Origin of the sequence: Spirosoma endophyticum (genome assembly GCF_900112365.1) — a bacterium.
Lineage (GTDB): Bacteria > Bacteroidota > Bacteroidia > Cytophagales > Spirosomataceae > Spirosoma > Spirosoma endophyticum.
The window spans coordinates 1-230,686 of the sequence record NZ_FOLQ01000007.1; the positions used below are offsets into that span (position 1 = coordinate 1).

A 230,686-nucleotide genomic window follows, 5' to 3' on the forward strand; every position below is an offset into this window, starting at 1 on the left:
CGTGTGTTGAGTAGATAGTTTTACAGGATCGATACCTGGACGAAGATAGTAAGCACAAGGGCCGGTAAGGCTCAGGGTCTCTCTCTGTAGGAAAAAAGACAAAAGGCTTTTTGGTCCGCCCCCGGGTAGCTGGGTTGGCAGGATCAAGCAAGAGTCCATTAGGTTGGTGCTGGTAAGGCGGGTGGTCACCTCTTCCATTTCGCACAGAGCCGTTAAGCCCCGTACTGCCGATGGTACTGCTGTCACAAGCGGGAGAGTAGGAAGGTGCCACCTAGGGAAATAAGTCAAAACGCCGTGTTCTAGCTAGAACACGGCGTTTTGCGTTTTAGATACCCTTATAGATTAGTGGCAAGGTATTGCAAGAAACTCAATAGTTTCTTGTTTTGAAGCAGTTAATTCGAACTATACGAGTTCAAAACTCTGTAGATTGGGTAACGTTATTTTATCAATCAACTGCTCTTCTAATAATTCGGCCCATGCAGTCATATAAGAAACTACGTCTTCACGTACGTTATGTTTTAAATGCCTTTTCTCAAGTGGAAGCCGTACTAATATCTGTCGATCATCAAGTCTTTCAAGGTGCTTTAAGTCCTCGAGTAGCATGCCTGCATTAAGCATTTCATTAATTAAGAGATCTATGGGCATTTGACTCGTTTGACAATAGTCTTCAGCTTGTTCGTTCCAATCACCGTGTCGTTGCATGGCGTACCGATGTATCTGGTCTTTACTAAGTTTGGTTAACTCTTGTGCCAAATTACCGCAATTGCATCCACCCATGTGACCCCACTGATAGGGTGCACCATTTTTTAATTTATGGGCTGTCTGGCGAAGAGCATTAATTAATTCAGGAGTTGGGCGGGCCATGGTGATCAGAATTTATATGTGTGATCCTCTTATTGCCGGAACACTACGTTTCGCCGTTTTGTTCGCCACAAAAAAGCCTGTCATGTGACAGGCTTTTTATTATCGTACCAATTCCATTAAATCTTTATCATTAACTTGTTTCCGAATGTCAGCCATATCAAGGAAACGTGTGTAAATACCGTCAAGCGTTGGCTTGTCATAGCGGAAGCCTAATAATTCAAGTCGATGTTTTAAGGCATGTCGGCCGCTACGAGCTGTTAGTACGATGGATGATTCAGGTACTCCGACATCATGCGGGTTCATGATCTCATAATTTTCGGAATGCTTCAGAAAGCCATCCTGGTGAATGCCTGATGAGTGCGCGAACGCATTTCGGCCTACAATTGCTTTATTCGCCTGGACGGGCATTCGCATCATCTGCGAGACTAAGTTACTAACCGGGAATAGACGGGTGGAATCGATATTCGTATGTAAGCCCAATTCCTTTTTCACCTTTATTGCCATGACAACCTCTTCAAGCGACGTATTACCAGCCCGCTCTCCAATGCCATTCATGGTTACTTCAACTTGCCGTGCCCCATTCATAACACCAGCTAGCGTATTGGCTGTTGCTAAGCCAAGATCGTTATGACAGTGAATAGAAATCGTCGCTTTATGAACGTTTGATACGTGTTCGTAGATGTAGGCTATCTTTCGGCCATATTCATCAGGTAAGCAATAACCCGTTGTATCTGGAACATTTACAACTGTAGCGCCAGCGCTGATAACAGCCTCCGTAAGTTGTGACAAAAATACTAGGTCAGCGCGGCCAGCATCTTCCGCGTAAAATTCGACGTCTTCAACGTATGTTTTAGCATGTTTAACGGCCGCAACAGCTTGTTCAAGAATCTTCTCCCGAGTGCTATTGAATTTATTCCGAATATGAATATCTGATGAGCCAATGCCGGTGTGAATTCGACCTCTTTTAGCCCATTTAAGCGCTTCACCCGCTGCATCAATATCACCTTTGACAGCTCTACTAAGGGCACATATCGTTGGTTCTGTTACGGCTTTGGATATTTCTACTACTGATCGAAAATCACCTGGACTAGAGATAGGAAAACCTGCTTCGATAATATCTACGCCCATCCGCTCTAGTTCTTTTGCTACTACAATTTTTTCTTCTGTAGTTAGCTGGCAACCTGGTACTTGTTCGCCGTCGCGCAGGGTGGTGTCGAAAATATAAACTCGTTGGCTCATGATCCGGTAATGATTGAAATAGTAATAGTATATTTAATATATAAAAAAGCCCTTTCCAAGTGGAGAAAGGGCTTTTTTATATTGCATGTCCTTCTCCGTTCTTAAAAAACGCTTAGCTTTTGCAGTCGATACGTAAGGAGATTAAGCATAAATAGTGTTTGCGAAATTTCGCTGAACGCGTAAATACGCTGCAAAAGTAGACGTTTTTACGAATTCTGCAAATCAATTATCAATATTTAATTAATAAAGTCAGCTTGCAAATCAAGGGATTAACTGCTGCAAAATTTGATGTCCCATTGCCCCCGTGCCTAAAATTTTATCTGGCGAGGTGCTACTATTTGCAATGTCGCCAGTACGAAACCCTGCTTTCAAGACGGCATCAACAGCATCAATTATGGCTTGGGCTTCTGCTTTAAGTCCAAATGAAATATCTAGTAATAGGGCTACTGATAGAACTGATGCCAATGGATTGGCTACGCCTTTGCCCGTAATGTCATGTGCTGAGCCATGAATAGGTTCATAGACGCCTGTGCTGTCGCCAACCGAAGCTGAGGCCAACATGCCCATCGATCCAGCAATCTGACTAGCTTCATCCGTTAAAATATCGCCAAAAAGATTACCCGTAACCACGACGTCGAAACGCTTTGGGTCTTTGATTAGTAACATCGCGGTCGCATCAACAAACTGGTGTTCAACCGTCACATCCGGGTATTCAGGAGCGAGTGCCTGTACTACCTCTCTCCACAAACGGCTGCTTTCCAATACATTGGCTTTATCAACCGAACACAGCTTTTTGCTACGTGTGCGAGCCGCTTCAAATGCCTTTCTAACAATACGTTCAACTTCGTATTTGCTATAAATCATGGTGTCGTAAGCAGTATTACCTTCGTCGAGCCGTTCGCGCTTGCCGAAGTAAACATCACCGGTCAACTCACGAAAGAATAGAATATCGGCTCCACGCAGAATTTCCGGCTTAATGCTCGATGCGTCCAACAGCTCGTCAAAGAGTTTGATAGGGCGTAGGTTAGCATACAGGCCTAATTCTTTGCGCATTTTTAACAATCCTTGCTCGGGCCGTACTTTTGCCGATGGATCATTGTCGTACTTGGGGTGACCGACCGCGCCAAAAAGAACAGCATCGGCATTTTTCATTTTGGCTAAGGTTTCATCAGGTAGTGGGGAGCCAGTAGCCTCGATTGCAACGTGACCAATGAGCGCTTCGTCGTAGGTGAACTCGTGTCCGAACTTATGGGCAATTGCCTCCAGAACCTGCTTACCAACTGTCGTTACTTCAGCTCCGATGCCATCACCAGGAACCACAAGAATGTGTTTTTTCATTTTGAAGGGAAAAAGACCGAAACCATGTTGCTTTTCTACGAGAATTGCACTTGTTCGTTCTTTAGGGTATTTGAACTAATTGGAAAAAATAAAACCAGGTTTAGGGTAATAAGACTCTTATTTTGGTCGAACGGCTTCAGCAATCACGTTCTTGCCAATAACTTGGCCAATAGTTAATTTATCGAATAACCGGCTTACCGGGAAAATTACCCGATCATAAAGGATTACCGACTCTTTCGTGATGCGACCGTCTTTGCCAAGCCATTTGTAAATCAGTGAGATAAAATAGCCAGCAAAGTCATAGTATTTTACGCTCGTAACGTGCAGGCCGGCATCTTCTAAAATCTGGCGAACCAATTTCTTATCGTAGCGCCGGTAATGACCGACGTGTTCGTCCATATTACTGAAAATCTCCTGCCGGGCGGGGACGAACACCTTAATGCGTCCGCCAGGTTTGAGCTTAGTATATAATTCTTTTACAATCTCACCGTGGTGCTCTATGTGCTCCAATACGTTAATTGTATAGATCAAATCATATTTTTTCGTGAGCTGGCTGATGTCCGTATAAATGGGTTGTTTGATCAACGGCAAAAGCTCTGGATCGATCTCAGCTGCATCGACGCTGCCCAGCGGAAACCGATTGGCATACTCTCCATTACCAGCACCAAAATCTAATACAGCCTCACCAGGACGAATATCGCGGGCGACCCAATTATACAGACCGCTGTTATAATTGATAGCGTGGCTCATCATAGCCAGATTGTCTGACCCGTTATATTCTACTTTTTCTGCTGTTTGTTTTGCCTGACTCATATAGGACGATTTAAACGTTGATACGTTATATAGTCTATTTTATAAAGCACGAAGTTATTAAATGAATCGCTATAAATGCCAAAATTGGCTTTTTCCGTGAGTCAGAGCCACAAGGATGTGCTTACCTATCGTGTTTAATCCAGCGCGTTCAGCATTTTTTGGGTCGCCTTGATCGCCGACACCGTTTGATCGGAGTCAAGACCACGGGTCTTAAATTCACGATTGTTATACGTCCAGGTAATAATTGTTTCGCAAAGAGCATCGGTTCGGCCTCCCGTCGGAATCCGTACCGCGTAATCGGTAAGCACCGGTAGGCTGAGTTTCTTTTTGCTATAAACCTTTTTCAGCGCGTTCATGAACGCGTCATATTGCCCGTCGCCCTGTGCGTTTTCTTCGAAGAACTCCGCGTCAATCCGCACCCGTAATGTAGCCGATGGCTTGAGGTCTTTTGAGTGTGTCAATACGTAGTTGAGAACTTCTACCCGCGAAGCTACGGCATTAGTATTCAGTATATCGGAAATAATGTAGGGTAAATCTTCGCGTGTGACAGCCTCTTTCTGATCGCCCAACTCGATAACCCGTTGGGTAACCTTTTTCAGGTCGCCTTCCGACAATAAGATGCCTAATTCACGAAGATTATTTTCGATATTCGCTTTCCCCGACATTTTGCCGAGCGCGTAGCTACGTTTGCGGCCAAAGCGTTCGGGTAACAGCGTATTGAAATACAGGTTGTTCTTCTTGTCGCCGTCGGCATGAATACCCGCTGTTTGGGTGAATACATTATCGCCAACGACGGGCTTGTTGTCGGGAATCCGAAGCCCCGAAAATGTCTCAACAATTTTGCTAACCTGATACAGCGATTTTTCGACTACGCCCATTTTTACGTCCGGCATAAAATCACGTAGCACCGCGATAGCACTGGCCATTGGTGCATTACCCGCTCGTTCGCCCAAGCCATTGACCGTAAGATGGATACCATGCGCGCCCGCTCGTATGGCTTCCATTACGTTAGCAATACTGAGGTCGTAGTCGTTGTGGGCGTGGAAATCGAAGTGCAGGTTGGGATAACGACTTACCAGCGGACTGATAAATGTGTAGGTCTCGCTAGGTGTAAGCACGCCCAACGTATCAGGCAATAGTACCCGACGTATTGGTTGTGTCTGGAGGAAATCCAGGTACTGAAGCACGTAATCTGGCGAGTTACGCATGCCATTGCTCCAATCTTCCAGGTAAACATTCACTTGTAAATCAAGCTTTTGCGCATCATAAATTAGCTGCTGGATATCGGTAAAATGTTCCTCTGGCGTTTTCTTAAGCTGGTGAGTCAGGTGGTTGAGCGAACCTTTTGTCAGCAGGTTCATCACCTTCGCGCCCGACATTTGCATCCAGTTGAGGGAAGCTTGGCCGTCAACGAATGTCAAGACCTCAATTTTGTCGAGTAATCCGACTTTAGCAGCCCAACTGGTAATCTGCTGTACGGCTTCCAACTCACCTGCCGATACGCGGGCCGAAGCGACTTCAACCCGATCCACTTTGACCTCGGTAAGCAGTAATTGCGCCAGAGCCAGTTTCTCGGACGCTGAAAACGACACCCCGCTGGTTTGTTCACCATCGCGGAGTGTCGTATCCATAATTTCAATGTAGCGACGTTTCATGTTCAAAGAGCGAAAGAGTGAAATCGGACCGCCAAAGCGGGGTGAATGAGCGAAAAAGTATTGACGTCTTGGTCACTCTTTCGCTCATCCACTCGTTCACTCTTTAAAATGGCCGTGTTTCGGCGAAGGCTTCGATTTCAGTTTTCATCGATAGTAGATAGTCGATATCATCGTAGCCATTAATGAGATTATCTTTTTTGTACTCATTGATGGCAAAGGTTTCGCTCTCTCCCGTCGCCAACAACGTAATGGTCTGCGTAGGTAAGTTAACTTCCAGTTCTGTCTTTGGATCGGCTTCGATGGCCGAGAAGATTTTCTCCAGAAATTCAGGACTGACACGTACCGGCAGGATGCCGACGTTGATGGAGTTATTCTGAAAAATATCGGCAAAAAAACTCGACACTACACAGCGGAAGCCATAGTCATAAATGGCCCAGGCTGCGTGCTCGCGGCTCGATCCGCTGCCAAAATTTTTGCCGCCAACGAGGATCTTTCCAGAGTAAGTTGGATCGTTCAGCACGAAATCAGCCTTGGGTGTATTGTCGTTATTGTACCGCCAGTCGCGGAAAAGGTTATCACCAAACCCTTTGCGTTCAGTGGCTTTCAGGAAACGGGCGGGTATAATTTGGTCAGTGTCTACGTTCTCATTCGGCATGGGAACGGCAGTACTACGTAATACGGTGAATTTGTCGTAAGCCATCTTTTTAATGAATGATATAAAATGAATAATGGGTGTGTCATGAACGATATGCCTATGAGCTTAAACCAGGCGGCATTATTCACTATCCATTAAAACGCGCGGGTCGCTAACAACGCCAGTCACAGCGGCTGCGGCTGCTACCAGCGGACTGGCCAGCAGTGTGCGTGCACCCGGCCCCTGGCGACCTTCGAAGTTACGGTTGGAGGTAGAAACGGCGTATTTACCCGCTGGAACTTTATCTTCATTCATGGCGAGGCAAGCTGAACAACCGGGCTGACGCAATTCGAAACCGGCTTGGGTCAGGATGTCCAGAATGCCTTCATCTTTGATCTGCTTTTCAACGATGTGCGATCCTGGTACTAACCAAGCTGTTATGTTATCGGCTTTCTGACGGCCTTTCACAATGGATGCAAACGCACGGAAGTCTTCGATACGTCCATTGGTGCAACTGCCCAGGAACACAAAATCGACCGGCTTGCCAATCATGGTTTCGTTTTCGGCGAAGCCCATATACTGTAGCGATTTCTTATAGCTCGCTGAACCATCTTTCACGGCATCGGCCATTGGAATCTGGTGTGTTACACCCGTTCCTAAGCCCGGATTCGTGCCATACGTAATCTGGGGTTCAATATCAGCTGCGTCGAAGGTTAGATCAAGATCAAACGTAGCACCTTCATCGGTTTTGAGCGTTTGCCAGTACGGAACCAGTTTATCCCATTGTTCGCCTTTGGGGGACAGTTCGCGGCCTTTCAGGTAGTCGAGCGTGGTCTGGTCGGGAGCAATCATGCCGCCCCGTGCCCCCATTTCAATGGTCATGTTGCAAACCGTCATCCGGCCTTCCATGCTCATGTTCTCGAATACCTCACCGGCATACTCCACAAAATAACCCGTGGCTCCGCTGGCCGACGTCTGCGAGATGATATACAGAATCACGTCTTTGGGCAGCACAGCTTTACCAACTATACCGTTAACGGTTATCCGCATTTTCTTCGGTTTTGGCTGCATGATGCATTGCGTTGCCAGCACCATTTCAACTTCCGACGTACCAATACCGAAGGCGATAGCCCCAAACGCACCGTGCGTTGAGGTGTGCGAGTCGCCACAAACGATGGTCATGCCTGGTAGCGTGATGCCGTTTTCGGGACCTACTACGTGTACGATACCATTTTTCACGTGGCCCAGGCCCCAGTGCGAGATGCCGTAATGATTGGCGTTACGTTCCAGTGCCGCCAACTGATTGGCCGACATCGGATCAGCTACTGGTAAGTGTTGGTTGAGTGTTGGCGTATTGTGGTCGGCAGTCGCGAATGTACGTCCGGAAAACAACACCGGTGCGCCCCGGCCTTCAAGGCCCAGAAACGCCACCGGGCTGGTTACTTCGTGGATAAAATGCCGGTCGATAAATAATACATCGGGACCGTCTTTAACCTGCCGGATGACGTGTGCATCCCATACTTTATCGAACAGGGTTTGTGGGGTACTCATAGCGGTTGGTATAACTTTTCTATTGTGTTTTCCCTGCTGTCGCTGTTGCAGAGAAATAAGGTTACAAAATTGACAAATCTTACGAAAATATGGATCTCGCCATTCGTCCAGTAAATAGCGATTTTAGCTCAGCTTACTCGTTTGGGTGTAAAACCGTATTGATGCTTATAGGCTTTAATGAAGTGGGACACACTTTCATAACTAATCTCCATACTTACTTCCGATACGTTCTTATCAGTGTTTCGAAGTAGAAAATGAGCATGTTCGAGCCGTTTACTACGTATCCAATGCCCGGGTGAGGTGTGGAAATGATCTTCAAAATCACGTTTGAATGCCGACAGGCTACGTCCTGATAACCTTGCCAACTCATTCATCGACAGTGGCTTAAGTAAATAAGTGCTCATTAGGTAGTCAAGGTCGGTTTTCTGGCCTTGATAAATGTGCCACAGAATAGCGCGTAGTTGCTCTAACGTATCGAGTTCAAGCAGATGTAGTAATAACTCCTGAAATTTTAATCGCAATATCTCATTCAGAAAGGGAGTTTTAGACCCGAAATAAGGCAATAGCGAGTCGATAAACGTAGTAAATGTAGGTGACGACGAGAAAGACAGAATGAGATCAGTCGGTAACGAGGTCGAGGTTGTCTGAAACACGGATAGATGCTGACTGACGAATTCTTTCAGCAATTTCTCATTCACGAAAAACACCAGACTCCGATAACTAGTATCGATGGATTCGTTCATGGAGTAGCAACCTCGCTGGAAGAAAAGAATATCTCCTTTGCGTACATGCAATTCCTGTGTAGGTGAACTAAATTTTTTTTCGCCCTCCAGTACCACGATAACGGCATGTTCCTCAAAAAATACCTCGTTCCGTTCGGGATATACGTCGCTGCGGTAGGCGACAAACGTCATTTCTGAAGCATCGGGACGTCGAATGCTCAACGACTGAAATTGGCTGGGTTGGATGGAGGAGGGGACGCGGAGCATGGCTGTTTAGATAAATTGCCTTGCTGATCAGCCAGCTGAAATCACTATAGCGCCAGTTGGGAGATCATATTTAAGAACATGATTCATCTTTGGCAGGAGTGGTTTCAGAAAAGGCATAGCGTTACTATACACATTCAGTACTAGCACAGCTATCGGATATTTTGCAAAATTTTGTTGATACTTCAGATTCTTGTCGAACGTAATAAGTACCTCAAAACCTTCGGCTAACATCAATGCCAACAACTCGCCGTTCTTTTTACTCTGCCAGCCCATATCACGGACAGTATAAATTTCATGATCAGGAAAATGCTGTTTCAACGCTTTAGGTAAGTTTTCGTCAATCAGCAATTTCATAGATCAAGGGCAATAACTTTTCCGAATTGAGTGCTTTACTCGCCATTTCAAGTACTTTGATAGCTTGCTCCCGTGCGACGGATGGAAAATCTTTTAAAAAATCATCCAATGAAATTCCTACTTCTAAATGCATAAACAGTGATTCAATAGGAACCCGAGTTCCCGAAAAAACAGGAGTACCAAATTGAATTTCTGGATCAATTGTGATAGGATTTGCCATAACTATTTTCTTTTTACACCAAAAACTGAAAGATATCAGGTTGGTCGTTCAGGTACTCAAACACGATATTCTGTGCGTTCATTCGCTGGATGAGCGGCTCGAAGTCTTCTCGATGTTTTAATTCAATGCCCACTACGGCCGGACCGGTTTCCCGGTTCGTTTTCTTCGCGTATTCGAAACGACTGATGTCATCATCCGGGCCTAATACGTTCAGGAAATCACGGAAAGCACCCGCCCGTTGCGGAAACCGGATGATGAAATAGTGTTTTAGCCCTTCGTATAACAGCGATCGTTCCTTGATTTCTTCAGTCCGGGTAATGTCGTTGTTGCCGCCACTCACTAGGCACACTACGTTCTTGCCTTTAATCTCATCCTTGATCATGTCCAGTGCGGCAATAGTCAGGGCACCCGCTGGTTCAGCCACAATGGCGTCTTCGTCGTACAGTTTCAGGATAGTCGTACAAACTTTACCCTCGGGAACCAGCAGAACGCGGTCGAGGTTTTGGCGACAAATTTCAAACGTAGTATCACCCGGTCGTTTGACGGCAGCTCCGTCAACAAATTTATCAATCTTGTCAAGCGCTATAACATGACCTTCGTCGATGGAAATCTTCATGGATGGAGATCCCAGCGGTTCAACTCCAATCAGTTTGGTTTTAGGACTCAACTGTTTGAATACAATTGAAACACCAGATGCCAGACCGCCCCCACCAATGGCCATTAACAGGTAGTCGATCTTGACGTTTGAGTCTTTGAAAATCTCCAGGCCAACGGTTCCCTGTCCTTCCATGACCTGTAAATCGTCAAACGGATGGACAAATATGCTTTCGTGGGTGTTGACATACTCGATAGCTGCATGAAACGCGTCATCGAACGTATCGCCCGTTAAAATGACGTCTACGAATTCTTTGCCGAACAGCTTTACCTGCTTCACCTTCTGGTTTGGCGTAGTGGTAGGCATAAAAATCGTGCCCCGGACAGCCATTTTCCGGCAGGCATAAGCAACGCCCTGCGCGTGATTTCCGGCACTGGCACACACAACACCTTTAGCGAGTGATTCGGCGGGCAGACTAGCCATTTTATTATAGGCCCCCCGAATTTTATAGGACCGAACAACCTGCAAGTCCTCTCGTTTCAGGTAAATATTGGCCTCATAACGGTCGGACAGGTTAATATTTTCCTGCAATGGCGTATGGGACGCTATCCCCTGAAGTCGCTCAGCGGCCAGGTAAATGTTATCAAGGTCGGGAAAAGTTATTTTCTTATCGTTTTCGACAACTGTGCTCATAGTGTAAAGTTACGAAACAAAAGAATGGGAATACGGCAAGCCTACCGCCCTGTAAACGCAAATTGGGCAGATTATCACAGATTGTGTATCCATGATGACCTGCCCAACGCTACGTTCGTATTCAAGGCTAGCTACGTTCTGGACGTAGTGACCGCACGGCGGCACCTGCCCGCCACATTTCAGAATCGCGCAGTTCGGCTAGTTCTACTTCGAGTTTCTCGCGGTAGTCAGGCTGCGAGTTGCGGGTGATGCTGATTTCGGCTTGTTCCTGCGATTTTACAGAATTATATAACTTCTCAAAAACAGGCTTGGTTGCATCATGGAAAGGCTTCCACCAATCGAGCGCACCCCGTTGAGCAGTAGTCGAACAGTTGGCATACATCCAGTCCATCCCGTTTTCGGCAACCAGCGGCATCAGCGATTGAGTCAATTCTTCAACAGTTTCGTTGAACGCTTCCGAAGGACTGTGGCCATTGGCACGTAGTACTTCGTATTGAGCAGCAAAAATACCCTGAATGGCACCCATCAAGGTACCACGTTCGCCGGTCAGGTCAGACGTTACTTCTTTGTAGAAATCGGTTTCGAATAGATAGCCCGAACCAACACCGATGCCCATGGCAATGGCTTTGTTACGTGCATTGCCACTCGCATCCTGATAAATAGCAAACGACGAGTTCAAGCCTTTGCCTTCTACGAACAAGCGACGTAATGACGTGCCCGAACCTTTAGGCGCTACCAGGAACACGTCAACATCGGAAGGAGGAATAATACCAGTTTTTTCTTTATACGTAACGCCGAAACCGTGCGAGAAATAGAGTGATTTGCCGGGCTTAAGCGCAGCTTTTACGGTTGGCCAGAGTTCAATCTGAGCGGCATCGGAGAGCAGGAAGCAAATGATCGTGCCTTTTTCCAGCGCTTCTTCGATTTCAAATAGTGTTTCGCCTGGAACCCAGCCATCAGCGACGGCTTTATCGTAGGTTTTACCTTTACGTTGTCCAACGATAACATTGAAACCATTGTCGCGCATATTCAGCGACTGACCAGGACCTTGTACACCATAGCCGATAACGGCAATAGTTTCATTGGCCAGCTCTTCGCGGGCTTTTTCCAGCGGAAATTCTTCCCGCGTTACAACTTGTTCCTCAACTCCTCCGAAATTAATCGTTGCCATGTTTAATTGGTTTTGGTACTCGTATTGGGGTTACTAATTGGTTACAGATAATAGGCCCATTCGGACTCGGGCAGGTATTCGACAAGACCTTTTTCAGTTTTGCCCACCGCTACCCGGCCGGATCGAACAAACTCTAAAATCTCATATTGCTTGATATAAGCGAAAAACTCAAAAATGTCGGTGTCGTTGCCGGTTTTTTCGATTACTACGTAGTCTAAGCCCCAGTAAACAACCCAGGCTTTGTATTCCTTATTGATCGTCTCAACATCCAGCGATTTACTGCCTAACGGCGTCGAAATTTTGAACAAGGCAATTTCATTGTACACGATTTCATCGTTGAGATAGCCGAAAACCGCCATCACCTCCACGATTTTACGAATTTGGCGAACGAGCTTTTCAACTTCTTCGCGGGATTCGTGTTTGATAACAATCGTAAATCGGGATACGCCTTTCCGTTCCGTTTCGGATACGGTCAGGCTCTCGATGTTGATCCGTCGGCGTGTGAAAATAATCGTGATGCGGTTCAGCAACCCGATTGTATTTTCGGTAAATATGCAGATAGTGTAGGTAGTCATCTTATTTCAATCTAATCTGCGAAACACTGGTCCCGGCGGGTACCATCGGAAATACGTTTTCTTCTTTCTCAACGATCACTTCGAGCAGATAAGGCCCTTCGTGAGTCAGCATTTTATCCAGCGATTCGGCCAGATTACACCGTTCGTCGCAGGTATGGCCATCCATGCCGAAGCCTCTGGCAATGGTGATAAAATCAGGGTTTTGTAATTCGACAAATGAATACCGACGCTCGTGGAACAACTGCTGCCATTGACGTACCATACCCAGGAAGTTGTTATTCAGGATAATCGCCTTGACGGGCTGTTTATTTTGAACGATGGTGCCCAATTCCTGCAACGTCATCTGAAAACAACCATCGCCGATGATGGCTACAACCTGCCGATCGGGTGCACCAACCTGAGCCCCAAAAGCGGCTGGTAAGGCAAAACCCATCGTACCCATACCGCCCGACGTAACCAAACTGTTGGGTCTGCGGAACTGGTAATAGCGGGAAGCCATCATCTGGTGTTGGCCTACGTCTGTTACCAGAATAGCCTCACCTTTCGTTTTCGTCGATAGCATGTCAATCACTTCCGCCATTCTGATTTTCCCCTCTACGCTGGTCAGCTCAGGAACCGTAATGGTTTCGTTTTCAATGGCGTCGTATTTTCTGAACTCATTCCGCCAGATCGTATGATCATTGGGTTTTACCAGTTGAATTAACGCTTTCAGGGCTTCTTTGGCGTCTCCAACAACTGGCGCATCGGCATGAATGATTTTGTCGATTTCCGACGGGTCGATTTCGATGTGAATGACTTTTGCCTGTTTAATATACTTGCTGGCATCACCCGTTACGCGGTCATCAAAACGCATGCCGATGGCGATAATCACGTCAGCATGATCGGTCATAACATTAGGTCCGTAGTTGCCGTGCATACCCAGCCAGCCAACATAAAGTGGGTGATTGGTTGGAATCGTAGATTGTCCCAATAGTGTAGTTGCGACTGGAATGCCCGTTTTTTCAACGAATTCCCGTAGCTCATCCTCCGCTCTGGCAATCTGAACGCCGTGGCCCACTAATACGTAAGGACGTTTAGCTGAGTTGATTAACTGAGCAGCCGCTTCAACCTGTTCGTGTTTAGGTACCCGACGTGGCCGGTAGCTGATTATGCTCTGACAACGCTCATAAACGAATGGCTTCGTCATCAGTTCCAGTTGCGCACTCTTCGTCATATCAATCAGAACGGGACCTGGGCGGCCCGACTGTGCGATGTAGAACGCCTTTGATAATATCTCTGGAACTTCATTCGCATCGGTGACCTGGTAGTTCCACTTGGTGATAGGCATCGTGACGCCCATTACATCTGCTTCCTGAAAGGCATCGGTACCAAGCAGTTTTTTAGCGACCTGACCAACGATGCAAACCATTGGGGTAGAGTCGATAAGGGCGTCAGCAATTGCCGTAACAAGGTTGGTGGCACCCGGCCCGGACGTAACAAGGCAAACACCCGCCCGGCCCGTCACCCGTGCATAACCTTCAGCTGCGTGGCCTGCGCCTTGCTCATGACGAACCAGAATGTGATTGATATGCTCCTGGTAGTCGTAAAGCGCATCATAAACGGGCATAATAGCTCCACCAGGATAGCCGAAAATGGTGTCCACGCCTTCGGCTATGAGGGCTTTCATCAGGGCGTGTGACCCGTTGATGTAAGTAGGAGCCGGTATTTCCTCTACGGCTTTCGGCATTTCGATGGTGATAGCTTCCATGACGTATGGTCAGTTTAAGGTCGTTTCAGTTTGTTGTTGTCATGATACTACGCGTTTACACTACGTAGTGATATTCATTTAATCTTCATCCGTTACGCATCCTTCACTCGCGGATTTCACATTTCGGATGTATTTGCCTAATACACCTTTGGTGAAAGGCGGAGCCGGTTGCGTCCAGCGACTTTTACGATCGGCCATTTCCTCATCCGATATATGCAAAATTAGTTGACGGGTTTCTGCGTCAATGGTGATGCGGTCGCCATCATGAACGAGAGCAATTGGTCCACCGTCGAAGGCCTCGGGTGTTACGTGGCCTACCACGAAGCCGTGGGTGCCACCCGAAAAACGACCGTCGGTAATTAAGGCAACTTTGTCGCCAAGTCCCGCACCCATAATGGCTGAGGTAGGTTTCAGCATTTCACTCATACCAGGGCCGCCTTTTGGCCCAGCATTACGTATCACGATAACTTGGCCTGGTAGAATTTCGCCTTTCTGAAGCGCGTCGATCACTTCACCTTCGTGCTCGCATACTTTCGCTGTACCGTCGAATTGTAACCCTTCCTTACCCGTAATCTTGGCTACCGAACCGGTAGGGGCGAGGTTACCCCGCATGATTTGAATATGCCCCGTCGCTTTGATTGGCTTGCTCAGGGGGAAGATAATTTTCTGGGTGTCAAAATTTAGATCAGCCGCTTCTTCAAGGTTTTCGGCTACCGTTTTACCCGTAACCGTCATGCACTCCCCATGGATAAATCCGTTCTGATGTAAGTATTTCATCACGGCTGGTACGCCCCCAATAGCGAGCATATCCTCCATGTAATATTTACCGCTTGGCTTCAAATCAGCTAACAATGGAGTCCGGTCGCTGATCGCCTGAATCTCGTCAAGTGTCAACGTAATACCCGCTGCCCGGGCAATAGCCAGATAATGCAGCACCGCATTTGTCGAGCCGCCGAGCGCCATCACAATTGTTAACGCGTTTTCAAGCGATTGCCGGGTGATAATTTCTTTCGGCGTAATGTTGCGTTCCAGCAATAGCCGCATAGCAGCACCAATTTTTTTACATTCCTCCTGCTTCCCTTCGTGCGTAGCTGGGTAAGTACTGCTAAACGGCAGACTCAGGCCCATCGCTTCGATGCTGCTGGCCATCGTATTAGCCGTATACATACCGCCACAGGCTCCAGCACCTGGAATGGAATTTTTAATAACGCCTTCATAATCTTCGTCGGAGATGTTGTTAGCGTATTTTTTGCCCAGCGCTTCAAAGGCTGAGACGATATCTAATTTTTGTCCTTTATAGTGTCCCGAACGTATCGTGCCCCCATAAACCATGATACCTGGGCGCTCTAGTCGAGCCATTGCCATGACGGCACCCGGCATGTTTTTATCGCAGCCAACGACCGTGACAACGCCATCATACCACTGTGCCGCTACGACTGATTCGATTGAATCGGCAATGAGGTCACGGCTGGGCAGCGAATAGCGCATGCCATCGTTGCCGTTCGTCATGCCATCGGATACGCCAATCGTGTTGAAGATCAATCCTACTAATCCACTTGCCTGAATGCCCTGTTTTACGTAGACAGAAAGGCCATTCAGGTGCATGTTACACGTATTGCCTTCGTAGCCCGTACTGGCAATGCCAATTTGTGGCTTCTGCATGTCTTCCTCAGTCAGGCCTACACCATATAGCATAGCTTTGGCAGCTGGGTTACTGATTTCCTGCGTTAAGGTGCGGCTAAATCGATTTAGTTCGGTAGTAGGATGCTCGGCAATCATAATCAACAGTTAGCGAAATTTCGCTGATAGTGTAATAACGCCGTAAATAAAGGGGTTGTTTTTTGGAAAGGCAAGAAAAAATCGATTATTTATTAGTTAAAATTGGGCTGTATTACTTTTGAGGTATGACTACAGAAACTACATCTTATTACGACAATCTTGAGCAAATGTCGGTCCATGACTTGCTGACGAATATTAATAAAGAAGATCAAACCGTGCCCTTTGCGGTTGAGCAGGCAATTCCACAGATCGAAGCGTTGGTAAGTGAAATTGTCAAACGTATGCGCCAGGGCGGGCGACTTATTTACATTGGCGCTGGCACAAGTGGCCGACTTGGCGTAGTGGATGCCTCTGAATGCCCACCGACGTACGGTGTTCCGCACGATTTGGTCATTGGTCTGATGGCTGGTGGTGACGGTGCCATTCGAAAGGCCGTTGAGTATGCGGAGGATGACGCTGAGCAAGCCTGGAAAGACATTGCTCCCTATCAACCCGACGAACACGACACTGTTATTGGTATTGCGGCTTCAGGTCGAACGCCCTACGTAATTGGTGGGCTGAATCAGGCAAGGGCGGCTGGACTGTTGACGGGCTGCATTGTTTGCAATGCTGGCTCAGCCGTTGCGCAGGCAGCTGAGTTGCCCGTAGAAGTGGTCGTTGGCCCGGAGTTCGTAACGGGTAGTACACGTATGAAAGCCGGCACGGCTCAAAAACTCGTCCTGAACATGATTTCGACTTCAGTCATGATTCAATTGGGTCGTGTGAAGGGAAATAAGATGGTCGATATGATGCTCACGAACATCAAATTGCAGGATCGGGCGGCCAAGATGGTCATGAGCGAAATTGGCGTTAGTCGCGAAGAGGCTGAAGCATTATTAGCGAAGTTTGGCAATGTACGTGGGGCAATTGACGGATTTAGTCAGACGGAAGAATGAGCTGTCCGTAAAGTAATCTGCTATCCTTTTGCGTCTTCCTTTTTGAATCATAGTCAGAAAGCGATGAACAAAAAAATACTGCTTATTGGCCGTAATCCCAACGTACTGGCCAGCTTAGCCGACGCCCTAACACATGAAGGACTTGTCGTAAAAACCACGAATCTTGTTGAACGGGCTAGTCAGGATTTCGATGCTGCCGAGTTTGACCTGATTGCCTTTGGACGAGGAGTTGACGAACAAACTAACTCGTTGCTTAAAGCTGATTTCATAGCCCAAAAGTCGTCAATACTGTTTGTTGATGGGTTAGCGCTTATTACTACCTTATTAGTCAAGCAAATTCAGTTAGTACTTGCTGATAGGCCATTTGCTGAAAAAGTGATTGCTGAATTTAGCTGTCAGCAGCATGAGCGTTTGACAATACACATTACGGTATTAACTGACTGCCAGCTACTAATTGATCTGTATGAACTTGATGCTGTGCACCATACACGACAGGAAACCCTTGTCAGTACGTTTGTAGTCGCGGGAAATCACTCTTTTAGTGTCGATCTACAGGTTGATGGTACGTCGACAATCAACTTTCTCGTGGCCGAAGTTGCCAATCTTGCTTTAGCGGTATTGCCGCTTCAGTAAGAGTTATGAACTAATCGGAAGACCAGATCGGCCAATTCGCTCTCTAGGTTGGATTTTATCACCTTGGGTCAATAGCTGGGCTGTTTCGGCCAGGCACCGGATCAGCGAAAAACAGCCAACCGACGGAAGCGATTTGACGGTCAACAAAGGCTGAGCTTGTCGGTCAAGTACTAACTGCCAACCGGCTTGTGCTGGGTCGGGAAAGTGCTGGAAGGTATAATCGTGGATACGTTTGAACCATCTGAGACAATCTGGATGGCGTGTGTATAAATAGCCTTTTATCAGGGCATTAATGGCTTCAACCTGTACCCAGGCCCACTTTTGCTGCCAGTCGGGAAAAATAACCGGCTGACCTTTCATGTCTACGTATTGATTCAGGCCACCGCCGGTTTCATCCCAGGCCTGCTCGCAAGCTTGCAAACACCACGCAACGACCTGAGACGCCAGTTTGCGGTTGACGTTTCCCAATACCCCACCTCTGTTGTCGCTACTTTCGGAATAGACGTCAAGCAAATAACTAGCCGTCTGAAAGATTAGCCCAATCGCAAGTCGCCGACCTTGGGGCGTATTAACAAAGGCGCCTTCGGGTAGTATAGATTCACGTAACGTGTCGGTACGTCGATCTACAAATTCGTGCAGTAACTCCTGTATAATACTGTCTCGCGATTCTTTCCATGTTTCTTCATCTAGTAAAGGCTGCATTTCCAAAATCGCCTTCAATACGGCAATCGGTTCGCTCAAGTGGCGGAGTTGTCGAAGGCCACCCAGTACATCGATTTGCTTTGCACGATCGGCTTCTCTACGCTGGCGTAAGTTCGAGAATACTTGTTTCGCCAGCATCGCCCATTCATCCTCACCAGTCGCCCGGTGAAGTTGTGCGTAGGCGATAATGGTAAAACTGTCGGGTATATAATCCGATGCGGCAGCAACCGGACGGCCTCGGCGGTCAAGTTGAGCATAACAATGCAACGTAGCGTCCTGTGCAAACTCGCTCAGAAAGAGCGCTCCGTGGCGAGCATGTTCGAGCCAGGCTGGCTGTCCATCGACCGTATTATAGAGCCAGGCGAATGCCCAGGCTTGTTGGGCCTGCAAATCGACAGATTTATCGCTATCAATAACCTCGCCCGCTGCGCTTATACTATCAAAATAGCCCCCGTATTGGTCGTCACGGCCATGTTTGAGACAGAATGGCACAACCTGACGTAGCAACGCCTGCTGATAAAGAGCGGAGAGTTTTTGAAAATCGTGCACGGCGTAAAGATAAGAAAACGGTCGGGCCGACGTAGCAGTCAAGCAGATTTATGGAATATCCATCTCAATCTGCTTGACTGCTACGTCGGCCCGACCGTTTTCGTAACAATCAATATACTTTCTCGACTTCGCGTTGCTCTTTCTCTTCAGGAAGTATAAACTTCATGGGTTTACCAACCTGGCCGGGAAGTAAAGCGATGGCCAGCACTTGATCGACCGTATCGGCGTAATAGAACGTCAACTCTTTAATATAGGTCTGATTTATTTCCTCAATATCCTTCCGGTTCTTCGAGCAGAGAATAATCTCTTTAATACCCGCCCGATTGGCCGCCAGGATTTTCTCTTTTATACCGCCCACCGGCAATACCTTACCACGTAGCGTCACCTCACCCGTCATCGCCAGATACGGTTTAACCTTGCGTTGGGTATAAATCGAAGTCATGGAGGTCAGCATCGTAATCCCCGCCGATGGGCCGTCTTTCGGTACAGCACCAGCTGGAATGTGAATATGAAGGTCGTAATGGCTGAAAACCCGGTAGTCGATACCTAAATCATCGGCATGTGCTTTGAGGTAGGAGAGGGCCGTTACGGCAGACTCCTTCATAACGTCACCCAACTGGCCAGACAAGGTCAAAACACCTTTGCCGCGGCTCAGGCTTGATTCAATAAGCAGAATTTCACCACCAACCTGTGTCCAGGCCAGGCCCGTCACAATGCCGGCAATGTCATCGTCGGCATAAAGCTCTTTATCGAAAATCTCGGCACCAAGCATTTTAGGTATATCGCTGGCTTTGATCGTATGATTGTATTCCTCCTCCATCGCAATTGATTTGGCGATCTTACGTATCAATGCCCCAATTTTCTGTTCCAGATTCCGAACGCCCGACTCACGCGTATACGCTTCAATAATTCGCAGAATGGCTTTGTCTTCAATAACCAGATCTTTGGGTTTCAGGCCGTGATCTTTACGTTGTTTCGGAATGAGGTACTTTTTAGCAATTTGTACTTTTTCTTCAACGGTGTAGCCCGCAATGTCGATAATTTCCATCCGGTCGCGAAGGGCTGGATGAATGGTATCGAGAGAGTTCGCCGTAGCAATGAACAGGACCCGCGAAAGATCAAATTCCGTTTCAAGGTAGTTGTCCATGAAGGTTGAGTTCTGCTCAGGGTCCAGCACCTCAAGCAGGGCCGAGGATGGATCGCCCCGGAAATCGGAACTGACCTTGTCAATTTCGTCCAGAATAAAGACTGGATTGGCTGTTCCGCATTTACGGATATTCTGAATTACTTTGCCCGGCATAGCCCCTATGTAGGTCTTGCGGTGCCCGCGAATTTCGGCTTCGTCGTGAACACCGCCCAGCGCCATCCGGCTGTATTTCCTGCCTAGTGCCTTTGCTACTGATTTACCCAACGAGGTTTTACCTACACCCGGAGGCCCGTAAAGACACAGAATTGGTGCCTTCATGTCATTCTTTAGCTTTAGAACGGCGAGGTACTCGATAATACGTTCTTTAACTTTTTCCAGTCCGAAATGGTCCGTATCGAGAATCTTTTGCGCCCGCTTCAGGTCGAAATTATCCTTTGTATATTCATTCCAGGGTAAATCAACCATTAGCTCAACGTAATTCATTGTTACCGGATATTCCGGCGCCATTGGGTTGATGCGCTGTAATTTATTCAGTTCCTTATCAAAATGCGATCGAACTTCGGCTGGCCACTTCTTGCGATCGGCCTTGATACGTATCTCATCGATCTCTCGGTCGGGATTATCCATGCCCAACTCGTCCTGAAGAACTTTCATTTGCTGGCGCAAATAGTAATCGCGCTGCTGTTGATCCAGATCAGATGAGGCTTTGGATTGGATTTCGCGTTTGAGTTCAAGCAACTGCACATCGCGAAGCATATATTCCAGAAGCAAGTTCGCCTGAGGAACGGCTTCCAATGTCTCTAAAAGCCGTTGCTTATCGGCAACATCTGCATTGATATTCGACGACAGAAAATGCAATAAAAACGTTGGACTTTCGATGTTATCGAGCGCAATACGAGCTTCTTGTGGAATTTCAGGATTAAGTCGCAACACCTTATAGGCTGCGTCTTTTACGGATTGAAGCAGGGCCTTTCCTTCCTTTTTATTTACGTTCGGAAACGAGTCGTCGATCTGGCGAACCTGTGCCGTCATGAAAGGCTCTTCCTGCGTAATTTGTTGAATTTCAAAGCGCTTCTTCCCCTGGATAATGATCGTGATGTTGCCATCGGGTAACGTAATCATCTTGATGATGTACGCTACCGTACCAAAACGGTATAGATCGTCGGCGGTGGGTTCATCCTTCTGTTGATTGAGTTGCGCGGTTACACCAATAATTCGATTGCCTTTATATGCTTTCTTAACCAGCCGAATTGACTTTGACCGACCGACCGTAACGGGAATCACCATACCCGGAAACAGGACCGTATTACGTACCGGTAGAATGGGTAGATTTGGTGGTAATTCATAGTCATCATACAACCCCTCCGACGAGCCGAGCGGAACAATTTCTAAATTATCCGAATCAAAATCGGCCAGCATCAAACGGGTAGCTAACTCTTTTTCTGAAATCATAAGTACACTGCCAAACTGGCAGCCTTCAATAAGTGATAGGTGCCTAAACTACGGGGAAAGTTAAGGAAACTGAGCTAGTTGCAAGGGCCGTGCCATTCATTTATGTTATGACGAAGTGGCGGGCCTTCTGTTATTTCCACAAAATAACAAAACCAGATGATAAGCGGCCTAATAAATTTATTAATCAGAGTGAAATGTCCTGAACGGACTGGCTTTTGCGAAAAACAAATGTCTTTTTCTGATGCTGGTACTGGATATTAACCATATTGACCTGATCATCAAAATACTCCATCAATACGTTCTGTTTCAACTGCCCACCCCGAAACGGTTCTGCGTAAGGCATTTCCAGGTAGAGCCAATTGGCGTCAGCCTCAATTTCGTGCCCTACGTATTTAATCGGCTTCGCTTGTTTCTGCGGATTTATATACGCGAAATGCGCGCGGATATATTTCTCAATCAGCGCATCATTTTTATGGCTGTCACTTAAGTTGACTTTGGTGTTCGATTCGGCTGAAAGAACCTTTTCAAAATCATCCGTAAAGATGCGAATGCTGATCTCAAATACCTGCTCTTTCGGATCATACTGCATCTGCGTGACGCTGGCATGAAAATCATGCGCCGAACGACTATTTGTGAATAGCAGAACGATGAGCAAACCGCAAAGACGCACAGGGAAGCGTGAAGTACGCCAGGGTATGCTTCCCTGTGCGTCTTTGCGGTTTACTTTTTTAAAAGAAGGCTTTGAAAACGTCATTGAAAATTGCAAAAGCCATTAAACCCAGCAGCATGACCATACCCACTTTTTGAGCACCTTCCAGAAACTTGTCGGAAGGTTTACGGCCAGAAATTATTTCGTAACCTAAAATTGTGGCATGACCACCGTCGAGAGCGGGAATAGGTAACGCATTCATGAAAGCAAGGGCCATGGAGAGCAACCCCGTAACGGTCCAGAAGCGATCCCAAACCCAGATACCACCGAACAGATTTTGGGCGATACCAATGGGACCACTAAGCGCCTTAGATGCCGAGACTTCGCCCCGGAAAATTTTACCAAAACCTTTTATATTATCAAATACGACCTGAAAGGCTTTGCTTGTGCCTATCGAAAGAGCTTCACCAAACGTATAATCTATGTGAGATACCGGCAATAATTGCTCTACGCCAATTCCGATAAGGCCATCTGGCGTAACAGCTGAAGTCAATGTTAAAGACTGACTACCGCGCTGTACGGCAAGGGTAACTTTTTTGCCGGTATTTGCTTTGATAAGCTGTTGAAATTCGTGGTAAAACGGTGTTGGTTGCCCATTAACGGCTGTGATACGGTCATTCTCCTTAAGACCAGCCTTCTCTGCGGGCATGCCTTTGGCAATCGAACGGACTTTAAATGGCTCGATAGCCTCAATAAATTGTCCGGCAGCTTTCTTATCGGCCAGTTTATCCACAAAGTTATTGGGGATATAAATGTCTTCTAGTTTACCGTTCCGTTCGATCGTATACGAACTATTGTTGCCCAGTAATACGTCGGAACTGCGAATTTCATTGAAGTCTACGATCGGTTTCCCATTTACCTTAACGATTTTATCGCCCGTTTTCAATCCAATGCTTTTGGCCAGATCATAAGCGACGATACCATATTTTGCGTCCTTTGCTGCCAGATACGTATTACCGTTTTTGTAGGTCAGAATTACAAAAATCAGGATGCCAACGATGACATTGACAATAATACCACCAAGCATAACGATCAATCGTTGCCAGGCCGGTTTCGCTCTGAATTCGTAGGGCTGTGGTTCCGTGTTTGTATGAGCGGTGTCGAGCGATTCATCAATCATTCCCGAGATCTTCACAAAGCCCCCCAACGGAATCGCCCCAATCCCGTATTCTGTTTCTCCGCGTTTAATGCTAAACACTTTGGGTGGAAAACCAATAAAATATTGCTCTACCCGCATCCCAAACGCTTTGGCCGCCAGCAGGTGACCTAATTCGTGTAAGCCTACTAAGATGGACAAACCCAGAATGAGCTGTCCCGCCATAATTAAAATTTCCATTTGATCGGTTTTGTCATTAGTTGCGATTGTGAAACCGCGCTGTTATTACTTGCTGATTATCACTCAGAAACGATGTTGCCTGACTAAAACTTATTCATGCAGACGTTCAGTATTACTTGCCTGACCGCTTTCCCACGAACCTTAGTAAAACAATACCAAGGACCAGGCCAATAATAAACCAGAGCCAAAATGTCATGTGAATGAAACGTTGAGAACGACTTACAGCGTACAAACATCTAAACCAAACTTTTGATTCGCTCCGTGGCTAGCTGACGTGTTTCCTCGTCCGTAGATACGTAGTCGTCGTAGGTTGGCGCACGAACGAAAGTTGCTTTGGTCAAACACATCTCAATAATTTCTGATATGTCTAAAAAGCCAATTCGATCGTGTAAAAAGGCGTCTACGGCCACCTCGTTCGCTGCATTGATGATACAGGATGCGTTCCCGCCCAAATCCAGCGCGTCGAAAGCGAGTTGCAAATTACGAAACGTTTCCTTGTCTGGCTGTTCAAATGTGAGAGACGGATAATCCATGAAGTTGAAGCGGGGGAAATCGGACTTCAAGCGGTTTGGATAGCCAAGCGCAAACTGAATCGGCAGGCGCATATCGGGCAAACCCATTTGCGCTTTCAAGCTGCCGTCCTCAAACTGCACCAGCGAATGAACGATGCTCTGCGGGTGTACCACTACGTCGATCTGGTTGGGACGAAGATTGAAGAGCCACTTTGCTTCGATGACTTCCAGACCCTTGTTCATCAGCGTAGCAGAGTCGATTGTAATTTTGGCGCCCATTGTCCAGTTCGGATGTTTGAGCGCTTGTGCCTTCGTAACAGTCGATAAAAACTCTTTTGACTTTCCTCGAAACGGGCCGCCCGATGCCGTAAGGATGATCTTCTCAATTGGATTGTGAAACTCCCCGACCAGGCACTGGAAAATGGCCGAGTGCTCGGAATCAACCGGATAGAGGTTAACACCTTTCTGCGCGGCCAGTCGGGTAACAAGTTCGCCCGCAACGACAAGGGTTTCTTTGTTGGCTAACGCAATCGACTTTCCGGCTTCAATCGCCTTGATGGTGGGCAGCAGACCCGCGTAGCCGACCATGGCGGTCAGGACCATATCAATCGTGTCCATCTGTACCACGGAAGCGATGGACTTTGCCCCGGCATAGACCTTAATGCCGAGCGGATCGAGCGCCGAAAATACCTGATCGTAGCGGTCTTCATTGCAGATAACCACTACGTTCGGTTTTAATTCAATCGCCTGCTGAATAAGCAGCTCGGCATTATTATTAGTCGTCAGCACCTCGACCTGAAACTGATCAGCGTGGGCTTTTATCACATCAACGGCCTGGGTTCCAATGGAGCCGGTCGAGCCGAGAATGGCGATATGGCGTTTTTTTATTTCTGTCATTTAGTTTTCACTAAGTCAAAATTGACTTTTACGTCTAATTCTTCTTCAAGAGCGCGGATGAAATAAATACCTTCGGGATACTCAATTATTAATTCATCAATGTATTGTTGCGCTGGCTGATTCAAGTTATTAATCTGTTGCTTTTTTGAACTAATATATCGTTTACGTTGATCAGCCAGACGGGCATTATCTAGATCTAGCAATCGGATGAGGTTTTGAGCTTCAACATCATTTGGGTCAGCAGCAACGTAATTCCCATCAAAATATAAAATCCGCTTTTCTAGGTCTTCATCGGTAGGATGAAGTATAGGCTGATAGCTTGCCCACTTTTTCGATTTTTTTGTGTTCCAGAGGCTTTTGACTAGAAACCAATTCTTATAGTCATCATTAAGTGTATTCTTAAGCGTTGGATTAAAATGTTCGATGTGTGCGTCATCTGATGAGCCAAAGTAGGTTTCGGTATATGCGCAGATGCTATGCTGTTCTGCCGCCAATAACTGTCTCAATTCGTCATTTTTACCGTCTTTGTAAGTTAGCTGGCGTTCAATAATTTTCGACTGAGTCGACTTGATAATACGTCGCATGCCGATTAAAATTTGTATTGGTCGCCTAACTTAGCCTGCTCGACTACTAATTCTTTTTGACGCACAGGGTCTTTTTCATTTTTTATCTCTACGAACAAATCCCGATATCGCTTGTAGGCGTCTATTCCCGGCTGCAACATTAGCTCATCCAAACCAAAATCTTCGCTCAAAATGTCATTCGGGTCATCGCCTTCCGGTGCAACGCCATTACGGCATTTAACTTCTCCATTTTCGTCAAAATATAAGATGAAACGCTCGCAGGGCTCAAATGCTGATGCGATGATGGGCGAGTGTGTAGCAAAGAAGAATTGGGCTTCAGGAGCGAGATCAGTGTAATACTTTACCAATCTACGTTGAATATTAGGGAATAAGGAGCGTTCTGGTTCATCGAAAAGTATGACACCATCCTTAACCTGACTCTTATAAATGGGGATCGCTGTTGCTAAGAGTTGTTTTGTTCCCGTGCTCAAAGTGTCATAAGTTAATGATATACCACTTTGAGTCTTTATGACTATTGGAGCTTCCGTACCTTCAATGTCAACTTCCAAAAAGAAATCATTCAAAATAGGATTTAAACAGTTGGTCGCTATGTCAATTTTTGGATTAGGATTCTCTTCTTGCCATTTACTTAACTTATCCGCTAAGCGATTTGGTGAGAAGCTACCATTTTTCTGAATTAAATCAATTGCTATTTTTTTTAAATTTTCATCATATTTATCAATATCACTAAGCAAGTAATTCCATAAATAACGACTATCTATAGAATATAGAGCCATAACTTTTGAGTTGACCAGCTTCGTTATAATTTCTTCTCTTTTTTCGTTAGCGAGAAAAATTTCATTACTATTTGCTACGTATGTTTTATTGCCAAAATCGCTTTCATTTCTATTTGCAGTTAAACTGTACGCATGATTAATGGACGAGTCATCAATATACAAACATAACTTATTAGCTATTTCTATTTCCTCTTGTATTTGTGATTCTAATAACCATTCTACGCTACTTGCAATAATTGACATATTCTCGAAGAGACTGTCTTTGTGACTTTTAAACGTATTATTATCCAATCGAATATGCTTTCCGTTAACGTTAGCTATAACGGCTACTTTTTCAAACACACGGTAAGGATCTACAGAATTACTCCTCCCTAGCTGCTTTCTTTTGTACAGTTGATATCCGTCATCATTGATTGTGAAAAAATTCCAGATAATATTCAGCAACGTAGTCTTCCCCGTTCCACTTTGCCCAATAAAACATACTTTATCCAATGGCTGACCTACTCTTGGATGGTCTGCGGGGTACGTAAAATCAAACTTGATATTTTTAAACTGACGATACTCGCCAATGTCAATGCCAGTTATTTTCATTATTCATTATCCATTAGACATTGTGCATTATTTCCAATAACCCCTCTGCAATTTTCCGGTCATTCGCCAGGCGCGGTACTTTATTTTGGCCGCCTAACTTACCCTGCGACTTCATGTACCGTTGAAACGCCCCACGCGGTAGGGCAGTCAGTTTAAGGGGTTGCAGGATGGAACCCGTAATGAGGTCGTCGTAGTATACGTTGAGTTTGGTCAGGCGGTTGTCCAGGTCACGGGCGAAGGCGGCTGGGTCGTGAGGGGACGTAGCAAACTCGACCAGCCACTCATGATACGGCAATCCCTCTTTCGGGCTGACCATCGGCGCTACGGTGAACTCAACCACTTCGGTTTCAGGGTGCTGCTGCATCGCATACTGCAAGGCTTTCTCAACTTCCTCGCCAATTACGTGTTCGCCAAAAGCTGAAATAAAGTGTTTGATACGTCCCGTTACGAGTAACCGGTATGGGTCGCGGGAGACGAACTTGACTGTATCGCCGAGTGAGTAACCCCACAAACCCGCGTTGTTGTTAATAATGACGGCGTAATTCTTACCCAGTTCGACTTCGCTAATTGTCAGTCGGCGTGGGTTCTCGGTGAAATAGTCATCGGCGGCAACAAATTCAAAAAAGATGCCGCTGTCCAGCAGCATCAGCAGACCTTCTTCCGTTTGTGTGTCCTGAAAGGCAATGAATCCCTCCGACGCTGGGTACGTTTCAATCGAGTCTACGCGTTTGCCGATGCTTTCATACAATTTGGCACGATAAGGCTCGAAGTTGACGCCACCATACACAAACACTGAAAAGTCGGGAAAAACGTCTTTGATCAACTTGCCGGTACGTTCCTGAATGCGGTCGAAGTACATCTGCACCCAGGGCGGAATGCCCGAAATGAGGGACATGGGCTGTGTCAGCGTTTCGTCGATGATACGTTCCAGCTTGGTTTCCCAGTCGTCAATAACATTCGTTTCGTAATTGGGAAGCTGATTCGTGCGCAGGTAAGCCGGTACGTGGTGGTTGGCAATGCCCGATAGCCGACCAATGTTGATGCCCGCTTTCTGAGTCAACTCTGGGCTACCCGATAGGAAAATAAGCTTCTTGTCCAGAAACGCGCTGTTGCCTGTTTCGTTGATGTAATTCAGGAGAGCATCACGGGCCGAATCAATATGGTTTGGAATGGAATCCTGTGTAATCGGAATGTATTTTGTGCCAGACGTAGTGCCTGATGTTTTCGCAAAATAGAGCGGCTTTCCTTTCCAGAGTACATCAGAATTACCGGCCAGAATCTGCTCGATGTAGGGTTTCAGGTCTTCATAATCCCGAACGGGTACGGCCTGCCGAAACTCTTCGATGGAGTGTACATCCCGGAAGTGATGATCCTTGCCAAATACTGTATGACGGCCACCGTCGATCAACTTTTGAAGCCACTGTTGTTGAGCTTCCGCAGGCTGATACATCCAGGTTTGTTGCCGTTCTACGACCCATTTGGCTAATGGCTTACTTGCTACCGACCTAATTCCCATAATAACACAAAAGTACTATATAATAGATAATGAATCGTGTAGGTTCGATGGCTTATCCGTGTACCTTTACATCCTGCTCCTTTTGCATCATTCGTTATCCATCCTCCTGATAGTCATCTTAAAAATACACTAGTCTATTCGGGCCATCGACACGGTTTGTCTTGAATAATCTATATTTTTGCGTTCTTTTTAATTCACAGTACTTGTAATAAGACGTTCTGCGTTAAAACCTATAATGGGACTTTTTAATTTTCTAACCAGCGACATTGCTATTGACCTGGGCACGGCGAATACCTTGATTATTCACAAGGATCGGATTGTGGTGGATGAGCCTTCGATTATTGCAATGGACAAGATCAGCGGCAAGGTGCTGGCCATTGGGCATAAGGCCATGCAGATGCACGAAAAAACCAACGAAAATATCAAGACCATTCGACCGTTGAAAGACGGCGTTATTGCTGATTTTACTGCCGCCGAGTTGATGATTCGGGGTATGATTAAAATGATAGATACGGGCAGTAAACTTTTTTCGCCTTCACACCGGATGGTTATTTGCATTCCATCGGGTATTACGGAGGTAGAGAAGCGGGCTGTTAAAGACTCGGCCGAACACGCTGGAGCCAAAGAAGTATACATGGTACACGAACCCATTGCGGCTGCCATTGGGATCGGCATTGATATTACCCAACCCAACGGTACCATGATTGTGGACATTGGGGGTGGAACAACCGAAATCGCCGTTATTGCTTTGTCGGGGATTGTCTGCGAACAATCGATACGTATCGCTGGCGACGTCTTTACCCGTGATATTGTGGATTACATGCGTCGGGAACATAACCTGCTCATTGGCGAACGTTCGGCGGAGCAAATCAAGATGGAAGTTGGTTCGGCTTTGCCTGAACTCGATAATCCACCCGCCGATTATGAAATCCGGGGTCGCGATTTGATGACGGGTATTCCGAAGGAAATTAAAGTGACGTACAGCGAAATTGCGTACGCCCTCGATAAATCCATCTCGAAAATTGAGGAGGCTACGATGAAAGCCCTCGAAATTTCACCACCGGAATTGTCGGCTGATATCTATACCAACGGTATTCACCTGACGGGTGGCGGTGCACTTCTGCACGGGCTCGATAAGCGCCTGGGTGCCAAAACAAAGTTGCCCATTCACGTTGCCGACGATCCGCTCAAGGCCGTTGTGAAAGGCACCGGTGAGGTAATTAAGAATCTGGATATGTACCGGTCGGTACTGATTAGTTAAAGTAACGCGGGAGGAAAACCGCGATTTGTAGTGACTTCATGATCAACTATAAATCGCGGGTTTCCTCCCGCGTTACTTGTTTGTATGGGAGAATTAGTTGATTTTTTCCTCCGAAGCCGCCACTTCATTTTGTTTGTATTGCTGGAAGTACTCTGTTTCTACTTCATCATTAATACCAGCAATTACTGGAGCGCTACGTACTTCAATACATCGAATCGCTACGCGGCTCAGGTGCTGGCGTGGTCGAACGCGGCCAACGAATATGCGAACCTGCGGAAAGTCAATGCTGATTTAGCGCTGGAAAATCAACGGCTTAATGCACAACTGACGAAGGCGCTCCAAAGCAGGCCAGAAGCGCCGGCTGAGTATCGGGCTGATTCAGCCTTTGCGGATCGTTTTAAATTTACGGTGGCAAAAGTAGTTGACAACACGACGCAGTTTGCCAATAACTACATCACCATTGACAAAGGAAGTGATGATGGAATTCGGCCGGGAATGGGCGTTATTTCACCGACGGGCGTTGTGGGAAAGGTGCGCGTTTGTAACCATCATTTTTCGGTCATTACGTCCATTCTTCATTCCGAATACCTGGTTTCATCGCAACTGGTAAAAGCAAATGAGATTGGTACCGCCAAATGGGACGGTTCTGATCCAAGATTTATCAAATTGCTCGATATATCACGCTATAAGCCGGTTAGCAAAGGTGATTCTGTCGTTACATCAGGGCACAATTCAACTTTCCCGCCCGGTATTTTAATTGGTCGAGTCTTATCGGTTGCGCCCATGCCGAATCAGACGTTCCACGATATTACGCTCAATCTGGCCACGAATTTTAGTAACCTGTCATTTGTGTATGTTGTCGAAAATCGCCTGCAGGCCGAGCAGGAACAACTAGAAAAACAAGTTGATAACGAAAAATAAGTCGATAGTTGATAGTCGTTAGTCATATGGCATAAAAACACTCCTGACTACCGACTATCAACTCCTGACTACCGACTATAAATGACTCTGCGCGAGATCCTCTCTACTACGTTGTTGTTTGTGCTGTATCTGGCACTGCAAATTTTGCTCGTGCGCAATGTAGTCCTTTTCGATTATGGCTTCTGCTTCATCTACATCGCCTGCATACTGTTGCTGCCGAATGAGATCAGTCGAACCTGGTTGCTGATCATTGCGTTTGCAACGGGCCTTATTGTCGATACGTTCTACAATACATTGGGAATGCATGCAGCCGCAACGGTGTTAATGGCCTACTGCCGACCGCTGATTGTGCGGGCTCAGATTGATGTACCGGGTGTTGAGTCACGGATTCAGTTTTCGTTGCGCGAATTGGGCGTTGGGCCCTTTTTTCGGTACGTGTTTTTGTTAACCCTAATTCATCATACAGCCCTGTTTTTCATTGAAGCCAGCAGCCTGGCGTTACTTATTCCAACGCTTATTCGAATAGGTGCCAGCACCCTTTTTACCACGGTAAGTATTGTTCTTATTCAGTTCTTTACGAGAAACTAAGATGGCTGAAACACTCATTATTCCTCAAACGACAAGTCGCCAGGCTATCTATGACAGCCTGGTTCCGCAGATAGCCGCCCTGATTGATGGTGAACCGGATTTAGTCGCTAATCTGGCGAATATCGCGGCTGCGCTGAAAGAAGCTTTTGGTTTCTTTTGGATTGGTTTCTACCTCAAAAAAGATGATCAATTAGTGCTTGGACCGTTTCAGGGTCCTGTTGCCTGTACGCGGATTTCGTTTAATAAAGGCGTCTGCGGGGCCGCTTACACACGCCGGGAAACGATTCTGGTGCCGGATGTTGAGCAGTTTCCAGGACACATTGCCTGTAGCTCGGCGTCGAAGTCAGAAGTTGTCATACCTGTGTTTGATCGATCCGGGAACGTAGCGATGGTGCTGGATATAGACAGTGATCAGCTAAATGATTTTAGCGAGATTGATCAGGCAGGGCTGGAACGTATTGCCCGGTTGATCACGGACCTATGATGGTTAATATGTAATTAAATTCACGAGGACGCTTAAACCCTGATGGGTTTGTACCGTCTTACGTTCGGATTTAAATACTAAGAACCATGTTTAAGAAAATTGCCCTCAGCGGATTATTGCTCTCGATGTTCTCGTTGCCTTTGCTGGCTCAACAAATGGCAACACCCGATGCGCCCACTACAACGACCCGGATGGGAAAAGGCCAGTCGATGCAACAACACCCAATGGGTGATCCGGCAACGCGCGCCCGGAAAATGACCGATCGCATGACGCAACAGTTGGGACTGGACCAGGCTACATCACAAAAACTATACGATGCGACGTTGGCCCGCGCCCAGAAAGTAAACGACATTCAGGCCAGTGCCGACGATAACAAAGCCAAAGCACAAGCCATGAAAGCCAACGCCGACGACTACAAAACCAAGCTTAAAAGTATCTTGACGCCCGATCAGTTTGCGAAAGTAGAGTCGATGAAAGGTCATATGCGGAAAGGCAGAGGTGGCCATGCCAGTGATAAAGATGATCAGGAGCAGAAATAATTTGCTTCAACAAGTTAATGAAGGTGGCTGCTATGTGCTAGCAGCCACCTTTTTGTTTATACTCATTTCACTACGTTAGTCTGTTCATTGTCAGTAAAGTTTACGCGCTACGTTCTTTTCCTGTAAAGTCGATAAAAGCTCTCTTAGGCCTTTGGTCGTGCGTGTTTAGCTTATGAATAAATTGATTTTGGTAGCAGCCAATACGTCTGACTGGGCGTTGTTTCTTGGGCATTTTCACCCGCTCATTGTTCATCTGCCGATTGGTTTTCTGCTTATTGCCGGGCTGCTCGAACTTGATCGGTTGACCCGCCGAAACTCGGTGAGTTCGCATACCATTACGTTAATTTTGTTCTGGTCGGCGGTGAGTGCTACAATGGCTTGTGTATTTGGCTATCTGCTGTCGCTGGGCGGAGGGTACGATATCGAAACGCTCGAATCACACAAGTGGCAGGGTATCGGCGTGGCGGTGTTTGCCTGGGTGGCGTGGTCCGTGAAGTCAGAAAACCTTGGTCGGATTATTCCCTTTGCCCAATTGCTTTATTTGCCTGCCCTGGGTGTCGCCCTGATGTTGCTGTTGGCCGCAGGTCATCTCGGCGGAAACCTGACGCATGGGTCTGATTACCTGACGCAATACGCTCCTGGCCCCATCCGGACATTGGCAGGTCTGCCTGCTAAACAGCCGGAACTGAAATTTGAGCCGATCACCGATGTGAATCAGGCGATGGTTTACCAACAGATTGTTAACCCAATCCTGCAAACACGCTGCGTACAATGCCATAACGCCGATAAGTCAAAGGCGGGATTGCGGCTGGATAGTCCCGACATGATTAAGAAAGGCTATGAAGACGGCCCCGTATTTGTCGCTGGAAAAGGCACGAGCAGCGAGTTAGTAAAAGTCTGCCTGTTACCCGAAGAGGATGATCACCATATGCCGCCAAAAGGGAAGACGCAATTACAGGAAAGTCAGATCGCGCTGCTAACGTGGTGGATTGATCAGGGCGCTACGTTCGACAAAAAAGTCTCGGACCTGAAGGTGAATGATGCCATTCGTCCCGTACTGGCCTCGCTCGGCGGTGGTGGCCCGGTTGAAACTGGTGGACAGAACGTAGCATCAACTGGACCTGCTCCCGAATCGCCGGTCTTGACCATGAAGCTTCCGGCTGCGAACCCGAACGTGATTGATGAGTTAAAGAAAACTGGATTGCTGGTGTTGCCCTTATCAAAAGAGAAGAATCAACTGGAAGTTAGCGCTGTCAATGCGCATAACTTCAGCGATGCACAGGCGGTTTTGTTGCCCAAACTAAGTGATCAGCTTGTCTGGTTAAAGCTGGGTGATACCGAAATTTCGGACGCAGCGCTAACACAGGTTGCTAAGCTCAAACACCTTCAGAAACTGCATCTGGAGCAAACTAAAATTTCGGACGCGGGCCTGAAGCAACTCAAAGGATTGACAAATCTGGAATACCTGAACCTTTACGGTACGTCCATCACCGACGCTGGTCTGGCTGAGTTACAAAACCTAAAAAATCTGAAAACCGTCTACCTCTGGCAAACTGCCGTGACGGAGCAGGGATTAGCAAGCCTAAAAAAAGCTATGCCAACGCTGGACATTGTCGGCGGCATCACGGAGAAAGCCGTTGCTGAGTTCGCAAAAACGGCTTCGGAAACAAAAGGCGATGAGGTTAAAAAGCCTTAAAAACACGTAACGCTGAAGGTTGTACTTCGGCGTTACGTTCACGCTTGGCTTCGCCGAGTGTGCATTTGATAATCAATACGTCAGTATTCTATCTCTGGAAACGGTGCGCCATTCGCCCGATACGGAGCCATCTTCGATAGTGAAAGCGCGTTCGTAGAGCGCGCAGGTTGGGCAGACGTGATTGGGTAATCCATACAGTACGTCGCCGACATGATACGAATGACCTTCGCCCGCGTCAACAACCAAATGTTCTTCACTCTGACCAACGGCCACCAATTCTGGTGCATTCAGAAACGTAACACGTTGCGTTAATTCGGATTCGGCAGCAATAGATTTATGGCCAAGATCCAAACAGATTTTCGTAGGGCTGGGTAACGAGATAACCCGCGCGACAACAAGGGTCGCGGGCAGGAAAGGCTGTTCGGGTAAAATATCCCGATACGTGCGGTCCCAGTAAACAAAGGTGCCGGGGCTGCATTCGACGTCAGTTCGTTGGGCATGAATGGGAAACGTCGGGCTCCCTCCTGCAACAATAACCGGTTTCGGAAAACCAAGTGCTACCAGCTTATCGCTTAGTTGCTGTACCGGCAGGAAGGCCGCATCGCAGTCTTCTTTACGCATTGCTACGTCTGGATTCCGAAGATGCCCGTCGTAGCCATGTAACCCAACCGGTTGAATACCTTCCAGTTCATTGAGTTCCGTGTATAGGGTAATAACAGCATCGTTCGGCAAAATGCCAGTGCGGTTCATGCCAACGTTCAGATCAATAAATACCGGAACGACCAGATCCGCTTCGACGGCTTGTTCCGACAGAATTCGGCCCGTGTCGATATTGTCAACCAGACAGGAAAATTTCGTTTCGGGAAACGCCTTCATCAACGCCAGCAACCGGTGGGCTTTGGCGCCATTGGGTTGGTAGGCTAACAGCACATCCGGTGCGCTACATTCGGCCAGCATTTCGGCTTCGGCAATGGTCGCGCACTTAAACTTCCGGATGCCAGCAGCTAACATCAACTGGGTGGCCTCCCGTGATTTATGCGTTTTAACGTGAGGTCTTAACCGGCTTATATCGTCGATGGAACGTATCAGCAGGTCAATGTTGTGTTTCACCCGATCGGGGTAGATGACCAGTGCGGGTGTATCGAGTTGGTCCAGATCGTTAATCAGATACCAGGTCGTTTGTTCCATGGATCAGGCAAGTTCAAATAAGGCTTCAATTTCAACGGGAATGTTGTCGGGCAATGAACCCATACCGACCGCTGAGCGGACGCCGATGCCGTTTTCTTCACCCCAAACAGACGCAAAAAGTTCGCTACAGCCATTAATGACGTAAGGATGGCGTTTGAAATCGGATACGCAGTTAACCATACCGAGCACTTTGATAACGCGTTTTACCCGATCAAGACTGCCCAGATTTGTTTTGATGGTCGATAAGATGGCCAGACCAACTTGCCGGGCCGCCAACTTACCCTCTTCAATATCCATATCCTCACCGATACGGCCAATAATCAGGCTTTTGTCATCTTTTACCGTACCATGCCCTGATACGTACAGGTACTTTCCATCAATAAGGTAGGGCTTATAAACACCCAGTGGCTGAGGGGCAGGAGGTAATGAAAGGCCCAGTTGTGCGAAGGCAGCTTCGGGCGACAGAACATGAGTTGACATAAGAGGATAAGATTAAACAGAGGTAGTAAGAACAGATGTGTCGATAGCCCGACAACATATCAAGGCGGGCTAGTCAACTATGGCGATTATAAGTTAGGCCGTCAAATATAGCTCATCCGTTTGATTGCCATAATTTTGCTGAAAAAGTTATATTTTGACAAGCTTTTATCCTTAATATGAACCGAAAACCAACTATCTTTTGTTTAGCATATACGTTTTTTACTTTGTAAACGATCACACAGCGAAACGAATAATTGAGCAGTAGCTAAATTGTAAGATTGTTCAGGATCACGATTAAATAGCACTATTTTGCTACGTATCTGGTCGTTATTTTTGTCGAATTATTTCACCATCAACCCGGTTGCATGTATGCCCGTTTGGCCTGACATACGGTTTCGATACGTTCTGCTTAGCGCAACGGCTGGCCTTTTTGGTGCGTCGGTCTGGTTGACGGCTTGCCATAAGTCAGTTGAAAAGCCCGTCGATATTGTTGCGGCTGAAGTCAATTTACCTGAAAAAGTTGATTACAATCTCCACGTAAAGCCGATTCTGTCAGATCGCTGCTTTGTATGTCATGGCCCTGATAAAACAAAGCAGAAAGCTGGTTTACGGCTCGATACACCCGAAGGAGCCTATGAAGCGCTGGCGAAAAGTGGTCATACGGCCGTTGTGCCGGGCGATTTAGCCAACAGCGAATTGGTGAATCGTATCCTGAGCAAAGATCCTGAGCAAATTATGCCTACACCGGCATCGAACCTGACGCTGACACCTGAAGAAAAAGCGGTGCTTATGCGATGGATCGAGCAGGGGGCGGAGTATAGACAGCACTGGTCGCTGATTGCCCCAACGATGCCGAAAATCCCTAAAGTCAACGACGGGAAGTGGGTGAAAAATGACATTGATCGGTTTGTGCTGGCAAAGCAGGAAACCAAAAAACTGGGTCATGCACCCCAGGCCGATAAAACAACATTGCTTCGACGTGTGAGTCTTGACTTGACGGGACTGCCGCCAACGCCTGCCGAGGTCGATGCATTTCTGGCCGATAAATCCCCGAATGCGTACGAAAAAGTGGTTAACCGGCTTCTTAATAGTCCACACTACGGTGAACGGCAAGCGGTCGAATGGCTCGACGTAGCGCGTTATGCCGATACGGATGGCTATCAGGACGATGGACTACGCACGATCTGGCCCTACCGCGACTGGGTTATCAAAGCCTTTAACCGCAATCTGTCTTTCGACCGTTTTGTTACGTGGCAACTGGCTGGCGATCTGTTGCCCAACCAGAAAGGTGGTCCATCGCTCCAGAATAGGCTCTTAGCAACGGCGTTCAACCGAAACCACCAGCAAAGTCAGGAAGGGGGAATTGTTGATGAAGAATATCGAACGGAATACGTAGCGGATCGGGTCAGTACGTTTGGCAAAGCGTTTTTAGGGCTCACGACGGAGTGCGCCCGTTGCCACGACCATAAATACGACCCAATCAGCCAAAAAGATTATTTCTCGCTGTATGCGTTCTTTAACAGCAACAACGAACGCGGCCAGATTCCCTACAATGGCGAGGCCTCGCCCACCATTACGTTGACAAGCCCAAAAACAGACGCGCAATTGAAATATATTCGTGAGAAATTGACGCCACTGGATCAAAAAATGAACGTCAACCGGCCCGACTATCAACAACGATTTGGACCGTGGTTGGCGAAAGCAGAGCAAACGCCGACTCAACCAGAACTTGGTTTATTGGCGCATTATACATTTGACGAAGCCGACCGTACCGATATTAAAGCGTATGTGAAAGCGGAGAACGAAAAAAAGAAACTGGAAGACGAAAAGCGCAAAAAAGAGGCTGAGAAGTGGGAGAAACTAGGCAAGAAAAAGCCGGAAGAGAAAAAGGTTGTTAAGCCTAAAACTAAAGAGGAGTTATTGAAAGATCCGCGGAATGCGTTTGTGAATGAAGTCAACGACACCATTCCGGCCCGATTGGGTGGCGATTCGGATAACTTACCCTACGCGGTGACGGGACGATTTGGCAACGCTCGTTTTCTGCCCGGCGACAGCTACATCAGCTTACCTTCTAATTTTGGTGCCTTTGAACAGAATCAGCCGTTTACGATCAGTAGCTGGTTTAAACTGACTAAAATAGGAAGAGCCTCCACCTTGCTTGGCCGTACCGCCGGACCAATGGATGGGCAGCGCGGTTACCAACTCGACTTACTGGCCGATGGTCGCCTGAAGCTGATGCTGAGTCATGTCTGGCCGGCTAACGCACTCGACATCGAATCGATTGATAAAGTGCCTATTAATCAATGGTTTCAGGTTGCCTTTACCTATAACGGACTAGCTCGCGCCAATGGGCTGGCGTTGTATCTGAACGGCAAACCCATGCGGGCACGAGTCATTACCGACAATCTTCAGCACAGCATCGTGTACGGCAAAAACCGCACGCACTGGGTTCAGCATCCGTTCTACATTGGCCGGATGCATGACTATTACTACAAGGATTTTTCGGTCGATGAACTCCGTATCTACAACCGTTGCCTGACACCCCTCGAAATACCCAGACTGGCGGGTAACCCCGACGGCGTGGCAGCGGCTTTACAAACACCTGTCACAAAACGGACGCCCGCGCAACGAGTCGGATTGTATACGTACTACGTGACGACACACGACTCCACGTATCAGAAAGCCTTTGCCGAGTCAATGAAATTGCGGGGTGAGCAACTGATGTTATACACGAATTCCGATCAGGTTATGGTGATGCAGGAACGTAGCAAACCGCGCGAAACGCACCTGCTCAACCGGGGTGTTTATGACGCGCCGGGTGAAGTAGTGACACCCGCTGTTCTGCATAGTATGACGCCAATGCCCGAAGATTTTCCCAAAAATCGGCTTGGGTTGGCGAAGTGGCTCTTGCTGCCCGACAATCCGCTGTTTGGTCGGGTTATGGTCAACCGGTTCTGGCAGCAGTATTTCGGACAGGGAATTGCTAAGAATAGTGACGATTTTGGAAACCAAGGTGCGTTGCCAAGTCATCCCGAATTGCTGGATTATCTGGCCATAAAATTCCGGCAGACAGGCTGGAATACAAAGGAAATGCACAAACTGATCGTGATGTCGGCTACGTATCAGCAATCGTCCAGCGTTCCGGAAAAAGCACGGGAAGCGGATTTCGACAACACGTTCCTGACGCGTGGCGCCAGTTACCGGATGTCAGCCGAGCAAGTGCGCGATAACGCCCTGGCCGCGAGTGGTTTGCTAACACAACGGATTGGCGGACCGAGCGTGCGCCCTTATCAACCCGCTGGTATCTGGGAAGCGCTGGCGACCCGTAACGCTGTCAAATACGTGCAGAGTAAGGGCGATAGCCTCTATCGCCGGTCGATGTACACGATTTGGAAACGCTCGTCGCCTGCACCGATGATGCTTAATTTCGACGCAGCCGAGCGGCATACATGCATCGTTAAACGACAGAAAACCAGTACGCCTTTACAGGCGCTCGTCACGCTTAACGACCCACAATTCGTAGAAGCCGCGCGAGTACTGGCCCAAAAGGTAGTTGGTCAGGCTGGCGCATCAGCGACTACGTCCGGGAGTGAAAAGAAAGGACTGCTTTTTCCGGAAGCAGTCGTCCAGGCTACGTTCAAAGCGGTTATTAGTCGTCCGGCCCGGCCAGAAGAAGTGATGGTCATAAAACAGCTTTATGCGCATGAGTTAGCTGATTTTAAAAAGAATCCCGAGCGGGCCCTGGAGTTAGTGTCAGTCGGTGAATATCCTGTTGACAAAAAACTCGATCTGGCGGAGTTAGCGGCCTGGACAGTAGTGACAAGTACAATTATGAATTTCGACGAAGCAATTATAAAGAGGTAAGTAATAGTCGATAGTCGTCAGTCAATAGGACGGCTAACTATCGACTGACGACTATCGACTACGATGGATATTCAGGATGAAATACACGACCAGCTCAGCCGCCGGACCTTTCTGGGGCAAGCCAGTGCGGGCTTAGGTACGATTGCACTAGCGTCGCTGCTGAACCCCATAAATCTGTTTGCTGGAAACGTTGCGCCGGGCGGAAATCCGGCGGTAGGTAAACCACACTTTCCTCCGAAAGCGAAGCGGGTTATTTATCTGTTTCAAAGTGGGGCTCCTTCGCAGCTGGAGTTATTCGACTATAAACCGAAACTCGAAGCGATGTGGGGGCAGGATTTGCCCGAATCAGTACGTAATGGGCAGCGGTTGACGGGTATGAGTGCTGGGCAGAGCCGGTTTCCACTGGCCGCTTCGAAATACAAATTTGCGCAGTACGGCCCGGGGCAGATGTGGTTGAGTGAACTACTACCCCACACGGCCAGCATTGCTGGAGATCTTACATTTATCCGGTCACTAAATACGGAGGCAATTAACCACGATCCTGCCGTTACGTTCTTCCAGACCGGTAGCCAGCAGGCCGGACGGCCTTCGTTTGGCTCCTGGGTGAGTTATGGTTTAGGCTCTGACAATCAGAATATGCCTGCTTTCGTTGTGCTGCTTTCCAAGGGACGTAATGGCGATCAACCCCTTTACGCTAAGTTGTGGAGTAATGGTTTCCTGCCGTCGGTGCATCAGGGCGTCGTATTTCGGTCCGGGCCAGACCCTGTTTATTACCTCAACAATCCGCCGGGTATTGACAAAACCAGTCGGCGACGGATGCTCGATTGCCTGACGAAACTCCATCATGAGCAATATAAACACATACTGGACCCAGAAATTAATAATCGGATGGCGCAGTACGAAATGGCTTATCGCATGCAGGCATCGGTACCCGAAACACTCGACATCTCGAAAGAACCAGACTATATTTTCGATATGTACGGACCCGATAGTCGCAAACCCGGTACGTTCGCGGCCAACTGCCTGCTGGCCCGTAAGCTGGTCGAAAAAGATGTGAAATTTGTTCAGTTATACCATCAGGGCTGGGATCAGCATGGCAACCTGCCCAATGATATCAAAACGCAGGCGAAAAGCGTCGATCAGCCGTCGGCCGCGCTTATTATGGATTTGAAACAGCGCGGTTTACTGGACGATACGTTGGTTATCTGGGGGGGCGAGTTTGGACGCGGTAGTTATTCGCAGGGCAAACTGACCAAGGATAACTATGGTCGGGATCACCACCCACGGGCATTTTCGGTCTGGATGGCGGGCGCCGGGGTTAAAAAGGGGCTGGTTTATGGCGAAACCGATGAGTTTGGCTACAACATCATCAAAGATCCGGTTCATGTACACGATTTTCAGGCAACGCTGCTGCACCTGCTTGGCGTTGATCATGAAAAACTCACCTTCAAAAGCCAGGGCCGACGCTATCGCCTGACCGATGTACATGGTAAAGTGGTGAAGTCGTTACTGGCCTGATTGCCATAGACCATAGATAGCATAAAAAAGCCGGGCAGACTTTCGAGTCCACCCGGCTTTCGCTTTTATAAGTACCTATTTATCAAAATAATCAATCACATCCGCATCCGAATTGTTATTGATCTTCACCTCACCACCATTACCGCCAACAACAGTTGTGCTTAGGCTTAAGCTCCCCTTTGTCGACCCTGGAGCTAACATCCCCGTTAAACCAAATGATTTCTTTCCCTTCCCGGCAATCACCACATTTGTGGTTAAGATATAGAAATTAGGATCTGTATTATTAAACGTCCAATCACTATTCTGTACTGTCTTTCCATTGATAAGGTCCGACGTTGGGTTAAAACTGAGGCTCACCAGTGGATCTTTGGTCACATAAACCGAAACTGGCCCGCTAGTAGGCACCGGACTGAGTTCGAACACATCCACGACGACATTAAAGCTGCTGGTACCATACTGAACCGATGGACTGGCGAACATAATCGCCGTCAGATCAGGTGATGGAGCCAGATTTAACCCAATTAGTACAGGATCGTGATCTGACGATCGGAACGGATCTGCGCTATATAGATTGGCTTGTTGTGCCACGCTTTTATTTTCCGTATTGTAGTCCAGTATACTAGGCTCATCGGCGTTAATATGCCATTTTTCAGCACCGGTAACCTGTGTCGCCAGGCTACCAGTTCCCAGCGCGTGGTCGAGCGCACCAACCTGCCCATCGAATACGTAGGAGTAGGTTGTAGTAGGCAGCAGGTTTCCATAACCATTGCTTGCCAGAGAAGTAATAGGATCTTCCATGGCGTAGGAATTCAAGTCGCCCAGAATCAGGTAGTCGGGATCGTTCGTTTTGGTTGGTTTTGTAGCTAACCACGCGGCTAACTCCTGTGCCTGACGCGTACGTGTACCATTGAAAGCGCCCTGTCCATCGTTAATATCCGCGTCGCCTGCGCCAGCGTTACCGGAGCCTTTGGATTTGAAGTGGTTAACAACGACTGTAACAATCCCACCGGTTGCAATTTCCTGAAAGGTTTGTGCCAGCGGTTGACGACCAACTGCTGTAAATGTGCTACTTACGAGACTGGTTGCGCTCCCTACCGGACTCACTACCCCAGGTTTGTAAATCATGCCTACTGTAATGACGTCGCTGGCTATGCTAACGCCTGGATTGACAAACGTGTAGGAAGTCGTACCCGCTAACGTATTAAGTCCATTCACTAAATCCTGAATAGCGCTGGCTGAACCATATCCATCGTTCTCTACCTCCATCAGACCAATAACGTCAGCACCTGACGTGAACAGGTTCTGAAGCACTTTGGTCCGTTGACGTGTAAACTCATTCAGGTTAGTAGCTCCGCGTGACGTTGGGAAGCCGCCAGCCGAACCCTCCTGACCTGTGCCATTTCCGTTAAAGTAGTTTAGTACGTTGGCGCTGGCCACTTTAAGCGTGCCACCTACCGCAGGAGGAGATGTAGGACGAACGTTTGTTGGCAGGAAATTAACGCCCGTATTCAATTGTAAGCGGTATCCCTCGAAACGTTCATCTAACACGGTCGTAATGCTGGCTATTTCATCACCACCCCGTAGCGTGTTGGTTGCACTTAAGGGCTGTCCACCCCGGCCAAATGGAACTGGGTCAGGATACGAAACGCTGCTGCCATCGTCCAGAATAATTTTCCGTTTGGCAAGCTCCGCCAGATAAGCTGGATAGCCTGATACACTAGGTGCGTTGTATTGCGTATACTGGTCGAGTCGGGCATCGGTGCCGACTACATTGGTCGCTCCGGTAGCGGATACAACAATCTGGCCATACTGACCCAATTGAAAATATTCCGTTACGGCTAGATTTCCCGTTGCCGCGCCCATCGTCACCAGCATACCTTCATAAGCCTCAAGATCCGATACGTTATTAATAGGAAGGTTGACAACAGTAGGTGTAGGCAACGTACCAGGTCCCTGATTAACGACGCTAAGAAGGCTTGCCAATTCGGTTAAGCTGCTTGTGTTAGCGCCAGATGTACTTACAAATTCAAGAACAGTGCCTGTTACTTTCACTTTGTCCCCTTCATTCCCGGTGAAGAGGCCAGCCGGATCAAAAACGAATATAGCTTCCGATGTAAGCGGGTTGGCATCGGCATCGGCATCTTCCTCCTGCACATAAAATCCATTAAGCTTCGCCGATCCCAAAAACTTCCGCGTCACTATACCTTCGATAGCCAGGGTGGTATTATAGGTTGGATTAAAAGCAAGGCCCGTTCCCTGAATATCATGAATTTTGACCGTAACAACGGGTGGGGCAATCGTGAAGGAAAAGGAAAAATCACTGGCCATGTTATCTGTTGTCCCATCCTGATCCGCTATCTGTGCCGCTAGTGCCGTTACGGTTACGGTTTCGGAATCCGTAAAATCGGTATCAGGATTCAGCGTATAGCTGGTTGGTCCGCCCGTAAGCGCGAAGGTATGTGGTCCACTCGTTGAACCAGTGATAGTAAAAGCAGACGATGGTGCAGTTACTGGTTCCGAAAACGTAAGGCTAATGTTGCTGGTAGCTGCTATGTAGGTTGCTGAATTGGCTGGAGTTGTGCTTGTTACCGTTGGCGCGATGTCAGCTGTAGGGGCAACTGAGCCAAAGAGTGTAACATCATCCACTCGAAACGTGCCTGTCGATGCGGACGCCGAGCCATTGATAGCCGTAGAACCATAGGGGTAAAATCTGAATGTAACAGTTCCGCCATCAATTGTAGTGATAGGCGACGTAAATGTCCAGCTCAACGCTGTACCAGAAGAGGGTGTCGAAGAGGTCGTACTATTGACCCTTGTAACAAAGTTGTCGGTACTATACGACACGAGCAATGAATTAGGTGCCGTGTTACTTCCTTGTCGAAAAAAAGAAAGAGAAGTTAAATTTAGTGCATAGCCACTGTTAGCCTTGATACTAAATTCAATATACTTTGTGTCATCTGGGGATGATGTAAGATTTAGTCCGGTACTACTGAACACATTTGCCGTGTTAGAACACGAAACATTGTTTCTGGTGAACGGTGTAGCTGTAACGTTTGGTGAAGTAGATGTAAATGAATTACCTGGCTGAGAATAAGTGGGGCTACAAACGGCCGTGGTTTGAAACGTATTTGTAATTAACTGGGCATAAGCTGCATCGGTCGTCAAGCTCACGATGGCTAGAGCCAGAAAAGTGTAGATAATTTTTAAATGTTTCTGCGGTTTATGTACTGTTTGCCAAATGGAGTAAGCCTGCTTCATGTTTGTTTTGATTAAATTTTGTACTGTTGATTGAGTCGAAAAAAAGTAAGCGAAGGGTATGCGTAATTCCTTGAAAAAACTGAGCCTAGGCCATTAAAGAAGGAAAATACAGGCTAGTCATGAAAGAGAACCTGGTCAAACAGACTTTTTTACCAGAAGAAGTGATAAAAAATAAAGTAGTCTTTTGTGCATAAAAAATAGAAGTAAAAGAAGTTTATGACGGTTGATACTTATATCATCTATAAAGAAAATCAATAGTCACTCACATTGTTTCTTTTTTCGTGAAACAGCAGTTTATTCATATGAAAATTTAATAATTACTGGTTAAAATCCTAAAAATTAAGATAAAAGGAGTAAGAGGCCAATACTATTTTTAATTTAGCAATTGTATCATCCAAATGTCTAGCAAACGGCTTATGTCGTTGATTACCATTTAGTTTTAAATGAGATTCATTTGTCACAAAATTCACAACAATTGCTTTAGGATCATCTGATCTGTAGATGAAATTTGTGTTAACACTCACAACAATAAATCAAGTATTCGTGCGGATATAACTTGCCTGACAATTGGCAATAGTTTTGTTTATAGCTTATTTAAAGGACAAGTGCTCAATAGGATATAGCAAAGTTTCGGTACCTGACTACATTCGCAGAAGTGCTTACTTTGCACAATCAAAGTTGATTCGAGTATTAGATTATGCAACAGCAATTAGATATATGGATACGAGCCATAGTCCGATGGTTTGGCTACGTACCGAACCGTGATCTGTCGGGATGGATATTGCTTATTATAGCCTTACTGCTGGGCCTGGCGGTCGATTTTGTGGTGACGCAACTAATTCGGTTTGTATCCCGTCGTCGTCCGTATCAGACGTTGGTATTGCTCAAATCACACGTTCGCTGGTCGTTCTGGGTATTCATGCCATCGCTGTTTTTCCTGTTGGCGACCAACATTCAGTCAGAACGTTTCTTGCGTCGGCATCCGGTGGCCGACAAAGCCGCCGAGGTTTTATTTCTGATTGCCGCAACCTGGTTGATTGTTACGTTGCTGAAGGTTTCGGAATTGTTGCTTATCCGGGAATACGACACGACAAAGGATGTTAATTTATCGCAGCGGAAGTTTGTCACACAAGTACGGTTTGTCCGCCGAACCATAGCCATCGGGGTTATGATTATCGGGGCTTCCCTGTTGCTGATTGCCTTTCAGGGAAGTCGCAAAGTGGGATTAAGCGTCCTGACGTCGGCTGGGGTTGTGTCGGTCGTGATCGGTTTTGCCGCTCAGAAAACGCTGGCGAATCTGCTGGCCGGGATTCAGATTGCCTTTAATCAGCAGATTCGGTTAGACGATGCCGTGGTCGTTGAGAAAGAGTGGGGACGTATCGAAGAAATCAACCTGACCAGTGTTATTGTCAGAATCTGGGATCGCCGTCGGTTGATTTTACCCATTACCTATTTTGTTGAAACTCCGTTCGAAAACTGGACCCGTTCCGATGCGTCGATTACGGGCGCTGTTTTACTGTATCTTGATTATAACACGCCCGTCGATAAAATTCGGGAGAAAGCCCGTGAACTGGCTGAAAATGATCCACTCTGGACTGGCGACGTTTTTGCCGTTCAGGTGACTGATACGCAGCCGACTTGTATTGTCGTTCGGATTCTGGTGTCGGCACAGGATGCTCCTTCTGCGTTTGATCTACGTTGTCACATGCGCGAAAATCTCATCGCTTTTCTGCGCGACGAATACCCGCAGAGCCTGCCGCAAACCAGGTTAATGCTGGCTGAAGAGTTGAAACCAAAGGAAAACGAGGTGTAATGTGGGAAACTAAACATCCCGAAAGCTTTGAACTTTTGGGATGTTTAAAAGTAGGTGGGCCAATCAATCTTCCCAGCCAAACGACCGCTCGATGGCTTTCTGCCAGCCGTGCATGAGTTTCTTTCGCTGCGCATCGTCCATATTGGGTTCGTAAGTTCGGGCGACGCCCCAGTTCTGACGTAAATCATCCAGGCTTTGCCAATACCCTACGGCCAAACCAGCGGCATAGGCCGCACCCAGGGCGGTTGTCTCAGTCATTTGCGGGCAAACGACGGGTCCATTCAATACGTCGGACTGAAACTGCATCAGGAGCGAATTACCAACCATACCCCCATCGACACGTAGTGATTTGAGGGATACACCCGCATCCTGCTCCATGGCCCGTACTACGTCAACAGTTTGATAGGCAGTGGCTTCCAGGACGGCCCGTGCCAGATGGCCTTTGTTAACGAAGCGGGTTAGCCCGGCGATGATACCGCGTGCGTCGGCTTTCCAGTGTGGCGCGTATAGCCCTGAAAAAGCAGGCACGAAATAAGCGCCACCATTGTCCTCTACCGAGCGGGCGAGGGTTTCGATATCGGTGCTCTTTTTAATAATGCCCAGATTGTCCCGTAGCCATTGCACCAGCGCACCCGTAATCGCGACGCTGCCTTCCAGCGCGTAGTGAACGGGCTCATTCTGAAACTGATACGCTACGGTTGACAGCAAGCCATAGGTCGATGTTCGGAGTTCGGTGCCGGTGTTCATGAGCAGAAAACAACCCGTACCGTATGTATTTTTAGCCTGTCCCGCTTCATAACACGTCTGGCCAACCAGCGCGGCCTGCTGATCACCCAGAATGCCTGCAATGGGCACGTTGGGCAGCACTTCCGACGTAACGGTTCCGTACACCTCACTGCTTGGCCGGATTTGGGGAAGCATGGCGCGGGGAACCGTAAAGTCAGTAAGCAGATTGTCGTCCCAATTGAGCGTTTGAAGGTTCATCAATTGCGTTCGGCTGGCGTTCGTTACATCCGTGAGGTGCAAGCCGCCGTCAGGTCCGCCCGTCAGGTTCCAGACCACAAAGGTGTCCATGTTACCAAAGATGGCATCACCCCGTTCGGCATCTTCGCGCAAACCAGCTACGTTGTCCAACAACCATTTGAGTTTCAGGCCGCTGAAATAAGTTGCCAGGGGTAGCCCTGTTTGAGGCCGAAAGCGATCCTGACCATGTCCGTTAGCTGAAAACTCAGTGACTAAATCGGCGGTGCGCATGTCCTGCCAGACGATGGCATTGTAATAGGGCTTGCCAGTTCGACGGTTCCAGACAACCGTCGTTTCGCGCTGGTTTGTAATCCCAATAGCGGCAATATCATGAGCCGAAAGTTTGCCTTTGATACGTGCCAGGGCTATGACTTCGAGCGTGTTACGCCAGATTTCCTCCGGATCGTGTTCAACCCAGCCGGGTTGTGGATAAATCTGTTTGTGCTCTTTCTGCGCTACAGAAACAATCTGTCCCTGGCGGTTGAATACAATACAACGGGTGCTGGTTGTCCCCTGGTCGATAGCAGCTATGTAGGAGGGCATAGAATTTTGGAAGAGTAAAGATTATAAAGCAAACAGCCGGATGAGTAGACCGCCTACTATGGCACCAACCAACGGTCCGACAATTGGCACCCACGCATACCCCCAATCCGACGAACCTCTGCCGGGAATCGGCAGCAGTGCATGAGCCAGACGTGGGCTAAAATCACGGGCGGGACTCATGGCATAACCGGTTGTGCCCCCGAGCGAGAGCCCAATACTCCACACCAGAATACCGACCAGATACGGACCAACGCCAATGGCCAGTTCGCCCAGGTTTTTAGATGAAATACCCGATAGCCCAAGAATTAACACGAGGGTTGCCAGAAACTCGCTCAGAAAATTTGCCAGTGGGTTACGAATGGCTGGGCCAGTCGCGAAACAGGCCAGCTTGGCCCCAGGATCGGGTGTAGCAGCCCAGTGGGGGAGGTATTGCAGCCAGACGAGTACGGCACCCAGAAATGCCCCAATGAGCTGGGCCGTAATGTAGGGGACAATGTGGCTGAAATCATTTGTGGCTACAGCAAAGGCGACCGTAACGGCTGGGTTCAAATGGGCATCCATTCCGCCAAAGGCTTTGGACACAAATACGCCCATCGTGACGGCAAATGCCCAACCGGTTGTGATGACGATCCAGCCAGAGGATTCTCCCTTTGTTTGTTTTAAGACAACATTGGCAACAACACCATTACCCAGCAATATGAGTACCATTGTGCCAATTAATTCACCAAGAAAAGGAGAGGTATGCATGAAAGTAGTCGTCAGTGACTAGTCGATAGTCGTCAGTCAGGATTCATCAATAGTACTTGTTATCGGTTCCTGACTAACGACTATCGACTAACACCTGGCTTCAAGGTTTAGGAATAGTTTATGCGAATTAAGTCATATTTTTGGCCTCATTCCAAAAAAAGAGTTGGAATCTCGATTCGATGGGATTTTAGTACTCGGCTATGCATTTTATAACCCGTTCATTAACAAATGAAAAGCATCATTTTTGATAAAATAGGAACCCCTACAGATACCCTTAAACTTACTGACGTACCAACGCCCCAACCTGGGCCAGATGAGGTTCTGATTAAGGTTATTGCCAGCCCGGTTAATCCGTCGGATATTAAGTTCGTAGAGAATTTGTACGGTATTCGGCCTCATTTGCCGTCTGGAGCAGGTTTTGAGGGCGTGGGCATTGTCGAAGCGGTAGGCGAAAGCGTTCACCTACGCGCGGGTATGCGGGTGAGTTTCACCAGCATCGGTACGTGGTCTGAGTACGCAATCGCCCCTCAGCGTAGCTTGATTCCGGTGCCTGATGCCATACCAGACGACGTAGCGGCTCAGTTGTTTGTGAATCCGTTTTCGGCTTATGCGATGGTGCAGGAGGCAAAGGTGCCAGAGAATGGCTGGCTGATGCTAACGGCTGCCGGATCGGCGTTTGGTAAACTGGTGATTCAATTGTGTACCATGCGGGGTATCAAAACGATCGGTACCGTTCGGCGCGACGATCTCAACGACGAGCTGAGAGCACTGGGCCTGACCGAAGTTGTCAATACCGAGACGGAAAGCGTATCGGCTCGTGTTAAGCAGATTACGGGTGGAGAAGGAGTTACCTGTGTGCTGGATGCCGTTGGCGGTCATACGGCTAGTGAAGCGCTCAAGTGCCTGGGAAAAGGGGGTACAATGCTCGTTTACGGCGTTTTGAGCGGACAGGAGCCAGCGTTTAATATTGGTTTGATGATATTCAGGGAGTTGACCGTTAGGGGATTCTGGTTGTCGGACTGGATGCGCCGGGTAGATAGTCAGACGAGGCAGGACGTAGCGCAGAACGTAATTCAGTTGCTAGCGTCGGGAAAAATTCAATTGCCTGTCGAAGCGTCGTATACACTCGACCAAATTGCCGAAGCGGTCGAACACGCTGAGCGTCCGGGACGCTGGGGGAAAATTCTAGTGAAGCCATAACTGGAGAGCCGTGCCACGGTTCTCCAATTATGGCTTCGTCATTTTTGGTAAACCCGCACATAATCCACTTCAAATCGGCTTGGGAACGTAGTGGCCGAGGGATCACCTCCGTTATCGCCCCCGATGGCCAGGTTTAGCAACAAATAATGAGGTTGCTTAAAGGGATTACGTCCTGTTCCATCCTGATTGATCGTTTCGCTTAGAGGTACCTCGTTTAAGAGTTGGTTATCGACGTATAACCTGATGGCTTTCTCGTCCCAATCCATACGCCAGACATGAAATTTTTTTGACCATTCTGGGTCCGAAAAAGAATTCATCGGTTTTTTCGTGCTGCGCCATTCGGCTGTATAGCGTTTTGCGGTTGCCCACGCTACGTTGGCTAACAATTGATTTCGATAATACTCCATGATGTCAATTTCGCCGTTGGACGGCCACTCGCCCGAAACGCCTAACGTCCAGAAAGCAGGCCACATGCCGGGACTGATGTCGATACGTCCCCGCATATCAAAACGACCATATTGCCATTGGTGCAATCCATTGGTGTGGAGGCTGGAGGACGTATAGTCGATGGAAGGTCGGCTTGTTTTCCAGTCGGAGTTATTGGGTTGATACGTTGGGTTCGGGCGATGTTCACGACGACCTTCAATGATCAGCAGACCGTCCTTGCAACGGGCATTTTCGGGCTGATACCATTGATGCTCATGGTTTCGAACGAAACCCTGTTCGAATTTCCAGTTTTTAGGATCTGGCGCTCCATCTTTAGTAAATTCATCTGCCCAAACCAGTTTCCAGGTTGTATCAGCCTGAGTTCGGGCGGCAGATGAATCGGTAGCATTACCACCGCCAAAAGGGAAGTAAAGCAGGAAAAGTAGTGCGTTCATTATGAGAATACGTTAGAAAGTAAGATGGCTGTGTAGGTCGGTTCTTAAACCGGCTTACACAGCCATCTATTGACTATAAGCTTCAACTATTGTTGGGCTGGCTTTCGGAGACGGCTCGACGAAGTTAAAACTACGCTCAACATCTCCAGCGTAATGTGTTAGACTTTCTTTGGATCGGGGTGCTTGTACGGATCACGATACGGCCGCTGAAGCAATCCATTGGCTTCCCGATCGCCAACAATTTCATGTTTTACTGAATCGTATACGATGGGGCGCCCCGTTTTCATGGACATATTGGCCAGAATGCAACTCGCCGTAGAAATGTGCCCCTCTTCAATGTCGGCTACGGGGCGGCTTCCTTTGTCGATAGCATCCAGAAAGTTGAGCATGTGCAACCGGGTTGCTGGGGATGCGTTTAACTCAATTTTTGGGTTCGTCGGTTCGGTCAGATCCTCAGGATATTTCTCTTTCTCGTACACGACGTCTAAGTGGATCTTCTTGCCATTTTTGTCGTCCGGAATAAAATCACACTGCATTGTGCTGGCCCAGAGCGTGCCTTTGTCGCCATAGAGCGTAAACGACCACGGATAGTCTGGGTTGTTGGGTGTTCCCCAGGTACGATGTTGCCACACGCAGTTTAATCCATCATACTCAAAAACAGCCGATTGCGTATCAGAGATATTGGACTTGCCTTCCTTCTGTACGTAAATACCACCTTCAGAACTGATACGTTTAGGCCAGCCCAGTTTCAGCATCCAGCGCACCGTATCGAACATGTGCACGCACATGTCGCCCGTAATGCCGTTGCCATATTCCATAAATGTCCGCCACCAGCGAACGTGCGGCAAACCGTCGTAAGGACGTAGCGGAGCTGGTCCAGTCCACATATTGTAGTCCAGAAAATCGGGAATTGCCTGTACGGGCGGATTGCCATTCGCCCGCATATGCATGTAGCAGCACATTTCTACGTGCGATATTTTGCCTAGCAATCCCGCGTCAACGATGTCTCTCTTGGCTGTAATCAGGTGGGGTGTGCTTTTGCGTTGAGTGCCAACCTGAACCACTTTATTGTACTTGCGGGCAGCGGCTACCATCGCTTCGCCCTCGATTACGTCAACGCTGATGGGCTTCTGGACATACACGTTGGCACCTGCTTTAACAGCATCAATCATCTGGAGCGCATGCCAGTGGTCGGGTGTGCCGATCAGCACAACATCCATTTCATTTTCAGCCAGCATCTTCTGGTAATCGCCGTATGTCTTGGGTGTCTTGCCCGATTTCTGCCGCTGACTAACGAGCTTGGCTGCATCGGCCACCATGTTCTTGTCCACGTCGCACAGGGCCACCACCTCAACGGGCGAGACCTGAATCAATCGAAATAAATCACTTTTACCATACCAGCCGGTGCCAATCAGCCCTACGCGAAGCGTTTTGGTCGGATTAATAAGATCTAAACCTCGTGCTCCAAAACTCGAAAGAGCAAGGGCTGCAGTCGAGCCCTGGATAAAACGGCGACGATTAATGTTGAAGGTATGCATGCAAGTTTAGGGGTCGGACGGCAAATCCGGATTTGTAGTTGAGAGCGGCCGTTTGCCGGAAGCTTCGCCAGCGAACGCTCTACGATAAAGGAGCTTCCATTTCGTAAATACTCCTGTTGTTTCGTTAAAATATTCAATAGTAGACTGATCCTAGACGTTTTTCAGCACTTTTGCCACTAACTTCTGACTGTAGCTATAGTTTGCCGGATTTTACCCCGATAGGCTGGGTATTATCTTTGTCAGGATACTGGAAAATAGCTAATCTCGTATGGTTTATGACGCGATTGTTGTCGGTTTAGGTGCCGTTGGAAGTGCCGCTCTTTATCAGCTCTCGAAACAGACTTCCCATGTACTCGGAATCGATCGGTTTAAGCCTCCGCATCCCTTCGGATCGACGCACAGTGATAGCCGCATTACCCGGCAGGCTATTGGTGAAGGAGCTTATTTTGTACCGCTGGCGCTACGTTCCTATGAGATATGGCGGGAACTCGAACAACGTACTAATCAACAATTGCTAACCATTACGGGTGGACTTTTTGTCGGGAAAGAGCACTCGAGAATACAAACGCACAACAAACCGGGTTGGCTAACAACCACAATTGAGGCAGCAAAGCAATTCGGAATCGCTCATCAACTACTTGACGTACCAACGCTTCGAAAACGATTTCCTCAGTTTCAATTTCTGGACGGTGATCTTGGCTATTATGAAGAAAACGCCGGATTTCTGCGGCCCGAGCAATGCCTTTCGGCGCAACTGACACAGGCTCATCAAAACGGCGCTATCATACACCCTTATGAGCAAATGCTATCTTTTGAACAGACAGGGCCGGAAATTCGGGTTCAAACAGACGAGGCTGTTTATCAAACCCGAAAGTTGATTCTGACGACCGGCCCCTGGATTACAGAATCACTACGTACTACGCCTTATCGTGAGTTGCTTAAGGTATATCGGCAGGTTCAATACTGGTTCGATATCCAGGGTGATTACCCAACATATACGCCTGATCGTATGCCGGTATTTATTCTGAGTGATCGGGATTTATATGGTTTCCCCGCCATCGGTGGGGCAGACGGAGGAATCAAAATTGCGACGGAGCAATACAGTGAAATAACAACGCCCAACGACGTAGTGAGAACCGTTAGCCAAGCCGAAATTGAGCAGATGTATGAACAGTACGTTGCACCTAACTTTGTAGGAGTTGGGCCCGAATGCGTTAAATCAACGGTTTGCCTGTATACCATGACGCCCAATGGCGATTTCATTATTGACCAGCATCCCGATTATGCTAACGTATTGCTGACCTCGGCCTGTTCGGGTCATGGGTTCAAACATTCGGCGGCAGTGGGGCAAATTCTGGCCGAATTAGCCTTACAAGGCAAGACGAATTTTGATATTCAGGCGTTCCGACTGCAGAGCTTTTCTGGCCTCATTAATTGAACACAGAGCCACAGAGAACACAGAGTTTTCTTACTGTTATTGCTCCGTGTTCTCTGTGGCTCTGTGTTCAATAAAATAACTAAGATATGTCTAATGGAGTAGCCAATGAGCGGGCGAAAATGCCTGCTGCTCACAATCCGGTTCTGGAACGGAGAACTGTTGAAAATAGTAATCGGAATCTGTTAAAATACCTGCGGCCCGGTATCCGCGTGCTCGACGTAGGTTGTGGCTCGGGTGCCATTACACGTAGCATTGCCGAAAAAGTTGGACTAACCGGATGGGTGCTGGGCATCGATCCCAACGAAGGTCTGATAGAACAGGCGTGTCAAAATTCGGAGAATCAAACCAGACTTGCTTTCGAACAGGGCGACGTTTATACATTCAATACGTCCGAGCAATTCGACGTAGTGACCTGCGCCCGAACCCTGCAATGGCTGGCTCAACCTAAAGAAGCGCTTACTAATCTGAAACGCTTCGTGAAGCCGGGCGGCTACCTGGCGGTACTCGACTTCAATCATGAAAAGCTTGCCTGGACGCCCGAGCCACCGAAAGCCATGCGGCTATTCTACGACGCGTTTCTGCAATGGCGGCAGGATGCGGGTTTCGATAACGCCATTGCCGATCACCTGCACGAGCTGATGCTACAAGTTGGCTTTATGAATGCGCAGGTGGAGCTTCAGCTTGAATTGTCCCGGAAAAGTGATCCTGATTTTGCCGTGACCAGCCGTTTGTGGTCGGAAGTGGCAGCGCTACGGGGGCCTCAGTTGGTTAAGGCAGGCTACCTCACAGAAGAGCAGCGCCTTCAGGCCATAGTGGACTACGACAGCTGGATTGCGAACGAAGGCGAATCGATGACAGTTTATTTGCTGGCCGTAGAAGCCCGGCAAGCATTGTAAGACGTAGCGCAAGGTGCGCTACGTTCTTAGAATCATGAGTTAGCCCAGTGGCCAACTTTGCTTTTATATTCCCGAATGTAATCTCTGGGTGACATGCCTGTCGTTTTCCGAAAAACCCGATTAAAATTAGTGGCGCTGTTAAAGCCAGTTGAATAAGCGATAGTAGAAATGCCATCGTAATGGCTGTTGATTATCTTCTTGCAAGCCTCATTGATACGTATCTCATTCAGAAACGTATTGTACGTTTTTCGGGTATGTTTTTTAAAGTACTTACAAAAAGCATGGGGGGTAATATTGGCAATTTCGGCAATTCGATTCAACGTAATGTTTTCAGCATAGTGTTCTAATGTATACTGAAAAACATCATTCATCCGCAACCCTTCATAATCGGAAAGAGAAGTATTGGCAAATCCCGAACCCAACGATTTCCAGCCTCTGACCTCCTGAGAAAAATAATGGAATAGTTTTAAGATATGCAGTAGCCGATCCAAATTAGATTTGTTTCTGAGCTTTAATAGAATTTTGGTAACGTAACCTGCGTATTCTGACGGGAGTTGAAAGCCGTTTTGCGTACTGGCCAGAAAATTACTAATTGACTCCATTTCGGGAAGGCTAAAAAACGCATTTGGAATACGGTCCTGATCGAAATAAACATGGATAGCATGTGAATTTCCTTTCTGAGGATTCGCGAAGTGGGTAGGGGCTGATTTGAAAATATGCGGTTGATTAACCCCCAGAATATAAATGTCCCCTGGTTTAAATGTCTGGCTATAGTTTCCCGCCATGAGCGTTCCTTCGCCCTTAATAATCAGGGTAAGTTGTAGTTGTTTATGGCGATGAAAATAGTCATAAAAATTGGGGAGAATATCTTCATCAACTACAACCGAATCTTCTTTGGGAACCGGGGGCGTATATTCCAATACTTTCATGACGAGGAGCGTTTAACTAGCAGTGTTAGGTAAAGAATTCACACGGTTGACAGGCACATTGGCTATGTCCTGCAAAGCTAAACAGCTGGAGCAAAGCAACCATGGGCGTGTATTTTCTGATCTGAGGAAATTAAAACGAAATTAATCCATACACCGGGCACTTACAAGCCTGTTCAACAGATTCATCTACTCAGTGAGGTTATCTTGCTGGGTTAGAAATCATGACTTTAGGACGACTGATTCGTGATTTTATTTTTATAACTATCTTTCTGTAAGACGGTTATCTGTACTGGTATAAGGCCGGAAATAGAAAGATTGGTTGGTAGGTTAAAGGTATGCGTGTGTTTTTTCTCCTGTTCATTTTCAGATCCCTGCTTGTTTGCCTGCCTCTAGTTAAACGTGATCCGGACAATAATTATCCATGTATAATCAAAAATTGCCGAATTGTTTTGCGCTTGATTTCTGTATATACATTTAAGAAAAAAAGCCTATGAATTCTGAAGCCTTATTGTCCTTCGATAACACAGAACTGGCCTTTGCCTATAAATCAGATAAGCAATTAAGGAAAACTAGTTACTTATTTCAATTGATGAACCAGCAATGGCTGGTAAAAACAGGGATAAAAATAGGGCTGTTGGCTATCAAATGGAATTTGCCTGTTACAGGCTTAATACGGTCTACCATTTTTGAGCAATTTGTAGGCGGAGAGACCCTTCAGGAAACGGCCACTAGTATTAAAAATTTGGGCAAGTATGGTATTGATGTAATACTGGATTATGGTGCTGAAGGGAAAGAAACTGAAGACGATTTTGAAAAAACAAAAGAAGAATTTATTCGGGTAATTCATCACGCGTCGAAACATAAAAATGTCAATCTAATTGGTATAAAATTAACTGCTTTGGCGCGGTTTGATTTGCTGGAAAAATTAAATCAATCTATATCCATTTCCAGTGATAAAATTGCCGTTGACACTACGTCTCTAAACTCGTCGGAAAAGCAGGAATGGAATAATGTTGTTCAGCGTTTAGTGGAACTTTGTGAAATAGCAGATAAAAATGGCGTTGGTATTCTGGTTGATGCCGAAGAATCGTGGATACAGAATACCATTGATGCGCTGACGATGCAGGTTATGCAGCGGTATAACCAGGAGAAGGTGCTTGTCTACAATACCATTCAGCTTTACCGACATGATCGTCTCGATTTTCTGAAACAATGTTTTGATATCGCGTCAAAAAATAGGTTTGTTCTGGGTGCCAAGATAGTACGTGGTGCTTACATGGAAAAGGAGCGCAAACGGGCGGGCGAGCTAAATCAAGAAACAGTTATTCAGCCGGATAAGGCCGCGAGCGATCAGGACTTTAATGAAGCCATTACGTTCTGTATCAAGCACATTGATGAAGTGTCGCTGATTATCGCATCACACAACGAGTACAGTGCTCAACTGGCGGTTCGGCTGCTGGATGAGAGTAATCTACCCTTAAATCACCCGCATGTTCATTTCTCGCAGCTCTACGGGATGAGCGATAACATTACATTTAATCTGGCAAAAGCCGGGTGTAATGTCAGCAAATACCTACCCTATGGCCCTATCGAGGACGTTGTCCCATATTTGATGCGTCGGGCACAAGAAAACAGCTCCGTTGCTGGCCAGACCAGCAGGGAGCTGTTTTTGATTGAGAAGGAAATGAAGAGGAGGGGGTTATAATAATTTTGGTATCCGGTGGGCTGACGCGTCAACCCACCGGATACCAAAAACTGAAAACCTAATATTTCGCTGGTTGATTTGGCTTCGGTGTCGATTTCTTGATAAAGTCCCGAAGGTCATCATTGGCACTGACGAGGTCTTCCTGACGCAGGTACATCATGTGACCGCTCCGGTAACCTTTCCACGACATCCGGCTTTTTAGCTTTCCACTGGGGTCCATCTGCCACATGTTATACTGCGCATTGAAATAGTCGCAGGCACCGTCGTAATAGCCCGACTGAACAAATAAATGCAGGTACGGGTTCTGGGCCATGGCCTGCCGTAAGTTTTCGGCACTTCGATCCGTATTGGCGCCACTACGATCCCAGGGGTGTACCGGACCAAACATGTAGTATTTCAGGTCGGTTTTGTAATTCAGGAATTCCCGGAAATAGTAGTTCATCGGGGCTGCGAACGAGTGCAACCAGGACGTAAGCTCCGGTGAATAATCGGGCCGCTCACCCGCGTCTTCCCGGTCGATACCCAGATAGCGCGAATCCAGCCGACCGATGGTGTAGCCTTTGTCACGTAGTAATTCTTTCCAGAAGAAATTAGTCGGAATATCCATGTTGTGTTGCAGTACTACTTTTTCCGACAGACCGGAATAACGGGCTACTTTAGCCGCAATCTGCTGTTTTTTCTGCGGGTCAATGAAGCCGCCCATGGCCAGCGCCGGAATAAATTCGTTGATCGTAAACTGTTCAACTTCAGGTAGTATTGCCGTTAGATCTTTGCTCTGCAAATCGGGGCCAAGTGCTTTATGGAACCAGGCCGTTGCCGCATAATACGGCAGCATATTCGCGGAACCTACAGGACCCTTCCGCTCAATACCAAGATCGGTAGGCGATACCAGAATTACCCCGTTCAGGTACATCCAATTGGCGTTCTGAAGCTCCAGCGCCAGACCCGATACCCGGGTTGTTCCATAGCTTTCCCCAATCAGGTATTTAGGCGACGGCCAGCGATTTTTCCGGCTCACGAACACGTTGAGCCACTCGGCTAGGTATTTTATGTCCGAATTAACACCGAAGAATTTTGCCTTCGGTACGTCCTTGTTCGCCATGCGGGAATAGCCCGTATTGACAGGATCGATGTACACGATATCTGCTACGTCGAGGAGCGAATTCGGGTTATCCTTCAACGTATAAGGTTGCAACGGGTACCCTTCGTTGTCGATGTTCAGCAACTTGGGACCTGTATAGGCAAGGTGCATCCAGACCGATGCCGTGCCGGGGCCGCCATTAAAGGAAATAACCAGTGGGCGCGTCGTTCGATCTTTAATATCTGACCGTTCGTAGTATGTAAAAAATACGCCCGCAATTTGTTTGCCGTCTTCATCCCAAACCGGCTGTGTGCCGACTGTAGCTGTATACGGGACCGATTTGCCTTTGATCGTAACGGAATGCGAGGTGGTTATGGTCGAATCCATAGCCAGTCTAAGATCGCCGGGTCCGGGTTTTGCCGAGGTACCGGACGTTGGCCTTGGGGCTTGTGCAGCATCAGCCGGACCGCCCGCAGGTCGCTGCCCACGTTGTCCTTGTGCAAACGATAACGAACCTGTTGTCAGGCCAATGAGCAATAAAATTGCAATTCGTTTCATGTAAAATGTACGGGTTAAAAAGTAATGATACTCGTTTTGTTGTAACGTCTTAGTACTTAGCTGCCTGGGTTGGCTTGGGTAAGGTTTTCTGAATAAATACCCGGATGTCTTCGTTCGATGTAGCCAGGTCTTCGTCCCGTAGATACATCATATGGCCGCCCCGGTAGCCTTTCCACTCAAATCGGGCTTTCAGTTTCCCGCTTGGATCAATATGCCACATGTCGTATTTGGCATTGAAATAATCGCATGCGCCATCATAATAACCCGACTGAATCATGACATTCAGATATGGATTCTGGGCCATGGCCTGCCGTAAGTTTTCGCCGGTTCTGTCGGTGTTGGCGCCTTCGCGATCCCAGGGGCGGGTTTGTCCGGCAATGTTGTATTTAAGATCAGTTTTGTAATTGAGGTGCTGCCGTAGGTAATAATTAATGGCGGGGGTAAACGAATGCTGCCAGGAGGTGTATTCGGCGGCATAATCGGGTCGTTCGCCAGCTGTCTCGCGGTCAATCCCCAGATAGCGGGAGTCCAGACGGCCGATCTGATACCCTTTGTCACGTAGCAATTCCTTCCAGTAAAAAGTAGACGGAATCACCAGATTATGTTCCATAATTACCTTCTCCGACAGGCCGGAATAACGAGCCATTTTGGCGGCAATCTGTTTTTTCCTGTCGGGTTCCAGGAAACCTCCCCGCGCAATGGCTGGCGTTAACTCGTTGATCGTAAACTGTTCAACTTCAGGCAACATGGCCGTTAAGTCTTTTTGCTGAAGATCGGAAGGAAGCATTTTATGATACCAGGCCGTTGCCGAATAATAGGGCAGCATGTTGGCGGCTTCAACCGGGCCACCGCGATCAAGGCCAAGGTCGGTAGGTGACACCAGAATCACCCCGTTCAGGTACATCCAGTTGGCGTTCTGAAGCTCCAGCGCCAGACCCGACACTCGGGACGTACCATAGCTCTCACCAATCAAATATTTGGGTGACGGCCAGCGATTTTTCCGACCGACAAACACGTTGAGCCACTCGGCCAGGTATTTGATGTCGGCATTGACCCCAAAGAATTTCGACTTGGGAATGGAGTCATTGATTGCTCGGGAGAAACCCGTATTGACCGGCTCTACGTAGACAATATCCGCTACGTCCAGAATCGAATGCGGATTGTCTTTTACGCCGTAGGGTTGTGTCGGGTAACCTTCACTATCGACCAGCACACGTTTTGGGCCCGTATAGCCAATGTGCATCCAGCACGAAGCGGCTCCCGGTCCCCCATTAAAGGAAATAAACAGTGGGCGTGTTGTCCGGTCGGTAACGTCCGAGCGCTCGTAATACACGTAAAACAACGTAGCAATGGGCTTCCCGTTTTCGTCGTAAACAGGCTGATTTCCAGCCGTAGCGTTGTAGGGAACAACTTTGCCTTTAATCGTAACCTGATCTTTTGTTGTTACGTCGCCGTCCAGTTTTAACCGGCGGTTTTGGGCTACTGAAACGGTAAACGTAATGAGGCTAAGAAGAACTAGCGTAAAGGTTTGTTTCATGGGTATGTTGTACTTTTTCTCAAAGGGGTAACGTATTATAAGCCAGACACTTCGCCTGGTTTTATATCGAGCTGATTGGCCATTGCCAGTAATCCTTTTAATTCATCCTGCTTATTAGCCTGCTTATACAAATTGGCCAGCGCTACGTAACTTTCGAGATTATAGGGATTGTATTCCAGCGATTTTTTGAAGGCTGTTATTGCTTCATCTGATTTACCACTTTGCATAGCCAATACGCCAGTTGACTGCATAGCCGAGGATTGATAAAGTAAACTTCCCTTGGTATTCAGGCTTTTATACAGGGATTCGGCGTCGGGCAGTCGTTTGGCTATTGCCAGCAAACGGGCCAGACGATGTTTATCCGTTAGATCGAGGCTGGATTTTTCGGCCAGGGTTTTATCCAGGTAGAAGGCCAGCGAATCCTGTTTGCCCAGCTTTGCGTAGCCTTCGGCAATGCGCAGATCGAAATCGGTACGTGGATTTTTACCGGACTCCAATATACGTTGGACTTCTTTCATGGTCGTGACCGCTTCCTGATTGCGACCAACCGCCAGCAACGCATCGGCATACAAACCTCGCAGTTCATAGTTCTGAGGTCGTTGCAGTACCAGTTTTTTCAGGCCGTCGAGCTGGTTAGCGTAACCCAGCATACCGCGTTGAGCCAAGGCGAAGGCTTTTGCGTCGTCGCGTCGGTCGCGCAGGTAGGTCGATACGTCCGCACCTGTGGTGGCATAGTCTTCGGCGGCTTTTATCGCCTGACTAATTCGACCGTTCTGAAAATACATCTCGCGCAACTGGATGGCGGCATAGGCACGAGTCTGATAATCTTTCTCTAAATCCAGCGCTTTCTGAAGATAAGCAGCCTGTGTCTTGACAAACTCATCCGGCGACTTATCTGAGCCCCCTTTGTCCTCTTCCCACTTTGCATAAGCTACATAGACCGGAGCATAGGCTGGATTAATCTCCTCGGCCGATTTTATATAGCTAAGTGCCTTGTCGAACTCTTTCTGCTGTTGTTTGAGCCGAGCGTAGGCCAGATACGCAGGCTGATATTTGCTGTCGTATACCAGCGCCGTATCGAGGTATTTTCCTGCTTTTACCGGGTCAGATTTAATGACTTTGTTGCTCAGGTTAATATAAACCTGTGCCCAGTTCGATGCCATCACCGAATGATCGCCGTTTAAATACGCCCGCTCTTTTTTGACCAGCCCGTCCAGAAATTTATACATTTCCGGATCTCTACTTTTCAGTTCGGCGGTGATGTTCATTGACTTAAAGTCCAGCGGATGCACTTTCACCGTCTCGAAATAAGCCGGATACGTCTGCGCGAAGTATTCCGATTCGTTATTCTGCGAGTAATAATCCAGCGTCAGGTGGTTCTTCATGGCGTTGTAGTACTGCTCGCGAATTATCCGATTTTCGGCATCGGTCAGTACACGACCATGAAACAGGTGGACGTATTCGTGCAGCACGACATTACGTTCCTGATAGGCCCCGCGCTCTACATACTCAATGGCGGCTGCACCGCTCCCCACCCCCCGAATGTCCATCCATTGTCGGTTATCGAACGTAGTGGATGCCCGGAAATACGGCGACCGCATAGCAATAGCCAGATCGATGTGCAGAGGGGGTACGACAAACGCGTTCCCCTGTTTGGACAAAAAAGGGAAGTAAACGACACTGGTGTACATCTGATTCCAGACCATCGCTTTCGCCCGGCTACCGGGGAAGTACGTCAGGTCCGGGAAGACGTTCGTGAAATTCTCTGGATCGTTAATTTTTGTGGTTTTCAGTACGTTCGTTATCGAGTCGTAGGTCATCAGATACGGAATCCGCTTTGATTTTATGACCGCCGATAGCCCATTGTGTGCCGGACCGTAATGCTTCTTCTTATCTAAAATGCCAACGAAAGCTGATTCTGCCGAATCCAGATTTGCTTTGCGATTTGGGGTGTCGAAATCGCTGTAATAGAGTGAGCCCCGGTGCATGGCTGGTAATACCGATGCGGGATATTCTTTGGCTATTTTGTACGTTACTGCAACGGCATCGGTCAGCTTATTCTCGTGGAATAATTTGTCGGCTTCCCGTAATTTTTCCCGGATAATTTTTTCGTCTTTATCCGCGTAATCAGCATAGGTCAGGTTGGTATGTCCATTGCCCCAATGCCAGTGCGTTTGAAAATGTAGTGGGTTGATATTTAAGGCCAGTTGCCATTGGGCCGCCATGTCGTTCAACTGCGTCGCATCGATACGTCGCCAGATGGCATAGCCGTAACTGAATCGGGCATCGGCATTGAAAGGATCGAGCGTTAAGGATTTCACCAGTGGAGCTTCGGCCTGTTCGGGATGTTGATCCCAGAAGTAGACATTGGCTTCGAGCAGATACGCTCCGGCCAGCTTGGCATTCTTCTGCTGAAGCTTTTTGGCTACGTCCAGCGCTTCAGGGTATTTTTTTTGCAGAAGCAGCGCCCGGCCTAAAACCAGCGAGGTTTCTTCATCATTCGGGTTGCTCGCCAGTAAAGCTTTGCATTGTTTTTCCGCGTTTGGCAAATCCCAGGCTTCGATAGCCAACTGCGCCTTTAATCGTTTTGCCCAGCTGCTGTTTTTGTCGACTGCCAGCGCCTTTGTTACGTCCTTTTCGGCCTGTTTGAAATCATTGGTTAACCAATGATACTCGGCTAGTAGAATTGACTTCTCCGCAGGCCCCAGCCCATTTCCTGCCTTGATGGCATCGGTAGCCTCCTGCCAAAGGCCAAGGTCTAGTAATTGCTTGACAACCTTCGCCCTGTCTTTCGTACTTTGCTTAAACTGACTACGTACCGAAGCACGCGCTTTTTCCAGACTGGCCTGGACCACTTTTGTGTCATTAACCGATTGGGCAGACACCATGCCGATCAGGCAAAGCAGGAGGATCGGTAGAAAATAGAGTTTCAGCATGGGGTAGGAAGGGAATTTGAAAGGTAAGTCGTCCGACGTTTGCCACCCAAAGAAGGGCATTTTTTAAATTTGTTGATGAAGTATAATTGACTTCGAGCTACAAACGCCGGACGGCTTAGAGTTTACTTACGCGTATCCCAAAACACCCGATCCAGCATAGAGCCTTTCTGCTTGGCATTTGGGTTGTTGTTTATCTCAGACTGTGCATAGAACAGTGACCGGGGCACCTCATTATAAATAGCGAAAGGCGTTTTGAGGGGCGTTAACGCCGGATAACCTGTCCGCCGATAATCAGTCCAGGGTTCAACAAGTACCGCGTGATTCGCTACGTATTTCTCGTTGATGATTTGCTCAAGCATCTGCTGGGGCGCCCCTTTCAACGTACCATTGGCCGTGATGTAGGTCGTAATATCGGCTGCGGCTACACCGGCATCTGCCATGGATGCCCGAATGCCTGCCTCGAAAAAGCTTTGCGCACTACCCGGCGCACTGTAGAGCAGCGCGGCTTCGGCCCGTATGAAATTGTACTCAGCAAAGGTGAGCAACCGGGCCGGACTGTTGCCGCTGAACGTAATGGCGCCATCTTTCAAACTCCCGTTGGTATTGACCAACGATAAATTCGCTGCGGATGGCGTACCGTAGAGGTATTGGTAATTGCGCGAGTAGTTTGCCGATGGGTCTACGTCGAGTGCGCTGGCCCCTTTGAACGTAGCCGTGGCGGGTGTAGCCGTATATGGGAACGGAATGAAATACGAGTTCCGACGCGGGTCGGCCTTCGAATTCATCAAATCGACAATGAAGCGATTGGGGAAAAACTGGTTTTTGAACTGGCCATTCTCCATGCTGTACAGTGGGTTCTGACGCTGCGATTCGCTCAAAAACAGCATTTGAAAGTTATCGGCCGTACTTTCCATGAACTTGGCTCCGCTGTTGACCAACGCCGTAATCTGCGCCGTTGTGTAGGCAGGATCTTTAGCCGAGTAATGTAAAAAGATCCGCAATTTTAGGGTATTGGCAAATTTGATCCATCTTGCCTGTGATACGGCCCAGCTTGTACCTGCATAAATAGTCGTATTTATGTTAGGCGACAGGACGGACGTCGTGGCACTAACGTCTTTTATGCCATCATCGATCAGACGGATCAAGTCTTTGTAGATCGCTTCGTCATCGTCAAATTTGGGGTAGAAGTTTGCGCTATGACGGCTTGCTTCCGTGTAAGGCACATCGCCCCACGAGTCAACAACGATCTGATACGTATAGGCTTTCAAAATCTTACCTACACCGGCATAGTGCGGACTTCCTTCCGTAGTGGCTTGAGCAGTCATTAATTCCAGATCGCTCAATACCGTACCAAAAATGGTTACCCACTGGTTGTTAACGTCAGAGTCATTGATGTTATACCGTTCGTATTCCTTGAAGGTAGCAAAACCCGTATTTGGCCCCTGCCCGCTAAATTGCTGTATCAACAGGCTGGCATACCGGAACAGATCACTGGAGCCCATATACCCTATATTGACCGTAGCGGAAGGAAGTAATTGCGATACCTGAACCGCCTGAATATTATTCGGGTCAGCGTTTACATCCAGGAACGAAGTGCATGAGCCAAGAGCGAGCCCTGTGGCGAGAACAGTTGTATAGACTAATTTTTTCATGATGTCGAATTTGTGCTTAGGCGCCTATTAAAAAATAGCTCGTATACTACCGCCGATGAGCCGTGCGGTTGGCGTAATACCAAACTCAAGTCCGCGCGCATTGCTAACCCCTAACAGGTTCTGCTCAGGATCAAGGTCAGGGTAATTGGGCGCGTAGATGAACAGATTACGCCCGTATACCGACACTTGCAGGCTTTTGATAAATTTCGAACCACCTACGATCGACGTTGGTAACTTGTAGGTAAGATTTGCCTCGCGCAGTTTCAGGTACGTAGCATCCAGTACGTAGCCTTCCCAGGCCACATACTTGCCCTGCAAACTGAAATACTGCTGAGCCGTTACACCGATGTTGTTCTTCGAGCCATCGTCCAGAACGCCGTCGAACACGTACGCTTTGTTCGGGGTACCGTCGGCGTTAAAACGGGGCAGTTCGGCGGTTTCGGCCGAGACCCCGTTGATACGCAGGTCACCAATGGTACGTGAGAGCTGATCACCCTTGTATTTGAAGTCGAAGAGGAACGAAAGGCTAAGCCCCTTGTAATTGAATGTGTTGCTGAAACCCATTGTATATTTCGGGTTCGGATTGCCAACCCGTTGCACCGCAGTGGTTGGTTTAGGCAAGCCATTGCTGCCAATAAGCATCTGTCCCTGCGCATTCCGTTGATAGCCGTTGGACCAAATCTGACCATACTGCTCGCCCGGAACCAGTCGGATATTGGGCGACGTAAATCCGCCAATCGAGATACTTGTCACACCGGGAGCCAATTCTTCAACGATCGATTTAAAGCTGGTGAAGTTGAGGGAGCTTTCCCAACTGAAATTCTCCTTTTCGATAATATTGCCCGTTACTAACAATTCAATCCCTTTTGTGGAAAGCTTTCCGGCGTTGGTAACCAGACTGGAAAAGCCAGACGTAGAAGGCACAGGAACCGAGAAAATCAGATTGCGGCTATCGCGTCGGTAGACCGATCCATCAATGGAGAGCCGTCCATTGAAAAAGGCCAATTCTGCTCCTAATTCAACTTCCCGCGTAAATTCAGGTGTTAAGTTTGGATTGCCGGTTCCGTTGTCGTAGGTATAGCCAGCCAGGCCATTGAACGGAAAGTTAACCGCTGTTGAACCAAGACCATCGCTCGCGCTGGCTTTCCCGTAGTACGTATTGATGACATAGGGCGTAGCTCCTTTGCCCACTTCACCTACGTTTGCCCGAATTTTTGCCGATGTCAGCACCTTGGATTTAAGGGAAGTAAACGCTTCGGTTGGTACAAAACTCACCGCAACGGCGGGGTAGAAGATCGACTGATTGCCGGGAGCCAATGTTGACGCAAAATCGTTTCTGGCCTTGGCATTGACCGAAAGCCATGTTTTATAATCAAAGACTACGTCGCCGAAGAAACCCACCGTACGTTGTTTCGTAATCGCTGATGTCGGGTTAAAGGTCAAAAAGTTTTTTACGTTATCGAATCCGGCGACAACAATGCCTAGCCCAATGTCCTGAAGAAAACTGTTGTAGTTGGAAATGATTTCATTCCCTACCGTGGCTGTCAGGTGCAGGTCGCTTGTGAGTTTCCGGTTTGCTGTTACGGTGAAGTATGAATTCAGGTTTCGGGTCATTTCTGTGCGATCCAAAACACCGCCTGCCCCCGCCGAAGCCGTGTTGGCATTGCTCCGAACCCCTTTGTCATCAAACCCTTTGGTTGTGTACGTAAATACGTCACTACCAACTTTCAGGTCGGCCTGTAACCAATCGGTAATGTCGTATTTCAGGTTGATGTTGCCATAAAACCGGTTGACTTCCTGATGGTTTTTAATGTGATTTATGGACCAGTAAGGCTGATCTTCGGCTGCAAACCAGAGCTGGCCACCAACGGCATCCTGGAAAGGTGCGTTCGTTAAATCATAGCTACGTGGTGTATAAATACCCCGCCACAATGGGTTCGCGCCCTGATTTCCCGATTGCGTGCGATCAGAAACGTTGTTGGTATAGGTGAATGCCGTATTGATTCTGAATTTGCTGGTTAGTTGCGTACCGGCATTAACCGTCAGGTTGTTACGGCTTAGCTTGTTGTTCGGGACGAGCGCCGTTTCGTAGGCATTGCCGTAGGAAACCCGGTAGTCGTATTTGTCACTTGCTCCCGAAAAGCTAAGGTCGTTCTGCGAAGAGATCGAGTTTTGCAGAATATCCTGAACGTTATCCGGATAAGCCTGTAGTGTTTCCTGATTGCCGAACCAGTTCGTTACCGTTTGCCCCTGAATGAGCGGGCCCCATGAGCCCGCTACGTTGTTGGCGTATGTGCCATTGCTCCCCTGTGCGTACTGATTCTGGAACTTAGGGAACCGGCTCACCGTGCCGACGGCTGTGTTGGTCGAAAACGAAATCTGCTTGTTCGTTCCTTTTTTACCCTTCTTGGTCGTAATCAAAATAACGCCCGATGCCGCTCTTGACCCGTAAAGTACCGTAGCGGCTGCTCCTTTCAGAACGCTGATGCTCTCAATGTCCTGCGGGTTGATGTCCGAAATTCGGCTGGAGTTGACCACACCTGTATTGACGGAGTTGGTGCCGTTGGATGCGCCACCGCCATTGGAATTGTCTAGCGGAATGCCATTGACAACATATAAAGGCTGGTTGCTGCCTGTGAAGGTTGAAAAACCGCGTATCGTTACGTTAGAACCGGCAAAGCCACCACCTGCTCCTGTAACCTGCACCCCAGCGACCTTACCCGCCAATGAGTTGGTAATATCGGTAGTAGGTGCTTTGGTAAGTTGTTCCGTTTTCAACTCGCTTACCCCGTAACCCAGTGTTTTCCGGTCGCGTGCAATACCAAATGACGTCACCACGACTTCGCTTAATTGCTGCGCATCGGCATCCAGGGCGACTGTCAGCGTGGTACGTTTGTTTAGCTTGATTTCCTGAGCGATGTACCCAATGTAGCTGATAACCAAGGTAGCGTCCTCCGGTACGTTGATCCGGAATTTACCATTCGCATCCGTAATGGTACCCGTGTTCGGACTACCCTTCAGTAGAACGGATGCACCGGGCAACGGGCTGCCATCATCTTTGAAGGTTACTACGCCCGTAACTTCAATATCGGCCAGAGGCACCGTGTCCGCCATGCCGACATTTCCTGTCAAAAGACAGAAAAAAGCGACAACAACTGACAGACAGCCACGCATTAGTTGTGTAAATTTTTTCATAGAGGTGCTTTACGGTTTGTGATTAATTAGACGCATTGGACAAATTACAGAGGTGATATTTTATCAAGTAGAGGATTGATTATGACAACTGTTCGGTAAAGTAAAGTTGCTCCTGCTTTAGTACGTATCCGTTAATAGCTGTTGATTTTAGTACGTCTATTCAGCATAGTCAGTTACAGCAGAAAGGGCCATAAGGAATACTGACCGCAACTGTACCTGAACTTTTTGTTCTGCGCGAAAGCCACGTCAGGCAGGCAGAATTGCGCTAAAACCAGCCAACTCAAACTACAAATAGTATGGTTCCGGTTGGTTTATGAGTAAAGTAAGTAAAAAGAAAAGATAGGCTATTCAGCCCCAAACCAGATATGGCCTATTCGACCAATATTTATTTATTAACAGACAATTTTTGTTAAAAACAGAATTATAGTCTGGGAACGCAGGAAAGGGGGAAATATAATTCTTGTTGCCCTTCATGATTGAGTTGATTTACTCAAAACAGGTTGACTTTTGGGATTTTTTCTTTGATAATCAGTATTTTATGAGGAGAGCCGACCTGGAATAGCGTATTTTTACTACGTGAGGAATGTAGGCCGAGTCGAGCAAAAATGATACTATCTCAAGGCGCCACACCAGAAGAGAGGATAATTTATGGCTACTGTTTTAGCTTGAAGGAAGAGGGCAAAAGACAAGTGAAAACACGTTTTGTAGACGTGTTATATAAATTGACTCAGTGACTCATATAGTTAACTCTCCGCTCGCAATACGTCGAGTGGAGGTCGAACAAGTACTTCACGACTGTTGAAAACCCCAATTAGTACGGTCAGCGACGTAACAACAATGGCTACAACAGCCAGCGGCACAAAGTCAGGTCGATAGGGCACCTCAAAGACGAACTGCGCCAATGCCCACGTTCCAAAAACAGACAATAAAATGCCTGACAAGGCCGCTAACAGTCCTAATAATCCATATTCCAGCGCGGTAATACGCAGAATCTGCTGTCGACTCGCTCCCAAGGTTCGGAGGAGGACACTTTCGCGTAATCGCTGGTACTTGCTGATAACGACCGAACTGGCTAGAACTAACAATCCCGTCAAAATGCTGAACAAAGCCATGAATTGAATGACAAATGAGATTTGGCCTAAAATCTCGTCAACCGTTTTTAAAATCAGACCAAGATCAATAGCTGATACGTTCGGGAAGCGGCTTACCAACGCTCGCTGAAGCACGGCCGATGCCTGGTTATTCGGCACACGGGTCATTACTACGTGAAACTGCGGAGCCTGTTCTAATACGCCCTTTGGAAAGACAACCAGGAAATTAGTCTGAACACGGTTCCAGTCGACTTCGCGGGTACCACCAGCAATGGTTTGGATTGGAGCGCCCTGCACGTTAAAATTGAGTGTATCGCCGAGTTTAAGGTGCATGCGCTCGGAGAAATCTTTCTCGATAGATACATAGATCGCGCCGTTAGCCTGATAGGGTGCTTTTCCTGATATTATTTTCTCCGACGAAATCAGTGAATCCCGGTAGGTCACTCGGTATTCACGGGTGAATGCCCATTTGGGTATTCTGGCGGTCGTATCCTTTGGAACAGCTTCTCCGGTCTTTCCATTGATGTCGTTCAGGCGCATCGTTACCACGGGAACTTCCTGTAAAATGGGCAGCTTTTGCGCACTCACGAGCGACCGAACACCCGCTATTTGCTCATTCTGAATGTCAAACAAGACCATATTGGGCTGTTTACCGCTTCCCGATAGCTCAACGCGGCCCAGCAGAAGTCCCTGCGTCAGGTAAAGCGTTGCAATCAGGAAGGCACCCAGCCCGATGGACGTAACAAGAATGAGCGTTTGATTATTCGGTCGATAGAGATTCGCCAGGCTCTGCCGCCATACGTAGCTCCAGGACGCGGGGAAAAAGCGACGTACTAACCAGATCAACCCCAGGCCAAGTGCCGTCAAAATGCTAAAGGCCAGCGCTAATCCACCTGTAAATCCAACGGCTAGTGGGAAATTGCGCGTTTGCAGGTAGGCAAACCCAACAATGAAACCAATGATAAGCAGATAAACTAACCATCGCCAGGGATCGCGATTGCTTAGATCATCTTCGTAAGAGGTACGTAGCGTGCGCAACGGCGATACGTTCCGAATGGCTAGCAAGGGGAGCAGCGAGAACAAAACTGAAATAAGAAGCCCTGTACCAATGCCACCGAGTATAGCCGGTACCGATATATCCGTTACGACCGCAACCGGCAGAAAATCACCGAACATGCGCGGTAGAATCAACTGTACCGCCGAACCGATCAGTGCTCCAACGGTAGCGCCAATAAGGCCCATCAAAGCAGTCTGAAGTAGATAAATCAGGAAGGCCTGCCTGCCGCTCGCACCGAGCGTTCGTAGAATCGCAACGGATGTAACCTTCTCTTTTACGTACAATTGTACCGAACTGGCTACGCCCACACAGCCCAGCAGCAGCGCTACAAACGCGACTAAACTCAGGTATTTGGTCAGATCGGCGAAGGAGCGCCCGGTTTGCTTTTTGCGTCCCGCTACGGTATCGTAATTGATGCCGTCCTTGTCTAACTGGGATGAGCGAGCTTTGATATATTTCTCAACATCGGTACCCGGAATAAACTGGTAATAATATTTGTAGGCCACCCGGCTGCCGCGCTGCAAAAGGCCCGTTGTTGACAGAAATTGATTGGGAATAAATACCGTTGGCGCAACCGTAGCGGCTATTGCCGCTTGTCCCGGTGTTTTATTGACACGACCCACAATCAAAAATGAGAGATTTCCCACTTTCACGGAATCGCCGGGCTGAACATTGAGCTGCACTAAAAGGCCATCATCAACCAGGGCGATTCTACTACGTGCCTGCCGGAAGGTTTGAATGGCCGAAGCGGGCTGAACTTCCCACGTTCCATAATAAGGGAAATTGCCTTCTAAGCCTTTCACTTGAGCCAGCCGGACACCGCCCGTTCTAGGAATGGATACCAGCGAGGCAAAGGATGTTTCAAAAGCCCGATCGCGGCCAATGGTTTTGACAAGTTGCCGGGTTTTAGGCGATAATGGGCGTGACCAGGAAAGTGTCAGATCGGCGCCCAGGAGTTCACGGGCCTGATCGTCGATGCTACGGGCCAGATTATCACCAAAAGAATTAATAGCGACCAAAGCCGCGATGCCCAGCACAATGGCCGACATAAACAGGAGTAACCGTTGACGGCTCCGGCGGCTATCGCGCCAGGCCATTTGAAAAAGCCAGGAGGTATTCATAAATAAAGAGCGAATGAATAAAAGAGCGAATGAGCGAAATGCTGGAAAAGTAGTACTAACAAAATCACTCATTCACTCTTTCATTCTTTCGCTCTTTAGTATCCGATACCACCGTACCGCCTTTTATTCGGATGATACGTTGGGTACGGGAGGCTAATTCCATATCGTGCGTAACGAGAACAAGCGTCGTACCGGCTTCCCGGTTGAGTTCAAAAAGCAAGTCTACCACAGTCGCGCTGGTGTCCGCATCTAGATTGCCAGTTGGTTCGTCGGCGAAAAGCAATTTTGGACGATTGGAAAAGGCTCTTGCCAGCGAGACACGTTGCTGTTCTCCTCCTGACAATTGACTTGGATAATGATGCCCTCGCTGCCCTAAGCCGACGCGTTCAAGCAAGGCCTGCGCCGATTTGGCAGCTCCTTTTTCTCCGCGTAATTCCAGAGGAACCATCACATTTTCGAGAGCCGTGAGCGTGGGCAGCAGTTGAAAATTCTGAAAAATAAACCCAACGTGCTGATTACGTAGCGCTGCCCGCTGATCCTCATTGAGCGTATCCAGACGAACATCGTTGAGGTAAACGCTGCCCGACGAGGCTCGGTCTAATCCTGCACACAAGCCCAGCAAGGTAGTTTTTCCACTGCCCGACGGCCCGACAATGGCGAACGTATCACCGGGTTCGAGCGTGAAATTGACACCGTGCAGAACAGTCAGCTCACGACCTCCACTTGAGTAGGTTTTAGTAAGATCTTCGACGCGCAGAATACTCATGGAACAAAAACAGGTTGATACTACTTGAGTTAAACACAGAGAACATAGAGAGACATCACAGCCTTTGTGTCATTCCTTTACCTCTGTGTTTAAAGTAACTAACCGCTTCAATCTTTATGAAGTTCTTGAAAACCCGCCAAATGGCCTATTCAATGATAAACGGGCTATTGCTGCTCTTAACGGTCTGGGGATGTGGGTCATCTGGTACCAAAACTGAATCAAAATTGGCGTCTGAATCAGCTAATGCTACGTCAGCAGCCGCCAAAACGGCTGCTCCTTCAACAAAACAAACTGTGTTGTTTTACGGGAACAGCCTCACGGCGGGCTATGGTGTCGAGCCAACGCAGGCGTTCCCAGCCTTGATAGGTAAAAAAATTGACTCCGTTGGATTGAACTACAGCGTTGTCAATGCCGGACTGAGTGGCGAAACGACGGCCGGGGGCAAAAGCCGAATTGGTTGGGTCATGCGCAAACCCGTAGCGGTCTTCGTACTCGAACTGGGCGGGAACGATGGCCTCCGTGGACTGCCGCTGGCGGCTACCCGACAGAATCTGCAAGCCATTATCGACACCGTGCGACTGAAAAGTCCACAGGCAACTATTGTATTGGCCGGGATGCAGATTCCACCCAATATGGGCACGAGTTATACGCGGGAATTTCGGGGGCTATTCAAGGAACTCGCCGATAAGAACAAGCTGGTCCTGATTCCGTTTCTGCTCGAAGGCGTTGGGGGGATTCCTAAACTAAATCAGCCGGATGGCATTCACCCAACACCCGCTGGCCATAAGATAGTGGCCAACACCGTCTGGAACGTACTACAGCCACTGCTGAAATAAGGGGGATTAAATACAAAGGCACAGAGAACACAGAGTTTTGATCTTCTTTGTGTTCTCTGTGCCTTTGTGTTTAAAAATCAAAATGGGTAGCCGACTGCAATGTTAAGGATCAGGTTTTGTTTTCGCCAGTCAGTGCTACCGAAGTCAATGAGCTTTGTGACCCATTCACTGCCGTTCGTTTTGTAGGGTTTGCGCAGGGGTGTAGCCAGGTCGAAACGTACCAGGAAATACGATAAATCGATTCGAAGGCCAATGCCGGTTCCGATAGCTATCTGCTTGTAAAAATTAGAGGAAAATGTTTCTACGTCGCCTTCGAAGTTTGGAAGGTTGTAATACGTCCATACGTTACCCGCATCAACAAATACAGCGCCCTCTAGGTATTTCGTGAATTTTGCCCGTATCTCCGTATTCGCTTCCAGTTTAATGTCGCCCCCGCCGTCCTGAAAAGCAGGCAGGTTGCGAAGCGTATCGCGGGTGAATAAGCCTGGCCCAATGGCGCGGGGACGGAATGCCCGGATGCTGTTGCTACCGCCCACAAAATATTGCTTGGTAAACGGTAATTGGTAGCCATTGGAATTGCCATAGGGAAGGCCAAGACCCGCAAAAAAACGGTTTGCCCACGTAACGCTTTTGGTCAACTTACGGTAAAATCGGGCATCGGCATCTACCCGAAAGTATTGCGCATAAGGAACACCAAAAATGCCATTCCTTGGATCAGTTTCTAACGGTTTACGGAAGAACAGGCTTGCTACGTTACCTGCCACTTCGGCATTGGCATTAAACCGAAACGTATTGGGCGAGGTTGAACGGGGCGACGAATTATAGTTAAACGAATATAACGAGCTCAGTATAAGCTGGTCGGAATTAAAAACAGTGGTTATGTATTGTTGCTTAACAATTTGTGAAATGGCTGTATCAGCCAGAATTTCATATACACGATCGCCGACACTATTAAGTGGCACATAAACGTAGTTTGCACTCAAGGGTATAAACGTGTGCTCAACCTGCTGGCTCTGACGCCAGGAATAACCAAACGTTGTTTGGAAGGAATTGATCCGGTATAAACCACCCCGAATGATCGTTTGATAGCCCAGCGTTACGTTGGTTTTGGGAAGCGCCTGCCGCTGATCGTAATTGAAGCGTACGGGACTCACCAGGCGGGGAAAACTTAGGACACCTTCGAGTCCTAAGCGGTAATTTGTTATGCCCTGCGTACCGGCACCTACCTGAAATTCAATCCCGGCGGTACCATTGATGGTCAAGAGTTCGGCGCGCCTGAGCGTGTTTCGATTGCGCCAGCTAAGCGTAAGCTGCGTACCATTGAAGTTGTTAGACCGTGAGGTAAAGTCGGGCTCCAGGCGAATGGATTTCGCCGGATAAGGTGTCAGGTAATAATGCACATCCAATACAGCCGAATCGCCCTGCTGGTCGGGGTCAAAGCGGTTTCGGACAAACTTGAAAGCGCCCACATTAATAAAGCGAGAAAGCGTTAAATCCTGCGCCCGGCTGTTGTAGCGTCTGCCGGGTTGCACCGTCATGATGTCACGGAATAACTTCGGATTGAAAATACGGGTAGAATCAACGATCCTAAAACGCTCATTGGTTTGATAAGCCCGGCGTTTGTTGGTGTCCTGCTGGGCGGTAGACAGATTATAATTTGGGTAGATAAATACGTCGCGGATGGTATACGGTACGGCAGCTGCGTCAGGTACATCGGGCTTGATATACACGAAGAGCGAGGTGCGGTGTTTTACCGAATCATTATTGGCCAGCACACCCAAATAATCAGGTAAAAAGTAATAAAAGCCCCGTTGCTTAATAAACTGACTGATACGTTCCCGCTCTATTTTAATATTATCCAGGCTGTAAGGATCGCCCTTTTTCAGCACTGTTCGTCGGCCCGAAGCGCGTAAGGCTTTCCGAACGTCAGACGAATCGACGATAAAGGCCACCGAGTCGATGCGGTACCGGGGCATAACATCAACCTCATAAACACCCCGTGCTTTGTATCCACTTTCTTTTAACGATCCCGTTGCGTTGGAGCCAAAGTAACCGTCATTCTGAAGGGTCGCTTTCCAGACGGGGATGTTCGACGTAATGGCTTTTGCACTTGCCAGAACGGGTTCTTCGCCAAATTTTTTCCGAAACCAGGCTCGAAAACCATTCTTTTTCGGCTCGCCAAATAAGTAATATAAGCCGACTTTGTAAGGAAAGCCAAAGAGCTGTTTGTTAGGCTTAGGACGGGCTAGTGTGGCTAACTGCTCCTGAATGGCTTCTTTCTCGTTTTCAGTAACGGTTGAATCGGCATTGAGCTTGATGTCCGTTCCCATGTACAGCCGTTCATTAGCAGGCAAGTGTTTGCCAATATTACAACTGTTGAGTAGAACCGCCAGAAGCAAAATGCCAACAGACGTGGGAAATCGGTAAAAGGCACGATAGGGCGATTCAGGTTGTTTTGCCACTAGGACGAACAACCCTATACGACCAATTATGCTTGATAGGTACTTCATAGTAAATTAATTCAGCGAGGGGCCGTTCGATGACCGCCGGAAAATGTCGGTCAGGGTGTTATAGTCTAACGTAATGACGAAGCCAACGCCTGTCTCAATAATATAACCATCCAATACGGCCTGGTAGTCATTTCGCCGGTAAGCCCGTAGCACGTATCGCCCATCGCGCGATACGTTGTAGTTCACGGATATGTTATCGAACACCTGGTTGGGGTTAGCCGTCCCTGTTGTGTTCTCCAGGACAAAGTTTTTTCCGACCGATACGGTTACCCGACCTTCCAGAAAGCTTCGTGAAAGGCCCACATTCAGGTCCGTACGGGCACCCGTACCCCCGCTATTACTGGCGATGTTATTCTCCGATAATAAATTAAAGTCTACGTCAAAGCCTTTTAGAATACCCGAAGCCAGACGGCCCAACTGATCCGATATAAGTTTACTCACGCTACTCCGGGCAATGCCTTCCGCCTGCGAATTCAGACCAGAGTTAGACCCAGAGAAAAAATCAGAGGTGTTTTCGGGTAAGAATCGGCTCAGAATCAGCAACGCGAAAACCTGCTTGTTCATCTGCGACTCATCCTGACGTAGCGTTTTCAGCTTATTCTCGATCTGGGTACCAAATTCGCTCGACGCCGATGCACTGGTGTTATCCTCAACCTCTGGCAAGCGGATGTCAAAGCCCAGTTTCGGAGCGGCCAGGTTATTGCCGATGGTCAGTGCTACGTTGAATGGTAATTTCCGGTTAGCCGCGTTATTCGGCAACGTAGTGGACTCACTACCAATCAGGTCGGCAGGTGATGTTGATACCTGATAAACAGCCGTGATGTTGATGTCGGCCTTGAGCGGATCACCCGAAAAACTGATGTATCCACCCTTCTGAATCTTAAACTGGCGCTTCAGCACCTGATACGTCAGGGAATATTCGCCCTCCGTCACGTCGTAACGACCTAGCACTGTCATCTGCCCGGCTGCATTGATACCCACATTAAGCTGAGCATTGCCCCGCGCTCGCAGATAGTCGCCGTTGAGTTCATCGACAATGATGGTTAACTCCGATTTTTCGTCGGCTTCCAGATCGAGCGAGATGGTTGAATTGCTGAGCTGGTCGAACGCCAGCCGGGTTGTTTTTACGGTATCTGATTTAGGGCGATATATGTATTTCGCCAGTGCCAGCGAATCTTTGTTGTCGATAAACGTAACAATCTTGTTAGCCTCGGCCACATCCGTCGACTGGTCAGGCAGCACCATTGAAATTTTACTGCCCTCTTCGAGCTTGACTTTGCCATTTATGGATGCGTTGGAACCGGCACCCTTAATCCGCAGATCGGCACTGATAGACGCTTGGCCGTAGGCATAGTCATTATCTTTTCGGGCCGCATTCAACACCTCAAAATGGTCGGCCTGAACGCGTAGATTGTAGGCAGCGTTGGGTAGGTTTTTCAGGACAACCGTACCGTCAGTGGTTAAGATTCGATTCTGGCTGTCGCGAAGTTTGAACTTGTCGAACGTAATAGTCTGACCCGAAAAGGCTAATTTCTCCTGATCGATATGGTACGTAGCGTTGAGCTGCTTGATGTTAAACGCTACGGAATCGAACGCTACACTGCCATCCATTACTGGGTTATCGATGGCACCGGCAACGGTAAAGTCGCCCGTGAGTTGGCCTTTCGCCTGTCGAAGCTCCCCAAAGCTGAAGGCTTCGATCGTGCGTGCATCCAGCCGCTTCAGTTTAATGGCCAGATCGAGCGCTTGTTTAGCATTGGATGGATCATAAAACCCCGTGACACTAGCATCATTGTAAGTTCCCACCAGTGCTGTGTTGACACTGATACGTCCGTCACTACCGTTATTGAAACGAGCCGTAAGGTTGCCAATCGGTTTACTCATGACTTGTAAACTATCGACGTAGATCGACCCCGTAAAGGCCAGATTACTAGTGGTACCCATGTAGTCGCGCACAATGATGGTCCCATTGAGCTGACCACTGGCCAATGTGGTGTCCTGATTGGCAAGCCTCGCCAGATTCGCCAGTTCAATGGCGCGGGCGGTAACCCGAATGGGAGCGTTGCCGTAGGGTTCTGTGTTACTTATTTCGAGCGATTGCTGGTCAGTTTCCAGGTGAATTCTATTGATCAATACGCCATCATTGCTATACTGAGCGTAACCGCTGGTATCCGTTTGCCAGCGCTGATAATTTGTTAACAAGCCATTGGGGGCAAACTGAAACCGGTAACTGGAGTCCACAACGCTGAGCGTGCCCGATAATCCATGCAAATCCTGATTGATCGAATCTTTATTGACTACCGCAAACCGGAACTGGTTGTTGTCTGCCGTGCCCGTCAAATCCGTCTCGCGAATGGTGAGTCCTTTATATAATACGCCATTTACGCGCCCATTCACCAGCAACTGATTGTTGGCACCCCGCAACGCCAGGCTGCTTCCCTGTACCGTAATGGTATCATAAACAATAAGGCCGGATTGAAGGGTAGCCGAAAAAGTTGTATCGCGGCTACTGTCCAGATAAGCGTCCATCCTTACCGTATCCAAGCGGGTCAGTGCCGGAACGAACGCTTGAAGTAGTGGATTTTGGTACGCTTTTAACCCCAGCGTAAATGCGTGTGGCGGTGGAATTTTCTTGTATGTCAACGCAGGCAAGGCAATGTACTGGCTGAGTTCCCCCGCCACAATGTCGTAAAGCTGCGTGTACTCAAACTGCCCGTTCAGGCGCAGTTTGGCGCCCGGTAACCGGGCTACTACGTTCTTTGTCAACCCATCGGCTGATAGTTTGGCATACAGCGAATCGACCGGATAATCCTTTCCCTGTAACGTAACGACGGCGTCTCCTGCTGAAATCGTACCGACAGGTTTGGCCGGATCGGTCGAAGCCATATCCAGCACAATTCTACCTTTAAGCGATAGCGGGTCTTTATACAGTTTAAGCTGTTGCAGATTCAACTCATTTATGACCGCTTCGCCCGCAACACTTGGGAAATCGCTTTGTAAACCCGCTTTAATATCCAGCGATAGGTTGGCATTGGGGTCTTTAAGGTTACCCACAAGTGTCAGATTGCCATTCGACAATTTTCCGTTGGCCACGAGGTTCTGGTACGTATAGCCGCTCAAATCCGCTGATTGTATGGCCAGATCAAAGTTGGTTGTCAGTGTTTTAACGTCAATGCCGCGACCATCGACCGTAGCGCGACCGGTTACTTTACCAACGGTGCCCGTTTGCTTTAGCCACTTGCCCGCATCGAACTCATTGAGATTGAGCGTTCCTTTATACGTCTGGTTTTTACCGGCTACGAATCCAGCCAATCGGCCATCGAAACCGGCGGTACCCCATTCCGTATTCAGCTTGGCATCTAAAATAAGATCGTTTAACTGACCATTGATTTTGCCCGTCAGTTTTAGCGAAGGTGGCAGCGCAATCGACGACGGAATTGACCCTTTCGGGGCCAGTTTATTGATGTCAGCTAACGTAGTGGTCGCTTCCTGCACCGTCATATCTATGCCAAGATGATCGGGATCGGTTACGTTGGCCAAACGACCGCTGCCTCTAAGTTTCGTGCCGGATAACATTTCCAGCTCGACGCGCGGCAAATTTAACGCAGCCAACGTACCGGTCGCCTGAGCATTCGCTTTGAAAACACCTCCACGGTTTCCTGCGAAGGGTGGCGTATCGGCCAGAAATGGAGCCAGTTGCAGGACATCCTCTACCGACAACCGACTTTGGCGCAGATTGACCCGAACACCCACCCGTTTTGCAAAACGCGGGTCGCTCAACTGCCCCAGAGAATCGTACCGTAGCACCATCTGGTCCCGAATGAGGGAGGTTGGCGTTTGAATGTAAAGCTTCGTCAGCGTCGTTGTCGTGTCGGTGTACAGGAGATTCCCATCGAGTTGCTGGAGCACAAATCCACTCGTCGCCCGGAAGCGACCTTTGCTAACCTGACCGCTGATACGTTGCCCACGCTTACCTAAATCCTGATAGACAAGAAAACGCCCATCAATGCCCAGATTCTGAAGGTCGAGGTGACTGTAGTCTAATCCCGTTTTCTGTCGGGGTGCCGTTTCGTCTTCATACCGAATGCGGTTATCAGCAAAGCGGACATTGGTAAGTTTGGCTTGCCAGCCCGGTGCCCCGGTCTCTATAGTGGCTGGTGTTGAGGCTGTTGATGTAGTCGTTGTTGCTTTCTTTGCTGGCTTCGTTAAAATCGCGGTTATATCGCCCCCGGTTAACTCAAGCGATTTGATGCCAATTTTTTCGCCATCCAGGTAAAAATAATCGGATTCCATCGCCAGTCGCTCCGCACTGCCTTTTGTTTTGAAATCAGCCGTCTCCACCCGAACGTCCCATTTGGCGTTCCTGACCTGCCATTTCCCTAACCCCAGATCGAGCGTATCACCCGGTTTGCTGGGCGCGCTGGGGGGGGTTGGTAAGCCTTCGTAGAGCCGGGCGTAGGCATCTAACCCGTCCACATCGACACTCGACAGGTGATATTTTGATTTGGCAACATCACTTTCACTGAATGTAGCCTGAAGCTTATTTACGTACGTATTGACGTCTGCCCCCGTCACATCATCTACGTACTTGATCCGAACGTCGGTGAGTGCAATCCCATTCAGATTGATGAGCATCGGAGTAGCCGCTGTGTCAACAGGTGCAGCGGGTCCCGCGGTCGTGAAGGCATCAACCAGGTATTGAAAATTGAACGTAGTGTCAGGTAAAGTGCGGCTGATATTCAGTCGAATATGTTCAAATTCGATCTGGTTTAGGGAAACGCGATTGTTGAGTAACCCCCACATATCGAGGTCTACCCGCATCCGGCCGCCATTAATCAACGTATCGCCCTTGGGTGTCTGGAAAAATACATCTTCCAGTTCGAGCCAATCGGGAATGGAATAACTAATGCGCCCAATATGGAACGGTGACTTTATTTTTCCGGCGAGGTACGAATTTACCTGTTTCGTTACGAATTGCTGACCCCAGGGGGTTGTAGTAACAAGCACTACAAAGCCCACGAGCAGCAGCACGATGGCAAGCAAACCAAGAAGAACACGAACAAGTAGCTTCGACACAATAAATGAATTTTCCGGCTGGGAGGAAACTAATTTAATGTTGCATCGGGGCAACAAGGTTTCCCACCATAAACGCGTATAAGGGTAAATATGTTACTGATTGCCTCCAAAGCTACCAAATGTCCTTAAACATCTCCTATTTATGAACTCGGATTTTGCCTTTGAATAGTGTCTTTCAGGTTTGTATAACAACCCGGTAAAATTTACCACTCACTAGTATTTACGCACCTTTCGTCCGTTTCGTGGCTCTTTCTTAAACAAGTTGTTGCAGACCCGGTCCGAAGCGGGTAATTTTGGCTTCCACTTCAGCTTAACCAATGAGCGATCTCTTTACTGCTGCGTCCATTATCAGCTTACTTACCCTGACATTTCTAGAAATTGTTCTGGGTATTGATAACATCATTTTTATTTCCATTGCCGCCAATAAACTGGCTCGTCAGGATCAGGGCAAAGCCCGAAATATCGGCCTGGCGCTGGCCATGGGTTTCCGATTAGTGCTGCTACTGGGGATTTCATTTGTTATTTCCCTCAGCAAACCATTCACCCACATCGACGCAGGCTGGTTCAAAGCGGCCTTCACAGGCCAGAGCCTGATTCTATTCGCGGGTGGACTGTTTCTGCTCTACAAAGCTACCTCCGAAATTCACCACAAGCTGGAAGGTACTGACCATGAGGAACTGGAAGGTAGCACAAAAGGTAAATCGACCGTTTCGAGCGTAGTGACGCAAATTGCGATTACGAACATCGTTTTCTCGATTGACTCTATCCTGACGGCCATCGGTCTGACCCAGAATGTGACCATCATGATGATTGCCGTAGTGCTATCGATTCTAATCATGATGTTTTTTGCGGGTCCGGTAGGGTCATTTGTCAACGAACACCCCACCATTCAAATGCTGGGCCTGGCGTTCCTGATTATGATCGGGTTCATGCTGGTGGCCGAGGGTGCGCATTTGTCGGAAGTTGTTATTTTCGATCAGGAAGTTGGTACCGTACCTAAAGGCTATCTGTATTTCGCTATCGCGTTCTCGCTGCTGGTCGAATTTCTCAATATCCGTCTCCGCAAGAAACAAACTCCCGTTCACCTGCATGAATACGACGGCCAGCCAGGTGAGGATGGAATGATTTAAATAAAGCCAACAGTCGATAGCCGTCAGTTTAATAGACCATAACTGAGACTGCTGACTGACGACTATCGACTAAAAACTATTTTGTCCCTTACCGATCAATTAAACGACATCATCAATAGCCTTGGCGGCTTCGGGCCGGAGGTCTGGCTGTCGGCATCGTTCTGTGTGCTATTGCTGGCAGAATTGATTATGCTACGTAGCAGTCGGACTCAGGCCCGCCGATTACTGGCTGGTTTGAGCGTTGGCGCGGTAGTGATTGCGGGTATTTGGACTGTTCTGCTGCCAACACGTGGGTACCTGTTCATGCACCTGTTGTTTGTCGATAATCAGGCCATTTTTATTCAGGTACTAATCGCGTTGAGTGCTGTTTTTGTGTTGATCTATGAGTTTTTGACCGTCCAGCGAGAGGAGGAAACTGGATTATCAAGATTACCTCTCGAATGGTATTCTCTACTGGTTGCCATGACATTGGGGCTGTTTCTGATGGCGATGTCAGTAAATATGCTCAGTATCTATCTGAGCATCGAGCTGGTTTCCATTTGCTCCTATCTGTTAACGGCTCTCACGGCTAACCGGAAAGCGTCGGAAGGAGGGATCAAATACCTCCTATTTGGTGCCATCAGTTCGGCCATTATGCTTTACGGCATGTCGCTGCTGTATGGCATGACCGGCACACTCGACATCACGGCCAATTCGTTTGGCGCTGAACTCGCCGGGCAGGATACATCGGTAGTAGCTGTAGCATTGTTGCTGACGATGGCCGGTCTGTTGTTTAAACTCGCTGGCGTACCGTTTCACGTTTGGACGCCCGACGCATACGAAGCCGCACCGGTACCCGTTGCGGCTTTCTTTTCAATTGGACCCAAGGCGGCTGCGATACTGGTTTTGATGCGGGTTGTAACGGCATTACCAGCGGAGTCGCCGTTAGGTGGAGCTACCGCCATGGTCGTGCAAACACCATTGGCCGTCCTGGCGCTGGCGGGCATTTTAATTGGTAATCTGTCGGCGCTACGTCAAACGGATGCGAAGCGACTGCTAGCGTATTCGACTATTGCCCACGCGGGCTTTTTACTAGTAGGCGTCGTGGCGTTAAGCGATGCGGGTTTTCAGGCTGTCCTGTTCTACGTAGGAACGTATCTATTTATCTCGCTAGCCGCTTTTTTTCTGATTGATTTACTGGCTCAAAGCAACGGAAGCGATCTAACAATCAGTCACTTTGCAGGTCTTGGCCCCAAACAGCCTGTATTGTCCATTACCCTGACGGTGGTTATGCTGGCGCTGACAGGACTTCCCCCAACCGTTGGGTTTACGGCCAAGCTCCTCTCATTCTCGGCTCTTTACGAAGCTTATCAACGGAGTGGCGATGCCTGGCTGCTGGCCCTGTTTGTACTCGGTTTGCTGAATGCGCTGATTTCATTAGTCTATTATTTGAAGATTCCCTTTCTCCTGTTCTTTCGGTCGGCGAGTATTACCCAAAAGTCTGTTCCACTTCCCAAAGCTGCCGTTTGGTTGTCGGTTGGGTTAGTAGTTCCAGTGATTGCCCTTTTCCTTAAACCTGACCTGCTGCTAAGATGGCTGACGGGTTGGTAATACAGGCCGTTTACTCGAACGTATCATCTCATTTCGGAAAAAGGCTTCACTTTTCGTTTCTTTGCGCCTTCACTACGTTGTTTTTGCCTATGAGTCCGGTGCTGGATATGAGCCTTGATGAGTTGTTCGATCAGTTTGACAACCTTCGTGTACTGATTATCGGCGACGTAATGCTCGATTCCTACGTGTGGGGGCGGGTTGAGCGCATTTCCCCTGAAGCACCCGTACCGGTGGTTACCGTCGATCGGCGCGAGCTACGGTTGGGTGGAGCGGGGAACGTACTGCTGAACGTACAGGCATTGGGGGCCGAAGCAATTATTTGTTCCGTCATCGGTACCGACGCGCCGGGTGATCAACTCGAACAGGAACTCTGCGACCGGGGGTTGAACTGCGATGGCCTCATTCGCAGTGCTGACCGTATTACGACCATTAAGGAACGTATCATTGCCGGTTCGCAGCAGGTAGTGCGGGTCGATACCGAAACGGATAAATACATTACCGACGACGAGCGGGCGCAGTTAGTCGCCAAAGCCAAAGAACTGATTCCGAACTGTCACGTCGTTATTTTTGAGGATTACGATAAGGGAGTTCTGAGTAAAGAAGCCATTGCCGAAATCACCGATTTTGCCAACGAGCAGAATGTGCCGACCGTCGTTGATCCCAAAAAACGCAATTTTCTGTCCTATCAGAACACGACGCTTTTCAAGCCCAACCTGAAAGAGTTACGGGAGGGGCTGAACGTAGCGTTTGATGTCGAGAATACAACTGAATTAGAAGCTGTTGTCGGTCGGCTAAAACATACCCTGAATTTGAAAGGTGCTCTGATAACGTTATCGGAGCGGGGTGCTTTTATCGACTACAACCATGAAACGCTGAAACTTCCGGCGCACATTCGCAAAATCGCTGATGTATCGGGCGCAGGAGATACCGTCATCAGTATTGCGGCCTGTTGCGTGGCACTACGTCAATCACCAGCCATTATTGCTGGTCTATCGAATCTCGGCGGGGGCTTGGTCTGTGAATCGGTGGGCGTGGTGCCAATCAATAAAGCGCAGTTGAAAGAAGAAGCCAAAGAGAATTTGTGATGTAGCCTGAGTTTGTAATTCATGACTCTGCGTTCTCACTGGGGGATATCAAGTGAGAATAGAGTGTTGTATGCTATGTGTCTATTTTAAAATATCGATTAAGTATACAATAGAAAAGTACTTGAGCGTTAGCGTAGTAAACGCTCAACGACATGAACAAACTAATTCTATTTCTGTCATTTATCGGTCTGGTAAGCTGTCAATCAGATGACCAGCCTTCTGATGTGGCTGCTCGTGCATCCGGCAAATACGTAGTGCAGTATTACGTAGTAAATGGTGATACGCTCTATTCAGTAAAGGGAATTAATAAAATTGACGTCAGTGATTTCTACGTCCAGTTGGATCGTAAGGAACCCGATTCAGTACGCGTCGGAATCTTTTACACAAAAAATGGCTTCAATCCCACCATGGCCTTGAGAGACGTTGGTGTGAGTGAGACGAATGGTAAATTCCAACTGTCTGCCAGGACGGAACCTCTCTCAACCTATGAAGGTAGAATAGATGGGAATACCTTTTATGAGCATACAGAAGGGTCAGCTATTATGGTTTGGCTTACGAATTCGCCACCAGTCCCAACCAGTTCAATAGTAAAAGGAGTCGTTATCTCCGCGCAAAAATAACCGGTAACGGCCTACTTAGGTAATAGGGTCAAACGTAGTAAGTCCATCTGCTGCGTTTGACCCTATTATTTTAAACGTAATTTACTAAATAGATCCCAGTTCTTTTACCGCATCAACAAAACACCGGGCTTTGTCGGGGTTGGTATCAGGATAGATACCGTGGCCGAGATTCGCAATGTAATGCTGGTGGCCAAATCCATCGAACATCTGCTTGACCTCCGCCCGAATCTGGGCGAAATCAGCGTAAAGCACACAAGGGTCAAGATTGCCCTGCAAAACCCGATCGGGAATCAATTGACGTGACTCGTGCGGGTCCATGTTCCAGTCCAGCCCTACGACGTCGCAACTCAACTGTCCAATTTCGTGTCGGGCGAAGAACGCTCCTTTTGCAAAAACCGTAACTGGAGCATCTGTGATTAGATCGCAGATCTGTTTGATGTAGGGGAGCGAAAATGTTCGGTATTGTTCCGGTGATAGAATGCCAGCCCAGGAATCGAAAATCTGTACCAAGTCGGCTCCGGCACGTACCTGCGCCTGTAGATACGCAATTGTGCTGTCGGTAATTTGCTGAAGCAATGCGTGGGCAAAATCGGGGTCTGTATAGAGCAGCTTTTTGGCAACCGAGAAGGTTTTGGAGCCGTGGCCCTCGGTCATGTAACAGAAGATAGTGAACGGTGCACCGGCAAACCCAATAAGGGGCACCCGGCCGTTCAGCTCTTTTTTTGTCAGTTTTATTGCATCCAGTACGTAACCCAGATCACTTTCGGCATCGGCAACGCGCAAATGACTTAGGTCATTCATGTTGCGGACGGTTTTCGGGAAAAGTGGCCCTTTACTTTCTATCATTTCATAGGGCAGCCCCATTGCTTCAGGTACAACCAGGATGTCGGAGAAAATTATAGCGGCATCTACATCGAACGCATCCACGGGCTGAATCGTCACTTCAGCGGCCAATTCAGGGGTTTTGGCTAACGTAATGAAACTTCCGGCCCGCTCCCGAACCACTCGATATTGGGGTAGCACACGGCCTGCCTGGCGCATCATCCATACCGGCACTCGTTCGGTCAACTCGCCACGCGCGGTGCGGAGCAATAAGTCATTTTGTAAAATCATGCCGCAAATATCCGAACTAAGACGATGCTGAAAGACTCTTGTTCGGGAATATTATGTGCGATGGCAAGAATAATTAGCTACGTGTATTTCCTAAGATTTCCCATTTTTGCCAAAATTAGAAAAACAAATGCCCTCTCTCTTTATCGATGCCGAACGTCTGCGTGACCTGAATAGTGGTTTAGGCCAGGTTTGTCTGCACCTCAGCCGCGAACTTGTTCGGCAATGCCCTCCCGACTGGAACCTGACATTTCTTGTGCCAAAAGGCATAAGTGGTGCTTTTGGTGACAAAGCGAAATACATTGAAGCGTCGTGGCTGAAAAAACTTTCGATTTCTGGAAAATATGACGTCTGGCACTGTCTGCATCAGGATTCTGACTACCTGCCCAGTCAGTCTGGAAGTAAGCCCGCCAAGTTGATGCTGACGATTTATGACCTTAATTTCCTGGAACGCGCTGATTACTCAACAGCGAAAAAAGGACGAAAACTGGGCAAGCTCCAGCGCAAGATTAATCGGGCATCTCTGCTGACGGCTGGGTCGGCCTATACCGCTTCGGTAGTTAGAGAACACCTGCATGTTGCCGATGCATTGCCATTGAAAGTAGTTTACACAGGCGTAGCTGTTAGCGAGCAGAACCTGCCAACGGATACGCCCCAACCCGCCTTCCTGGACAGCAGTGATAGTCCCTATTTCTTATTCGTTGGGGTTATTCATCCCAAAAAGAATGTTCACACACTACTACCATTGCTCGAGGCATTCCCGGATTATCGCCTGGTGCTGGCTGGTCCAGATCGCCATCCTTACGCACAGCATATCCGTGAACAAGCCCAGAAACTCGGCGTAGAAGACCGGCTGATTATGCCGGGGTCAGTGGAAGAGATGACTAAATTGTGGCTCTACGCCCATTGTGAGGCTTTTCTGTTTCCATCTCTATCTGAAGGGTTTGGGCTGCCCGTTGCCGAAGCTATGACGTTTGGCAAACCAGTTTTCATTTCGAAATTAACGAGCCTGCCCGAAGTTGGTGGGAAGGAAGCGTATTATTTTGAGAATTTCCAACCGGAAAGTATGGCTAAAATTCTCCATGATGGACTGAATGACTTTGGCCAGAATTCGCTACGTGAAGACCGATTGCGTAAGCGAGCCGCTGGTTTCAGCTGGCCAAGTGTAGCTGGAGAATACTGGCAATTGTACAAGGAACTGGCAGCAGGACAGATTGGTCGGTGAGTGTCTGAACCGGGATTTGTGTGATTTTCTTGACCGATTGTGATTTTGCTTTCAGCGAAAGCTAGCTAATAAAATCATAGTCAGTCAAGAAAATCATATAAATCCTGGTTCAGATTACCTTTGCACCACTAATGAAAACTTACCTTCGTTTACTCTCGTTTGCAAAACCGCTGGGGCGCTTCCTGACACCATTCGTACTGACGTCGCTGGTGGCTAGTGTGTTTGGTGTATTGAACTTTACGTTGCTCATTCCGCTGCTCAGTATCCTATTCGACAAGGTGGATACAAAAGAAATGCAATCGTTTCTGAGCCAATCTGCCCCATCCCTCACTACGTCGCCAACAGGCTTTTTTCGGTACTACTTCGCTCACGTATTTCAACAGTATGGTAAAGTGGGTGCGCTTCAGTTCGTCTGTATCGTGATCGTAATTTCTGTATTGCTGAATAATTTATTCAAATATTTATCAGTCAGGCAATTAGAATCGTTTAAAGCGCGAATGGTGGCGAAACTGCGCGAAGCCGTATTTAGCCGGACGCTGAATCTGCATCTCGGTTTTTTCTCGAACGAGCGTAAGGGCAACCTTATTTCCCGCATCACCACCGATGTTCAGGAGGTCGAAAATTCAATTGCCAATACGCTGTCGGCCGCATCGAAAGAGGTTTTTTTGCTGGTGGGCTATGTCACTGCCCTTTTGAGTATTTCGGTCAAACTGACGCTATTTGCCATCATTGTCATTCCAATTTCGGGCGGTTTTATTGCGACGCTCGTTCGGCGGATGAAGCGGGATGCGCAGGAAGGGCAGAGACGGCTAAGTAGTCTGGTGAGCTTGCTGGATGAAACGTTCGGTGGCATGCGTGTCGTGAAAGGCTTTGTCGCCGAAGGGTTTATTCTGGACAAATTCCGGAACGAAAATGATGGCTACCGAAATGCGATACGTTCCCTGGCGAACCGGCGCGAACTGGCATCGCCGTTTTCGGAGGTCATGGGCGTAGCAGTAGTCGCCGGAATTCTATTCTACGGCGGTTCACTGGTTTTGAGCGGCCAATCAGACCTGACAGCGGCCGAATTCATTTCGTATATCGCTATTTTCTCTCAAGTGACGCGCCCGGCCAAGGATATATCGAACGCCTTCAGCGGGTCACAGCGTGGACTTACGTCTGGGGAACGGGTACTTGAACTGATCGATACACAACCGGCTATTCAGGATAAACCCAATGCTGTGACGCTGGATACCTTCCGCGATCGGATTTCGGTACAGAACGTATCATTTGCCTACAACACCGACACGCCTGTTCTTCGTGACATAAGTTTCGATCTGCCGAAGGGAAAAACGATTGCGTTGGTAGGCTCATCGGGCGGAGGAAAGTCAACCATTGCCGATCTGATTCCACGTTTCTATGATCCTACGTCTGGTACGATTTTGATTGATGGCGTAGACATGCGTGATTGCACTGTAGCGTCCTTGCGGGAGCAGATGGGCATCGTCACGCAGGAGAGTATCTTGTTCAACGATACTATTTTCAACAACATCGCTTTCGGGAGTACGGCTACGGAAGCCGAAATTATGGACGCTGCCCGAATTGCGAATGCGCATACCTTCATTATGGAGCAGCCCGACGGTTACCAAACCATGATTGGCGACCGGGGGGGGAAATTATCGGGAGGACAACGACAACGTATCAGTATTGCCCGCGCAATCCTGAAAAATCCACCCATCCTGATCCTGGACGAAGCAACGTCGGCACTGGATACCGAATCCGAGAAGCTGGTGCAGGAAGCACTTACGCGCCTGATGACCAATCGCACAACACTTGTGATCGCCCACCGGCTGAGTACAATTCAACACGCCGACGAGATTCTGGTGGTGAATCAGGGACGTATCGTCGAGCGTGGCCGTCACGATGAATTGTTGATGCTGGACGAAGGATTCTATCGAAAATTAAGTACGATGCAAAGCGTTTGATTCACTTGCTCACCTTAATCGTCCAGTCAGCTCCACTGAAGACTTTGTATTTATCCGAAAAATTGCCCTGATTAACAGCAATTGAAAAATTCAGCAGACTGTTAATGTAGGCGACGTCGGTACCGATGGGTACCTCCCCGAACGTATTAACCAGTTGCACTAGCTTATCGTACAGGATTTTGTCTTTCTGGAAAATCTGGACACGTAGTTTCGCTCCGGGTGTAACACCAAGCTGGTCAATCATCGCTTTGGAAATATTGCTCCAAACATTGCCGTACTGAACATCAAGAACTGGGATATTGCCCTGAACGATGCCGTTTGCATAAGCTGCTTTCTGATACGACAACCGAACTACTTCATTTGGGAGCGTTGGCCCCACCTGCTCAAACGTAATGGTACGTGACGCCAGCCGGGCGGCCGTATACGCATACACATCCCGACCGTGAAACGTATACGACGCATTCGAGTTTTTTAGTCGATTAATGTCTTCATCAATCTGTCTTATTTCCTGGATGCCAAGATGTTCGGCTACCAACGTCAGCGTGCCGTTATCGGGTGTTACGATGTAATGTCCAGAGTTCGTTAGCATAACCACCGAATGCCGCTCTGTGCCAACACCCGGATCGCAAACGGAGACAAATACAGTTCCTTTTGGGTAATAGGGCACTGTCTGGTGAAGTCGGTAAGCGGCTTCCCAAATGTCATAAGCCGGAATTTCATGTGTGAGGTCAAACAGTTTCAGTTCCGACGATACACCGAGCGCCACACCTTTCATGGCCGAAACGGCACCATCTTTCAGCCCGAAATCAGATTGAAAAACGACAAGGCCATTTTGGGCGAAAGCAAGTTGTTTGACAAAGAGAACAAGCAGTACCGCTACGTTGTAAATAATACGCATAGCAACAAGGTTTGAGTGGTGGGACTAAGGCAGAATGGTTAGCGCTGCCAGAATTTTCTCGGTAATCCGGCGACGGCTTGGAGCAAAATTATCGGGTACGGGTACGGAATGCTCGAGGTTAGTGGCGAAAAAATAAACGTCGTCGCCTTTCTCAACGTAGCCGACGAACCAGCCAATGTTGGGACTATCAACTGTTGCGCCGTCGATGGTTGTCGCCCAACCCGTTTTTCCATACAGTTTATAAGCAGGCTTTTCGTCAAGCAGCATGATTTTTTTGAGCACTGCCCGGCTATGTGCCGAGAAAGGGACGTTACCTGAATAAATCCGCCGAAGAAAATCAACTTCCTCCATCTGCGAAATGCGCGATTTGCCCGTCAGCCAGAAATTATCCAGGTTTTCGGCATGGATATCCATATGGCCGTAGTTCGCTTTTTTGACAAAAGATTGCATGCGCTCAAGGCCAATTTTGCGGGCTAATTCCTGATAGCAGGGTACGCATGACACCTGAAATGCCGATTGTAACGTATTATCGCGATTCCATTCTTCCCGTGCGTGCTTAACACCGTTCCATTTCATCGGTGAATTTTCGTCCTGAAGTATACCTGTTTCCAATCCTATCAATGTATTGGCAATCTTGAACGTTGACGCAGGCAGGAACGATTGTTGACAACGGGTGAAGCGGTAAGCCGTATAGGCGTCTTTTTTTAGATCATACAGCAGGAACGAACCCGACATTTTTTCATCCTCAAAAAAACGACCAAAATCCGGGCGGTTGGTGACGGCTGGTATATGATAAGCTGACAACAGGCCTAAGATAGCCAGTAAATAAACCCCTTTCATACGCTATTGCTCCAGTGGTTTCAGACGTCTAAAATATATTAAAAGTCCTATCCCGATGCAGGTGACGAGGTCGCCGATGGTGTACATACTATGAATCCAGTTAAAATCAATGTCAACGACTGTCAGTAAATAGCCAAGTAAATAAACGCTCCAGAACGTAGCGATTATGAGCGCCATTTGTTGATAAGTACGTTGTTGATTGGGTGAAATCTGGTCGCCAAACTGTTTCCAGAGACGATATAATGTGAGTAAAATCACTATGTAGCCCAGTGCTGAAATGGCTCCCCAAATCAACTTTGGCCCTGGAAGAATTTCGTTGTCAAACGAAAGTTGCTGATGACCGATGTAGCCAGTCAAAACCATGAAAAAACTAGCTGCCAGCAGCATAACAAGCTGGCGCTTAATCACAATTAGCTCGGCCTTGAGTACAGAAACTATCTGAATTAGTAACAGTGGTGTTGTAATGGCCCAGGCCATATATCGGTATTGGCCAATGGCATTATATGATTCGCGAATGAGCGTTTGTCGGTCGTTGATGTCCGTCACGGTAGCCAACTCAGCCAGCATGTTGTGGTAATAGGATTGGATAACGTAGTAGGAAGCTCCTGCTACGACTGCAATAACTGCCGTCAACGCGTGTATGACACGGTATTCTGAAGAGATAGCTGACTGTGTAGACAGCGTAAAAATAAAATTTCCTATAAACGCAAACATGGTCACGACTAAGAAAAAGTACGTGACCATGGGCAAAAGGCCAACGACGCCCGCCGTTGGAATGAATGAGTTAGTTACTTCCATGAATGTAATAATGGTCGGCTTGAAGATACAGCCATTACAGCATTCATAATAACTTTTTATTTAGGCTGCTGCGCCTTAATCGAATTAATTTGCTGTTTCGACTTGTCAATTAATTGCTGAGCATACGTTTTCAACGTAGCGTTATTGCCATATTGCAGGTAGGTTGTGGCCATATCGATGGCATCCTGACGCTGATCGAGCATGAGAACTGAAAAGTTCTTATCCAGATTGTTCGTTAGTTTATCGCTGGAGCCAGTTTGTTGCAGTTTCAAACTCATCGCTTCAATATTGCGACTTTGTTGCTGCGTAAAGGCCTGGTTAGGACGAGTCGGTTTTAATTGACGCATTGTCCCATCAAGTAACGTAATGTCGGCTGTGGTGCCAGGTAGCAACGACTTTGCCATTTGTGTCAAGGCTGTATCTTTCCCATTCTGGATTTCCTGGTTCAATAGATTCTGCGTTCCCTGCGCATGAATTTTAGCCTGAAAGGCATAATCAAAGTCGGGATCGCCTGTCGCAGACAATTTCTTAAGTTGCGTAATTGTCTGCTGTAAAGGAGAAAGGAGTGTTGTTTTGGCTGGGTCACCGCTAGCCGTACTGGCGGTAGCTCCGCTGGTTGTCGCTTGAGCGCAGGCTGCTAACGAGCCTCCAGCCATCATGAGAGCCAGTGACCAGATTGATACGTTGGATTTTAGCGTTTTCATTGTTTCTATTAATTTATAAAGTCTTGACGTCGGTAAGTTAATTGGGTTACATACTAAAGACAAAAATTAATAGAGAAGGTTTAGTGAAGGCCGTTTAAGACAAATCAAAGCAAGCTAAAATTTGGTATTTTCTAATCGTTATTCAAGTCATTGGGACTGAGTATACTTAGAAGTCATCTAACTAAAACAGGTAGCAAAAATTGCTACCTGTTTTAGTTAGATGAGAAAATTTAAATGGTTACAACCGTATAATCTCGGCGCCAATGGCGTTTAGGCGCGTGTCGATGTGTTGGTAACCGCGATCAATCTGTTCGATACTATCAATGATGCTGGTTCCTTTGGCCGACATGGCGGCAATAAGTAAGGCTACCCCCGCCCGAATATCAGGCGACGACATGCGAATACCCTTAAGCGGAATTTGCCGGTTTAGGCCCACAACCGTAGCGCGGTGTGGGTCGCAAAGGATAATTTGAGCGCCCATATCTATCAGCTTATCCACAAAAAACAGCCGGCTTTCGAACATTTTCTGGTGAATGAGTAACGTTCCCTGTGCCTGTACGGCTGTTACGAGAACAATGCTTAACAAGTCAGGGGTGAAACCGGGCCAGGGTGCATCGGCAACGGTCATCATGCCGCCATCCAGGAAACTTTCAATTTGGTAGTGATCCTGAGCGGGAATGAAAATGTCATCGCCCCGAAACTCCATCTGGATACCAAGTCTTTTGAACTGATCGGGAATAATGCCCAATTGCGGGATCTGGCAGTTTTTGATCGTAATTTCTGACTGAGTCATGGCGGCCATACCAATGAACGAACCAATTTCGATCATGTCAGGCAGCATCGTATGTTCGGTACCCTGCAGTTCCGAAACGCCCTCAATTGTCAGCAGGTTAGAGCTAACGCCCGAAATCTTCGCGCCCATTGAATTGAGCATTTTGCACAGTTGCTGAAGATAGGGCTCGCAGGCAGCATTGTAAATCGTGGTAATACCTTCGGCCATCACAGCGGCCATCAATACGTTGGCGGTACCCGTTACCGACGCTTCGTCGAGGAGCATATAGGTGCCCCGCAGATTGCTGGCGTCCACCTGATAATAGCCGCCATCATTGGCATCGTAGTTGAACCGGGCACCCAGTTTCTCAAATCCCAGAAAGTGGGTATCCAGCCGTCGGCGGCCAATTTTGTCGCCACCTGGCCGGGGGATACGTCCCTTTTTGAAACGGGCCAGCATCGGGCCGAGCAGCATTACGGAACCACGTAGCGCGGCTGCTTTCCGCTTATACGTATCACTTTCCAGGTAGTCAAGATTAACGTCGCTGGCCTGGAAACGGTACGAGCTTTCACCGATTTTTGTAACCCAGACACCCAAATCTCCCAGTAAGTCAATCAATTGGTTGACATCACGAATGTTTGGGATATTATGAATCGTGACAGGTTCTTTGGTCAATAATACGGCGCAGAGAATTTGTAACGCTTCGTTTTTCGCTCCCTGCGGAACGAGTTCGCCATTGAGTCTGCGTCCGCCTGTAATTTGAAAGGATGCCATTCTTGGAATTATAAATGATGAATTATAAATGATGAATAATGCTGATACCTTTTTATCATTTATAATTCATCATTTATAATTAAGAAAACTACCGCCGACGACGATCGTTGTTGTTGCGATTCGGTCCGTCGTTCCGGTCGCGATTATTGCCGCGTGACCCGTCTGACCCGTCACCACGGTTCCGATTGTTGAAGTTACGTGGCGCGCCGGGTCCGCCACCATCGCGGTCGTTCCGATTGTTTGGGCGATTTGGTGCACCCGGTCCATTATTCCGATTATTAAAATTGCGTGGCGCTCCGGGCCCACCATCGCGGTCGTTGCGGTTGTTCGGTCGTCCCTGGTTCGAACCACCATCACGATCGTTCCGGTTGCGCTGGTTGCCTTCGCGATAATTATTGCCAACCCGTTGCGGTTGATCGCCGGTACGTTCACGGGGTGTTGCTTCAACCAGGCCCTGTTCCCGAATGAGTTTAATATCGTCGTAGAGTTTTCCGTTCGACAGTTCAATCAGGCTTTGGTAAATGGTCTCATCTTCAACGGACTCTTTGTTCCATGCCTGGTAAAACGTGCGCATTAGGCGTGTCAGGTATGAAACAAACGCCCGTCGTTCGTCGGGCTCTTCCAGTGCAATGGCTTTAGCTACCAATAAATCCACGTTTCGCCCGAAATGCTTAAATTTCAGGTTATGCGTATTATAGGGAACTCGCTGGGGTTTTTTGCCCAGAGCTTCTTCTGATGGCGGGGGGTAGGGGCTATCTACATCCAACGTAAAACCAGACATGATATACAGGTCGTCCCACAATTTATTGTAGTAGTCCTGCCCATCCTTCATGTTAGGGTGAATCTGCCGCATCAGCTCAATCAGGATATGCGCATAACGGGTGCGCTTTTCCCGATCTTCGATGTTGACCATGTTGTCAACTAACTTTTGGATACTACTGCCGTATTCTTTCAATGGCCTTGACGGATTCGTTATAAAGAGAACAAAAGTACAAAGAAAGGGGCGAAGGGCAAGGGGTACGTAGCACGGGGTTTGGGGCGTAGGGTAGTAGGTGAAAGAGGCAAGTGAGCAAGAACCGTTATCTTTGTTGCCCGTACCCTCCTCCCCATGTCTCACACCCGTCGCCCGTTACTCCTTACTGAACTTATCGATACACTTCGATTGAGCGTTCCCATAATTATTGCTCAACTGGGAGTCGTTTTAATGGGTGTAACAGACAACCTGTTTGTTGGGCGCTTGTTGGGTGCTGTGCCGCTCGGTGCCGCTGGATTAGCTAATTCATTTTCGTTCTTGATGTCCTGTGTTGGCGTTGGAGCCCTGCCGGTGGTGGCCGCTTTGGTTTCAAAAGCAAATAGTCAAAATGATCCGGCTACAATCAACCGACTGTTTCGGGCCGGTCTGCGCGTTGCTCTATTGCTTAGCATTGTATTGGGTGCTTTGTCGGCACTGCTGGCTTACAATTTTAGTCTGTTCGGACAAACCCCGCAAATTACGCTGCTAGCCCGCGACTTTATGTTGATCTTGAGTGTATCACTTTTGCCGTTGCTGGTTTTCGTGGCCGCTCGTCAACTTTGCGACGGCCTTCGTTATCCGCGCGTTGCGATGACGATTACACTCTCAGCTCTGCTCATCAATGCTTTGTTTAACTACATACTGATTAAAGGTGCAGGGCCATTTCCGGCTCTTGGGTTGATGGGGTCGGCTTGTGCTACGTTATTATCGCGAACTTTTATGGCGGGTGCCATGCTGGCTTATATTTACCGGGCTCCGCGTTTCAAAGCTTTTTTACGCACTGAGTTTAATTCGCTGCCGTCAGCCCAGGACGCCTGGTTAATTATGCGGCTTGGTGTCCCCGGTGGGCTAACGTTTTTCTTTGAAGTTGCTACGTTCTCATTAGCCGTTGTGATCGTCGGCTGGCTGGGTGAAGCTCAGCTGGCGGCTCACCAAATCGCGATCAATATGGCCTCTGTTACTTACATGATGGCAACGGGAATTTCGTCGGCTGCGGCCATTCGGGTTAGCGCGGCCGTTGGGCGGGGAAGCCGGGAAGGCGTCTGGCGGGCAGGTATGGCTGCTTTTGCTCTATCTGTAGGTTTTATGAGTATCGCTGCCCTGATTTTTCTGACCGCAAACAACTGGTTGGTCTTGCTTTATATACGCGATAATCCCGCTGTAATCGCCATTGCTTCTTCGCTGGTTATTATGGCGGGAATTTTTCAACTATCCGACGGGGTACAAGTAGTAGCTCTGGGTGGACTTCGGGGCTTATCGGACGTAAATGTACCGACGCTCATTACGTTATTTTCCTATTGGGTTGTTGCCTTACCGTTAAGCTACGTACTGGCGTTCCCGTTTAAGATGGATGCGATTGGCGTATGGGTTGGCTTATTGGCAGGCCTAAGTATAGCGGCTATTCTCTTGACATGGCGATTCTTTCGGCGGGTCAAGCACATTAATCTTGCCTGATGCCAGGTATCAAAACGACGATCACTCTAGTTTTAGCTACTTATTGCCACGTCCACAATGGCTGAAAGTCTAATGGTTGCTGATTTGTAGCAGGAGAGTCGCCAATCAAGATTTTTCCGTTTTTCTTGACCCAGGCATGGGCTTCGAATATTCCGTTCTTTCGTACGCCAATTATTATCTCCGTCGCTTTATCTTTTCGCAACATATACTTTAACGCTAATGCCTGCGGCAAGCAGACGGCTGATAACGTATGGCTCACCGATTCGATGGCCCAAACGGTTTGCTTGATGGCTTCATCCCTAACATCCACTTGGTCATTAGTTGCAATGGCCGATGCGTAAGCGTTTTTAAAGCGAGAAAACGACAGTAATTTCAGCGCGAGACGTACCGAAGCAACAACGAAAAAAGCGTTCAGCAGCAGCATTTTATCCGAAAAGGACAGCGAGAAAAATTTCTTAACTCTTCGCAACCATTTTTCCATTACCAGTTTACGTTAAGAGTTTTTATTGAACACAGAGCCACAGAGAAACACAAAGGATTAATACACAATTATTTTATTACTCTGTGTTCTCTGTGGCTCTGTGTTCAATAAAAATAAAAGGTAGATTGATACGTACTTAGTTCATTCCGGCGAGCATCTCTGCCCGGGTTGGCCGGTCGGATGCCAGCTCATAAGCAATGCCTTCCCGGTCGAGATAATCAATAAACGTAGCGTAATCGTCCTTCTCGACCGAGAATACATACCAGTTTTCGTAGGGCTCGTTGAAGAGCTCAATTTCAGTTAATGAAACCTGTTTCTGAACAGCGTGTAATTGCTTTCGTTCGAGGTCGCCTTGTTTGATAAGAAAATACCACATAAATGGATTGATGTGTTTGATATAAAGCGAAAACCCCGCACATCAATCCGACGTACAGGGTTTTCAAATGGTCTAGACATAAACCAATGACTACTTATTCACAGCCAGATTCACGGCCAGAATATAATCGGCTAGGAGCAGGCCTGTTTCCGTTAGATACAGATCCTTTTTCTTCTTCGCCGTCGGCGATGGCGTTCCTGTTTCGTCTATTGATGTAGTGACCTGCGACACTTTTGTAGCAGCTGCTCGTTTACGTTCAGCTTCGTCGCGTTCTTTGCGACGTTTCGCTTCCTGTAATGACACTACGGTGTTTTCTTTGGCTTTCTTGAAATCAGCCAAATCCTGTGCTAGCTGCTTTAGTTCTGGGTCCGACTTCAGTCGCTGATCGAAACGATCGCGCAGGCGGGCCAGAATTTTATCGTCAACGGCACGTGATTGTTCATAGCGAGTTGACTTGATCTGATCCCAGGGCAACGCACTTGGCTGCGAACTTTCTCCGTACTCTTCTGCCGAAAATGCCGATGGAAACTGTACATCAGGAGTTACGCCTTTGTGTTGCGTGCTACTACCGTTAATGCGGTAGAACTTCTGAATCGTCATTTTCAACTGGCCCACCTTCTCAGGATCTTTCGGTAAAAACCGGTTCAGATCAACCAGTGTCTGTACTGTGCCTTTGCCGAAAGTCTGGCCTCCCACAATGATACCGCGTTTGTAATCCTGAATAGCGGCCGCAAAAATCTCCGACGCCGATGCACTGAACCGGTTCACCAGAACCGCCATTGGCCCATCGTACGTTACAGATGGATCGGGATCTGTATACACTTCGGTTTCGCCGTTCGACTCACGAACCTGTACAACCGGCCCATTTGGAATGAACAATCCAGTCAGGTCAATCGCTTCCGTAAGAGATCCACCGCCGTTATCGCGTAGGTCAATCACAATACCATCGACTTTTTCGCCTTTCAACTCATCAATGAACTTCTTCACGTCGCTTGTCGTGCTGCTGAAACCTTCCTCACGTTTGCGAGCGCCTTCAAAATCACGGTAGAACATCGGGATATTTATGACGCCAATCTTAAACGGTTTTCCGTTGTCAGAAACTTCAATCACTTCTTTTTTAGCCCGCTGTTCTTCAAGCTTAATTTTTTCACGTACCAGGCGAATTTCTTTCGGCGGAGCACCAGCCAGCGCATCGGGAGAAACGACCTGTAAACGTACCACCGTACCTTTAGGGCCTTTTATCAGCTTCACAACCTCGTCTACCTGCCAGTTCATGGTGTTCACCATAGCGCCATTATCGCCCTGCGCTACGCCCGCAATTTTATCGTTGGTCTTTAACAAATTGCTCTTGAAAGCTGGACCACCCGGTAATACACTCGTTATTTTGATGTATTCACCGTCTTCCTGCAACATGGCACCAATGCCTTCCAGCGACTGGCTCATCTCCTGGTTGAAGCGATCAGCACTATTGGGCGAGAAATAATTGGTATGTGGATCAAGCGACTCGGCAAACGAGTTCATATAGATCTGAAACACGTCTGCACTTTTCACCCGGTTAATGGCTTTGTCGAGGTTGGCATATCGTTGCTTCATCGTTGCCGTAACGACACTGTCCTTCCGGTTGCCTAAACGTAGCTCCAATTCCTGATTTTTCAGGATTTTTAGCCACAGTTCGTTCTGCTCTTCCACCGTTTTCGGCCAGGCAGCTTTCTCGCGATCAGTATTGAAGGTTTCATCAGCCGTAAATGTAAACGGCTTCGTGATCTGCGCTTTGATGAATTCACTACGTTCTGCATACCGTTTACGGAAAAGGTTATACAGATCATAGGCTGCTGTCAGATCACCGTTAATGAGGGCATCGTCAATTTGATAGCGGTACTTTTCGAAAGACGCTACGTCTGACGCCAGCAGATAGGTTTTATTGCCATCAACTTCTTTCAGGTAATTGTCCCATACAACCGACGAGAGTGAGTCGTTGAGCGGGACTTTCCGATAATGGTACTGCGTTAGTAGCTTGGCTACCTGTACTTCCACTTTCTCCTGCGAGATGGAAGGTTTAAGATCTGTAGCTAACGTGAAAGATGTTGGCCTTGATACCGCGCCTGCATCGGTAGCCTGGCCCGTGGCTCCATTCAATGGCGAATCCGGCTGAAAGCTTAGCATCAGCACGGGCAATAGGGTTACCAGATACTTTTTCATCTACATTACCCAGGTTAATGGCGAAAGAGTGAGCGGCTGGTGCCAGCCGCTCACTCTTTCGCTCTTGTTTATTGTTTAACAATATCAAGCAGCTCTACGTCGAATACCAACGTCGAACCAGGTTTAATATCAGCGCCAGCTCCCCGATCGCCATAAGCCAGATCAGATGGAATATAAAGTTTCCATTTTGAACCAACTGGCATCAGCTGCAGCGCTTCCGTCCAACCTTTAATCACCTCACTAACACCAAATTCGGCCGGTTGGCCACGCTCCACTGAACTATCGAATACTTTGCCATCCAGCAATTTACCCGTGTAGTGTACTTTAACTCGATCCGTGGCGGTTGGTTTAGCCCCAGTCCCTTCTTTTTCGACAGAATACTGTAAACCGCTGGCGGTAGTTGTTACACCTGACTTTGCTTTGTTCTCATTCAAAAATGCAGTGCCAATTTTTTTGTTCTCAGCCGACGCTTTCATACCTTCTGCGTTACGAGACGCCATCTGCTTCTGCATAAATGTATTCATCACCTGTCCAGCCTGCATCTGTGTCAACTTGGTCGGTTGATCTTTGAGTGCATCCTCTAAACCACGTATTAACAAAGCATTGTTAATATCAGAAATGCCCTGCTGCTTGAGATTCTGAGCCATAAACATCCCAATGCTATAGCTAACTGAATCCTGGGTAGAAGCTATTGAGGTTCCCGTTGCTGGTTTAGCGGCTGTGGAGGGTTTTGCCGTTGCGGGCTTTTTAGCCGCAGGTTTTTTCACTTGTGCAGTCGCGGAACCAGCGACAAAAATGGCTGACACCATACCGGCCAGCATCAATTGGTTGAACTTCATGCGAAAACGAAACGTGGTGTATATAAACGAAAGTAATACTATTGAAACGTGAATGAATGGGATAAAAGTTTAAGTATAGGCTGGTTTGACAAAAACATTTTGGTTCTCAATCGCTTCTCAAACACATTAGTATCCATTGGAATAAGGAAATAAAAGTAGCTTAAAAATTGGCTGAGATCAATTTTGACCTCTTAAACTATGGCTAATTTAGATAAACGGTTTCTATTGCTTGATCAATGGTTGCTGTCGTTGCTTTTTTATATCGGAAAAGTCTAAGATTCAGCTACTGAATATAGGTTTCGTCGTATTTTTATTAAATTTTAATCGTACCTTTGCGGCCGAAAAATCAATATTAAATTCTCATTATACACATATGGATTCCGTAAGACCCGACGAGATATCAGCCATCCTGCGCCAGCAACTGGCTGGAACGCAAACCGAGGCTGAACTCGAAGAAGTCGGTACGGTGCTGCAAATTGGTGACGGCGTAGCGCGTATCTACGGCCTCTCGAAGGTGCAGGCCGGCGAATTACTTTCGTTCGACAATGGGCTTCAGGCTATGGCTTTAAACCTTGAAGAAGACAACGTTGGAGCAGTACTGCTCGGCGATTATTCGGAAATTAAGGAAGGCGATACCGTTAAGCGCACCGATCAGATTGCCTATGTTAACGTTGGAGATGGTATCCTGGGTCGGGTAGTAAACACACTCGGTCTGCCAATTGATGGTCTTGGCCCCATTCAGGGCGAATTATTCCAAATGCCGCTGGAGCGTAAAGCGCCGGGCGTAATTTACCGCCAGCCGGTAAATGAGCCGCTGCAAACGGGAATTAAGGCTATTGATGCCATGATCCCTATTGGCCGCGGCCAGCGCGAATTGATTATTGGTGACCGTCAGACGGGCAAAACGGCCGTTGCGATTGACACCATTATCAACCAGAAAGAATTCTATGACAAAGGTGAACCTGTGTTCTGTATCTACGTAGCGTGCGGCCAGAAAGCGTCGACCGTGAAGCAAGTTGAGCAAACACTGCGTAAGGCTGGTGCTATGGATTACACCGTAGTCGTTGCCGCCAACGCGTCTGACCCTTCGCCGATGCAGTTCTTTGCGCCGTTTACGGGTGCCGCCATCGGCGAGTATTTCCGCGATACAGGCCGTCCTGCACTGGTTGTTTATGACGACCTGTCGAAACAGGCGGTTGCTTACCGCGAGGTATCGCTGCTACTACGTCGCCCACCAGGCCGTGAGGCTTATCCAGGAGACGTATTCTACCTGCACAGCCGCTTGCTGGAACGGGCCGCTAAGGTCAACTCCAACGATGACATCGCCAAAAACATGAACGATCTGCCACCTTCCTTAGTGGGTAAGGTGAAAGGTGGTGGTTCATTAACGGCTTTGCCAATTATTGAAACGCAGGCAGGCGACGTATCGGCTTATATTCCAACGAACGTAATTTCGATTACAGACGGCCAGATCTTCCTGGAGTCGAACCTGTTCAACTCGGGTATTCGCCCAGCCATCAACGTAGGTATTTCGGTATCACGTGTGGGAGGTAATGCCCAGATCAAGTCGATGAAGAAAGTGGCTGGTACGTTGAAGCTCGACCAGGCTCAGTTCCGCGAACTGGAAGCGTTTGCCAAGTTCGGTTCTGATCTTGATGCGTCCACCAAACTGACCATTGAACGTGGTCGGCGGAACCAGGAGATATTGAAGCAACCTCAGTACTCACCGGTTGCCGTTGAACAGCAGGTTGCCATTATCTACGCGTCAATCAATGGATTGCTGGATAAAGTGCCTGTCAACAAAGTAAAAGCCTTCGAGGGTGAGTTTGCTATGGTATTGAGTGCGCAGTATCCGGCTGTCCTGGCTGATCTCCGCGCCGGTAAACTAACCGACGAAGCTATTGCAACGCTGAAAAAAGTAGCGGCTGATCTGTCGGCGCAATATTAAAATCAGTCGATAGTCGGTAGTCAATAGTGGTTAGAAAAATACTGACGACTATTGACTATCGACTGACTTATTACACACATGGCATCACTGAAAGAAGTACGCGCCCGAATTGCCTCAATTAACTCGACTCAGCAGATTACCAAAGCCATGAAAATGGTGGCGGCTGCGAAGTTGCGCCGGGCGCAGGATAATATTACGCAACTGCGGCCTTATGCCCGGAAACTGAGCCAGATGCTCGGAACGGTTTCGGCCGGCACCAGCACAGCGTCCGAAAATCCGTACAAGCAGACACGTACCGTTGAGCGCGTTCTCCTGATTGTGGTTACGTCGGATCGTGGTTTATGCGGAGCCTTCAATACGAACGCCGTGAAAGGCGCACTAGCCCTCATCGACGAGAAGTACGCTTCTCAGGCCCGGTCCGGGAACGTTGAGATTATGGCCATTGGTAAGAAAGGGGCCGAAGCGTTTCAACGCCGGGGTTTTAAAGTAAACACGAACCACGTAGAAACATTTAGCTCACTGAATTTTGCCACGGTTCGCGCAGCCGCCGAAGAAGCTATGAATGGCTTTGCCACGGGTCGCTATGACGTGGTAGAAGTAATCTACAATGAGTTTAAGAATGCTGCGATGCAGATCGTACGAACGGAGCAGATGTTGCCCATCGTTTCGGTTGAAACACCGGCCGGCGTACCCGCTACATCGATCAATTATATCTTTGAACCATCGGAAGAGGAGATCATTACGGAGTTGATTCCGAAGACGATCAAGATTCAGTTGTTCAAAGCGGTGCTGGATTCAAACGCATCAGAACACGGTGCCCGAATGACAGCCATGGATAAAGCGACTGAAAATGCTGGTGAACTGCTGAAAGAGCTTCGGCTGGTCTACAACCGGACTCGTCAGGCTGCCATCACGACCGAAATTCTCGAAATTGTGGGTGGTGCCGAAGCATTGGCAAGTGCCTAAGAATATCTTACTTATTTTTACAGAGCAAAGCCGCTTCCACCCAGGGAGCGGCTTTGTCATTTATACCATAATTTTTGCCACTGATTGCAACGGTTTGCGCTGGGATAGCGTCATGGTGAAGAACGAACTGCTTTAGTACCTTCTTATATTACCGCTATGAGCCACTTTTAGTTGTCTTCAGCAGATGTAATAAGAGGCTGGGCAAGCTGGTTTAAGCCTACAAAATATTCCGTTGGAAGAGTTTGAATTAATCCTCCGTTAAAAATGCTTAAAATTGGATTAGCTTCTGATTTTCAGCTATTTAGAGAGGTGAGTGGGCGCATGGATAATGTGTAAAATCGGAACGAAGAAGCCCCGATTTTAGTTATTAAATTGTGATATACGAACGGCCGATTCTTTAGCGTTTACTTATCATTCCGGTACTATTTAACGACTCAAATAACATGAAACTCAAAAGCATAATCACTAGTCTGTTTGTTGTTGGTACGTTGGCATCCTGCGCACCTGCTCTTACGGTTAAATACGATTACGACCCCAAAGTGAACGTTCGGCAGTTTTCAACCTATCGTATCGAAGCTGATAGGCAACGTAACGCTGATCCCATTGTGGGCAGTAATTTGAACCAGCGCCGGATTGCCGATGCACTGGACCAATCGCTTAAAGCGCGTGGCTACAAACCCGTAACCCAGGGCGAAGCTGATCTGGTTGTTCGTTTCTTTATGGATTCTAAAGACAAGCAGCAGATTCAGTCCAACAACATGTATTCGCCTTATTCCTGGTGGTACGGTGGTATGGGTAACAACGTTTACTCACGGCAGTATGAAGAAAACCGTGTAGTTATAAACGTATTGGACGCCCGTACGAACGACATCGTATGGCAAGGTTGGGCAACTGGGCAATTAAATAGCCGCAATAAGGAGCGTGACCGCGATCAGGCTTTCCGCGAAACGGTGACCAGTATTATGAAGAACTTCCCTGAGAGTGCTGGCCAGGATTATGGCGCAGCTCGGTAAGGTATCAACATAGTCCATAAAAAAACCTGCTATCCGACGATGGCAGGTTTTTTTATGGACTATGTTGATGGCTAAGACGCCATTAGACGCAAAAAAGGCATCCACTGGTGGATGCCTTTTTTGAAATATCATAGGTTGACTATTCAAATACATTGCCATCGTAGGTAACGCTGGCAAGTTTTTTATCTAAGTAATAAACTTGATCGGCTGGAATCTGATCAATCAGTTCGAGGCAACGACGAGCGATATATTCTTCTTCCATCTGCTCTCTCACGTACCATTTCAGAAGCTCTTCAGTTGCGTAATCGTTCTCCCGGCGGCAAATGCTGATAATCCGATTGATCGAATCCGTTACAGAAATTTCCTGTTCCAGAGCACCTTCAAATACCGAACGTAGTGAATCGAATTCCTGACCGATTGCCGGAATCTCGGGTGAATAGGCAGTAGCGCCCTGGTCGCAGAGATAATGAAAGAATTTCATGGCGTGTTTACGCTCTTCTTCCGACTGTTTATAGAAAAAGCCAGCGCTATGATCAAACCCGTTCCGGTCGCACCAGCCCGCCATCGCCAAATATTTCGACGACGAAACCATTTCCATTTGTATCTGCTGGTTCAGGGCCAGTTCGACACTTTCTTTAACTGAGGTGCGTAATCTTGCTAAATCTTTCATGCTGTTAACCGTGTCCGGTGAGAAATTCATATGCCAAAACAACACAAAAAAACCGACCGTTGTTACACAGTCGGTTGATATACAGGAAATTTAGAAAAAGTCTATTTATGCCTATTCGGTTAAAGAGCAACCACATTCGCGGAGCATCGCGTTTAATTCAAGCATGAGTTTGGCACCGTTGAGCAATTCGCGCAAGTGAACAATTTCACAAAGCGTCAATACATAACAACGCTCGGAGCGGGGAAGCGCCAGGATTTCAACATCATCGGCAGCATCCGTGCTTAAGGCCATTTGCCGGATGTCGACCGTTTCGACCATACGCCGAAACTGAGCAAAATCACGCGCCGAAAACTGGGTATGCGTGTCCCAAAATTCCAGAATCAGCCGATTACTTACATCACACTGATAAACAACACCTCTCTCGGTCCGAAATACTTCCTGATATGTTACTGGTACGTTCCCCGTCATGGTTGCACAAATGATTATGCAAAGATACAACGCACTAGTTAGTTTAGATAGTTTCTAAACAATATTTTTTCAACAGAATTAAGGAGCCACAGTACTTGATAGCCAGCCTGTTTGCCCATCTGCACTACGTATCAACTGAAAGGTGTTGGCTGTGGCGAGCACGTCGACGGCCGAACCTACCGGCAATGTCTTGATGGTGGCAGCCTGACTGTTAGCGGACTCCAACAGATTGCCTGGAACAGCAAGCGCCAGCTTCTTAAGTGGCCGCTTGAGGGTTTCAACGGTATTACTCGCTACATAGCCAGTTAGCCCATCGGGTAACTCAACGCGCAGCCAGAATTCGGTACCGCCAATAATCGTCAAGGCCGATGAAGCAGATAGTTTTCGGAGAATGGGAGAATCACTGTGGGGCGCCAGACGAACCACTGAGCTAGCCGCCGACACACGTACTGAATCGCCAAGTCGTGATACCGGCACTACCGGTTGTTTCGCAGGTCCGCGTCCAAGCCGGATGAAAGGCAACGGATTTAGGGCTGAATTGCCAGGGCCATACAGGCCAAAGTGCAGGTGTGGGGCAATGGTGCGGGCATTTCCTGTATTTCCAACGAAGCCGACTGTATCGCCAACTGATACCCGCTGTCCGTTGCTGACATTCCAGCGATCAAGATGAGCGTAATAGAGGCTAATGCTGCGATTGTTGTCGGTCAAAAAAGCGAAATTCCCACCTAGTTTGTTGGTCCCAACGTTTGTGATGATGCCATTCACGGAGGCTAGTGCTGGTGTTCCTCTCGGTGCGAAAATATCCACGCCCTCATGCCGCCGACGACCACCATCGCGAACAGCGCCGAAAAAACTGGCAATCTGTTTGCTGTCGCGCCCCTGCACCGGAAACGCCAGGGATGGCTCGCGCGTAATGACAATCGTATAGTTGCCGCTACGTAGTAATTCGGGCTGAACCCGGATCAGGTAAGTCTGTGTTTTTCGAGGTTCCCAAGCCAATACATTCGTATCAGCTTTCGATGTAGCAACGGGCCTGGTTTGTTGACGATCGGCAAGCTCAAATACGTCAATAAACACCTGTGCTTCTTTTTGCCCCAGTGTTTCAACTTTTATCAGAAAGCGATCACCACGCTCTGCCGCCAGGCGATAACCCACCGCAAACGCTTTGTTGGCTGAGAAGTACCCACTTTCCCGATACGGTACGGTTATTCTAAGCGAATCCCGGAGAGCTCGTTCACCAGCCGTAATCCAGTCGCTGCCGAGTGCGGTCTGGTCAAGTTTAGCGACCTTGAGGGATTGACTATACTGGTCGTGGGGAGACGGAGATCGAAACAGGGTTTGCGTAGGACCAAAACCCGTACAGGCGCTGAGCCAGCCAGCCAGCAATCCAATCAAAAAAAAACGAAATACATTACTTACTGCCATAGTATTCTGTTAGACGACTTTTTCGCGGTGATAGATCAACCGGGATAAGTAAACAACCATGATTAATCCCACTAAAATACTTAAGAATGGGAGTAGAAATGATAACCCAGCAGCAGCCGCATAGGTTATCGTGCTAATGAGTAAACTCGTGTAAATCGATCGAATGCGGACCTGAGCCGCCGGTCGTTTGAGCAATCGGTAGTTATCGGTTGCGTAGTTCCACATGCTGAATAACGTCCAGGATATACCCGCAAAGAGCAGCATGTACAAAGCAGACGATAGCTGGTAAGCGGGGGTGTTGATGTAGTCGGCCAGCAACGACGTAGTGAACGGAACAAGACTTACCAACAGGAGTAACAGACCGTTATAAAACATAAACCGGACGTCACTCCGTCGAATAACGTTATACATCCGGTGGTGATTCAGCCAGATGATAAAGATGGTCGTAAAGCTGATGAAATAGGCGATGTAATTAGGCCATTGGTGAAACAGAGCCAGAGCTAAGGAATGAGTGGACGTAGCGGCTTTCAGACTTGGCGCTTTTAACTGAAAAGTAAGAAGCGTTATATCAATTGCAAAAACACCATCGCTGAAAGTTTCAACACGTACTGTATCGCTTTCCTGAAAATCTGCCATTCGTCCACGCAGGATTACCTGTTTAACAAACGGTTAGTGAGGCAAATAGTTATAAGCCCATCTATTACGTATCGCTTTATCGAGTGATGAGACGATGGGAAAATAACACAGAGTCTCATCTCTCGATAAAATTTACGTCCAAGAACGCCTAGCTAGGCTTCCGCCCGCTGGCTCCGTTTAGTCAGGAAGTAGACAGGAATACCCAGGCCTGCAATTAAAAGGCCCATACCGGTATTGAAGGTTTTTGTGTAGAGCAGAATCGCGCAGATGGTTAGGCCCGCAATGATATACAGCGCTGGAACAACCGGATAGCCAAACGCCCGGTAAGGCCGCTCTGTGTTGGGTTCAATGCGCCGAAGCCGGAACAAGCCAAAAATGGTGACGATGTAGAACAACAGGGAAGCAAATGTGCAGTAATCGAGTAAATCACCGTATTTACCCGACAGACACAATAAGGAGGCCCAGATACACTGAAGCCATAAGGCCCGGCCGGGCACCGCATTCTCGTTCAGGTGCGAAGCCTGTTTAAGAAATAACCCATCTTTCGCCATAGCATAATACAACCGTGCGCCAGCCAGAATCAGGCCGTTATTGCAGCCGAAGGTCGAAATCATAATCAGCACCGCCATGATGGCAACCGCTACATTTCCGAAAATCGTTTCAACGGCGGCCGTCGCAACACGGTCGGCGGAAGCAAATTGAATAGCCCGGCCGATGATGTCCGTTGCGGTTGGAGAGCCTTTTAACGGGAGCAGCGACAGGTAAGAGATGTTCGCTAAAAAGTAGATGGTTGTAACAAGGAGCGTGCCGAAGAACAGAGCCAGTGGAATGTTCCGACGTGGATTTTTGATTTCGCCAGCAATGAACGTTACGTTATTCCAGGCATCAGCTGAAAATAATGAGCCGACCATCGACGTACCGAATGCCAGAATGAGCGCCATACCCGCCAGGGGTAATACTTCTCCCGTGGCCGATGTAAGGCTGGCATCCCAGGCATTGTCAAGATTGGTGGAGAGCAAACCACTACTCAGTCCAATCGTAATACCTATCACAATCAGCCCCAGCAGCGCAATCAGTTTGGCCGATGTAAATACATTCTGGATGAGTTTTCCGCTCTGAACACCCCGGCTGTTAAGCCAGGTTAATAAGACCAGGCTACCAATGGCAAATAATGACCCCAGGGTAATTTTGACGGGTCCCAGTGCAAGCAGTACGTTGTCGGGACCGAGCGCAGGGACAAACACCGCTGTGTATTTAGTGAAGGCGACCGCTACGGCTGCAATCGTACCCGTCTGGATTACCATAAACACTGTCCAGCCATACACAAAGCCTGTCAGTGGACCGAAAGCCCGTTGAATGTAAATGTATTGGCCACCCGCTTTGGGCATCATGCCGGCCAGTTCGCCATAACTGAGGGCGGCCGCTACGGTCAATACACCGGTCAGCACCCAGAGCATGAGCAGCCAGCCCGACGAGCCAAGATTGCGGGCCATGTCGGCTGTAACGATAAAAACGCCGGAGCCAATCATGGAGCCGGAAACGATAAGGGTCGAGTCGAGCAGACTCAGCGAGCGTTTGAATTCGGTTGGTTCGGTAGCCAAATCGGCTGACGAAACAGAGTTTGCCTGATTGTTTGCCATGAAGAAAAAGATATTAATGACAAGAACCGGCCAATCGGGCAAAAAAACAAACTGCTGCCGCTAAATCCTCCCATATCTCACCCTAATTGATAATTAATGTTGGGAATAACGGACTATTTGCCAAATTGTATTTTGTCGATTACTCACGGTTTAAAGCCTGTCTTCGGCTAATTAGCGCACCTCAATTTCATCCACCGCTAGTTGGGCCGCCTTGCCGGGCGTTCGCATTCCTGCTGGAACCTGCCCAACATTTTGGGCGATAACGCGAACGTAGCGGACCGAGGTCGGTGCGAAGTCGAATGGGAGACGGACGATCGCTCGTTTGCCATTTTCGCTGGCGTTCGTCCTGGCCGTAAGCACAGACGTAAATGTCTTTCCATCCTCAGAAACGGAAATCTCAACTTGTTTAGGTAGGCAGAAATTCTTGGCCGTATATTTCAAAAAGCCGATGCGAACCCGTTCCACCAACTCCAACTGGCCGAGGTCAATCACTACGTTAATATCGGTCTTGAACGAGACAATACCGGCCACTTCGTAGCCACCCATGCCAGCCGTTGTGCCGTCGGTCAGGCTATAGTTTTTGTCGGGACGGGAGCTGTTGGGGGCGTTAAGCAGCGTGTACGGTTTACTGGTAGCTTTCGAGACGATAAACTCTTTTCGCACTTTCGCCAGTTGGCTCAGCGCCTTGTCATTGAGGAACGTAGCGGTTCGAATAATAGCCGATTTTTCCAGTACGAATGGCTTTTCATAAACCGATGATTCGCCCGAAGGGATACTACTATCGGTCGTGTAGCGAATGGCTGGTGGCGGAAAGCCAGGAGAATTACTTAACGATGGGTTTTCATTTGACAGCGTTACCTCAACTTTGCCTTCGGGAGTTGGCTTGGCTGTGGGTATAGCATCATAAATTGTTCGGGCGTAGTTGACGTTTAACGTAGCTAATCGCTCGAAATGGATAGCTAGTCGGCGCGTAAAGTCGTCGTAATTTTTAAGCGATAAGGGCGTCCAGGCAATTTCGGCCATCGCTGCAGCCCGTGGCCAGATCATGTACTCGGCCTGATCGGGTGTTGATATATACTCCGTCCAGATGTTCCCCTGTACACCCAGAATGTGTGTCGCGTCGGCGGGCGACAATTCGGCAGGAGTGGGGTCATAGGAGTATGCCTTTGCCAGGGGCAAAGCACCGCCAAAGCCTGTTGGTTCCATTTCGGGGTCGCCCTGAAAATGGTCGAAATAACAGAACTGGCCGGGTGTCATAATAACATCGTGCTGTTGTTGGGCCGCTTTGATACCACCTTTGATACCGCGCCAGCTCATCAGCGTTGCCTTGGGCGACAGCCGAAGTTTCGGACTATCACCTTCCAGAATTTCGTCCCAACCAATTATTCGACGCCCTTTAGACGTAACGAATTTGTCAATTCGGATAACGAAATACCGTTGTAATTCACTCTCGTTTTTTAACTTTTGACGCTTGATAAGCTGCTGGCAAAAGGCGTTTTTTCGCCACACCGTTTTAGGACACTCATCACCACCAATGTGAATATACTGGCTGGGAAATAAGGCCATTACTTCGGTCAATACGTCTTCCAGAAACGCAAACGTCCTTTCGGTTGGACAAAATACATCATTGAATACCCCCCATTTCGTTGACACCCGATACGGTTCGTTTGATAGTGATTTGGGCGAGCAACCCAGTTCAGGATAAGCCGCCAGCGCAGCCAGTGCGTGACCAGGCAGTTCTATTTCCGGTATAACGTTGATATACTTGGTCGCGGCATAGCGAACCACCTCCCGGATGTCGGCCTGCGTATAAAAACCACCGTACGGCTTACCGTCGAATACTTGCGGATCATAATCGTCGTAGTGGCCAATAATCGTTTCGGATCGGTGCGAGCCTATCTGAGTCAGTCTGGGGTATTTTTTGATCTCAATGCGCCACCCCTGATCGTCGGTGAGGTGCCAGTGAAACGTATTGAATTTATGCAGGGCCATCAGGTCAATGTATTTCTTGATGAACGCTACGTGAAAAAAGTGTCGACTAACGTCGAGATGCATCCCACGATACACATAGCGCGGACGATCCTCAATGCGGCAGGCAGGAATGGTGAGGGGCATGGGGCGTGGGGTATGGGGCAGAGAGTTTTGGTCGGGGAGTAAGGACTCCGTGCCCTGTGCTCCACGCCCCATGCCCTTACCCCCATGCCCCAATACCGCGGGTGGCAGTAATTGATACAAGGTCTGAACGGCGTAGAAGAAACCCTTCGGGTTAGCGGCTTCGATGGTCACCAGCTTATCTGTTACGTCGATTCGGTAGCTTTCTTCGCTGAACGTTGTATCGCGGGATGGTAAAAATTGAATCAGGTTTGAGCCAGTGTCCCGGTTCTCCTGCGATGCCTTACTGGTATTTCGTAGTGCAATCGTCAGGCCACTACTGCGGTTCAATTGATGCGCGAACGTATCGACAATGGCTTTTAGCGCGGTCTGAGAGAAAGGGAGACTGATTGTAGTGGTGTGGTTGATGATGAATTCGCCGGGACGAGCCTCCAACTGAGCTGGGCGTGGAATGATGGTATAGCGATCAGTGGACTGACAAAAGGCAAGGGCTGATTGCAGCATACAAACAGCAATCAGTGAAAAACGAATAAGCATACGCAAGTCCGGCGGTGGCCGATAATCTTCAAAATCAACGTAGAAAGGTTGGAAACCGTGTAAATATCTTGCCGTATGTCGTTGTTATTTGCTCTGTTGCGGGTTTGAGCCCGTGCCAGAACGGTCATAAAACAGGGGGACAATTCAAAATTGTCCCCCTGTTTTTAACAAAAAACTTTATGCAGGTAATTAACTGGGTACTTGTTCGCCAACGAGCACTTTGGGGCCCTGACGGTTGATCTGCGAAACATAAGCTTCACTGGTGATGCCAACGGACAGAAACGCCTGTTGCATAGCCGCGCCAACTCGTTCAGCAATTTCGGCGCTGCGACTCAGGGCAAACATAGATGGCCCCGACCCAGAAATACTGCATCCGAGAGCGCCATTATCCAGAGCAGCCTGTTTGGCCTCGTTAAATTCCGGGATCAAAATCGCCCGGACTGGCTCGATAATTACGTCGACCAGAGATCGGCTGATGAGATCGTAATCGGGCGTCATCAAACCGGCAATCAATCCCGCTACGTTCCCCATCTGGATGATGGTGTTCTTCAGAGAGACTTCATTTTTGAGGATAAATCGGGCATCTTTCGTATTGACCTCAATATCGGGGTGAACCAGCGTACAGAACAGCGAAGCAGGCGTTTCAATCCGAATAACATCCAGCGGTTGATAACTGCGAATGACGACAAACCCGCCCAGTAGGGAAGGGGCTACGTTATCCGCATGAGCGGAACCGCTGGCTATGCGCTCGCCTTCCATCGCAAACGGTAGTAACTTCATGATTGGCAATGGCCGCCCAAGGAGTTCATTTATGGCATAAACACCCGCTACCGAACTGGCGGCACTGGACCCCATGCCACTACCCAACGGCATTTGTTTATGCAGCACAATATCGACACCTACATCGGTCCGATTGATGTGCTTCAGGTATGTCTGAATGGCAATGCCCGCAGTGTTGCGTGATGTTTCGCGGGGTAGTCGACCTTCGTCACCAATAATATCGGTAATGCGAACGCCCGGCTCATCGCGGGCGGTAAGCGTAATCTGATCGCCGGGATTATCGACGGCAAAGCCAAAAATGTCGAATCCACAGGCCACATTGGCAACTGTAGCGGGGGCAAACACAGTAATTGAATCCACGATAGGAAAGGGGCAATTTATGCACAAATTAAGCGATTTTAGGCCGTAAAATCAATGTCGCCTGATTGGGCTCACCAATCTACTTATGCGTTTTGCGGTGCAAAAAAATAATCCTATCATACCGCAACATTTACAATTTATATAATGAACAGCCGAAACATGATACTTTGCATTGCCATGAGTTTTATAGCTCGATTATCCCAATTCTACTCGGCGATGGCATTCCATTATTCAGGAAAGGGCAGCCGGAATTGAAACTAACGCTGCTATCTGCTACGTCTTTTGAAAAAGGACTTGCGCAATTACACTACGTTCGAGAGGGTTTAAAAATTAATTAAGTACTATTACTTATGGTTTATTGTTGATAATGAGGTAATTAACGGTATATATTGAGTATAATTCTATATTTAATTTACATTAAAGCTGCAACGGTAAACGGGGGCTTGTCGTACCTAATAGGGAAGACCTACCATATTCCTGATTTAGTCCCCTAAACAGTCTGCATTAATGAAAAAAATTATTCTCTCAGCTTGCGTTGTAGCCATTTTAGCCCTCGGCTATTCCTGCACGAAAAGTTCGGACCTTTCACCTAACGCAACGAGTGCAACGGCTCGTAGTGGATCTGTTCAGTCAGGATCGGCGACGGGTCCGCATAGTGGTACGACCACACCTCCACACAGCGGCACGTCAACTCCTCCGCACAGCGGCACGGGCGGTCCGGGTGGGCCTCCTCCTGGTCCGCCACACAGTGGCACGGCTACCGGTCCGCATAGTGGAACGGGCACACCGCCACATAGTGGTACATCAACTCCTCCGCACAGCGGAACAGGTGGCCCAGGTGGTCCGCCTAAGCCTCCGCATCACGGCTAGACTAGCCGTAACCTATAATCAAAAAGGCCAGATTCCCGTCAGAATCTGGCCTTTTTGATTAGCTACTACGTTCTATTCACCAAATAACTGAGTCCAAAGACCTTTTGCTTTTTCTTTTGCGACTTCAATTTGAAGAGCGGCTTCGGCTTTCAGTTCGTCTAATTTAACCTGAGCGGCCGCGAGTTGTACGGCAGCTTCGGCCTTCATTTCATCAAACTTATCCTCAGCTACGTCCGATAGCTCATCCGCTTTTTTTGAGGCTGCGGCAAAGGCTGTTTCAGCCTGGGCTTGGAGACTCGCCAGATTCTCGGCAGTAGCGGCTTTGGCCGCTTCAAAATGCTCCGTTGCTTTTGCCTGTAATCCGTCAATATCAATGTCTTTGCCAAATTCTTTTGCCTGCGCTACCAACTTGTCTTTCATCTCATCAAGCTGGGTGGCGGCAGCATCGAAGTGCTGGCCAGCTTCTGTTTTGAACGATTCAAGTTTTTCGGCGGCTGTTGCTTTTGCCGCCTGAACTTGTTCGGTAGCAGCAGCTTTATCGTTATTTTCCATGTGATTACTTGTGAGATTTTAGTTACGAGCGAAAGTTGACAAGAAACGTGAGGAAAACCAAAAAAGAAAAGGAGGAAGGGAGTGGGGCAAAAGGGAGAGGAAAAAAAGAGGGACGAAAGGAAGAATGGGTCTTGTCTATTCCTTGCGGCTCTCACTTTTTTTCATTCAGCCCAGGCGCCGAACAATCAGGCTATTGACTAACTCAAATAAATTGGCGGGTTTGAGGGTTCGCCAGTTAGCAATGTCGAGTGTACCGCCGAAATTGATGTAGTAATCGAGATGGTACTTTTTCCATTCCCGTTCGATGAATTCCGGAGAGTGAATAGCGGCAATCCAGCCATCTTCCACATCTTCAAACCACTCTTCATAATAACTATCGTCGGAGCCGTGGAAGTTTAAAATGTTCTCGCTAACCAGTATAAAATACTTGATTCCCTGCTGAACGAGCGGATCAATAACCTGTCGTTTGAGGTACATGATGTCATTGTGAAGCGTATCATTCCATTCCCCGAATAGTTCGATAACAACGAATTGCCGGTCATAATTGGCAAACAAGATCTTACAATACAGCGTCTCAGAGCCAATTTCATCCCAGAGTGGATGGATGTAGTAGCCATAGATCGTATTTTCGTATTGCTGCATGTTGTACTCCCGCTCATAGAATGGCGATTGCTCGTCTTCTGAAGCCGTATAGTACTTCTCCCAGCCGTAAAAGGGTTCAATGTCCTGCATGATTAAAAGCGAAATCGGACCGCCGAAGCGGATTGAATGAGCGAAAGTGCGAATAAAACCTGTGTCAGTCATTCACTCTTCCATTTACTATTAATATGCTTAACGCCAATTTTCGGGCGATTGTTGAGCTGGATTAGGGTAAGTTTACACGATGAAACCTGTCAGCAAAAACATTCTTATTACCGGCGTTTCAACGGGTATTGGTTACGGCGCGGCAAAGCAATTCATCCGGCACGGCTATACTGTTTTTGGCAGCGTTCGTCAGCAGGCCGACGCCGATCGGCTGCAGGCTGAATTTGGTAGCCAGTTTACCCCAATGCTGTTCGACGTAACGGATGCCGAAGCCGTGAAGACAGGCGCCATCTGGTTGGCCGAGCGATTAGCAGGAAGTGGGTTGGCAGGGTTGATCAACAATGCGGGCATTGCCATTGGAGGGCCGCTGCAACACCAGCCTATTTCCACGATCCGGCAGCATTTCGAGGTAAATGTATTGGGCGTATTGCAGGTGACGCAGGCATTTTTGCCCTTGCTGGGCGCGCAAGAAAACCATCCGGTTCAGCCCGGTCGAATTCAGAATATCAGCTCGGTGAATGGACAGATCGCCATTCCGTTTATGGGAGCCTATGTTGGCTCTAAATTCGCGCTGGAAGGTGTATCCCATAGCCTGCGTCGGGAGTTGTCTTTGTTCGGAATTGACGTAGTGATTGTTGGGCCTGGAGCCGTTAAAACACCAATTTGGGGTAAAGGCACGGACATTAGTCCCTATAAAGACACGGCTTATTATCCAGCTATGCAGGGATTTCTGAAGCAGGTTGAAGCGGCCGAAAACCGAGGATTATCAATCGATTACCTTGGCGAACGTATTGTGGATATCCATGAAACCGCTCGCCCTCGCATTCGCTATGCATTGGTACCCAATAAATTAGTTGGCTGGGTGCTTCCCCGCTTGCTGCCTGACCGGGTGCTGGACTGGATTCTGGGACGTATTAGTGGACTGCGACAACCGAAAAATTAACTGGTACGAACTGTGCTTAAACCCGCTTTTCAAAAAGACGACGCGCTTCTCGCTGATATAAACGCTGCCCAAAACCAATCTGATGTCTTGAATGTCTGGTGGCTTGGACAAAGTGGCTTTTTGCTGCAATACAACGGTAAGCACGTATTGTTTGATCCCTATCTATCCGATTCACTATCTGAGAAATATGCCGATACTGATAAACCACACGTCCGCATCTCGGAACGGGTAATTGATCCCGCACAGTTGCTGATGATCGACGTAGTGACGTCCAGCCATAACCATACCGATCATCTTGATGCCAATACGCTGCTACCACTTATTGCCGCTAACTCAACGATACAATTTGTCATACCTGAAGCGAATCGTGCTTTCATTGCCGAACGACTTCAATCCAGGCCGGACTGGCCCATTGGCCTGACGGATGGACAAACCGTGACTGTTGATGAGTTCACTTTTCATGGGGTTCCGGCGGCACACAATGAAATTGAACGCGACCCCGAAGGTCGATGCAAATTCATGGGATTCGTGGTGAAAATTGGCCCTTTCAGCATCTACCATTCTGGCGATACACTCTGGTATGACGGCATGGTGGAAATTCTGAAACCTTTCCAGGTAGACGTAGCGTTTCTGCCCATCAATGGGAACAAACCTGAACGGCGCGTGGCAGGTAATCTTAATTCGGATGAAGCGGCCCGGCTTGGAAAGGCGATTGGTGCACAACTGGTTATTCCGCATCATTACGATCTGTTTGAATTTAACACCGCCGACCCCGCCGAATTTGTGCAAGCCTGTGAACAATACGGTACGCCCTATCGCGTCCTGCAATTGGGTGAGCGGGTGAGCATAAGCCGGTAGAACTACTGTTCGCCAACCTTTATTCCATTGTCCTGACCTACCTAGTAGCCTATGAAAAATTACCTTCTCTACTTGTTATTTATAGCCTCTCCGTTGTTGGCCCAAACCGATACAACTAAGGTTAAATCGCTGAATTTCAAGATTCAGGTTGTTGATAATCAGATTTCTATTGGCTATGGTCTGGCTATTGGTGACGTAGATGGTGATAAAAAATCCGATATTCTTTTGGCCGATCAGAAGGAGATCGTCTGGTATAAAAATCCCGGTGATAGAACGTCTGCCTGGAAACGCTACGTCATGGCGGCCAACCTGACGCCCCAGGATAACGTCTGTATTGCCGCGCGCGATCTGGATGGCGACGGACGCGTAGAAGTGGCTGTTGGTGCAGGTTGGAACCCCGCCGAGACAACCGATAGTACCCAATCGGGCGCTGTTTTTTATCTAATTCGTCCCCAAGACCCCACCCAAAAGTGGGAGCCCGTACGTCTTCACCATGAAGTAACCACGCACCGGATGCGCTGGGCCAGAGTTGGTAAAGACAATTATCAGTTAATCGTTGTGCCTTTGCATGGCTTGGGTAACAAGAACGGCGAAGGCCGGGGCGTTCGGATTTGGGGCTATGAATTTCCGAAAGATCCACGTAGTGTGTGGAAGCGGCAACTGGTCGACTCAACCATGCACCTGACGCATAACTTCGAGATTTGGGAAGATGGTGACAACGGTTCAGCTACGGGGTTAATTATCGCCGGGAAAGAAGGGGGAAATGTCTTTCAATGGCGCAAAAAGAAATGGCGTCCATTCAATGATGAATCCGCCAGTAATGCGCTGCCATTGCTAAACAAAGGTGTGGATGGTATTGGTGAAATCCGACGGCTTAACGGTGGCACGTCCATTGCGACGATTCAACCCATGCACGGTAATTTATTGCAGGTGGAAAGTGGCTTCTATTCGTTTCAAAAACCACGGAAACTGGTCACCGATAAGGAAATAGACGTGTTAACGGACTTATTTAGTCAGGGACACGCCCTTGTCTGCGGAGATTTTCTGGGGATTGGCAGCGATCAAATTGTGGCTGGCTGGCGAAATCCCAATGCTGAAAAGAAAGTTGGCGTTCGCTTGTTCAAGCCCAAAGAAGAAGGAAACATAGAAGGTTATTCGCTCGATGACAGCGTTCGAATGGCCTGCGAAGATCTGCAAGCCGCCGATCTCGATGGTGATGGTGATTTAGACCTTATTGCATCGGGACGGTCAACCCTTAACGTATTGATTTACTGGAATCAGCTCAAGCCGTAAGAGGTTGTTCGTTTAGGGTATTCGGTCTACAGTTTTGCGTCAACCCACCGTGGCAACGGACCGCCGTAAACCGAATACCCTAAACCATCATTGATGGCTTATTAGCCCGGCCAGCGATTTTAGGGCCGATGCCATTCCATCAAGACGGGGAGCAATGTCGCCTTCGGAGCCCATCATGGTGCTAAACTCGACGGTTTGGGTCGCCAACGTGTCGAGCAACTGACTTAATTCTTCCGGCGTAATCTGGTCGCTTTCCAGCTGCGTTTTTACCTGTTCGAGCGTACTGGTTATCTCCTTTGCGTTTTCGGTTTTCTGGAGTTGCGCGAGCCATCGGTCAATAACGCCCAAGCCACTTTGTGGCGTGGCACTTGCCATATCGCCTTCTAGGACGTCCATTGTCGCGTCGAGCAAATCAGTGGATTCTTCGTGAGTAAGCATATTAAATCTGATTAGTGAAATTACGCAAAGCAGCCGCTAACTGGGTAAGCTGATGGGCTGTTGTCCCGTCAACGGATGGCTCATGGGAGAGCGTCTGCGTATGGCTTGCCATGCTAAGCAACAGATGACGAATTTTTTCGCCGTCGTACTCGCCTGTTTTCAGGTGATCGCGCAGGGCCGCAACTTCGGCCAGAATGCGTTCGGCACCCACATCACCCGGCAGGGCATTCAGCCAGCCCTGAAGTAATAAAATCCCCTGTTCGGCGGATACAGTAGCATTAGTGCCGTCTCCGAACGCGCCTAACGTATCATTTAGCATTCGGTGTTCAAGGGTTGTTCCTGTTCCTTCCATTGTGTATGTAGTGAATTAATTTTTGCAATGTGTAAGACTCATTTAGGCATCCAAAGTTGCACAAGTCCTCTTATGATTTACGGCCCAAATGGCGTAGGATTTTTGATAGGCTCTCCAGGCCGCCTGTCCAGGTACCTTCGGAAATAGGGTCTTCGGCTACGGCCTGTGTTTTATCGGCCAGACTGACCAGTAATTCCCGGATGTAAGATTCATCGGGTTGAGCCGCCTGCAACGCCGTGCGAAGTTCGCCGAGTTGTCCTTTTAGTTGATCCAGGTTCGAATCACCCTGCAAGGCCTGTAGCCAGCCATCGATGAGCATAATTGCCTGAGCCGACGAAACCGCAAATCGGTCGTTATCCCGAAGAGCGGTGAGGGTGTCATTGAGCATGCTCTCCTCCAAAATGTTCGATCCTAACATATTAATATCAGTGAAAAGTTGTTTTTATCTGTAAACATTCGGTTATGGCTAACTTATCGGTTATCAACGACTTGTAGGCCTGCCAGCTTGCGTAATGTTTTTGCTAAGTTTTCTAGTTCACCAGCTGTTTGCTCCTTCGTATTCGATCCTTGCGCTACCTGCGACGTATGGTCCGCAAGGCTAAACAGCAATTCCCGAACGCGGTCAGGGTCGGGATGATTTAACTTGAGCTGATCGCGTAGTTCCTTTAACTTTTCTTCAATGATGACGGTACTTGCATTGCCTTCAATTACCTCCAGCCAGCCGTCAATTAAGTCAACCCTGGCGGGCGATGAAGCCGAAGTGGAATTATTTTCGTCGGTGAGGCTATTGGTACGTTCAAACAGCCGCTGATCTAATGCATGAGAAGGCATAGTTTTATGGATTTGCAAGCGGTTGAGAAGCAATTAGCCTAAACGATTCTCAACCTGTTGATGATTTATTGCTCTTTAAATAACCCGCCCAGGAGCGGTTTGTTTAGCGCGCTTAGAAGCATTAGTCGATAAACTAAAGCGCAATCTGTGCAGACGGAGCGATTGATAGGTATCAATAGTACTGACGCACAGATTGCGTTTATGGGCTGATTAATACTGAGATCGGCCACCCGATTGACTTGAATCAGTATCGCCGGTACCGCCCGAAACGCCCATGCCCGACATTCGGGACGTATCACTTCGAGACAATTGCCCGCTATCTCGCTGCGAGCTATTCGAGTAGTCATCGCCTTCCGACGAACCGGAAGTGACCGAACGACCATTGCCTTCGGTTGTGTCATCCGCCGATTCATCGCTGATCGTACCGCCAGTACGATTCGACAGGTCATCATCAGTTGCACCAAATGCCGAAGCGCCGGTTCCACGGGTAGTTGATTCGCCCCCGACGGTGCTCGTCATAGGCGCCTGCCCACCCGTAGCAGCCGGTCCGGATACGCCACTAATTTGTTGGCTGAAACCTTCCAGAGTTTTTGCCAGGGTGTTTAATTCTGGTTTACTATCCGAGTCGGCTGAAGTGGCAATTTCCTTTGTTTGACTGGCCAGATCGGCCAGGATTTGCTGAACGTGTGCGCCGTCAGGATTGTCACTTTGTAATTCAGTTTTCAACTCGTTCAATGTAGTAGCGACGGAATTGCCAGCCTGATCGTCAGATTTCAGGAACGTGATCCAACTGTCGATAAGTGAAATTCCATCCGTAGGGGAGATGCTGGTTACGTTACCGTTGAAAGCTCTGGCAGTTAGATCGACCAGATTGGAAGCATGCTGATTTATGGCCATAAGTAGGGTTGATTTCGGGTTAAGCGATAGAATTAACAGCCTGCCGATGCAGATTTTCGAGGGTAGCGATCAATTGCGAAAGTTCTGTTTGTTCAACACTGGCTTCGGCCGTAGTGGCCAGGTTCCGGGTCTGGTCAATCAGTTCCTGTAATAAATCCGCTATCTGCTGGTTATCAATCCGATTATAGCGTTGGGCGGTGTCGACCTCCGCGCGTAGTCGTTCGAGCGTATCGGCTATATCTTCGGTAGCGTCATCGCCGATTTCGTCAAGCCGATTCAACCACTTATCAATCAGCGACAAGCCATCGGTTGCTGTGGTTGTATCAATATTTCCGTCGAGGGTATTTACCGTCTGCCCAATGAGCGAGAGCTGGTTTTGGTCGTTCGTAATCATAAGGTTGTTTGTTGAGTAATAAATTTGTTGTTCTCGTTAATGAGTCTATTGGGGAGCTGTGCATAGCTACACCGTTAACTTACCTGGCCAGCCCTCGGGCAAAATTGGCATTGAGTGCATCGCGAAGCTTTCGGAGCGGTTCGGCCACCCATTCTGTATTGACGTTGGAACGAACAATACCGATCCATTCCGAAACCAGATTGACGCCTTCGTTGGTGGTGGTCGAGGACGAACCACCGCCAAGTACAGTTAACGTATCGTCGAGCATAGTGGCAATTTTTTGATCGTGATGTGCCATAACGTTCAATCCATTAGTTTTGGGGAAAACCCATACCTCCGGTGATTGTTCGCCGAACGAACGTATTTCCCAGTTAGCTCACAATAATTTAATTACCTATGGATGCCACCCGTTTACAACCTGACATACAGTATCAGTTTGCCCGCAGTGGGGGCGCGGGTGGGCAGAACGTGAATAAAGTTGCCACAAAAGCCGAACTGCGCTTCGATGTCCGAAACTCGACGTTGCTCACGGAGGAAGAGCGGGCGACGCTGGAAGAAAAATTAGCCAACAAACTGACCACCGAGGGCGAACTGGTACTCACTCATCAGACCGAGCGGACGCAACTGGCCAATAAGGAAAAGGTAACGAAGAAGTTTTACCGACTCATCGAAAAGGCATTTGAGAAGCCCAAACCCCGCAAAGTGACCAAACCATCAAAAGCATCCGTGGAGGAACGTATTTCCCGGAAGAAGCAGAAAGGTGATATTAAAGAGGGCCGGAAAAAGGTTGATTATTAGAGCAGAAACTACGGATACAAGCTCATAGTAGACGTAACAGTTGAGCCTTTGCGCTACGTATGATAACGTACCTGATTGAGGGAAAACATTAAAAAAAGGCCGCAGATGATCTGATCACCTACGGCCTTTTTTAATGGGTATCAACGTCAACTACAATTCCCGAATCTGAATATTTTTGTACCAGACGCGCTCCTTGGGGCTGTGGTTTTGCAGGGCAATTTTACCTTTGGCGTGAGCTGTTGCATAGGGCCAGTTGGCAAATTTGCTCTTGGCTACCAGCGTTTTCCAGGCATCGGAACCGTATTCATACTCAACGACTTTCTTGCCGTTCAGGAAGTGCTCTACGTGATTTTTGTTGACCACAATGCGGGCTTTGTTCCATTCGCCGGGCGCTTTCGCAATTGAGAAGTCCGATGGTGGAATCATGTCGTAGTTAGCGCCAGTCATTTGGGTGTCTTTTAATTTATAGGGCTTTCCTTCGGCGTCAAGATAACCCTTGTCGTCAATAACCTGATATTCTGGACCCGACATATAGGTTGATTTAATATCGGGGCTGTCGATGATCTTATACACGACACCACTATTACTACCTTTGGGGATTTTGAAGTCGAATTCCAGCTCGAAGTTTTCGTATTCTTTGTCGGTTACCAGATCACCTCCGGTGCCATCGGGTGTCAAAGCACCCTCTTCGACGTACCAGCCAACCACACCATCTTTGTGGTAGCTATGCCAGCCTTTTATCGTCTTCCCGTCGAATAAAGAGGTCCATTTCGGAGGAGCTGCTAAAGCGATTGCGCTAAGCAGCAGGCAGGGAATAAGTAACTTTTTCATGTAGTTCAGAATTTGGGATTAAAGGTACTAAAAACGTAATGCGGACGGTCAGCCGTTGCCTGAAAACCCGCGATTCATAAAGGAAACCTTCCTGTTATAAATCGCGGGTTTCCACAGCAACGGCTGACCGTCCGCATTACGTAAAAACCGGTGCCTAGCTCGCCATTTCGCGGGAGGCTTCCGGGTCGTTATATTTTCGGTCGAGACCATCAGTCGATTTCTGATCAGAACGATCTGGTCCAGAAATCATATCCTGAGCCGCCGTGCTGCTTTCGTCCGCCATTTCCCGTGGGAATTTTTTCGCTTCCTGGGCTTCTTCAGGCCGTTCGCCGGGCTGATTTGGCTCAGCATCTTTGGCATTGACATCGTAGGGCCGGGCAGAATCACCGGTATCCGGCTTGTCTTCCATTCCCTGATTATCAGGTCCTGCTGCTTCCCCTTCGTAGGGAACTCCGTCAACGGGCTCACTCACTCCACCATGTGTTGGCGCTACGTTTACAGTCGATGTAAACGTAGTGAAGGAGTTTATTTCGTGCGACCGATCAGGTTGATCAGGCTCCTGGATTTCGGGTGTAGCGGGTTGTGGTGTACCCGGAAGATCTGGAATTTCCGGTCCGGGAATCGGGTTGTACGGTGGCGTTTCGGGAATACCCGGCACTGGCTGGGTTGGGTCTGGTGTACCCGGCGTTGGCGGAATCATTTCATTGACTGGACTGCCTCCGCCAATGAAATTCCAGCCACCAAATGAATTGGTTGGTGTCGTTTTATCGGGTTCATCTTCCGAAGGTAAGCCCGTATTGACGGTTGCTCCTGCATCGGGATTGCCCGTTAATTCAGCTTCGGCAATTGGGTCTTCAGGCACTTCCTGATTATCAATACCATCGCCCGCGCGGAGTGCTGCGTCAGAGTTTTCGTAGGTTTTCCCCCGCAATTCGTCGCCCTGCAAACCCCGTTCCTCGTCAGAACTGTATCGATTGGCTAGTTGACCATCTACTACGTCGTCTTCGGTATCACCAATGGATGTTAATTTACCGTCCACGAGTTTCACCATATTTGTTTCGGCCTGATCGGCACCGAACATCGCTTCTGCATTTTCACCGGAAACTATATTGGCCTGTTGGGCTCCGTCGCTAAGGGCTGATGAATTTGAATTTTCCATGACTATTGTGAATGTTTTAGGTCTATGGAGAACCGTTGGCAACGGAAAAGGTTTTATAATGCCGTATCGCTGGCCCAGCTATCAAACGTTAATCTCAGCTGGGCCAGCGATACGGCATTACGCCAGTGCATCAAACAAAATCTCAGCGGGGTGCTGGGCTTTGCGGCCCGTTCCGTCTTTGATCTGATGGCGGCAACTGGTGCCAGCCGCTGAGATGATCGCGTCTTCGGCCTTGCGGACGGCGGGAAATAAAACCAACTCACCGATTTGCATGGACAGATCGTAATGTTCCGTTTCGTAGCCAAATGAACCAGCCATGCCGCAACAGCCGGATGGAATCAACTGAACGCTGTAATTGACGGGCAGCGACAGGATTTTTTTAACTGGCACCATCGATGACAACGCTTTTTGGTGGCAATGTCCGTGCACTTTCACCTCTCTGGCTGCGGTTGTAAACTGGTTCTTGTTCACTCGTCCGGCTTCTACTTCAAGCGCGAGCCATTCCTCAAACAGAAAAACGTTTTTGGCGATACGTAGCGCATCCGCTTTTAGCTCAGCCGGAACAAGATCAGGGTATTCATCGCGGAAGGTCAAAATGGCGGATGGTTCCAGACCGATCAGGGGCGTTGCGTCAGTGATGAGATCTTTAAACAGCGTTACGTTCCGGATAGCAATTTCCTTTGCATCCTCCACCAACCCTTTCGACAGGTACGTTCGACCGCTCTCGGCGTGTTCAGGTAAGCTGACCGAGTAACCCAGCCGCTCCAGTAACTGAATGGCTTTCTGCCCGACTTCTACATCGTTGTAATTGGTGAATTCATCACAGAAAAGGTTTACAGTTTTCGGTTTTCGGTTTTCCGGATGGTTAACCGAAAACTGTGAACGGTAAACCGAAAACCATTTCCTCAATGTCGTGCTCGCCAGTTCCGGCATTGTGCGGTCGGGATGGAAACCTACGGCACTGTTCGCCAGACGACGCAGTGCAGGCGTTTCGTAGATAGCGTTGTAAGCCCAGGGCGCTATGCTCGCCAGCGACATAAGTTTGGTAAAATTTCCTACTAGTCGCGCCCGTAGCGGAATGCCTGATTCACGGTACTGTTGTTGAGTAAATTCAGCTTTCATGCGCGTCATATCCACGCTCGACGGACATTCGGCTTTGCAGGCTTTGCAGGACAAACACAAATCCAGTACGTCCTTTACGGCCGCAAAATCGTGTTCAGTAGGTTTGGCCTGATTACTGTAAAAATGCCGTAGAATATTGGCCCGCGCCCGCGTTGTGTCATGTTCGCGACGGGTAGCCATGTAACTGGGACACATCGTTCCGCCCGAAATTTCGGTTTTACGGCAGTCACCAGAGCCGGAACATTTTTCGGCCAGTTCCAGCAGACCGCCATCTTTCGTAAAATCAAAGACCGTTTTGGGTTGCGGAATCACAACGTCGGCTTCCGAACGTAGTGACTCGTTCATGGCCGGTGTGTTAACAACCTTGCCGGGATTGAACGTATTATGTGGGTCCCAAAGCGCTTTGACCTCTTTGCACAACTGATAGTTTTCGGGGCCCAGCATAAACGCGATGCACTCACCCCGAAGCCGGCCATCACCGTGTTCGCCTGAAAGTGAGCCGCCGTATTTTTTGACCAGTTGGGCGGTATTCATCAGCAACGCCCGAAACTTGGTACGTCCTTCCGATGATTTGAGGTTGATAAGCGGTAATACGTGGATTTCGCCCGCTCCGGCATGGGCCGAATATTCCATTTTCAGGCCGTGTTGCTCCCAGGCCATTCTATCCAGTTCATCAATGTAGTCGGGCAGGTCATGTACGTCGACGGCTGTGTCTTCAATGACGTTCGCGGGTTTTTCGTCGCCGGGAATGTTGTACATGATACTCAACCCGGCTTTCCGCAACGCCCAGGGCTTTTTTGTATCGTCGTCGAACAGAATCGGATAGGCATACCCCAGGCCCTTCTCCTGCAATGCATCCACGAATGCGTTGGCCCTCTGCGCTACGTTCTCTTTTGTATCTGCGAAAAACTCGACCATGAGGATAGCTTTGGGATCGCCTTCCACAAACGTCTGATTCTTGGATTGTTCAATATTGGTTTTAGTCAGTTGGAGAATATAATCATCCACCAGTTCCGACGCAGAACATTCATGCGCTAACGCCACCAGATTGGCTTCGAGCGACTGACGAATGGTCGGGAAATGCGCGCAAACCAGGGCAATTTCCTTAGGCGGCAACGGCAGCAGATTCAGTTTTGCTTCGGTAATAAAGCAAAGCGTCCCTTCGGAGCCTGCGATGAGGTTGGCGAAGTTGAAGGTTTCTGCATGGGGTATGGGGCGTGGGGCATGGGGAGAGTCAACGAGGGTGGGTGTCTCTAAGTGCTGCACGCCTTGCTCCATGCTCCATGCCCCATGCTCAAAAAACGCCACTAACGCATCCAGCGCGTAACCTGTGTTACGTCGTTTGACGGTGGGTTTTGGGTAACCGTCCCGAATGTGCTGTTGAACGTGTGGTTTTGACAGCCAATCACGAAACTGAACATAGAGTCGTTGTTCGAGCGGGCTTACTACGTTCTCGCCCCGGCATTTAGCATCGAATTGCTCTTGAGTGAGCGATCCGAATGTCACTTCGGCGCCGTCGCTCAATACGGCCCGCACTTCGAGGAGATGATCGCGGGTAGTGCCCCAGATAATGGAATGGAGCCCGCAGGAATTATTGCCAATCATGCCGCCAATCATGGCCCGGCTGGCAGTGCTGGTTTCGGGACCGAACAACAGGCCGTGCGGTTTTAGAAACGCATTCAGATCATCGCGAATAACGCCCGGCTGGACACGTACCCAATGCCCATCGGCGTTGATGTCCAGAATTTTTCCGAAATATTTAGATATGTCGACGACGATGCCGCTGCCCACCACCTGCCCAGCCAGTGACGTACCGGCCGCACGAGGAATCAACCCCAATTCATGTTGTTGGGCGAAACGTAGCAGTCGTTTAATATCGGCCACCGATTTGGGTAAGGCCACTGCCACCGGCATTTCCTGATAAACCGATGCGTCTGTCGCGTAGAGCACACGCTGAGCGGTATGCTCGGGCGATTCATCGAAATATAGATCACCCTCGAACGACGGGAGCAGGCTGGCAAACGGGAATTTCTGGGTTAAGCGAAACATAGCGGCTGAGCATCAAACGTACGGTAAAGATACAAAAACCGAATCGGGTTTGTGGAAACAGGTCACTTTGACCATCAACTGACCAAAACCCGATTTGCCATGAAAATCCGCCGAAGGTATAATTCGATACGTATCGACTTCACGCCGTTTGTGTCAATAGCCCTGTTGTTAATTGTATTTTTTGTGTGGGTAAAGATGGTACAGCGGCCGAATGTACTTGGTGTTTGGGACGTGCAGGGTTGTCGCAAAGGGATTGATCCTGCAACTTCAAAGCGCGTGCTGGAGATTCTACTGACCGGAAAGGATACTGTTCAATTTTGTTATTCTTCAAGTGGAGCAGTTTGTCGAGCAAATTTTATACCTGTTAATAGGGGTTCAGCCAAGCTTTGTGAAGCGCTATTCCGCTATGGAAAAGAAACATTAATTCCGGGTGAGCTGGCGATACTGATACGTCCAAGTTCAGCCTCTACTATTGGAAGTTTCGTAGACGTACTAGATGAATTGCGAATCGCAGGAAATCTCCCGTATTTACTTGTTTACTGACTCCTTAAGCTGTCATTAATAAAAGAAGCAGGTGGTATGACACATCGATGTGTCATACACCCCACTTCTTTTAGCTACAGTCTACAATTTTTACTGGTTCACATTGACGCTGCCGCTACTGGCGGTAAGTGTTACCGGGATGCCGCCACCGTTCATAGTGCCTTTGATCCGGTCTTTTTCGGTGTCGCCGTTAAAGTTGTTTAGTGGAATTTTGATCCGATTGCCGCTCAGGTTCAGGGTAAGGCCTTTGTTAAGTGGCATTTTTACGTTGATACCGCCTGCACTGGTTGTCAGCCGAACGTACTCGCCTAGTTTCACGATTTCCACGTCCACACTACCCGCGCTGGTGCTGGCGTCAATGCTGCCCGATACCTGTGAGAGACGAACCGACCCACCCGACGTACTGGCTTTGACATCGCCTTCGATGTCGTTGCCGTTTACGCTGCCTCCGCTGGTTTGCGCGTCAACGTCACCTTTCAACTCCGTAAGCCGGATACTACCGCCCGATGTATGCAGGCGCATTTTCCCTGATGACGCTCTCGCTTCAATAGAGCCGCCCGAGGTTTGCAGATCGAGCTGACCTGAGCTTCCGACGCGGCAACGGTCCATATGGATAGAGCCGCCGGAGGTTTGACCGTTGATGTCACCTTCCAGATCAGACATGTGCAGACTGCCACCACTGGTACGGAATTTCTGGTTGCCGGTCAGCGATGCGAGGCTAATGCTGCCGCCTGATGTACGGAGGTCAGTGGTTACTTTGCGCGGAGTGTAGAATTTGAAGCTAATGCTCAACGATTTTTTCCAGTTGTTGCCATTACCCCGGCGTTTGGCGGTGGCAATGATTGTACTACCTTCCTGTGCAATTGAAATGTCAAAATCCCTAAGGCGTTCTTCGATCTCGGCTTTATCGAGTTTATCATTCCAGTTATTGGCTCTGACGTACATTTCAACCTTAGCGTTCATATCGGTTCCGCCTTCGATGGTCAGGCTACCACCGGAGGTTTCTGCCCGAACGGCGTTGATATTTCCCGAAAAGGTCTTGGTCTGGTAAGGCGTATCGTTGTCGAGCGGGGTGGCCAGGGACGTAAAGGCAAACGTAGTGGCACTCAAAAGGGTCAGTAGAAATTGGCTGCTTTTCATGTGGTTTGTCTATTTATGGGATAATGATGTCGTTCCAGGCCAGAAGGTTGCATGAAGGCAGACAGTTTTTGCAGTGGGACGATTATCAATACGTTCAGTGCAGTATGGGGCAAGTACTGTGCCATATTTTATAAGCGTCTGTTGATTAGTTAGTTAATTATTAGTCATAATTAATAAAACGTCCATCAACGGACATTTGCTGTTCGTTGATGGACGTTTATTGTCATAATAGTTGAGTTAATGGAAGCTCCTTGTCCATACCAGTACGCCAGGCCGGCCGGAAAGCCAGTTTATTTGATTTACGTCAAGATTTAATTTTGATTTAGATAAGATTATAAAAATAATATTTTAAAAATATCAATTTTAAATATCATTAAATTGGAAATATTGACCAAAAACAGTAAATAATCGAGAGGGCTCCTTGACAGTCACCTATATACCGGATTATATTTGAGTTAAAGGGAAATTAAAATTCTCTACATCAACGGATTCCTGTTCCACTGTCACTTTGACTAATCTAAGATCGAAGTGCATGTTCTCTAACACTATACGGCTACCCACACGCCGAAGCTTATCTGGAAAAGTAATTGCGTCAGTAATTTTCAACTGGCTATTAGTCAAGGCTATAAAATACGCGTACGCTTTCATTGACAGCACTGATTCTGTGCTGTAACTACTCACAATAATCCTTGTTATTTAACCTATAATCCAATGCAGAACAGAGGTTTACTACTAATGCTGTTTTTTGCCCTTTATTTACCCGCCCAGCTTTTTGCTCAGAGCCGGACCATTAAAGGGATTATTACATCAGGAGACGACAACTCGGCTACGCCCGGTGTGAACGTTATCGTAAAAGGCACAAATGTTGGCGCGTCGACGAATGCCGAAGGAGCCTATTCGATCACGGTTCCCGAAAATCTGGTCAAAAATGGGGTGCTGGTTTTCTCCTTCATTGGTATGAAAACCGCGGAGGTTCCTATTGGGAATCAGAGTGCCATCTCGATCAAGTTACAACACGACGCTACGTCCCTGGATGAGGTCATTGTCAGTGCATTAGGTTTCAAGGAAAACGCAGATAAACGGGGTGCCACAGCCTCTAAAATTGACGCAAAAGACATTGTCCGCTCGGGCGAAACGGGCGTTATCAATGGTATGTCTGGAAAAGCCGCCGGGGTCCAGATTACGAAATCTGCCGGTGATCCCGGGGCTGGTTCGTATATCCAGATTCGGGGCCAGAACACGATTACGGGGTCTACGCAGCCGCTGGTGATTGTGGATGGTATTCCGATCAGTAACTCGACGCTTGGCGATCAGGCTGCGGGCGTAACGCAGCAGTCCCGACTCAATGATATTAACCCTGAGGACATTGCTTCGATGCAAATTCTGAAGGGGGCGTCGGCCGCAGCCTTGTGGGGCTCTCGGGCGGCCAACGGGGTCATTGTGATCACAACAAAAAAAGGCGCGAACAGCGATAAGGTAAATATCTCCTACAGCTCCACCGTTTCGTTCGATACCCCCAACCTGCTGCACCCCTTGCAAAGCAATTACGGCCAGGGATCAGACGGGGTCTATAACCCAACCGTTGCTAATTCGTGGGGCGACAAAATTGCCAATCGCGCTGGTGGTGATGACATCCTTAACATGAATGGCGCGCGCTTTGAGTCGTATACGGGGAAAACTTATTACCCAATTCTTACTAAAAACTCGAAGGAAACCTTTAATGATGTACGTAAGAATTCGGTTTTCCGGACGGGTACGTATATTGATAACAATCTGTCTATCAGTGGCGGAAATGAAAAAGGAAATTTTTACCTGAGCATTGGCGATCTGCGTCAGAAGGGTATTATCAACGGGCAAAGTGATTACAATCGAACCACGCTCCGGTTTAATTCGGAACGTCGATTCAATGATGTGATCAAATCGTCTACGAACGCTACGTATGCCCGGACAACCTCGAACCGGATTCAGCGCAGTAACAGCGTCAATGGACTTTACATTGGGTATCTCCGCTCCGCGCCTGATTTCGACAGTCGTGATTACAAGGGAAATTATTTCTCGTCGCCAACGGCCAGCGCCATCCCAAACCGGCAGCGATCTTACCGAAATTACTTAGGAGCATTGGCAAACCCGATCTACAATGATCCGATGTGGGCTATCAATGAGTTGACCAACTTCTCGGAAGTTGACCGCTTCATTATGAGTTCGGAACTGCTTATTACGCCATCAAAATGGTTCGACGTAACGGTTCGGGGTGGTATCGATGCTAATACGGATCACCGAATCACGAACTATCCCGTTAACTCGGCGGTAAACAGTGGGTTAGGCAGTTACGAAGAAGCGATCTACAAAGAATCGGAGATGAACGGCGACGTTATTGGTCGGGCGTTCGGTGATTTCGGGAAGAACATCACCAGCACGCTGATCGTTGGCTTCAACCTCAATGACCGGAAATACCTGAATCTGGGCGGTACGATGAATACGTTCATTATTCCAGACGCCCCGGCTAATTTCGGTAATTCGCTGACGTCGAATGATGCACCGTATCGGACAACCACGCACCGCCGGATGGCCCGACTCTATTCAACCTTGAATGTGGGTTTCTACAATCAGTTATACGTCAATGCATCGGTAGCGGCTGAATCGGGTTCTACGTTCGGTAGTCAGACGAAATCGACGTTCTACTACCCATCGGCCGATCTGGCCTGGCAGTTTACGCAACTGCCTATCTTCCACGACAATCCAGTCCTGTCCTTCGGTAAATTACGGGCTTCGTACGGTACGGTGGGCGTGCAGCCCGATGCGTATAAAAACGCCACGACCTACGTAAACGCATCGTTTGCCAGCTGGGCCAATCCGCTCAGCGGATCAGGGTATGGCAACGGAGCTTACGTACGTAACGCGACGCAGGGTGATCCATTCCTGCAACCTGAACGGAAAACAGAATATGAAGTGGGGACTGACCTTCGCTTCCTGAACAACCGGCTGACGGCAGGCTTCACGTATTACTCGAACGAGATTACCAATCTGTTGCTGAACGTAGCTGCGGCCGGTTCGACGGGGTATACCTCGAAATACACCAATGCAGGGTCGATGACCAACAAAGGATGGGAGCTTGAAATGAATTTCAACATCCTGAACAAGAAAGGATTTAACTGGAATGTCTTCGGTAACGTGAGCCGGAATATCAACCGCGTAACGAACCTGGCGGGAACGGACATTATTACATTGGGCGGTTTCAGCAGCACAGCCAGTACGGTAGCTAAAGTGGGCTACGCCATGTCATCGCTGTATGGCGGTACATACATGCGGACTGAATCGGGCGCTTTGCAGCTCAATGCCAATGGATTCCCTCAGGTCGGTACTCAGTTTGGGGTTGTTGGTGATCCGAACCCAGACTATCGGGGTGGTTTCGGTACGAATTTGTCCTATAAAAAACTTAGCCTGAACATCCTGTTTGAGACCTTCCAGGGGGGCGATTTCTACAATGGAACACGAGGGACGCTCTATAACTTCGGTACGCATGCTGACGTGGGTAACGACGTAACGCTGACGCAGGACTTGAAGAACTACGCGGGCAAAACCATTGCGGCCGGTAGTACTGTTCGGGGTAATATCCAGGATTTCGGTGCGGGCCCCGTGCTGCTCGATCAATCGTATTACACCTCAATCGGCGGTGGATTCAGTACGTTGGTTGAGCAGTTTATTACCGATGCAAGCTGGACGCGTCTGCGTGAAGTTTCGGTAGGCTATTCGATCAGCTCGCCCAAGTTCCGCGCGAAAACCAAACTGCAATCCATTGACATCACCGTGACGGGACGTAATCCAATCCTGTGGACCAAAATGGTGGGTATCGATCCAGAAACGGCATTGAACGGAGCCAGCAACTCACGCGGTCAGGATTATTTCAACAGCCCGAACACCAAGTCGCTGCTTTTCAGTGTAAAAATTAATTATTAATCTCCCGAAGAAGTCTCTATCATGAAACGAGTATATAAATCGATTTTCGCTGTTGTGTTTGGTCTTCAGTTTCTGGCGTGTTCATCGATCGTGGAAAACCTGAACGTAGACCCCAACAACCCGACCAAATCAACAGCCAGTCTGCTGTTGACAGGCACGGAACTTGCCAACATGGCCACTCAGGAAGGCATGGCCAGCCGGTTAACGACCATCTGGGATGGGTATGCCTCCGGGGCCGACCGCCAATGGCTGGATTATTACAATTACAACGTAACGGCTGGCGTGTATGACGCCGACTGGAACCTGGTTTATCAGGCGACAAACGCCAATGCGCTGCTCACGATCGATCAGGCTAACGCGCTTGGAAACCGCAAAATGGTTGGTATTGCCAAGATTTTACGGGCCAATGCACTGGCTACCGGTACCGAACTCTGGGGTGATATTCCATTCGATCAGGCGGGCGATATTGCCAAATATCCCAATCCGGCGTTTGAGCCCCAGGCGACGGTGTACACTAAACTGCTCGCGTTGCTGGATGATGCGATTGCCGATCTGAAATCGGGCGTAGGTACTGTTACGACAGAGGATATTCACTTTGGGGGAGATGCGACCAAATGGACGCAGGTAGCCTATACGTTGAAAGCTCGTTTGCTGACTGATACCAAACAATATGATGCGGCTTACACGGCGGCTCAGAGCGGGATTAGCGCGTATGCCAACTCGCTCTACGCACCACACGGCAACACCGCCAGTGTGAACCAGAATTCGTATTTCTCCTTTCTGGCCAGCACACGAACCGGGGATATAAACGCCGTTGGAGCCTATAACACGACGTTGCTGAATCCGACGAGCGCTCGCTATCGGGGTAATTCGAAAACAATCGAGACGGCCCGGTTCAAGTTTTATTATTTAGAGGCTGGTGTCAACAGCCCTGGTAAAATTGAACCGAATACGACGGGTGCGACGGGCTTTTTCGCGCAGAGTGCCAGTTTCCCGCTCGTTACGTACCAGGAGAATAGCCTGACGCTGGCGGAGATGGCTTTACGCTCCGGCAAAGGTTTTGCGACGGCTTTAGGTCATCTGAATACGTACCGGGCATGGCTGAACACCGGCGGTAATATCAATGCGGCTTATCTGACGGCAGGTGCCTACAAATATGATCCCTACGCAGCAGCTGATTTTGCCGCTGGTGGTATTGAAAATGCCGATGGCATAACAGCCGACAACGCCTTGCTCCGGGAGGTTTTGCAGGAACGCTACGTATCGTTCTACGGCCAGCATCTGGGCTGGAATGATGAGCGCCGGACTCGAGCAGAGCCGTATGGTATCAAACTGACGCCGAACAATGGTACCCAGCTTCCGTGGCGGTTCATTTACCCGCAAAATGAACTTAACTCCAATCCGAACGCACCCAGACCTGTACCCGCTACGTTCGAAGCGCCCGCTATCTACAAGTAATAAGAGTTTCGTCAAAACCAACAAACCGACACTAATGAGTAGGGCAACTTACTCATTAGTGTCGGTTTGTTGGTTTTACTGTAGATGTTGCCCTTATCAAAAAAGCAAAAAAGATGCACGGATTGGCGTACCATGTCTAGTCTTTCACCTACAGCTTAAATGCTTGTTCTGGCGTCTCTATTGATCCGGTACTTCTGTACCATATTGGCGATTAATTCTTCTGTTCAAACGACCCAATGGTAGGCGGATACTACTTCGGTTAAGTATAGCACTGAGGAATTGTTGAATTGAAATTTTTAAAGAATATTTATCTTATTAGTTATAATCTTCTTACTCTCTTGATAGAAAAAAGCTCCGTTTTTAATACTATTTTAAGCCTTTTTTCCAGTACGTATAAGTAAAACTAAACAAGTAAAATTACTCGGTTTACAAACCCTGATTTACTAGTTAAAAATTATGAATTTTCGAATAATAAATAACTTATTGTTTATTTAGTTGTATGATTTGTTGTCAATAGTCGAAAAAAGGCTACTTCGACAATAAATTAAGACGAGTAAAGTAAGACGTAGCCTTAATCAGATACAGTGTTGTATTATAAGTTAAGACGCTAAACGTATGAAAACTTTTCTATGGTCACGGCATTGGTTATTGGTGCTATGTTTACTTTTTGTTCTTTCCTGTCATCGGGAGGATTTTATTACTCAGCCTGTTCCCTTAAGTCAATCCTTCACGATTTCAGCAGCCAGAGAGTGGACAGAGGATTTTGTTAAAGCGGATAGTAACCGCAATCAGCCTTATTCCACAAGAACATTACTCTGGAAGCAGGCTACCATGAAACGCAGCCCCCAGGGACTTGATTACGTACAGATACCCATTGAGGAAGATCCGCATACAAGGCGAATAATCTATGATCCTGCAAGTAAAGATTATGTGTTAGCGCCTAAACTCCAGTTAGTAGTTTACAAATTGCCTGCGGGAAACATGGGGATTGCCGTTATGGAGTTAGCGCCATCCGGAGAGTATGCAGGGTCACATCAGGGTTTTACCGGCGACCATGATTTTTCGGGTCTACAACTGGTGCGGACCTGGCAGGGGAAATTGATAAAAGGGCATAAATTTGAAAATGGGAAAGTTACTGGTGTTCTCTCTTTTTATAACACCCCGAGCCCTAAGGCCAGAATGCTAAGTTGTACCCGTTGGGTCCACGAGTATCTTTATTCGGCTGCACTACCTCCGATGGTACAGCTACAGCTGTGGGAACAACAATTGACTATCCCCTGGGCGCCTATCATGCTTATCCTCCCACGCCTGATCAATCGTCTCCATTCAGTTATCAAACCTGTTATGGAGACTGGTCATCCAATGGGACCGATGAATATGAAATCTGCGCCCCTGATCCAACCTATGATCCGTATAATCCGGCATACCCCACAAATCCTTCTGATCCTTTTAATCCATCGACAGGTTCAGGACCAACGCCAATTTTAGAACTTTTCAATAACAAAAAAGCCTTGTTCGGGCCATGCCCCGGCCTGACTGACGCCTGGCGGTATCACATCGATTTCAAGCCATCTTCGGTTATCAAAGATAAACTGAACCGTTTGGCGTCCAATCCCTCATTTCCCCAGGATAACTATCCGGGAATACGTAATGACTGGTATGTTCAATCGATAAGTGGGGCTTCAGGAGCGGCAATTAATCTGGACAACTTTTCGGTTTTCATGAATACGTTGCCCACCATTGATGGTCACTAGCTTTCGGTCGATGAGTTTGCTACCTACATTCGGCTCAATCTAAATAATTTTGTGGATACGTCCATCAGCAGTTTTGCTCCCCAGCCCAACACAGGGGAAAATGAAGCTGACCTTTGGAACAGCTACGATGCGTTGGGCGCTATCATCTCGATAACCATATTTCCTGACCCAGGCTCAGTTATTGTAAGTGATCAGGTTCATGGCGCTGATGCTGCGGGATGGACATTCAGTACCATTCGAGATCCATTAAATCATCAACATCCTGTTAGTGGGACTCGGGTGTTTACGCTTTATCAGGCCGATGGGGGTATATCTTCTCCACAATGGGCGCTGATCGATTGACTAATTATGCTGGCGTACTGGGCGATGTTCTCCTTCAGGGATATCCCTTTCGATCAGCTGATAGCCTCTGGCTAAGTATGCAAGCCAAACTGGCCCAATTCATAAATGATCATCAGGCGGTAGCCGAGATCCGTGACCCGATTACGAATCGCCCGAACTGGCAAGCTGTGAAAAATGCCCTGGACAACAATCTGTCCCTAAGTACCTTACCTTGTAACTAATGAAACGTCTACGAAAACCGTTAATCAGGGGACTTCTGTCGCTACTGATTTGTGCCCTGATTAACGGTATCATTCTTGGGATTTTTACGGTGGTTCACAAGTTGCCCAACCACAATTATTTATGGGCCAGCTACGTCGGGTTTATATCGATTTTGATCTACGGCTGGTGGCTCTATTACTTACCAGCTTTACTCGCTTTTTTCGTTTCAATACGCTTTATACACTCAGTCAAATTTATTTATTACATGAGTCTGGGGGCAACCTGGGGGGGCTTGTGGAGTGCTTTTTTTTTACTTCTTCAGCCCAGGCTTCCCCGGTTGGTCTGGTACTCAATGCCAACGCCCAACGAGTGGTTTACTATACCCACTTACGTACTGGTTGGCGCAATATATGGATTTGTTTATCGGAAATGGCTGATGGAGAAATCGTCACTTAAGACCTTGTAAGCCTGTTTATTTTAAATAAAGAACTGTGTAAATTCATTTCACTCATGCATCCCATATTTACAATCCGATTATTACTGATTCTGTTGGCAAGCTGCCCTTCATATCTGGCGCTGGGGAGCGATAAATGTTTTACTATTTTCGGTAAAAAATATACCGATGGGCAAACGGCCTATATAGACTGTACCGTCAATAGTCTATATATTTCAACTGATTATACATACGAAACTACGTGGAAGCCAGGCGTCAAAGAATGGAACGTCTCAACCAACTTTACGTACCAGACTGGTCAGCTTGGATCAGATGTAACGGTAAACTTTGATCCCAATAAAAACGATGGCCAGTTAAGTGCCACCTTATGGGAGGGAAATGAGGTGATAACCGTGCATATTACCCAGCGTTCGACGCCAACGCTGACCATTGCCCCAACGCTTTGCTCGACGGGTCAATCCGGTGATTTTTCAACGACACTCAATTTTTACGGCCCTTCAACGGCCAACGTCGTCTGGGAAACAACGGGTGGGGTTCGGGTTATGGGGGGTAACGTTTATCGGGTCACCGATAATACCATCAGCCGGGCTACTGTACAGCACAACTCATACGGAACGGTAACGGTTTACGGCGAAATTCCGGGCTGTAATAACATGCGGACCAATTCGGTCACCCAACATATTGGAACGCCGGGAGGCAGTGACATAACCTTTAGCGCCAATCCAGATCCTGGTATATCCTTACAGGCTGGTCAGATGTATAATTTTAGCTCAAGCCTGAATCTGCCTTCCCAGTATAGCTATGGGTGGTCCATACTCCAGGGAAACAGCAGCGTAGGTTATTTTTACGGTACAGGTCCCTGGTTAACGCTCAGTACGACTTCTGACTCAAGTCCGGGTGGGTTTATTGTTCAGATGGCAATCACCAATTCCAGTTGTAATACCACGGGGACGACCTCCCGTACGTTCATGAAAAATACAGGGGGGGGGGATACTATCGGGTAGCGGCCAACCCAAGCAGTGATGTACTGACGGCCGTATTTGATCCTGTCGATGATACCAGCAGCCTGCCGGGTAGTTTACGTTTGACTCATGAGAAAATGGGCATTGTCAAGGAAGTAAACGTTCAGGAAAACTATTCAAAAGAAGCAAATAAGACGGGTCTTAAGGTTAATATTGATATTCATGAGTTACCCAAAGATACTTATTATTTACAAGGGGTATACAGCAATGGAAAGGTTCAGAGTACGCGGGTAGTTATTCAATAACCTGACTAACATGAAAAAGCTGATTCTAATTGGTATATTTAGTCTGTTTGTGGGCACTTTTACGGGGCAGGCTCAGTCGAATCCTCCGATTAAAATCGGTATAAGAGGTGGGGCCGGTACGGCTCGGTTTATAGAAAATGGGGTTACAAATAATTTTTTATTTTCATACCAGGCTGGCTTAGCTGTCGAACATAAACTCACCCCCCGTTATTCGCTGGGCTATGAGTTACTTTATTCCAGACAGGGTAATATGAGTTATTTTAGCAATCCTGGCTTTTACACAAAGGTCCGAACAAGGTATGATTACCTGACACTGCCTGTATCGCTACGCTATAGACTGCCCAATTCACTCCTAACCCTAAGTCCGGGTGTCCAGCTTGGTTACCTATTGGCTGGCCAGGTCGACTTTCTGCCTAAATCGGGTTATACAAACAGCGAAAATTCAATTCTTCAAAAAGTTGACTATGGCTTTTCGATTGGTCTTGGGATGGCCTTGGGAAAACGGTTGTTTACGGAGATAAAATACTATCAGAGTTTACATTCAGCTTTGAAAACATTTGTGGGGGTTGACCCTTTAACAGGTTTAGCGATCACAAAAGCATCCCCGGAACGCTATAATCAGGTAGTATCAGCAACGCTGACCTACTATCCATTTGTGCGATAGAATACTAACTGGTTTAACGAATCGTGATCTCTACGCGCCGGTTTTTGCTACGTTCGCTTTCAATAGCATTGTCGGCAATGGGGCGGGTGCCGCCGTAGCCTTTTGAGGTAACGCGCTCATCGGCAATGTCTCTACGTGTCAGGTAACTAGACACAACTTTCGCGCGATTTTCGGAGAGCGCCAGATTCAGGCGTGGGTCGCCGACGTTGTCGGTGTGGCCTGCTATTTCGATGGACCAGTGCGGATTCTTTTTCAGGGTAGTCACCAATTGATCCAACTCTGCCGATGATTCGGGTCGTAAAATGTAGCTGCTTTGCTCAAACTGAACGCTACGTAGTACGAACGTAGTACCAGCTTTTAGCTCAGATTCCGGTTCGGATGCTGGTTTGCGAATCGGTGCTGATGCCACTAACGTATCAACAACGGCTGTTTGCTTCGATGGTGGCGGAGTAAGGATTGTTTTCGGTTTTGCGATGGTCAGTGGCTTTTTAGGAATAACTTTTGGCGGAGGGGAAGCCGCTATTACGGGCGTTGTGGCAACTGGCTTTATTTGTGTTTCCGCGATGACAATAGGTGGGGCTTTTTGAAAAAAATACTTCGCCGTTATTGACTCGCCGGGATTACTGAACCCATTGAAAATCGTCTTTGGCGCATTGGGAAGCACCCAGAATAATTCAATTTCGCCTTCCAGTAAATCGTTAAAATAATCGATTCGCAAATCGTAGTATTTTCCGGCTTCCAGAATAACACTGCCTCCAAAACGGTTCGAATCGTTTAAATACCAGGCATCGATCACTTTTTTATTGCCAACCCACACGCGCACACCGTCATCTACCCGTGCATTGAACGTGTATTTTCCGGAAAGAGGAGCCATCAGTTTACCCGTCCAGCGAATAGAATAATAGGAATGGGAAAGGCCAGGAGCGGGGCTACGTCCTTTCCAGTCGAAATTGATTTCTGGATCAAGGCGAGTAACGACTTTTCGATCGAAATTTATTCCGGTATAATACTCACCTTTCAGCCCCTGCTGCGCGCGTGCTGCCACAGGTATCAGGTAGATAAATAATCCGGCAAGTGTGGCTAGTGCTTTCATCTGTAAGCCTTTAGAGCAAAGATGATCGTTTCCTGTTTTGCTTGTAAATAAATGGTAGGAAAGGTTGATTTACTCCATTCGCAGGCTTTTAGCCGGGTTGGTCAGGGCGGCTTTCATTGCCTGGAACGAAACCGTCAGGAGCGTGATGATCGTGACAAGGCTTAACGTTACTGCAAAGACCCACCAGCCGAGATTAATGCGATACGCGTAGCTTTTTAGCCAGTTGTTCATCACAAACCAGCCCACGGGTGCCGCCAGTGTGAAGCCAATGGCAAGCAGCCAGCCGAACTCGCGGCCAAAGAGCCACAGGAGTTGGTTTGTGCTGGCTCCCATCACTTTCCGCACGCCAATTTCTTTCTGTTTGGCTTCAGCCATAAACAGCACAAGACCATACAATCCCAGGCAACCAATCAGGATGGCAATGACCGAAAATACCTGCGCCAGTGCCAGCAGAATCCGTTCGGTGATATAGAAATTTTTCAGCAAATCATCCACGAAGGTAGCCTTGAAAACCCGCTCGGGAAACTGCTCATTCCAGGCGCTTTCGATGGTTTTCAGCGTTGCGGGTACGCTGGCGGGATTGATACGTAGCGCGGCCATGTCGTTTTCGCGGTGTATGTTGAGCAGCACAATGGGCTGAAGGCCCATTTTCAATTCGCCCGAATAAAAATTGTTGACGACGCCAACGATGGTTCTGTCGTTGCCCCAGATGGTAAGCCGTTTGCCAAGGGCCTCCGATGCTGACCGTAACCCCAGTTGTTTCACCATCGTTTCATTGATGAGCGTTTCGGCATTCGTCGTGTCGTTATTGCGGAAATTTCGTCCGGCCAGCAGCTTGATGCCGAACAGCGACAGGTAGTTCGTATCGCCAATTTTGACGCTGGTCGGGAATTTTTCGGGCTCTGTATGCGTGTCGAACGTAAACGGAACGGGGTTTCGCCGGAACGATGCGGGTGGTTCAGCGCCCAACGCAACCTGCTCGACACCAGGCACCTGGCGCATACGATCACGTAGCGTCTGCTGCTTTATCGGATTGTTGGTCGGAACAGGTACGGTTAAAATGGCTTCTTTTCGGAAACCCAGATCAGCCTGTTGCATGTGCCGGACCTGGGCCATCATGACGATAACCCCAATGCAGAATAACTGCGTAATGAAAAACTGCGTGATCACCAATCCCCGCCGAACGCGTAACCCGCCCACCTGCTGCGTCGTCATTTGTCCGTGCAAGGCCGCTACCGCTTTAAAACGGGTCAGTACCAACGTAGGATACAGGCCTGCCAGGGTAATGACGCCCACAATTAAACCCGCAAACCACAACAGCGACCTCGGCAAAAACAGATCGAGAATACTAAGGTCAGCGTTCAGCATGGACAGTGCGTTATTAAGCGCAGGTAAACCAAGTTGCGCCAGTAACATACCCACGACCACTGCCGCCAGCGTAATGAGCGTCGTTTCGGTCATAAACTGCCCAATGAGTTGCCAGCGCGTGCTCCCCATTGCCTTCCGAACACCTACTTCTTTGGCTCGTTTCAGCGCGTGGGCCGTAGCGATGTTGATGAAATTGATGCAGGCCCCAGCTACTAAAAATAACCCGACTATGATCAATGCGTAGAGAATAAGGTAGGGTGATTCACCACCATACTGCGGATTATGGCTCAAATCACTTAGCGGCAATACGTGAAAATCGAGGGTTTTGGCTTCCAGAGCACTCAGGTATTTCTTGCGGATGATGGGCAATGTACTAACCAGTTGTTCTACAGAGGCTCCGGTACGTAGCGTTGCAAAACACACCGTTGTGACATTGCCCCAGGATTGCATTGCCTGCTGTCCTTTGCTCCCCAGCAAAGCCGGAATGGTGCTGTAGGAAATAAGGAGTTCGTACCGAAGCTTGGTATTCGACGGGGGATTTTTGATGACGCCCGTTACGGTCAGATCGGTTTGATTATCGTAACGTAGCACTCGACCGACGGCATTCGTCGTTCCAAAATACTTCTCGGCGTATCGTTCCGACAGAACTGCCGTATTGGGTACTGACAGGGCTGTTTTGGGGTTTCCATTTACCCAGGCGACATCAAAAACGTCGAAATACTGCGGTTCCGTAAAGCAGAGCGTACGCGACTCATCAAACTTTTTACTGAATCCCCCTTTTCCGTCCGGTACGCTAACCACACGTCCGAAAATGTTTTCCACCCGAACGGCGCTTTCCACAAACGGATAATCACGGCGCAGGATTTCACCCAGCGGTCGGGGCGTGGCATCGGTGGGTACTACGTTCTCGTGGTGCAGGTCAGTGACAATCCAGTAGGTCCGGTCGGCTTTCGCGTGGTAACGGTCGAAGCTGAACATATAACTAACCAACAAGAATATAACGATGCCGCAGGCCAGACCCACCGATAATCCAAAAAGACTAATAGCGTTTACGCGTCGATAGCGCCAGAGGTTACGAAGCGCCGTTTTGAGATAATTTCGAAACATAATTGTCAGTATAGTTTAAGAGTCGCAGGACTGGATTCGCTCATTGCCTACGACAACAAATATATATAATATTCTTATATATAAAATATATAGTAGTATGTGGATGCCATATTGGCGTCTTCGGGTGCGTCAGCTATACTTTACATCAGCCGAAACCATCCGGGTAAGGAGCCGCAAATATGCGGCTTCACATTATTCACTACGTAGTGATTTTGCTGGGTTGGTCAGCGCCGTTTTGTAGGTACGCCAGCCGATGGTTAGACCACCTAATAACAGCAATATGCCAAAGCAAAGGCTCAAGGCGCCTAAACCGAGGGAAACGTGATAGGTGAAGGTCTTCAGAAATAAACTACCGGCCAGATAGCCTAATGGTAAAGCAATAGCTCCGGCGATCAGCAGTAGTTTCAGGAAATCCCACGACAGGAGCCAGATAACCTGACTAACGCGTGCGCCCATTACCTTCCGGACGCCCACTTCCTTCGTGCGCAGCTCGGTTGTGTAGGTGACCAGGAGGCCCAGGCAGGCGATTGAGACCGCTAAGCCAATTAACAGCGCCATAAAGCTTATATCGTCCGTGTGGCTGTGTCGGTCATACAGGAAATCGTCGTACCACTGGCCGTTGAAGGGTTCGTACGGATTCTGTCGTTTCCAGATCCGGGCTATGTTGCTTTTAATCGCTTCTGGATCGTTACCCGCTACTTTCACCGTCAGATACCGGAACTCATTCGGTTGATAGCGAAGAAGTAAGGGCTGTATTTTCCAGACGAGAGTAGTGAATTTAAAATCTTTCAGCACGCCGGCAATCTGTACCTCCGTACTGTCATTTAGCCAAAGGGTCTGTCCAACAGCGGTTCCGGCGGTACCAAATTTAAAGGTTCGGACGGCTTCCTCGTTGACAAGCACCATCCGCGAAGCCGAGTCGGATACCGACATGGGCAGGTTCTGACCCGCCAGCATGGTTAGATCGGTTATAGGCACTAAATTGGCATCCGTAGCAAAGACATGGGCAGCCGATGAATCGCCCCCAGCTTTCTGCCGATGGATCATCTGCCAGCCATTGCCGTGATCACCAAATAAAGCGCCCGTAGCCGCTACCTGCTCTACACCCGCTAATTGGGCAATATCGGTCGATAAACGACCGGATGGCAAACCATTCAGCGGAATGGTCAGTATGTTTTCCCGCTGAAAACCATAATCAGCTGTGGCCATGTAGTCTTGCTGAAGCGCCATGGCCAGCAGGGAAATCATGGCCAGTAAGGAAATAGAAAACTGAACCACAATCAACGATTTACGGAGGGTAATTCCCTTGAATACCCGGAGGCCGGTTTGACTACGTAGCACCTGCGCTGGTTGGAAACTCGACAAGACCCGTGCGGGTAATAGTCCCGCCAACAAGCCTGTCATAAGGCTGAATGTTATGAAAACCAGCCATATACGAATGTCATTTTCCCACTGTACGCCCCCAATGAGCCATTGCTGCACAAAAGGCATCGGCTTAATTACTTGAAGCATACCATACGCCAGCCCAAGTCCAGCCAGCGATAACACCGCCGATTCGGCCATAAACTGCCCCATCAGTTGCCAGCGTAGTGCTCCGGCTACTTTTCGAATCCCTACTTCCCGAGCCCGACTTAACGACCGGGCCAGTGTCAGATTGATGCAATTGAAAGCGGCCAGTAGTAGCGTTAGTAAGCCTATGCCCAACTCCGTTTCCAGTTTCCCGGCAGTCGGTTCATAGCTTGCCCTCATTAATTCTTCGCGTGCTGGCGAAAGCTTCGTCAAGGGCTGGCTACGAAACGTGTAGCCTTTATCCTTCGCAAATCGCAGACCTTTTGTAACCCGGCTGGCTAGGGCTGGCAGTATTCCATCAAGTGTCTCTGCTGGTACGCCCGGTTTTAGTAAAACGTAGGTATAACCTTGCGCATAGTCTGTCCAGTTCGTCATGGATCGTTGCGATTCCGGGCTGGAAAACGTCGCCATCGACACGAGCGCATCAAAGTTTAAGTGAGACTTTGTTGGGTTTTCGGCGAGAACACCCGCAACCATCATAGCGCCGAGCGTTGGGTGTTCTACGATTTTGCCAAGGGGATTAGCCGTCCCAAAAAATCGTTTGGCTGTCTGCTGCGTCAGAACAACGGTTTGGGGCGCAATGGCAGCTTGCCCTTTCTCGAGTCGAAACCCGAAAATTTTAAAGAAACCCGGATCAACTGCGCTATAGATGACAGGCAGTTGTTTTCGATTTGCACTAAATTCGCCGGAGTTACCAACAACGCGAGTTGCTTCTTCCACAAACGGATAATTCTGCTTCAACGCATCTGCAAGGGGCAGGGGTGACGTAGCAAATCCCTGTTCGTCGTTGTTGGTTGCCGTTACGTCCGTTAGAATGCGGTACGTCCGGTCGGCGTGCGGATGAAAGGAATCGTAGTCAAAAGCCCCTTTGATATCGATCATGGCCAGCAAACACACCAGCAGCCCGATGCCAGGCCAAAGATGTTGATGAAGGAAAACAACTTGTGTTTCCACAGATTTCGGAAGGCCGTTTTAAGGAAGTTTTGGAGCATGGGGGTAAGGGCATGGGGCTTGGAGCACGGTGCATGAAATTAGGCGCCATACTATACTGATGGACCTTCCTTGCTCCATGCCCCACGCGTTATTCGCTACGTAAACTCTTCACCGGATTCATCAGGGCGGCTTTGATGCTCTGGAAACTGACGGTCAGGATGGCAATACCTACGGCCAGTAAACCCGCGAGGGCGAACACCCACCACGAAAGATCAACCCGATAAGCGAAATCCTGTAACCAGTGGTCCATCATCCACCAGCCAATGGGCGTGGCAATGATGATGGCAATCAGAACCAGTTTGAGGAAATCTCTCGATAAAAGCGTGATAAGACTTCCTACTGATGCTCCCAATACTTTCCGCACGCCAATCTCTTTGGTTCGTTGTTCGGTGGCATAGGCCGCCAGACCGAACAAACCCAGACAGGCAATGAGTATCGCCAGAGCCGACGCAACCGTGAAAATGGTGCTGTATTGCTGTTCGGTCTGGTATTGTTTGCGGTAGTTTTCGTCCACAAAGTAATATTCAAAGGGATTGCCGGGAAAGAGTTGTTTGTAGAGTTGTTCCAACTCGCCAATCTTCGCCTGCATACGATCCGTCGATAGGCGAACGGTATAATTTGTGCTGGGATAACCCGGATAAATAATCAGCGGCTCAATGGCCTGTTGCAGCGATTGATGGTGATAATCATTGATCACCCCGACAATTTCCAGTTCGGCACCGTATTTCAGTTTCTGCCCGACGGCGGCCTGGGCCGAGGCAAAACCGAGGGATTTGGCCGCTTTAGCATTGATTAACACCCGGTTGGCGTCGGTGCCTTTGGCGCACATTTCGGGCGTAAAGTTTTGCCCGGCGGCTAACGTAATGCCATAGGTTTTCAGGAAACGATCATCGGCATACGTAACGGCATAGCTTTTCTTCTCATCGCCGGGAACGGGATTCAAGCGGGTAATGCCGGCCGCGTTGTAATTGTACCAGCCGCCCGGTACACTCCCCGAATTGCAGTAATCATCGACGAAAGGCAACTGAGCAATCTCATTCCGGAAGGCCGTTCGTCCGGCTCTTCGGGCCGAATCAGCGCCCACTTCGGCGCCCTTAATGACCAGCAATTGTTTCAGGTTCATGCCCAGATTCTGATTCTGCATGAATGACAATTGTCGGTACAGGACCACCGTGGCGACAATCAGCACAATGGAGATCGTAAACTGAAACACGACCAGTGATTGTCGTACCCAAACGCCCTGACCTGTCCGGACAAAGGCCGTTTTCATCACGCTCAGTACGGGAAAGCCCGACAGCACAAAAGCGGCATAACTGCCCGAGGCCATAGCACCCAGTAACACAGCTCCCAAACCAGCAATCCAGAAGGGGCTCTGGCCAATTGATGCTAGCGACAGCGGCTTGCCAACCAGCTGATTGAAAGGTTCCTGTAGTAACAGGATAAGAAGTATGGCCAGCCCGAATCCCAGCAGGTTGAGTATCAATGATTCGCCCAGAAACTGGCCGATAATTTGCTCGCGATTAGCACCAACAACTTTCCGAACACCCACTTCTTTCGCCCGTTTCAGCGCACCGGCGGTCGATAAGTTGATGTAATTGAGCCAGGCAATCAGCAGAATCAGCAGGGCAATACCACCCAGCATATACACAAAACCGACTTTAGCGTTCGTAGGGCGCGTATCGCTCAACCCGTCGCCCAGGTGAAGATACGTAAGGGGCTGCATCTGAATCAGATCCGCTTCTTTCGGACGCGCTTTGGCAACCAGTTCTGCCGCTTTGCCTTCAAATACAGCCAGATCAGCTTTGGGATTGAGGAGGACCACCGTTTCGGAGAAGGACCCGTTCCAGTTGTCTAAACTCGCCCAGTCATTGCCATTGCGATTCCCTTCATTCGCCAACGTACTGAGCGAATACACGAGGTCAAATTGCAGATCGGAGTTGGCCGGAACATCCGCAAAAACGGCAACTACCCGATAAATACCTTTTCCAAACTGGCTGTTGAGTGTCAGTACCTTACCAATGGGATTTGCACTTCCGAAATACGTTCTGGCTTTTGTTTGGGAAATCGCGACCGTATTGGGCTGGTGCAGCGATGGCGACCCTGCCATCAATGGAAATGAAAAGATCCGGAAGAAATCGCCATCAGCCGTAATTGAATTAGTCTCCCTGAATGAACGTATTGACTGCGTCTTGTCAGTACTCGGAACGGTAATAATACCCTGCTGAACCGAGGTAATTCGGCAAACGGCTTCGGCGTTACCGAACTGCTGTTTGAGGGCTGGCGCTATCGCCGACGGCACATAATTATCGGTTTTTCCGTCTTTGTGCTCTAGCAATACGCGATATGTATTGGCCAGATTCGTATGGAATTGATTGAAGCTTTTTTCAAAACTGACATATTCCAGGATCAGGACAAAAGCAGCAATGCCAAGCGCCAGTCCAACAATATTGATGAACGAGAATACCCGGTTCTTGCGAAGACTGCGCAGGGCGATTTTGATATACGATTGAATCATAAGTAAAGGGCATGAAGTGAAAAAAAGAAAAAGTTGGGATGAACCTATAGGAGAAAACGTACTCCCTCATGCTCAATACGTATGGTTTGGAACAGGATTATCGGGCCCTGAGCAATTGTCGCTGCTTAACTAAATCTTCCCGTCTAACGAACGTAATGGGTACGAATTCGTCGGTTGGCGAACCAATGTAATAGAGTGTCCAGTCGCGGTCGTAATCGGCCAGCAGTTGCTGGATGCATTCGACCCGGTCGAAGGTTGGCACCCGGCAGTCGCCCCAGTAGAACAACTCTACGCGGTAATGCAGCGCTTGTTTCTGACCGTTGATGGTGACGTCAATTTCTATATCCTGTTTGCCGGGTAATGATGAGATGGGAATGGCGATGTATGACATAGGGGCAGGAAAAAGATAGGTGAAAGAATAAGGTCAGTTCGCAACGCATAGCGTATTACTGCCATAGAACCCCAAATGTTATACCAGTATGTTTAACTGTTTGTTAGACAGTCTATTGTATGCCACAAATGAACGTAGCATGTCCGATTTCGGACATGCTACGTTCATTTGTGGACAAGGCGATGATGTTGGCTGGCACTGAGTTAAAACCCAGTGTTTTATAATCAATTCGGCAACACAACCGCTCGGTCGTCTATGGCTTTTGCGATCTGGTTGGTCAGGGTCGTAACCCTCGAAGCGCTCATGCGGTCGCATTCGTTAGAGAGCACTACGATACCCATGTTCAGTTCGGGATAATTGACGCATAAACTGCTAAAGCCGGGGATGTTGCCGTCCTGCCAGATGGCGCGATTGCCCGCTACGTTCAGCATCTGCCAGTTTAATCCCGACGAATAGCGGGATACGTCGCCCGACGTTGGCTGATGCGTTAGTTTGGCGGCTTCTGTCTCTTCGGCTACGTTCCACTGGATGTATTTCAGCATATCCGTAACGGTCGATTTCAACGCAGCGGCTCCCTGGAGTTGATCGGGAATGGGCGGCATCTCAACCCCATTGCAATTGTAGCCTTTCGCGAAAGTAGCCTGATCCGAAGACGTCAGTTCAATCTTCGTATGACTCATGGCGAGCGGCTGGGTTATTTTCAGCCGTACCAACTCGTCAAAGGGCATGTTGTACACCCGCTCTAAAATATAACCCAGCAACTGAGCGCCCGTATTGGAGTACCGGAACGTATAACCCGGCATTGTATCCAGCTTTACCTTATGCAAGTCGGCGTAGAAATCGTCGCGGGTGTAGCCCTGTAAAAGCTCAGCCGCAATTGTCGAGGAAGGAATGGCGGTATTGGCAAATGCGTCTGGCCGATCCGGCAACAGGAACGGTAAACCCGATCGGTGATTAATCAGGTGAAAGAGCCGGATGGACTGCCCTTCATACGTCAGGTTTGAATAATTGCCGGTCAGGTACTTACGAATATCATCGCCCAGCTTCACTTTCTTTTCGACGACCGCCTGCGCCAGTAAAGCCCCCGTAAATGTCTTGGTAATGGACGCGATTGGGTACACAGTTTGGCTGGTTGGCAATTGCTGCCGCCCTTTTTCAACCGTACCATAGTTATACACATATGGTTGACCATCTTTGATAATGCCAATCGAAAGCCCAACCGACTGTGGTGTCGCCATGAAGTGTTGAGCGGCCTCCTCAACAAGGAGGTCGACCGACGTTTTCAGTGGATTATCCGTTGATGCCTTTTCGGGAATCGTAACGAGTGCTGTGGGGCGCTTGGGCTGAATAGACCGTAGCGGAAATAGCAGAAAAGCGGAGATAAGCCAGGCAGTCATGGGTAATCGTCTGGTTTAGAGGTTTGTTGCAAACGGAATGGCTATTCTGCCTGCGGTTTGCGTTAAAGATGCAGGTTACTACGCTCGGGTTGCTTACATCGTAACTATTTCCGTTAATAGCCTCGGTTCGCCTTTCGGCATTAGCTACTTACCAGCCGTTTCGCCCGCCTTTTTCAGGAAATCAATTGCGGTTGTGTTCTGGGGGTTTAACTCCAGCGAGTGCTTGTAATTGATAATTGCTTGTGCACGGTTTCCCATATGCTCGTAGTTTTCGGCCAGGCTGTCGTAGGTGTTCCAGGCGTTGGGATACAGGCTAACGTTCAATTTAAAAATCTCCAGTGCTTCGTTGAGTTTGCTTTGCCCGACCAGCGTATAGCCCCATCCATTTACGTACCCTTCACCCAGGTACAGTTCAGGGTATTTTTCACGAATATTCTGAACTATGTTGATAGCTTGTGCATAACCCTGCTTTTTCAGTTCGTCGTGAAGAGCTGTTAAAGCAGCGGGTTCGCCGTTTAGTACGTTCATGACTTTACCCGACAGTTCCTGAAGTTGGCCCTGCGTTGTCTGATCCGAGTTGTTGGCGAGTAGCACAAGTCCAACCTTCTGATCGGGATATAGATCACAGAAACTGGCAAAGCCGAACGTACCACCCGAGTGTTCCAACTGGCGCTTGCTGTCGATGGTTTTGTGGAGAAACCAGTTCATCCCCAGCGCCAGGTTATCCGTATTTCCCCAGGTAAGCTGATGGCTCAGTTGCACCGCTTTATTGCGTTCGTCTAACTGATAGGCTGCGTATTTTAGCAGGTCAGCCGCACTGTAGCGAAGGCCCCCAGCGGCCTGCATCGCTTTCAGCGTGAACGCGGGCATTCGAATGCCCTTTCCATCATAGCCAATGGCGAATTGATCCAACGAAGTTGCCGAACCGAACGTAGTACGCATCTGTAGCGGCTGTTCGATCTGTGTTTTTATTAACTCTTCGTAAGGTTTTTGATAGACTTTCTCCAGAATATAGCCCACCAACTGAGCCGCTACGTTCGAGTGACGTGGATTCTGACCGGGAGCTGCCTTAAGCGTAACCGCGTGCAGGTCGTTGAAGAAATCCTGCCTGGTGTATGTAGTCAACTCATTTACAATCAGGAACGGAATCGAATCGGGATTAGCCTGCTTAAACCGGTTGGGATTATCCGGGAAATTGTCGGGCAGTTCGGAGGTCCAGTTGGTCAGATTTATCAGCCGGATGGGCTTGCCTTCGTAGGCCAGATTCGGGTAGTCGCCATCGAGATACTGGCGAATATCATCGTCTAAGCTGGCTTTCTTATCGACAACAGCCCGCGCCAGCAGCAAGCTCCCAAACGTTTTACTGATCGACCCGATTTCGTAGATAGTATTTTGCGTAGGTAACAGGTTTTTGCCTTTCTCCAACGTGCCGAAATTATAGAAAGCCGTTTTCCCGTTTCGGACAATACCAATCGACAAGCCTACGTGCGCTTTCTCCTTAACGAAGGCTGTTCCCAACTGTTGAATCGTAGCATCAGCGCGGGCATCAGTTGCTGCCGGTTGCGCCTGATCAACAGTGGATTGTAGGGTTGCCGTTAGCAAGCATATGGCGAAAATGATTCTATTAAGATGCATGAGGTGTTGAATCAAAAGTCTTGATAAGAGATGATACGTAACACCGGGTTAAAACGGCTGGTACTGTCGTGAAAGTCAAGTTTTGAAGTAGGATTTTTTTCATATCTTTGGACTACAAGTAGGACAACTCGGCTTCCGCTGGTTGATCCTGTGTAGTCCCGCTAGTCGGGACTATTTTTTTGTCCTGACTCGCTTGATTTGCTAAGTACAAAGGGTCATACTTGACCCCGTGACGCCACAAGGCGTAGGCCATCAAAAGCAATCGCTTCTGAACCGCCACATAGGCTTTCATTTTGATGCCACTTCGCTGATAAACCCGTTCATAAAGCGCTTTGCAAGTAGGTTCATTGAACCGAACGGCGTTGAAAGCAGGCATATGCAGGATGCGACGAAGTCGACTGTTCCCTTTTTTGGAAATACGTGTTTTACCCGAATGGTTGCCTGACTGATTCTCCACCACATCGTAGCCCGCATAGCTGACCAAGTGGCGCTGGTTGGTGAAGCCCTCGAAACCGTTGGTTTCAGCCACTAACACGGCAACCGATAACAGGGCAAGGCCTTTGATCTGGACTAGCCGCTCGATGCGGGGCTTGAGAATCGGGTCGTCATCAACGAGCTGGGCAATGGCTTCTTCGAGAGCAGTTAACTGTTGGTCATAGATCTTGACCAAGTTGGCCAGTTGCTTGGTGATGAAGCCATTATCAAAGGCACCATGCTCCAAGGCATGTTGTTGGTTGGTCGACTGAGTACGTAGTTCCTGCAAGCGCTGGTGCTGGCGAGTCAATAACCGAAGTGCATAGAGGTTCTTAGAAAGCGGTTTCCACAGAGGTAATTGCTGCTCAAGGCCCATACGAGATAAGCCTTGGGCGTCGATTTTGTCGTTCTTGGACTTGTAGCCTAAGCTTTTCAAGTAATGTTTGGCTTTGTTTGGCAGCAGAATACTAACGGGTTGGTCCTGCTGATAGAGATACCAGGCAACGGCTTCGTGGTAGACGCCGGTGGATTCCATTAGGTAATTTAGGGGTAACTCTAGCTTACGGTGGCGAGCCACCCAGTTGACCAAAGCGCAGAAGCCTGTTGGCTTGTTAACGACTTTGGTAGTGGCTTTAACGGTGACTCGTCCGCTGGAGTCAATGACCGACAGACAAACTTGAAGCGTGTCTTTGCTGATGTCCAGCCCCACGCAATAACGTAGAAAAGAAGTCATGACAAAGGGGATAAAAAATAAAACATGGCTTACCTGACTACTTTCCTGGCCCTGGCACATCGATGGCAGATCACAGGACTAGCCTGCGTCTATGGGTACTGTCGGAGCTTGTTGGAAAGGGACAAGGGCACCAGCACAACCAGCCTGTTCAAGATCACCGGAGAGTGTCTCAGCGGCCGACCCGAGGTACTGGCAACCCATGTCAGGTCTTACTCAAAAATTGCACTTTTTCGGACAACCTCCAATCAAAACAAAGATATGAGCGGCCGACCGTCCGGTGCAAGTGATCAAAATGTTGCATTGCGCCGGACGGTCGGCCGCTGCCGTTTTAACCCGGTGTTGCCTATTGCACACTTTTACTTGCTACCCTGTGCCAACTTTTTAAGATGACCGGTTGCGTTGGCGTTTTCCGGATTCATGGCCAGCGAGCGTTTGTAATTCTCAATGGCCAATGCCTGATTACCCAGCCGCTCGTAGCCCTCCGCCAGGCTGTCGTACGTATTCCAGCTTTCGGGATACAGGCTCACATTGAGCTTGAAAAGTTCGAGCGCTTCTTTCGCCTGACCACTGCTCATTACCCGATAGGCCCAGTCATTCAGTTCGTTTTCATCGGGCTGAAGATTTCGTTTTTTCAGTTCATTTCCGACGGGTATCGCTTGGTCAAAACCGCGCTTCTGTACTTGAAGACGTAGCGCCGTGATGGGGTCGGACTGGGGAATGTCTGGATTAAAGTAACCGGCCAGTTCTTCAATAAAATTTTCCGGCGAACTGCCCCCCAAATTGGTCAGCACAATAACCGCCAGATCATCATCCGGGTAAACAAGGAAAGCGGAACGACCACCTCCCGACATACCCACGGCCCGGTGCTTTGGCCGGAATTTGGTCAGTCCCCAGCCGAGCGCCCATTGCGTTGGTGACCCATTGCTGTACGTACCGGGTGACCACAGCGTGTTGAGAGCCGCTTTTGTTTTTAACAGTTTGCCTTGTTGCAGCGCAATGATCCAGTGGGCCATGTCTTCGGCCGTGCTGTTCAAGCCCGATGCGGTTCGGCGGGAGGCCGGAAATTCAGCGTAATTATTCGTCAGTTTCGCTTCACTCAGTTTGTGTCCGTCAAGGCTGGTTTTGAGCGAATAGGTTGGCGCAAAATGAGGAAGAACATCACGGGAATCACCAAAAACGGTGTTTGACATACCGGCAGGTTGAAACTGTTGCTCACTGAATACCTGGGCGAATGGTTTGGTATGTAGCTTGTCGATGACCTTGCCCAGCAGCACGTAATTTGTCTGGTTGTAGCTAAACTGTTCGCCCGTCCGAAAATCCATGGGCCTTTTCTTTACGGCCTCCCAGGCCGCTTCTTCACTGCCCAAATCAGCCAGCCCACCCGTTGATGGACTCAGTACCCGAAGAATATCGGGTATGCCCGAAACGTGCGTTAGCAATTGCCTGATCGTTACCGGTTGCCAATCGGTCGGCAAGTCATCGACGTAGCGGGAAATGGGTGCCGCTAAATCAACCTTACCGTCTTCAACGAGTTGCATGATGGCCACACCCGTAAATGCCTTTGTGCAGGAGTTAATGGCAAAAATGCTTTTATGCGTTACGGGAACAGAGTCCTGAAGATTGGCAAATCCATATGATTTATTCAGCACCAGTTGACCCCGCTGTACCACGGCAACCTGCATCCCCGGAATGCTGAGCTGGCTCATTTTATCGCGCAAAAACCTGTCGAGTGAGTCTACTGATTTTTGCGTGCTACCAGACGTAGTAGACGGCGCGGGTCTGCTTTGTCCGTAGCTGAACGTAAGCGTAGCGGCTAATCCTAATGTGACGATACTAAGTCGACTGGCGGTCATACTACGTTGTTTATTTCGCCTTGCGGATGTAGATATTGCCGTTCATATTTTTCATCATGACTTCCGGGCCACCGCCGTTGATTTTACCGTATACCCAATCTTCAATTTTCACCTGATACATGCCCGACTGATTCGTGCGGCTCACCTTCGGCTGGTTTCTGTCCACGTCGATGTCAAAGTCACTGTAAATGTCGCCCCGGTCGGATTTGAGTTTGCTGTTCGCTTTTACCGACGCCGGAAACGTTACGTCGACATTGCCATTCAGCGTTGAAAAGGCCATGGGCGTACCAGAATTAATGGATTTGAACGTAGCGATCAGGTTGCCGTTGACCGTATTGGCGACAGCAGAACCCGCAACGTTGGTCAGGTGAATGTAGCCGTTGACGTTCGTTACTTCCAGGTTACCCGTTACGTTCTCGATCTCGATATTTCCATTGTTCACGGTGCTAACCTTGAGTCCAAATCGTTGTGGAACCTTGATTGTCAGATCAATAGGATGCTTTATGGAATTGGCGTGGACATTAACGGTGTTGTTCCGCTCCTCAGCGCTGACATCAAGCGGCATTCCGGTAGCAATACGCTTCATGCCGTTTGCTGCTTTATCAGGCCGATCATCATCGTCGTCGCGTCGGCTGCGTTTTGGCGCAGCTACAATGTCGATCACTACGTCTTTGCCCGAGTAGCCAATTACTTTGATCGAGCCGTTGATTAACCCAACGTGCAACGAACCGGGTTTGGCGGGATCACTCAGGGGAACGACCAATTGCTCTTTCACCTCATTCTGCGCGAGAACTGATGACGTGGCAAGCCGGGCTATGCATAAGAGTCCAATGATCAGTTTAATGGTTTTCATCAGGATTGTTTTTTAATGTAAATGTTGCCGTTAAATGTTTCAAACTTGAACGTTTTGCCACCGCTGCCGATACGTATAGCCGTGTTTTTGTTGAGCTTATAAACTGTTCCATCGCCGGTCTTCTGGGTTGTTTTTATCACCTGAACGGGCAGCACTTCGGTGTTCGGGTAGTCGGTGAAGAACTTGCCCTGGAAGGTTTTGAACTGTAAATCAGCAGAGAGATTGGCCGGATAACTTACGTTGATGTTCCCATTGAGTGTGTAGTACGACGAGTTTTCGGGCGGATTCGCTACGTAATTGACGTCGAGGTTTCCGTTGATGGTGTGAGCGTCGGTCGTGCCTTTCACGTTCGTCAGCGTGATGGCACCATTCACGTTACGTGCTTTCAGCGCCCCTTCAACATCCTTGACCGATACGTTCCCCCGGTTGACTGTGGAGACTGTCAGATTCATCCGGTTCGGGACTTTCACAGTAAAATTGAGCGTGAAATCATAATCAACATCGCGGTCGTTGCCCCCGTTATTATTGTGTCGGTTGCGTCGGGGACGTGAATCGAAGGGTTCGGCAATGTAGGCCACAAGGCTGTCGCCCTGCTGCTCGAACTGAAGCTGGAATTCCTTTTTGCCAGTTTCCAGATCCTGACTGGTTTTAGCCGTAATGGATTTATCGACCTCCACAACAACCTTATCGCCCGAATACCCTTCGACCTTGATAAAACCGTTGACGTTATAGATCGCCAGCGCGCTACTGGCCGACTTCGATACCGTAAATTCTTTGCTGACGTGCTCTTTAAATTCCTGAGCGGTGGCTGGCGACTGGGCACAAGAAAGCACCAGTCCCGCCAGTACGGGGATTAGTAATAGTTTCATATACATATAAAGTGAAAGAGTGAAAGAACGAAAGAATGAATGAGCGAAAGACAGTTGGCGAGCTTGGCGCTCTTTCGCTCATTCTTTCGCTCTTTAATCAGGACAAATCCCGGATACTTTGCTCGATTTTACCTTTGACCAAGTGGTTTAAATTGTCGTCGTGGAGCAATTGCCGAAGCGGTTTGATGGATCGTTTCTCCTGCAACTTCACCATAATATCGGCTAGCGCTGACTGCACCAATGGCGATTCCTGGCGGGCGATGGACTGAACCAGACCTTCCCGTACGCTTGGATTATCGGCCAGCTTCGCGAGGGCTTCCAGCGTAACCAGGCGCACATTTACGTTTGAGTCGTTGTCGAGTGTTGTTAATAGCGCATCAACCACCTTCTCGTCTACCTGATTGATTTCTTCGGTGTAACTCACAGCCCGAAGCCGTTCCGAAGCCGACGGATTTTCCAGTCCCGAGAGCAGCACCATCTGGCGCATTTCCTGCACCTGCGTCGACAACGTATCAATCTGTTGTTGCTGAACCGCTACGGTCGTTTTGCCCGGATGACTGAACCAGTATCCAGCCGCAACACCAATACTTAATAGCACAAAACTGTACCCCAGGCGATACGCGTAGTTAGGTGCCCAAAGCTGGCGGAGTTTCGTCAATAGATTGTTAAATACGCTCTCCTGTTTTGTGTTAACGGTCTCCTTATACGTATCGAGCATCGCCTGAAACCGAACCCGCGCCATCGGGCTGGGTTCTGGTGTAGGAACGTTGCCCATCAATTGCCAAAGTTGCCGGGTTGCCCTGGCTTCGGCCTGGCAGGCCGGGCACTGCGCCAGATGCGTTTCCAGCGTAACCCGTTCCGCATCCGGTAACTGGTTGCTGAGCCAGTCGGTTAGCTGGTCTTTTATCTGGTCACAGTTTATAGGCAGTTTTTCCATTTTCTAGTGTCAGGTAAATTTTCCTCAACTCATTCATCGCCCGATGCACCCGCACTTTAATCGCCCCCTCCGTCGTGTTCAGCACCCGCGCAATTTCCTCGTATTTCAATTCCTGGAACCGGCTCAGTACCAACACTTCACGATTCTCCTCACTTAATTTTCCCATTGCCCCATAAAGGGCATCCAGTTCCTGTTCTTTCTGGATTCGCTCATCGGCGGCTGGTCCACCTCCAATCTTCTCTGCTATGTCGGCCAGGTCATACTGATGGGCCGAACGCTTGTTTTGTTTGCTATGATCGACCAGTACGTTCCGGGCCAGATGATACATCCAGCTCCTGAACTCACCGTCGCCCGTGAACGTATGCCGATATTTTAGCATCCGGTAAAACACCGTCTGGACCATATCTTCGCTGGCCTCACGCTGGTTGGTCATGTGAAAAAGGAAGCCGAACAGGGGACGATTGTGCCGCTCGAAGAGTAAGCTCATCGCGTCCATATTGCCTGCCTTTACCTGCAGCATAATAGCGTTGTCTGTCAGAGAGGTCAACCGCGTTGGTATCGGGTTATTGGTGGAATTTGGACTGGAAACCGAGCGAATTGGGGAAGGTTACAGAAAAAGAAGAAATTTTTTATTTGTGTAGAGACGCAATCCCTTGTGTCTCCTATGCGTCAGCCAAACCATCCGGTCAGTGAGACGCAAGGGATTGCGTCTCTACGTGTGCTAATCTGATTTCAGCGAACTGGATGGGTTGATCTGGAGCGTTTGCCAGAGCTTCAGCAGAATTGTGAGGAAGGCTATCGCCAGAACGCTACCGGCTGAAATAATCAGGATGCCTGTGGAAACGCCATTGTTTATTTTGAAAATGCTGTTCAGCAACACCAACGCCATAAAATATCCGCCGGCACAGCCTAAAACGACCGCAACGATCAGAATCCAGACGTAGTTTTTATGTAGTACCCAGCCAATCTGGGCGCCTGTAGCGCCCAGCACCCGCCGGATGGCTACTTCCTGCATACGTTTCAACACGTTGAGAGACACTAACGAAAACAGCCCCGAAATGGCTAGTAGTACGGTCACCAGCGCAAAAACACCCATTGTCTGCGCCACATTGTTGGATACGGATTCGGCTTCGGCAAGGGCATTGTCCTGATAGAAACCGTCGAAAGGTTTGTAGGGAAAAAGGCGCTTCCAGGTTCGTTCGAGATCGGCAAAAACCTGCTGTTGATGTTCCGCTTTTACACGGGCAATGAAATACGAAAACTGACTGGCCGATACAGGACGTATCACCGCAGCCGCAATTGGACGGAACGGCGTATTGGTCATGAAGTCGCGTACAACCCCGCTGATCTGATACGTAGTTGAATCCAGTTGAATGGATCGGCCTACCAGGGACTTCCCCTCGCCGAACGCCCGAACAAAGGTCTCGTTCACCAGTACGTTGGGCGCTGGTCTATCATCCTGCGTAGCCAGCAAGGGTTGTCCGTCGCGTAACTGTATCTGGAGCATCCGCGTAAAGTCGTCGCCCACATTGTAGATCATCGCTTCGTGCGGCTGGCTATTCAGACGAAAATTAATGGTGCTGTAACTAAAACCGGGAATATGCTGGGTACCACTGACGGCCTCTACATGCGGAATGGTCTGGGCTGCGGTTTTGAAGACGCGCCAGCTCGATTCGTCATACACATAAGCGCCAATAAGGTTGTGACGGTCGTAGCCTACATCGGCGGTGTGGTTATACTCGGCATTGCGTTCAAAACTCAGTCCCACAACCACGGCTATCAGCGAAATGGCAACCTGAATGCCCATCATAACGCGGGAGAAAAGACCTGATCCACCGAAACGTAGTGTTCCCCGAAAAATATGCGCCGGTCGAAAGGCGCTCACATAAAAGGCGGGGTAAGAGCCGGCTAACAATGTATTGAACAAAAACATACCCATCAGGTAGGCGGCTAAAACCGGGTCGAGATAATCAATCTGGATGGCCATGTAGGGCCACATGTGATTATACCAACTCGAAATCGGAAAGGACAGGATCATGCCCAGCAAAATGGCAAGTGCACAAATGACGCCTGCTTCCGCGAGCAATTGAATAATAAGCTGCCCCTGTGAACTTCCCATTACTTTGCGAACGCCCATCTCGCGTAGCCGACGGTTACAAACCGCAATGGTCATGTTTGCAAAGTTGAGTGAAGCGGTCAACAGGATCAGAATAGCCATCACCAGCATGCCCCAGACTGCCGATGCCGGGAGCGAAGGATATAATCTGTTCGCCCGTAAGTTTCGGGCGTTGAGGGCCATCGTTCGAAGGGGTTCTATCACAAACCGCTTGATTTTCCAGTCAGGATCGGCTGATTGCTGCCGAGTTATAAAAGGGGCTAATGAGGCTTCGATGGACGAAACAGCAACGGGCTGTTTCAGAAGCAGAAACACCGCATCGACACGGTATTTCCAATCGGTATGATCAACGGGCTTGTCCCCCTCAAGTTGATTGGTCAACTGCGTCAGGAAATCAAACCGTATACTCGAATGCTTGAAATCTCCATCCACAACGCCACCTACGATCAGCGTCTTCCGGGTAGATTGATCCGCATAAATGGTCAGGGATTGGCCAATTGGATTCTGGTTACCAAAATATTTTGTAGCGGTTTCCTGAGAGATGAGAATCCTGGAGGGGTCGGTGAAATCGGCAGATCCACTTACTACCGGAAAGTCGAATACCTGGAGAAACGTAAGATCGGCAAAGTGGATCGTTTCATTGAATATATTGTCTCCCTGCTTGACAACCGCTCGTCTTGAATCAAGCCGGACAGCCGCTTCAACGTTAGCAAGTTGCTGCGGTGCGTCGATCGCTATACGGGAGGGAGTAATACCGTACAAGGCATCGTTATCGGCCTTCACGCTTTCTACCCGCACAATACGGTCGGCATTTTTGTGCCAGTCATCGTATGAATTAGCGTATCGGTAGTTCTGAAAAGCCAGTATGCCAAAGCCGAGCCCCAGCCCTAACCCGACAACATTAACGATCACATAGCGCAGATTACGTTTAAGATTACGTAAGGCTATCTTGAGGTAGTTATCCAGCATGGTATTTTCGTAGAGACCGTACCGACGGTGATGCGATACGTTAACCGGTCTTTACAAAAATACAGTATATTATTGATTGCCCGTCTTGATGCCAAAGCTGCGCTCTGTTTCTTTAATGATCGCCTGTTTTTCGCGCTCAGATTTACCGACTACGTTGGCCGTACGTTCAATAATCAGCTCTTCGCCGTCCTTCTGGAACGTGTATTGCATCCAGAGCCGTCCGTTTTCTTTATCTTCCCGGACTAATACCGACGATGGAGCGACTTCGCTTGGGGAGAAGGACGAAGATGCATTGGCTTCCAGGCGATTATCTCTGCTTTCGTCCGCATGCGACACGTAGGTGGCCTGTCCCTCCTCTCTCCGCTTACGCTGTAAAGAGGCTTCACGTTTCCGACCCACAATCGCAACGCCACCTTCCTGTTCCGATGAGGCCCGGTCTAATGAATCAAGAATGCGGGATTTTAATTCGTTTACGGACTCTTTGTCCATGCCTGCTATATCGAATGAGCGGCTGTAGTAAATGGAACGGCCGGGCTGCTCAATGTCAACACGAATACGGAGTTGCCGCTCATCGGTAGTAACTTCCCTGCTGGACGAACGCTGTGCTACGGCACCGAATCCTACGGTAACCAGTAATAAGGTAAATAGCGTTTTCATAGATCAGCAAAGGGTTTCGTGATGGTCGATTAGATTAGCACATTCTTCCCATCTATCTTCGTGCCAGACGTATAAGCTTCTGTTTTTCAGTATATTATTCAATGTAACTTGATAAAACTGTCCGATAATGGACAGTTTTCGTACGACAGCGGACAACGGGGTGGGGTGGGGCAGGGAGCAAGGAGCAGGAAGCATGCTTTTTCACTTCACGCACCACGCTCCTTACTACTCACTACGTAGTGATTTGACCGGGTTCATCAACGCAGCTTTGATACTCTGGAAACTGATCGTAAGTAGCGCGATGCCGATGGCTAGCAAACCCGCCAGTGCAAATACCCACCAGCTGATGTCAATCTTGTAGGCGAAATTCTGCAGCCACCGATTCATGACGTACCAGGCAATGGGTGAGGCTGTAACAACGGCGATCATGATCAACTTGAGAAAGTCTGTGGAGAGTAGCGCTACGATGCTGGCGACCGATGCCCCCAGCACTTTTCGCACGCCAATTTCTTTAGTTCGTTGCTCAGCGGTGAAGGCCGCTAAACCAAATAGGCCCAGGCAGGCAATGAAAATTGCCAGACACGCGAAAATCGTAGACAGTGTACCGACGACCGTTTCGCTTTTGTAGAGTTTCTGGTAGTCGGCATCCACGAATGAATACGAAAAGGGAAGCCTGGAATTCAGTTTCCGGCACAGGGCTTCGATGCTGGCCAATGCCTGTTTGGTCTGGCCGGGTTGCGTCCGCACCAGAATATTGTTGGGCCACCAGGCCTCGCCCAGGCGAATGATAAGGGGTCTGATCGCTACATGCAGCGACTGAAAATGGAAATCCTCCATAACCCCCACAATCTTTCCGGGTTGATTCCCAAACGTAAGGGGCTGCCCAACCGGATCTTTGTAACCGATACGTTTGGCCGCTGCCTGATTAATCAGATAATTACTTGAATCCGTGCCAAAAGCCGGTGAGAAATCGCGGCCCTGAAGGAGCTTAACTTTAAACGTTTTGGCAAAATCGTATCCCACCACGGTATTGTTGAATTGAATGGCGAGCGTAGGGTCTTTGCCTTCCCAGTGTACACCGTCGGTTGTATTTCCGTTTTCTAACGGACTCGTCATCATATGCGTTACCGACTGAATACCTGGTAGTTGTAATAATTCCTGTTTGAAGGTTGGGTACTTGCCGGCTACTTCCCCTACACCGGGTATACTGATCAGGTTCTCGCGGTCGTAACCGAGATTTTTCGTTTGAATGTACTGAAGCTGCCGATAAACGACCACCGTTCCAACAATCATCAACATCGATAGTACGAACTGAAAGACAACCAGACCACGCCGAAATAACTGCGCTCCTGCGCTAAATCGCAAAGTGCCTTTCAGTATTCGGACCGGATTGAGCGACGATAGGAAAAGAGCCGGATAACTACCGGCCAGGCCACCCGTCACCAGTAACAAGCCTGTCAATAACAGCCAGAAAAAAGGCTGGTTGAATGGGAGAGTCAGTTGCTTGTCGGTCAGTTGGTTAAACACCGGGAGTAAAAGGCTAACCAGCGCGACTGCCAGCTCCAGCGCAATAATCGTCAAGAGTAGTGCTTCACCCATAAATTGCCCAATCAGCGACGACCGTTCGGCGCCAACCACTTTCCGAACGCCCACCTCTCGCGCCCGTTTGGCCGAGCGGGCCGTAGCCAGGTTCATAAAATTGATCCCCGCAATAAGCAGCAGAAAAACGGCGACAATGATAAAGAGCCGCACATATTCGATACGGCCCCCGTCGCGTTGCCCATTTTTGAAGTTGGAATACAGGTACGCTTCTGTCTCGGGTTGCAGAAATAACTCAATGTTGAACGTAGCGCTGATGTCCTTATTCCGGCCTTTCAGAAACGTTTTGAGCTTGGCATTGACCTTGGCGGGGTCCGCGTCGGGGCGGAGTTCGAGACGCGTATCAGGGCCGCCGTTTTCCCACACAGTAAGCCAGGGATTATGTTTTAAGTAGTTATCCCAGTTAAGTAGAAACTCATATTTGTCGAGTGAATTGTGGGGTAAATTCTCGAACACTGCTGTCACCTGGTAGTCTGTAGCGTTATCGAATCGAATGGATTTGCCCAATGCCGACTGTGCATCACCGAAATAGGTTTCGGCCAGTTTTCGTGAGATCGCCAGATTATTTGGCGCGTTGAGCGCTACGTCAGGCGTACCGGCCAAGAGTTGAATACTGTACATCTTGAACCAGTCGGAACCGGCATAGCACCCTGTCTGTCGGGCTATTGTATTGCCAACGGTTAGTATGTGTCCTTCCTTCGATGATAACCCAGCCGCATGAACCACTTCCGGAAACTGTTTCTTGAGTTCATCGGTCAGTATGCCGGGCGTATCTTCATCTGTAACAATCCGTCCGTCGGCAATCTCATTCTCCATCACCCGGTACAGATTGCTTCCGTTTGTGTACTGCGTTCCCACGCTCAGTTCATCCTGAATCCAGAGGAATATGAGCAGGCTGGCAGCCATGCCCAGGGCCAGCCCCGAGATATTGATAGCGGAGAATGCTTTGTTGCGAATCAGATTCCGCCAGGCGATTTTGACATAATTACGTAGCATATCAGGATGTAGATAAAAAGGCGTTGAATAGTCTACTACAGGTTTCCGTTTGGCCAGTGGCCGCAATAATTTCAACACACTCCGAATGTATCGCCAGCGGGCTTTTCGCTCACCCACCCTTGCCACCCAATAGGCGTAGAGTTCGAACAGGTCGCCCTGCACTTCCTCTTTTGTATCTGGATGGCCGAACGTCTCTAAAAGCCAGTTGGCCCAGCGGGGCGGCTTCATACCGATGAATGATAAATAGTGAATGAGAGAGCGTAGATGAAGAATGATGAAATAATTTATCATTCATAACCGCGCGGGCAGACCCGTCATCATTTCCCTTCACCCGCCCAGCAGTTGCAGGGTTTACGGAGGTAATGCATCCCATAGTTGTTCACGAACTTGCTTGACCTCCCGCAAGGCTTTCCGGCCGGCCGCCGTTACCATGAAAAAGCGTTTTCGACGGCCACCGCGCTCGGCTGTAGCCCCGCCCATTGTTGACGAGAGGAACCCTTTCTCCTCCAACCGTTACAGCGTCGTATGAACGGTACTGAAACCAACTGACCGCCCGGTTTTCTGCTCGATCTCCTGTGTGATCGTGACGCCGTAGGCGGATTCGTCCAGAACCGCCACGGTCAACAGGACGACTTCTTCAAACTCTCCCAAAAAGGCTCTTTTCATGCCCAGCTATATTATACGATAATGTCGATCAAATGCTGTGCCAAATCAGGAGAAAGCTCACTATGGCATTGGAATGGCGTTTTTTAGAGATTGTGCCGACCGGAATTGTCCGTTTGTGAACAGCAGACGTACCGAAACGGACAAGGCAACCCCTGTAGGGTTGCCTTGTCAAAAATGAGTACTATGAACTTGTTATTCGGAACGTAGTGATTTGACCGGATTCATCAGGGCGGCTTTGATGCTCTGGAAACTGACCGTTAATAAGGCAACGCCTACCGCCAGCACACCCGCCAGGGCAAACATCCACCAGGCAATATCAATCTTGTAGGCAAAATCAGCCAGCCATTTGTTCATGACGTACCAAGCGACGGGCGACGCAATGACCAGCGCGACCAGCACCAGCCGGACGAAATCAATGGAGAACAAACCAAAAATATTGGCCGTCGACGCCCCCAGCGCCTTGCGAATACCGACTTCCTTGGTTCGTGATTCGGCCATGAACGCCACAACACCATAGAGTCCCAGGCAACCGATGAAAATAGCAATACCCGCCAGCAGTCGGAATAACGAATACATCCGTTCTTCGCTTTTGTAGAAATTGGCAAGGGTTTCGTCCAGAAACGTGTACTTAAACACAAAGTCGGGGAAGGTGGCATTCCAGGCGGTTTCTATGTCTTTCAGTAAGTGACTAATGGCTTCGGGACTGCTCTGCTGGGATGAGAGTTTGATGCCCAGACTGCGGTATTGATCGCGATAAGATGTTAATACGCTTGGTTCGATCTGCTGATGGAGCGAAAACGCGTTGAAATCTTTCACGACGCCAACAATAGGCTTCTTTACCTCTTCGCCATTCACGGACATAAACTTGCCAATGACCTGTTGCGGAGTCTGGAAGCCCAGGCGTTTCATAAACGCTTCGTTGATAACAAATTCCCGTATGGTATCGGCGGCTTGATACATCCGGCCCGCAATCAGTTTCAGGCCGTACGTATGAATATAGGCGCTATCGGCCGGACGCATCAGTACACCATAGTCGGGCTCTTTATCCGAATTTTCGAAGCGAAAACCTGTGCTCCAGTTGCTGGTCGATGACGGGGTTGTCATCGCAAAACTCATCGACTGAATACCGGGCAACCCGCTGAGTTTCGCTTTCAAACTTTCTAGCTGGCCGGGCTTTTTCTCAGGAATGTATATATTCAATACGGCTTCCCGGCTGTAGCCTAAATCAGCCGAGCGGAAGTAATTCATCTGATTATAGGCAATGATCGTACCGATAATGAGCATTTGCGAAATGGCAAATTGCCCCACAATCAGCCCCCGACGTAGCGTCAGTTGATTGACTACACCTTTGCCCCCCGTTTTCATCTTGCCTTTCAGCGCCAGGATGGGTTGGTAGCCCGATAGAACCAAGGCTGGATAAAAACCGGCTAATAGGGTTGTCGCTACGCTTAAAGCAAGTAGAAACCCCAGTACCGTTGGGTCGAACAGGGTTGCGGCTCCGGGTTTAATGTTGAGCAAATCACCAACATAGGGAAGCGCTACCTGTGCAACGATCAGACTTAAAACCACCGCCAGGCCTGTCAGTACGCCGGTTTCACCCAGGAATTGACGGACCAGTTGCCCTCTTGAACTGCCTAGTACTTTGCGAACGCCCACCTCTCTGGCGCGCCGAATGGCCTGCGCTGTCGCCAGATTGATGAAGTTGACACAGGCCGTAACCAGAATAAATAGCCCAATCAGGCCCATGGCCCAGATCATTTCCTTACTGACAGTTCGCTTGGCATAATTGTCGGTGCGGGTGTCGAAATGAATGTTGGTTAGCGGCTGTAACTCATACATGAGATCTTTGGCATCCTCCGGTTTCTGGTATTTATTGACGAAAGCCACCAATTGCTGGTTCATCTGTGCGGCTGCCATCGCCTGATCCTGTGCCGGTGGGAGCATTAGATAAATTTGCGCTCCGCCATAAGTCGATTGCCAGTCGTCCCAATTGGTAGAGGCTCCGAATTGCTTCAATGACGCAAACGAGAGCAGCACTTCAAATGGCATGCTGGTTGTCGCGGGTAGATTCTGCACGAGCCCCGTCACCACAAAGTCCATCTTGTTCTCGACACGTAACGTTTTTCCGATCGGGTTGCCGGTGCCGAAATATTTCTGGGCCATGCGCTCACTCAGCACTACTGTATTGGGATTCGTAATCGAGGTTTGAGGACTCCCTTTTTGCCAGCTATAATCGAACAGTCGAAAGTATTCGGGTTCGACAAAGGCCACTACGCCATCAGCCTCCTGAAATTTTTTCGTTGATCGACTGGTCTTTTCATTCACGGTAACGACTACGTTCGCGAGCCGGTTAACCATCGTGACCTGGTGTTTCAGGTTTGGATAATCGTTGCGAAGGGCGGCCAGCGCCGGTAAGGGAATACCTGCGTTCCGGCGGTCGACGTTCGATTTTTTGTTGAACGACACTATCCGGTACGTGCGATCGGCGTTAGCATTGTGCTGATCGAAACTCAGTTCATAGCGAATGGCCAGGAACAGAAGCAGACAGCAGGCCAGGCTCAGGGTTAACCCCAGCACGTTGATAATTGAGTAACTCCAGTTGCGCTTCAGGGCGCGGAGGGCGGTGGTGAAATAGCTTTTGAGCATAGTTTTGGAGGAAGAGCGTGGGGGTAGGAGCATGGCGCAAGGAACTTAGCGGTGAACTCTTGGCACCGTGCTCCACGCTATTCGGAACGTAGTGATTTAACTGGATTTGCCAACGCGGCTTTGATGCTTTGGATACTGACGGTCAGCAAGGCAATGCTCACCGCCAGCACACCCGCCAGGGCAAACATCCACCAGGCAATGTCAATCTTGTAGGGGAAATCGGATAACCATTTGTTCATAACGTACCACGCGATGGGGGAGGCCAGAAGTAGAGCGATCAGGACCAGTTTGACAAAGTCAGCCGAGAACAAGCCGACAATGTGGGTGGTTGTGGCACCCAACACTTTCCGAATACCGACCTCTTTGGTTCGCGACTCGGCCATGAACGCCACGACACCATAGAGTCCCAGGCAACCGATGAAAATGGCGATCCCAGCCAATAACCGGAACAGCGCGTACATGCGTTCTTCACTTCGGTAGAAGTTGGCCAGCGTCTGATCTAAAAATTCATACTTGAACACAAAGTCAGGAAAGGTAGCATTCCAGGTCGTTTCTACTTCGCCGATGAGTCGGCTGATGGATGCGGTGCCACCCTGCTGAGTCGATAGCTTGATGCCGAGTACGTGGTAAGCATCCCGGCGGGTGGTCAGTATGCTGGGATTTGTTTGCTGGTGCAGCGAGAACGTATTGAAATCTTTTACCACCCCTACAATTTGCTTTTTGACGTTACCGCCACCACCCAGGGTCAGGTATTTCCCAATAATCTGCTTCGGCTGCCGGATGCCTAATTTTTTCACTAAGGATTCATTCACAACTACCTCCCGCGTGGTATCGGCGGATTGGTACATGCGTCCGGCAATCAGCTTCAGGCCATACGTATTGACATAGGACGTATCGGCGAAGCGGAAAACGACACCGAAATCAGCCTCTTTGGCGTCATTATTATAGGTGAAGCTCGTCCACCAGTTTCCGTCCGACGAGGGTATCGAAAGCCCGTAACTCATCGACCGGATGTTAGACAGGCCCGTTAGTTTGGCCTTTAGGGCTTCCAACTGTCCTGGTTTACGTTCGGGGATTTGCACCGTTAGTATGGCATCTTTGTCATAACCCAAATCCGCCGACCGGAAATACTTCATCTGACTGTAGGCAATGATCGTACCGATGATAAGCATCTGCGAGATAGCGAACTGAAACACAATGAGGCTTCGGCGCAGTGTTAACTGGCTGTTGCCGGCCATTCGCATTCTTCCCCGCAGTGCCAGCACCGGCTGATAGCCCGACAACACCAGCGCCGGATAACTACCCGCCAGTACCGTTGTCAGCACGGCCAGGAACACGACGAATGTAATAACGCCCGGATCGAATAGCACCAGCGTGGCTGCTTTAATGTCCAGCAATTCCGATACGTAGGGCAAAGACAGGTAGGCTACAAAAAACGCCAGCCCTACGGCCAAACCCGTCAGTAAACCCGTTTCGCCCAGAAACTGACGGACCAACTGCGTTCGGGAGCTGCCCAGCACTTTACGAACGCCCACTTCTTTCGCCCGATGAATCGCCTGGGCCGTTGCCAGGTTGATGAAGTTAACGCAGGCCGTTATTAGAATGAACATACCAATCAGGGCCATCGACCAGATCATTTGCTTGCTGACCGTGCGGTTAGCCGAATTGCCCGTGCGCGCGTCGAAATGAATGTTGGTGAGCGGTTGTAATTCATATTGCAAGTGCTTAGCATCCTCCGGGCGCATGTATTTATGGACAAACGGCACTAACGCTTTTTCCATCTGAGCGGACTCAATGGTTGGGGGCAGCGTCAGGTAGATTTGAGCCCCACTATAGACAGCTTTCCATTCGTCCCAGCCGCCGTTGGCTCCGAATTGTTTGAGCGATGCAAAAGATAGCAAAACCTCAAACGGGAGGTTGGTCGTAGCCGGTGGATTCTGCACCACGCCCGTTACGACGAAATCCATTTTATTCTCAACCCGAATGGATTTGCCAACCGGGTCAGCGTTGCCAAAATATTTGTGGGCCATCCGCTCTGATAGCACCACCGTATTGGGGTTTTTAACCGCCGTTTGCGGATTGCCTTCTTTCCACTGATAATTGAACAACCGAAAATAGTCAGGTTCCACGAAGGCCAAAACACCCCCGTCTTCCAGAAACTTACTGGATTGGTTATCGCCCGCTTTCACTAATCCGCCAAACAATTCGTACACCATTGTTGCCTGGTGTTTCAATTCGGGGAAGTCGGTGCGAAGGGCTGCTAAAGCGGGGAGTGTGACTCCTGTATTGCGGTCGTCGCCATCTGAATCACGATAATAAGTGATCATCCGGTACGTATGATCGGCGTTGGCGTGGTGGCGGTCGTAACTGAGTTCGTAGCGAATGGCCATAAACAGCATTAGGCAACACGCCAGCCCAAACGTTAGTCCAACGACGTTAATGACGGTGTAATTCCAGTTGCGCTTCAGGGCGCGCAGGGCAGTTGAAAAATAGCTTTTTAGCATGGGTTTTGAAGGAAAGACGTGGAGCGTGGGGCTTGGAGCAAGGGGTCTATTTCATACTCCATGCACCTTGCCTCAAGCTCCACGCTATTTTGCAGGTACGCCGATTTCCTTTTCAATAATCTCGATGATACGTTGCCGCTCCTGCTGCGTTTTTCCCTTGGCATCAACCGTACGTTCGTAGGTGAAATCGTCGCCATCTTTGGTTAACCGATAGCGTAGATATAACTGCCCGGTTTCGGAATCGTATTTGACTTCCTTGGTGAAGGGTTTCTTACCACCGACGGCCTCTGTCAGGGTATTGTCATTATCAATCCGTACCATCGAAGGGCTACCACCATTCACCGATATATCTGGATGAACAGGAGGCACAGGGGGGATTGGCGGTACAGAGCGAATTGAGGGTACAGAAGAAATGGGTGGAACAGGTGGTACGGGAGGCTCCGGCATACTGATATTCAGGGAATCCAGAATGCGTTCACGCAGCGCATTTCGTTCCTCCAGATTCAAACTGGCGACGTCGAACGTGCGGTCATAATCAATTGGTTTGCCATCGACGGTACCGTTGACGCGAATCGACAGGGTTTTGCCATCGTCATTGATGTTGCGGTTGATGGACGAGTGTTTCTGGGCGATTGCCGCTGAACCGGCCAGCACGAAGAGGGTAAGGGCGAGCGTTTTCATTCGATTTGTCGTTTATTCGGTTTTGAGTGATTTGACGGCGAACGTAATTTTGATGTAGTTACGTAGCCTGTTGTGTAGTACCCCTGACGAGCCGGAGCAAAGACACCTATAGAGACTGTACGTTGCATGCTAGTCGAGAAGTCAATAGGAAAAGCGCCCTATAAAAGCTTATCAATCAGGGTCTATGACTGTACGTATGATATCCTCTGCCCAAAGATCCATGCCATAACCGTGAACCGTCCATACTCCTTGCACCACGCTATTCAGACCGTAGTGATTTGATAGGATTCATCAGGGCGGCTTTGATACTCTGGAAACTGATCGTGAACAGAGCGATGCCCACGGCCAGCAACCCGGCCAGCGCAAATACCCACCATTCGATGTCAATCCGATACGCAAAATCGGACAACCAGCGGTTCATGGCCAACCACGCGATAGGTACGGCCAGGACGATGGCGATCAGCACTAGTTTCAGAAAATCTTTGGATAAAAGCGCAATGATGCTGACGACCGACGCACCGAGGACTTTCCGCACCCCAATTTCTTTGGTCCGTTGCTCAGCCGTGAACGCGGCCAGACCAAATAAGCCCAGGCTGGCAATGACGACGGAGATCACGGCAAAAACCGTAAACAACTGACTCGTTTTCTGCTCGCTCTCATACAGGAACGCAAAACGCTCGTCCAGAAACGAATACGTGAATGGCGCTGGCGGATTGAACGCTTCCCACTGCTTTCTGAATGACGCGACAATATCCGCAGCGTCTGTTCCTTTAACTTTTACGATAATGGCCCCGGAGTTGCGTCCTAAGATCATCATCAGCGGGGCTATTTTTTGCCGGGTCGATGCGTAATGAAAGTCTTTGACGACGCCGATGATGGTAAATTCACGTTGCCCTGACCGAACGATTGTTTTTCCAATCGGACTGGTTTTTCCCAGGCCCAGGTCACGAACGGCGGCTTCGTTGATAACCGTGGCCGTAGAATCGGTGGAGAAGTCTTTCGAAAAAGTCCGCCCTTCTTTCAAGTCCATGCCCAGCGTTTTCAGGTATTCCTCGTCGACGTGGTAAATATTGGTATGAATTTCAGCACGTTGTTCCTTTCCATTCTCTCGCTTGGCATAGATCTGCGTCCCATCCATGTTACTCATGCCCACCGGAATATTGCCGGAAAGGCTGGCCTGAATCACGCGACTATCTTTCTGAAGCTGTTCTTTGAAAACCTGTTCATTCTGGCCCAGCATGTACGAATCCTGGATAACCAGCACCTGGTCTTTATCGAACCCTATTTTCTTGTTCTGCATAAAATGCAACTGCTGATACGTCACCATCGTGGCCACGATCAACGTTCCGGAAACGGCAAACTGGAACACCACCAATCCACTACGTAGCGAACTACGGCGGCTGGTTTGCACCGCTGATCCACCTTTCAAAACGGTGGTGATCCTGGAAAAGGATAACAGAAACGCTGGGTAAGCACCCGCCAGAATGCCAACGAAACCGCCAAATGCCAGCAGCATGGCTACGTTTGTTACTGACAGCAGCATACTGATCGAAATGTCTTTGCCCGACAGCGTATTGAAATAGGGCAATAGCAACGCAACCACACCGGCAGCCAGGAGCAAAGCGAAAAACGTCAGTAACGTCGACTCGATCAGGAATTGTTTGATCAACTGGGTTCTGACCGAGCCCATTACTTTCCGAATACCAATTTCTTTCGACCGACTTGCGGCACTCGCCGTTGATAAATTGGTGAAATTGACAATCGCCAGCAACAGAATGAAAACCGCCAGAATACTAAATATATACACCGATTTAATATCGCCGTTGGCGGCCAGTTCGTACTTGGTTGCCGAATGCAGATGAATGTCAGTTAGTGGCATCAGGGTAAATCGGAACGTATCGACCGATTTTTGTGCTTCTGCCAGACTAACACCCATGTCGCGCTGTATTTCTGGCACTACGTATCTGGCAACCAATTGGGGGAATTTAGCTTCCAGTTTCTGCGGATCGGCATCTTTGCTCAGGACCAGATACGTGTAAAATCCGACGTTGCTCCAGGTAAGGGATTTGATGCCTAAATCGGTGGTACTCAAAAACGCGTCGAAGTGAAAGTGTGTATTGCTGGGTATTTTGTCGATAACGCCCGTCACCTTGCGCACTTCCTGTCCTTTGCCAAAGAGAAGCGCTTTGCCCATTGCCGGACTATTACCAAAATATTTTTGCGCAAACGCCTTCGTCACGACAATGGAGCCGGGCTCTTTCAACGCCGTTTTTATATTGCCTTCCAGCAAAGGAATCGAGAAAAGTTCGAGGAAATTAGAGTCGGCCATCGCAATGGACTGTTCCTTGAATTGCTTGTCCTGATAGCGCATAAATACCTGGCCCCATTGCAATAGACGAGTGGCCGCCAGCACTTCCGGAAACTCTGCCTTGATGCCGGGTCCAACAGCCGCATCGACATTCGAGAAATCGGTAATACGCTCATTTTCGGTTAAATGTAGTTCGACCCGATACATCTGGTTTGCCTGAGCCGGGTATTTGTCGTAACTCAGTTCATCCGTTACAAAAGCCGCAATCAGGATGCAGCACGCCATCCCAACGGTTAATCCAACGACGTTGATGAATGAGAAAACCTTGTTCTTCATCAGGGTTCGCCAGGCGATTTTAACATAGTTGCGTAGCATAGGGCAGAGGGGTTAGGGCATGGGGCTCGGGGCGTAGGGGATGGTGTTTGTTTTGCCGTGACGACGGACCGCGTGACGACGGACCGCCCTCTGCCCTAAACCCTCTGCCCATTGCTATTCTGAACGTAGTGATTTGACGGGATTCATCAGGGCAGCTTTCACGCTTTGGAAACTTACCGTTAGGAGAGCAATGCCGACCGCCAGCATACCCGACAGCGCAAATACCCACCACTCGATGTCGATCTTGTAGGCAAAATTCTGTAACCATTGCTGCATGCTGTACCAGGCCAGGGGCGAGGCAATAACGATGGCAACCAGCACTAGTTTTAGAAAATCTTTTGAGAGCAGGCTGACGATGCTGACCACGGAAGCGCCCAGCACTTTCCGAACACCGATTTCTTTGGTACGCTGCTCAGCAGTGAACGTTGCCAGACCGAACAGACCGAGGCAGGATATGAGGATGGCCAGCAGACCGAAATAATTGATGAGGGTATTGACCAGTGTTTCGCTTCGGTACAGCTTTTCGTATTCCTCATTCACAAAATGGTACGTAAACGGATAGCCCGGATTGAGTTTTTTGGCGGTTTGCTCAATAACTTGAATTGCTTTGTCGGTTTGGCCCGGGCGTGTTTTTATTAAGAAATAATTTGTCCATTTCGGGTAATAGCTTAGCACCAGCGGGCGGATAGGTGCGTGAAATGAACTAATGTGGAAATCCTGCATAACCCCGATGATGCGTCCTTTTCCACGCTGGAAATCCACTTCCGCGCCGACGGGATTCTTTAGCTTCATCATCCTGACAGTCGATTCATTGACTATGTAGTTCGAGGTATCGGCAGCTTTGAAATCCCGACCATCGACCAAATGAACGCCAAGTGTCCTGGTGAAATCCAGCCCAACTTTCATGGTCGAAACCGTGCCGTCAAGTTTCGGATCTTTCCCTGCCCAGTTCAGACCACCCGTACTGCCAATCTGAATCGGCAATTCGCCCGCTGTTGTTACGGACTGGATCGTATTTGAGCGTTGCAACTCCTGACGAAACGTTTCCAGTTTTGGCCGAAGCTCACCCTCGACAGGTACATGAAGAAGATCCTCGCGGTTGAGGCCGAGTTGTTTGGTGCGTACGTAGTTCATCTGCCGTCCGATAATCAGCATGCCCACAATCAGAAATAGCGATAAAGAGAACTGAAAAACTACCAGTGATTTACGGAAGAAAGCCCCTGCTGGTGCACTGCCCAGAACGCCTTTCAGTACCCGAACGGGTTGCATTGCCGACAGAAACAGAGCTGGATAAGCACCCGCCACCAGGCTTGTCGTGATAACCAGTACCAACAGCCCCAGCCAGACACCTGGTGCGGTGAAGTCAATAAACAGTTGTTTGTCAACCATCTGATTGACAGTCGGTAAGGATATGACAACCAAGCCGACTGCTAATGCCGCCGAGAGTGCATTCAACAAAATAGATTCGCCCATGAATTGCCCGGCCAATGCCAGTCGCCCGGCTCCGACTACTTTCCGGATACCCACCTCTTTCGCGCGTAGCGACGACCGGGCGGTGGCCAGGTTTGTGAAATTGACGCAGGCAATCAACAGAATGAGCAGGGATACCAGGCTGAACGTGTGAACATAGCTGATACGCCCACCTACAGGTTTACCATTGGCATAGTTGCCGTACAGATACGTATCGCCAATGGGTTGCAGAACGGGGAACTCGGCGCTTTCCGGTCGATAGCGTTTCATGAGTCCTTTCATGCTGGCTTCGGCCTGAGTTTGAGTCGTATTAGGCTTCAATTTGATATAGGTCAGAAACGAGTTACTGCCCCACCCTTTCATCCAGTCCTCTTCGGCCACCTTGAAGTTAACCAGCCAGTCAAATTGCACAGATGAGTTCCTGGGCACGTTTTCGATAACAGCACCCACCTGGTAGTATTTATCGTTGTTGAGTTGCAGAGTCCGACCCACAGCGTCTACTGTCCTAAAAAACGTCTGAGCCACTGTACGGGTAATAATAATAGCATTAGGCGATTGAATGGCCGTTCGGGGATTGCCCTGTAAAACGGGATACTGGAAAATGTCGAAGAAATCTTCCGTTGCGTAGATGCCTACCTTTTTTGTGAACCGCTGCCCGGCTTTGAGCAAAAAATCATTGCTCCAGACCGTAAACCTGGTGGCTTTATCAACTTCAGGTACGTCTTTCTTTAACGCTTCGGCCAGCGGACCGGGCATGATCTCGCCCGTATTCGTGCCATCCGTCAGGCGGACAAAATAAATCCGATCCGCATCGGTATAGCCTTTATTAAAATTGAGTTCGTCGGCTACCCAAAGACCAATAACCAGGCTACACGCCAGGCCGAGCGACAAACCGGCGATGTTGATAAGACTCAGCAGACGATTTCGCAACAGACTGCGCCAGGCAATTTTAAGGTAATTTGTGAGCATAGAAATAAAGGAGCATAGTGCTAAAGGAGGGAGGAGAGGAAATAAAGGGAGGAGTAGGGTTCTCTATTTCTTCCTCCCTTTATTTCCCCTCCTCCCATTACTCCGAACGGAGTGATTTTACGGGATTCATCAGGGCGGCTTTCACACTTTGGAAGCTGATCGTGAGTACGGCAATGCCCACGGCGAGCAAACCCGCCAGCACGAACACCCACCATTCCAGATCAATTTTGTAGGCAAAACTCTGTAGCCACTGTCCCATAGCATACCAGGCAATGGGCGAGGCAATGACAATAGCGATGAGCACCAGTTGGACAAAGTCTTTCGAAAGCAGTGTAACGATACTCGCCACCGATGCGCCCAGGACCTTACGAACGCCGATCTCTTTGGTGCGGGCCTCCGCTGCCAGAGCTGCCAGCCCAAACAAACCGAGACAGGCAATCAGGACGGCCAGAATCGTGAAGGTGAGCAGCAACTGTCCCTGCTTTTGTTCTGCCTTGTACTGTCGGGAGAAGTTTTCGTCCAGAAAATGGAACGTAACACTGGCCGCCGGGTCGAACTGTTGGTAAGCCTTTTTGATATAGGCCAGGGCTTCTTCGGTTTGGCCAGGGCGAATACGGACGTAAAGGTTGTCTTTGTCAGACGGCGCGGGCATCTGTAGTACCAGCGGTTCGATTTTATGCTGGAGTGAGTACGTGTGGAAATCCCTGACCACACCAACTACTCTCGCTTCAGCCGTTTCGTCTTTGCCAATGAAATAGTTTACCCGCTTGCCGACGGGCGTTTGCCAGCCCATCTTTTTCACCAGCGCTTCATTGACCAGCACCGCGCCCATCGCATCAGCTGGAGACGACTCCGAGAAGTTACGTCCCTGCAACAGTTTGATTTGTAACGTATTGAGGTAATCCGAATCGACCGAAAACTTTTGAACGACCTGGGTACTGGCGGCCATTACGCCGTTCTGCTCGAAGAACATGCCGTTGGTGCCGATGTTATTGTTCCCGATTGGATTGCTGGCCGCTGAGACGGCCTCGATAAGCGGGCTTTTCCGTAGCTCTTCTTTTAGCGCCTGTATCTGCTTCCGCGGTCCTTCACTCTCCAGGTGGAACGTCAGCACCTGTTCCTTGTTGAAACCCATGTCTTTGTGCAGCATGTACCCCATCTGGCGGTAAATGACCCACGAGCAGGAAATCAACGCCACAGCTGCCACAAACTGGAAGACAACCAGCGCCTTACGGAAGCCAATGACACCAACCTGGCTGTCTGTTTTTCCTTTCAGCGCCACGACTGTCCGAAAGCCCGACAGGAACAATGCCGGATACAATCCACTGCCTGCGCCCAGCAGCAAAGCAAACAGAAGCACGATAGCGCCTGTAATCCAGGGGCCATACAGCGTTAAGGTTAAAGGTTTATCGGCCAGCTCATTGAAGAGTGGTAAGGCCATTTTGGCAAGCACTAAACCAACCAGACTGGCCATAAACGCCATCAGCATCGACTCGGTCAGAAACTGCTCGACGAGCTGAGTCCGCCGGGAGCCAATCGCCTTCCTGACACCCACTTCGCGCAATCGGCTAATCGACCGAACCGTAAACAGATTCACATAGTTGATTCCCGCGATGAGCAAAATCAACCCCGCTACCAGCGCAAAAATGTAAACGGTCTGGCTGTTGCCGTTCGCACCGATTTCGTAATCTAAATGAGAGTGCAGGTGAATCGCCGTCAACGGCTGAAGTTCCATCCGATACGTCAGCTCGCCCATTTCTTTCTTCAGGTATTTAGGATAAAAGCTGGGTAGTTTGGCTTCCAGTGACTTGTAGTCGCTTCCTTTTGTAAGCAATACGTAAGTGTACAGCTCGAAATTCTGCCAGCCGTTGGTGTAATTGGTCGGCATTGACCGCAACGCGCTGAACTGTACATGCGAGTTCAGTGGTACGTCGGCGATAACCCCCGATACCGTGTTGACAAAATTATTACTGAATTCAACCGGTTGCCCGACAGCTTTGGCCGCATCACCAAACAGCTTTTCGGCGAGACTTTTGGTCAGCACAATGCGCTCAGGCTGAGCCAGTGCTGAAGCGGGATCGCCGTACAGGAAGGGAAACGTAAAGACATCAAACACCGATTTGTCGGCGAACATAATGTCGTTAGCTTCGATTTTTTTGTCGCGATACGTGATCACTCCACCGCCTTCGGGATACAGTCGAACGGTCTTTTCTATTTCGGGATATTCATGTTTCAGCGCGTCGGCATACGGAGCCGATGTAGGGGCCAACTGAAGGTTGCCGCCCGCCCATTGCGCATAATGTACGACCCGGAACACCCGATCGGCGTTTGTATGAAATTTGTCGTAATTCAATTCATGCCACACATACAAGACCATCAGCCCAACAGCTGCGATTCCCACACCCATACCGGCAATGGTTAACGTACTGAACATCCGGTTTTTCCAGAGATTCCGAAGAGCGATTTTAAGGTAGTTAGTCAGCATAAGTGAGTTTAGGTTGATTCGGAAGAAACGTATTAGACGTTTATCCAAAAGTTGTACCACAAAATTAAATTGTTGATTATCAATATGTTGCCATATGGAAAAAAGCGGCCTGTCCGAAACTGGACATGTTTTTGTTCACTTGCGGACAGCGGTTCTGGGCGTGGTGTAGGGAACATGGGGCTTGTTGCAACGCCATGATCCCTGCACCACGCCCTTTATCAATCCACCGGGCGTGGGGTCTGTCTTCGCCAATGATCAATGTGCTGTGGGCTTGTTTCAATCTATTCGTCGGCCATGTGTTGCTTCGGATAAGTAAGGCATCTCCTCAGAACAAACTGTCTATATTCCTGCTTTTTTTAGGTATTAGGTATTACGGCTATATCGCTAATGGCTAGTATTTCAATTGTGAACAAGACGAAACCCTGATTTTCAGGCGATACTGACAGCTATCAACATAAACTCACGTTATGAACGTAACCACATTCAATGCGTTTAAAAGTCATAATTATCGATTATTCTTTGCCGGGCAGTCCATTTCGCTGCTGGGTACCTGGATGCAGAAGACGGCCGTAAGCTGGGTCATCTATTCGCAGACGCACTCCAAGTTTATGCTGGGCGTCAGCGTGTTTGCTACGTTGTTTCCCTCTGCTTTATTGACGCCTTTTGGCGGTGTCATCTCCGACCGGTATAATCGGTATCGGGTCTTGTTGCTCACGCAGGTCCTGTCGATGGGGCAGGCCATCCTGCTTACGGTTGTGGTCTTCTTCAAGGACTATGCGGTCTGGGAGATCATCGGGTTGAGTGTCGTGCTGGGCCTGATCAATGCGTTCGATGTGCCCGCCCGCCAGTCGATGATTTACGAAATGGTCGACGATAAAAAAGACCTGCCCAATGCGATAGCCCTGAATTCATCAATGGTCAATTTGTCCAAACTGATTGGCCCCGCGATTGCCGGTATTGCCATCGAGCGATTGGGGGAAGTCGTTTGCTTCGGACTGAATGCGGTGAGCTTTATCGCCGTTATTGGCTCGCTCCTGCTCATGAAACTGCCCAAATACGTAGCAACCGTCCATACAAAGAATATTCTGGGTGAATTGATCGAAGGGTTCGTTTACGTAAAAGAAACGCCCTCCATTCGGTTTGTCATTGGTATGCTGGCGCTGGTCAGCTTACTGGTGCTCCCCTTTACTAACCTGATGGCCGTTTATGCGAAGGATGTTTTTAATGGGACGGCTTCCACCTTTGGTATGCTTAATAGCGCCATCGGACTGGGTGCTTTTATCGGAGCCATCTTCCTCGCTTCCCTGAAACCCAGCGTCAGTTTAAGCAAGGTGCTGGCGATCAACACCTTTGTTTTTGGCACGGGACTGATCTTATTTTCCTACACAAGCTGGTATCCACTGGCGCTGTTCTTTATCGTGATCGGCTCTTTCGGGATGATGTCGCAGATTACGATCAGCAATACGTTGCTGCAAACGCAGGCCGCTCCTGCCATGCGTGGGCGGGTCATCAGTATGTTCGTTATGGTCTATGCCAGCGCGTTGCCGATCGGTGGTCTGATCGTGGGGGCCATATCCGAGCGCGTTGGCGTACAGGCGACCGTACTGGGCGAAGGCATTCTGGCGCTAGGAATTGGGATCATGCACCTCCGCCATTTACAACAAGTTAAAACCCCAAAATCGACTTCATCCTTACCCGACACCTCCACCGCCGAGGTTGTCCTGCAAGCCTGAAGGAAGCGTGGTGCATGGAGCTTGGTTTCTAGCTCCATGCACCGCGCTATTCAGAACGTAGTGATTTCACCGGATTCATCAAGGCGGTTTTTATACTCTGGAAACTGATAGTGAATAAGGCAATGCCAATAGCCAGAATACCCGCCAGCGCGAATATCCACCACGAAATGTCAATTTTATAGGCGAAATCGCTTAGCCACAGGTTCATAACGTACCAGGCGATCGGCGACGCGATGAGGATAGCCATCAGCACCAGTTTGATGAAATCTTTGGACAGCAGGGTAATCAGCCCCGGAATCGAAGCGCCCAGCACTTTCCGGATGCCAATTTCCTTGGCACGCTGCGAAATGGTGTAGGACGATAAACCGAACAATCCCAGGGAGGCAATCAGCACGGCAAGTATCGAGAAGATCGTGGTAATCCGGCCAAAAATCTGGTCGTCTTTGTACTGCCGGTTGAACTGATCATCCATGAAAAAGTACGTGAAGTCGTTGCCGGGGAAAAACTCGCTGTACGTCTGCTTTACTAAATCAACCGTTTGATTCAGGTCACTGGTGGCAATTTTGACGGAATAGAAACCGCCATTCGTGTAGAAAGGCTGGAAGACAAGGGGTTCGATCTGGTGACGTAGCGATTGCTGGTGAAAATCGTTCATAACCCCAACCACTTCCCATTCCCGGCCAAAAAACATAATTTTCTGACCAACCGCCGAGGCCGCATTCTGGAATCCCAGTAACGTAGTTGCGGACGAATTGATCAGGATATTCTTGACTTTTCGACCATCCGGGTCCGAGTCGGTCGGCAGGAAGTTCCGACCCGCCAGCAGCTTGATTTGATACGTATCGAAAAAATCAGGATCAACGCCCATCCGGGTGACTGTTACGCCTTTCTCCTGATTGGACCCAACGCGCTTCACATTGAACGTGCGCGGAAGCCGGTCGCCCAGCAGGTTAATGGAAGCCGAAGCCGCTTTGATGGCCGGATACTGTTTCAGCTCATTTTTAAAACTAGCGATACGTTCAATAGAAGTAGAGTCCCAGCGCGTCAGGGCGGGGCCGGATATGACCAGCACCTGATCCATATTAAAGCCCAGTTTCTCACTCCGCATATAAGCCAGTTGCCGGAAAACGATGAACGTGCCGACAATCAGGATTACCGATGCCATGTACTGAAAAACCACCAGTGATTTCCGTACCCAAACCCCCGAGGCCGACCGCTTGAAACTCCCTTTTAACACGCTAATGGGCCGAAAAGAAGATAACGCAAAAGCGGGGTAGAAACCTGACAGAAACATGCCCAGCACAAACACAGCACCCAGCGCAATGGCCATGAGTCTGCCGCCATAACCCGCGCCGGTCAGCAGTGACAGCGAGAGCGGTTTGCCGATTTGTTCGCTCAAGAACGGCTCCAGGGTTACCGTTAATCCCAACGCCAAAACGAGCGCCAGCAGATTCAATAAAATCGATTCGGACAGAAACTGGCCGATTAGCTGGCTCATGGTTGCTCCGGCCACTTTCCGAACCCCCACTTCTTTGGCCCGTTCCAGCGAGCGGGCAGTCGATAGGTTGATGTAATTAATCCAGGCAATCAGTAAAATAAAAACGGCAATGATCAACATGGTCCAGACCGCCTTCCCATTGTTGACGATGCCGATTTCGTACTCGTAATCGGAGTATAAATGGGCTTTCAGGAGCGGTTGGAGATGGAAATTTTCAACGCTGCCAGAGACTTTGTCACCTTTGAAATAGCGCTGGCTGAAAGCCGGGAATTTACTTTCCAAGGCCAGCGCGTCAGCATTTGGCTTTAGCTTCAGATAATGCCACATATCCGATCCGTCCCAACTGGTTTTCACCCAGGGACCCCAGGTTCTGACCATTGTTTCGTAGGAAATTAACGCGCCAAATTGCAGATGCGACGTAGCAGGAACGTCTTTCATGACGCCCGTGATCCGGAAAGGCTCCGTATCCAGGTCCATGAAAAGCGTTTTGCCAATGAGTCGGGCATAGTCTTTTGGCTGCGCCCCAAAAATGCGTTTGGCATCCTTCTCCGTCAGCACAAGGCTGTTGGGTGCTTTTAAGGCGGTTGCGGGGTCACCCGCCAGCATGGGGAAGGTGAAGAAAGTCAGGAAATGGTCATCGACGAAAAACGTCTGCTCTTCCTGATAGACCGATTTGTCGCGACGGAATTTAACGGTTCCATTGTTGACCAGTGTCGTATAACCTTCGACTTCCTGATAATCGTTCGCCATCGTCTTGCCGATGGTTGGGTACGTAATGGTGCCGTGCTGAATGAGTTTTTCCTGCTGAAACCGGTCGTTCGTGACGCGGTAAATACGGTCGGCATCTTTTTGGAACTGGTCGAAACTCAGCTCAAAACTAACATATTGCAAAATCAGCAGGCAGGCAGTAATGCCAACGACCAACCCCAGCATATTGACCAGTGAAAAGACTTTAGCCTTCCACAAATTCCGAAACGCGATTTTAATGTAGTTACGTAGCATAGGGGTAAGGGGCACGGGGCCTGGGGCATGGAACTTGGCGTTGATGCCTTGCTCCAGGCTCCTCGCTATTTATTCGGAACGGAGTGATTTTACGGGATTCATCAGGGCGGCTTTCACGCTCTGGAAACTCACTGTTAACAAGGCGATACTCACCGACAGGACACCCGCCAGGGCAAACATCCACCACGAAATGTCGATCTTGTAAGCGAAGTCCTGTAACCAGCGGCTCATCGTGTACCAGGCAACCGGAACCGCCAGGACGATCGCGATGGCTATCAGTTTCAGGAAATCTTTCGAGAGGAGGGCTACGATGCTACCCACTGATGCGCCCAGCACTTTGCGAACGCCAATCTCTTTGGTACGTTGTTCGGCCGTGAAAGTCGCTAAACCAAACAGGCCGAGGCAGGCGACGAAGATGGTCAGGCCCGCGAAAATGCCCAGAATACGGCCAATTTTCTGTTCCGCCAGATAGGTTTCGTTAAAGCGCTCATCCAGAAAAGAGTACGTAAAAGGTGCGTCGGCCATCAACTGATTCCAGTTCGTTTTCAGGCTGGCGAGCAATCCGGAAATATCTTTGGTTTTCACCTTCACAATCACGGTGCCTCCGGTATGGCCCAGCACCATCACCAGCGGAGCAATACGTTCGTGCAACGACTTGAAATGGAAATCCTTCACGACGCCAATGACCCGATACGTAGTTTTTTGGCCCTCGTTGTTCGCATTGGTTATCGTATGTCCTACTGCCTTATCGCCCCAGCCAACTATTTTGGCCGCCGTTTCGTTCAGAATCACCCCCGAAGAATCGGTGCCATAGTCTCTGGAGAAGTTTCGCCCATACGCCATCTGCATCCCCAGTGTTGGAATGTAGTTGTAATCGACATCGTAGCGAAGTGTCTTTATCAACTGGGTGGAATTCGTTTCGGGATAGAGCGTGAAGTTGTTGTTGTTACTCGGACCCGCGGGCAGATAACCCGATGTGCTCACATTCACAACCCGAGGGTCCTGCATGATCTGATTACGGAATACGTCCTCCTTTTTGCCAAGCAGCCAGGTTTCAGGCAATACCAGCACCTGATCCTTATTGTACCCTAATTTTTTGTTCTGAATGTAGCTGAGTTGCCGATAGACCACGGTCGCGCCCACCATGAGTGAAATGGAAATAAAGAACTGAAAAACGACCAGGCCGCTACGTAGGCCGATGCTATTTTTGCTCGATGTGAACCTGCCTTTCAAGACGGCAATCGGCTTAAACGACGATAGAAAAAACGCGGGATAGCTGCCCGCCAACACCCCGACCAGCAAGCCCAATAGCAACAAGCTCGGTAGCGTCCAGATAGTAGCCGTAATATTTAGGGTTAAGTCTTTGCCAGACAGATCGTTGAAGAGAGGCAACGTTAGGTAAACCAAGCCAACCGCCAGCATCAGCGCAATCGCCGTCAGTAGAAGTGATTCGATCAGAAATTGACTGGCCAGCGCCGATTTTACCGATCCCATCACTTTCCGAATACCTACTTCTTTGGCTCGTTTGGATGCGCCCGCCGTGGAGAGGTTCATGAAGTTGATGCAGGCAATCAGCAGCATAAACAACGCAATGGCGCCAAAAATGTAGACGTATCGAATATCACTCCCCGCTTCCAGATTCTGCGTCATATCCGAATGCAGGTGAATGTCTGTCAGGAGCTCCAGAAACAGGCCGATGTCGTTGCCTTTTTTGCGAAACTGACCTATACTCATGCCAAACGCCTTCTCCAATTGTGGAGCCATGTACTTATTTACTACGGTAGGTAGTTTGGCTTCCAGTTGGTGGTAATCATAGTCTTTGGGAAGGACTAAATATGTATGAAATTCGGACGTCATCCAGGAGTTCGCTTTGGCAGCCGGGAAACTGGCCATCGACACAAACAGGTCGAAATGGAAGTGCGAATTAGTGGGCACTTTGTCCATAACCCCCGTAATTTGATACGTAGTGTTCCAGTCTTTGATAGCTACCGTTTTTCCAACAGGGTTGTTATTTCCGAAATACTTCCGGGCCATTTCCTGCGTGATAACGGCTGTATTGGGACGAATCAGGGCTGTTTTGACGTCGCCCTGAAGAAGGGGCAGCGTAAACACCTGGAAAAAATTAGAGTCTACGTAGGCGATGGCGTTATCCTTAAACGTCTTATCACCCACTGTGATGAGGGGCGCGCCACCCTGACGTAAACGGGTGGATTCCAGCACCTCAGGATAGTCGGCTTTGAGGGTTTGCGCAACGGGCGGCATCACGTGCGCTTCGTTCATTTTTCCCCCCTGAATCGAGCCCCGGAAAACGACGCGTACAATTTGGTCCGCTTTTTCGTTGAAGCGGTCATAGCTGAGTTCATCGAGCACGAACAGGCTGATGAGCATGCAGGTCGCCAACCCAAGAGCTAGTCCGGTGATGTTGATGGCTGAGAAAGCCCGATTGCGTTTCAGATTCCGCCAGGCAATTTTTATATAGTTCTGTAGCATGAGTAGGCAAAAATAGATAAGCCGGTCCTTAGTCGTCTATACCCAAATGACGTACCACGATTGTAAGTATTTGGTCGTTAAGGAGTTAGAATTCGGTATAAAGAAATACTGTCCGCAAACGGACGATTATTCGTTCAGTTGCGGACAGTGTAGAGACCGCACCGGCGGACCGGCAACCCTTTGCGTCTCCGCGACCGGATGGCGTTTCTGACGCGAAGGAGACGCAAAGGGTTGCCGGTCCGCCGGTGCGGTCTCTACATTATTCAGAACGTAGTGATTTGACCGGATTCATCAGGGCGGCTTTGACACTCTGGAAACTGATCGTCAGCAAGGCAATGGCAATGGCCAGCACACCCGCCAGCGCGAAAATCCACCACTCGATGTCGAGTTTGTACGCAAATCCCTGTAACCACTGGTTCATGGCGTACCAGACCAACGGTGAGGCAATGGCGATTGCCAGCAGGACGAGCTTCAAGAAATCTTTGGAAAGCAAGCCAACGATACCGCCGACCGATGCGCCCAGCACTTTTCGGACGCCAATCTCTTTGGTACGTTGTTCCGCAGTAAACGCCGAAAGTCCAAACAGACCCAGGCAGGAAATGAAAATCGCCAGGAACGCGAAATAATTAGCCAGACTGGCGACTACAGATTCGCTCTTGTAGAGTTTCTGGTATTCGTCGTCCGCGAAGCGATAAGCAAACGGGAATTTCGGATTCAGTTGCTTCCAGACAGACTCTATACTGGCCAGCGCCTGTTTGGTCTGGCCGGGTTGCGTACGAATCATGAACGTCTGCCAACCGGGTTCTGTCGCCAGTCGCATAATCAGCGGGGCTATGGGAATATGCAGCGACTGGAAATGGAAGTTTTCCATAACACCAATGATCTTCCCCGGTTTGCCCCACATCGTAATGGGTTGCCCGACGGGCGGTCCGCCGTTGCGGGTCTTGTAGCCGATACGTTTAGCCGCAGCTTCGTTAATCAGGTAGTTGCTGGTATCGGTGCTAAATTCCGGTGAGAAATCACGACCTGCCAACTTTACTTTCAACGTCTTCAGCAGATCATAGCCAACTGCGGTCTGGGTCATTTCAATATTGACATTCGGATCTTTCCCCGGCCAGGTTATCCCGCCCGTGCTGCTGCCAATGTTGGTGGGCGCTTCCTGCATCGACGACACGGCTAAAATGCCGGGCTGACGTAGCAGTTCATCTTTGAAGGTTTTATAGTTTGCCTGAGCGCCCAGTTCGCCCTCCACCGGAACATAGATCAGATTCTCTCGTTCATACCCAAGATTTGTCGTTTGAACGTAGTTAATCTGACGATACACGATGATCGTGCCGACAATAAGCAGCATGGACAGGACGAACTGGAACACCACCAATCCCTGTCGAAGTAGCCGTGCCCCTGCGCCAAACTGAAGTCGTGATGACGGACCGGCCCCTTTTAGCACGCGAACCGGCTCCAGCGACGACAAAAACAAGGCCGGATAACTGCCGGCAATCAACCCCGTGAGCAACGTCATGCCGAGCAATATGATCCAGAAGGATGCCTGCGTCGTTTGTAAATTAATTTGCTTACCGGTTAGTGAATTGAAGGCCGGAAGCAGGGAGAAAACGAGCAATAACGCAAAAAGTAAAGCCAGGCCTGTGAACAGTAACGCTTCGCCGATAAACTGCCCGGCCAGTAAACTACGTACCGCACCCATAACTTTACGAATACCCACTTCCCGCGCTCGCTTGACCGAACGGGCCGTGGCCAGGTTCATGAAATTAATGCAGGCAATCAGCAGCAGAAACACGGCGACGATACCAAACAGCCGCACGTATTCAATACGTCCACCGTCCTGCTGGCCATTTTTGAAGTTCGAATACAGGTAGCCGTCGGGATAGGGTTGCAGGAAGAGCTGCGCATCGAAACTTTTGCCGATGTCTTTATTATACTTCCGCAAAAACGGTTTGAGCTTGGCGTCCAGGTTGGACACATTCGCATCCGGGCGCAGCATGATACGCGTGTGAGGGCCATTGTTTCCCCACTCTTTCATCCACGGATTCCGGGTTACGCAATCCTGCCAGTTTATCAGAAAATCATATTTGTCCGATGAGTTCTGCGGCATGTTTTCAAAAACGCCCATCACCTGATAGTCATTTTTGTTGTCGATGCGTATGCTTTTGCCCAGCGCGGCCACCGGGTTACCGAAATAGAATTCCGCCACTTTACGGGAGATCGCGATACTGGTAGGTGAGTTCAGCGCCGTTGCGGGCGTACCGGCCAGTAGCGGAATACTGAACATCTTGAACCAGTCGGCGCCCGCCCAGTGCCCGGATTGTTTGTTGATCTTATCGCCAACGGTAAGTGTCATCTGGGCCTCCCAGCCTGTATAGCCAGCTGCGTATATAACTTCAGGAAACTGCTTCTTCAACTCGTCAGCCAGTATTCCCGGTGTATAATTGCCTGCATCAATCTTGCCATCAGAGAACTGCCGCTGCATGACTCTGTACAAATGCGGGCCATTGGCATGGTAGTTATCCACACCTAACTCATCCTGAATCCACAGGAAAATTAACAGACTACAGCCCATACCCAGGGCCAGTCCCAGAATATTAATAGCCGAGAAGGCTTTGTTGCGGACCATATTCCGCCAGGCGATTTTGAAGTAGTTGCGTAGCATAGGAAAAAGAGCATGGGGATAAGGGCGTGGGGCAAGGGGTTTGATACTGGTTTTACCGTGGCGACGGACCGCGTGACAACGGATCGCCCTCTGCCGTTACGACGGACCGCCCAAACCCCCATGCCCTTTGCTATTCAGAACGTAGTGATTTAACGGGATTCATTAAGGCAGCTTTTATGCTCTGGAAACTGACGGTTGTAAACGCAATAACCACCGCCAGAACCCCGACTACCGCGAAAATCCACCAGGGAATGTCGATTTTGTAGGCGAAATTCTGTAACCATTTATTCATGGCCCACCAGCTAATGGGTGAGGCAATCAGGATGGCTATAATCACTAGTGTCAGAAAATCTCGGGAAAGTAACAGTACGATATTGGTGACCGATGCGCCCAGCACTTTCCGAACACCGATTTCTTTGGTACGTTGCTGCGCGGCAAAAGCGGCCAGACCGAACAAACCCAGGCACGAAATCAGGATAGAGATAACCGTGAAGTAGGTTACAATGCGCGAGGTGCGGGCTTCAGCCTCATAATTCTTCTGGAAGTCTTCATTCACGAACGTGTATTGAAACGGCTCATCGGGACGTAGTGCTTTCCATTTCTGTTCCAGAAAACTCAATACGGTTTCCATATTGGCCGTTTTGACATGCGCAATGATGTAATTGTAATTGGGGCGGCTATTCAGCAGAAAACTGTAGGGCTGTATGGTTTGGTGCAGTTTTTCGAAGTGAAAATCCTTCAACACGCCCACAATTTCGTAGGGATGCGTTTCGCCCTGCCAGTCGAAATTCAGCTTTTGTCCGATGGCTTTCGTCAGCGGAATCTGGAACTCTCGTAAGGTGGCTTCATTGACAACAATCCGGTTGCTGGTGTCGCCCGGAAACTGGCGGGAGAACATCCGCCCGGCGAGCAATTTGAAGCCCATGTTTTGCATGAAATCATAATCGACCCAGTTCGTTTTTACCTGTTGGGCTGTCATGACGCCCCGCTCCGGTCGATATAGCAGAAAATCACTGGCGTTGTTGATGCCCGGATAATACTGCGTTCCCGCGGCTCCCAGTATTTGGTTATTTCGTAAAATTTCAGCCCGATAGCTGGTATAAGCCGCGTTCGCTTCTTTGCTGCTCAGCGGAATGGCAATCTGCTGATCCTGCGTGAATCCCAGCGACGTGTTGCGCAAAAAGCGCATCTGCTCCTGAATAACAAACGTAGCCAGCACCAGCCCAATCGAAATCACAAATTGAAACACCACCAGTCCGCGACGTAGCGCCACTGCCGACAGTGTATTGGTGAATTTTCCCTTCAGAACCTGCGCCGGATTGAACAGGGATAGATAAAAAGCTGGATAGCTGCCCGCCAGCAATCCCGTTAGTAATGCAAGCCCAATGAACGCCAGAATAATCCCCGGTTCAAATAGTTCAGCTAACTGCAACGACTTAGCGGTCAGTTGATTGAAGACAGACAAGAACAACGTAACGAGGCCAAGGGCAATCACCAGCGCCAGCAAGGATAGCACTATTGACTCACCCAGAAATTGCCCGATCAACGAACCCCGTTCGGCACCCATCACTTTTCGAACGCCAACTTCAGCCGCCCGTTTAGCCGAACGGGCGGTAGACAGGTTCATGAAATTGATGCAGGCAATCAGTAGGGTGAATAGGGCAATCGAGGCCAGAATGTACAGGTACGTTGTGCTGTTGGTGGGCGTCACGACGGTCTTCAACTGGTCGGAGAGGTGCAGGTCCGGAACCGAAACCAGAAACAACTTTTTGCCAAAACCCACATTCTTTAAATCGTTGCTGGCGTATTTATCCATGAAACCCGGAAACTTCGTTTGCAACTGAGCCGGGTCTGTACCTGGTCGTAATTTCAGGTACGTTACAAACATATTGTTACAACAGAAATCCAGTTTGACGTTTCGAAGAAAGCCACCAATCCAGCCTGCGGAAATAGGCAGAAAGAACTTGGCGTCGATGTGGGAACGAGCACTTTCGTCGCGGTAAACACCCGTTACTTTAAAGTCTTCGCCATTACCCGCCGTGCCCCCAATCCGGATCAGTTTGTTCAGCGCCGATGCATCACCAAACAGTTTATGGGCAATTTCTTCCGACAGCACCACCGAATGCTGATCGACCAGCGCAGTACGTGGATTGCCTGCTGTAAATTGATAGGAAAACAAGTCGAAAAATGTCGAATCGACCTGGTAGCCTTTGGTTTCGTAAAAGGATTTAACGGCTTTGCCACCTTCGCGTACCTGCAACAGGGATTTATCATCGATCAAATTGACCCATAAACGGGCCACCTGCTCGATTTCCGGAAATTCGGATTTCAGCGCAAACGCATACGGAGCCGATGCGGTCGAATTTTTTTCACTTCCGGTATCCTTATTGGCTTTCCCGATAATTGTTTCCTGCGCCATCAGGTACAACTCACTGGCGTGCTGCTGGTGTTTATCGTACGACAATTCGCTACGTATGTACAGCAGCAACAGCATGCAACACGTCATCCCGACGGATAGCCCGAAAATGTTAATGGCTGAGAACGATTTGCTTCTCAGTAGATTACGGACGGCGATTTTGAGATAGTTACGTAGCATAGGGAATTGGTTAATGTAGAGACGCAAAGGCCGGGCCGCCGGTGCGGTTGCGTCTCTACTCAGACCTTAATGACTTTACGGGATTCATTAGGGCGGCTTTCACGCTTTGGAAACTGACCGTTAGCAAGGCGATCAACACGGTTAGACCACCAGCCAGCAGGAACACCCACCAATGGATGTTTGTCCGGTAGGCGAAATCGTTCAGCCAGGTGTGCATGGCATACCAGGCTACGGGTGAGGCAATGATTAGCGCCACAATCACCAATTTCATGAAGTCTTTGGAAAACAGGGTCACCAAACTTATCTCCGACGCACCCAGCACTTTACGGATGCCAATTTCCTTGGTACGTTGCTCAGCCATGAACATCGATAAGCCAAACAGACCCAGGCACGAAATCAGAATGGCGATGCCCGCAAAGATGCTGAACAGCGTCTGTTGCGTTTGCTCACGAGCATAGAGCCGGTCAAAACGAGTATCCAGAAACTGATAATCGAACGGATGTTCCGGGAAGAAGCGCTTCCAGACCGTTTCAACCCGCTGAATTGCGGTGGGCACATCGCCTTTCAGTGGAATGGACAGCCATCGGAAGTTTTCCGTCGACATAATCATAGCCAGTGCCGCCATCTCCTGGTGTAAGGATTCAAAGTGAAAATCTTTGGTAACGCCGATAACCTGACCTTTCACCGGACCGTATCGGAAGGCTTTGCCGATGGCCTGTTCGGGTGTCCAGCCCAACTGCCGCACAGCCGTTTCATTCAGGACGATCATCGACGTATCAGTCGAGTAGGCGCGGGAAAAATTGCGTCCGGCAGCCATCGCAATCTGATAGGCCGGAATGAAATCATAATCGACACGCAGGCCCCGCAGATTGATTTTGACCGGGGCCATGCTGTCGCCTTTTGCGGCAGAGGCATCCCAGGAGTCGAGTAAGCGGGAGGATGGAATTCGCGATGAACGGCCCATATCGCGCACCGCCCCCGTTTGAATAAATTGCTCTTTCAGCGTTTCGTAATTTCTGGCTGAATCGCTGAAATCCGGCATCAGCAAAACCTGGTCTTTCGAATAACCGAGTCGATACTCCTGAATGTACTTCATCTGATTGTACACCACGGCCGTGCTGATCATCAGGGCAATCGCTATCGCGAATTGCGTTATGACCAGCACCTGCCGAAGCTTGCCAGTACGCATGGTTGAGGCAATCTGGCCTTTCAGCACACCAAGTGGCCGGAACGACGTCAGGAAAAAAGCCGGATAACTGCCTGCTACCAAGCCCGTCAGCAACGTAATGCTAACCAGAATAATAAGAAAGACAGGATCAAGAAGTTGGCTGAATTCGAGTTGTTTTTGTGTGAACTGATTAAGGGCGGGTAAGCAGAGCATGACCAGCAGAATGGAGATGCCCAGCGACAGAGTCACCAATAAAATGGATTCGCTCAAAAACTGACCAATGAGCTGGGTGCGCAAAGCCCCTACAACCTTGCGCATCCCAACCTCTTTGGCCCGCCCCGCCGAACGGGCTGTTGCCAGATTCATATAATTGATGCAGGCGATCAACAGAATGAATAAACCAATAGCCGAGAATAAATAGATATAACTGATGTCGCCCGTTGGCTCCACCTCCGAATCGGTGTGCGACCGTAAGTGAATACTCGTCAGAGGTTGCAGATTCAACACCGACCAGGTTGACGGATTCCGGCCTTCTTCCGGCGGAATGTGTTTATTCTGAAAAGCCGGGAATGCCGCTTCCATACGTTTTGGATCGGCCGATCCGTCGCTACATCCGGGTTGCAGCAACACATACGTATTGAAGGAGTTATTACTCCAGTTTGTCCGTAATCCTTCTGCCCCATACACGCGGGGGTCGTTAAATGTAGAGAACGAGGCAAGAAATTTGGGGTGAAAATGCGATTGAGCGGGCAGCGGTTCAAAAACGCCTGTAACCGTCATATCGAACTGATTATTAAACCGCACTGTCTTGCCGACTGGATTCTCATCGCCAAAATATTTCTCCGCCATTGGCCGGGAAAACATAATGGAAAATGGATTGATCAGCGCTTGATCCGGATTTCCGCTGACGAGATCAAAATCAAATACCTTAAACAGATTGGCTTCGGCAAAGAATATATCATCTTCATTAAACGAATGTTCGCCGTACTTCAGCAGCCCGCCGTTATCAATGGTTCGCACCACCTGTTCAGCTTCCGGGAAGTTCTGTTTAATCAAGGGCCCAAAAGGTGGGGCCAATTGCGCCAGTCGCAACGACGCGGCTCCTTCCGACGACAGGAAAGTTCGGGTAACGCGGTAAATACGATCTGCATGAGTATTGTAACGGTCGTAGCTTAACTCGTCTCTGACATAGAGCGCAATAAGCAGGAAACACGCCAGACCAACCGCTACACCGGTAATATTGATGAAGCTAAATGCCTTGTATTTTCGAAGATTGCGAAAAGCGATAAGCAGATAATTACGTAGCATAATCGAGCAGAAGTGATATCACATTCTGATGTCCCAAATGCTATACCAGAAATGTAATTTACTGATTATCAAATGGTAAAGGTTGGAGTATCTGAAAAAATGTCCGCAAACGGACGCAATCCGTACAGTTGCGGACACCGGGTTTTATGAAATTACCTCCAGCCGATACCCTACGCCATGAACAGCTACAATACGTAGGGTTGGGTCGGGTTGGAGCAGCTTACGAAGACGTGATACGAAGACATCGGCGCTGCGTCCGACAATAATGCCTTCGTCTTCCCAGACGGATTTGAGGATAAAATCGCGCGTTAATAACTGGTTCGGATGGCGGACGAAGAGGTGGAGCAACTTGGCTTCGCGATAGGTAAGCGGATGCATAGTACCCGCTACGTTCACCGATTGGTTCGTCGTATTGAAAGACAATTGCCCGACGGAGATTAGATGCCCGGATTCGTTTGCCGTGGTTTCTGTTGGTAATGCTGAATTCGTTTTTCTGTCTGATTTCTGCCAGACAGCATAGGCTCCACCGAACAACAACAAACCAACTGCCCACGCCCACCAGATACTGGCCGCTTTCGGCTGAGTAGATACTGGCGTATTGAAGGTAAGTTGCAGGGTATAGCATCCTCGTTTCTGATCGCGGCCTCCGCAGGGAACCTCCTTCTTTTCAGTTACATCGAGAAAGTTGTAGCCCAGCTGCAATTCGCCGTTTGTGCAATCCAGCACCGCTACGTCGTAGTTGTCTTTGATCTGATGAACCGCCAGCGATTGTTGAAGTATCGTTGGTAACCGCCCGTAATCGAAGGGGTGTTCCAGACGGACCAGAAACGTAGTGGCAGTAGGATGTTGCACTGCTGGAATTCGGGAGGTTGAATCTCCTTTTTCGATCAGTAAGTGATGCGCCGTACGACGTAGCGCCAGATTCACCTTTTTTGCAAAATCAGCCTTGTCGCCTTGATTCGCAGACGGCGTTCGCCAGGCAAACTGCATGAACAGTAAACCGGCGACCAGCAACGCGATGATAATGACTGATGTTTTCATGATAGCTTTTTTAACCCGCACCGGCGGACCGGCAAAGACGTAAAGATGGTAAAGAACGCTAAGTTACATTCTTCACCATCTTTACGTCTTTGCCGGTCCGCCGGTGCGGGTCGAAATTTAATCAGCAACCGTCACCCTTCTTTCCGAAAAAAGGAAACAATAAATTGCTGTTGAAAAAAGGTTTTAATTTAATGCTCCGTTTGGCTCTTGAGTCGCTGGTTCGGACAGGTTCAATCACCAGATCATCACCCGGTTTTGCCATGGCCAACACAGGTGCTACGTCGATTCCGAGTGCAGATTGACTGGTATTCGATATGCTATTATCAACTACATTCCCGTTTCGACGCAGGTAGATTCGGAACGGAATTTTTTCAGTTTGCGTCGTTTCTGGATTACTGGATACCACCGTCAACGTCCCTTTGCTTGCCATTGAGAACGCTGCGAAATCAAAGGCCTTATTGTTCAGTAGCAACGGGTTGGCATTAAATACAGAGTCGGGTTCCGTTGTGCTGCCCGGAGCAAACGTATTAATTGTCGGAAGCGTGGTTGTCAGTAGGGAAAGGGCTGATAGAACTACCAGTGGCCAGATCATTAGCTGCAGTTTCATAAGGATACAAATTAGATGGTGAAACGAGCCTGAACTCAGTTATTGAACAGGAATTTCGTTGTGTGGCATCGCGTATTGATCGTCCAGGGTTAACAATACGATGTGGTCCCCTTTTTTGCACTTTGTCAACACGTTATGCACATCAATCTGCTTCACGTCGGTTTTTGTGAGCAGTAGCAACGTTTGCGTGTTCTTATTTCGGATTGCAATTCGAAACGGAATTTTATCAACCGCCTGGCTGGTTGTTGGCGATAGATTAACCGTACAAACTGTCAGCTTTCAGATAGCACTCAATGGCAGTATACATTTGCCTTGCGTACTGTATTCGTTCACGACCATTTTGTTATTTAAAAAAGCCGCTGAACAATTGTTGAAGGGATGTTGACCGAAGCCAATCGTGGATACGGCGCTGCAACAAAGAGCGAAAATGAGTTTGCTTCCGTTTTTCATGATTCCTGTTTCTTGAACATGAATCAAAAGTAGACGCTCCATTTGTCAGCGTTGAAAAAGCCCTGTAAAAGCTTGTAAAGGAATTGTAAAATCATGTATTTGTAGAGCCGCATACCTTACGTCTCTACCTTACTCGGAACGTAGCGATTTAACAGGATTTACTAAAGCCGCTTTTATGCTCTGAAAACTGACCGTAATCAGCGCAACTCCGATTGCCAGTAGACCGGCTAAAACAAATACCCACCAGTCGATGGTAATCTTGTAAGCGAAATCCTGCAACCAGCTATTCATGGCCCACCACGCCAGTGGCGACGCAATAATGATCGCGACCAATACCAGTTTCAAAAAGTCTTTGGAAAGCAACGTAACAAGGCTGGCAACACTCGCGCCCAACACTTTCCGGACGCCAATTTCTTTGGTGCGTTGAACAACAACAAATGACACGAGGCCATACAGACCTAAGCCGCAAATCAGGATGGCAATGCCAGAGAAGATATTGACCAGCCGAAACACCAGACTTTCGGTTTCGTAGAACTTAGCCAGTTGTTCGTCCAGATACGTGTATTCAAACACTTCGTTCGGATAGAATTTTTGCCACACCTGGCGAATGCGCTGAATTGTTTGCGCCGGATTTTGACCGGATACCCGAATCCCGGCTTCTCCCATAAATGGGCCATAAGTGGCAATGAAGCAGGGCGTAATTTCTTCATGCAAAGACCGCAAATGAAAATCTTTTACTACGCCGACAATGGGCAACGGAATGGGCGAAAGGTAGTATTGCATTTTCCGTCCCAGAATTTTCTGCGGATCGCTCACGTTTAGTTTTTTAAGAAAAGCCTCATTGACCAGGTATTCCCGAATCGTGTCACTTTGGGAAATATTACGTCCCGCTACAAGTTGTAGACCATACGTATCGAGGTAATTCGCATCAGCAACGCGCTCGCGAACCGGGTAGTCTTCCCACTCCGCTTTGTCGTCCATCTTGAACGAACCACCATACAGAAGCCGCGACGAAGGCGGTTGATGGCTGGCACTAACCGATCTGATCGCTGGATACTGCATCAGTTCATTTTTGAAGGCTTCCCGGCGTTCTGTCTGCCGGTTGGGTAATGTGACCATCACTACGTTGTCTTTTCTGAAACCCAGGTCGGCCTCATGCAGATAACGAACCTGCGACGCGACAACCAGCGCGCCCACAATAAGCGCCTGACAGATCACAAACTGAAGCACAATCAAGGCCTGACGTAATGAGTAATTTCCACGAACCCGAACGGCCAGTGTACCTTTCAAAGCAGCCCATGGACTAAAACCCGACAGCACGGCCGATGGATAGCCACCCGCCAGCAAAATGACAACACTAATCAGCAGGAACACAAAACCCAGCAACTGGATGTCTACCTGCATCGCTAACTGAATGGAGAGCCATTGATTAAAGAGAGGCATTGTCAGGCGTACCAACAGTAAAGCCAGCACAGTGGCAGTCAGCACAATAAGGCTCGTTTCGAACAAAAACTGACGAATGAGCTGGCCGCGCGTTCCACCAAGTGTTTTACGAATACCGACCTCTTTACCACGGCGCAGGGCTTGGGCCGTGGCCAGATTGACGAAATTGATGCAGGCCGTCAGCACCAGAAACAAACCAACCAGACCCAATGACCAAAGCAGTGATGGTCGAATAACACCACCCACAATACGTTTCACATCGAAATGGACATCCCTCAGCGGCTGAAAATGAAACTGATAATACCGGGCATCGACACCGAAGTGCGTTTTCAACAAGGCGGGCATTGCCGATTCCATACTACCGACCGACTGCGGATCTTTGAGGGTGATAAAAATCCGATCTGTACTGTTGAGCGCACCCCAGCTGGTCTGGTCATAGGTTGAATCCAGTTGGGTCAGTGTCGACAACGAAATAAACAGGTTAATGTCAGTATCGGTTGTTTTGGGCGTATCGGCCAGCAGCCCGGTCACTCTGACATTGGCCCGGTGATTTAATGTCAGGGTTTGGCCGATTGGGTCAGTATCACCAAAGTATTTCTTCGCCCATGATTCGGTGAGGACCGCCGTGTTTGGTTCGCGGAGAGCTGATTTGGGATTTCCTCGAAGCCACTGATAATCCAGAATATCGAAAAGCTCAGGTTCGACAAGTGCCGTGCTTTTGTGTTCCAGAAAACGAACGGGCTGGTCTGAAGCAGTATCACTACGTTGTTGCGAGGTGGCCTTCCGATCAACCTCGACGGTCAGATCGCGATTCATTTTCAGGTAAGCCGCCTGATCAACCTGTGGGTAGTTGGTTCGAAGCGCTTTCGCCATGGGTAATGGCGCTTCGGGATAATACTCCACCGAGCCATCAGCCAGATGGAGGTCCGTTACAACCCGAAAAATCCGGTCGAATTTGGTATGGTGCCGATCGGTGCTTAGATGGTAGCTGATGAACAGGAAAATGAGCAGACCGCCGGCCATCCCTATCGTAAGGCCTGTTATGTTCAGGAATGTATAAACGCGCTGTGAACGTATATTTCGAAGCGCGATTTTAAGGTAGGAGCGAAGCATGAGAAAGGCTATTAATGAGGGTATTCGTTGCTGCGAAGGTATTCATGATCAGCGCTTATCGTCTTGTGTGCTACGTTGTTGACTCGTTAAAAAATGTTAAGCGGTTTCGTTACGGAGTTTATGCCCCATTTTTGCTAACTTTCATTCGACAGAATTGGGGTATAGAAACCAGGTGATAAGCCCGCAAAAAGGGAGCGCCAAAAACGGACAATTTGCGTCCGAAAGCGGACATATTAATTGTATTAATATCAATCAAACTTCTGATTATCAGATCGTACAGTCAACTGGCATGACTATTGGCACAAGGCATAATAACAAATGAGGCCCGGGCCTATAGTCGCTGGCTCGATATGTCAATCACTAAATCACTCATTTGCTAATTGAAAAATGGATCGCGTCTTACCTAAACGTTTTTGGACTACACAGCGTCTCGCTATTTTTGGAGGTGGTGCCCTGGTTATAGGGCTAATAGCGTACACATTCTTCTTTACAGACCGCCGGTCGAAGCTGAATGTCGAAAAAGATAAAATAACCGTCTCCACCGTATCGACGGGCCCATTTGAAGATTTTATTGCCGTAACGGGCGTTGTTCAGCCGCTTAAAACCATTCGGCTGGATGCCATTGAAGGTGGTTACGTAACACAGAAACTGGTCGAAGGCGGTAATACCGTAAAACAGGGTGAAGTGCTACTGAAGCTTGAAAACCAGAGCCTTAAACTGAGTTTTCTACAGTCGGAAACAGAGGCTAACCGACTCGTTAACGACCTGCAAAATACGCGTCAACGGATACAGATCGAACGATTTACGCTACGTAAAACGCTGGCCGATGTAGATGCCCAGATTTCTCAGGCGAAAGACACCTACGACCGTCAGGAAAAGCTGTACAAAGACAAAGTTGTATCGGAAGAAGATTACCTGAAAGCGAAACGGGCGTATGATCGATTGATCAGCCAGCGGACCATCGAAATCGAAACGCAGAAGTACCAGGAGGAAAACGCAAAATTCCAGATTAAACAACTTGAAGGGACGTTGCAACGTACGCAGAAAAATGTGGCTCTTTGGCAACAGACACTGGATAACCTGGTCGTGAAAGCACCGGTGTCGGGTCAATTGTCAAGTATCGATGTAGAAGTTGGGTCAAACATTAACCGGGGCCAGAACATCGGTCAGATTGATGACCTGAACGGCTTTAAAATGCGCGTCGGCGTTGATGAACATTATATTAGTCGCGTATTTTCAGGCTTGAAAGGATCATTTGAATTCAACGGAAAGATGCACGAACTTGAGATTAGCCGCGTGTATCCTGAAGTAAAAAGTGGCCGTTTTGAAGTCGATATGGTTTTCCCGAAAGGCACGCCCGAAGGCATCAAGCGTGGTCAGTCGTCGCCGATTCAGCTGGAATTGGGTAAAGCGGCTAAAGCGACACTCTTGCCCGTTGGTGGCTTCTTCTCCGATACAGGCGGCAATTGGGTATACGTAGTAGATAAGTCGGGCAAACGGGCCGTAAAACGTCCGATTACCCTGGGTCGCAAAAACCCTGAGTTCTACGAAGTACTCAGCGGCATTGAGCCTGGCGAACAGGTAATAACGAGTTCTTACGAGAATTTTGGCGATAACGAAGTACTTGAATTTTAAAACATCTGAACCGGGACTTTTATGATTTTATTGACTGTCTATGATTACTGTTTTCTTTGAAAGCCTTGTTTTAAAATCACAGTCAGTCAATAAAATCATAAAATCCCGGTTCAGACATCCCTACAAACATGATCCAAACAATTAACCTTCAGAAACTCTTCGCAACCGAAGAAGTAGAAACCACCGCGCTCAATGGCATCAACATGGATGTGAAAGACGGTGAATTCGTGGCTATCATGGGCCCATCTGGCTGTGGAAAATCCACGCTGTTGAACATCCTTGGATTGCTGGACAATCCGAGCGACGGCGATTATAATTTCTATGGCACCGAAGTTGCCAAAATGACCGAACGGCAGCGGGCACAACTTCGCAAAGGCTCCATCGGCTTCGTGTTTCAGAGCTTTAATTTGATTGACGAACTGACGGTTTATGAAAACGTCGAGTTGCCACTGCTCTATCTGAAAACGCCACCTGATGAGCGCAAAAAGCGTGTAGAAGAAGCGCTGGAGCGAATGAGCATCATGCACCGGCGTAATCACTTCCCGCAGCAACTGTCGGGTGGTCAGCAGCAGCGTACGGCTATTGCGCGGGCGGTGGTAGCAAAACCCAAGCTGATTCTGGCCGATGAACCGACGGGTAACCTCGATTCGAAAAACGGCGAAGAGGTTATGAAACTGCTGGGCGAACTGAACGACGAAGGCACGACCATCATCATGGTAACGCACTCACCGTACGACGCTGGTTTTGCCCACCGTATTGTGAATCTGTTTGACGGAAAAGTTGTCACCGAGAACTTCCACGTTTAAACAAACGGGCCAAGGTCAAGCTGGAGTACCTCAGAGAATGACGACTCAGTAGCTACTCCGCCATCGCCTTTACGGTACCGTAGCCAGTAATTGGTTTTATAGTTGTACACGAAGCCTTCGCGAATACCGTACAGTTCTTCATCAATGAGGTCGATTACTTTCTTCAGGTCTGATTTGAAACCCTTGATGTGTGCTACTTCGATGATAACCTGAGCCTGTTCAGTGTCGTAATCGTAGAGGATGATGTCTGGTACAGGGCTGTTATATTCTCCCACCATCATCTCGGGAAGCGGCTCGTATGCAATAGCCCCTTTTTCATAGAACGGATACAGTTTCGCCGTTAATCGAGCAATAGTGTGTTGGTGTATGATCGGCGCATTGGTGCCATCATCATGAACAATAAACTTTTGCGGTTGAAGGTCAGGATAGTTTGTCATACAAGTTTGGCTTCGTGATTTCTGCTGTATACCAAAGCTACTAAAGATAGAACTATGTTCCGCAATTACGTCAAGATCGCTGTTCGGAGTTTGTTGAAAAATAAGCTCTATTCCGGCATTAACATATTGGGGCTGGCGCTGGGTATGGCGTGTAGCCTTTTAATTGGTTTATGGGTGAAGGACGAACTTAGTTATGATCGGTTCCTGCCCGATGCTGAGCGTATCCACTACGTACGGGTCAACTTTCCGTACAATGGAGAAATTGTTACGAACTACGTCACGCCCGGCCCGTTGCAAGAAGCCATTGCCCAGAGTATTCCGCAAGTGGCCGCCGTAACCAAAGTCAATTACGGGCCGGAAATGCTGATTAAGGTCGGTGAAAAAACATCGAAGGAAAGAGGCCGTTTCGCTACGTCGGATTTCTTTGGCGTATTCGATTTGCCTGTAGTCTACGGTGATCCAAAAGCTGCCCTTGCGCAGCCCAACAAGATTGTTGTTACCCGTAAACTAGCCGAAAAGTATTTTCCGATAGGCTCGGCGCTGGGTAAAACGCTGCAACTCGACAATGATAAATTCTATACCGTTGGCGCCGTTATCGAAGATGTACCGGCTAATTCCTCGCTGCCATTCGAATGGCTCGTGAACTGGAAGGTGCAGGAGCAGGACTGGATGAAAACCTGGGGGAATAACTCGTTTGCTACGTATGTCCGGCTGAAGCCTAACACAACACCGGAGCAGGCAGAAGCTGCGATGAAAAATATCTATCCGCGCTTTGCCGGTAAGAATTTCGAGACGGGTCGGCCAACGTTGCAACCCATTACAGACCTACACTTATACGGCGAATATAAGAACGGTAAATCCGTTGGTGGACGCATCGAATACGTTCGGATTTTTTCCATTGTTGCTTTATTTATTCTGCTGATTGCCTGCATCAACTTCATGAACCTGGCCACGGCCCGTTCGGCGAATCGGGCGAAGGAAGTGGGCGTCAGGAAAGTAGTTGGGGCAATGCGTTCTTCCCTGGTTGGTCAGTTTTTGAGTGAGTCGGTGCTGACCAGTTTGCTGGCAGTTGTGTTGGCCATTGGCCTTGTCTGGCTTGTGCTACCCACGTTTAATACGGTATTCACGAAACAGTTAACGCTAAATCTTGGCGAACCCGTTCTCTGGGTCATCATTGTTGGACTCGTATTGATAACGGGGGTTGTGTCGGGCAGTTACCCCGCGCTCTTTTTGTCGTCGCTGCAACCGATTAAAATTCTCAAAGGCCGGCTGCAATTCGGATCGGGACCAGCTTTGTTCCGCCGGGCGTTGGTGGTATTTCAGTTTTCGCTGTCTATTTTCCTGATTGTGGGCATGTTGGCGGTGGGTAAACAAATGGATTACCTACGTACCAAAAACCTTGGCCTTGACCGGGAAAATGTGGTTTACATACCATTGGAGGGTGAAATAGCTCAACCTAAAAAGGTAGAACCCTTCCGTCAGGAAGTGATGCGGGCTCCCTCAATTGCATCGGCAACGACAACGATGTCGCTGCCCATCAATGTTCAGAGTACGTCGGGTGATCTGAACTGGCCCGGTAAAGATCCTGCGTTGCAAACCACTGTATCGGCCATGGCCGTGGGCGGAGGGTTTATCAAAACGATGAACATCAAACTGCTGGGCGGTCGCGATTTTCAGGTAGACAGCCCAGCCGATTCATCGAGTTATTTGATCAACGAGGCTACAGCGAAGCTGATGGGCATGAAAGATCCGGTTGGTAAAGAAATTCAGTTCTGGAGTGGCAAAGGTCGGGTTGTTGGGTTGATGAAGGACTTTCACCTAAACTCATTGCATCAGGCCATTACGCCCCTGGTTCTGACGTTCAATGCGTCCAATACGAGCTATTTACTTGTGAAAACCCGTGCGGGTCAGGCACAGCAGGCCATCGCTGATCTGGAACGTATCACTAAGGAGTTTAACCCGAATTATCCGTTCAATTACCACTTTATTGATGAAGAGTACGAAAGCCTGTACCGTAGTGAACAGCAGGTAAATACGCTCGTCAACTACTTCGGGCTATTGGCTATTGTGATTTCGTGTCTGGGTTTATTTGCCCTTGCCGCCTTCACCGCCGAGCAACGGACTAAAGAGATTGGGGTACGCAAAGTGCTGGGGGCCAGTGTGCCAAATATTGTTGGTCTGCTCTCGAAAGATTTCCTGAAACTGGTTCTGATTGCCTTGGTGCTGGCTTCGCCCCTGGCATGGTGGGCCTTGAGCAAGTGGCTGGATACGTTCGCCTACCAGACAGAACTGACCTGGTGGATATTCGGCGTAGCGGGTGTGACGGCGGTCGTCATCGCTTTCCTGACAGTGAGTTACCAGAGTATTAAAGCCGCCTTGACGAATCCGGTAACGAGTTTGAAGGCCGAGTAGAGATGCAACCGCACCGGCGGCCCGGCCATTGCGTTTCTACAAAAGAAACGTATTCAGGTCGAGGTTCAGGATTTCGGAAAATGACGATTCGGTTGTCAGCCCACCATCACCAAAGCGATAGCGGTACCATTGCTCGGTTTTGTAATTATAAATAAAGCCTTCACGGATACCATACAGGTCGTTGTCAACCAATTGAATAACTTTTTGTATGTCATCTTTTTGGCCTTTTGTCTTACAAACTTCAATAATGACTGGCGTTTCATCGGAATCGTTATTGATCAGCGATAAGTCAGGAACAGGACTAACCTTAGAATCGTCAGGCAATGGTTCTAGCCGAATCTTTTTCTCGTGATAGTAAAGAATGCCCAGGCCGACAGTCAACTTGGCAATAATTCGTTGATGATCAATAGGTGCCCAAACGCCTAAACCTTCATGGACAAGTGATAGTGGATTTGTCGAAGGAAAGTACATACATATAGGGTTTTAACAAACATATCATAAAAGTTAATGTTCCGCAATTACCTCAAAATCGCCTTCCGCACCCTCTGGAAAAACCGTACGCATTTCCTGATTAACATCGTCGGATTGTCGGTGGCGTTTGGTACGTGTGTGCTGCTGTTTCTGACCGCTACGTTCGAGCTGTCGTATGATAAATTCCATACGGACGCTGACCGGATCTTCCGGCTGAACTTCCTCTCATCTAATCGCGATGGCACGCCTGACAAAAGTGGTACGATGCCTTTTCCCATTTCGCCCGCACTAAAAGCAGAATTCCCGGAACTAGAAGGCGTATCGCGCTATTTCAGCAGGGGATCGAGTGTTCGGCGAAATAACCAGATATACGGAAAGGATGTCAGGATGGTCGATCCCGATTTTCTGCACATGTTTACGTTTCCGCTCCGGAAAGGCAATCCGCGAAGCGCCATGAATAACCTGAGTGACATTGTCATCAGTGAAAAAATGGCCAGCGACATTTTCGGAAAGGAAGATCCGATGGGTAAACCGCTTCAGCTTCGTATGAACGATACGTGGCAGGCATTCACCGTGTCGGGCGTTATTAGCAATGCACCGGCTAATTCTACGTTCGATTTTGATGCGCTGATACGTAGTGAGAATGCCGTGGAGTACCAGACCAGTAAAAATCGATGGGATTTTGGCAACCATGATGTATATGTTAAGCTAAAGCCAGGAACTGATCCACAGGCGCTGCAACGGCGAATGCAGCCTTTTATGGAAAAATATTTTGCCCAGGAGATAAAAGATCACAGAGGGCTAGGCTATCCCAATAATAACCTGGGCTTCCAGAAAAGTCTACTGCTGGCACCGATGCGGGAAGTGCATTTCGACACAGAAACGATGCACGGTGAAGCCATTAGTCGGACCTACATCTACACGCTGATGCTGATTGGCTTATTCATTCTGGCCATTGCCTGCATCAATTTTATTAACCTGACCATTGCGCAATCGCTTTCCCGGGCGCGAGAAGTAGGCGTTCGGAAGTCGCTGGGCGCACAGCGGGTCCAATTGTTTGGTCAAATTTGGGGCGAAACGCTGTTGCTTTGCCTCGGCGCACTCCTGGTTGGCCTGGGACTGGCCTATTGGGTTCTACCTACATTTAATCGCCTGTTTCGAAGCCACCTGATAGTAGATGACTTTCTGAAACCAGGCGTTCTGCTGGTGACAGGTCTGGGATTTTTGCTCATCACGTTGATAGCCGGAGGTTATCCATCCTGGTTCGTGACACGCTTCAACGCGGTGGAAGTGTTGAAAGGAAATGTCAAAATGAGCCGACCGGGTTTGCTGCGTAATTCGCTCATTGTGACCCAATTTGCCATTGCCTGCCTGCTCATCGTTTGTACCCTGATCGTGCGCCAGCAGATTACTTACCTTCAACAGAAACCAATGGGCCTGGATAAAGAGCAGGTGATCAGCATTCCGGTAGGTACCGCACTTAAGGGGGACGTAGCGCTGAAGGCCATGCGCGACAGATTGGCCAATCAACCCAACATTGCTGCCATATCAGGTTCGGGCGTTAACATCGGCGCAGGTTTAGATAATAGCTCGTCGCGAATGATGTTCGGTTTCCTTTATGGTAAACGAGACATCACCTGCGACTGGCTTCGGGTAGACACTGATTACCTGAAAACAATGGGTATCAGGTTGTTACAGGGCCGTGATTTCAGCGCCGATTTTGGCACCGATTCGAGCACGAACATTCTGATTACGCAAAGTATGGCGAAAAAGCTGGGCGAGGCTAATCCCGTGGGTAAGTTCATTAAACCCGACGATAAACAGTTTCAGATTGTTGGCGTCGTGTCGGACTTTAATCTATACTCGCTGCATCAGGAAGCCCAGCCCATCGCGTTACAAATGCAGTCAAACTTCCCGATCAGCTACGTGCTGATTCGGGTGAATCCGCAGAACCTGACGGGGGCTATGGAAATGATCAAAGCTGCCTGGAAATCGATTGCGCCTAAACAGGAGTTTATTGGTTCGTTTCTGGATGAAAATACCGAGCGCTGGTATAGAAAAGAACAGCGGTTGTCCACCATTTTTTCGTCGGCTGCGGCCGTTGCTATTATGCTGTCGTGTATGGGTTTGTTTTCCATTGCCCTGATCTCGATTCAGCAACGTACCAAAGAAATTGGCGTTCGTAAAGTGCTGGGGGCCAGTATTCCCAGCATCGTTGCGATGCTTTCCAAAGACTTTTTGAAACTGGTATTGGTCGCCATTCTGATTGCCAGTCCGATTGCGTGGTGGGCGATGGATAAATGGCTCGCCGACTTTGCCTACAAAATTGACATCGAGTGGTGGGTGTTTGCGCTGGCCGGTATGCTGGCTATTATAATCGCCCTCGCTACCGTAAGTTTCCAAAGCATTCGGGCGGCTCTGATGAATCCCGTCAAATCACTACGGTCTGAATAGCGCGGAGCAAGAAGCCTGGGGCATGGTTTTCACTCCGTACCCTAGGCTCCCTGCCCCCTCTGTCCACTGTCGAACAAAATCTGTCCGATAGTGGACATTTTTTTGTTGTTTAGTTTAATAACGTACTGAAAATTAATGATTTGTATAAATGGCATGATCGTGGTAGAGAAATCAGTAGAACTTCCTCTTTTACCAACATTTACTACTTGAATCATGAAAGCTCAACTTACTTTTCTTAGCATCTTTATGAAGGTATTGCTGATGGGACTAGTTCTTGCCGTTTGCTTTATGGCCAAAGCTTAACCCATCGCTACGTTCGGAATAAATTGCAAAGGGCAGAGGGCGGACCACCCCACACCCTTATCCCCATGCCCGTACCTCTATGCTCGTAAACTACCTCAAAATCGCCTGGCGGACCCTTCGTAAGCAACAGGGTTTTACATTCATCAACATCGTTGGGTTAGCGGTTGGGCTGGCTTGCTGTATGCTCATTATGCTCTACGTGCTGGATGAGCTGAGCTACGACCGTTACAACACCAAAGCCGACCGGATCTACCGCATTCAGGCTGACATTAAGTTCGGTGGGAATGATATGCACTTTGCCGTTTCGCCTGATCCAATAGGCCCGACGCTTAAAAAAGATTATCCACAAGTTGAGCAGTTTGTGCGCCTTCACCAACGCGGAACGTGGTCGGTGAAGCGGGTTGGTGAACCAACTAATCTGCGTGAAGACAACATCACCTTCGCCGACTCAACGCTGTTCGATGTATTCACATTGCCACTCGTGTCGGGTGATCCCCGGCGGGCATTAGCTGAGCCCAATACGGTGGTTATCAGCGAGTCGGCGGCTAAGCGGCACTTTGGTAGCCAGAATCCAATGGGCAAGCCAATGTTGTTCGACAATAACAAGACCTTCAAGGTATCGGGCGTTATGCGCGATATGCCCCAGAATTCACACTTCCGCAGTGACTTCTTCCTGAGCATGCTCAATGATAACTATCCTTGGGGGCAGTGGCTCAGCAACAATCATCACACCTATGTCCTGCTTAAACCGGGGACAGACCCTGCTGTTTTTTCTAAAAACTTCGATGCCGTCATCGAAAAGTATGTTGGTCCGCAGGCATTGCAGTTGGTTGGTACGTCGATGGAACAGTTTCGGAAGGCTGGGAATCAGATTGCCTTCTGGATGATTCCGCTCACCGATATTCATTTGCATTCCAAACAGCAGGTTGAGCTGGCACCAAACGGCGACATTCAGTACGTCTATATTTTCTCCGCCGTAGCTCTGTTCATTTTGCTGATTGCCTGCATCAACTTCATGAATCTGGCCACCGCCCGTTCGGCGAATCGGGCGAAAGAAGTTGGCGTCCGGAAAGTGATGGGTTCAGAACGGAAGCAACTCATCGGGCAATTTATGACCGAATCAATCCTGACAACGGTATTGGCTATGTTGCTCGCTGTATGCCTTGTTTCTGTGGCTTTACCGGGTTTCAACACCATTTCGGGGAAAACGATGAGCATGGCTCAGCTTGTATCACCCTATTATCTACCCCTGCTGATTGCCCTGCCCATACTCGTTGGTCTACTGGCCGGTAGTTACCCGGCGTTTTTCCTGTCATCTTTTCAGCCGATTACGGTGTTGAAAGGCAAAATCAACGTCAGTTTCAGAAGTGTTGGACTACGTAGCGGTCTGGTCGTTTTTCAGTTCATGATGTCGGTAGTGCTCATTGTGGGAACGATTATCGTGTATCGGCAAATCACTTACATACAGACCAAAAATGTGGGTTTCAACCGCGACCAGGTCATGACGGTTAATGGGGTATATGCCCTGGGTAAACAGGCCGAAACGTTCAAACAGGAAGTACTACGTTTGCCTGGCGTAATCAGCGGGAGCGTTTCAGGCTATTTGCCTACGCCCTCCAACCGTGGTGATACGTCATTCTTTCCTGAAGAACAGACCGATCTGAACAAAGGGATTAGTATGCAGTACTGGGGTGTTGACTATGATTATGTAAAAACGCTAGGGATGCAGGTTGTTCAGGGACGTGATTTCTCGCGGGAATTTGGCTCCGATTCGTCGGGTATACTGGTTAATGAAGCAGCGGTGAAGATTTTAGGGTTTAAAAACTGGAACGCCGGATCGCCAATTGGCAAACGAATCTGGCGGCCCGACGACCCGCAGCTTAAAACCAAAAAAGTGTATACCATCATTGGGGTTATCAAAAATTTCCACTTCGAGTCACTTCGTCGCAACATTGGGGCTTTATCGCTTGTGCTTGATGCTAATTCAGGGGCGGCTTCCTTCCGAATCAGCCGTGCGAATGTGCCCGTGCTGATGAAGGAAATTGGAGCTAAGTGGAAACAGATCGCTCCCGGCCAGCCATTCAGTTACCAGTTTATGGACGATAGTTTCGATGAGATGTACCGGGCCGAACAACGTATCGGCACCATCGCGCTGACGTTTGCCGCACTCGCCATCCTGATTGCCTGTCTGGGACTGTTCGGACTGGCGGCTTTCATGGCTGAGCAGCGTACCAAGGAAATTGGCGTACGCAAAGTACTGGGCGCGTCGGTTGGTAGCATTATTGGTTTGCTTTCAAAAGACTTTTTGAAACTGGTACTGATTGCGATTCTGATTGCGTCGCCATTGGCCTGGTACGCTATGAACCAGTGGTTGAAGGACTTCGCCTACAAGATTGATATTGAGTGGTGGATGTTTGCCCTGGCGGGTTTGCTGGCCGTAGGCATTGCCTTACTAACGGTGAGTTTCCAAAGTATTAAAGCTGCGTTGATGAATCCCGTCAAATCACTACGGTCTGAATAGCGTGGAGCAAGGTGCATGGAGCAGGGACGGTCCGTCGTTACGGCAAAACCGCGCTCCATGCACCTTGCTCCACCCCCTATGCCCCATGCTAAAAAACTACCTCAAAATCGCCCGGCGCAATCTGGCGAAACATAAGGCGAACACGCTCATTAACGTAGCGGGTCTGGCCATCGGCATGGCGTGTTGCCTGCTGATTGTTTTGTATGTTACCGATGAATTGAGTTATGATCAGCACTGGCCGAATGGGGAACGAATTTACCGGATGGCCCTTGAGCGCCGATATCCCGGACGTAGCACTAAATATGCGATTATTCCGCCATCCTATGCCCAGTCGGTAAAGAAAGAAATACCGGAAATAGAGCAGACCACGCGCGTATTTAACTTTGGTAACAATGAACCAACGCTGTTCAAATTAGATGGGCACACCGTTGAAGAGAAAGGCTTTCTGGCGGTCGATTCAACCTTTTTTCAGGTATTCCAGACGCCACTTTTGCGAGGTCAGCCCAATCGGGTGCTCAGTCGACCAAATACCGTTGTCCTGACCGAAAGCACCGCCCGACGTTTGTTTGGCCAGGCTAATCCCATCGGAAAAGTACTGGAGATTGTACAGGGACCAAAATTAGAAATAACGGGTATCTGTGCGGATGCCCCAGCCAATGCTCATTTTACGTTTAATTTCCTGTCGTCCACGCGCGGTTTTGAGGAAGCTGAACAAGTCAATCACATTAGCTTCGCAGCACACACCTATCTGTTGCTACGTCCTAACACACAACCCGAAACCGTTGAAACGAAATTACCGGCCGTTGTTGAAAAATATGCAGCGGGCGAAGTAGAACGCAGTTTTGGCGTTTCCTACCGTAATTATGTAAAAGCCGGAAACGGGTATTTCTATTTTCTGCAACCTCTCCGCAGCATTCACCTCGACTCGCATCTCGAAGCGGAGCATTTGACGAATGGCAGTCGGTCCCTGGTGTCCGTTTTCTCAATTATCGCAGCATTCGTCTTGCTGATTGCCTGCATCAACTTCATGAACCTGGCCACGGCCCGTTCGTCGGAGCGGGCAAAGGAAGTGGGGATTCGTAAATCGCTGGGCTCAACAACCAACCAGCTGGCCGCTCAGTTTCTGACCGAGTCGGTGTTGTTAAGTTTGTTCAGTTTAGTCGTAGCGCTGGTGTTGGTCGCCAGCCTGCTTACCCCCTTCAATACATTGGCGGGCAAATCCCTTACGTTGTTGTCGCTGGTACGTTGGGAAACCTTGCCTTTGCTCCTGGGCGGAGCGGTGCTGGTTGGTCTGTTGGCCGGGAGCTATCCGGCGGGCGTGCTATCCGCCTTCGAACCGATCAAGGTCCTGAAGGGTAAGTTTTCGTCGACCCGTCAGGGGCATTTGCTACGTAATGGGCTGGTCGTCTTTCAGTTTACTATATCTGTGTTGCTGATTGTTAGTACCATTGTTGTATTCAGCCAACTGAATTTTATTCAGCAGAAAGAACTGGGCTTCACAAAGGAGTCGGTGGTTAAACTAAAAGGAGCCGGTTTTCTGGATAAAAACACCGAAGCTTTCAAGCAGGAAGTAGCGAAACTGGCTGGGGTGGCGAGTGTAGGCGGTACGAGCAGCACCCCCGGTGAAGAAGGATTTTTTGGGATTACGTTTCGCAAAAACGGCGAGAATGAAACGGTTACAGGGAAGGGTTGCGTCGTCGACGACCAATACCTGCAAACACTACGTATGAACATGGCCGCTGGTCGGCCTTTCAGCCGTCAGTTTGATGACTCGCTGTCGGTTATTCTGAACGAAGAAGCAGCCCGGCAAATCGGTCTGCCAGACCCCATCGGTAAACAGATTACCAGTCCCGATAATCTGGCGCAACGCGGAGGAACACCCGTCACCTACACCGTTGTTGGTATCGTTCGTAATTTTCACTTTGGTTCATTGCACCAGCGTATCAGCCCCCTGTTTGTGCTAAATGACCGGCTTTTCCGCCGGGTTAATAACGAGATTGCTATACGCGTGCGAGCCGACGAGCCTGGTGCTGTCGTAAGCCAGATTGAACGGGTGTGGAAGCACTACCTGCCCGATCAGCCCTTTCATTATTCGTATCTAGCGGCCGACTGGGGTGCTTTATACCAGTCGGAGCAGGTAGCTCAACGGATTTTCGGGGTGTTTGCCTTGCTGGCGATCTTCATTGCCTGCATGGGTTTGCTGGGTCTGGCCATGTATGTTATCCGGCTGCGAACGAAGGAAATTGGTATTCGGAAAACGTTGGGAGCCTCAATACCGGGTTTGGTGGCTCTACTCTCCAAAGACTTTCTTAAATTGGTTTTTATGGCGATTCTGATTGCCTCACCCATTGCCTGGTATGCGATGGACCGATGGTTACAGGATTTTGCGTATCGCATCGACATCGAATGGTGGGTGTTTGCGGTGGCAGGGTTGCTGGCGATTGGCATTGCCGTATTGACAGTCAGTTTTCAAAGCATTAAAGCCGCTCTGATGAATCCCGTAAAATCATTAAGGTCTGAGTAGAGACGCAAAGGCCGGGCCGCCGGTGCGGTTGCGTCTCTACATTAACCAATCCCCTATGCTACGTAACTATCTCAAAATCGCCGTTCGCAATCTGTGGAGAAACAAGGTTTTCTCTGGCATTAATGTAACCGGGCTGGCTGTCGGGCTGGCTTCGTGTCTGTTGCTGTTCATGTACATTTCGCATGAACTGAGCTACGATGATTTCCAGCAGAAAGCTGATCGCCTTGTGCGGGTAACGATGGAGTACAGCATGGAAGGGCGTGTGGCTAAAATACCCGAGACGGGTACTAAAGTGGCTCCAGAATTCGGTCGGCACTTTCCGGAGATCGAATCGGGCGTTCGGATGATCAATCGGGAGGCTGTTGTGCTCAACGGTGATCGGCAATTCAGCGAAAAGCGACTTGTGTTTGCCGATTCTGCTTTCTTTACTCTGTTTTCATTTCCGTTGCTCAAGGGTAATCCGCAAACGGCTTTAGTTGGTCCGAACGTAGTGGTATTATCCGAAACGACAGCACAGAAATATTTTGGCGCTGTAAACCCGGTTGGGAAAACGCTACGTATCAATACGGGCGGCTCCTTTCGGGATTATGCAGTAACGGGTGTCGTTGGTGATTGTCCGGCTAATTCGCAGATCAAGTATGATCTGCTGGCGTCCTTTGCGACCCTCCCCGCGGCCAAAACAGAAGAATGGTATTCATCTAACTACGCTACGTATTTGCTACTACGTTCTCCTGGGGCCATCGCTCCGTTACAGGCGAAGATTCCGGGCTTCATGAAAACGCAGTTCGGTAAGGATGAAATGTCGGCGGGAAGTTATCTGACTTACAACCTCGAACCGCTCCGTCAAGTGCATCTGCATTCTAACGTTGAAGGTATGTTTGAGCCAAACGGAGACCTGATGTATATCTATATTTTTGGGTCGATTGCGCTCCTGATTCTGGTGATAGCCTGCGTTAACTACGTTAATCTGGCCACGGCCCGCGCCGTGGAGCGGGCGCAGGAAGTAGGGGTACGGAAGGTGATGGGTGCCATGCAGGGGCAGTTATTTGGGCAGTTCATTGGCGAATCGGTAATCGTTACGTCAGTTGCCTTACCACTTGCCTTGTTGCTGGCTGGTCTCATGCTGCCTTTGTTCAATACGTTGTCGGACCGGCAATTTTCGTTTGATGTCTGGCTCAGGCCCGGCAATCTGCTATTGCTACTTGGCGTTGGCGCCGTGGTGAGTTTGATAGCAGGAAGCTATCCGGCATTGGTCCTGGCGCGGTTTCAACCCATTCGGGTTTTGAAAGGCCAGTTGAAAACCGTTGGAGCCGGTCAGTTTCGCAAGGGATTGATCGTGTTTCAGTTCGCCATCACGGCTTTCCTCATTACCAGTACGTTGCTGGTTCGGAATCAGTTGTCGTATATCCAGCAAAAAAAACTGGGTTATACTAAAGACCACGTACTGTTGCTGCCTGTCGATAAGCAGGTCCTTGCAAAAATACGGTCGATAAAAAGTGAATTCCGTCAGAATGCCGATGTGCAACAGGTTTCATTAGCCTCAGAATCACCCGTATTTATCAACGGTGGCTATGGTATGCGCCGGGCCAATATGCCGGATGGGGCGTATAAGATGGTTGCGGGATTACAGATCGATGAGGATTTCATTAAAGCCGTCGGACTGCATATACTAGCAGGCCGCGACCTGACCCAAACGGACGTCGAGCAGGCCAGCGTTCCAGACGGCGACAGCCTGAATTATTACCATTTTATCCCGAATGAATCGGCGGTAAAAGAACTTGGCTGGACACCAGAGCAAGCTATCGGTCAGAAAATTGACATGAATGGCCGAAAAGGTGAAATCAAGGCTGTCGTGGCCGATTTTCATTTTGCGTCCATGAAACAGAAAATTGGACCGCTTCTTCTCTTTCCGGAAATGGGTGGCGAAATTCTATTGGTGAAGCTATCGGGTAGTCAATTGCCAAACACGCTTCAGTTTTTGGAAAGCAAATGGCGGACAATTATACCAGATCGCCCATTTGCCTATGAATTCATGGATGAGGAATTTAACAAACTCTACGCTGCCGAAACACGTACGGGTCAGATTTTCAGCGTTTTTGCATGTCTATCGATCTTCCTGGCCTGCCTGGGTTTATTTGGATTATCGGCGTATGCCACGGCACAACGTACCAAAGAAATTGGCGTTCGTAAGGTATTAGGGGCGAGTGTCGCCAGCATCATTACGTTGCTGGCTAAAGACTTCCTGAAACTGGTTTTCATTGCCATTCTTATCGCCAGCCCACTGGCGTGGTGGGCCATGAATAGCTGGTTGCAGGACTTTGCCTACAAGATCACAATCGACTGGTGGGTTTTCGCCTTGGCGGGCCTGCTGGCCATTGGCATTGCGTTACTCACCGTAAGTTTCCAAAGTATCCGAGCTGCGTTGATGAATCCGGTCAAATCACTACGTTCCGAATAGCGTGGTGCTGCTACTCACACCGTTGTCCATCCAGTCGAAAATAGCGTACCGTAACCGGCATGGCAGTCGTTGTGTCGACAAAGCCCTTCAGGGCAAACAGGCCGATGTATTTTGGCGTCATGCCAAATTCGTGGGTCGTAACTTCCTTGAATGAGAAATTGTCGACGGGACTGGCCGAATATAAAAACCGGAATTTCTGCCCTTGCTTCTCGATCCTGAAGGCAAAGTTTTTAAGGTTCGTCCTGGCAATACGTTGGTCATTGGCGTTGGCTAACTGGAAAAGCGGCTGGTGCACAAACTCTTCCAGATTGGCGTGCCCTTTGCCATAGGCTGCGATGGCCTGAATGAGAATTTCGCCGGGTTTGACGTAGCCGCCAAAGTAATTGTTGTAGGAGAGCGATAAACGAATGCTTTTGCCCGTGAAAAGCGTGTCTTCCAGTAACAAAAGACCCGCCTGCTGCCAGTTACTATCGGGTACAAAATCATTAAAATGAATTTCCGTATAGAAACAATCATCCTGGATTTCTTTCAGCAGCAAATTCTGTACACGTGGTGCTTCGCCGGTTTTAGGCCAATTGTCTCCTTTGAGCGTAAAGAGCGTCAGGCGATTTGACTTCTCGGCCCGGCGGTTCCAGAACTGGGCATTTTTGTCCTGAAGAAACCACCCATTCTGTTTCAGGTACGATTCGTCGGTAGTATGGAAATCTTCCTGTAGTTGCGCTAAATCCGACTGGCGGAAAAACAAAAATAAGCCAATTAACCCCGCTACTACGAGTCCCGCACTGATTACCCTTAAACGGCTCTGTGTCTGGTTGTTTTGGCGGACGTCCGGCTTAGGTAACGGGCCAACCTGTTCGCGATAGCGGAACCAGTACGGAAAATGCTCATCCACTTTTTTGCGCTCCACTTCGGACGTAGCAGGGGCATCGAGAACGTAGCGTGCCAACGTGTCGAGCGTCGCTATCGACGGATTTTCCTGCTTACTGGATGCAGGATTTAGCACATAAGCCGCATAGTTTTTCACACTTTTCCAGCCAATAACAAGCCCGGTACGTTCCTCGATTTCGTTGCTCAGGTGTTTGCTCTCCGGCTCAGAAAGCGGTTCGCTTAGCGGATGGCCGAAACATTTGATGACCACCGCCTTGAATAGATCGGCAAATGCCCGCCGGTCGAAATCATCCATCTGTATCCACGGGCTTCAACCCATGTATGTATGTTAAATCACAGGCTTTAGCCTATGGATACCACGTCGGAATTATGAATTCCGTGACGTTTCCGCCCGAATTCCGCTGTTTTTTTCTATGGCGACGAAGCTTTACCGAAAAAAACGTCCCACATGAAAAATACCTTGCTACTTATTTTTTGCGTTACGTCCCTGTCTGGCCAGGCCCAGCAACTCCAGCTTCACTATGATTTCAGGCATTCGATAAACGCGACGCTCAATCGACGAAATTTTGCGTCGCTGACGTTCGAGTATTTCAAGGGAAATGATTCGACCGGCTCTTTCTTGTTGAAAACGCAAACCGACTTCACAGGCGAAAATAACAATGTCGGTCAGATTTTTGTGCAGGTTTCCAAGAATCTACGATACTGGCGGCCTAAAATTCAGCTGGCGCTAACCTACAGTGGCGGCCTGGGAGTGGCCCCACCGGCTTACGGCTATTACCTCACCAATACGGTTGGAGTTGGCGCGGCTTATCCGTTTCAATGGCGGGGTGCCTGGTTTAGCACGAGTATCGTGTATCGGTACAGCGCTTTCCCGAAGCCGAGCCACGATCCACAGCTTACGTTTTACTTCGGACGGGGGTTCTTCAATTACCGGATTATGGTTGCGGGAAGTTTGGTAGCGTGGAGTGAAAACCGAAACCAGGGAAATGATTTTACGAAAGAGATGAGTGGCAAAAAAGTAGCCTTTTTCGGCGATCCTCAATGCTGGGTCAAGCTTACAAAAGCGGTTTCCATTGGCTCCCGGATTAATCTGTTTTACCACGTACTGACGGATGCCAATCAGCTGCAGGTTTATCCCACGCTGGCGTTGAAAAATCAGTTTTGACGTAGAGACGCAAATAGGCGTTTCTACAAAACCTTAACATTTTTTAACGGTCTAGTAATCAGCGAGAAAGGCAAACAGTCGATACCTTCACGTATTGAAAAATAGGTATATAAATCGTTTGTCTTATGCTCCAGAATTACATTAAAATAGCTCTTCGTAACCTGCTTCTGCGACGATTCTACGCCTTCGTAACGCTGCTTGGTCTTACGGTTGGCATTACGTTTTTGCTGCTCATTGGTAATTATGTTCAGGGTGAATTGCGTGTTAATCGAAACCTTCGAAATCCTGGTCAGCAGTACCTGGTACAGAGTCGCTGGAAGGAGTCAAGTATGGGTATGGATTTTACAACACTGGCACCCATGGGCCCAACGCTCAGGCAGTTATATCCGGCGCTGGTGGCCAATTACTATCGTTATTATGGCGTTTCGGCTAACGTATCGAATGGGGAGAACCGTTTTCGGGAGTCGATTCAGGTTGGTGATTCCACGCTGCTATCAATGTTTGGTTTCCCGATGGTGTTCGGTGATCCTCAACGAGCACTTCTCGAACCCAATTCCATTGTTATTACAGAAGCCATTGCCCAAAAGTATTTTGGTAAAACGGATGCCCTTCGCCAGCAACTGACTATACAGACACCGGCGGGTGGCAAACAGGTATTCACGGTTACGGGCGTCCTGCGGAACTTGCCGAAGAATAGCGTTACCAACCTGACACCGACGCCAGATGTGGTGTTTATTCCCATGCGAAATATTAGCTATTTCATGGCCGAAACGGCTATGCGTTCCTGGCAGAATCAGTACATTCCAACCTATCTGGAGCTACAACCGGGTGTAACGGCCGATAAATTAACCAGGCCGATGGCGCAATGTCTGGCTACCTATGCCCCGTCGGGTTTTAAGCAGAATTTGCAAGTCTACCTCAGTCCGCTGGAGACGTATTACCTGAAAGGCAACAATGGTCTGGTCGAAAAGATGGTATTTACGCTGACCATTATTGCGGTATTTATCCTGCTGATGGCGGTAGTCAACTTCGTTAATATCACCATTGGCATGTCGGCGACGCGCCTTCGGGAAATTGGTGTTCGGAAGGTGCTGGGCGGGTTAAAAAAACAACTTGTCGGACAGTTTCTGGCCGAAGCGTTACTGCTGACTTTCGGTGCTACGTTGCTGGCGTTGGGATTTCACGAGCTCTTTCGGCCCTTGTTTGCCAGCCTGTTAGGTAGATCCATACCGTCCATAATCGACTGGTCACTAATGGCATTGGTGGGATTGGTGGGTCTTATGTTGTTGATTGGTGTATTGGCCGGTAGTTATCCGGCTTTTGTGTTATCAAGTTTGCCATCGGTCGAATCCTTGAAAGGGAAACTGGTTGCTTCCGTGCAAAAAGGTATCGGATTGCGCCGAGCCCTAGTTGTGTTTCAGTTCACCGTCGCCATCTGCGTTTTCATTGGTGCGTTAGTGATCGGGCGACAGGTAGCGTACTTCTTCAGTAAAGATTTAGGATACCAAAAAGAAGCTATGCTGTCGGTTGCCTCGGTGCCACGCGATTGGTCGCCTGCGGGTGTACATCGTATGGAAGGCATACGGGATCAACTGGCGCGCATTCCGGGTATTAGCGACGTGAGTTTTTCGTTTGAAATTCCCGATGGACGAAGCAGTGGCAATGGTCAACTTTTTCGGCAAGGGCGTGATAGCAGCAGCGCGGCTGTTGTTACGGTGCTAACCACCGATGAACGGTTTGCCCAAACCTACGGACTCCATTTACGGGAAGGTCAGTTTTTCCATGCCAACGGCGGAAGTTATGACTCAACGCGGGTGGTGTTGAATGAATCGGCGGTTCGGGCGTTGGGTTGGCCCAATCCAGCTAAAGCAATGGACCAACTGGTTCGATTTCAGGGCAGTAATCGAACGTACCGAATAGGCGGTATCCTGGCTGATTTTCATTTTGGCTCGTTGCACAAACTCATTGAGCCAATGATTATTCTGCCCGTTCGAACGAATCCCATTTATCGCTATTTCTCATTTAAACTCAAATCCGACCCGGCTGGCATGAGTCGTTTGCCCGAAACCGTAGCCGCCATTGGGCAGGAATGGGCGCGCTTGTTCCCCGAGGCTCCCTTCGAATATTCGTTTATGGACGATACGCTCCAGAAACTTTATCAGACCGAAGTGCAACTGCAAAAAGCTTCGCGACTGGCTACTACATTGGCGTTGGTGATTGTACTGCTGGGCGTACTTGGGTTGGTATCGCTGAACGTAACCCGCCGAACCAAAGAAATTGGCATTCGGAAAGTGCTTGGGTCGTCAACGGTCGCTATCGTCAATCTGTTTATGAAGGAATTTATCCTGATCCTGCTGATTGCCGCCCTGATAGCATGTCCATTAGCATACTACGTATTAACCGGCTGGCTGGCGCATTTTGCTTACCGCACAGACTTGTCCTGGTTGCCATTCGTGGCAGTGGTCAGTACGTTAACGATGCTAACCGGATTGATTGTCAGCACGCAGGCCATCCGAGCCGCCTTAATGAATCCAGTGCAAAGTCTGCGTAGCGAATAAATCTGAACCGGGATTTATTTGGCTTTATTGACCAAATATGATTATTGCTTTCTTTGAAAGCCCTGTTTTAAAATCATAGTCAGTCAATAAAATCATATAAATCCTGGTTCAGACAAGAAACTGATTCAGGTCAAGTTGCAGGATTTCTGAAAATGACGATTCGGTCGTTAGGCCCCCATCGCCAAAACGATATCGAAGCCATTTACTCGTTCGGTAATCGTAGACAAAGCCTTCACGAATGCCATAATCATCTTCGTCTATCAATCGAATTACTTTACGCAGATCTCCTTTCAACCCATTCGTATGACATACTTCAATAATAATGGGCGTTTGAGCTGTCGGGTTGTCCCGCAACGACACATCTGGTACCTGACTTGCCTTGCCCTCATCAAGCATGGTTTCGGGCAACGGCTCCAGGAAAATCGCCTTTTCGCGGTGATACAAAACCCCCAAACCAATTGTCAATAGGGAGATAACACGCTGATGATCGATAGGTGCCCAGATACCCAGATCTTCAGCAATCAATGAAGGCTCAATAGCGGTAGGAAAGTACATAGAACTTGAGGGATGTAAGCAAATCTAATAAAAAATGATTAACGAACCTCGGTCAATACATAAGGCAGCAGCGTTTTGGACCGCGTGGCCGGATTCAGGAATGGGTACGTTAACTGACTGACATGATAATACGGAAACACCGCCAGCGTATGCGTAGTAAAACCTCTAGCGGATAACGAATCGGCATATTCGGCCGTTGTAAATACCTGCTTCGGCCCCGATTGAATTTGTGCCCTCAAGGCTGAATCGGTGCGGGTGTAGTGGGTGGGCGCGTTGGCATAAAACTCATACGTCCAGAAGCTCCCCCCGCCGTTTCCAGTACCGGGTTCATACAGCACCGTTGGCTTTTTAGACAGGCTCGGCTGAGTATTTACGTAGTCAGCGCCTGCCATGCCGGCCTGGTATTGCAGAAAGGTCGGGTACAGAAACAGATTCAGGGAGCCCCCCAGTACCAGCATGGTTCCGACCATTCGGCCCATCAATGACAGCAGGTTGTTCTGCCGGAAAAGGGCGGAAAAAATAAACGTAATGACCACAAGCCAGCTTAAAGCGCTCCCCAGTTGATTCGGTTGCACGAGCCATAATAACGCAGCCATGAGTATGATCAGTAAAAGACCGATACTGGTCTGACCAATAGTCCATCGGCGCAGGGCCAGGGGCGTCAGCGTGACCAGAAATTGCGCCGTCAGGACAGCATAGAACGGAAAAACGATGTTCAGGTAGTGCGGCAATTGAAAACCCGACAGCGAGAACAACAAGAACGTAGCCAGGCCAGAGCCAGGTGATACGTACTCAGGAAGAATTAATTTTCGTTTGGCGAGACCTATCAGGGCTTTGCCGATGCCCAGATACAGGGGCAATGACCAGGGCAGAAAAGCCCAAAGTAACGTATGGACAAAGAAAAACGGATCGCCTTCACCCTTAATTGGCCCTGTGTTGAAAAACCGCCCGAACTGGCTATCCCAGAAGAAAAACCGCACGCCCGATACGTCCGTTTTGTCAAAGATGATCTTTTCTGGATGCAAATCGAACTGCTGGTATAAACAATAAATTTCGGGTAAGGTGAACGCAAATGATAGCACAATTGCAACGTACCAGCGTCCCTTAAGCAGTTCTCGCCAATGACCCGTCAGGAGCCAGTGCAGCATTAACCCTGCGCCAATGGGCACGAGCACGAAAACGCCTTTTGTCATCAGGGCACAACCGGTCAGAAAGGAGCCAAGTAGCAGGTGGTAAAAACGGGCGCCCAGAAATACGTGGTAAAAATGATAGACCGGACCGATAATCAACAACATCAGGTAGGGTTCGGCCCGAACATCACTGTTGGACAGCACACCATGAAAGGCAGTCAGTAACACCAGCGTAGCTACCTGGGCCGTTAATTTCGAATAAATTAGTCGGGTAAACTGATAGGTATAGAGTACGCTTCCCAGGAAAAACAGCAAGGCCGGAAACTTGTAGGCGAACGTATTGATGCCGAAAATCCTGAAACTGATAGCCGCCACCCAAAATGGAAAATGAGGTTTGTCGAGCCAATCGCTCCCTACGGCATACAGATTAACGAAATCACCGGATTGGGCCATTGTTTTGGCAATGGTGGCATAGAGCGCGCCATCGGGTTCCAGAATGGGCGGAAACAGGCCGGTTGCATTCAGGAAAACGCCAGCCGCTACAAGCGCATAAAACCAGCGATCGCTGATAGGGGAGGATGAGTAAACGTCAGTCATTCGCAGGCTTTTACGGTCGATTCTGTCAAGTAGTCGTATTATTATCTTTGCGGTTCAAGGGACTAAATGACAACCAATTACCACCCGATAATGACAACGACCATCTACTGACCATACTGACCGCTTAACGACTTTTTGTCGCCAAAGTACGTAAGAAAACCGTAATTCGCTGTTGAATCGGTACAGACGTGCAACAAATCGGTCAGCTCTTTATCTTTGGTATATGCAAGACGCAAAACTTTTACTCGTTGACGATGATCCCGACGTATTGCTGGCAGCCCGGCTGCTGCTTAAACGACACGTTAGTACGGTAGACATCGAAAAGAACCCCGAAAAACTTCCATTTCTGCTTAATAACAACCGCTATGATGCGATTGTGCTGGATATGAACTTTCAGCGCGATGTCAGCAGTGGACGGGAAGGATTCGCCTGGCTTGATCGTATTTTAGACATTGACCCAAAAGCACGGGTCGTATTGTTTACAGCCTATGGTGATGTGGAGATGGCCGTACGCGCCATCAAAGCTGGAGCCGTGGATTTTGTGCTGAAACCCTGGCAGAACGATAAATTTTTAGATACCATTCGTGGCGCTGTCGAAGGTCGTAAAGATCGGTCTGGCGGTGCGGAAGGAGCGAGTTCGGTTTTAGGAAAAGAGTCGAACGGAAAAGAGCAATCCGATAAGAAATCAACCAAACAGACTAACATTATTGGCTCGGCCATGCGTCCTGTGCTCGACACGGTTGAGCAGGTAGCCCCAACCGATGCCAACGTATTGATTCTGGGCGAGAATGGCACTGGTAAAGACCTGATTGCGCGAGCTATTCACGATCAGTCGTTGCGAAAAGACAAGCCGTTTGTAAGTGTCGATGTAGGTGCCCTGACCGAAAGTCTGTTCGAAAGCGAATTGTTTGGCCATGTCAAAGGAGCTTTTACGGATGCTCGTGACGACCGTGCCGGCCGATTTGAGGAAGCCAATGGCGGAACAATCTTTCTGGATGAAATTGGTAACCTGACACCATCTCAACAAGCCCGACTGCTCACCGTTCTGCAACAGCGGCAGGTAACGCGTGTTGGATCAAACAAAGCCCGTCCGGTGGATGTGCGATTAATTTGCGCCACCAACGCTGACCTCAACGAACGCGTTGCGGAACGGGCCTTCCGGCAGGATTTGCTGTATCGAATCAATACGATCGAACTGCATCTGCCGCCCCTGCGCGAACGTCCTTCCGATATTGCGCCGTTGGCTGAGTTTTTTCTGAAAAAATATGCTAAACAGTACAACCGGTCGGTGTCGGGTCTTAGCCCGGCCTTGCTGGCTGAGATGAAGCAATACCGCTGGCCGGGAAATGTTCGGGAACTGCAACACGCTGTGGAACGGGCTATTATTCTGGCTCGGCCTGAACTGGCTAGACCGGAATTAGGTCAGGGAACGATGTTGCAACCAGAGAGTTTTGTCTTCAGGAATGGTACGTCGGTAGCATCGCCCGTAAATGAAACGCTGCAGTTAGAAGATATGGAGCGGCAATTGATTCATCAGGCCATGCAAAAACACCGGGGCAGTATCACCGACGTAGCGCGGGAGTTGGGTTTATCAAGGCAGGCGTTGTACCGGAGATTGGAGAAGTTTGGCTTATAAGTCTACGTCTAAGCAAAACCTAGCTTAACCGATCCAGCAAAAGTGTTAAAATCTGCTGTTGCGTTTTCTCTGCTTGAGCAAATTTTTGATTTACTTCCTGAAAGCCTTGCTGCATTTCCTGTCGTAACTTAACCTGATCATCAGCAATAAGGTCTGTTTTTCTATGTAAGCTGGCCTGTCCTTCGGTAAGCGAATTGGTCTTGTTTGTAAGTCAGCTTGGCCTTGGGTTAGTAAATTAGTTTTGTTTCGTAGGTCGACTGTTATATTCCGTAAGTCGGCTTGTCCTTCGGCAAGTAAGTCAGTTTTACTCCCTAAGTTGACTTGTCCTTCGGCAAGTTGATTTACCTTAATCGTCAAATCCGTCACTCCTTTGGCCGCAAGCTCAGCATTAGCGTTGGTACGAAGGGCTACTTCAAGAATCTGCCCATTCGATTCAATCAAGCGGTCAGTTTTTTGAGCTACGTCAGCTAATACGAGTTCGATTTGATCTAAACGTTTATCAGGTGTCATGCAGGTGGGTATATTTGAAGTAAATATGCGAATTGTTCTTTCTGAATGACAAAATCCAATCGTTAGGTTAGTTGAAAGCAAGCCTTAAACCACCTGCCCCAATTCGTTGGCGATGGCTTCTCTTGCTACCTGAAGAATCTCCTCCGGTGTGCGGCCAGTGGGTTCAATGCCGGGCAATACGTCCCACGACATGCGGGTAAAGGAGGTCAGTGGAAATAAGCCTTTTGGATTAAATCGACCCGTTCCCCGGATGGCAATGGGCACCACCAGCGCAGAGGGTGCCCGTTTGAGCAACGTAGCGACGCCACCTGTTACGAACGGACGCATCTGATACGTAGCGGAACGCGTTCGGGTACCCTCCGGAAAAATCATGGCCGACAGATTCTGCTGCTGAATGAGCTTTCCCAATCGGGCAATCTCGACGATGGCCTGCTTGGGGTCTTTGCGATCAATAAGCGCGGCCCCACTTTTGCGCAGGTTATACGACACACCGGGTATTCCATGCGCCAGTTCTATTTTTGAGACAAATGTGGGCGTATAGCGACGAAGAAACCAGATGATCGGCGAGATGTCGAACATACTCTGGTGATTGGCTACGAAAATAATCGGCCGGTCGGTGGGCAGGTCCTGGTTATTTCGAAATTCAATGCTGCTTCCGGTCAAATACCAGCCGTAGGCAATGCTGGCGTTCATCCAGTCTACCGTTTTTTTGTGGGCGGGTCTACCAAACAAATTAAACGCAATAACCTGCATAACGTGATAAACACACAACACCAGGCCAAAGTAAATCAGGTAAATAATGCTCAATACGTAATCGACTATTTTTTTCATATAAAGGAGGTTACCCCAATTCTGCCACAAAATTAGCGATCACCTGATTTTTATCAGACAGAAAAACACAAGTCGAAATAATTCAATCGGTTATATTGTCGAACTTTGTAGAAAGTTAGATTTATTGTTCATTTTCAGGGTTGAGTATTACATGATCTTATCAGGCACGCGTTTGGATGTTATGCGATTCGTCGGTGAAAAAATCGACGCTTCCATGGAAGAATTTCTGAAACCTATTGAGACAAACTGGCAACCGACCGATTTTTTGCCCGATACAACGAAGGAAACCTTTCTGGAGGAAGTTAAACTGCTTCGCGAAAGTACGCGTGAGCTTTCCTACGATTACGTAGCGGTGTTGGTGGGCGATACAATTACAGAAGAGGCCCTCCCGACTTACGAGTCGTGGCTGATGGATATGGAGGGCGTTACGCAGGGTGACCCACACGGCTGGACCCGCTGGATTCGGAGCTGGACCGCCGAGGAGAATCGCCACGGTGATCTGCTCAATAAGTTTCTGTATCTGTCGGGGCGGGTTAATATGCGGGCTATGGAAGTATCCACGCAATACCTCATTGCCGATGGTTTCGACATCGGCACGGGCAGAGATCCCTACCGTAATTTTATTTATACATCGTTTCAGGAGCTGGCTACCAACGTATCGCACCGTCGAACAGCCACACTGGCCAAACAGGCAGGCTGCACCCAACTGTCTAAAATCTGTGGCGTCATTGCCTCCGATGAAATGCGTCATGCGAAAGCCTACAAATCATTTGTCAGTCAGATTTTAGAGGTCGATCCCTCCGAGATGGTACTGGCTTTCGAAGATATGATGCGCAAGAAAATTGTGATGCCGGCTCACTTCTTACGCGAAACCGGCGTTAAAATTGGACAGACATTCAGTCATTTTTCCGATGCGGCTCAACGGTTAGGTGTCTACACAACTCAGGACTACATCGACATTGCCGAATCGTTGCTCGTTGACTGGAACATTGGCGCTATTACGGATCTTAACGATGCAGGGCAGCGTGCCCGCGACTATCTGATGGCATTGCCCACTCGTTTGCGTCGGGTAGCTGAACGTACCAAAGTGCCTACGCTTGAGTATCCATTTAGTTGGATAGCCTCGTAGCATGAATCGGTTCGCAATCGGTATTGGCTGGCGTATTGTAGCTATCGTCGTTTTAACCAGCGCGATAACCTACATATACCTTCAGGGCATTAATGGCCTGATGCTCTTTCCTTTGCTGAGTGCTGAATTATTTTTAACCATTAACCTTTACCAGTTCGTTACCAGCCTGAATCGCAAATTAACGCGGTTTCTGGAGTCAGTACGTTATTCCGATTTTGCAGTTGCCTTTCGTGCCGATAGCGATCTTGGCCCGTCGTTTAATGGATTAAATGACCAGTTCAACGAAGTGCTGGATGCGTTTCGGCAGGCGCGTGCCGAGAAAGAAGCTAACCTGCACTACGTTAATACAATTGTGCAGCACGTTAGCGTAGGACTACTCACGTTCGATGCATCCGGGCAGGTGGAGCTGGTCAACCAAACGGCACTGCGCTTATTGGGCATTTATCGGATACGTACCCTCAATGATCTCAACAGTACGCACCCTGAACTGGCGGGTTTACTTCGGGCCGCCACGCTTGCGCCAACACCGGTTTCTTACCAGACCGGCACCGATGGCGAGCTATCGGTGCGGTGTACGGCGGTGCGGCTGAGAGGCCGATTGATTACGGTCGCTTCGATGCAGAATATCCGTTCCGAATTGCAGCAGCGGGAACTTGACGCGTGGCAAAATCTGACCAAAGTGTTGCGTCACGAAATCATGAACTCGATTACGCCGATCGTGTCGCTGGCGGGCACGATGCGCGATATTGTCGAAACAGATCTGCTTCCGTTATCATCGCCCGAAAGTTCGCTCAACATGCCGTCGTTCGTGGCTGAGTCGATCAATGATCTGCGCGACGCCCTGACGACTATTGAGCAACGGGGTGCCGGAGTGATGCAATTTGTTGATGCCTATCGCCATTTTACGACCATTCCCCAGCCAGTTTTTTCCGACGTGTCGGTTGAGCAATTGTTACGTAACGTAGTGCAACTGGTTCAGCCGGATGCGCAAAAACAAAAGGAACAGATTGCCGTAACAGTTTCGTCGCCAAATCTGGCCATTCGGGCCGATGCCGCTCAGATTGAGATGGTGCTAATCAACCTGCTCAAAAATGCGGTAGAAAGTCTGGGCAAAAACGTCACGCCGATGATTCACCTTGACGCGGAGGCTGCCGGTCCGCGCGTACTTATCCGCGTGACCGATAATGGTCCGGGTATTGAACCAGAAGCGCTGGAACAGATTTTCATTCCCTTCTATACGACCAAGAAAACCGGGTCGGGCATTGGGCTGAGTTTATCGCGGCAGATTATGCAGCTCCACAATGGCCAGCTCACGGCCGAATCCACACCGGGTGAAGGCAGTACGTTTAGCATGGTGTTCTGATTTCTTCGGGAGCAATGTGATATACACCACTCCCGAAGAAACTAAAAAACACCTGGTCGGCCCAGTGATAAACGACTTATCGGCCGATAATCCAGGAAGTCAATATCGGGTGCTACGTAGCCCGGCTTAATAGGTTCTTCCTTCACTAAATCGGTGCTCAGGTATTTCTTGTTACTATCGCACAGGATGGTCACGACGCGGGCGTCTGGCCCCAGTTCGTTCTGGAGATTGATGGCACCAACCAGGTTTGCTCCTGACGAAATACCCACGGCAATACCCAGTTGCAGGGCTAATTTCTGAGCGACCAGAATCGAATCGCCATCGCTGGCCTGGACTACGTGGTCCAGCTCATTCAGTTTGAGAATATCCGGGATAAATTCGTCAAAAAGGCCCTGAATGCGATGCGAACCCGTTTTGTGACCGACTGATAGCGTTGGTGATTCGGCGGGTTCGAGCGGGTGAATGCGAATATCGGGTTTGCGCGATTTAAGATAACGCCCCACACCCATGACCGTTCCGCCCGTGCCAACACCCGCTACGAAGGCATCAGGTGTAACGTCTACGCTCTGGAGTTGCAGCCAGATTTCCTTACCTGTGGTCAGTCGGTGGGATTCGGCGTTGTATTTATTGGCAAACTGCCGCGGTAGAAATACGTGTGGATCGGAGGCCGCCAGATCTTCCGATCGCCGAATAGCTCCCATGAAACCACCTTCTTCCTTTGTAAACAGAACAATATCGGCCCCCAGACTGCGAATGATGTCGATACGTTCCTGGCTAATGCCCGCTGGCATGATAATCGTGACGGGGTGACCTAATGCGCGGCCTACAGCCGAAAAAGCAATACCCGAACTACCGCTGGTGGCTTCTACGATACGGTCGCCGGGTTGGATATTGCCTTCCCGATAGGCCTGATGAAGCACGTGCAGCGCCATTCGGTCTTTCATACTGCCCGTTAGGTTGTAGTGTTCGCACTTGACGTAAAGCGAACGCGCTTGGCCCTGATAGGTGTAGAACAGTTCCAGCATGGGCGTATTGCCGACCAGATGCCAGAGGTGTTCAAACTTTTCCTGAATGGCCGGTTTGATAGCGGTTTCGATAGATGAAGTCATAGAGATGGATAAAAAACTACCCGCAAAGAGAAACCAGCTTTGCGGGTGAAAAAATAAATATATAGTTCAGCGTGATTATTGTCAGGGTTTGGCCGTTAGAAGTTCTTCCAGTTTTTTGCCCAGAGCCTCACCCCGGATATCTTTGGCTACAATCTTACCGTCAGGAGAAATCAGGAAATTTTGGGGAATTGACCGAACGGCATATTGCTTCGCTACGTCGTTTTCCCAGAATTTTAGGTCCGATACCTGCGTCCAGTCCAATCCATCTTTGTGAATGGCTTTCAGCCAGGCTTCTTTGGCGTTGGGACGATCGAGGGAAACACCCAGTACGGTAAAGTTTCTGTCTTTATACTGATGGAAATTTTTGACTACGTTGGGGTTTTCCTGTCGGCAGGGACCGCACCAACTTGCCCAGAAATCGATCAGTACGTATTTGCCCCGGAAACTGCTCAGGGAGATGGCTTTTCCTACGGTGTCGGCCTGCGTAAACTCAGGGGCAATAGCGCCAATCGATGTGGCCTTGATACCGGCCAGCAACTGGGCGTATTCTTTTCCGGCTTCGCTGTTTTTTACAGGAGCAGACAGGCCATTAAACAGCGGTTCTACCTCGGCATATTTTGGTGCGTAATCGTACTGTTGCAGGGCATCCAGACTAACCAGACTGTTGGGTGTTTCTTTTATGAATTGAGCCCGGATTTTCTTTTGTTCAGCTAAAATAACCTCGTACCGTTTGTCAAGACTTTCCTTAAACTCCTTTTCCTCTTTTTGCGCTGGCGTGGCAGCCCTGGCGTCTTTCGACAATTGGGCTAATTTTTCCTTGGCCGGTTTGAGTAGGTTGGTCAACCGCTGATTTTCATTATTTAAAGGCGTCCCTCCAAGGATTGCATCTTTCAGTGAAGCAGGGCTGGTTACCGTAATTGTGCCCTGTTCCAGATAGACAGGCACATACGAATTATCGACAAATAACCCTACCGATCTTGGTTCGTCAATCTTTCCCTTGAACGAAAATGTCCCGTTCTGAATCTGAGCTGAGTCCGTTTTTACAAGGCTGCCTACTCGATAACGAAGGTATGCCTTAGCGGGCGATTTAACTCCGGTCAGTTTCCCGTTGATCGTGTAAGTGCCTCCCTGCGCCCAGAGCAGTGTAGGGCTTAGTAGCAATGCGATGACTAAGAAAGGCTTCATAAGGTCGTTTCGTTTATTAATTGCAAAGCATAAAAATAGCTGAAAGTTGTCACTTCCAGCTATGTAAGCAGACTGCCTTTTATTGGTTATCCGAGTTGTTCCCTATCCTTATGGCTTCGGGGCACCGGTTGAATTGCTACCGCTGGCGGGTGCCAGGGAGTTGATCCAGGCGGCAATTTTCAGGGCGTCGGGTTTGGGAACCTGCGGCATGGGTGGCATTTCGGTCGAATAGTCGGGCCAGTTGTGCGGCTTCGGATTGTAGATCAACTCCACGATCTGGTCGTTCGTGTACTTCCGTTTTGCTACGTCTGAAAAAGCCGGTCCAACCTGCCGCTTGTTGGCCTGATGGCAGGCTGCACAAGTGTGGCGGGTCAGTAAACCTTTCACTTCCTCGTAGGTCGGCGCTTTGGCCATTGTTACAGCCTGACCTTCTACCAGTTTTGGTCTCGCACCCGTGGTAGTTGCCTTGGCAGGCGCTTTTTTACCCGTTGCAACAGCGGCTGGTGCCGAAGCAGGGGTTGGCGCAGCGGCCGCTGAATTGGTAGTGCTAACCTCGCTCATCGCCAGTTTCTGCCCGTCGGGAATGTTGTTGAGCGTGTAGTAGGCAATCGGGTGAACGAGCGAGTACGACCCTTCGGCTCCCCGAACGCCATCGAGGGTTAGCTGATGGATGTAGTACTTGCGAAGGTCGTTCACAATCAGCCGCGCTTTCAAACCATCAGCCGATACTTTCACACCCTTGAGTGGCAATGCTTCTTTATTAATCGTCGGGCTGCCGTAGACCGAATGGTATTTATAGAGAAAACTCTCTACCCGATACGACGCCAGATCTTCAGCTGATTTTTTGTCGACGGGTTTCGTAAACTCTACTTCAAAGCCATCGGGCATGGCCTTCACGGTACGTATCTCAAACGGCACAGCACCGTTCCAGACCAGTCGTTGTAAGCCTTCGTTGGCATCACCGGCCGATCCCCAGCCCCGGTTTGTTTCGCCTACGAACAACGAGCCATCTTTCGCAAAGGCCATACGTAGCACGCCCGACCGAAAACCATTACGTAGTTCGATGGCACCGCCCTGATACTCGCCGTTCACTTTCTCCATGAACACGCGCGAAATCTTGCTCATACCCTGATCGCCAATCAATAGTTGACCGGCAAAAGGCCCAAACGCACCCTGCGGAATCTCTACAATTTCGGAGTTCGAAATACCCAGAATACCATGCGGCAACCAAACGGCAGGCGTTTGAATGTCCACGTTTGGAAATTGATCCTTCATGGTGTAGAGCAACGTAGGCGTTTCGTTGATTACGTTTTCGGGTTTGATCGCCCGCCCGTTTTCGTCCCGACGACGACGCTCGTCAATTTTGGCGTAGAATTGTTCGGGCGTTAATTTGAGGGGCGAGTTAGCCATGCCAGTCCATTGCAACCCGGCGGGGTGACCCACAAAAGCTCCTTTTTTTACGTGGACAATGCCGCCCGATCCCATCCAGTCGCCTTGGTTGTCGGCGTAGAACAGCTCACCGTCATAGATACCCATTCCGCAGGGCGACCGCATGCCCGTAGCCCAGGGCTGCATAGTACCGTTCTCACTGATCTTCATCGTCCAGCCGCGCCAGGGTACACGGCTTTCACCCCGCCACCACTCTTCATCGCCGAACGCTACGTTGCCCGTCACGAAGAACTGGCCGTCGGGCGCAATTTTTGGGCCGTAGCTGTATTCGTGGTAATGACCCGATAACGGCCAGGCATAAATTGTCTCGAACGTATCGGCCTTGCCATCATGATTTGCATCAACGATTTTTGTGAGTTCACCCCGTTGCGCGCAATAAAGGGCACCGTCTTTGCTGGTTAAGCCCAAAATCTCATGTAAGCCCGTCGCATACTTCCGGAAAAAAGGCTTGCGGCTGGTTGGGTTCTCGACAATCCAGATATCACCCCGACGCGTGGCCACGCCCAGATTACCATCGGGCAAAACGGTCAGGCCGCCCACTTCCAGGAGGGTACCTTCTGGTGAGGTTACTTTCTGAATTTTGTAAAAATCTTCCTCCTTTGGCGACTCCTGCGCCTGAACCATTGTCAGGCTGGCTAGGGAGAGGAGGGTTGTTAGTATCTTTTTCATGGTATAGCTCCGGACTTAAGCCCGGAATGAAATCAAAACAGAATCGAGTACGTTAGTTTCCCCTTTACCGGTACGATCAGCTCCTGACGACCGTTGGTGTCGCGAATCGTTGGCTTGGCCCCAGATACATTGTCAATCTTGATATACGTCTGTCCGTCAATTAGATATAGATTATTCTCCAGTGCGGTGATGGTTGTGCCACTGCCCAGACGAGCGTATAGATCACTGGCGGGGTTCATTACTGATACTTCGCGCTGAATACCTTTTCCTTCGCTTAGCACCCGGATTTTATCATCAACCGAAGCCCCATAGCTCTGATAACGGAACGTTGGGCGGTCGCTGTCATCCAGTACGTAGCCTTTCGGGTGATAGCTGGAGCCGGTCGTGTCGGCCATCCAGTTTGCCTGGGGGGATGCCAGTTTGCTCAGGAACAGGACGGGAGTGCCCAACCGCTGAACCATACCCGTCGGTCGGGAGGAACCATCGCCCCGCTCGTGCCACATCGGCGTAGCATCCAGAAATGAACCGCGCCAAACCTGCACTAGCGCCCCTTTGTCTAAGTCGTACGTATAATGAATTTGCTCAGGGCTGCCCACCGATACTGCATGGGTTACGCGGAGCGTACGACCCTGCGAGTTCTTCTCGCCCGGCACATCCATAAAGCTACGTAGCATGGTATTGGTTGAGGCCTCAACCACAATAGGATCGACTTCCTCGCCCGTACTGCCTACCCCGTCGCTGATCGCGTATTCGCGAATGCCCGGCCCAGCTACCGTTAAACCCAGTGCCGGTTGCGCCCAATCGACAAATTTGGCATACAGCAACTCAAACGGCAGGTCACCTTTGGGCAACGTTGCTTTTCCTCGGGCATTCCATTCGCCGGGCGCTATGACTGATTGTTTATTGATTTTTAGCTGCCCACCGCCCCCTGGAACGCCCAGGTTAAACTGATATTCGCCAGGTTCCGAGACACGTAGCGTGCCGGTGTAACGAATCAGGAACTCGTTTGGAATGCGACTCACGGATGCCGATAAAACGGTTGTGGCACCTTCCGATTCGGGCGCTGTTTTGTCGTAATTGGGCTCTTTCTCGTATTTGCCTTTGTAGACGGCGTATTTCAAATTTATTAACTCGGGGCGTGGTTTGTCGTAGGTAACGTAGCGGATGTTGCGCAAAGCAACTGCCCCATGATCGCCCTGAAACCGGATCGGTCCCAGCGCTTTTTCGTTATCAAATGCAGAGCCCCGAGTCGGGCCGGTCAATTCAACATCTTCCTGAATGATTACGCCATTCAGTTCAATCCGAATCACGCGGGCATTTTCCGTTTTTTGCCCGTTAGCATTGAAGCGCGGAGCCTGAAACGAAATTTTCATGTGTTGCCACAAACCGGGCGCACGACTGGCATTCTGACGGGCGGGGTGGCCTTCGTAGCCTTTCTGGCCATCGGGCCGTTTTTCATCCCATCGTTCATAAACGGCGCCATTATCGTGCACATTCGGCGTACGGACATCCCAACTGTCGCGTAGTTGAATTTCGTAACGACCTTGCAGATACACGCCTGAATTGGCCGTTGTCGCCATCATGTAATCTAATTCCAGGTCGACATCCCCGTGTTGTAACGTAGTGAAAAGATCATATTTATAGGGGTTCTTGGAATCTGCCGGCGCTT

At 48.9% G+C, this 230,686-nt stretch carries 167 protein-coding genes, 1 rRNA gene and 1 pseudogene (1 of these 169 cut by a window edge); 55 read left to right on the forward strand and 114 right to left on the reverse strand.

Annotated elements, in window-relative coordinates; translation table 11 throughout:
* The first annotated feature begins 162 nt into the window (after window positions 1-162).
* Window positions 163-273, forward strand: a 5S ribosomal RNA gene (gene rrf / locus BM202_RS18410).
* 129 nt (window positions 274-402) lie between these two features.
* Here rrf and BM202_RS18415 read toward each other — a convergent pair.
* From BM202_RS18415 to ilvD, 15 genes are all read right to left on the reverse strand, one after another.
* Window positions 403-864, reverse strand: coding sequence for a hypothetical protein (locus BM202_RS18415; RefSeq protein WP_093828779.1), 462 nt, complete (start codon window positions 862-864; stop codon window positions 403-405).
* Window positions 865-963: 99 nt separating this feature from the next.
* Window positions 964-2,103, reverse strand: a complete 1,140-nt coding sequence (locus BM202_RS18420) for a 2-isopropylmalate synthase (protein WP_093828781.1) — start codon at window positions 2,101-2,103, stop codon at window positions 964-966.
* Window positions 2,104-2,364: 261 nt separating this feature from the next.
* Window positions 2,365-3,441 carry a 3-isopropylmalate dehydrogenase gene (leuB, locus tag BM202_RS18425; RefSeq protein WP_093828783.1) on the reverse strand — a complete coding sequence of 359 codons (1,077 nt, stop codon included), beginning with the start codon at window positions 3,439-3,441 and terminating at the stop codon, window positions 2,365-2,367.
* A 117-nt stretch (window positions 3,442-3,558) separates the two neighbouring features.
* A complete protein-coding gene (locus BM202_RS18430; protein ID WP_093828785.1) occupies window positions 3,559-4,254 on the reverse strand; it encodes a class I SAM-dependent methyltransferase in 696 nt (231 codons plus the stop codon).
* A 134-nt stretch (window positions 4,255-4,388) separates the two neighbouring features.
* Complete coding sequence (locus tag BM202_RS18435; RefSeq protein ID WP_093828787.1) at window positions 4,389-5,909, reverse strand: alpha-isopropylmalate synthase regulatory domain-containing protein; 1,521 nt, start codon at window positions 5,907-5,909, stop codon at window positions 4,389-4,391.
* 103 nt (window positions 5,910-6,012) lie between these two features.
* Window positions 6,013-6,609 (reverse strand): 3-isopropylmalate dehydratase small subunit, encoded by a 597-nt coding sequence (leuD, locus tag BM202_RS18440; protein WP_093828789.1) that lies wholly within the window; start codon window positions 6,607-6,609, stop codon window positions 6,013-6,015.
* A 75-nt stretch (window positions 6,610-6,684) separates the two neighbouring features.
* Window positions 6,685-8,094, reverse strand: a complete 1,410-nt coding sequence (gene leuC / locus BM202_RS18445) for a 3-isopropylmalate dehydratase large subunit (RefSeq protein ID WP_093828791.1) — start codon at window positions 8,092-8,094, stop codon at window positions 6,685-6,687.
* Between the two features lie 128 nt (window positions 8,095-8,222).
* Window positions 8,223-9,083, reverse strand: a complete 861-nt coding sequence (locus BM202_RS18450) for a helix-turn-helix transcriptional regulator (RefSeq protein ID WP_093828793.1) — start codon at window positions 9,081-9,083, stop codon at window positions 8,223-8,225.
* A 27-nt stretch (window positions 9,084-9,110) separates the two neighbouring features.
* Complete coding sequence (locus BM202_RS18455; RefSeq protein ID WP_093828795.1) at window positions 9,111-9,437, reverse strand: DUF5615 family PIN-like protein; 327 nt, start codon at window positions 9,435-9,437, stop codon at window positions 9,111-9,113.
* Complete coding sequence (locus tag BM202_RS18460; protein WP_093828797.1) at window positions 9,421-9,657, reverse strand: DUF433 domain-containing protein; 237 nt, start codon at window positions 9,655-9,657, stop codon at window positions 9,421-9,423. Before BM202_RS18460 ends, BM202_RS18455 begins: the two co-directional genes overlap by 17 nt.
* A gap of 13 nt (window positions 9,658-9,670) precedes the next feature.
* The gene (ilvA, locus tag BM202_RS18465) at window positions 9,671-10,945 is read right to left on the reverse strand and encodes a threonine ammonia-lyase IlvA (protein ID WP_093828799.1); all 1,275 of its coding nucleotides are present in this window, start codon (window positions 10,943-10,945) and stop codon (window positions 9,671-9,673) included.
* A 127-nt stretch (window positions 10,946-11,072) separates the two neighbouring features.
* Window positions 11,073-12,116: a ketol-acid reductoisomerase gene (gene ilvC / locus BM202_RS18470; RefSeq protein ID WP_093828801.1), complete on the reverse strand. Its 1,044-nt coding sequence runs from the start codon at window positions 12,114-12,116 to the stop codon at window positions 11,073-11,075.
* A gap of 41 nt (window positions 12,117-12,157) precedes the next feature.
* Entirely contained in the window at window positions 12,158-12,691 is a 534-nt protein-coding gene (gene ilvN / locus BM202_RS18475) for an acetolactate synthase small subunit (protein ID WP_093828803.1), read from the reverse strand.
* Window position 12,692: 1 nt separating this feature from the next.
* Window positions 12,693-14,438, reverse strand: a complete 1,746-nt coding sequence (ilvB, locus tag BM202_RS18480) for a biosynthetic-type acetolactate synthase large subunit (RefSeq protein WP_093828805.1) — start codon at window positions 14,436-14,438, stop codon at window positions 12,693-12,695.
* A gap of 78 nt (window positions 14,439-14,516) precedes the next feature.
* Window positions 14,517-16,217: a dihydroxy-acid dehydratase gene (gene ilvD / locus BM202_RS18485; protein WP_093828807.1), complete on the reverse strand. Its 1,701-nt coding sequence runs from the start codon at window positions 16,215-16,217 to the stop codon at window positions 14,517-14,519.
* Window positions 16,218-16,342: 125 nt separating this feature from the next.
* Between ilvD and murQ the strand changes: the two genes are divergently transcribed.
* Window positions 16,343-17,152: an N-acetylmuramic acid 6-phosphate etherase gene (gene murQ / locus BM202_RS18490; protein WP_093828809.1), complete on the forward strand. Its 810-nt coding sequence runs from the start codon at window positions 16,343-16,345 to the stop codon at window positions 17,150-17,152.
* Window positions 17,153-17,215: 63 nt separating this feature from the next.
* Window positions 17,216-17,785: a hypothetical protein gene (locus tag BM202_RS18495; protein ID WP_093828811.1), complete on the forward strand. Its 570-nt coding sequence runs from the start codon at window positions 17,216-17,218 to the stop codon at window positions 17,783-17,785.
* 3 nt (window positions 17,786-17,788) lie between these two features.
* On the opposite strand, the gene BM202_RS18500 is transcribed toward BM202_RS18495, so the two are convergent.
* The 8 genes from BM202_RS18500 to BM202_RS18535 form a co-directional block, all read right to left on the reverse strand.
* Window positions 17,789-19,036, reverse strand: coding sequence for an AGE family epimerase/isomerase (locus BM202_RS18500; RefSeq protein ID WP_093829236.1), 1,248 nt, complete (start codon window positions 19,034-19,036; stop codon window positions 17,789-17,791).
* Window positions 19,037-19,145: 109 nt separating this feature from the next.
* Window positions 19,146-21,635, reverse strand: a complete 2,490-nt coding sequence (gene lon / locus BM202_RS18505; protein ID WP_093828813.1) for an endopeptidase La — start codon at window positions 21,633-21,635, stop codon at window positions 19,146-19,148.
* A gap of 184 nt (window positions 21,636-21,819) precedes the next feature.
* Window positions 21,820-22,290 (reverse strand): DUF6702 family protein, encoded by a 471-nt coding sequence (locus BM202_RS18510; protein WP_245776712.1) that lies wholly within the window; start codon window positions 22,288-22,290, stop codon window positions 21,820-21,822.
* Window positions 22,291-22,363: 73 nt separating this feature from the next.
* Window positions 22,364-23,680 (reverse strand): RIP metalloprotease RseP, encoded by a 1,317-nt coding sequence (gene rseP / locus BM202_RS18515; protein ID WP_093828815.1) that lies wholly within the window; start codon window positions 23,678-23,680, stop codon window positions 22,364-22,366.
* A 236-nt stretch (window positions 23,681-23,916) separates the two neighbouring features.
* Window positions 23,917-25,089 carry a 1-deoxy-D-xylulose-5-phosphate reductoisomerase gene (locus BM202_RS18520; protein ID WP_093828817.1) on the reverse strand — a complete coding sequence of 391 codons (1,173 nt, stop codon included), beginning with the start codon at window positions 25,087-25,089 and terminating at the stop codon, window positions 23,917-23,919.
* Window positions 25,086-25,673, reverse strand: coding sequence for an HNH endonuclease family protein (locus BM202_RS18525; RefSeq protein ID WP_093828819.1), 588 nt, complete (start codon window positions 25,671-25,673; stop codon window positions 25,086-25,088). The genes BM202_RS18520 and BM202_RS18525 overlap by 4 nt, the downstream gene beginning before the upstream one ends.
* A 5-nt stretch (window positions 25,674-25,678) precedes the next feature.
* Entirely contained in the window at window positions 25,679-27,040 is a 1,362-nt protein-coding gene (locus tag BM202_RS18530; RefSeq protein WP_093828821.1) for an AAA family ATPase, read from the reverse strand.
* Between the two features lie 13 nt (window positions 27,041-27,053).
* On the reverse strand, window positions 27,054-28,556 hold the full coding sequence (locus BM202_RS18535) for a GH3 auxin-responsive promoter family protein (protein WP_093828823.1): 1,503 nt from the start codon (window positions 28,554-28,556) through the stop codon (window positions 27,054-27,056).
* Window positions 28,557-28,791: 235 nt separating this feature from the next.
* On the opposite strand from BM202_RS18535, the gene BM202_RS18540 reads away from it, so the two are divergent.
* The 6 genes from BM202_RS18540 (at window position 28,792) to BM202_RS18565 (ending at window position 34,045) form a co-directional block, all read left to right on the forward strand.
* Window positions 28,792-29,817 carry a rod shape-determining protein gene (locus tag BM202_RS18540; protein ID WP_093828825.1) on the forward strand — a complete coding sequence of 342 codons (1,026 nt, stop codon included), beginning with the start codon at window positions 28,792-28,794 and terminating at the stop codon, window positions 29,815-29,817.
* An 84-nt stretch (window positions 29,818-29,901) separates the two neighbouring features.
* On the forward strand, window positions 29,902-30,738 hold the full coding sequence (gene mreC, locus BM202_RS18545) for a rod shape-determining protein MreC (RefSeq protein ID WP_093828827.1): 837 nt from the start codon (window positions 29,902-29,904) through the stop codon (window positions 30,736-30,738).
* Between the two features lie 81 nt (window positions 30,739-30,819).
* Complete coding sequence (locus BM202_RS18550) at window positions 30,820-31,326, forward strand: hypothetical protein (protein WP_093828829.1); 507 nt, start codon at window positions 30,820-30,822, stop codon at window positions 31,324-31,326.
* A 1-nt stretch (window position 31,327) separates the two neighbouring features.
* The gene (locus BM202_RS18555; protein ID WP_093828831.1) at window positions 31,328-31,810 is read left to right on the forward strand and encodes a GAF domain-containing protein; all 483 of its coding nucleotides are present in this window, start codon (window positions 31,328-31,330) and stop codon (window positions 31,808-31,810) included.
* 86 nt (window positions 31,811-31,896) lie between these two features.
* On the forward strand, window positions 31,897-32,349 hold the full coding sequence (locus BM202_RS18560) for a DUF4890 domain-containing protein (RefSeq protein ID WP_093828833.1): 453 nt from the start codon (window positions 31,897-31,899) through the stop codon (window positions 32,347-32,349).
* A 172-nt stretch (window positions 32,350-32,521) separates the two neighbouring features.
* Window positions 32,522-34,045: a c-type cytochrome domain-containing protein gene (locus tag BM202_RS18565; protein WP_093828835.1), complete on the forward strand. Its 1,524-nt coding sequence runs from the start codon at window positions 32,522-32,524 to the stop codon at window positions 34,043-34,045.
* 72 nt (window positions 34,046-34,117) lie between these two features.
* Here the strand turns inward: BM202_RS18565 and BM202_RS18570 are convergent, their stop codons facing one another.
* Together BM202_RS18570 and BM202_RS18575 are read right to left on the reverse strand one after the other, a co-directional pair.
* Window positions 34,118-35,233, reverse strand: a complete 1,116-nt coding sequence (locus BM202_RS18570; protein WP_093828837.1) for a D-TA family PLP-dependent enzyme — start codon at window positions 35,231-35,233, stop codon at window positions 34,118-34,120.
* Between the two features lie 3 nt (window positions 35,234-35,236).
* Complete coding sequence (locus BM202_RS18575) at window positions 35,237-35,713, reverse strand: RidA family protein (RefSeq protein WP_093828839.1); 477 nt, start codon at window positions 35,711-35,713, stop codon at window positions 35,237-35,239.
* A 369-nt stretch (window positions 35,714-36,082) separates the two neighbouring features.
* Between BM202_RS18575 and BM202_RS18580 the strand changes: the two genes are divergently transcribed.
* A complete protein-coding gene (locus tag BM202_RS18580) occupies window positions 36,083-39,577 on the forward strand; it encodes a DUF1553 domain-containing protein (protein ID WP_093828841.1) in 3,495 nt (1,164 codons plus the stop codon).
* 63 nt (window positions 39,578-39,640) lie between these two features.
* The gene (locus BM202_RS18585; RefSeq protein WP_093828843.1) at window positions 39,641-41,095 is read left to right on the forward strand and encodes a DUF1501 domain-containing protein; all 1,455 of its coding nucleotides are present in this window, start codon (window positions 39,641-39,643) and stop codon (window positions 41,093-41,095) included.
* Between the two features lie 75 nt (window positions 41,096-41,170).
* Here BM202_RS18585 and BM202_RS18590 read toward each other — a convergent pair whose 3' ends face one another.
* The gene (locus BM202_RS18590; protein WP_218160583.1) at window positions 41,171-43,864 is read right to left on the reverse strand and encodes an ExeM/NucH family extracellular endonuclease; all 2,694 of its coding nucleotides are present in this window, start codon (window positions 43,862-43,864) and stop codon (window positions 41,171-41,173) included.
* A 1,186-nt stretch (window positions 43,865-45,050) separates the two neighbouring features.
* Here BM202_RS18590 and BM202_RS18595 point away from each other — a divergent pair.
* Window positions 45,051-46,166 (forward strand): mechanosensitive ion channel family protein, encoded by a 1,116-nt coding sequence (locus BM202_RS18595; protein ID WP_093828847.1) that lies wholly within the window; start codon window positions 45,051-45,053, stop codon window positions 46,164-46,166.
* Between the two features lie 63 nt (window positions 46,167-46,229).
* On the opposite strand, the gene glpK is transcribed toward BM202_RS18595, so the two are convergent.
* Together glpK and BM202_RS18605 are read right to left on the reverse strand one after the other, a co-directional pair.
* The gene (glpK, locus tag BM202_RS18600; RefSeq protein WP_093828849.1) at window positions 46,230-47,732 is read right to left on the reverse strand and encodes a glycerol kinase GlpK; all 1,503 of its coding nucleotides are present in this window, start codon (window positions 47,730-47,732) and stop codon (window positions 46,230-46,232) included.
* 21 nt (window positions 47,733-47,753) lie between these two features.
* Complete coding sequence (locus BM202_RS18605; RefSeq protein ID WP_093828851.1) at window positions 47,754-48,479, reverse strand: MIP/aquaporin family protein; 726 nt, start codon at window positions 48,477-48,479, stop codon at window positions 47,754-47,756.
* A gap of 228 nt (window positions 48,480-48,707) precedes the next feature.
* Here BM202_RS18605 and BM202_RS18610 point away from each other — a divergent pair, with 228 nt between their 5' ends.
* Window positions 48,708-49,679, forward strand: a complete 972-nt coding sequence (locus BM202_RS18610; RefSeq protein ID WP_093828853.1) for a zinc-dependent alcohol dehydrogenase family protein — start codon at window positions 48,708-48,710, stop codon at window positions 49,677-49,679.
* A 38-nt stretch (window positions 49,680-49,717) separates the two neighbouring features.
* Here BM202_RS18610 and BM202_RS18615 read toward each other — a convergent pair whose 3' ends face one another.
* Window positions 49,718-50,560, reverse strand: coding sequence for a glycoside hydrolase family 16 protein (locus BM202_RS18615; RefSeq protein WP_093828855.1), 843 nt, complete (start codon window positions 50,558-50,560; stop codon window positions 49,718-49,720).
* Window positions 50,561-50,718: 158 nt separating this feature from the next.
* Entirely contained in the window at window positions 50,719-52,098 is a 1,380-nt protein-coding gene (locus BM202_RS18620; RefSeq protein ID WP_093828857.1) for a Gfo/Idh/MocA family protein, read from the reverse strand.
* 268 nt (window positions 52,099-52,366) lie between these two features.
* On the opposite strand from BM202_RS18620, the gene solA reads away from it, so the two are divergent.
* Both solA and BM202_RS18630 read left to right on the forward strand, forming a co-directional pair.
* Window positions 52,367-53,536 carry an N-methyl-L-tryptophan oxidase gene (solA, locus tag BM202_RS18625; RefSeq protein ID WP_093828859.1) on the forward strand — a complete coding sequence of 390 codons (1,170 nt, stop codon included), beginning with the start codon at window positions 52,367-52,369 and terminating at the stop codon, window positions 53,534-53,536.
* Window positions 53,537-53,622: 86 nt separating this feature from the next.
* Window positions 53,623-54,432: a class I SAM-dependent methyltransferase gene (locus tag BM202_RS18630; RefSeq protein WP_093828861.1), complete on the forward strand. Its 810-nt coding sequence runs from the start codon at window positions 53,623-53,625 to the stop codon at window positions 54,430-54,432.
* 32 nt (window positions 54,433-54,464) lie between these two features.
* Here BM202_RS18630 and BM202_RS18635 read toward each other — a convergent pair whose 3' ends face one another.
* Complete coding sequence (locus BM202_RS18635; protein WP_093828863.1) at window positions 54,465-55,361, reverse strand: AraC family transcriptional regulator; 897 nt, start codon at window positions 55,359-55,361, stop codon at window positions 54,465-54,467.
* A 490-nt stretch (window positions 55,362-55,851) separates the two neighbouring features.
* On the opposite strand from BM202_RS18635, the gene BM202_RS18640 reads away from it, so the two are divergent.
* Entirely contained in the window at window positions 55,852-57,066 is a 1,215-nt protein-coding gene (locus tag BM202_RS18640; protein WP_093828865.1) for a proline dehydrogenase family protein, read from the forward strand.
* Between the two features lie 58 nt (window positions 57,067-57,124).
* Here the strand turns inward: BM202_RS18640 and BM202_RS18645 are convergent, their stop codons facing one another.
* The 7 genes from BM202_RS18645 to BM202_RS18675 form a co-directional block, all read right to left on the reverse strand.
* Window positions 57,125-58,705, reverse strand: a complete 1,581-nt coding sequence (locus BM202_RS18645; protein ID WP_093828867.1) for a S10 family peptidase — start codon at window positions 58,703-58,705, stop codon at window positions 57,125-57,127.
* Between the two features lie 49 nt (window positions 58,706-58,754).
* The gene (locus tag BM202_RS18650; RefSeq protein ID WP_093828869.1) at window positions 58,755-60,242 is read right to left on the reverse strand and encodes a S10 family peptidase; all 1,488 of its coding nucleotides are present in this window, start codon (window positions 60,240-60,242) and stop codon (window positions 58,755-58,757) included.
* Between the two features lie 35 nt (window positions 60,243-60,277).
* A complete protein-coding gene (locus tag BM202_RS18655; protein WP_177236625.1) occupies window positions 60,278-63,178 on the reverse strand; it encodes a tetratricopeptide repeat protein in 2,901 nt (966 codons plus the stop codon).
* A gap of 122 nt (window positions 63,179-63,300) precedes the next feature.
* Window positions 63,301-64,830: a SusD/RagB family nutrient-binding outer membrane lipoprotein gene (locus tag BM202_RS18660; protein WP_093828873.1), complete on the reverse strand. Its 1,530-nt coding sequence runs from the start codon at window positions 64,828-64,830 to the stop codon at window positions 63,301-63,303.
* Window positions 64,831-64,857: 27 nt separating this feature from the next.
* Window positions 64,858-68,025, reverse strand: a complete 3,168-nt coding sequence (locus BM202_RS18665; protein ID WP_093828875.1) for a SusC/RagA family TonB-linked outer membrane protein — start codon at window positions 68,023-68,025, stop codon at window positions 64,858-64,860.
* Between the two features lie 743 nt (window positions 68,026-68,768).
* A complete protein-coding gene (locus tag BM202_RS18670; protein WP_093829240.1) occupies window positions 68,769-71,270 on the reverse strand; it encodes an ABC transporter permease in 2,502 nt (833 codons plus the stop codon).
* Between the two features lie 88 nt (window positions 71,271-71,358).
* Window positions 71,359-72,060: an ABC transporter ATP-binding protein gene (locus BM202_RS18675; protein ID WP_093828877.1), complete on the reverse strand. Its 702-nt coding sequence runs from the start codon at window positions 72,058-72,060 to the stop codon at window positions 71,359-71,361.
* Window positions 72,061-72,176: 116 nt separating this feature from the next.
* Between BM202_RS18675 and BM202_RS18680 the strand changes: the two genes are divergently transcribed.
* Window positions 72,177-72,896 (forward strand): arylesterase, encoded by a 720-nt coding sequence (locus BM202_RS18680; RefSeq protein ID WP_093828879.1) that lies wholly within the window; start codon window positions 72,177-72,179, stop codon window positions 72,894-72,896.
* Window positions 72,897-72,973: 77 nt separating this feature from the next.
* Here BM202_RS18680 and tamL read toward each other — a convergent pair whose 3' ends face one another.
* Window positions 72,974-75,358, reverse strand: a complete 2,385-nt coding sequence (tamL, locus tag BM202_RS18685) for a translocation and assembly module lipoprotein TamL (protein ID WP_317039702.1) — start codon at window positions 75,356-75,358, stop codon at window positions 72,974-72,976.
* A 54-nt stretch (window positions 75,359-75,412) separates the two neighbouring features.
* Window positions 75,413-80,482, reverse strand: a complete 5,070-nt coding sequence (locus BM202_RS18690) for a translocation/assembly module TamB domain-containing protein (RefSeq protein ID WP_093828881.1) — start codon at window positions 80,480-80,482, stop codon at window positions 75,413-75,415.
* Window positions 80,483-80,799: 317 nt separating this feature from the next.
* Here BM202_RS18690 and BM202_RS18695 point away from each other — a divergent pair, with 317 nt between their 5' ends.
* The 4 genes from BM202_RS18695 to BM202_RS18710 all read left to right on the forward strand — a co-directional run bounded on the left by BM202_RS18695 (window position 80,800) and on the right by BM202_RS18710 (window position 84,907).
* Window positions 80,800-81,612, forward strand: a complete 813-nt coding sequence (locus BM202_RS18695; protein WP_093828883.1) for a TerC family protein — start codon at window positions 80,800-80,802, stop codon at window positions 81,610-81,612.
* Between the two features lie 81 nt (window positions 81,613-81,693).
* On the forward strand, window positions 81,694-83,202 hold the full coding sequence (locus BM202_RS18700) for an NADH-quinone oxidoreductase subunit N (RefSeq protein WP_093828885.1): 1,509 nt from the start codon (window positions 81,694-81,696) through the stop codon (window positions 83,200-83,202).
* 89 nt (window positions 83,203-83,291) lie between these two features.
* Entirely contained in the window at window positions 83,292-84,287 is a 996-nt protein-coding gene (locus BM202_RS18705) for a bifunctional heptose 7-phosphate kinase/heptose 1-phosphate adenyltransferase (protein ID WP_093828887.1), read from the forward strand.
* Between the two features lie 152 nt (window positions 84,288-84,439).
* Window positions 84,440-84,907 (forward strand): hypothetical protein, encoded by a 468-nt coding sequence (locus BM202_RS18710; RefSeq protein WP_093828889.1) that lies wholly within the window; start codon window positions 84,440-84,442, stop codon window positions 84,905-84,907.
* A gap of 84 nt (window positions 84,908-84,991) precedes the next feature.
* Here the strand turns inward: BM202_RS18710 and hemE are convergent, their stop codons facing one another.
* The gene (gene hemE, locus BM202_RS18715; protein WP_093828891.1) at window positions 84,992-86,020 is read right to left on the reverse strand and encodes a uroporphyrinogen decarboxylase; all 1,029 of its coding nucleotides are present in this window, start codon (window positions 86,018-86,020) and stop codon (window positions 84,992-84,994) included.
* Between the two features lie 127 nt (window positions 86,021-86,147).
* On the opposite strand from hemE, the gene BM202_RS18720 reads away from it, so the two are divergent.
* Window positions 86,148-87,242, forward strand: a complete 1,095-nt coding sequence (locus tag BM202_RS18720; RefSeq protein WP_093828893.1) for a glycosyltransferase family 4 protein — start codon at window positions 86,148-86,150, stop codon at window positions 87,240-87,242.
* A gap of 131 nt (window positions 87,243-87,373) precedes the next feature.
* Window positions 87,374-89,206 (forward strand): ABC transporter ATP-binding protein, encoded by a 1,833-nt coding sequence (locus BM202_RS18725; protein WP_093828895.1) that lies wholly within the window; start codon window positions 87,374-87,376, stop codon window positions 89,204-89,206.
* A gap of 1 nt (window position 89,207) precedes the next feature.
* Here the strand turns inward: BM202_RS18725 and BM202_RS18730 are convergent, their stop codons facing one another.
* The 6 genes from BM202_RS18730 to BM202_RS18755 all read right to left on the reverse strand — a co-directional run bounded on the left by BM202_RS18730 (window position 89,208) and on the right by BM202_RS18755 (window position 94,905).
* Window positions 89,208-90,104 carry an SAM hydrolase/SAM-dependent halogenase family protein gene (locus tag BM202_RS18730; protein WP_093828897.1) on the reverse strand — a complete coding sequence of 299 codons (897 nt, stop codon included), beginning with the start codon at window positions 90,102-90,104 and terminating at the stop codon, window positions 89,208-89,210.
* A 24-nt stretch (window positions 90,105-90,128) separates the two neighbouring features.
* Window positions 90,129-90,944, reverse strand: a complete 816-nt coding sequence (gene blaOXA, locus BM202_RS18735; RefSeq protein ID WP_093828899.1) for a class D beta-lactamase — start codon at window positions 90,942-90,944, stop codon at window positions 90,129-90,131.
* A 3-nt stretch (window positions 90,945-90,947) separates the two neighbouring features.
* A complete protein-coding gene (locus tag BM202_RS18740; RefSeq protein ID WP_093828901.1) occupies window positions 90,948-91,742 on the reverse strand; it encodes a bacteriorhodopsin in 795 nt (264 codons plus the stop codon).
* A 56-nt stretch (window positions 91,743-91,798) separates the two neighbouring features.
* Window positions 91,799-92,446, reverse strand: coding sequence for a DUF305 domain-containing protein (locus BM202_RS18745; RefSeq protein WP_093828903.1), 648 nt, complete (start codon window positions 92,444-92,446; stop codon window positions 91,799-91,801).
* A 238-nt stretch (window positions 92,447-92,684) separates the two neighbouring features.
* Window positions 92,685-93,992, reverse strand: coding sequence for a UDP-N-acetylglucosamine 1-carboxyvinyltransferase (gene murA / locus BM202_RS18750; protein ID WP_093828905.1), 1,308 nt, complete (start codon window positions 93,990-93,992; stop codon window positions 92,685-92,687).
* Between the two features lie 88 nt (window positions 93,993-94,080).
* Window positions 94,081-94,905 (reverse strand): DUF4290 domain-containing protein, encoded by an 825-nt coding sequence (locus BM202_RS18755; protein WP_394333799.1) that lies wholly within the window; start codon window positions 94,903-94,905, stop codon window positions 94,081-94,083.
* A gap of 195 nt (window positions 94,906-95,100) precedes the next feature.
* Between BM202_RS18755 and BM202_RS18760 the strand changes: the two genes are divergently transcribed.
* Complete coding sequence (locus tag BM202_RS18760; protein ID WP_093828909.1) at window positions 95,101-96,459, forward strand: MATE family efflux transporter; 1,359 nt, start codon at window positions 95,101-95,103, stop codon at window positions 96,457-96,459.
* Between the two features lie 40 nt (window positions 96,460-96,499).
* On the opposite strand, the gene BM202_RS18765 is transcribed toward BM202_RS18760, so the two are convergent.
* The 4 genes from BM202_RS18765 to BM202_RS18780 all read right to left on the reverse strand — a co-directional run bounded on the left by BM202_RS18765 (window position 96,500) and on the right by BM202_RS18780 (window position 100,354).
* A complete protein-coding gene (locus tag BM202_RS18765) occupies window positions 96,500-96,940 on the reverse strand; it encodes a lasso peptide biosynthesis B2 protein (RefSeq protein ID WP_093828911.1) in 441 nt (146 codons plus the stop codon).
* A 136-nt stretch (window positions 96,941-97,076) separates the two neighbouring features.
* Window positions 97,077-97,316, reverse strand: coding sequence for a hypothetical protein (locus BM202_RS18770; protein ID WP_093828913.1), 240 nt, complete (start codon window positions 97,314-97,316; stop codon window positions 97,077-97,079).
* Between the two features lie 90 nt (window positions 97,317-97,406).
* Entirely contained in the window at window positions 97,407-99,515 is a 2,109-nt protein-coding gene (locus BM202_RS18775; protein WP_093828915.1) for a carboxy terminal-processing peptidase, read from the reverse strand.
* Between the two features lie 68 nt (window positions 99,516-99,583).
* Window positions 99,584-100,354 carry a BamJ family beta-barrel-assembly machinery protein gene (locus BM202_RS18780; protein WP_262507698.1) on the reverse strand — a complete coding sequence of 257 codons (771 nt, stop codon included), beginning with the start codon at window positions 100,352-100,354 and terminating at the stop codon, window positions 99,584-99,586.
* A 373-nt stretch (window positions 100,355-100,727) separates the two neighbouring features.
* Between BM202_RS18780 and atpA the strand changes: the two genes are divergently transcribed.
* From atpA to BM202_RS18795, 3 genes are all read left to right on the forward strand, one after another.
* Window positions 100,728-102,302 carry a F0F1 ATP synthase subunit alpha gene (gene atpA, locus BM202_RS18785; RefSeq protein ID WP_093828919.1) on the forward strand — a complete coding sequence of 525 codons (1,575 nt, stop codon included), beginning with the start codon at window positions 100,728-100,730 and terminating at the stop codon, window positions 102,300-102,302.
* Window positions 102,303-102,380: 78 nt separating this feature from the next.
* Window positions 102,381-103,268: an ATP synthase F1 subunit gamma gene (atpG, locus tag BM202_RS18790; RefSeq protein WP_093828921.1), complete on the forward strand. Its 888-nt coding sequence runs from the start codon at window positions 102,381-102,383 to the stop codon at window positions 103,266-103,268.
* Window positions 103,269-103,711: 443 nt separating this feature from the next.
* Window positions 103,712-104,281, forward strand: coding sequence for a DUF4136 domain-containing protein (locus BM202_RS18795; RefSeq protein WP_093828923.1), 570 nt, complete (start codon window positions 103,712-103,714; stop codon window positions 104,279-104,281).
* Window positions 104,282-104,420: 139 nt separating this feature from the next.
* Here the strand turns inward: BM202_RS18795 and BM202_RS18800 are convergent, their stop codons facing one another.
* From BM202_RS18800 to BM202_RS18830, 7 genes are all read right to left on the reverse strand, one after another.
* Window positions 104,421-104,951 carry a ferritin gene (locus tag BM202_RS18800; protein WP_093829244.1) on the reverse strand — a complete coding sequence of 177 codons (531 nt, stop codon included), beginning with the start codon at window positions 104,949-104,951 and terminating at the stop codon, window positions 104,421-104,423.
* A 111-nt stretch (window positions 104,952-105,062) separates the two neighbouring features.
* On the reverse strand, window positions 105,063-105,419 hold the full coding sequence (locus tag BM202_RS18805) for a hypothetical protein (protein WP_093828925.1): 357 nt from the start codon (window positions 105,417-105,419) through the stop codon (window positions 105,063-105,065).
* 78 nt (window positions 105,420-105,497) lie between these two features.
* Window positions 105,498-106,844 carry a peptidoglycan DD-metalloendopeptidase family protein gene (locus BM202_RS18810; protein WP_093828927.1) on the reverse strand — a complete coding sequence of 449 codons (1,347 nt, stop codon included), beginning with the start codon at window positions 106,842-106,844 and terminating at the stop codon, window positions 105,498-105,500.
* A gap of 9 nt (window positions 106,845-106,853) precedes the next feature.
* On the reverse strand, window positions 106,854-107,480 hold the full coding sequence (locus BM202_RS18815) for a TMEM175 family protein (RefSeq protein WP_093828929.1): 627 nt from the start codon (window positions 107,478-107,480) through the stop codon (window positions 106,854-106,856).
* A 152-nt stretch (window positions 107,481-107,632) separates the two neighbouring features.
* On the reverse strand, window positions 107,633-109,120 hold the full coding sequence (locus BM202_RS18820) for an APC family permease (protein ID WP_093828931.1): 1,488 nt from the start codon (window positions 109,118-109,120) through the stop codon (window positions 107,633-107,635).
* A 171-nt stretch (window positions 109,121-109,291) separates the two neighbouring features.
* Window positions 109,292-111,769: a glycoside hydrolase family 20 protein gene (locus tag BM202_RS18825; protein ID WP_093828933.1), complete on the reverse strand. Its 2,478-nt coding sequence runs from the start codon at window positions 111,767-111,769 to the stop codon at window positions 109,292-109,294.
* 189 nt (window positions 111,770-111,958) lie between these two features.
* The gene (locus BM202_RS18830) at window positions 111,959-112,909 is read right to left on the reverse strand and encodes a homoserine kinase (RefSeq protein ID WP_093828935.1); all 951 of its coding nucleotides are present in this window, start codon (window positions 112,907-112,909) and stop codon (window positions 111,959-111,961) included.
* Between the two features lie 507 nt (window positions 112,910-113,416).
* Here BM202_RS18830 and BM202_RS36680 point away from each other — a divergent pair.
* Complete coding sequence (locus BM202_RS36680) at window positions 113,417-113,779, forward strand: hypothetical protein (RefSeq protein WP_143100711.1); 363 nt, start codon at window positions 113,417-113,419, stop codon at window positions 113,777-113,779.
* Between the two features lie 72 nt (window positions 113,780-113,851).
* Here BM202_RS36680 and BM202_RS18835 read toward each other — a convergent pair whose 3' ends face one another.
* Together BM202_RS18835 and BM202_RS18840 are read right to left on the reverse strand one after the other, a co-directional pair.
* Window positions 113,852-114,331: a hypothetical protein gene (locus tag BM202_RS18835; protein WP_093828937.1), complete on the reverse strand. Its 480-nt coding sequence runs from the start codon at window positions 114,329-114,331 to the stop codon at window positions 113,852-113,854.
* A gap of 165 nt (window positions 114,332-114,496) precedes the next feature.
* Entirely contained in the window at window positions 114,497-115,063 is a 567-nt protein-coding gene (locus BM202_RS18840; protein ID WP_093829246.1) for a hypothetical protein, read from the reverse strand.
* Between the two features lie 151 nt (window positions 115,064-115,214).
* Here BM202_RS18840 and BM202_RS18845 point away from each other — a divergent pair, with 151 nt between their 5' ends.
* Genes BM202_RS18845 through BM202_RS18855 form a run of 3 tightly spaced genes read left to right on the forward strand, consistent with a single transcriptional unit; the run spans window position 115,215 to window position 118,229 of the window.
* Window positions 115,215-116,078 (forward strand): SDR family NAD(P)-dependent oxidoreductase, encoded by an 864-nt coding sequence (locus BM202_RS18845; protein WP_093828939.1) that lies wholly within the window; start codon window positions 115,215-115,217, stop codon window positions 116,076-116,078.
* Between the two features lie 12 nt (window positions 116,079-116,090).
* Window positions 116,091-116,936 carry an MBL fold metallo-hydrolase gene (locus tag BM202_RS18850; protein WP_093828941.1) on the forward strand — a complete coding sequence of 282 codons (846 nt, stop codon included), beginning with the start codon at window positions 116,091-116,093 and terminating at the stop codon, window positions 116,934-116,936.
* Between the two features lie 51 nt (window positions 116,937-116,987).
* Window positions 116,988-118,229: an FG-GAP repeat domain-containing protein gene (locus BM202_RS18855; protein WP_093828943.1), complete on the forward strand. Its 1,242-nt coding sequence runs from the start codon at window positions 116,988-116,990 to the stop codon at window positions 118,227-118,229.
* A gap of 87 nt (window positions 118,230-118,316) precedes the next feature.
* Here BM202_RS18855 and BM202_RS18860 read toward each other — a convergent pair whose 3' ends face one another.
* The 7 genes from BM202_RS18860 to BM202_RS18890 form a co-directional block, all read right to left on the reverse strand.
* A complete protein-coding gene (locus tag BM202_RS18860; RefSeq protein ID WP_093828945.1) occupies window positions 118,317-118,667 on the reverse strand; it encodes a hypothetical protein in 351 nt (116 codons plus the stop codon).
* 1 nt (window position 118,668) lies between these two features.
* The gene (locus BM202_RS18865; RefSeq protein ID WP_093828947.1) at window positions 118,669-119,019 is read right to left on the reverse strand and encodes a hypothetical protein; all 351 of its coding nucleotides are present in this window, start codon (window positions 119,017-119,019) and stop codon (window positions 118,669-118,671) included.
* 70 nt (window positions 119,020-119,089) lie between these two features.
* Complete coding sequence (locus BM202_RS18870; RefSeq protein ID WP_093828949.1) at window positions 119,090-119,437, reverse strand: hypothetical protein; 348 nt, start codon at window positions 119,435-119,437, stop codon at window positions 119,090-119,092.
* 53 nt (window positions 119,438-119,490) lie between these two features.
* On the reverse strand, window positions 119,491-119,850 hold the full coding sequence (locus tag BM202_RS18875; RefSeq protein ID WP_093828951.1) for a hypothetical protein: 360 nt from the start codon (window positions 119,848-119,850) through the stop codon (window positions 119,491-119,493).
* 210 nt (window positions 119,851-120,060) lie between these two features.
* Window positions 120,061-120,747: a hypothetical protein gene (locus BM202_RS18880; protein ID WP_093828953.1), complete on the reverse strand. Its 687-nt coding sequence runs from the start codon at window positions 120,745-120,747 to the stop codon at window positions 120,061-120,063.
* Between the two features lie 19 nt (window positions 120,748-120,766).
* The gene (locus BM202_RS18885) at window positions 120,767-121,141 is read right to left on the reverse strand and encodes a hypothetical protein (protein WP_093828955.1); all 375 of its coding nucleotides are present in this window, start codon (window positions 121,139-121,141) and stop codon (window positions 120,767-120,769) included.
* 79 nt (window positions 121,142-121,220) lie between these two features.
* On the reverse strand, window positions 121,221-121,439 hold the full coding sequence (locus BM202_RS18890) for a hypothetical protein (RefSeq protein ID WP_093828957.1): 219 nt from the start codon (window positions 121,437-121,439) through the stop codon (window positions 121,221-121,223).
* 98 nt (window positions 121,440-121,537) lie between these two features.
* Here BM202_RS18890 and arfB point away from each other — a divergent pair, with 98 nt between their 5' ends.
* Window positions 121,538-121,939 carry an alternative ribosome rescue aminoacyl-tRNA hydrolase ArfB gene (arfB, locus tag BM202_RS18895; RefSeq protein ID WP_093828959.1) on the forward strand — a complete coding sequence of 134 codons (402 nt, stop codon included), beginning with the start codon at window positions 121,538-121,540 and terminating at the stop codon, window positions 121,937-121,939.
* Between the two features lie 150 nt (window positions 121,940-122,089).
* Here the strand turns inward: arfB and BM202_RS18900 are convergent, their stop codons facing one another.
* The 3 genes from BM202_RS18900 to BM202_RS18910 all read right to left on the reverse strand — a co-directional run bounded on the left by BM202_RS18900 (window position 122,090) and on the right by BM202_RS18910 (window position 127,100).
* Window positions 122,090-122,770 (reverse strand): 3-keto-disaccharide hydrolase, encoded by a 681-nt coding sequence (locus tag BM202_RS18900; protein ID WP_093828961.1) that lies wholly within the window; start codon window positions 122,768-122,770, stop codon window positions 122,090-122,092.
* 154 nt (window positions 122,771-122,924) lie between these two features.
* A complete protein-coding gene (locus tag BM202_RS18905) occupies window positions 122,925-123,929 on the reverse strand; it encodes a hypothetical protein (protein WP_093828962.1) in 1,005 nt (334 codons plus the stop codon).
* 117 nt (window positions 123,930-124,046) lie between these two features.
* The gene (locus BM202_RS18910; protein WP_093828964.1) at window positions 124,047-127,100 is read right to left on the reverse strand and encodes an FAD-binding and (Fe-S)-binding domain-containing protein; all 3,054 of its coding nucleotides are present in this window, start codon (window positions 127,098-127,100) and stop codon (window positions 124,047-124,049) included.
* Between the two features lie 99 nt (window positions 127,101-127,199).
* Here BM202_RS18910 and BM202_RS18915 point away from each other — a divergent pair, with 99 nt between their 5' ends.
* Complete coding sequence (locus BM202_RS18915) at window positions 127,200-127,643, forward strand: biopolymer transporter ExbD (RefSeq protein WP_093828966.1); 444 nt, start codon at window positions 127,200-127,202, stop codon at window positions 127,641-127,643.
* A gap of 90 nt (window positions 127,644-127,733) precedes the next feature.
* Here the strand turns inward: BM202_RS18915 and BM202_RS18920 are convergent, their stop codons facing one another.
* A complete protein-coding gene (locus BM202_RS18920) occupies window positions 127,734-128,783 on the reverse strand; it encodes a DUF4097 family beta strand repeat-containing protein (RefSeq protein WP_093828968.1) in 1,050 nt (349 codons plus the stop codon).
* 711 nt (window positions 128,784-129,494) lie between these two features.
* Between BM202_RS18920 and BM202_RS18930 the strand changes: the two genes are divergently transcribed.
* From BM202_RS18930 to BM202_RS18970, 9 genes are all read left to right on the forward strand, one after another.
* Window positions 129,495-132,740: a SusC/RagA family TonB-linked outer membrane protein gene (locus BM202_RS18930; protein WP_093828972.1), complete on the forward strand. Its 3,246-nt coding sequence runs from the start codon at window positions 129,495-129,497 to the stop codon at window positions 132,738-132,740.
* A 21-nt stretch (window positions 132,741-132,761) separates the two neighbouring features.
* The gene (locus tag BM202_RS18935; protein WP_093828974.1) at window positions 132,762-134,198 is read left to right on the forward strand and encodes a SusD/RagB family nutrient-binding outer membrane lipoprotein; all 1,437 of its coding nucleotides are present in this window, start codon (window positions 132,762-132,764) and stop codon (window positions 134,196-134,198) included.
* 615 nt (window positions 134,199-134,813) lie between these two features.
* Window positions 134,814-135,686 (forward strand): hypothetical protein, encoded by an 873-nt coding sequence (locus tag BM202_RS37820; protein ID WP_093828976.1) that lies wholly within the window; start codon window positions 134,814-134,816, stop codon window positions 135,684-135,686.
* Window positions 135,687-135,709: 23 nt separating this feature from the next.
* Entirely contained in the window at window positions 135,710-135,952 is a 243-nt protein-coding gene (locus BM202_RS37825) for a hypothetical protein (RefSeq protein WP_093828978.1), read from the forward strand.
* Window positions 135,953-136,003: 51 nt separating this feature from the next.
* On the forward strand, window positions 136,004-136,294 hold the full coding sequence (locus tag BM202_RS18950) for a hypothetical protein (protein ID WP_093828980.1): 291 nt from the start codon (window positions 136,004-136,006) through the stop codon (window positions 136,292-136,294).
* Window positions 136,276-136,515, forward strand: coding sequence for a hypothetical protein (locus tag BM202_RS18955; RefSeq protein ID WP_093828982.1), 240 nt, complete (start codon window positions 136,276-136,278; stop codon window positions 136,513-136,515). The genes BM202_RS18950 and BM202_RS18955 overlap by 19 nt, the downstream gene beginning before the upstream one ends.
* Window positions 136,515-136,961, forward strand: coding sequence for a hypothetical protein (locus BM202_RS18960; RefSeq protein ID WP_093828984.1), 447 nt, complete (start codon window positions 136,515-136,517; stop codon window positions 136,959-136,961). The genes BM202_RS18955 and BM202_RS18960 overlap by 1 nt, the downstream gene beginning before the upstream one ends.
* A gap of 44 nt (window positions 136,962-137,005) precedes the next feature.
* On the forward strand, window positions 137,006-137,953 hold the full coding sequence (locus tag BM202_RS18965) for a hypothetical protein (RefSeq protein ID WP_093828986.1): 948 nt from the start codon (window positions 137,006-137,008) through the stop codon (window positions 137,951-137,953).
* A gap of 273 nt (window positions 137,954-138,226) precedes the next feature.
* Window positions 138,227-138,880, forward strand: a complete 654-nt coding sequence (locus BM202_RS18970; protein ID WP_093828988.1) for a porin family protein — start codon at window positions 138,227-138,229, stop codon at window positions 138,878-138,880.
* Window positions 138,881-138,893: 13 nt separating this feature from the next.
* On the opposite strand, the gene BM202_RS18975 is transcribed toward BM202_RS18970, so the two are convergent.
* The 23 genes and pseudogenes from BM202_RS18975 to BM202_RS19085 all read right to left on the reverse strand — a co-directional run bounded on the left by BM202_RS18975 (window position 138,894) and on the right by BM202_RS19085 (window position 177,108).
* Window positions 138,894-139,973, reverse strand: a complete 1,080-nt coding sequence (locus BM202_RS18975; RefSeq protein WP_093828990.1) for an OmpA family protein — start codon at window positions 139,971-139,973, stop codon at window positions 138,894-138,896.
* Between the two features lie 69 nt (window positions 139,974-140,042).
* A complete protein-coding gene (locus tag BM202_RS18980; protein ID WP_093828992.1) occupies window positions 140,043-142,448 on the reverse strand; it encodes an ABC transporter permease in 2,406 nt (801 codons plus the stop codon).
* 192 nt (window positions 142,449-142,640) lie between these two features.
* Entirely contained in the window at window positions 142,641-144,971 is a 2,331-nt protein-coding gene (locus BM202_RS18985; protein ID WP_317039703.1) for an ABC transporter permease, read from the reverse strand.
* 127 nt (window positions 144,972-145,098) lie between these two features.
* Window positions 145,099-147,525: an ABC transporter permease gene (locus BM202_RS18990; RefSeq protein ID WP_093828994.1), complete on the reverse strand. Its 2,427-nt coding sequence runs from the start codon at window positions 147,523-147,525 to the stop codon at window positions 145,099-145,101.
* A 97-nt stretch (window positions 147,526-147,622) separates the two neighbouring features.
* Window positions 147,623-147,916: a hypothetical protein gene (locus BM202_RS18995; protein ID WP_093828996.1), complete on the reverse strand. Its 294-nt coding sequence runs from the start codon at window positions 147,914-147,916 to the stop codon at window positions 147,623-147,625.
* A 224-nt stretch (window positions 147,917-148,140) separates the two neighbouring features.
* Window positions 148,141-149,313, reverse strand: a complete 1,173-nt coding sequence (locus BM202_RS19000; protein ID WP_093828998.1) for a serine hydrolase domain-containing protein — start codon at window positions 149,311-149,313, stop codon at window positions 148,141-148,143.
* 144 nt (window positions 149,314-149,457) lie between these two features.
* Window positions 149,458-150,948 carry a serine hydrolase domain-containing protein gene (locus BM202_RS19005; protein WP_093829000.1) on the reverse strand — a complete coding sequence of 497 codons (1,491 nt, stop codon included), beginning with the start codon at window positions 150,946-150,948 and terminating at the stop codon, window positions 149,458-149,460.
* A 112-nt stretch (window positions 150,949-151,060) separates the two neighbouring features.
* Window positions 151,061-152,155: an IS110 family RNA-guided transposase gene (locus BM202_RS19010; protein ID WP_093829248.1), complete on the reverse strand. Its 1,095-nt coding sequence runs from the start codon at window positions 152,153-152,155 to the stop codon at window positions 151,061-151,063.
* A 356-nt stretch (window positions 152,156-152,511) separates the two neighbouring features.
* Window positions 152,512-154,008 carry a serine hydrolase gene (locus BM202_RS19015; protein ID WP_093829002.1) on the reverse strand — a complete coding sequence of 499 codons (1,497 nt, stop codon included), beginning with the start codon at window positions 154,006-154,008 and terminating at the stop codon, window positions 152,512-152,514.
* Window positions 154,009-154,018: 10 nt separating this feature from the next.
* Window positions 154,019-154,861, reverse strand: a complete 843-nt coding sequence (locus tag BM202_RS19020) for a DUF4097 family beta strand repeat-containing protein (RefSeq protein WP_093829004.1) — start codon at window positions 154,859-154,861, stop codon at window positions 154,019-154,021.
* Window positions 154,861-155,730 carry a DUF4097 family beta strand repeat-containing protein gene (locus BM202_RS19025; protein WP_093829250.1) on the reverse strand — a complete coding sequence of 290 codons (870 nt, stop codon included), beginning with the start codon at window positions 155,728-155,730 and terminating at the stop codon, window positions 154,861-154,863. The genes BM202_RS19020 and BM202_RS19025 overlap by 1 nt, the downstream gene beginning before the upstream one ends.
* Before the next feature lie 97 nt (window positions 155,731-155,827).
* A complete protein-coding gene (locus BM202_RS19030) occupies window positions 155,828-156,667 on the reverse strand; it encodes a HEAT repeat domain-containing protein (RefSeq protein WP_093829006.1) in 840 nt (279 codons plus the stop codon).
* The gene (locus BM202_RS19035; protein ID WP_093829008.1) at window positions 156,642-157,187 is read right to left on the reverse strand and encodes an RNA polymerase sigma factor; all 546 of its coding nucleotides are present in this window, start codon (window positions 157,185-157,187) and stop codon (window positions 156,642-156,644) included. Before BM202_RS19035 ends, BM202_RS19030 begins: the two co-directional genes overlap by 26 nt.
* 201 nt (window positions 157,188-157,388) lie before the next feature.
* A complete protein-coding gene (locus BM202_RS19040) occupies window positions 157,389-159,752 on the reverse strand; it encodes an ABC transporter permease (RefSeq protein WP_093829010.1) in 2,364 nt (787 codons plus the stop codon).
* Window positions 159,753-159,821: 69 nt separating this feature from the next.
* Entirely contained in the window at window positions 159,822-160,409 is a 588-nt protein-coding gene (locus BM202_RS19045; protein WP_093829012.1) for a hypothetical protein, read from the reverse strand.
* Between the two features lie 225 nt (window positions 160,410-160,634).
* A complete protein-coding gene (locus BM202_RS19050) occupies window positions 160,635-163,232 on the reverse strand; it encodes an ABC transporter permease (protein ID WP_218160584.1) in 2,598 nt (865 codons plus the stop codon).
* A gap of 123 nt (window positions 163,233-163,355) precedes the next feature.
* Window positions 163,356-163,670: pseudogene (locus BM202_RS19055) on the reverse strand (PadR family transcriptional regulator).
* 192 nt (window positions 163,671-163,862) lie between these two features.
* A complete protein-coding gene (locus BM202_RS19060; RefSeq protein WP_093829014.1) occupies window positions 163,863-166,316 on the reverse strand; it encodes an ABC transporter permease in 2,454 nt (817 codons plus the stop codon).
* Window positions 166,317-166,393: 77 nt separating this feature from the next.
* Window positions 166,394-168,820 (reverse strand): ABC transporter permease, encoded by a 2,427-nt coding sequence (locus BM202_RS19065; protein WP_093829016.1) that lies wholly within the window; start codon window positions 168,818-168,820, stop codon window positions 166,394-166,396.
* Window positions 168,821-168,904: 84 nt separating this feature from the next.
* Entirely contained in the window at window positions 168,905-169,501 is a 597-nt protein-coding gene (locus BM202_RS19070; RefSeq protein WP_093829018.1) for a hypothetical protein, read from the reverse strand.
* A gap of 259 nt (window positions 169,502-169,760) precedes the next feature.
* Window positions 169,761-172,184 (reverse strand): ABC transporter permease, encoded by a 2,424-nt coding sequence (locus BM202_RS19075; RefSeq protein WP_093829020.1) that lies wholly within the window; start codon window positions 172,182-172,184, stop codon window positions 169,761-169,763.
* A 114-nt stretch (window positions 172,185-172,298) separates the two neighbouring features.
* On the reverse strand, window positions 172,299-174,623 hold the full coding sequence (locus BM202_RS19080) for an ABC transporter permease (RefSeq protein ID WP_093829022.1): 2,325 nt from the start codon (window positions 174,621-174,623) through the stop codon (window positions 172,299-172,301).
* A 97-nt stretch (window positions 174,624-174,720) separates the two neighbouring features.
* A complete protein-coding gene (locus BM202_RS19085) occupies window positions 174,721-177,108 on the reverse strand; it encodes an ABC transporter permease (protein ID WP_093829024.1) in 2,388 nt (795 codons plus the stop codon).
* Window positions 177,109-177,575: 467 nt separating this feature from the next.
* Between BM202_RS19085 and BM202_RS19090 the strand changes: the two genes are divergently transcribed.
* Window positions 177,576-178,841, forward strand: a complete 1,266-nt coding sequence (locus tag BM202_RS19090) for an MFS transporter (protein WP_093829026.1) — start codon at window positions 177,576-177,578, stop codon at window positions 178,839-178,841.
* A gap of 46 nt (window positions 178,842-178,887) precedes the next feature.
* On the opposite strand, the gene BM202_RS19095 is transcribed toward BM202_RS19090, so the two are convergent.
* From BM202_RS19095 to BM202_RS19135, 9 genes are all read right to left on the reverse strand, one after another.
* Window positions 178,888-181,341, reverse strand: coding sequence for an ABC transporter permease (locus BM202_RS19095; RefSeq protein ID WP_093829028.1), 2,454 nt, complete (start codon window positions 181,339-181,341; stop codon window positions 178,888-178,890).
* 69 nt (window positions 181,342-181,410) lie between these two features.
* Window positions 181,411-183,831: an ABC transporter permease gene (locus tag BM202_RS19100; RefSeq protein ID WP_093829030.1), complete on the reverse strand. Its 2,421-nt coding sequence runs from the start codon at window positions 183,829-183,831 to the stop codon at window positions 181,411-181,413.
* Window positions 183,832-184,090: 259 nt separating this feature from the next.
* Window positions 184,091-186,496 (reverse strand): ABC transporter permease, encoded by a 2,406-nt coding sequence (locus BM202_RS19105; RefSeq protein ID WP_093829032.1) that lies wholly within the window; start codon window positions 186,494-186,496, stop codon window positions 184,091-184,093.
* A 130-nt stretch (window positions 186,497-186,626) separates the two neighbouring features.
* Window positions 186,627-189,092 (reverse strand): ABC transporter permease, encoded by a 2,466-nt coding sequence (locus tag BM202_RS19110; RefSeq protein ID WP_093829034.1) that lies wholly within the window; start codon window positions 189,090-189,092, stop codon window positions 186,627-186,629.
* 55 nt (window positions 189,093-189,147) lie between these two features.
* Window positions 189,148-191,568 (reverse strand): ABC transporter permease, encoded by a 2,421-nt coding sequence (locus tag BM202_RS19115; RefSeq protein WP_093829036.1) that lies wholly within the window; start codon window positions 191,566-191,568, stop codon window positions 189,148-189,150.
* A 144-nt stretch (window positions 191,569-191,712) separates the two neighbouring features.
* Window positions 191,713-192,609: a winged helix-turn-helix domain-containing protein gene (locus BM202_RS19120; RefSeq protein ID WP_093829254.1), complete on the reverse strand. Its 897-nt coding sequence runs from the start codon at window positions 192,607-192,609 to the stop codon at window positions 191,713-191,715.
* A 121-nt stretch (window positions 192,610-192,730) separates the two neighbouring features.
* Complete coding sequence (locus BM202_RS19125) at window positions 192,731-193,216, reverse strand: hypothetical protein (RefSeq protein ID WP_093829038.1); 486 nt, start codon at window positions 193,214-193,216, stop codon at window positions 192,731-192,733.
* A 39-nt stretch (window positions 193,217-193,255) separates the two neighbouring features.
* On the reverse strand, window positions 193,256-193,396 hold the full coding sequence (locus tag BM202_RS38250) for a hypothetical protein (RefSeq protein ID WP_245776713.1): 141 nt from the start codon (window positions 193,394-193,396) through the stop codon (window positions 193,256-193,258).
* 399 nt (window positions 193,397-193,795) lie between these two features.
* The gene (locus BM202_RS19135) at window positions 193,796-196,222 is read right to left on the reverse strand and encodes an ABC transporter permease (protein ID WP_093829040.1); all 2,427 of its coding nucleotides are present in this window, start codon (window positions 196,220-196,222) and stop codon (window positions 193,796-193,798) included.
* Window positions 196,223-196,609: 387 nt separating this feature from the next.
* Between BM202_RS19135 and BM202_RS19140 the strand changes: the two genes are divergently transcribed.
* Complete coding sequence (locus BM202_RS19140; RefSeq protein ID WP_093829042.1) at window positions 196,610-197,857, forward strand: efflux RND transporter periplasmic adaptor subunit; 1,248 nt, start codon at window positions 196,610-196,612, stop codon at window positions 197,855-197,857.
* Between the two features lie 128 nt (window positions 197,858-197,985).
* Window positions 197,986-198,663, forward strand: a complete 678-nt coding sequence (locus BM202_RS19145; protein ID WP_093829044.1) for an ABC transporter ATP-binding protein — start codon at window positions 197,986-197,988, stop codon at window positions 198,661-198,663.
* On the opposite strand, the gene BM202_RS19150 is transcribed toward BM202_RS19145, so the two are convergent.
* Entirely contained in the window at window positions 198,660-199,100 is a 441-nt protein-coding gene (locus tag BM202_RS19150; RefSeq protein WP_093829046.1) for a hypothetical protein, read from the reverse strand. The genes BM202_RS19145 and BM202_RS19150 overlap by 4 nt on opposite strands.
* Before the next feature lie 54 nt (window positions 199,101-199,154).
* Here BM202_RS19150 and BM202_RS19155 point away from each other — a divergent pair, with 54 nt between their 5' ends.
* Window positions 199,155-201,512, forward strand: a complete 2,358-nt coding sequence (locus BM202_RS19155) for an ABC transporter permease (RefSeq protein ID WP_093829048.1) — start codon at window positions 199,155-199,157, stop codon at window positions 201,510-201,512.
* Window positions 201,513-201,548: 36 nt separating this feature from the next.
* On the opposite strand, the gene BM202_RS19160 is transcribed toward BM202_RS19155, so the two are convergent.
* A complete protein-coding gene (locus tag BM202_RS19160) occupies window positions 201,549-201,983 on the reverse strand; it encodes a PDDEXK family nuclease (RefSeq protein WP_093829050.1) in 435 nt (144 codons plus the stop codon).
* 36 nt (window positions 201,984-202,019) lie between these two features.
* On the opposite strand from BM202_RS19160, the gene BM202_RS19165 reads away from it, so the two are divergent.
* The 4 genes from BM202_RS19165 to BM202_RS19180 all read left to right on the forward strand — a co-directional run bounded on the left by BM202_RS19165 (window position 202,020) and on the right by BM202_RS19180 (window position 212,243).
* Window positions 202,020-204,437, forward strand: a complete 2,418-nt coding sequence (locus BM202_RS19165) for an ABC transporter permease (RefSeq protein WP_093829052.1) — start codon at window positions 202,020-202,022, stop codon at window positions 204,435-204,437.
* Between the two features lie 382 nt (window positions 204,438-204,819).
* Entirely contained in the window at window positions 204,820-207,261 is a 2,442-nt protein-coding gene (locus BM202_RS19170; RefSeq protein ID WP_093829054.1) for an ABC transporter permease, read from the forward strand.
* Window positions 207,262-207,346: 85 nt separating this feature from the next.
* Window positions 207,347-209,785, forward strand: a complete 2,439-nt coding sequence (locus tag BM202_RS19175; RefSeq protein WP_093829056.1) for an ABC transporter permease — start codon at window positions 207,347-207,349, stop codon at window positions 209,783-209,785.
* Window positions 209,786-209,840: 55 nt separating this feature from the next.
* Window positions 209,841-212,243 (forward strand): ABC transporter permease, encoded by a 2,403-nt coding sequence (locus BM202_RS19180; RefSeq protein ID WP_093829058.1) that lies wholly within the window; start codon window positions 209,841-209,843, stop codon window positions 212,241-212,243.
* 10 nt (window positions 212,244-212,253) lie between these two features.
* Here BM202_RS19180 and BM202_RS19185 read toward each other — a convergent pair whose 3' ends face one another.
* Window positions 212,254-213,426 carry a hypothetical protein gene (locus BM202_RS19185; RefSeq protein ID WP_093829060.1) on the reverse strand — a complete coding sequence of 391 codons (1,173 nt, stop codon included), beginning with the start codon at window positions 213,424-213,426 and terminating at the stop codon, window positions 212,254-212,256.
* A gap of 153 nt (window positions 213,427-213,579) precedes the next feature.
* Between BM202_RS19185 and BM202_RS19190 the strand changes: the two genes are divergently transcribed.
* On the forward strand, window positions 213,580-214,296 hold the full coding sequence (locus tag BM202_RS19190; RefSeq protein ID WP_093829062.1) for a DUF5020 family protein: 717 nt from the start codon (window positions 213,580-213,582) through the stop codon (window positions 214,294-214,296).
* A 125-nt stretch (window positions 214,297-214,421) separates the two neighbouring features.
* Complete coding sequence (locus BM202_RS19195) at window positions 214,422-216,854, forward strand: ABC transporter permease (protein ID WP_093829064.1); 2,433 nt, start codon at window positions 214,422-214,424, stop codon at window positions 216,852-216,854.
* 108 nt (window positions 216,855-216,962) lie between these two features.
* Here BM202_RS19195 and BM202_RS19200 read toward each other — a convergent pair whose 3' ends face one another.
* Window positions 216,963-217,409: a hypothetical protein gene (locus BM202_RS19200; protein WP_093829066.1), complete on the reverse strand. Its 447-nt coding sequence runs from the start codon at window positions 217,407-217,409 to the stop codon at window positions 216,963-216,965.
* A 38-nt stretch (window positions 217,410-217,447) separates the two neighbouring features.
* Entirely contained in the window at window positions 217,448-219,136 is a 1,689-nt protein-coding gene (locus tag BM202_RS19205) for an ArnT family glycosyltransferase (RefSeq protein ID WP_093829068.1), read from the reverse strand.
* Between the two features lie 223 nt (window positions 219,137-219,359).
* On the opposite strand from BM202_RS19205, the gene BM202_RS19210 reads away from it, so the two are divergent.
* Complete coding sequence (locus BM202_RS19210; RefSeq protein WP_093829070.1) at window positions 219,360-220,772, forward strand: sigma-54-dependent transcriptional regulator; 1,413 nt, start codon at window positions 219,360-219,362, stop codon at window positions 220,770-220,772.
* 90 nt (window positions 220,773-220,862) lie between these two features.
* Here BM202_RS19210 and BM202_RS19215 read toward each other — a convergent pair whose 3' ends face one another.
* Window positions 220,863-221,282: a hypothetical protein gene (locus BM202_RS19215; protein WP_093829072.1), complete on the reverse strand. Its 420-nt coding sequence runs from the start codon at window positions 221,280-221,282 to the stop codon at window positions 220,863-220,865.
* An 84-nt stretch (window positions 221,283-221,366) separates the two neighbouring features.
* The gene (locus tag BM202_RS19220) at window positions 221,367-222,113 is read right to left on the reverse strand and encodes a lysophospholipid acyltransferase family protein (protein ID WP_093829074.1); all 747 of its coding nucleotides are present in this window, start codon (window positions 222,111-222,113) and stop codon (window positions 221,367-221,369) included.
* A gap of 181 nt (window positions 222,114-222,294) precedes the next feature.
* On the opposite strand from BM202_RS19220, the gene BM202_RS19225 reads away from it, so the two are divergent.
* Window positions 222,295-223,242, forward strand: coding sequence for an acyl-ACP desaturase (locus tag BM202_RS19225; RefSeq protein WP_093829256.1), 948 nt, complete (start codon window positions 222,295-222,297; stop codon window positions 223,240-223,242).
* Between the two features lies 1 nt (window position 223,243).
* Window positions 223,244-224,605 (forward strand): sensor histidine kinase, encoded by a 1,362-nt coding sequence (locus BM202_RS19230; protein ID WP_093829076.1) that lies wholly within the window; start codon window positions 223,244-223,246, stop codon window positions 224,603-224,605.
* A gap of 41 nt (window positions 224,606-224,646) precedes the next feature.
* Here the strand turns inward: BM202_RS19230 and BM202_RS19235 are convergent, their stop codons facing one another.
* The 4 genes from BM202_RS19235 to BM202_RS19250 all read right to left on the reverse strand — a co-directional run.
* On the reverse strand, window positions 224,647-225,714 hold the full coding sequence (locus tag BM202_RS19235) for a PLP-dependent cysteine synthase family protein (RefSeq protein WP_093829078.1): 1,068 nt from the start codon (window positions 225,712-225,714) through the stop codon (window positions 224,647-224,649).
* A gap of 81 nt (window positions 225,715-225,795) precedes the next feature.
* Entirely contained in the window at window positions 225,796-226,899 is a 1,104-nt protein-coding gene (locus BM202_RS19240; protein ID WP_093829080.1) for a TlpA disulfide reductase family protein, read from the reverse strand.
* A 108-nt stretch (window positions 226,900-227,007) separates the two neighbouring features.
* The gene (locus tag BM202_RS19245) at window positions 227,008-229,017 is read right to left on the reverse strand and encodes a c-type cytochrome (protein WP_093829082.1); all 2,010 of its coding nucleotides are present in this window, start codon (window positions 229,015-229,017) and stop codon (window positions 227,008-227,010) included.
* A gap of 32 nt (window positions 229,018-229,049) precedes the next feature.
* Window positions 229,050-230,686: the 3' portion of a 3-keto-alpha-glucoside-1,2-lyase-like domain-containing protein gene (locus BM202_RS19250; protein WP_093829084.1), read on the reverse strand. 250 nt of this gene lie beyond the right edge of the window; the window shows 1,637 of its 1,887 coding nt (coding positions 251-1,887); its start codon lies beyond the right edge, outside the window; the stop codon is at window positions 229,050-229,052.

Excerpts from the sequence above, each read along its gene's own strand:
- BM202_RS18415 (WP_093828779.1), bottom strand. The coding sequence starts at position 864 with ATGGCCCGCCCAACTCCTGAATTAATTAATGCTCTTCGCCAGACAGCC.
- BM202_RS18420 (WP_093828781.1), bottom strand. The coding sequence starts at position 2,103 with ATGAGCCAACGAGTTTATATTTTCGACACCACCCTGCGCGACGGCGAA.
- leuB (WP_093828783.1), bottom strand. The coding sequence starts at position 3,441 with ATGAAAAAACACATTCTTGTGGTTCCTGGTGATGGCATCGGAGCTGAA.
- BM202_RS18430 (WP_093828785.1), bottom strand. The coding sequence starts at position 4,254 with ATGAGTCAGGCAAAACAAACAGCAGAAAAAGTAGAATATAACGGGTCA.
- BM202_RS18435 (WP_093828787.1), bottom strand. The coding sequence starts at position 5,909 with ATGAAACGTCGCTACATTGAAATTATGGATACGACACTCCGCGATGGT.
- leuD (WP_093828789.1), bottom strand. The coding sequence starts at position 6,609 with ATGGCTTACGACAAATTCACCGTATTACGTAGTACTGCCGTTCCCATG.
- leuC (WP_093828791.1), bottom strand. The coding sequence starts at position 8,094 with ATGAGTACCCCACAAACCCTGTTCGATAAAGTATGGGATGCACACGTC.
- BM202_RS18450 (WP_093828793.1), bottom strand. The coding sequence starts at position 9,083 with ATGCTCCGCGTCCCCTCCTCCATCCAACCCAGCCAATTTCAGTCGTTG.
- BM202_RS18455 (WP_093828795.1), bottom strand. The coding sequence starts at position 9,437 with ATGAAATTGCTGATTGACGAAAACTTACCTAAAGCGTTGAAACAGCAT.
- BM202_RS18460 (WP_093828797.1), bottom strand. The coding sequence starts at position 9,657 with ATGGCAAATCCTATCACAATTGATCCAGAAATTCAATTTGGTACTCCT.
- ilvA (WP_093828799.1), bottom strand. The coding sequence starts at position 10,945 with ATGAGCACAGTTGTCGAAAACGATAAGAAAATAACTTTTCCCGACCTT.
- ilvC (WP_093828801.1), bottom strand. The coding sequence starts at position 12,116 with ATGGCAACGATTAATTTCGGAGGAGTTGAGGAACAAGTTGTAACGCGG.
- ilvN (WP_093828803.1), bottom strand. The coding sequence starts at position 12,691 with ATGACTACCTACACTATCTGCATATTTACCGAAAATACAATCGGGTTG.
- ilvB (WP_093828805.1), bottom strand. The coding sequence starts at position 14,438 with ATGGAAGCTATCACCATCGAAATGCCGAAAGCCGTAGAGGAAATACCG.
- ilvD (WP_093828807.1), bottom strand. The coding sequence starts at position 16,217 with ATGATTGCCGAGCATCCTACTACCGAACTAAATCGATTTAGCCGCACC.
- murQ (WP_093828809.1), top strand. The coding sequence starts at position 16,343 with ATGACTACAGAAACTACATCTTATTACGACAATCTTGAGCAAATGTCG.
- BM202_RS18495 (WP_093828811.1), top strand. The coding sequence starts at position 17,216 with ATGAACAAAAAAATACTGCTTATTGGCCGTAATCCCAACGTACTGGCC.
- lon (WP_093828813.1), bottom strand. The coding sequence starts at position 21,635 with ATGATTTCAGAAAAAGAGTTAGCTACCCGTTTGATGCTGGCCGATTTT.
- rseP (WP_093828815.1), bottom strand. The coding sequence starts at position 23,680 with ATGGAAATTTTAATTATGGCGGGACAGCTCATTCTGGGTTTGTCCATC.
- BM202_RS18520 (WP_093828817.1), bottom strand. The coding sequence starts at position 25,089 with ATGACAGAAATAAAAAAACGCCATATCGCCATTCTCGGCTCGACCGGC.
- BM202_RS18525 (WP_093828819.1), bottom strand. The coding sequence starts at position 25,673 with ATGCGACGTATTATCAAGTCGACTCAGTCGAAAATTATTGAACGCCAG.
- BM202_RS18530 (WP_093828821.1), bottom strand. The coding sequence starts at position 27,040 with ATGAAAATAACTGGCATTGACATTGGCGAGTATCGTCAGTTTAAAAAT.
- BM202_RS18535 (WP_093828823.1), bottom strand. The coding sequence starts at position 28,556 with ATGGGAATTAGGTCGGTAGCAAGTAAGCCATTAGCCAAATGGGTCGTA.
- BM202_RS18540 (WP_093828825.1), top strand. The coding sequence starts at position 28,792 with ATGGGACTTTTTAATTTTCTAACCAGCGACATTGCTATTGACCTGGGC.
- mreC (WP_093828827.1), top strand. The coding sequence starts at position 29,902 with ATGGGAGAATTAGTTGATTTTTTCCTCCGAAGCCGCCACTTCATTTTG.
- BM202_RS18550 (WP_093828829.1), top strand. The coding sequence starts at position 30,820 with ATGACTCTGCGCGAGATCCTCTCTACTACGTTGTTGTTTGTGCTGTAT.
- BM202_RS18555 (WP_093828831.1), top strand. The coding sequence starts at position 31,328 with ATGGCTGAAACACTCATTATTCCTCAAACGACAAGTCGCCAGGCTATC.
- BM202_RS18560 (WP_093828833.1), top strand. The coding sequence starts at position 31,897 with ATGTTTAAGAAAATTGCCCTCAGCGGATTATTGCTCTCGATGTTCTCG.
- BM202_RS18565 (WP_093828835.1), top strand. The coding sequence starts at position 32,522 with ATGAATAAATTGATTTTGGTAGCAGCCAATACGTCTGACTGGGCGTTG.
- BM202_RS18570 (WP_093828837.1), bottom strand. The coding sequence starts at position 35,233 with ATGGAACAAACGACCTGGTATCTGATTAACGATCTGGACCAACTCGAT.
- BM202_RS18575 (WP_093828839.1), bottom strand. The coding sequence starts at position 35,713 with ATGTCAACTCATGTTCTGTCGCCCGAAGCTGCCTTCGCACAACTGGGC.
- BM202_RS18580 (WP_093828841.1), top strand. The coding sequence starts at position 36,083 with ATGCCCGTTTGGCCTGACATACGGTTTCGATACGTTCTGCTTAGCGCA.
- BM202_RS18585 (WP_093828843.1), top strand. The coding sequence starts at position 39,641 with ATGGATATTCAGGATGAAATACACGACCAGCTCAGCCGCCGGACCTTT.
- BM202_RS18595 (WP_093828847.1), top strand. The coding sequence starts at position 45,051 with ATGCAACAGCAATTAGATATATGGATACGAGCCATAGTCCGATGGTTT.
- glpK (WP_093828849.1), bottom strand. The coding sequence starts at position 47,732 with ATGCCCTCCTACATAGCTGCTATCGACCAGGGGACAACCAGCACCCGT.
- BM202_RS18605 (WP_093828851.1), bottom strand. The coding sequence starts at position 48,479 with ATGCATACCTCTCCTTTTCTTGGTGAATTAATTGGCACAATGGTACTC.
- BM202_RS18610 (WP_093828853.1), top strand. The coding sequence starts at position 48,708 with ATGAAAAGCATCATTTTTGATAAAATAGGAACCCCTACAGATACCCTT.
- BM202_RS18615 (WP_093828855.1), bottom strand. The coding sequence starts at position 50,560 with ATGAACGCACTACTTTTCCTGCTTTACTTCCCTTTTGGCGGTGGTAAT.
- BM202_RS18620 (WP_093828857.1), bottom strand. The coding sequence starts at position 52,098 with ATGCATACCTTCAACATTAATCGTCGCCGTTTTATCCAGGGCTCGACT.
- solA (WP_093828859.1), top strand. The coding sequence starts at position 52,367 with ATGGTTTATGACGCGATTGTTGTCGGTTTAGGTGCCGTTGGAAGTGCC.
- BM202_RS18630 (WP_093828861.1), top strand. The coding sequence starts at position 53,623 with ATGTCTAATGGAGTAGCCAATGAGCGGGCGAAAATGCCTGCTGCTCAC.
- BM202_RS18635 (WP_093828863.1), bottom strand. The coding sequence starts at position 55,361 with ATGAAAGTATTGGAATATACGCCCCCGGTTCCCAAAGAAGATTCGGTT.
- BM202_RS18640 (WP_093828865.1), top strand. The coding sequence starts at position 55,852 with ATGAATTCTGAAGCCTTATTGTCCTTCGATAACACAGAACTGGCCTTT.
- BM202_RS18645 (WP_093828867.1), bottom strand. The coding sequence starts at position 58,705 with ATGAAACGAATTGCAATTTTATTGCTCATTGGCCTGACAACAGGTTCG.
- BM202_RS18650 (WP_093828869.1), bottom strand. The coding sequence starts at position 60,242 with ATGAAACAAACCTTTACGCTAGTTCTTCTTAGCCTCATTACGTTTACC.
- BM202_RS18655 (WP_177236625.1), bottom strand. The coding sequence starts at position 63,178 with ATGCTGAAACTCTATTTTCTACCGATCCTCCTGCTTTGCCTGATCGGC.
- BM202_RS18660 (WP_093828873.1), bottom strand. The coding sequence starts at position 64,830 with ATGAAAAAATTAGTCTATACAACTGTTCTCGCCACAGGGCTCGCTCTT.
- BM202_RS18665 (WP_093828875.1), bottom strand. The coding sequence starts at position 68,025 with ATGAAAAAATTTACACAACTAATGCGTGGCTGTCTGTCAGTTGTTGTC.
- BM202_RS18670 (WP_093829240.1), bottom strand. The coding sequence starts at position 71,270 with ATGGCCTGGCGCGATAGCCGCCGGAGCCGTCAACGGTTACTCCTGTTT.
- BM202_RS18675 (WP_093828877.1), bottom strand. The coding sequence starts at position 72,060 with ATGAGTATTCTGCGCGTCGAAGATCTTACTAAAACCTACTCAAGTGGA.
- BM202_RS18680 (WP_093828879.1), top strand. The coding sequence starts at position 72,177 with ATGAAGTTCTTGAAAACCCGCCAAATGGCCTATTCAATGATAAACGGG.
- BM202_RS18695 (WP_093828883.1), top strand. The coding sequence starts at position 80,800 with ATGAGCGATCTCTTTACTGCTGCGTCCATTATCAGCTTACTTACCCTG.
- BM202_RS18705 (WP_093828887.1), top strand. The coding sequence starts at position 83,292 with ATGAGTCCGGTGCTGGATATGAGCCTTGATGAGTTGTTCGATCAGTTT.
- BM202_RS18710 (WP_093828889.1), top strand. The coding sequence starts at position 84,440 with ATGAACAAACTAATTCTATTTCTGTCATTTATCGGTCTGGTAAGCTGT.
- hemE (WP_093828891.1), bottom strand. The coding sequence starts at position 86,020 with ATGATTTTACAAAATGACTTATTGCTCCGCACCGCGCGTGGCGAGTTG.
- BM202_RS18720 (WP_093828893.1), top strand. The coding sequence starts at position 86,148 with ATGCCCTCTCTCTTTATCGATGCCGAACGTCTGCGTGACCTGAATAGT.
- BM202_RS18725 (WP_093828895.1), top strand. The coding sequence starts at position 87,374 with ATGAAAACTTACCTTCGTTTACTCTCGTTTGCAAAACCGCTGGGGCGC.
- BM202_RS18730 (WP_093828897.1), bottom strand. The coding sequence starts at position 90,104 with ATGCGTATTATTTACAACGTAGCGGTACTGCTTGTTCTCTTTGTCAAA.
- blaOXA (WP_093828899.1), bottom strand. The coding sequence starts at position 90,944 with ATGAAAGGGGTTTATTTACTGGCTATCTTAGGCCTGTTGTCAGCTTAT.
- BM202_RS18740 (WP_093828901.1), bottom strand. The coding sequence starts at position 91,742 with ATGGAAGTAACTAACTCATTCATTCCAACGGCGGGCGTCGTTGGCCTT.
- BM202_RS18745 (WP_093828903.1), bottom strand. The coding sequence starts at position 92,446 with ATGAAAACGCTAAAATCCAACGTATCAATCTGGTCACTGGCTCTCATG.
- murA (WP_093828905.1), bottom strand. The coding sequence starts at position 93,992 with ATGGCATCCTTTCAAATTACAGGCGGACGCAGACTCAATGGCGAACTC.
- BM202_RS18755 (WP_394333799.1), bottom strand. The coding sequence starts at position 94,905 with ATGGTCAACATCGAAGATCGGGAAAAGCGCACCCGTTATGCGCATATC.
- BM202_RS18760 (WP_093828909.1), top strand. The coding sequence starts at position 95,101 with ATGTCTCACACCCGTCGCCCGTTACTCCTTACTGAACTTATCGATACA.
- BM202_RS18765 (WP_093828911.1), bottom strand. The coding sequence starts at position 96,940 with ATGGAAAAATGGTTGCGAAGAGTTAAGAAATTTTTCTCGCTGTCCTTT.
- BM202_RS18770 (WP_093828913.1), bottom strand. The coding sequence starts at position 97,316 with ATGTGGTATTTTCTTATCAAACAAGGCGACCTCGAACGAAAGCAATTA.
- BM202_RS18775 (WP_093828915.1), bottom strand. The coding sequence starts at position 99,515 with ATGAAAAAGTATCTGGTAACCCTATTGCCCGTGCTGATGCTAAGCTTT.
- BM202_RS18780 (WP_262507698.1), bottom strand. The coding sequence starts at position 100,354 with ATGAAGTTCAACCAATTGATGCTGGCCGGTATGGTGTCAGCCATTTTT.
- atpA (WP_093828919.1), top strand. The coding sequence starts at position 100,728 with ATGGATTCCGTAAGACCCGACGAGATATCAGCCATCCTGCGCCAGCAA.
- atpG (WP_093828921.1), top strand. The coding sequence starts at position 102,381 with ATGGCATCACTGAAAGAAGTACGCGCCCGAATTGCCTCAATTAACTCG.
- BM202_RS18795 (WP_093828923.1), top strand. The coding sequence starts at position 103,712 with ATGAAACTCAAAAGCATAATCACTAGTCTGTTTGTTGTTGGTACGTTG.
- BM202_RS18800 (WP_093829244.1), bottom strand. The coding sequence starts at position 104,951 with ATGAAAGATTTAGCAAGATTACGCACCTCAGTTAAAGAAAGTGTCGAA.
- BM202_RS18805 (WP_093828925.1), bottom strand. The coding sequence starts at position 105,419 with ATGACGGGGAACGTACCAGTAACATATCAGGAAGTATTTCGGACCGAG.
- BM202_RS18810 (WP_093828927.1), bottom strand. The coding sequence starts at position 106,844 with ATGGCAGTAAGTAATGTATTTCGTTTTTTTTTGATTGGATTGCTGGCT.
- BM202_RS18815 (WP_093828929.1), bottom strand. The coding sequence starts at position 107,480 with ATGGCAGATTTTCAGGAAAGCGATACAGTACGTGTTGAAACTTTCAGC.
- BM202_RS18820 (WP_093828931.1), bottom strand. The coding sequence starts at position 109,120 with ATGGCAAACAATCAGGCAAACTCTGTTTCGTCAGCCGATTTGGCTACC.
- BM202_RS18825 (WP_093828933.1), bottom strand. The coding sequence starts at position 111,769 with ATGCTTATTCGTTTTTCACTGATTGCTGTTTGTATGCTGCAATCAGCC.
- BM202_RS36680 (WP_143100711.1), top strand. The coding sequence starts at position 113,417 with ATGAAAAAAATTATTCTCTCAGCTTGCGTTGTAGCCATTTTAGCCCTC.
- BM202_RS18835 (WP_093828937.1), bottom strand. The coding sequence starts at position 114,331 with ATGGAAAATAACGATAAAGCTGCTGCTACCGAACAAGTTCAGGCGGCA.
- BM202_RS18840 (WP_093829246.1), bottom strand. The coding sequence starts at position 115,063 with ATGCAGGACATTGAACCCTTTTACGGCTGGGAGAAGTACTATACGGCT.
- BM202_RS18845 (WP_093828939.1), top strand. The coding sequence starts at position 115,215 with ATGAAACCTGTCAGCAAAAACATTCTTATTACCGGCGTTTCAACGGGT.
- BM202_RS18855 (WP_093828943.1), top strand. The coding sequence starts at position 116,988 with ATGAAAAATTACCTTCTCTACTTGTTATTTATAGCCTCTCCGTTGTTG.
- BM202_RS18860 (WP_093828945.1), bottom strand. The coding sequence starts at position 118,667 with ATGCTTACTCACGAAGAATCCACTGATTTGCTCGACGCGACAATGGAC.
- BM202_RS18865 (WP_093828947.1), bottom strand. The coding sequence starts at position 119,019 with ATGGAAGGAACAGGAACAACCCTTGAACACCGAATGCTAAATGATACG.
- BM202_RS18870 (WP_093828949.1), bottom strand. The coding sequence starts at position 119,437 with ATGTTAGGATCGAACATTTTGGAGGAGAGCATGCTCAATGACACCCTC.
- BM202_RS18875 (WP_093828951.1), bottom strand. The coding sequence starts at position 119,850 with ATGCCTTCTCATGCATTAGATCAGCGGCTGTTTGAACGTACCAATAGC.
- BM202_RS18880 (WP_093828953.1), bottom strand. The coding sequence starts at position 120,747 with ATGGCCATAAATCAGCATGCTTCCAATCTGGTCGATCTAACTGCCAGA.
- BM202_RS18885 (WP_093828955.1), bottom strand. The coding sequence starts at position 121,141 with ATGATTACGAACGACCAAAACCAGCTCTCGCTCATTGGGCAGACGGTA.
- BM202_RS18890 (WP_093828957.1), bottom strand. The coding sequence starts at position 121,439 with ATGGCACATCACGATCAAAAAATTGCCACTATGCTCGACGATACGTTA.
- arfB (WP_093828959.1), top strand. The coding sequence starts at position 121,538 with ATGGATGCCACCCGTTTACAACCTGACATACAGTATCAGTTTGCCCGC.
- BM202_RS18900 (WP_093828961.1), bottom strand. The coding sequence starts at position 122,770 with ATGAAAAAGTTACTTATTCCCTGCCTGCTGCTTAGCGCAATCGCTTTA.
- BM202_RS18905 (WP_093828962.1), bottom strand. The coding sequence starts at position 123,929 with ATGGAAAATTCAAATTCATCAGCCCTTAGCGACGGAGCCCAACAGGCC.
- BM202_RS18910 (WP_093828964.1), bottom strand. The coding sequence starts at position 127,100 with ATGTTTCGCTTAACCCAGAAATTCCCGTTTGCCAGCCTGCTCCCGTCG.
- BM202_RS18915 (WP_093828966.1), top strand. The coding sequence starts at position 127,200 with ATGAAAATCCGCCGAAGGTATAATTCGATACGTATCGACTTCACGCCG.
- BM202_RS18920 (WP_093828968.1), bottom strand. The coding sequence starts at position 128,783 with ATGAAAAGCAGCCAATTTCTACTGACCCTTTTGAGTGCCACTACGTTT.
- BM202_RS18930 (WP_093828972.1), top strand. The coding sequence starts at position 129,495 with ATGCAGAACAGAGGTTTACTACTAATGCTGTTTTTTGCCCTTTATTTA.
- BM202_RS18935 (WP_093828974.1), top strand. The coding sequence starts at position 132,762 with ATGAAACGAGTATATAAATCGATTTTCGCTGTTGTGTTTGGTCTTCAG.
- BM202_RS37820 (WP_093828976.1), top strand. The coding sequence starts at position 134,814 with ATGAAAACTTTTCTATGGTCACGGCATTGGTTATTGGTGCTATGTTTA.
- BM202_RS18955 (WP_093828982.1), top strand. The coding sequence starts at position 136,276 with ATGGGCGCTGATCGATTGACTAATTATGCTGGCGTACTGGGCGATGTT.
- BM202_RS18960 (WP_093828984.1), top strand. The coding sequence starts at position 136,515 with ATGAAACGTCTACGAAAACCGTTAATCAGGGGACTTCTGTCGCTACTG.
- BM202_RS18965 (WP_093828986.1), top strand. The coding sequence starts at position 137,006 with ATGCATCCCATATTTACAATCCGATTATTACTGATTCTGTTGGCAAGC.
- BM202_RS18970 (WP_093828988.1), top strand. The coding sequence starts at position 138,227 with ATGAAAAAGCTGATTCTAATTGGTATATTTAGTCTGTTTGTGGGCACT.
- BM202_RS18975 (WP_093828990.1), bottom strand. The coding sequence starts at position 139,973 with ATGAAAGCACTAGCCACACTTGCCGGATTATTTATCTACCTGATACCT.
- BM202_RS18980 (WP_093828992.1), bottom strand. The coding sequence starts at position 142,448 with ATGTTTCGAAATTATCTCAAAACGGCGCTTCGTAACCTCTGGCGCTAT.
- BM202_RS18990 (WP_093828994.1), bottom strand. The coding sequence starts at position 147,525 with ATGATTCAATCGTATATCAAAATCGCCCTGCGCAGTCTTCGCAAGAAC.
- BM202_RS18995 (WP_093828996.1), bottom strand. The coding sequence starts at position 147,916 with ATGTCATACATCGCCATTCCCATCTCATCATTACCCGGCAAACAGGAT.
- BM202_RS19000 (WP_093828998.1), bottom strand. The coding sequence starts at position 149,313 with ATGACTGCCTGGCTTATCTCCGCTTTTCTGCTATTTCCGCTACGGTCT.
- BM202_RS19005 (WP_093829000.1), bottom strand. The coding sequence starts at position 150,948 with ATGCATCTTAATAGAATCATTTTCGCCATATGCTTGCTAACGGCAACC.
- BM202_RS19010 (WP_093829248.1), bottom strand. The coding sequence starts at position 152,155 with ATGACTTCTTTTCTACGTTATTGCGTGGGGCTGGACATCAGCAAAGAC.
- BM202_RS19015 (WP_093829002.1), bottom strand. The coding sequence starts at position 154,008 with ATGACCGCCAGTCGACTTAGTATCGTCACATTAGGATTAGCCGCTACG.
- BM202_RS19020 (WP_093829004.1), bottom strand. The coding sequence starts at position 154,861 with ATGAAAACCATTAAACTGATCATTGGACTCTTATGCATAGCCCGGCTT.
- BM202_RS19025 (WP_093829250.1), bottom strand. The coding sequence starts at position 155,730 with ATGAAACTATTACTAATCCCCGTACTGGCGGGACTGGTGCTTTCTTGT.
- BM202_RS19030 (WP_093829006.1), bottom strand. The coding sequence starts at position 156,667 with ATGGAAAAACTGCCTATAAACTGTGACCAGATAAAAGACCAGCTAACC.
- BM202_RS19035 (WP_093829008.1), bottom strand. The coding sequence starts at position 157,187 with ATGCTGCAGGTAAAGGCAGGCAATATGGACGCGATGAGCTTACTCTTC.
- BM202_RS19040 (WP_093829010.1), bottom strand. The coding sequence starts at position 159,752 with ATGCTGGATAACTACCTCAAGATAGCCTTACGTAATCTTAAACGTAAT.
- BM202_RS19045 (WP_093829012.1), bottom strand. The coding sequence starts at position 160,409 with ATGAAAACGCTATTTACCTTATTACTGGTTACCGTAGGATTCGGTGCC.
- BM202_RS19050 (WP_218160584.1), bottom strand. The coding sequence starts at position 163,232 with ATGAAGCCGCCCCGCTGGGCCAACTGGCTTTTAGAGACGTTCGGCCAT.
- BM202_RS19060 (WP_093829014.1), bottom strand. The coding sequence starts at position 166,316 with ATGCTCAAAAGCTATTTCACCACCGCCCTCCGCGCCCTGAAGCGCAAC.
- BM202_RS19065 (WP_093829016.1), bottom strand. The coding sequence starts at position 168,820 with ATGCTAAAAAGCTATTTTTCAACTGCCCTGCGCGCCCTGAAGCGCAAC.
- BM202_RS19070 (WP_093829018.1), bottom strand. The coding sequence starts at position 169,501 with ATGAAAACGCTCGCCCTTACCCTCTTCGTGCTGGCCGGTTCAGCGGCA.
- BM202_RS19075 (WP_093829020.1), bottom strand. The coding sequence starts at position 172,184 with ATGCTACGCAACTATGTTAAAATCGCCTGGCGAACCCTGATGAAGAAC.
- BM202_RS19080 (WP_093829022.1), bottom strand. The coding sequence starts at position 174,623 with ATGCTCACAAATTACCTTAAAATTGCCTGGCGCAGTCTGTTGCGAAAT.
- BM202_RS19085 (WP_093829024.1), bottom strand. The coding sequence starts at position 177,108 with ATGCTGACTAACTACCTTAAAATCGCTCTTCGGAATCTCTGGAAAAAC.
- BM202_RS19090 (WP_093829026.1), top strand. The coding sequence starts at position 177,576 with ATGAACGTAACCACATTCAATGCGTTTAAAAGTCATAATTATCGATTA.
- BM202_RS19095 (WP_093829028.1), bottom strand. The coding sequence starts at position 181,341 with ATGCTACGTAACTACATTAAAATCGCGTTTCGGAATTTGTGGAAGGCT.
- BM202_RS19100 (WP_093829030.1), bottom strand. The coding sequence starts at position 183,831 with ATGCTACAGAACTATATAAAAATTGCCTGGCGGAATCTGAAACGCAAT.
- BM202_RS19105 (WP_093829032.1), bottom strand. The coding sequence starts at position 186,496 with ATGCTACGCAACTACTTCAAAATCGCCTGGCGGAATATGGTCCGCAAC.
- BM202_RS19110 (WP_093829034.1), bottom strand. The coding sequence starts at position 189,092 with ATGCTACGTAACTATCTCAAAATCGCCGTCCGTAATCTACTGAGAAGC.
- BM202_RS19115 (WP_093829036.1), bottom strand. The coding sequence starts at position 191,568 with ATGCTACGTAATTATCTGCTTATCGCTTTTCGCAATCTTCGAAAATAC.
- BM202_RS19120 (WP_093829254.1), bottom strand. The coding sequence starts at position 192,609 with ATGAAAACATCAGTCATTATCATCGCGTTGCTGGTCGCCGGTTTACTG.
- BM202_RS19125 (WP_093829038.1), bottom strand. The coding sequence starts at position 193,216 with ATGAAACTGCAGCTAATGATCTGGCCACTGGTAGTTCTATCAGCCCTT.
- BM202_RS19135 (WP_093829040.1), bottom strand. The coding sequence starts at position 196,222 with ATGCTTCGCTCCTACCTTAAAATCGCGCTTCGAAATATACGTTCACAG.
- BM202_RS19140 (WP_093829042.1), top strand. The coding sequence starts at position 196,610 with ATGGATCGCGTCTTACCTAAACGTTTTTGGACTACACAGCGTCTCGCT.
- BM202_RS19145 (WP_093829044.1), top strand. The coding sequence starts at position 197,986 with ATGATCCAAACAATTAACCTTCAGAAACTCTTCGCAACCGAAGAAGTA.
- BM202_RS19150 (WP_093829046.1), bottom strand. The coding sequence starts at position 199,100 with ATGACAAACTATCCTGACCTTCAACCGCAAAAGTTTATTGTTCATGAT.
- BM202_RS19155 (WP_093829048.1), top strand. The coding sequence starts at position 199,155 with ATGTTCCGCAATTACGTCAAGATCGCTGTTCGGAGTTTGTTGAAAAAT.
- BM202_RS19160 (WP_093829050.1), bottom strand. The coding sequence starts at position 201,983 with ATGTACTTTCCTTCGACAAATCCACTATCACTTGTCCATGAAGGTTTA.
- BM202_RS19165 (WP_093829052.1), top strand. The coding sequence starts at position 202,020 with ATGTTCCGCAATTACCTCAAAATCGCCTTCCGCACCCTCTGGAAAAAC.
- BM202_RS19170 (WP_093829054.1), top strand. The coding sequence starts at position 204,820 with ATGCTCGTAAACTACCTCAAAATCGCCTGGCGGACCCTTCGTAAGCAA.
- BM202_RS19175 (WP_093829056.1), top strand. The coding sequence starts at position 207,347 with ATGCTAAAAAACTACCTCAAAATCGCCCGGCGCAATCTGGCGAAACAT.
- BM202_RS19180 (WP_093829058.1), top strand. The coding sequence starts at position 209,841 with ATGCTACGTAACTATCTCAAAATCGCCGTTCGCAATCTGTGGAGAAAC.
- BM202_RS19185 (WP_093829060.1), bottom strand. The coding sequence starts at position 213,426 with ATGGATGATTTCGACCGGCGGGCATTTGCCGATCTATTCAAGGCGGTG.
- BM202_RS19190 (WP_093829062.1), top strand. The coding sequence starts at position 213,580 with ATGAAAAATACCTTGCTACTTATTTTTTGCGTTACGTCCCTGTCTGGC.
- BM202_RS19195 (WP_093829064.1), top strand. The coding sequence starts at position 214,422 with ATGCTCCAGAATTACATTAAAATAGCTCTTCGTAACCTGCTTCTGCGA.
- BM202_RS19200 (WP_093829066.1), bottom strand. The coding sequence starts at position 217,409 with ATGTACTTTCCTACCGCTATTGAGCCTTCATTGATTGCTGAAGATCTG.
- BM202_RS19205 (WP_093829068.1), bottom strand. The coding sequence starts at position 219,136 with ATGACTGACGTTTACTCATCCTCCCCTATCAGCGATCGCTGGTTTTAT.
- BM202_RS19210 (WP_093829070.1), top strand. The coding sequence starts at position 219,360 with ATGCAAGACGCAAAACTTTTACTCGTTGACGATGATCCCGACGTATTG.
- BM202_RS19215 (WP_093829072.1), bottom strand. The coding sequence starts at position 221,282 with ATGACACCTGATAAACGTTTAGATCAAATCGAACTCGTATTAGCTGAC.
- BM202_RS19220 (WP_093829074.1), bottom strand. The coding sequence starts at position 222,113 with ATGAAAAAAATAGTCGATTACGTATTGAGCATTATTTACCTGATTTAC.
- BM202_RS19225 (WP_093829256.1), top strand. The coding sequence starts at position 222,295 with ATGCGATTCGTCGGTGAAAAAATCGACGCTTCCATGGAAGAATTTCTG.
- BM202_RS19230 (WP_093829076.1), top strand. The coding sequence starts at position 223,244 with ATGAATCGGTTCGCAATCGGTATTGGCTGGCGTATTGTAGCTATCGTC.
- BM202_RS19235 (WP_093829078.1), bottom strand. The coding sequence starts at position 225,714 with ATGACTTCATCTATCGAAACCGCTATCAAACCGGCCATTCAGGAAAAG.
- BM202_RS19240 (WP_093829080.1), bottom strand. The coding sequence starts at position 226,899 with ATGAAGCCTTTCTTAGTCATCGCATTGCTACTAAGCCCTACACTGCTC.
- BM202_RS19245 (WP_093829082.1), bottom strand. The coding sequence starts at position 229,017 with ATGAAAAAGATACTAACAACCCTCCTCTCCCTAGCCAGCCTGACAATG.